We start from the raw sequence: 184,864 nt of genomic DNA on the forward strand, positions 1-184,864 counted from the left end.
GTAAAATGGTCGTGCGCTCGCCGTAACCGAAACTTAAGCTGCAAAAATCATTCTAATGCTTCGCTGGCTAGCAAGCCGCGAGTCAGATATGCAATGCGCGCCGGGTCAATAACGGCCGTCGGCACAACGGAAGGGGCATGATATGGCTAAGCAGTCATCCAAGGCGCCGGCATCCAAGGCACCGGCAAAGAAAGCACCAGCAAAAGCAGCCGCGGCAAAGGCCGCAACTGCTGTGAAGAAAGCGGCACCCGCTGCCAAAGCGAAGGCCGCGCCTAAGGCAAAAGCAGCGCCGGCCAAAAAGCCGGCCGCCAAGGCCGCGGCAAAACCGGCCGTGAAGAAAGCTGCACCTGCCAAGGCAAAGGCAGCACCGGCCAAGGCTGCACCGGCAAAAAAGGCGGCACCGGCCAAGAAGCCGGCTGCAAAGGCCGCGGCGAAGCCAGCTGTGAAGAAGGCAGCACCGGCAAAGGCCGCCGCTGCGAAATCTTCTGCGGCAGTGAAGAAAGCAGCGCCCGCGGCCAAGCCGAAGGCAGCGCCCGCAAAGGCGAAGGCCAAGAAGTAGTCGCCGCCCTGCTACCGTCGGGGACAATACTCAAGACAGTCAGGGCGGGATGCCGGACAGGCGCCTCGCTTCTTGGTTGACGGTCGGGCAGACGAGAAAGAGGCGGGAGGAAGACGTCTTTTCGCAGCTCCCAGGACTTCGCCATGCGGCGAAGTCCGGTGGGATTTTCGTGGCTGCCAAAGGCCAACCTTCGGTGCAAGGCCGAGTTGGTAGCCAATTCGGATTTGGATTGTCCGACGCGCTCGCGTCTGCCGCCGCACTGCGGCTTATAGCATCGCGATTGACGTCGAGACAATGGCTGTACTCTGGCGGCGCGGTTTTCCGCCTCTGGCCGTTGATGAACCCTGCATGATCGGTCAACAGTGCCCACGCACGAGCCCCGTCGGAATCGGTTTTCGGTGAGGGTTATGCGCGAAGTCACAATGCTACGGCGTCCTTTTGCGCGTGCAACGGGGCATATGGAGCTGTAGCCGGCAAACAGGAATCGACAATGCCCAGACTGCTCTACGCGTCTACTTCCCCCTACAGTTCCAAAGTGCGCATGGCAGCACTTTATGCTGGCATCGCGGTCGATCTCGTGCCGATAAAGACCGAGGAAAGGCCGGCCGAACTGATCGGCGCCAATCCGCTCGGCAAGATCCCGGTGCTGGTGCTCGATGACGGCCGCTCGGTCCACGACAGCCGCGCCATCACCCAGCATCTCAACCGGATGTCGAAGAACGCATTGTTTCCGCGCAATCCCGACAAGCGCCTTGAGGCGGAGGTGCTGGAGGCATTGGCCGACGGTATCTGCGACTGCGCGCTGTCGATGGTCTATGAGCGGCGCACGCGGCCGGAAGAGATGGTCTACCAGCCTTGGCTCGAGCGCCAGTGGACGAAGATTTCGGCCGCGCTCGATCTGCTCAACGCCAACCCGCCGAAGCTGCCGAAGAAAATCACCTTAGGCCAAATCGCATTGCGCGCCTGCCTTGGCTATCTCTCGCTGCGCTTCGCCGGAAAATGGGAAAAGGGCCGCGGCCGGCTGACGCGCTGGGCGGCACGCTTCGACGAGAAGTTCCCGGAACTGAAGCCCGCCATCCCGGCTTGAAGGCGGGCGGCCTCAACCGGTGCCACAAAAAAAGCCGGGCGCGAGGCCCGGCTTTTTCGTGTCGTGGCTTGGACGACTTAGAACTTCATACCGACGCCGAAAGTGACGCGATTGTCGGTCGACTTGACTTTGCCGATACCGTCGAAGTCCTTCCTGCCGAAGTCCGTGTAACGATACTCGACACGGCCGAACACATTGTCGGTGATCTTGATGTCGGTACCGACGCCGGCTGTCCAGCCGAACTGCGTGTTGGTGTCGCTTACGCCGGCAGCTTCAATCTTCTGGTTCTTCAGCGCGCCACCGGCGGTGCCGTAGAGCAGGATGTCCGGGCTGACGGCATAGCCGAGGCGGGCACGCAGCGAGCCCTCGAAGCCACCCTTGGCCTCGATGCCGGCATCGTCGCCCTTGACGCCGTTGTAGCCGATATCGGCTTCGGCACCGTAGACGAAGTTCTCCTGCTGCCAATTATAGCCGCCGAAGACGCCGCCGACGAAACCCTTGGTGTCGACGTCGACGCCAATGTCTTTGGCTTTGGCGTGGCCAGCGAAGCCGTAGCCGACGCTCACACCGGCATAGGGACCGGCCCAGGATGCGACCGGAAGTTCTGCAATCGGGGCAGGTGCCGGCGGCTCTTCCTGAACCACGTCCGCGGCATAGGCGGTTCCGCCGAGGGCGAACAGCCCAAACGCCACCGCGAGCGGTCGCGCAAATTTAAGATTGGCTTGCATTGTTCTTTACTCCTTAAGCCACAGGACACAGGCTTGTTGTTTATGAGCGCCCTCAACCCGTCCGGGGGGTGAAACGGATCCGGCGTTCAACGGTTCCAAATGTCGTGTCGAAATGCGGCTGAAGCGAACCTGAACTTGGGTCATTCCCAGGCACGAATGAGGCAGAACCTTGACGTTGCATCTTCGCAACAGCCAATGTCAGCAGGTTCGCCGTGCTGCACTGCACACGGCTTGGTGTAAGGGCTTCAGCGCCCTATATTGCGGGCGGGCTGGTACGAATTCCGGTCGAGCCAGAACGCCCACAAGCCACTTTGCCACAATCCTGCCCCAGGTGGAAATGGGATTTAACGCTCTGGCGGGCCATAATTTGCCGGCACGATCCCGGCAGGTCGGAATCGGCATCGGATTAAGGATTGACAGATGAGCAAGGTCGCCGCGACGGCACTGGTGACGGGCGGGGCGAAGCGGATCGGCAGGGCGATCGTCGAGGACCTTGCCGCGCATGGTTTTGCCGTCGCCATTCACTGCAATCGCTCGCTGGCCGAGGCGGAGGCACTGGCGGCCGAAATCAACAGTGGTCATTTTGGTCGACATGGCCGGGCCGCAGTGATTGCTGCCGACCTGACCGACCTGAACGCGGTCGGCCACCTAGTCGGCCGCGCGGCGGCGGCGCTCGGGCCGGTGTCGCTGCTGGTCAACAACGCCTCGCTGTTCGAGCACGACAGTGTTGAGGATTTCGACTGGCCGGCCTGGGATCGCCATTTCGCCGTGCATGTCAAGGCGCCGGCGCTGTTGGCGCAGACTTTCGCCCGGGCCTTGCCGCAGAACAGTGAGGGGCTGATCGTCAACATGATCGACCAGCGCGTCTGGCGCCCGACGCCGCGTTATTTTTCCTATGCGCTGTCGAAGTCGACATTGTGGGCGTCGACCGAGATGATGGCGCAGGCGCTCGGTCCCCGCATCCGCGTCAACGCTATTGGTCCTGGCCCGACCTTGAAGAACACGCGCCAGCACGACAGCGATTTCGATGCCCAGATTGCCGGGCTGATCCTGAAACGCGGCCCGGAATTGCCGGAATTCGGTGCCACCATCCGTTATCTGTGGGCGGCACGCTCGGTCACCGGCCAGATGATTGCGCTTGACGGCGGCCAGCACCTTGCATGGCAGACGCCCGATGTGACAGGCATGGCGGAATGAGCCCCATGGACCAGAAACAAAAAACGCGCGGTGGCGCCGACGACCTGCCGCCCGAAATCGACCTCGAGGACGAGGCGGCCGAAGAGGTCGTCGAGCCTGCGGCCGGCGGTCCGGACGTCACCTTCACCGCCATCGACTGGACCCCGCATGCCGGCGACGCCGACGGCATGGTCGGCGCCGAGGTGATCCAGACGCTGGTCAAGCGGCTGCCCAATGCGCCCGGCGTCTACCGCATGATGAATGCCAACGGCGACGTGCTCTATGTCGGCAAGGCACGCAGCCTGAAGAAGCGGGTCACCAGCTACGCGCAAGGCCGGTTCCACACCAGCCGCATCGGCCGCATGGTGCGCGAGACGTCGACGATGGAGTTCGTCGTCACCCGCACCGAGATCGAAGCGCTGCTGCTTGAAGCCAACCTCATCAAGCGCTTGCGGCCACGCTTCAACGTGCTGATGCGCGACGACAAGTCGTTCCCCTATATCCTGTTGACCGGCGATCATGTCTCGCCCGGTATCTACAAGCATCGCGGCGCGCGCTCACGCAAGGGAGACTATTTCGGCCCGTTCGCCTCGGCCGGCGCCGTCGGCCGTACCATCAACTCGCTGCAGCGCGCCTTCCTGCTCAGGAGCTGCACCGACTCCTTCTACGAGAACCGCACCCGGCCTTGCCTTTTGTTCCAGATCAAGCGCTGCGCCGGCCCATGCACCGGCGAAATCTCGCATGGCGATTATGCAAGGCTTGTCGCCGAGGCGAAGGATTTCCTTTCCGGCCGCAGCCAGAAGGTGAAGACGGAGATCTCCGCCGCCATGCAGCAGGCTTCGGAGAACCTCGATTTCGAACGCGCCGCCATTTATCGCGACCGGCTGGCGGCGCTGTCGCATGTGCAGAGCCATCAAGGCATCAATCCGCAGACCGTCGACGAGGCCGATGTCTTCGCCATCCATCAGGAGGGCGGCCAGGTCTGCATCCAGGTGTTCTTCTTCCGCACCGGCCAGAACTGGGGCAACCGCGCCTATTTTCCCAAGGCCGATCCGGCGCTCGAAGCCGGCGAGGTGCTGGGATCGTTCCTGGCGCAGTTCTACGACGACAAGCCGACGCCGCGCACCATCCTGTTGTCGCATGGCGTCGAGGACCAGGAATTGCTGGCGGAGGCGCTCTCCACCCGGGCCGGCCGCAAGGTGTCGATCTCGGTGCCGCAGCGCGGCGAGAAAAAGGACCTGACCGACAATGCGCTGCAGAATTCGCGCGAAGCGCTCGGCCGGCGGCTGGCCGAAACCTCAACTCAGGCGCGGCTGCTCACTGGCTTTGCCGAGACCTTCGGCCTGGAAAAGCCGCCGGTGCGCATCGAGGTCTATGACAACTCGCACATCATGGGAACCAACGCCGTCGGCGCCATGGTCGTCGCCGGGCCGGAAGGGTTTGTGAAGAACCAGTATCGAAAGTTCAACATCCGCTCGACCGAGATCACGCCGGGCGACGATTTCGGCATGATGCGCGAGGTGATGCAGCGGCGCTTCTCGCGGCTGTTGAAGGAACATGGCGATGCCCCGCAAACCGAGGGCGCGGGCGAGGCGAGCCCTACCGAACCGGGCGACGATATCGAGGACGCGGGCGGCTTCCCCGCCTGGCCCGACGTCATCCTCATCGACGGCGGCCAGGGCCAGATGACGGCGGTGCGCAAGATCCTCGCCGATCTCGGCATCGAGGATCGCGTTGTCGCCATCGGTATCGCCAAGGGTCAGGACCGCGATGCCGGCCGCGAACGCTTCTTCGTCAAGGGCAGGGCCCCATTCTCGCTGCCCGTTCGCGATCCGGTGCTCTATTTCGTCCAGCGGCTGCGCGACGAGGTCCATCGCTTCGCCATCGGTTCGCACCGCGCCCGCCGCAAGAAGGAGATGGTGAAGAGCCCGCTCGACGAGATCAGCGGCATCGGCCCGGGCCGCAAGCGCGCGCTGCTGATGCATTTCGGTACGGCCAAGGCGGTCAGCCGTGCCGCCGTCGAGGACTTGGTCAAGGTCGACGGCATTTCCGAACAGGTGGCGAAATTGGTCTACAATCATTTTCACGAGAGCTAAGACTTATTGCCGATATTTCGGCTGGCTAATCGATTCTGGCCTGTTGACCCCCCACATTCGCTTCTGATTTGACTAAGCAGGCAGAAAGAGTTCCCAAAACATGTCCCAGCGCGCGTTCAACCTGCCCAACATGCTCACTTACGCCCGCATCCTGGCGGTGCCGCTGGTGGTGCTGTGCTTCTTCCTGGAGGGGCATCTGAAATCGAGCGACTTCGCGCGCTGGTCGGCGCTCATCATTTTCCTGCTCGCCTCGATCACCGATTACTTCGACGGCTATCTGGCGCGCGCCTGGCAGCAGACCTCTAACATCGGCAAGATGCTCGACCCGATCGCCGACAAGCTGCTGGTCGCCACTTGCCTGCTGCTGCTTGCCGCCGACACCGACCGCCATGCCGGCATCGCCGGCTGGTCGCTGTGGGCGGCGATCATCATCCTGTGCCGCGAGATCCTGGTCTCGGGCCTGCGCGAATATCTGGCGGCTTTGAAGGTCTCGGTGCCGGTGACGCAGCTCGCCAAATGGAAGACCACCATCCAGATGATCGCCATCGCCTTCCTGCTTGCGGGCCCGGCCGGCGACAAGCTCTTTCCGCTGACCACCCAGACCGGGCTGGTGCTGCTGTGGATCGCCGCCCTGGTGACGCTCTACACTGGCTACGACTATTTCCGCGCCGGCCTCAAGCACATCATGGACGAGTAGCATGTCGACGAAGCTCATTTATTTCGCCTGGGTGCGCGAGCGGATCGGCAGACCGGAAGAAGACGTCGAGTTGCCGGCCGCCATCGAAACGGTCGCCGACCTGTTGCGCTGGCTGAAATCGCGCGGCGAGGAATACGAGCACGCGCTGCAATATCCTGACGTGATCCGCGTCGCCATCAACCAGGAACATGTCGAGCACCGCGAAAAGATCGCCGGCGCGCGCGAGATCGCGCTGTTCCCGCCGATGACCGGTGGCTGAACCATGTCCGCGGTGGTGCCTGTCGTGCGCATCCAGGCGGAGGATTTCGACGTCGCCGCCGAGATCGCCAGGCTGACCAGGGGTCGCAACGACATCGGCGCTGTGGTGACCTTCTCCGGCCTTTGCCGCGACGAGCAAGGCAGGCTCTCCGCGCTCGAGCTCGAACATTATCCCGGAATGGCCGAAGCCGAGATATCCCGCATCGCCGGCGAGGCAATCGAGCGCTGGCCGCTGCAGGGGCTCACCGTCATCCATCGCCACGGCAAGATCGCGCCGGGCGAAAACATCGTGCTGGTGGTGTCCGCTTCCGCCCACCGGCAGGCGGCGTTCGACGCCGCGAATTTCCTGATGGATTATTTGAAATCACGGGCGCCGTTCTGGAAAAAGGAACACCATAGCGACGGTTCCGAAGGCGGCTGGGTCGACGCCAAGGAGGCCGACGACAAGGCGGCGAGCCGCTGGAAGCGAGACTGACCAGGCTTCCGCGAGCCCTCAACCTTTGTCAGTGCCGATCAGATGATCGAGCGAAATCCGGCCGGGTCCCCAGGCCATGATGCCAAGCGCCATCGCCGCCCAGGTAATGTGCAGCGGCCAGCCGTCCGGCACGGTGAACTCGATGACCAGCGTCATCAGCAGCAACCCGAATGCCGCCAGTCGCGTCGCCAGGCCGATAACAAGGAGAACTGGCAACACGAGCTCCGCTGACCCTGAAGCGAACGCCACCAGCGCAGGTGCCGGAAAATCATAAGGACCGCCCGGCAGATGCAATTTGAGTTCCGAGCTGAAAAGCAGCACTGCGACATCGTTCAACTGTAGAAAACCGTCCCATTTGTTGACGCCGGACCGCCAGAACGGGACAGCGAGGGCGCAGCGCAGGACAAGCTGCGTCAGCGATGGCGTCGCGATCGTGCGCAGGGCGGCATTTAGCCTTTCGACGAGAGCGGCGAACCCTCGCGGTTCGGTGCTCGCGTTCTGCCTATCGCTCATCGTGGTCACCTTTCCTGATGTGCAGTCGTGAAGGCTCCCGCTTCCAGCACGCCGGCAATGTTGGCGGAAAGCTCGAATTCGGCACTCTCCGCAAACGCCGCCGCGGCCGCGGCGCCGAGCGACTCGCCCGCGACCAGATGCGAGATAAATATTGCGCCGCCGGGTGGTAGGTGGCGGACGAAGACCTCTAGGCCGGGCCGCGTGACCAGCGCATCTTCAGCGCCCGTTGCCCGGATCGGCCCAACAGGACCGTCGTTCCGGTTTGCCGCGAAGACTGTGACTGCCGGGAACCGGGAGCGCGCGATCCGCGTCGCCGGATGCGGCCGCAGCACGGTGTCGGCAAGCCTCTCGCGAGGGATCGACGCCAGTGCCTCAGCCGACAGCGCCTTCGCGTCGGCGGCATGATAGGCATCGAGCCAGGCCCGCTCGATGCGCGCCACGTCGGCCAGCCACGGCATCGACTGCGCGTGTTCGTAGCGCTCGATGAAATCGGGAAAGTCGCGGCCATATTCGAATAGAAGCGGCGAGGTGGGTGGCGTTTCGCGGATGTGAAAGCGCGCCATCGCGCGAAAGAAATCCGGGCCGGTGATGCGCAGCGTCGCTGGAAAGCTGGCGGCCAGCGCATCGATCAGGCTGACCGTGACGTTGTTGCGGTAGACGGCATATCGCTTGATCGCAGCCTTCCCGTTCGGCCCCGAAACAGAGTCAGGCGGGGCACGGTCAGGATCGAGCAAACCGGCGGTGAATGCCGCGGCATAGTCAAACCGGCGGCCGAGATCGCCCGACTGGAGCTCATCCTGCGGCATGGGCTTTTCCGAAATAGTCGTCGGCATGACGGTCGAGGATGGCCTGGGCGGCGGCGGCTTCCGCCTTGAGCACCGGCCACTCGGGAATGTCGCTGTCCCATTCGATTAGCGTCGGCAGTGGCCCGCATCGGCCGATGACGATATCGAAGAGCTTCCAGACCGCGTCGGCAACCGGGCCGTCATGGCTGTCGATGAGCAGCAGGTCGCCCTCGTCGTCCTCCTGCCTGGCGTGCCCGGCCAGATGGATTTCGCCGACATGTTCGAGCGGGAAGTCCGCGAGATAAGAACGTGCCGAATAGCCGTGATTGGTGGCCGAAACGAAGACGTTGTTGACATCGAGCAGCAGGCCGCAGCCGCTACGCCGAACCAGCTCGCGGATGAAATCCGTCTCACTCATCGTCGATTCCGGAAAAAGCACATAGGTCGAAGGATTCTCGAGCAGGATCAGGCGGCCGATCGCGCCCTGGAGCTCATCGATGTGATCCGCCACGCGCGAAACCGTTGCCGGCGTGTAGGGCAGGGGAAGCAGGTCGTTATAATAGGTGGTGTCGTGGGTCGACCAGGCGAGATGCTCTGAAACGAGCGCCGGCTCGTAGCGGTCGACCAGCGCCTTGAAACGACCGAGATGCACCTTGTCGAGCGGCTGCGGGCCGCCGATCGACATGCAGACGCCATGCAGCGAGACGGGATAATTGCGGCGGATGCGGGCGAGCGCGTCGTGCGGCGCGCCGCCGGCGCCCATGTAGTTTTCCGCATGAACCTCGAAGAAGCCGCTTACGGGGCCGTCGCCGAGGATTGCGGATAGATGCTCATGCTTGAAACTGGTGCCGGCAAGGCCGGCGACCGGGTGCGCCGGAAAGCGCGAGGTCTTCGACGTGCGGGATGCTGGACGAGTCGGTTCGTTCATCGTCATCGCCGCTTTCCGGCATGGTGCATCGCTTACGACGGGACGTCGCGAGTCAGCTCGGTGGGTGAGCCCTTGCGGCCGCCGGGCAGGTCCATCGTCGTGCAGGTGCCGCCGTCGACGAACTTCCAGGCGTTGCCTTGGTAGTCGACGGTCGAGGTGCCTTGGCAGGTGGTCCCCGGGCCTGCCTTGCAGTCATTCTGTCCCTTCAAGGCGACGCCAAAGCACTTCTCCTTGCCAGCATCCATCGCTGCCTTGACCTGTGCCTCGGTCAGCGGCGCGGCCGTCGCAAAAGAAGCAAGAGCCGTGGCAACGGCGCTGGCCAGTAAGGCCGCGCTCACGGTTGATCTCGTTGACATGATTTCACCTCCGGTTGGGTTTCAGGCGCACTCTCCTCAGTGTGCATTGGTCAGTTCGGTCCGGACGCCCGCCGTGTTACCTCTGTTGGGAACACGAATTCGTGATCGTCTGAGGCTTGGCTGAGCGTGGACTGAACAGAGTTTGCGGAGCGGCCAAGAAGGCCGACGACAAGGCGGCGGGCCGCTGGAAGCGCCCGCCGTCCAAATAAATTCCTGGGACAGCCATGCCCATAGGCCGCCGGCCATTCATTGACCGCAATCCTGCGAAACCCTTGCCGGAAGGGGAGCAGGATCATGCTGGACAGGATCGCCGAGTTCTTCATCTTCGGACTGGTGCCGCTGGCCGTTGGCATACTTGCCGTTCCGGATCGTTCCGTGGCTGCCGAAAAGACCCTCAAGGGCGAGGTGATGTATCGCGAGCGCATCGCGCTGCCGCCCAATGCCGTGCTTTCCGTGCAGCTTGCAGACGTGTCGCTGGCCGACGCGCCGGCAGCAATCATCGGCGAGCGCAAGGTGGTGCCGGCCGGCCAGGTGCCGATCAAGTTCGAGATCAGCTTCGACCCGCGGGTGATCCGGCCTGATATGACCTACGCGCTGCAGGCGCGCATCACTGTCGATGACCGGCTGCTATTCGTCGCCGATACGCGCCATCAGGTCGACCCGCTCAGCGACGCGCCACAGACCATCATGCTGAAAATGGCGGCGCCGGGCGACGAGCCGGCGGCACCTTCCGTGTTCGGCCAAAGCTGGCTGGTCGAATATATCGACGGCATCGGCGTGATTGCCGAGCCGCGGGCGACATTCCGCATCAGCGAAGCCGGCAAGGCCGGCGGCAGCGGCCCTTGCAACGTCTATTTCGCCACCGCCAGGATAAACGGATCGACGATCGCAATCAGCGACATCGGCTCGACCTTTAAGGCCTGCGCGCCTCAGGTCATGGCCGAGGAAAAGGCGCTGTTCGAGGCGCTGGCCAAAGCAGCATCCTACCACGTCGACGCCGGCAAGCTTGTCATCGCCGACAAAGATGGCCGCGACATCCTGCGCTTCAATGCCGCGAGCTAGCGCTTAGTCCGCGCCGATTGGCCCGCGCGGCAGCCGCATGTCGATCACGATGTGTTTCAGCGGGAATAGGCCGGGCAGAGGGCGCGTTAGTTCCACATAAAATGGCGGGTAAGGCAAAAGGGACGTTTGTCCCTTCGTTGAAGCCGCCAGAATGGCTGCGGCTCGTTCTGGCCTTAACTCAAAGGAGTCCAGACATGAAAACGCACACGCTTATCCTTGCCGCCACCGGTGCATCGCTCCTTGCCTTTACCGGCCTTGCCAAGGCGGACGACCATCTTGTCAATGCTCTTGACCACGGTCTCAAAGCGGACAGCCAACCGTTCCAGACCAACAAGGCCGGCCATAGCGGCGATCTCGCACCGGGGCAGGGCAGCCCGTTTTCAGGTGAAGAGACCAAGACCCCGTCCACCGACACGGAGGCGGCGAATGAACATGCGAACGTGAAGGAACGCCAGGCGAAATAGACTGACAGAACCCGCCGCTAGGGGGCGGCGGGCGACATGTATCAGGCGACGATGCCGCATCTCACGCGATATTTCTCAATTCGTCGCGAGTTTGAATACCGCGCCATAGTGATAGGGCGGCACATCAACCAGCTCGGCGAGCTTGAACCCGCTCGCTTCCACCGACGCGGTGGTCTGTTCGGGCGACAGCCTCAGCTCGGTCTTTGGCCCGCGCGGCTCGCCCAGGACCGTGGTTTGCTCGCGCGGATACTGGTGCCAGTTGACGATGGCAAAACGACCGGCAGGGCCAAGCGTCGCGCGCACGGCGCGGGCAAGGCGCGGCCGGTCCGGAACGCCATGGAAAGCGTTGGCCATGAAAACGAAGTCGACGGTCTGAGGCACCAGCCCGGCAAGCTCATAGGCGTCGCCCGCCACAAACTCGCAATTGCCCGCGCCGCCTTTGGCCAACCGCCGCCTTGCGACTTCGAGCAGATCGGCATCGATGTCGATGGCGATTACATGACGGGCGACCCTGGCGATTGGCAGCGTGAACCAGCCGTCGCCGCAGCAGAGATCGACCACGTCCGTGCCGGGCTTCATGCCTACTGCCGCCAGGACGCTGGCGGGCTCGGGCCACAGCGATTCCCACCAGCCGCTGGTTGGCATTTCGGTGCCCTGGAAGAAGCCGGGAATGGCGCTGGTCATGGCCTTGTCGGCTCCCCAAAATCCTCATTGTCGGGACGGCGTTTGATCCGCCCTCCGAGCTTAACGCACCGGTGACCCGTCGAGGAGCCTGAAGCTGAAAATGTCCGCTACTGCATGTCGCGCAGCAGCGTGCAGCGGTTTTGCGATACCGACATGCACCAAAACAAGAACCTGAAGCGCATCGCATGAGACCGGTCGAACGCGACGGGCTTTGGCGAAAAAGGCCGGCGTTGCGCCGGCCTTTTTTGATGGGGTTCGGATGCCGGGCTTAGCCGACGATCTCGGTATCCGAGAACCAGTATTTGATCTCTTGCGCGGCGGTTTCCGGCGCATCGGAACCGTGCACGGAGTTCTCGCCGATCGACAGTGCGTGCAGCTTGCGGATCGTGCCTTCGGCGGCGCTTGCCGGATTGGTGGCGCCCATCACTTCGCGGTTCTTGGCAATGGCGTTCTCGCCTTCCAGTACCTGCACGACTGTCGGGCCCGACGACATGGATTCGACCAGCTCGCCGAAGAACGGACGTTCCTTGTGCACGGCATAGAAACCTTCCGCCTCGCGGCGGCTCATCCACACCCGGCGCGAAGCGACGACGCGCAGGCCGGCATCTTCCAGTATCTTGGTGATAGCGCCGGTGAGATTGCGACGGGTCGCGTCCGGCTTGATCATGGAAAAGGTGCGTTCGAGCGCCATGGGGTCGTCCTTGTGATGGAGAGTGGAATTGAGGGTGGCGGGCTCTATACAAGCCGCCCGCCGCCTTGCCAAGGGGAGGCCGGCGCAGCGCGCATTTCTGCGCTGGGGCGGCGGACTTTCAAGTCGAACCATGCCGCTGCTCATCTTTTTGTTGAGATCGGATTTTCCGACAACCGGTACCCACTTTGGATCCGACCGACTGGCCGCCCTATAGCGCGTCGTCGTCAGCCTGACCCGACGTCGTCATAACTGCATCTCGATCGTCAGGTTGGCCGTGTCGCCAGCCCCGAGGCCTTCGCGGACCCGCACCGCGGTCTTGATCGGCAAGAGCAGGCTGCCGGATTTCTTGTCGGGAAACAGCGATGTCCGCCATCTGGTCTGGCCGATGACGGCCTCCACGCCAAGCGAGCCCCAGGGCCTTGCCATCCCAACCATCGCCGTCTTGATCCGGGCTCCAAGCTCCGGCGGCAGGGTCACGAAATGCCAGCCGCCCTTGCCCGGATAGACCCAGATCTCGGCCTGCATGTCGTAGCGAAACATTCTATGCACTTCCTCAGGTCAAGGCCTTCACGACCGGCTTTGCCATGGTGTCTTGCTGGCATGCTGACGATCGGCGAACCATCCATGATATCCACAGCCCTGCTGGGGAGGAGTCATTCTTCCCCGCAAGGAGGATGGCAGCGCTGCCATTCCACTACCGCCTTGTCACGATAGACGGCCGCCGCGTTTCCCAGCCTTCCCGTTCCAGTTCCGGCACGCTGTGGTTCTCGCTGGGGTAGCCGATGCAGAAGTAACCGATCAGTGTCCACTCCGGCGGCACGTCCAGGATCGTCGCCATCTCGGCCGGGTCGAGGATCGAGACCCAGCCCATGCCTATTCCCTCGGCGCGCGCCGCCAGCCACATCGTGTGGACCGCCATGACAGCGGAATAGTCTATGGTGGCTGGCATGGTCTGGCGGCCAAGCCCATGCCCTTGCTCGGTTGCGCGGTCGGCGAAAACCGCAAGCTGGCAGGGCGCCTCGTTCAGGCCGGCAAGTTTCAGGCGCCCATACAGCGCGGCGCGTTCACCGCAAAAATTTGCGAGTGCCTCCGCGTTGCAGCGCTCGAAGCATGCCCTGACGGCGGCGCGGCATGTTTCGCTCTCGACGATGACGAAGCGCCAAGGTTGGCTCAGCCCGACGGACGGCGCGGCGCTGGCAAGCTCGAGCAGCCGCTCCAGCGCCCCTTCCGGGAGCGGCGTCGGCTTGAACCGCCTGACGTCGCGCCGCCACAGGAAGAGCTTGGCAAGCCCGGCGCGAAAATCGGCCGGGAACTCTGGGTTTGCGGTCATGGCGCGCTGCCTCTGTTGTGGTTGCCCGGTTCGCCGGTTTTTCGTCTTGTTTGCTTCGATCCGGGCAGTGATGCGGCGCCTCAAGCGACACTTCGTCTACCCGCGTTGTCGCATTTCGCCGGGCGGGAATTCTAATGCATGTCGCGCAAAAGTGTGCAGCGGTTTTGCGGCAACGACAAACAAGTGCATGCCGCGCAAAGGTGTGCAGCGGTTTTGCGGTAACGACATGCATCAAAACAAGAACCTAAAGCGCGTCACATGAGGCCGGTCGAACGCGACGCGCTTTAGCCGAGGCCGGGCGACGTTGCCGTCATCTACGCCGTTGAACCTTGATCGGCAAACAAAACCCGCCTCGGCAAGCCGGGCGGGTCGTCGGTACGAATCAGCACCATACCGAAATTAGTAGCATAGCTGCCGGCACAAAGCAAGAACAGAATGTGGCGTTGCCGATGAAGCTGCCGAGCTCAACTTGCGAGCGGGGCGATCGCTGCCGGCGCGACCGTGCGGCCGAGGCCGCCATGCAGATCGAGGCATCGTTCGAACCATTGAGCCACGACATCGCTGTCGTCGAGCAGCCGGTAGGGCGTGGCGATGCGCGCCCATTGCAGCGCGCCGAAAACGATGTAATCGGCAAATAGCGGCGACGGGCCGCCAATGAAGGGCTGATAGCCGAGCATCGAGCGGAGTGGCTCCAGCGAGGCGCGGAAGCCGGCGAGCCCGGCGTCGCGGGTGGCGTAAACCGCCTCCAGGCACCTGCCGAAGCGCTGCTCGCGGTTCTGCCGGAAATAGGCGGCGTTCGCTTCGTCCTGCATGGCATGCAGGTCCAGTAGCGCCGCGGTGGTGACGTAGGGATGGATGGTCAGCTGCGACCAGCGTTCGATGAAGCGCGCCGTCGCCTTACCGCCGTCGCCGGAAAACAATGTCGGCCGCTCGGGATAGGTCTCCTCGAGATAGAGCGCGATGGCGAAGGAATCGGCGACCACCGTCTCGCCGTCGCGGATCACCGGAACGAGCTTCGAGACGCCGCCTTCCACCTTCGGCACTTCGAGGAAACGGGTCGGCACGCTGGCGATGTCGAGTCCCTTGTGGGCCAGCGCCATCGCCGCCTTCCAGCAATGTGGGCTGAATGGGCGAGCGGCGTCGCGTCCAACAAGGTCGTAGAGCAGAATGGTCATTGGCGGCAGCGTCCTTGCAGTCTAACTATGGCCGAAACAGACCCGCGCGAAACAGGGTCCCGCAGGTCGAGAGAAGAATGAAACAGCATTTCAGGATGTTTGCGGCCTACAATCAATGGGCCAACGGCCGCATCTACGATGCCGCCGCCGATCTCGACGAGGAAGAGTTCGACCGCAATGTCGGCGTCTTCTTCGGTTCGATGATGGGAACGCTCAACCATCTCCTGGCAGCCGACCGTATCTGGATGAAACGCTTCACCGGCGAGGGCGACGCGCCGGCAAGGCTCGACACGATCTTGCACCGCGCCGTGCCAGGCTTGCGGCTGGCGCGCGAGGCCGAGGACAAACGGATCATCGACTGGGTCGACGGCCTGAGCGACAAGGCGCTGTCGGGCCGCTTCTCCTACATGACCGTCTCGGATATGCGCACCGTCTCCCAGCGGCTGGCGCCGGCGCTCGACCACTTCTTCAACCACCAGACCCACCACCGCGGCCAGGCACATGCGATCCTGACCATTCTGGGCAAGCCAAGCCTCGGACTGGACCTGACGATGTTCCAGCGCAGCGAGGAGGGCAGGGCTTTCGCCTGAACCTGGGGCGGCTGGTGAAGCGGACGGTGGATAGAGGACGATCCGCCGAGATTGCAAAACGCGCCAAAACATTTTATGGAGCGGACGGTCGTGAGGGCGGCCGCTCCAGCAGCATTCAGCAGCAACAGCGAGAATTGGCACGCATGCCCAATGAACCCTTGCGCCTTGTGGCGTTCTTCGCCGTGGTCTTGGCGCTTCTCAACTCCGGTTATTATTTCCACCAGGGCGACATTGTCGCGACCATCTATTTCATGATCGGCGCCATTCTTGTGACCGCGGTGACGCGGATGAGCATCAGAAGGCAGCTGATTTAGGACCGATCTTCTATCTGGCCGCCATCTCGACGGCTGGTTCGCGACTGCGATCGAATTGAAAGCAAAGTCTTAGGACTTCGTTTGTGCTGTTGCTTCAAGGTAGCCGGCTGAAGCAGGAGCAAAAGCATGCAGATCGATTTGTCCCCGACGAGCTGGGGCAGGGTCGTGGCGGTTACCGTCGCGGGTACGGCGGTCTGCATTGCAGCCGCATTCCTCGTCGATTCCTTCAATTTCCCATATTTGTCGCCGGAAGCGCTGTGGCGGGCGCAGCTGACCGACCTGCTGCTGCCGCTTATCCTGGCCAGCTCGTTCTTCTTTTTCCTGATGTGGAAAATGCGCCAGCTGGCGATCGCGCAGAAGGCACTGGCCGTCGTCGCGGCGACCGACAGCCTGACGGCGGTGTTCAACCGGGGTGCGTTTTCCATGCTCGTCGAGGCCTATCTCGAACAGGCCCGCAGCCATTCTGTCGTTAATGCCGGCGCCTTGCTGATCGTCGATGCCGACCATTTCAAATCCGTCAACGACCGCCTCGGCCACGACTGCGGAGACCAGGCGCTCAAGCTGATCGCCAAGACAATCCAGGGCCAGCTACGCGGCGCCGATATCGTCGGCCGGATCGGCGGCGAGGAATTTGCGGTTTTCCTTCCCGGCGCAGATCCTTCGCAGTCCTGGCTGGTGGCGGAGACAATTCGCCGACGCGTCCGTGAGGCGGAGTTCTCGCCTGGCGGCCGGCCCTGTCCTCTCTCGGTCAGCATCGGCGGCGTCGCCTTCAGCGGGCCGACCACCTACGCCGAGATGTTCGTGGTGGCGGACAAGCACCTTTACAAGGCCAAATCGAACGGCCGCGATCAGGTCAGTTTCGAACCCGCGGCAACGGGCGACCCGCCGGGCGGCGGCCCGATGACGGTCCATTGATGGTCGTTTCGGTCAGGCGGCGTAGCCGCCGAGGCCCCGGGCGACCGGCTTGACCGAGACCGCCGGCTGGGCGGCCGGCCAGAGGATGCCTGCCGTCGCGGCGAAGGTGATCAGGGCGTCGCGTGCCGCTTCGGCCGAGATATCGCCGGCACGTGCCGCCTCGCAGGCCTTTACCGCGGCGCCATAGCTCAGCCGCCGGCGCGAAGGTGGGAACTCGGTCAGGAATTCGTGCATCTCGGAGAACGAAGCGATCGTACGCTTGTAGCCGGCGCCAACGGTTAGGGCAACCGGAGTGGAAAACGTCCTGTCGTGCATTCTGGCCTCTCGAATGGGCGGAGGTCACGGCGGACGCCGTTCTCCGGTCTGGGGGTCGGGCAGAAACGCGGGTCACGGCGCGAGGTTCCATGTTGCCGCGATTGTTTTTTCGCTGGCTCCGGGAGCGGTCGCCGGGAGAGCAGCGCCAGCGGTGAGGCGGATGCCTATTTCCACATGCCACGCATGCGGGCGCCGAGGTCGACGCGCACCTGCGGCTGGCGGCGCGGATCGTCCGGGGCCCGGACGCTGGCCCAAGCCACCTGTTCGAAGGCGCCTAAGATCGAGCGCGGGATGAAGCGCGTGCGCGAGGCATAGACATGGCGGTCGCCGCGCGCCGCCTGGCCGTGGACGAAAAAGCGATGCGGCATGACCAGGTGCAGGCTGTCCTTGGCCCGCGTCATCGCCACGTAGAGCAGCCGCCGCTCCTCGTCGACGTCCTCCTTGCTGCCGACGCCGAGATCGATCGGGATGCAGCCGTCGACGGTGTTGAGCACGAAGACGTTCTTCCACTCCTGGCCCTTGGCCGAATGGATCGTCGACAGGATCAGATAATCCTCGTCGCGGTGCGGCGGGCCAGCCTCGTCGCTGGTCGCGTCAGGCGGATCGAGTGTCAGCTCGGTGAGGAAGCGCTCGCGCGACGCATAGCCGAAAGCGATCTGCTCGAGCTGCAGGAGATCGGCCCGGCGCGTCGTTGCATCCTCGTGGATGCGTTCCAGATGCGGCTCGTACCAGAGCCTGACCTGCTCGAGGTCGGCCGGCCATTTTTGCGCGCCGGCGCGCAGGCCGCAATAGAGCGCGACAAAGCCCGGCCAGTCGTCGGCGGCACGCTGCGGCGGCCGATAGCGGACAAGCCCCATTGTCTCGTCGAGCGACGTCGCCATGGTCTCGACGATCGCATTGGCGGCCGAAGGGCCGATGCCCGGCAGAAGTTGCAGCACGCGAAAGCCGGCGACGCGGTCGCGCGGGTTTTCGGCAAAGCGCAGTACGGCCAGCAAGTCCTTGACGTGAGCTGCATCGAGAAATTTCAGCCCGCCGAACTTGACGAAGGGGATGTTGCGGCGCGTCAGCTCGATCTCCAGCGGGCCGCTATGGTGCGAGGCTCGAAACAGCACCGCCTGGGCTTTGAGAACGGTGCCGGCCTCGCGCTCGGTGAGTATCGCCTGGCAGACATAGCTCGCCTGCTCGGTCTCGTCGCGCACGCTCACCAGCTTCGGCTTTTCCGCCGATTTGCGCTCGGTCCAGAGATTTTTGGTGAAACGTTCCGACGCTTCGCCGATTACCGCATTGGCGGCCGCCAGGATCGTCTCGGTCGAGCGGTAGTTGCGCTCCAGCATGACGACTTCCGCCGGCTGCGCGAACTGATTGGGAAAATCCAGGATATTACGCACTTCCGCGGCGCGGAACGAATAGATCGACTGCGCGTCGTCGCCGACCACCGTCAGCCCCGATCCGTCGGGCTTGAGCGCCGTCAGGATCGATGCCTGCAGTCGGTTGGTGTCCTGGTATTCATCGACCAGCACATGATCGAAACGCGCACCCAGATGCGCGGCGATTTCCGGCTCGCCGGCCATCTGCGCCCAGTAGAGCAGCAGATCGTCGTAATCGAGCACATTCTGCGCCTGCTTGGCCTCGACATATCTGGCGAATAATTGCTTCAGCTGTTCGGCCCAGCCGGCGCACCACGGGAACACCGAACCCAGCACCTCGCCAAGCGGCGCCTGTGCGTTGACGGCGCGCGAATAGATCGCAAGGCAGGTGCCCTTGGTCGGGAAGCGGGCTTCGGTCTTCGAAAAACCCAACTCGTGGCGGGCGAGGTTCATCAGGTCGGCGGAATCCTCGCGGTCGTGGATGGTGAAGGCCGGATCGAGACCGATCTCCAGCGCGTAATCGCGCAGCAGCCTTGCGCCGATGCCGTGGAACGTGCCGGCCCAGCTCAGCGCATCGGTAATCATCGAGGCATCGCGCCCCAGCACCTCGCCGGCGATGCGCTCGACCCGCTTGGCCATTTCGTCTGCGGCACGGCGCGAAAATGTCATCAAAAGGATCCGCCGCGGGTCAGCACCCCTGACGATCAGATGCGCGACCCGGTGCGCCAGCGTGTTGGTCTTGCCGGAGCCGGCGCCGGCAATCACCAGCAACGGCCCGGCGATCTTGCCGTCGCCATGTTCGACGGCAAGCCGCTGCTCGGTATTGAGCTTCGCCAGATAGGCCGGCTGGAAGGACGAATCACGGGCGGCGAGGTTCATCGCCCATCAAGCATCGTTTCTGCTTTGTTCGCAACAGTTTGCGGAGCCGGAACAGGGCTCGTGAACGAAGAAGCCTTTGCGGGCAGGCCTGTCGACTAACGCTCGGGCTCGACGCCCATGCTTGCCGATTGCCGCCGCAGCGCCTCGCGATCGTCCTGTGGCGGCGGCAACAGCAGCGGATCGAAATCGTCGGGCACCTCGTCGATCACTTTCCTGGCGACGCGATAGGCAACATAGACGATTGCCCCGGCGATGAGCAGACGGATCATGCCTTCCTCCATTGATTGTGCAGCAACCGGAGACGCGGCATTTTGTTCCCCGGCTCCTCGGCGAATGCGGGAACGACACCGGCCGCGCAACCAAATCGCCGACGCCTCGTTGTCGGGCGAGAGGAGACTGCGATGAAAAAGCGCTCAATCCTGCTGCTTATGGCAGCTCTGACTGTTGCGGGTTGCGACAACAACACCCAGCCGACCAAGGCCCCTAGCGATACCGTCGAGCAGAACCCGCAGGTCGACAAGAATCCGGTGCCGAAATCGACGACCGGCGGCGATCAGCCCGGCACGCCGCCGAAACAATGACCGCCTCAAATGGAGTCGGAAGGTGGCCGGCGCCGCTTGGGAGGAAGCTGATGGCGCCGGCCAGGCGGAGATCAGGCCCGCCGCACATCCAAGGATAGCTGAGTCTTTCCGCAGCGTCATGGCCGATAGCGTACAGACGGCACGCCCCTGTGGACAAACCTGCCGGCCACAGCAGCGTTTGTTCATCACATAGTTCGTTCTTCCCATGGAACAAAGCGGGCTGCTGCGTGTTTGGGTGTCGATCGGACGCTCCCAAGGCCGCCGTTCACGAAAGGGCCCGCTCTCCTTGTCCCCCCTCAGGATAGCGGGTTCTTTTTTGCGTTTTGCGGGACGTTGCGGCGCGCGGGGTCGACGTCACCTACTTGCCGGTTTTCGCGCCTTATGCGGCGAACCGGGCTCAAGGCCTTGCGAAGCATGGTTGTCCCGTGCAAAAGCCCGGCCATGCTGATCATCAACGACCTTTCGCTCCGCATGGCCGGACGCCTGCTTCTCGACCATGCCTCACTGACCTTGCCGGCCGGCAGCAAGGCTGGCCTTGTCGGCCGCAACGGCACCGGCAAGACGACCCTATTCAAGGCGATCACCGGCGACCTCGCCTCCGAGACCGGCTCGGTCAGCCTGCCCAAAAACACGCGCATCGGCCAGGTCGCGCAGGAAGCGCCGGGCACCGAGGAGCCGCTGATCGAGATCGTGCTCAAGGCCGACCTCGAACGGAGTGCCCTGCTCGAAGAGGAAAAGACGGCGACCGACCCGCACCGCATCGCCGACATCCACATGCGGCTGGCCGATATCGATGCGCACTCCGCCGAGTCACGCGCGGCCACTATTCTCGCCGGCCTCGGCTTCGACGATGCCGCGCAGCGGCGCCCGGCCTCGTCCTTCTCCGGCGGCTGGCGCATGCGCGTAGCGCTGGCCGCGGTGCTGTTTGCCGAGCCCGATTTGCTGCTGCTCGACGAGCCCACCAATTATCTCGACCTCGAAGGCACGCTCTGGCTGGAAAATTACGTGTCGAAATACCCGCATACCGTGCTGCTGATTTCGCACGATCGCGACCTGCTCAACCGCGCCGTCAATTCGATCGTCCATCTCGACCAGAAGAAGCTGACCTTCTGGCGCGGCGGCTACGACCAGTTCGAGCGCCAATACACCGAGCAGCGCGAATTGCAGGAGAAGGGCCGCGTCAAGCAGGAAGCCGCGCGCAAGCACATGGAATCCTTCGTCGAGCGCTTCCGCGCCAAGGCATCGAAGGCGAGGCAGGCGCAGTCGCGCATCAAGGCGCTGGAGAAGATGAAGCCAATCGCCGCGATCGTGAACGACACGGTGCGGCCGTTCTCCTTTCCGGAGCCGGTGAAGACGGTGGCCTCGCCGATCATTGCGCTCAACAACGTCAACGTCGGCTACACCGAGGGCGAGCCGATCCTGAAGAAGATGACGCTGCGTATCGATGCCGACGATCGCATCGCGCTGCTCGGCGCAAACGGCAACGGCAAGTCGACTTTCGCCAAGCTGTTGGCCGGCCGGCTGAAGCCGGAGACCGGCAGCATGACGGTGGCGCCCGGGCTGAAGGTGGCAATCTTCGCCCAGCACCAGCTCGACGACCTCAGGCCCGATGAAAACGCCTATGAGCATGTCCGCCGGCTGATGCCGGATGCGCCGGAATCCAAGGTGCGCGGCCGTGTCGCCCAGTTCGGCCTGACCACCGAAAAGATGAACACCGCCGCCAAGGATCTGTCCGGCGGCGAAAAGGCGCGGCTCCTGATGGGCCTGTCGGCCTTCGAGGGGCCGAACCTTTTCATCCTCGACGAGCCGACCAACCATCTCGACATCGACAGCCGTGAATCGCTGATCCATGCGCTGAACGATTTTCCCGGCGCCGTCATCCTGATCTCGCATGACCGCCATCTGCTCGAAGCGACCGCCGACCGGCTGTGGCTGGTCAAGGACGGCGCGGTCAATCCGTATGACGGCGATCTCGAGGATTACAAGACGCTGGTCACCGGCGTCTCCGGCGACCGCCGCGGCAAGCGCGAGGCGGACAAAGCGTCGAAGGCCGACCGCCGCCGCGATGCAGCCGCGCGCCGCGCCGCCTTCGAGCCGCTCGCCAAGGAAATCCGCGCCACCGAAGCGCTGATGGACCGCCTCCGCAAGCGCATCGACCTGATCGAGGATGAACTCGCCAACCCGGCCGTCTACGAAAAGGACCCCTCGACCGCGACAAGGCTGGCCAAGGAGCGCTCACAACTCGCGCAACAGCTGGCCGGCCACGAGGAAAAATGGCTGTCGATGTCGGCCGAGTACGAGGAAGGCACCGCGGAGTAGCTGAGTGTAGTCTCCCGACTTGGGGACCCTTGGGGGGAGATCGGCTCGTCATCTGGCCCTACACCTAGTAGCCCAAAGCAGCTAGTTTGCGCCCATGAATCAGCACGCCAAGCTCAAAATCGGCCACTCGGCCTGTCCGCATGATTGCCCGTCGACCTGCGCGCTCGAGGTCGAGCTGCTCGACGCCAGGCGCATCGGCCGCGTCCATGGCGCCAAGGCCAACAGCTATACGGCCGGCGTCATCTGCGCCAAGGTCGCCCGTTACGCCGATCGCGTCCATCATCCCGACCGCCTGCTGAAGCCGCTGGTGCGGGCCGGCGCCAAGGGCGACGGCGCCTGGAAGGACGCGAGCTGGGAGGCAGCGCTCGACCTTGTCGCCGAGAAGTTCATTGCCGCCGAGGCGAAGTACGGGTCGGAGACGGTCTGGCCGTACTACTATGCCGGCACGATGGGGCTGGTGCAGCGCGACGGCATCGAACGGCTGCGCCATGCGAAAAAATATTCCGGCTTCATCGGTTCGATCTGCACCAATCTGGCCTGGACCGGCTGGATGATGGGCGCCGGCGCGCTGCGCGGTCCCGACCCGCGCGAGATGGGCAAATCCGACTGCGTGGTGATCTGGGGCACCAACGCCGTGGTCACGCAGGTCAACGTCATGACCCACGCCATCAAGGCGCGCAAGGAACGCGGCGCCAAGATCGTCGTCATCGACGTCTACGAAAATGCAACGATGAAGCAGGCCGATCTCGGCCTGGTGCTGAAGCCCGGCACCGACGGCGCGCTGGCCTGCGCGGTGATGCACGTGCTGTTCCGTGACGGCATGGCCGACCGCGCCTATCTGGAAAAATACACCGACGATCCGCACGGTCTGGAAGCGCATCTTCGGACAAGAACGCCGCAATGGGCCGCTGACATCACCGGGCTTTCCGTCGACGAAATCGAGGCCTTCGCCCGTCTCGTCGGCACGACGAAGAAGACCTATTTCCGCCTCGGCTACGGTTTTTCGCGGCAGCGCAACGGTTCGGTCAACATGCATGCCGCGGCCTCGATCGCGGCGGTCACCGGCTGCTGGCAGTATGAGGGAGGCGGCGCCTTCCATTCCAATTCCGGTATCTTCAAGCTCAACCAGGAGCTGCTGGAAGGCACCAAGATGCGCGATCCCTCGATCCGCCATCTCGACCATTCGCGCATCGGCCCGGTGCTGACCGGCGCCAAGGATGCGCTCTATGGCGGTCCGCCGGTGACGGCGCTGCTGATCCAGAACACCAATCCGGTGAATGTCGCGCCCGAGCAGCGGCTGGTGAAGCAGGGCTTCCTGCGCGACGATCTGTTTTCCTGCGTGCACGAGCAGTTCATGACCGACACGGCAAAGCTCGCCGATGTGGTGCTGCCGGCGACGATGTTTCTCGAGCATGACGACGTCTACAAGGGTGGCGGCAACCAGCACATCACGCTCGGGCCGAAGCTGATCGACCCGCCGGAAGGTCCGCACACCAACCATTTCGTCATCGAGGAGCTCGGCAAAAGGCTCGGTGTCGCCGATCGCCCGGGCTTCGGCATGACCGAGCAGCAGCATATCGATATCATTCTGGGCAAGCGCGGGCTGGGCAGCTTTTCGAGCCTCAAGGACGAAAAATGGATCGACCTGCAGCCGGATTTCGCGGCCGCGCATTTCCTGGACGGCTTCGGCCATGCCGACAAGAAATTCCATTTTCGCGCCGACTGGACGGGGCAGGCGGCGCCCAACCGGCCGCCGAAAAGTATGGGCCTGTTCGGGCCTGTGGAGCAGTTGCCGGAATTTCCCGATCATGTCGACCTGATCGAGGTCGCCGACGAGGCGCATCCGTTCCGGCTGACGACCTCGCCGGCGCGCAATTTCCTCAATTCGACCTTTGCCGAAACGCCGGTGTCGCAGGCAAAAGAGCGCCGGCCGGAGTTGCTCCTGCATCCCGATGATGCGGCGGCACTCGGCCTCGCCGACGGCGGACGTGTCGAAGTCGGCAACCAGCGTGGCGAAGTGGTGCTGCACGCAAAACTGTTCGACGGGATCAAGCGCGGCGTGGTCGTTGCCGAAGGTATCTGGCCGAACAGCGCCCATGAGCGCGGCGAGGGCATCAACGTGCTGACCGGCGCCGATGCGCCGGCGCCCTATGGCGGCGCCGCCTTCCACGACAACAAGGTCTGGCTGCGCCCCGCGGATTGAGCGTCGGAACGATATCTCCATCCGGCCGTTTTCGCGTGGCGGGTGGAGGCATTGTCATGGCAGAAGTGTTGCGGGCGCCGGATCCCATCGGAAGGACATTGTCGTCCGGCGAACTCGTAACCACGATGTCCCACTTTCATCGCGCCGAGATTGCGCGCATGGCTGGGTGGCGCGACCGCCTGGACCGGACGAGCAACTGGGCGATAACCGTTGTCGCGGCGATGCTCTCCGTTTCGCTTTCGACGGCCAGCGCTCACCATGGCGTGCTGCTGTTTGCCATGCTGCTTGTCCTGCTGCTGCTGTGGATAGAGGCCCGCCGATATCGCTTTTTCGACTTCTATCGGGCTCGCGTGCGCCAGTTCGAACGGCACTATTTCGCGCAGATATTCTCGCCGCAGCCGGACTTCGCGTCCGATTGGCTGTTGATCGTCGGCGAGAGCCTGCGCGCGCCGAAATTCCTGATTTCGCAACGCGTGGCTTTGGCGCGCCGCCTGCGTCGCAATTACATCTACATGCTGCTGATTCTGCTGCTGGCCTGGATCCTCAAACTGTCGACCCCCAGTCTTCTGACCGAAGGCGTCCCCATCGGCTTCGTCGGGTCGATGCGTGAGGCCGTCGCCAGTGCTGCGCTGGGTCCAGTTCCTGGTGGCGCCATCGTCGTGCTGGTCGCCGTCCTCTATGCAGGCCTGCTGGTGACAGCCTTTCTGACAGAGAGCGACGACGGCGAACTCTCCTTCGGTGACGTTCACGTCTAGCAACGCAACGCCCTGTCGCGCGTTGTTGGACACGTGCATTTGGGCGATGGGGGTTTCATGGCTTGGCAGGCTCCGACACGTTCCAGCCTGGCGCTGCTGGTTTGCGCTTTCGTCCCCGCAGGCGCGGCCGGGGCAGCGGAGACGCTTGTTGCCGGGACCAAGGCCTCCGGCATGGGTGGCTCGGGCGAAGGCGCTTTCGTCGCCGAGATCGTGCTTCTGCTGCTTGTCGGGCGCGGCCTGGGCGAAGTGTTGCAGCGCTATGGCCAGCCGGCAATCATGGGCCAACTCATCGGCGGCATCCTGCTCGGTCCTTCGCTGTTCGGCTGGCTATGGCCGTCGGCCCAGCACCTGATCTTTCCCACCGATCCCGCGCAAAAGGGCATGATCGACGCCGTCTCGCAGCTCGGCATCCTGATGCTGCTTTTGCTGACCGGCATGGAGACGGACCTGCGGCTGGTACGCCGGGTTGGCGCGGCCTGTTTTTCCATTTCGGCTACCGGCGTCGTGGTGCCCTTCATCTGCGGTTTCGCGCTGGCGCAGTTCCTGCCGGACGCATTGCTGCCCAACCCGACGCAACGCACCGTTGCCGGGCTGTTCCTGGGCACCGCGCTGTCGATCTCGTCAGTCAAGATCGTCGCCATGGTGGTGCGCGAGATGAACTTCATGCGTCGCAACCTCGGACAGGTGATTATTTCCTCGGCAATCATCGAGGACACGATCGGCTGGCTGGTCATCGCGGTTACCTTCGGCATCGCCACCAATGGCAGGCTGCAGCTCGTACCGCTGGTGACCACCATCGCCGCCGTGGCACTGTTCATGGTGTTCTCCTTCACCATTGGCCGCCGTCTTGTCTTCACCTTGATCCGCTGGACCAACGATCAATTCCGCAGCGAGTTTGCGGTGATCACCACGATCCTTATCATCATGGGCGTCATGGCGCTGATCACCAACATGATAGGCGTCCATACGGTGCTGGGGGCGTTCGTCGCCGGCATTCTTGTCGGGGAATCGCCTATCCTCTCCAGCCATATCGAAGGCCAGCTGCGCGGCGTCATCACCGCGCTGTTCATGCCGATCTTCTTCGGCATGGCGGGGCTTTCCGCCGATCTAACAGTGCTCGCCGATCCGACGCTTGCCATGCTGACGGGCGCACTTGTGGTCATCGCCAGCATCGGCAAGTTTGGCGGCGCATTCATCGGCGCCAAGCTCGCCGCCATGTCGTTCAAGGAAGCAATCGCCGTCGGCAGTGCAATGAACGCGCGCGGCTCGACCGAGGTGATCGTCGCCAGCATCGGCCTGTCGATGAACATCCTGTCGCACAACCTCTTCACCATGATCGTCACCATGGCCGTGATCACCACCTTGGCCATGCCGCCGATGCTGCGCTGGGCGCTCGGCCGGCTGCCGGTTGGGCATGACGAGCAGCAGCGTGTCGAGCGCGAGGCGTTGGACGAATACGGCTTCATTTCCAGGCTGGAGCGGCTGCTGGTGTTGGTCGATGACAGCAGGATCGGCAAGTTCACTGCCTATCTCGCCGGACTGGTCGGTGGAGGCAGCGGCATGCCCACCACCTTGCTTCGCCTGCCCACCACCTTGCTTGAGGCGAAAGACGGCCGAGTTGACAGGCCGACCGACAGCAAGGGACAGGAGCGCGCCCTGCAGGAAATCAAGAAGGGTGCAAAAAAAAGCGCTCAGGCGGTGAAACGGATCGAAGACACGCTTGTCGACAAAGTCCATCTGACGGCCCGCACCGAATTGGAGGCCACGGGTGAGACGATCGCCGAAGAGGCCCGCAAGGGATACGGCCTGTTGCTGGTCGGCCTTGACAATGTGCTGACCGCCGATGGCGCCTTCGCGCCGGCCCTCAACGACATTGCCGCAGGATTTGACGGCCCGCTTTGCCTGGTCCTGAACGGCGGCAATGCTGCCGAAAAGATGCCGACGCTGAAGGCCGGAACCAGCATTCTCGTCCCCGTCAACGGTACCCAGGTGGCGCGTCGCGCCGCCGACTTGGCGCTGGCGCTGGCCCGTCCAAACCGGGCACGGATCAAAGTTCTCTACGTTTCGCAAAAGGCAGCCAAGGGCCGCAGGTCGACATCGGTGTCGCATAGCCGCGAAGAGGCCGTGCTGAAAGACATCGCCGATTTGGCGGGCCGCTACGGCCTGCATATCGACACAGCGTTCCATACCCGCGTCACACCCGACAAGGCCATCACCCGGGAGGCGGCCAACGGCGCGGCGATCGTCGTGATGGGCGTCACCCAACGTCCGGGTGGGGACCTGTTCTTCGGCGAAACCGCCGGCGCTGTTTTGGCCGCCTGCAATTGCCCCGTGGTGCTTCTGGCCAGCGCGCGGCCCAAGCATGACGCCGCTGGCGCTGAGCTGGCGGCGTGATTTTCATGGCGCGCACTGACCCGTCGGTAGACATGTCGATTGAGGCTCTGAAGCGCTGATCAGTCAAACGTAAAGAACTCGAACCGAACGGTTCGGTTCTGTTGACGGAGCGTACAGGAAAGGGTGAACGCCAGCTCCCAGAATGTTCGCCAAGAAAATCACCAATGACCGCGTAACCAATTGACAATAAAGAAGAACAGTGTGGCGGAAGGAGCCGCATGTCGAATTTCAAGCGGCCAATTTGGCGCACCCGAACAAAATTTTCGTGATTGGAAACGACAGGCTTGCCGACCCATCTCGGGGTGGTCCGAGCGACGCGAATTCCTCCCAAGGCACGCCACTTGACGGACAGAACAAAGACTACCGGAGTACCCGAAATGACCAAGATCGCTCTTACCGCCGCCGCCATCCTTGTTGCCACCGGCACTGCTTTTGCCGGCAGCGACCACTATGGCTCGGACAACGTCAACCAGCCGGCCGCTCCTGCTGCCAACGTCGACAACACGTTTACCGGCTCGATCCGCAAGCCGGTTACTTCCGAGCATGCTGGTGCCAAGACGACTTCCGAGTCGGTGGCGCCTGAATCCGGCCAAGGCATCTGGGGCCGCTGATTATCACGGCCCCGGAGCACAAAGAGCGGCGGGCTTGGCCCGCCGCTCTTGTTTGGTGCGAAGCGGGTTTGGCCGAAGGTCGGCGATCCCCCGGCCTGCCAGGCAATCCCTAGCGAAGATCCTTCGGCCAGATGCAGTGCGTCAGCCGGGCGCCGCCGAAGGTGAGACCGGCCCAATCGCCATCGACGTCAAACCGAGCCAGGGCCGCGGTCGGGAATTTATCCGCCAGTTTTTTCAGCGCCGCTTCATCCGATCCAGCCCCGGCAAGACCGCGCGCGAACTCCTCCAACCCGGGATTGTGGCCGAGCAGCAGCAGCGTTCCGGTTCCCGCCTTTACTTGCCGCACCTTGGCGAGGATGTCCGCCGCCGCTGCCTCGTAGAGCGCCTGGGCAAATTTGACCTGCACCTTCGCCGGCAATTCCGCCGAGAGCAGCCGCCACGTGTCGCGGGTGCGCAGCGCCGGCGATACCAGCGCCAGCTCCGGCAGCCAGCCGCGCCGGGCCAGTTCGCGTCCGACCAGCGGCGCTGCCTTCAGCCCGCGCGCGGACAGCGGCCGGTCGAAGTCGATGAGGTCGGGATCGTCCCAACTCGACTTGGCGTGACGCAGCAGCAGCAGTTGCTTCATGGATTCAATTCAAGTCCAAGGGATGTCCGGCTGAAAGTCTTTCCCATATCCGCCGCCATGTCTTGCACCCGTGACGGCATCAAAACTCGCCCAAAGCGCACCAAAGATAAACAGGCCTACGCACCGTTCATCTTTATCCCATCTGACCGAAATGTCTGCTTCAGTAATGGCCCAATCGCCCGATCGAACGTGAATTGCACCAACGACAGGACCTACTCGCCCGTCCTCGATCCGACAGAGATAAAAATATGCCGTGGCAGTTTTCGGATGGTCCGCCTCGTCGTACTCGAAGACGCCGGCCAGATCACGCTTTGTCCGGATCGCGCTGTCGAAAACGTCCATTGGTCTATTTCTGCCGACCCGACGATTTATTGGCTTTTTCGACGGACCCTTACGGGGTGATCCGCGCCAGGTGCTCGAGATCGGTCTCTTCGCGCAGCGGGTCGGGCGCGATCACCACCGACGTGGCGTTGTCGGCATCGTCGGCGAAGCGCGAAAACACCGTGCGGCCGCCTTCCATCCGCGCCTTGCCTTCGGCGACCAGCCCCAGCGCCAGCGGATAGAGTTGGTGCTCAGCCTTGAGCACGCGCGCGGCCAGCGTATCCTCATTGTCGCCGACCATCACCGGCACCGCGGCCTGGGCGATGATCGGCCCATCATCCATGTCGAGCGTGACGAAATGCACTGTGCAGCCATGGATGCGCATGCCTGCGCGGAGCGCCCGCGCATGTGTATCCAGCCCCTTGAAGGCAGGCAGCAGGGCAGGGTGGATGTTGACCATGCGGCCCTGCCACTTCTCGACGAAACGCGCGCCGAGAATGCGCATATAGCCGGCCAGCGCGACGATCTCGGCGCCAAAAGAGACAAGGGCCGCGTCGATCGCCCCGTCATGCGCTTCCTTGCTGGCATGGTCAGAGCGCGAAATCACCTTGGTGGCGATGCCGCGCGCCGCGGCGATACCGAGGCCGGCGGCATTGGCGCGATCGGAGATGACGCCGACGATTTCGGCCGGATAGGCCGGGTTGCTTGCCGCCGCGATCAGCGCCGTCATGTTGGAGCCGCGCCCCGAAATAAGCACTACGGTGCGTTTTCTGGTCATAGGCCGATCGAGCCCCGATAGATGACGCCGGCATCGCGGCGCGGCACGATCTGGCCGATCGGCGTCACCGTCTCGCCGGCCTCCTGCAGAACGGCGGCGACCTGCGCCGCCTGGCCCGAGGCGACGACCAGGATCATGCCGATGCCGCAATTGAAGGTGCGCATCATCTCTTCCGGCGCGACGCCACCGGTCTTGGCCAGCCACGAAAACACCGGCGGCACCTCGATGGCGCCGAGATCGAGCTCGGCCGAAAAATCCTTGGGCAGAACGCGCGGGATGTTTTCGGGAAAGCCGCCACCGGTGATATGGGCCAGCGCCTTGATGCCATGCGTGTTGCGGATCGCCTTGAGGATCGACTTGACGTAGATGCGCGTCGGCTCGAGCAGCGCCTCGGCCAGCGTCGCCTCGTCATTGAACGGCGCCGGATCGCCCCAGCCAAGGCCGCTTACGGCGACGATGCGGCGGACCAGCGAAAAGCCGTTCGAATGCAGGCCCGATGAGGCAAGGCCGAGCAGCACGTCGCCCTCGACGATGTCGTCGGTCGGCAGCAACTGGCCGCGTTCGGCGGCACCGACGGCAAAGCCGGCGAGGTCGTAATCCTTGTCGTGATACATGCCGGGCATTTCCGCCGTCTCGCCGCCGATCAGCGCGCAGCCGGCCTGCCGGCAGCCGGCGGCAATGCCGCCGACGATCGAAGCGCCCTGGTCGGGATCGAGCTTGCCGGTGGCAAAATAGTCGAGGAAGAACAGCGGTTCGGCGCCCTGCACGACGATGTCGTTGACGCACATGGCGACGAGGTCGATACCGATCGTGTCATGCTTGCCGGCATCGATGGCAATCTTCAGCTTGGTGCCGACGCCGTCATTGGCGGCGACCAGCACCGGATCGGTAAAGCCGGCTGCCTTGAGATCGAACAGGCCGCCGAAGCCGCCGATCTCGCCATCGGCGCCCGGCCGGCGGGTGGCGCGCACCAGCGGCTTGATCTTCTCGACCATGAGATTGCCGGCGTCGATGTCGACGCCCGCTTCGGCATAGGTGAGCCCGTTCTTGCGCTTGCTCATACTCTTTCCCTGCTTTCTCGGGCTCTTCGCATGAACGGTTTCGGTCCGCAAGGATAACGGCGCTGAAACTGCCGATCTCCCCACTTGAGGGGGAGATGGCCGGCAGGCCAGAGGGGGCGCTGTCCCGCCGACCTGCCGATCGGCACCATTGCGCATCCAGGTCAAACCCCAACCTGGTTCCAGATCAATGAGAAAGCCCTGCTGTCGGCTCAGCTTTATGAGGTAATGCTGGTTGATGGGGCGTTGATCGCAAATTGCGCGGTGAAAGCCCGGATATAAGCCGGCCGTGCTTCCCCGCGCGCTACATAGGCAGCCAAGTTTTGATATTCGTCCAAAATGCCGGACATTCTTAGTCGCAGCAGCACTGACACCATCAATAAATCGCCCGCGCTGAACGTATCATCGAGCCAGTCGGCGACGCCTAAGTGGGCCGAGAGTTTGTCCAGCCGAGCCCGAACACGGTCCTTTACCAACGGCAAGCGCTCCTCGCTCCAAGGCTTGTCACGTTCGAATATTCTTGCCGTCGTTAATTCGAGGATCGGCGGCTCGACGGTGTTAAGTGCGGCAAACATCCACGTGATCGCACGCGCGCGGGCATTGCGATCCTTCGGCAGCAATCCCGTATGCTGCTCAGCAAGGTGAAAGACGATCGAGCCGGTTTCGAACAGCGAGAGAGAACCTTCCTCATAGGTGGGGATCTGGCCGAAGGGATGGATGGCCAGATGGCCAGGCGCCTTCATTTCTGCAAAGGAAACAAGACGAACCTCATACGGCTGCCCCACTTCTTCGAGCGCCCAGCGAACGCGCGTATCGCGCGCCAGTCCCTTGCCGCCATCGGGCGATCGTTCAAAAGCTGTGATAGTGATTGTCATCGCGTCCGTTTTCCTTGCTCGCGGTCCAGGAAGGTCTGGGCGAATTCTTCGGCTTCCCATCGTGAGACGAATGAGCCTCCCCGAAATCGACATCTGTCTTGACCTATTTCATTTGTCTTGACCTATTTCATTGCTGGCGCCCTCGAGGGGTGATTGGCAGCTTCTGTGTCGCTTCTCACTTGCCGTAACCCTCCTTCTCCATCATGTATCGACAAACAAGAGCGACGGGATATGCGTTTGACCATCCCTAACATGATCACGATCATGCGCTTCGTGCTGGTGCCGGCAGTGGTGCTGGCCATGCTGCAGGAACGCTGGGACTGGGCGTTTGCCGGCTTCCTCATTGCCGGCATTTCCGACGGCGTCGACGGCTTCATCGCCCGCCACTTCAATCAGTTTTCCAGGCTCGGCGCCTATCTCGATCCGATGGCGGACAAGCTGCTGCTGGTCTCGGTTTTCGTGGTCCTGGGCTTCAGCGGCGAACTGCCGCTGTGGCTGGTCGTTACCATGGTATCGCGCGACGCACTGATCGTCTGCGCCGTGCTTTTATCCACCGTCATGGCGCATCCGGTTGAGATGAAGCCGCTCCTGGTGTCGAAGGCCAACACCGCGATTCAGATCGTACTGGCGGCAGTGGTGCTGGGCGAACTGGCCTTCGACATCCGTCTCGATCCGCTGAGGCCGGCCCTCATATTGCTGTCCGGGGTCTTGACCGTGGCTTCGGCCGCGGCCTATCTCGTGGCTTGGCTGAGGCATATGAGCGGCTATGGCGAAGGCTCCACACCCGGCACCTGAACATCGGGCACCTGACGAACGGTCCATCGACGCCGAGGCCGAAGCCGCGGCAGCGGAGGCTGCGGCATCGGCGTCGTTTCGCCGGCAGATCCGCTTCTGGCTGGTCAGCGCCATCATCCTCACCGTCTTCCTTTACGTCTTCAGCGGCATCCTTCTGCCCTTCGTTGCCGGCATGGTGCTCGCCTATTTCCTCGACCCTGTCGCCGACCGGCTGGAGCGTCTCGGCCTGTCCAGGCTGATGGCGACGGTGGTCATCCTCGTCGCCTTTATCGTCGTCCTGGTGCTGGCCGTCGTCATCCTGGTTCCGGTGCTCGCCTCGCAGATGGCTGATTTCGCCAGCAAGCTGCCGGACTATCTGACCCGGCTGCAGAGCCTGATCACCAGCTTCGACCCGAAATGGCTGGAAGAGAAGTTCGGCGTCGACGCCAATGGCCTGCGTGAAGGCTTGAACTCGCTGCTGACCTCCGGCTTCGGCCTCCTGACCACCGTCTTCACCTCGATCTGGAGCTCCGGCGTGGCGCTGGTCTCGGTCGTCAGCCTGTTCGTGGTGACGCCGGTCGTCGCCTTCTACATGCTGCTCGACTGGGACCGCATGGTGGCAATCGTCGACAGCTGGGTGCCACGCGACTATGTCAAGACCGTCAGGGCGATCGCCAGGGATATCAACACGGCAACCGCCGGCTTCGTGCGCGGACAGGGCACGCTGTGCCTGGTGCTGGGCGCCATGTATGCCACCGGCCTGACGTTGACGGGCCTGAATTTCGGCATCCTCATCGGCCTGTTTGCCGGGCTGATCTCGTTCATCCCCTATGTCGGCTCGCTGACCGGCCTGGTGCTGGCCGTCGGCGTCGCCTTCGTCCAGTTCTGGCCGGACTGGACCATGATCGCGGCGGTGGCCGGCGTGTTCTTCGTCGGCCAGTTCATCGAGGGCAATATCCTGCAGCCGCGGTTGGTCGGCAAAAGCGTCGGTCTGCATCCGGTGTGGCTGATGTTCGCGCTGTTTGCCTTCGGCGCGCTGTTCGGCTTCGTCGGCCTGCTGATCGCCGTTCCGGCTTCCGCCGCCGTTGCCGTTCTGGTGCGCTTCGCCATCGCGCGCTATCTCGAATCGCCGCTCTACAAGGGCCATGCCGACGAGCCGGTGCCGCCGCTGCAGGTGCGCCGCCGCGGGGGCGCGCGCGGTTGAGCCAGATGCCGGACAAGATCGATCCGCCGCGCCAATTGCCGCTCGATCTAGGCCACGGCACCGGCTATTCGCGCGACGAGCTTGTCGTTTCCAGCACCAACAGCCAGGCGGCGGCGCTTGTCGACCGCTGGCCGGACTGGCCGTCGCCGGTTGTCGTGCTGGCCGGGCCGGCCGGCTCGGGAAAAACCCATCTGGCCTCGATCTGGCGGACCCGCGCCGACGCGGTCAAAGTGGAGGCCGGCCGCATCGGCGACTGCATCGAAAATCTCGGCGCGCATCCGGCCCTGATCGACGATGTCGATGCCGGCCCGGTCGACGAGCACGGTCTGTTCCACCTGATCAATGCGGTGCGCGGCGCCGGCTCGACCTTACTGTTGACGGCGCGCCGGTTTCCCTCCGCCTGGGGCATCGGGCTGCCCGACCTGGTGTCGCGGCTGAAGGCGGCGGCTACCGTCGAGATCCACGAGCCCGACGACCTCTTGCTGGCCGGCGTCATCACAAAGCTGTTCGCCGATCGGCAGGTCGAGGTCGAGCCGCATGTCGTGCAATATCTGGTGCGCCGCATCGAACGCTCGCTGGCCACCGCAATGCGGGTGGTCGAGCGGCTCGACCGCACCGCGCTCGAGCGCAAGACGCCGATCACGCGAGCGCTCGCCGCCGAGACCGTCGGTGCCATGGACGAAGGGCAGGGCGAGTTCGAGATTTAGAGGATTCCAGTTCAGCCGCCGTCCCATTTTGGGAAAAAAGCCTGGCATCTGTCTTGCAAGAGAGAGCTTGCCGGCTAATCCCGGTCCTGATTGCGTATCAAATCAGGTAGTAGGCTCGCCGGGATGGAGTGGTTGGGGTTCTCGCCCGGCGAGCTTGCCGTCAGTTGCATCTGGTAGCGCCATTGCGCGGCGGCCAGGTCTCAACTTTCACCTCCTGCAATCGCGGCTCGTTCCACGCCAAAGCGCCGGCGATAATCGCCGGGCACCAGGCCGGTTATCCTGGCGAATACCTTGCGGAAGGAGCCGGGATCGTCGTAGCCGACCTCCCAGGCGATCTGGTCGATCGATCGCATCGTGGTTTCCAGCATCTCGCGCGCCTTGCCGACCCGCAGGTGCTGACAATATTCGGTCGGCCTGAGGCCAGTGGCGTTGCGGAAGCGTCGCAGAAAGGTCCGCTCCTCCAGCCCCGCATGCTCGGCCATGGCGCCAAGCGTCACGTCGCGCGCGCCGTTCGCCTGCAGCCAATGCTGCACCTTGAGGATCGCTTCGTCGTCATGGGTCAATCGCGGCGCAAACGGGCTGTAAAAACGTTGCTCGCGGCCCGGTGGATCGACCAGCATGAAACGCGCCGTGTCCATCATTACGGGTGACCCGAGCACCCTGTCCACCAGCTTCAGGCCGAGATCGGTCCAGGCCATGTAGCCGCCGGCGGTAATGATATCGCCATCGTCGATGACCAGCCTGTCGGCGTCGAGCAGGATATCAGGAAAGCGTAGCGCCAGCGCGTCGCGATAAGCCCAGTGCGTCGTCGCGGCGCGACCGGACAACAGGCCGGTCTCGGCAAGCACGAAGGCGCCGGCGCAGACCGAACCGAGCGTCGCGCCTGCCGTGTGGCGATCCCTGAGCCAGCCGGCATAGGGCGCGGCTGCTTCCCGAGCGATCGGATCCCCCAACGTCGGCGGGAGGATAACCATGGCTGGTTCATTGTCGGCGCCGGGCTCGCTGTCGAAGCTGCGGACTACGGTGTGGCCCGCGTCCTCCAATTGCCAATGACTGACGCGAAGCCTCGCCGCGTCCGGCGACCGCTCGACAGCCAGCCGGTTTGCCAGCATGAAAAGATCGGTCAGGCCGAGCACGGCTGCTTCCTGCACGCCGGGATACAAGACGAGGCCGATTTCGATCAGATCACGCGCAGCCGTCATTTGTCAGTTTTGCCACGTTGAATGTCCGTTTTGCCAATGCTCACCCTGACCGCACTGTTATAACTTTTCCAGCTGAGGGGGCTAAAAGCTTCCCTGTTACCCCCAACTTTTCCATCAAGGAGTAGGACGATGAGCACATTCACCACCCATGACGGCACCGAGATTTTCTACAAGGATTGGGGCAAGGGCCAGCCGATCGTGTTCCATCACGGCTGGCCGCTGAGCTCAGACGACTGGGACAACCAGATGCTGTTCTTCCTCGAAAAGGGCTACCGCGTCATCGCACATGACCGCCGCGGCCACGGCCGCTCGTCGCAGACCGCGACCGGCAATGAGATGGACACCTACGCCGCCGATGTGGCGGCGCTGGCGGCGCATTTCGATCTCAGGGATGCGATCCACATCGGCCACTCGACCGGTGGCGGCGAGGTGGCGCGTTACGTCGCGCTTTATGGCGGCGGCGGCCGTGTTGCCAAGGCGGTGCTGATCGGCGCCGTGCCGCCGATTATGGTCAAGACCGACAGCAACCCCGGCGGCTTGCCGATCGAAGTCTTCGACGGCTTTCGCGCCGCCCTGGCCGCTAACCGCGCCCAGTTCTACAGGGATGTGCCGGCCGGCCCGTTTTATGGCTTCAACCGCGAGGGCGCCAAGGTCTCGCAAGGCGCCGTCGACAATTGGTGGCGCCAGGGCATGATGGGTGGGGCCAAGGCCCATTACGACTGCATCAAGGCCTTTTCCGAGACCGACTTCACCGACGATCTAAGGAAGCTCGACGTGCCCGTGCTGATTATGCACGGCGACGACGACCAGATCGTGCCGATCGCCGATTCCGCGCTGCTTGCGATCAAGCTGGTGAAGCATGGCACGCTCAAGGTCTACAAGGGCCTGCCGCACGGCATGTGCACCACCCATCCGGAGATCATCAATCCGGATCTGCTGGCCTTCATCCAGGGCTGACGGCTTGGGTATCGGACGGGCAGCGCAGGCTCGTGCTGTCCGTCCGCTCGAGCGTGATCCGCTTGCGCTGCCGATGAGATTCGCTGTGAGGAATGGTCGGAGTGGAGAGATTCGAACTCCCGACCCTCTGGTCCCAAACCAGATGCGCTACCAGGCTGCGCTACACTCCGAACGGTCTGTTGCCTAGTGATTTCAGCCCACCAAAGCAAGCGTAAAAAGCCATCGGCCTTGCTGCCGGCGGCATTGCGCAGTAATGACGGGCTAGTGCATGGCCAGAGAACAGTAATCTGGTGTCGGGGTCGTGCGCTTGCAACCAGCAATGAGGTGGTCATGTCAGCCCGCATTTTCAGCCCAGCCAAAACCGCGATGCAGTCCGGCAAGGCCAAGACCGGCCATTGGGTGCTGGAATTCGATCCGGAGCAGCGCAAGAAGATCGATCCGCTGATGGGCTACACCACGTCCGGCGACATGCGAAGCCAGATCAGGCTGACCTTCGACACAAGAGAAGAGGCGGTCGCCTATGCCGAGAAGGAAGGCCTGGCTTTCCGCGTCGAGGAGCCGAAGGAAATCAAGCGCCGCCAGATTTCCTATGCGGAGAATTTCCGCTATGACCGCAGGACGCCCTGGACGCATTGATCCCATACCGGCCCTGCCGGCACAATCCGCCGGTCATGCGGCCGGCCAGCGGTCCCGTAGCTCAGCTGGATAGAGCACCGGCCTTCTAAGCCGATGGTCACAGGTTCGAATCCTGTCGGGATCGCCAATATTTTAGGGTACGGCCCAGAGCCTTGAACGGGTCTTCATCTATGATTGCTGATCCTTGCAGTCCTTGTTCGGCTGACATGGCCGGAGAGATTACGTCCCCCAAGGAACGACGCTGCAAGCAAGTACCTGGCGTATCTCTCATTGTCTGATCTGTCGCTACGTTAGCACGTTCGAATGGATGGCGGAGCCTGCGCAAGGCTCGCTGGTCCGGGTGAGATCAGTTTGCAATCCAGCGCTCCAGACGCTCTCACATTATTGCAACCGACGCCTACTTCTACGAGGTTGAGCAGCCGAACGAACTATCCGAGACGATCGGAGAAAACCGTTTCAGTGTTTGTCGTATTCGCCATTCATTCGTTGCGGGTAATGCCCTTTTCTCCTTAGCGCTTGTCGTCGAATGACAGGAGCGTGTCATCATAAACCGCAACGAGGTTTGCGGAGCGCTATAGAGTGAGTATCAACAAAAGGATGCTGCTTATGACCCTTCTCCAATTCGCCTACGCAATGCTCGCCGTCTCGTATATTGTCGCCGTGGTGGCGCTAGGGGTGGGGCATTGAATGGATGACAGTCAAAATATCAGAGCTGCGAAGCCTGAAGAGCGCTTCGCCTCAGCGTTTGATAATGCGAAACGTCTGTCCGATTTCATCGGAATGATCGTCCGCATGTCATTCGTTCTGTTTGGCACCCTTTACTTCATCCACAAGGGACAGGAAGTGCCTGCTCCGTTCAATGTGATTTTCTTTTTATGTGCAATTGTTTTCGGACTTTTGGCAGCCAAAATGCTGGTATTTCTCAACCAGATAATGGCCAGATATATCGGTGAAAAGTACCTACTCGCAAATAGCGTGGCCCATATGGTTCTACTGATCATAGTACTTTCGGTCTTGATGGCGGTATTTTCGGTCGGCTTTGGGATGTTCCTTATGGAAAGTGCCCAGGCCCTCCTGAAGAAGTGAAAGAGGCATATGTTCGAACTCCGCTTCGGTAGCCCATCAGAGCCGTCTCCTGCTGTGGAGCCGGGTCATCTGCTCGATTATCTGACGATCGGTGCGAACGTCATCGGCTCGATCGCTTGGCCTGTCGCTATCGTGGTTGTAGTTTTTGTGTTTCGAAAGCCGCTCGTTCGCCTTGTTGGGCGTGTGAGAGCCGTGAGTGGTCCTGGCGGTGTTGGTGCGACCTTTGGCGAGCAATTGGAAGAAGCAAAGGAGATCGCGCAGGATGTCCCGTCTTTCGCGCAGGTTGCCCCGGCGGAAGAAACGAAAAATGATCCCTTCTTGGAACTAGCGCAGAAGTTCCCCGAGGCCGCGATCTTGAACGCATATCAGGAATTGGAAAAGCAATTTGTGGACTCAAAGACTGGAAGGCGATGGCCAATTCCGCCAGTATATATGTTTCGCGGGCTAGAGATCGAGAATGTCAACGGCGAGGACATTGCAGACCTCTTTGTGAAAATTCGAAACACTCGAAATGCAGCCGTTCACTCACGGCGACCAATCACAGTTGGAGAAGCATTGGAGTTTCGGAAGCTGGTACAGACCCTCATTGCCGTGATTACGCCGTTTCTTCCTCAACTCCAAACCTGGCAGCGAGAACGCGATGAATCGAGGCCGAGATCTGTTGACTATCGCATTAGGCCGTACCCGAGTACATCTTAGGTTGGATCACATCGTCGATTGGCATTTATAGCTTTAGCTTTGTATGCATTACGCGGCTGCCCGTGCCTTATCGTGACTACTTCCTGTTGCACAAATTTCAAGCTGCGGAGCAGATAAGGCAATCAAAGAATGGACATTGCCCCCACCTCCCTGCGAGGCCTCATGCTTGATGAGGCCGCGAACGCCGATGCCACCATGCAACGACTTGGGGCGGAGCTGGTTCTGCTTGATCGAATGGACAGGACATTCGCTGATTTTCTTTCACGACGCCCGGACGCTATGGAGGGCGAGGGTAAATATTTTGTCTTGGCTTCGCTTGCTCGCATCCAAATCTTGAAATCCTGCGCGAACTACGTTCGCCTTCATATAGGCGATGCCTACTCGGCAAGCCGGCTGGCTGCAGACGCTGCCTTCTACGCGACGATGATATCCCTCGGGCACATGAGCGAAGAAGAATATCAGCGCGACTTCCGAAAGCGTAATTCTCTAGCCAAATCCATCCGGCGTAAAATTGATAGTGGCGAAGATTTCCCGCCGATCGTCGCCGCACTGTTGTTCGTGACGAAGGAACACAGTGCCCACGCCCACGCAGATCCTATTTCCCTGGCGAATCGCACAAGGTGCGACGAGCAAGGAGTGACGATCAGTTTTTTCCAAGACATCGAGGATGACAAAGACCTCAAGTACCTGTTCATGGGAATGCTGTGGGTGGGCTCGATGTGCCTCAAGGCGTTCGTCGACATTGCGGCTCGCGACTTTGGCGAAGATGTATCAGGATTCCTTGCTCGTTTAGAAGCCTGGAAGGCGGACATTCTTGCTCATCGACGGGCCATCGGCATTTTTCGCGACGTTCCCGACGGTGCTGGGTTCTAAACCCCGTCAACCAAGCGAGGGGCGGCTTGATCTTCCCAAGGAAAACGACGCCACGATCGTCGCGCGGCGGCAAGCCCAAGTCGCGTCGGCAGGCTCGGTCGCTCGGGAGTGTCACCAGAGCGGACTCGTGCATGACTGCGTAAAAGCCGGCGATCGCACCTGAAACATGAGGTGTGGACCCGTTTCTTTTTTCGGCTATCACTGTTCGCCTGGGCGCCTCGACAGACTGGATTCGCCGAGGTCTTGGGCACCTCTTGCTTGCGTTCATTCTAGGTCCGCGGTGAGGAGGAGCGTTGGTGGATGCGCCAATGGCGAGGCAGGGTGGTCTGAACGGGGCTTCCGAAACATGACAGCGATGGGCGCGGCGGCATTGCTGATCCTGGTCCTGACCTATGCCGGCGTCGCCGTCGGCAGGATACCCGGGCTGCGACTCGACCGGGCAGGTATCGCGCTGCTCGGCGGTGCGGCGATGATCGCCATCGGCGCGCTCGACATGGAAGACGCCTACCGCGCCATCAGCTTCGACACCATCACGCTTCTGCTCGGCATGATGATCGTCGTGGCGCATCTGAAAGTGTCCGGCGCCTTTCGCGCGCTCGGGGGGTTCGCCATCGAGCATGCGCATGCACCATTCATGCTGCTGGTGATGGTGACGCTGTTGACCGGCCTCCTGTCGGCATTCCTCGTCAACGACGCTATCTGCCTGGTCATGGCGCCGATCGTCGTCCATGTCACCCGCGTCATCAACCGCAACCCGGTTCCCTATCTGATCGCCACGGCGACCGCATCCAATTGCGGCAGTGTCGCGACCATCACCGGCAATCCGCAGAACATGGTCATCGGCGCCCTGTCGGGGATTTCCTATCCGGCCTTCTCGGCGGCGCTTGCGCCGGTGGCCCTGTTCGGCCTCGTCGCCGTCATCGTCATCATTCGCATCGTTTACCATGCCGAATTTTCGCGCAAGGCCGAGCTCAGCCCCGAAGTCTACCGAGGCCGCATGCTGCCGGGACAGGTGCTGAAGGCGGTGGTCGTCTGTATCGGTTTGGCCATCGCCTTCTTTGCCGGCGTTCCGGTTGCCAAGGCGGCGCTGATCGGCGGCGCGATTCTGTTGCTGACCCGCGCCATCAAACCTGAGCGCATCTATCGCGAGATCGATGGGCCGCTGCTGTTCATGTTCGCCGGGCTGTTCATCGTCGTCGCCGGAGCCGAGAAGACGCTGCTTACGCCCGACATCGTCGCTTCGGCAAAAGACCTTGGGCTGAATGATGTGTGGCGGCTGTCCGGCTTCACCGCGGTGCTGTCCAACATCATGAGCAATGTCCCGGCCGTGCTGGCGCTGAAGCCGTTCGTGCCCGGACTGGAAAACCCCGAGCGGGCCTGGCTGGTCGTCGCCATGAGCTCGACGCTGGCCGGCAATTTCACGTTGCTCGGCTCGGTCGCCAATCTGATCGTTGCCGAGCACGCGCGGGTCTCCGGCAAACCGCTGGGCTTCATCGCCTTCTTCAAGGTCGGCCTGCCGTTGACGCTGGTCACCCTTCTTGCCGGGACGGCATGGCTGGCGGCCTAGAAGCGCGTCGCATTCGACCCACCTCATGCGGCGCGCATTAGGCTCTTTTTCATCATGTCGTTATCGCAAAACCGCTGCACACTTTTGCGCGGCATGCATTAGCCGGTCAGGGCGATGTCACCGTCAGATGGCCTTTCATGTTGGGATGGAAGCGGCAGAAATAATCGACCGATTCCGCCTTCTTCACCGTCAGGCTCGCCGCCTTCTTCGGCGGGATCATCACTTCCCAGGCGCCGTTGACGGTTGCCGTGTGGGCGAACACGTCCTTGTTTACCCACCTGATCGTGTCGCCGACCTTCGCCTCGACCTTCGCCGGCGAAAACACAAGCTTCTCGATCGTCACCTCGATGGTTTCGGCCTTGGCCGGCGCGGCACCCATGGCCAATGCCAGAGCAACCCACAGATGCCGCCTCGACATCATTGGCTCGATCCTCACTTCAGCATGCCGGCGACGTGTTCGGCGTGCTGTTCGTGGCCCTGGAATATTTTCAGGCCGGTTTCCAGCAGGCTCTTCAGTTCGGCATTGCTGGCGGACGGGATCAGCAGAGTTTCGAGCGCGCCATTGACCTGCTTGTGGTAGGCCACCTCGCTGGCGACATAGGCCTTGTCGAACGCCGCGCCCTTGAGCTTGGCAAGCTTGGCACGTTCCTCGGCCGCCGCCTTGGTCAGCGCCTTGCTGGTCGGATTGTCCTCAGGCGTGACCTTGAGCTTCTTGACCAGCTCGAGAGCCTGTTTGTTGACCGCCTCGTGATCTCGCACCATGTCCTTGGCGAAATCCACGACCTCCTTGTTTTTCGATTTCTTCAGCGCCTGCTTGGCCGCCTCGACGTCAAGCACGCCCGCTGTGTAGGCGATATGTGCGATCTGCGGGTCGGTCGGTTTGTCGGCAGCTTGCGACAAGGGCGCCGCGCCAAGCAGGAAAATTGCGGCCAGTGCCGTGGTCGATCGAATAAACATGATGCTCTCCTTCGCCCCGACGCGGAACTGCATCGGGCTTCGTTTTCAGTGATGCTCATTGGATGCAGGTCACGGGAAAACGTTCCCGCGAAAATCGCCGCGGCCTATCCGGAAAGACCAAGCCGCTGCATCACGGCATTGGTCAGCCGTTCGCAGCGCCGGCCCGCGAACGGAAAGGCGTCGAGCAGCACCGGGCCGATCTGGTCGTCCAGCGCCTTGCGCACCAGCGCGCGGGCGCGGTGCAGCCGGGTCTTGATGGTTTCTGGTCGCACGCCAAGCAGTTCGGCGGTTTCCTCGATGCTCAATCCCTCGATGACGCGCGCCACGAACACCATCCGGTAGACATCGGGAAGACTGTCGGTTGCCCGTTCGACAAGCTCAAGGATCTGCCGTTGCGCCATCGTCCGCTCCGGATCGTCGCTCGGGTTGAAGGGAAACCGGATGATTTCGGCTTGCGGGTTTTCTGGCATCGCTACCATTCGCCGCCTTTTGCGCAAGCGGCCGAGGGCTTCGTTGATGACGATACGCGACAGCCATGTGGCGAGCGAGGCATCGCCGCGAAAGGACTCGAGATGGGCAAAGGCGCTGAGATAGGCCTCCTGGACGATGTCCTCGGCCTCGCTGTCGTTCCGCACAACGCCGCGGGCGATGCGGTAGAGCCTTTGGTTGTGCGTCTTGATGATGGTGCGGAATGCATCGCCATCACGTGCCAGCGCGCGGCCGACAAGCTGCATATCGCCGGAAGCGGCGGGCGTTGCCGTCAACGCAGCAGGCATGGCCGATCTCCTGATAGGCTTCTCATCGGATATTGGATGCATCGGCCGACAAAAGGTTCCCGACCGATTCCGCCGGCCAGCCTCGATCCGTTTCAAGCGCCGGCAGAGGCTATTCTACCGCCTTCACCACGCCGCCGCCCCTGTTTTGTAGAGCCCGCCGATCGGACGCCGTGATATCGCTCAGGATCGCAATTTTTCCAGGCTGTTACGCCGATTTTCTGACTCAGTCTGGAAAGGTGCTGGCTCAGGCCTCAGCGGCCGCCGCCAGCCCGCGCGCCAGGTCGGCCTTCAAATCCTCGACATCCTCGAGCCCGATCTGCAGGCGCACCAGCGGCCCGTCATACGGGCCCTTGGCGATTGTGCGGTCGCCAAGGAATACCGGCACGGCAAGGCTCTCATAGCCGCCCCAGGAATAGCCGAGGCCGAAAAACTTCAACGCGTCGAGGAAGGCGTGCTGCTGCTTCTGCCCGCCGCCCGCGAGAACGATCGAGAAGATGCCGCTCGATCCGCAAAAATCGCGCTTCCACATAGCGTGGTCGGGATGACTGGGCAGCCCCGGATGCAGCACCTGCGCTACGCCGGGCTGACCCTCCAACCAGCCGGCGAGGGAAAGCGCGCTCTTTTGATGATGCTCCAGCCGCACGCCCATCGTGCGCAGGCCGCGCAGCACCTGGTAGACGTCGTCCGGTCCGGCGCAGCAGCCCATCGTGTTGAACGTCTCGCAAAGCTGATTCCAGCAAGCTGCATTGGCCGACACCGTGCCGAGCAGCACGTCGGAATGGCCGGCCGGGTATTTCGTCGCCGCGTGGATCGAGATGTCGACGCCGTGGTCGAGCGGGCGGAAGTAGAGCGGCGTCGCCCAGGTGTTGTCCATCATGACGATGGCGCCGGCGGCATGTGCTGCCTTGGCGATGGCCGGTATGTCCTGCACCTCGAAAGTGTTGGAGGCCGGCGATTCGGTGAACACCACCTTGGTGTTGGGCTTGATCAGCGCCGCGATGCCGGCGCCGATGCGCGGTTCGTAATACTCGACCTCGATGCCCAGCCGCTTCAGCATCGTGTCGGCGAAGTTGCGGGTCGGATGATAAACGGAATCGACGATCAGCAGATGATCGCCGGCCGACAGGAAGGCGAGCAGCGGCAGCATCACCGCCGCCAGGCCGGACGGTACCGCGACCGTGCCTGCCGAACCTTCCAGCGCATCGATCGCGCTGTTCAGCGCATCGGTGGTCGGCGTGCCGCGCGTGCCGTAGGTGTATCTCTGGCTGCGTGAAGCCATCGCCGCCGCATTGGGATAGAGCACGGTCGAGGCATGCACCACCGGCGGATTGACGAAGCCGAAATAGTCATGCGGGTTGTTGCCGGAATGGGCGAGCCGCGTGTTGACGCCCATCTCGCTGCCGTCTTTTGCCATTGCTTTTCGTCCCATGGGTTGGTCGTTAGCCATAGTGCGGCGGCATTGGCCGCGCAACCGCACCGCAATCGCCAGGCCAAGGTCTTGAATATGCCAATTCAGCAATGCGCCGTAGATCCTCTGAACGGCTGCCAGGTGCGCTTGGCAAGTCACGGTCGGACTTTGCCGGCTTAATTGGCGCGCTGACCAATTTGCGAGCGCGTTTGTCTGCAATTTCAGGCATTTCAGGCGGTTGGTTTTCAAAGTCTTTCGGATTTGGTCATTTTCCTTGACCTCACAGGAATAATCGCCTTCGATGTTGTTCGTGAATGGGAGGCAGCGCGTCGGTTACGATGCGCGATTCCGGTAATGGGCCGGGATACATAGCTGCGTTCACACGGGAAAAAGTCAGGTTCGCCTGGAAAAAACAGAAAAGGGTCTGTGGGTCATGAAACACATTGCAATCGGCATTTTGGGCGCCGCCGCGTTTGGATTCGCGGCTTCGGCGGCTTCGGCGGCCACGCTCGACGATGTCAAAGCGAAGGGCTTCATCCAATGCGGCGTCTCGACCGGTCTGGCCGGCTTCTCGGCGCCGGACGACAAGGGTGAGTGGCAAGGCATCGACGCGGACTTCTGTCGCGCTGTGGCGGCCGCCGTGTTCGGCGATGGCACCAAGGTGAAGTTTACACCGCTCAGTGCCAAGGAGCGGTTTACCGCTCTGCAGTCGGGCGAGATTGACATCCTGTCGCGCAATACCACCTGGACCATCAATCGCGACACCGCACTCGGCCTGAACTTCATCGGCACGACTTATTATGACGGCCAGGGCTTCATGATCAACGCCAAGAAGCTTCCGGGCGTGAACTCGGCGCTGCAGCTTTCGGGCGCGGCGGTCTGCGTGCAGAGCGGTACCACGACCGAGCTCAACCTTGCCGACTATTTCAAGTCGAACAAGATGGAGTACAATCCTGTCGTCTTCGAAAAGCTGGAAGAGGTTAACGCCGCCTATGACGCCGGCCGCTGCGACGTATACACCACCGACCAGTCGGGCCTCTATGGCATCCGCCTGACGCTCGGTGCGCCGGCCGACCACGTCGTGTTGCCCGAGATCATCTCCAAGGAACCGCTTGGGCCGGCCGTACGCCAGGGCGACGACCAATGGTACCACATCGTCAAGTGGACCTATTTCGCGTTGCTCGACGCCGAGGAACTCGGCATCACCAAGGCCAATGTCGACGAGATGAAGAACTCGGACAGTCCCGAGATCAAGCGCGTGCTCGGCCAGGAAGCCGACACCAAGATCGGCACCGATCTCGGCGTCTCCAACGACTGGGTCGTCAACATCGTCAAGGCCGTCGGCAATTACGGCGAGATGTTCGAGCGCAATGTCGGCTCGGGCAGCCCGCTGAAGATCGCGCGCGGCATCAACGCGCTGTGGACCAAGGGTGGTCTGCAATACGCTCCGCCGATCCGCTGATCGAAAATGGATTCGGAAGGCAGATCGTCTGCCTTCCGGTCTCTCTTTCCAGGGGACTGTCGAATGGCATCGCAGGAAGCTCTTCGCGAGGGGCCAAGCCGCGGTTCCCTCATTAATGATCCTCGTGTCCGCGGTATATTCTTTCAAGCGCTGGTCCTCGTCCTGTTGGTAGCGGGGGTCTGGTGGGTTACCCACAATGTCATCGTCAATTTGACGCGCTTGCACATCGCTTCCGGTTTCGGCTTTCTCAAGGGCCGCGCCGGCTTCGACATCAGCGAAAGCGCCATCGCTTATTCGTCGGATTCGACTTATTTCCGAGCCATCCTGGTCGGCTTCATCAACACCGTGATCGTGGCTGTCGTCGGCATTATTACCGCCAGCATCATCGGTTTCATCGTCGGCATTGGCCGACTGTCGCGCAACTGGCTGATCAGGAAGATCTGCACGGTCTATGTCGAGGTCTTCCGCAACATCCCGCCGCTGCTGGTCATCTTCTTCTGGTATTCCGGCGTGCTCGCCGTGCTGCCGCCGCCGCGCGAGAGCATTAATTTGCCGTTCGGCTCCTTTCTCAACCAGCGCGGCTTCTATTTTCCGCGCGCTGTCTGGGGCGAGGGCTCCTGGCTGATCCTGGTCGCCCTGCTCCTCGGCATTGCCATGGCCTGGTTCGTCGCCCGCAAGGCGCGGCAGCGGCAGATGGCGACGGGTCAGCCATTCCCGGTGCTCTGGACATCGATAGCGTTGATTGTCGGCCTGCCCCTGCTGGCCTACGCGCTGAGCGGCTTTCCTCTGAGCTTCGAATTCCCGAAGCAATCGACTTTCAACCTGGTCGGTGGCTTTCAGGTCAGACCGGAGTTCCTGTCACTCTATCTGGCGTTGTCCTGCTATACGGCCGCCTTCATCGCCGAGATCGTGCGCGCCGGCATCAGGGGCGTCAGCACGGGCCAGACCGAGGCGGCCGCGGCACTTGGGCTGCGCTCGGGATCGATCCTCAGGCTTGTCGTCGTGCCGCAGGCGATGCGCATCGTTATTCCGCCGCTGACCAGCCAGTATCTGAACTTGACCAAAAACTCTTCACTCGCCATCGCCATCGGCTATCCGGACCTGACGGCGACTGCCGGCACTGTCTTGAACCAGACCGGGCAGGCGGTTGAAGGCGTGGTGATCATGATGGCTGTCTATCTCGCGCTAAGCCTGATCACGTCGGCGATCATGAACGTCGTCAATGCCAGGATGGCGCTGGTGGAGAGGTAGGGCCATGCAGGAACACGACATGTCCTGGGTGCGGACGGAGATGGCGCTGGCCCAACCGGCGCCGTCGAGCGAGCGTGGCCTCACCGCCTGGATCCGCAAGAACCTGATTGCCACCACGGGCGACACCATTCTCACCATCGTCGGCATCGCGCTGGTCGCTATAATCCTGCCCCAAATCATCAATTGGGCCTTCATCAACGCCCAGTGGACCGGACCGGACCGCTCGGTCTGCGCCACCGTGGCGCAAGGCGGCATCCAGCCGGATGGCTGGACCGGTGCTTGCTGGGCATTCGTCAACGCCAAGTTCGGCCAGTTCATGTTCGGCACCTATCCTATCGAGGAGCGTTGGCGGCCGATCGTGGTGGCCATCCTGTTCGTGGCGCTGTTGGTGCCGCTGCTCATTCCGCGCGTACCGCGCAAGGGGCTGAATGCCATTCTTCTCTTTCTTGTACTGCCGGTCGTCGCCTTCGTTCTGTTGGTCGGCGGCCTATTCGGCCTGCCGCATGTCGAGACGTCGCGTTGGGGTGGACTGCTGGTGACGCTCAGCCTGTCCTTCGTCGGTATTGCCGTGTCGCTGCCGATCGGCATCGTGCTGGCGCTCGGCCGGCGCTCGAACATGCCGATCGTCAAGCTGCTGTGCGTGATCTTCATCGAGACGGTACGCGGCATCCCGCTGATTACGGTGCTGTTCTTTGCCAGCGTGATGCTGCCGCTGTTCCTGCCGGCCGGCGTCAGCTTCGATAAGTTCCTGCGCGCGCTGATCGGCGTGTCGCTGTTTGCCGCCGCCTACATGGCCGAAGTGGTGCGTGGCGGCCTGCAGGCGATCCCCAAAGGCCAGTATGAGGGCGCCGATTCGCTCGGCCTCAGCTACTGGCAGAAGATGGGCCTGGTCGTCATGCCGCAGGCGCTGAAGCTGGTCATTCCCGGCATCGTCAACACCTTCATCGGCATGTTCAAGGACACCAGCCTGGTCATCGTCATCTCGATGTTCGACCTCCTCGGCATCGTCAAGCAGAACTTCTCCGACGCCAATTGGGCGACGCCGCAGACGGCCAGGTCCGGCCTGGTGTTCGCGGCCTTCATCTTCTGGCTGTTCTGCTTCGGCATGTCGCGCTATTCAATGTACACGGAACGCCGTCTCGACACCGGCCACAAACGCTAAAAAGGGGACCTTGTCATGGCCATAGAAAACGCCGTCAGCGCGGAAGAGATCAAGGTCAATGCCGCCAAGATGCACATTTCCACCACTGATGTCGCCATCGACATCATCGCCATGCACAAATGGTACGGCGAATTCCATGTGCTGAAGGACATCAATCTAAAGGTGATGCGCGGCGAGCGCATCGTCATCTGCGGCCCGTCGGGCTCCGGCAAATCGACGATGATCCGCTGCATCAACCGGCTGGAGGAACACCAGAAGGGCAAGATCATCGTCGACGGCAAGGAACTGACCAACGATCTGAAGAAGATCGACGAGGTGCGCCGCGAGGTCGGCATGGTGTTCCAGCACTTCAACCTGTTCCCGCATCTGACCATTCTGGAGAATTGCACGCTGGCGCCGATCTGGGTGCGCAAGATGCCGCGCAAACAGGCCGAGGAAATCGCCATGCATTTCCTCAAGCGTGTCAAGATCCCGGAACAGGCCAACAAATATCCCGGCCAGCTTTCCGGCGGCCAGCAACAGCGCGTGGCGATCGCCCGCTCGCTGTGCATGAACCCGCGCATCATGCTGTTCGACGAGCCGACCTCGGCTCTCGATCCGGAAATGATCAAGGAAGTGCTGGAGACGATGGTCGGGCTGGCGGAGGAAGGCATGACCATGCTCTGCGTCACTCACGAGATGGGCTTTGCGCGCAAAGTCGCCAACCGGGTGATCTTCATGGACCAAGGCCAGATCGTCGAGCAGAACACGCCGGCCGAGTTCTTCGACCACCCGCGCCATGAGCGCACGAAGCTGTTCCTGTCGCAGATCCTGCACTGATCCTGTACCCCGGTTCGGACAAGAGCGGCGGATCAAGCCTCTCTGTCTTGCTGGCTTCGCGCGCGTATTCGACGAGCGCTGACCGTGCGCTGCGCAAGAAGATAGCAAGCGCGCTTCAGGTCGTTCGAGTGGTCACGTTGCAACCTGGTAACTAAGGCCGGCGCGGATCATAAGCGCGCCGGCTGCGTTCATTGCCATTGGGAGTTGTATAGCGAGCCGCGTGGGCGCGTGCGGCGGCAGGTCACGGGTTCATCCGGATGCTCATCCAACCGATCGATTATTTCCTCGTCGTCTGGTTCGCGCTGGCGCTGGCTTCGACGCTTTATGTCGGCTTCGACCAATATCGCAACAACCCCGAGCCGGTGGTGATGAAATGGGGCTTCATTCTGGTCACCCTCTATATGGGTCCGCTCGGCTTGCTGCTCTACGTGCTCGCCGACAAGGAGCCTCGGCCCGGCGAGCATGAACTCTTCACCCGGCCGCTCTGGAAGCAGGGCGTCGGCTCCACTATCCACTGCGTCGCCGGCGATGCCACCGGCATCATTCTTGCCGCCGCCGTCACGGCGGCGCTCGGCCTGCCGATGTGGATCGACCTGATCGTCGAATATCTGGCCGGCTTTGCCTTCGGCCTGTTCATCTTCCAATCGCTGTTCATGAAATCGATGATGGGCGGCACCTATTGGGAGAACGTGCGCAAGAGCTTCCTGCCCGAGTTCATCTCCATGAACTTCATGATGGCCGGCATGGCGCCGGTCATGAGCTTCCTGATGATGGGCCGCGACATGCGCGCGATGGAACCGACGGAGCTGTTGTTCTGGGGCGTGATGTCGATCGGCGTCATCGCCGGCTTTGCGCTTGCCTACCCGGCCAATGTCTGGCTGGTCGCGCGGGGGCTGAAGCATGGGCTGATGACGCAGCGCGCGCAGGCAGCCGGCATCGATGGTCAGGAGCAGCCTGCGACGAGGCAACATGCGCAGATGCAAATGCAGCAGGCCGACGCCAGCGGCCATCGCGGGCAGCGCCACGATATGGCTTCCCACAAAGGCAAAGGCGGCGGCCATCACATGGAGACAGATGCCACGACGCCGCAGGTCGCTGCCCTAGGTGCCGTCTCCCTGCTGGCGCTCGGCATCGGCATGATCGCGCCGGCGAACTGGCTGAACCTGACGCTGTCGGCACGCGACGTCGGCGGGGTGATCATGCCGCGAGGCATGATCATGGATCGCGACACGCCGGCCGATACGATGCGCGACATGGCCGCCACCGATCCGCGCCTCGTGGCCGCCTCTTATGGTCTGTCGACAAGGGGTGACCAGGACCTGCCGTTTCGAGTTGAGAAAGGCGTCAAGGTATTCGAGCTCAGGCCTTCAGTGGTCCGCTGGCAGATCCTGCCGGACGTTGCGGTCGACGCCTATGCCTATAATGGCCAGATTCCTGGTCCGCGAATTCACATTCGCCAGGGCGATCGGGTCAGGATCAACGTCACCAACGGCCTGCCTGAGGAAACGACCATCCATTGGCACGGGATGATCTTGCCGAACCAGATGGATGGACCGGCCGAGATCACGCAGGCGCCGATCGAGCCCGGGCAATCCTATTCATACGAATTCACCGCAACCCAGCACGGAACCTATTTCTATCACCCACATGCCAAGCCGGACCGAACCCAGGCGCTCGGCCTCTACGGTGCGCTGATCATCGATCCCGCCAATCCCGCCGACGAGGTCGCGGCCGACCATGATTACGTCATCGAGCTTCAGGAATGGCTGGTGCGGGAAGGGCTGACCTACCCGTCGATGCCGATGGACGGCGGCATGCCGAATTTCTTCACCATCAACGGCAAGGCCTATCCCTCGACCGAGACGATCCCGATGAAGGTTGGCGAGACGCTCAAGGTGCGGTTCATCGGCACCAACAACGGCTTCATCCATCCGATGCATATCCATGGCGGACCGTTCGAGGTCGTTGCCCGCGACGGCGAAACGATCGCTGCCTCGGGTCGTTTCCTTGCCGATACGGTCAATGTCGGGCCGGGTCAGCGCTACGACGTGATCTGGAAGGCGCAGCGTCCGGGCAAATGGCTGATCCATTGCCACATCCCGCATCACACCACGAACAACAATGTCGAGGAGAAGGGCGGAGGCGGGCTGATGGTCGTCATCGATGTCACCTGACCGTAGCCGTCTAAAAAGGAGCGTCAGTGCTCGTGGCCGTGGTTTTCGTCATGCACGTCTCGTGAGGGTGCGGATGGTCGTTCTCTCCACGTTCGGTTGAAAACCGCACATTCGCCGTAGCCAAGGCCGGCATATGCTGGGACAGTTCGTCCTTCAGCGCTGCCGCGATGTTGTTCGCTTCCGAGAGCGGCAGGGTTTCGTCTGCGGCAATTGCGATGTCGGCGTGCAATCTATGACCGATCCAGCGCGCCTTGGCATCGACAATGCGTGCGCCCGGAACGTGCTCGGCGGCATGCCGGATTTCATCCATCACACCGGGTTCGATTCCATCCAGCATGCGGGTCAGCACCGAGCGGGCCGATTGCCAGACGATACCGAAGATCGCAATCGTGATCAGCAGGCCGACAATCGGGTCGGCCAAGGAAAAGCCGAGCCAGACGCCGATGGCTCCGATGACCACGGCAAGGCTGGTAAGTCCGTCGGTGCGGGCGTGATAGCCGTCGGCAATCAGTGCCGCGCTGTTGATTTCGCGGCCGACACGGATACGGAACACGGCAACGGCCTCGTTGCCGAGGAAGCCGACAATGCCCGCCGCCGCCAGCCAGCCCAGGTGCGTCACCGCTTGTGGATTGATCAGCCTGTCGATGGCTTGGTAGGCGGCGACTACAGCGCTGAACAGGATGACGAGCACGATGATGATGCCGGCCAGATCCTCGACCCGGCCCAAGCCATAGGTGAAGGTCCGCGACGGCTTGCGCCGCGCCAGCACGAACGCAATCCATAGCGGGATCGCCGTGGTCGCATCGCCGATGTTATGGATCGTATCGGCCAGCAATGCCACGCTCCCCGACAGCACAACCACGACCATCTGCAATGCTGCGGTGATCGCCAGGATCACGAACGACCATTTGATTGCGCAGATGCCCCGATCGGTGGTGGCAATTGTCGCATCGATGACGCCATGGCTGTGGCCGTGCGGACCGTGATCGCCGTGATGATGTGCGGCGTGCGAGCCGAACCCGAGCCATTCCAGAATGCGGGCTACGATGGCATTCATAGATATTTCGCCAGCTGCTTGAGTTCCGCCAGCGAGTTGCCGCCGGTTTCGACGCTGTCCGTCAGGCAATGCTCGATGTGATCGTTGATCAGCTCGCGCTTGGCGCTGCTGATGGCCCGTTCGACGGCATGAAGCTGCTGCGCCAGATCAACGCAAGGGCGATGCGCCTCGATCATCGCCAGCACCGCCGCGAGGTGGCCTTGCGCGCGCTTCAGGCGCTTTATGATGGAAGGATGCGAAGCGTGGAGGTGATCTGACATGCCTCTGCATATCCTCCCCGGGAGGATACGCGTCAAGCTCTAAGTCAGCTGTGCAATTTCCGGAGAGGCTTCACCTTGAACATTGCTTGGCCTATGCCTTCCTCCATGAAGAAGCTTGCTCGTTTTCTCGGCCTGCTGGTCGTTGCAGCAGTCCTTGCGGTGGCGCTGGGCGCGCTGCTGCCGCGCCCGCTCTGGCCGGCGGCCGCTGCCGATCCGATCGGCGCAAGCCACCGCATCCTGGTGCTGAAAAATCCGATCCACACCGACATCGCCATCCCGGTCGACGACGATGTGCGCCGGCGCTTCCACTTCTTGGTCGATGCCGGCATTCCGGCCGACATGGCGGAGGTCCGCTACATCGTCTTCGGCTGGGGCGGCCGCGCCTTCTATCTCGAGACGCCGACCTGGTCGGAACTGAAGGCAGTGCCGGTGATGAAGGCGCTGACCGTCGATGCCTCGGTGATGCATGTCGACATTTCAGGCGAAATCGCCTCGCCGCATCCCGACGTCGCCGGCTTCGACGCAAGTGAGGAACGCTTTGCGGCGCTGCTCGATTTCATTGCAGCGAGTTTTCAGCAGGGACCGAACGGGGCCATGCCGATCGAGGATGCGGCCTACTCCCGTTTCGATCGTTTCTTCGAAGCCAATGGCCATTTCAACGCGCTGGTCGGCTGCAACACCTGGGCGGCGGCGGCACTGCGCACCGCCGGCCTGCGCACCGGCTGGTGGAACCCGCTGCCGGCCTCGCTTAGCCTGTCGATGCGGCTTTACAATTGACAAGGCTCCGATGACTTAGGACCGCCGAGCGTCCGCCCGCCAGCCATAGAGCCAGTCCAGATCAGCGGCGAGTTTTTCGGGTGAGCGCATCGCCAGGAACAGGTTGCGGGCCATCGCCACCGGCCCGGCCGCATGCCAGGCGACGCGGTTGAGGGCGCCGCGGCGGGCGACCTGGGATACGCGCGGCCGCCGCGCCTGTTCCCAGGCGACAAGCGCGCTGCTGAGGTCGGCAGGCGAGGTGGCAACGAAACCGGCAAGGGTTACCGCGTCCTCGATCGCCATCGCCGCTCCCTGTGCGGCAAACGGCGTCATCGCATGCGCCGCATCGCCGATCAGCGCTATGCCCTCCGGCGTCGTCCACCGCCGCTGCTCGACGGTATGGATCGGCCATGCCGTCCATGGCGCGGCCTCGCTCGCCAGACGGACCAGCGCCGGCGCGGTACCGCGCATGGCGCTGGCGAGGATGGCGGGGTCGGCATGCCCCGACCAGCTCTCGGCGATGCGCTCGCCCTTGGTGAAGGCCGCGAGGTTGAAGGCCGCGCCACGGCTGACCGGATAGGCGACCATATGGAAGCCTGGATAGAGGAATGTGGTAACGCAATCGGGCGCACCGATCACCCTGAAGGCTTGTCCGGCGAGGCTGTCCGCGGCCACCGTTGCGCGCCAGGCAAGCTCGCCCGAGAAGCTGCTTCTCCGGAAATCGGCCCCCTCGCGGGCGAGCGTTTCTCGCACCGACGACCAGACGCCATCGGCTCCGACCAGCAACGATGCTTCGGCTTCGATGGTCGTGCCGGCAATCTCGACTGTTGCGGTGATGCCATTCGGTCCGGTTGCGACGCCGCCGACGCGGGCACCGGTGACAAGCTCGACCTCGGACCGCTCTGCTGTCCGCGCCATCAGCGCTGACTGCAGATCGGCGCGGTGGGCGACGAGATAGGGTGCTCCCCAGCGCGTTTCAGCCACCCGGCCAAGCGGTACGCGCGCCAGCTCGCGCAGCGTGACGGCATCCTTGAGCACGACCGCCTCCGGCCGCACCGCCGTCGGCAGCAGCCGATCGAGTACGCCGAATTGTCGAAGGATGCATGTCGCGTTGGGTGAAAGCTGGATACCGGCGCCGGCAGCCTCGAGATGCTGCGCCTGTTCGAACAGTTTTATCCGATAGCCGCGCTCGGCAAAGGCCAGTGCCACGGTCAGCCCGGCGACGCCCGCCCCGGCGATGACCACCTGCCGGGACTGCGTTTCTCGCATCAGGCTTGTCGCGGAAGAATCAGGCGGCCTGGTCGATATAGAGGCAGCCTGGCGGCTGCGTTTCCAATGCCTTCAGCTTGGGCGAATAGCGATAGAGCGTCGAGCAATAGGGGCAGACTTTTTCATTGTCGTCGCCCATATCGAGAAATACATGCGGATGGTCGAAAGGCGGATTGGCGCCGGTGCACATGAATTCCTTGACGCCGATGTCGATTGCCGGATAGCCCGCATCGTTCTGGAAATGGGGAATGGAACCGCCTGCCATCGTCGTCTCCTGATCTTGTCGATTGCATCTGGATCATAACCCATCTCTTTGCAAGATCGATGAAATGAAACTGTCGCAAAAGCCTGTCAGAGGATAAGTTGAGCCGGTTAAGGCTGTGGTCGTCGAACGGTGTGGGAAGAGCGGAAACCATGAACGAACTGAAGCCGGTGCAGAACGAATTCATCACCGTCGAGGCCGCGAGCCGCGAAGGCGGCAATCCCGACCGCTTCGTCAATCGCGAGTTTTCCTGGCTGCAATTCAACCGGCGCGTGCTCGAGGAATCGCTGAACGCAAATCATCCGCTGCTCGAGCGCGTGCGCTTTCTGTCGATATCGGCCGCCAACCTCGACGAGTTCTTCATGGTCCGCGTCGCCGGTCTTGCCGGCCAGGTGCGCGAGGGCATCGTGCTGAAGAGCCCGGATGGGCGCACTCCCGAGCAGCAGCTCGAACAATTGCTGCGCGAGGTCGAGCGCCTGCAGGAGGACCAGCAGAACAGCCTTTCGGCGCTGATGCTGCTGCTCGACAAACAGGGCATCGAAAGCATCACCCGCGATGCGCTGACCAAGGACGAGAAGACCTGGCTCGAGGACCATTTCCAGGAGCAGGTATTTCCGGTCCTGACCCCGCTGTCGATCGACCCGGCGCATCCGTTCCCGTTCATTCCCAACCTCGGTTTCTCGATGGCGCTGCAATTGCGCCACCGCAAGAACGGCGAGGAAATGAGCGCGCTTTTGCGCCTGCCGGTGGCGCTGAGGCGCTTCATCCGCTTGCCGGATCGCAAGCATCATGTCCGCTTCATTCCACTCGAAGAGGCGGTCAGTCTCTATATCGGCAAGCTGTTCCCCGGCTATGAGGTCAAGGGCTCCGGCACGTTCCGCATCATCCGCGACAGCGATATCGAGGTCGAGGAAGAATCAGAGGATCTGGTGCGGCTGTTCGAGACGGCGCTGAAGCGGCGACGCCGCGGCTCGGTCATCCGCATCGAGTTCGACAGGTCGATGCCGGCCGAATTGCGCGATTTCGTCGCCGGCGAGCTCGGCGTCTCGGCCAGCCGGATCAGCGTGCTCACCGGTCCGCTGGCGCTCAGCCAGATCTCGGAGATCGTCGCCGTCGCCCGCGACGATCTGAAGTTCACGCCGTACAATCCGCGCTTTCCCGAGCGCATCCGCGAGCATGGCGGCGACTGTTTTGCCGCGATCCGCGAGAAGGACATCATCGTCCACCACCCTTACGAATCCTTCGACGTGGTGGTGCAGTTTCTGCGCCAGGCAATGGCCGACCCGGAAGTGGTGGCGATCAAGCAGACGCTCTACCGCACCTCCAACGACAGCCCGATCGTACGGGCTTTGGTCGATGCGGCGGAAGCCGGCAAGTCGGTGACGGCGCTGGTCGAGCTCAAGGCGCGCTTCGACGAGGAGGCCAACATCCGCTGGGCGCGCGACCTCGAGCGCGCCGGCGTCCAGGTCGTCTTTGGCTTTCTCGAACTGAAGACCCACGCAAAGATGTCGCTGGTCGTGCGGCGCGAGGACGGCAGGCTGCGCAATTACGTGCATCTCGGCACCGGCAACTACCACCCGGTCACCGCCCGCATCTACACCGACCTGTCCTTCTTCACCACCGACCCGACAATCGCGCGCGATGTCGCCCAGTTGTTCAACTTCATCACCGGCTATGCCGAGCCGGCCGAGCAGATGCGGCTGGCCATCTCGCCGTTCACGCTGCGCGACCGCATCCTCCAGCACATTTCGGATGAGATCAGCCACGCGTTGGAGGGCAGACCGGCCCGCATCTGGATGAAGATGAACGCTTTGGTCGACCCGATCGTCATCGACGCGCTCTACGATGCCAGCCGCGCCGGCGTCGAGATCGATCTCGTCGTGCGCGGCATCTGCTGTCTGAGACCGCAGGTGCCCGGCCTATCGGAGAACATCAGGGTGAAGTCGATCGTCGGCCGCTTCCTCGAGCACAGCCGAATCTATTGCTTCGGCAACGGCCACGGCCTGCCCTCGGACGGGGCGATCGTCTACATCTCCTCGGCCGATCTGATGCCTCGCAATCTCGACCGCCGCGTCGAGACCATGGTGCCGATCACCAATCCAACTGTGCATGAGCAGGTGCTCGGCCAGATCATGCTCGGCAACATCATGGACAACCAGCAAAGTTTCGACGTATTGGCTGATGGAACCTCCCGGCGCGTCGTGCTGGAAGAGGGCGAGGAACCGTTCAACGCGCAGGAATATTTCATGACCAATCCGAGCCTGTCCGGACGGGGCGATGCGTTGAAGTCGCATGCGCCCAAGCGCATCGCGCAGTTCAAACGCCGCAAGAAACAGAACGCAGCGACGGGCTGATGATTTCAGCGTCCCAGGGCCGGCTCCAGGACCGCCGACCGCTGTCCATCATCGATATCGGGTCGAACTCGATCCGTCTTGTGATCTATGAGGGGCTGGCGCGCTCGCCGACCTTGCTGTTCAACGAAAAGATGCTGGCCGGCCTCGGCCGCGGCATCGTTTCGACCGGAAAGCTCGATCCCGAGGCGGTGACGCGTTCGATGGAAGAGTTCCGCCGCTTCCGCGCGCTCTCCGACCAGGCCGGCGCCGAGCGCATGTATGTGCTGGCGACCGCCGCCGCTCGTGAGGCGGTCAACGGCCCCGACTTCATCCATCGCGCCGAGGATGTGCTCAAGACCGAGATCCAGGTGCTGAGCGGCCGCGAGGAAGCTCATTATTCGGCACTCGGCGTCATCTCCGGTTTCCATCCGGCCAACGGCATCGCCGGCGACCTTGGCGGCGGCAGCCTCGAACTGATCGATATCGACGGTGAGACGATCGGTGACGGCATCACGCTGCCGTTGGGCGGCTTGCGCCTGCAGGACATGGCGAAGAACTCGCTGGCCCAGGCGGCAAGGATCACGCGCGAGCAACTGGCGCGGGCGAAATTGCTGAAGGGCGGCCAGGGCAGGGCCTTCTACGCAGTCGGCGGCACCTGGCGAAACCTCGCCCGGCTGCACATGGAAATGACCAACTACCCGCTCGGCGTCATGCACCACTACGAGATCGGCATCGAAAGCGCCGCGAACTTCCTCCGGCAGGTCGCCAAAGCCGAGATCGACAAGATCAAAGGCATCGAGGGCATCTCCAAGAACCGCCGCTCGCTGCTGCCCTATGGCGCCATCGTGCTGCAGGAGATCATGGCGGCGATGCAGCCGTCGAAGATCATCGTGTCGGCGCTGGGCGTGCGCGAGGGCTTTCTCTATTCGCTGCTCGATAAGGCCGAGCAGAAAGCCGATCCGCTGATCTCGGCTGCGGAAGAGCTTGCCCGCCTGCGCTCGCGCTCGGTCGACCACGCGCATGAGCTTGTCGAATGGACCGGCAAGGCGTTCGCCGCCTTCGGCATCGACGAAACCAGGGATGAGGCGCGCTACCGCCACGCCGCCTGCCTGCTCGCCGATATCGGCTGGCGTGCCCATCCCGAATATCGCGGCAAGCAATCGCTCAACATCATCGCTCACGCCTCGTTTATTGGCGTCGACCATCCCGGCCGCGCCTTCCTGGCGCTTGTCAGCCTGTTTCGCCACGAGGGCGTGTTCAATGAAGCCGCTCCGGAAATCCGCGGGCTGGCGACACCGCGCTATCTCGAGCGCGCCCGCGTGCTGGCCGCGCTGCTGCGCGTCGTCTATTTGCTGAGCGCGGCAATGCCCGGCGTCATGCCGCGACTGAAATGGGAAAACCGCGGCAATGGCGTGCTGGCGCTGGTGCTGCCGGCAGCGCTGGCCGATCTTTACGGCGAGCGGCCGGCCGGCCGGCTGGCACAGCTGGCAAGGGTCACCAACCGCCGGCTGGTGCTGGCGGTCGAGGGCGGGCCTAGCATGTCTGTCAAATAGACGCCCGCGCTGTCGCGTCGCGACCGTTGAGGAAAGAAGGGAAACGCGGTGAAATCCAGGCAGGTTCTTCAGCTGTTGGTTGCCGGGATCTTCGTCCTCTTCGCGGGCCCGTCAATGTGAGCCGTCTCGCAAAGTTCGTTTTTCTGGACACCGAATAAACCGGGCGGCAGCTTAGGCGCTCGCTGCAACCAGCCGCCCGTCGGCCGACCAGGCGCCTGCGCCAGCCATTGCCAGCGCCAGGAAACCGCCTGCTATGGCGATGTCCTTCATCAGCATCTGTGAATGCATGAAGGTCAGCGCCGAATCGCCGCCGCCCTGGCCATAATGACCGAGGAAGCCCGCCGCGATGCAGAACGCAGCGAGCAGCAGCGCCACGACCGGCGTCTTGAAGCCGGCGAGGATGAGCAGCCCGGCGATCAGCTCGAACAGGCCTGTCGCCCAAGCCACCAGCGTCGGCAGCGGCAGGCCGAGGCCGGCGAAATAGCCTGATGTGCCGGCGATGTCGGCAAGCGCATGGAAGCCGGACGGCACGAACAGCGCGGCGAGCAGCAGCCGGGAAAGCAAGAGCAGCCCATTGCGAGGCATGGTGTCCTCCGATATCGGCGACCGATCCTAGCAGAGTTCCAGCCAGCGGATATAACCGACAACGAAACAGGGGCGCGGAAAATTCCGCGCCCCTTTGTTCAGGAAATGCTGGACTGCTTCAGCCACGCTTGGCGTCGATCGAATACCCGCCTGGGCCCGAGGACGCGAGCACGAGGAAGCCGCCGGCAATGCCGAGGTTCTTCATGAAATTGATCATCTGCATCTGATCGGCCCAGCCGGTGTGGGCGACCAGCGCGGTGGCGACGGTGAAGATCGCCATTACCCAGCCGACGATCCTGGTCTGGAAGCCGACGAGGATGGCCAGGCCGCCAAGCAGTTCGATAAGGCCGACGACAATGGCGGTCACCATCGGCAGCGGCAGGCCAAGGCTGCCGAAATAGCCGGCGGTGCCGGCAATCGCCGTCAGCTTGCCGAAACCGGAAAGCAGGAAGATGACAGAAAGCAGGATGCGGCCGAGCAGGATCGTGCCCGACGCGCCGGCGGCGGTGCCGGAACCGGCAAACGAAGTGTTGGTGGATGTGTTGGTGGACATGCGTAACTCTCCAGAAGGGTTTGGCCAAACGGCTTGGGATACCCGCCTAGTTAGCGCAGGCCGACTGTTCACCAAAGACGCCAGATTGGTTACGGATTGTTCACCCAGGTAACGTTTTCGCGATGAACATGGGTGTTGTGATCCAGGCATATCAACACCCTAGCCCGGATGCGTCATGTCCTCCGGCCGCACCAGCCGCTCATAGTCGGCTTCGCTGACCAGCCCGGTGGCCAGCGCTTCCTGGCGCAGCGTGGTGCCGTTCTTATGCGCCGCTTTGGCGATCTTGGCGGCGTTGTCGTAGCCGATCGTCGGCGCAAGCGCCGTCACCAGCATCAGCGAACGGTCGAGCGCCGCCTTGATGTTGTCTTCGCGGGCCTCGATGCCGACGACGCAATTGTCGGTGAAGGACACCGAAGCGTCGGCCAGCAGTTGTACCGATTGCAGGAAACAATAGGCCATCAGCGGATTGTAGACGTTGAGCTCGAAATGGCCCTGACTGCCGGCGAAGCTGATCGCCGCATTGTTGCCGAACACCTGCACGCAAACCTGTGTCATCGCCTCGCATTGGGTCGGATTGACCTTGCCAGGCATGATCGACGAGCCCGGTTCGTTTTCCGGCAGCGACAATTCGCCGAGGCCCGAACGCGGGCCGGAGCCGAGCAGGCGGATGTCGTTGGCGATCTTGAACAGCGCCGCCGCGCAGGCATTGATGGCGCCGTGCGAGAACACCATGGAATCATGTGCGGCCAGCGCCTCGAACTTGTTCGGCGCAGTGACGAAATCGATGCCGGTGATCGCGGCGATGCGCGCCGCCACCTTTTCGGCAAAACCGACCGGAGCGTTGAGACCGGTGCCGACCGCGGTGCCGCCTTGCGCCAATTCCTGCAGGCCGGGCAGGGTCATTTCGATGCGCTTGATCGATGAGGCGACCTGCGCCGCATAGCCGGAGAACTCCTGGCCGAGCGTCAGCGGCGTCGCGTCCTGCGTGTGGGTGCGGCCGATCTTGACGATGTGGGCGAAAGCCCTGGTCTTGGCGTCGAGTGCCGCGTGCAAATGTCTCAGCGCCGGCAGCAGGTCGTGAATGATGCGCTCGGCGCAGGCGATGTGCATGGCCGTCGGATAGGTGTCGTTCGACGACTGGCTCATGTTGACGTGGTCATTGGGATGCACAGGCTTCTTCGACCCCATGACGCCGCCCAAAAGCTCGATCGCGCGGTTGGAAATCACCTCATTGGCGTTCATGTTGGACTGCGTGCCTGAGCCGGTTTGCCAGACGACCAGCGGGAAATGGTCGTTCAGCTTGCCGTCGATGACCTCCTGGGAGGCCTCGATAATGGCCTTGCCGATCGCCGGATCGAGTCGCTTCAGCTTCATGTTGGCTTCGGCGGCCGCCCGCTTGACGATGCCCAGCGCCCGCACGATCGAGGCCGGCTGTTTCTCCCAGCCGATCTTGAAATTGGCCAGCGAACGCTGCGCCTGCGCGCCCCAATAGCGGTCCGCGGCGACCTCGATGGGACCGAACGTGTCGGTTTCGGTTCTGGTCTCTGGCGCGCTCACGAAGTCTCTCCGGTTTGCAATTTGCAAACGACGTATCGCGTTGCACAAACGCCTTCAAGCGGAGATTGCGGGCGATGGAGATGCAAATCGGTTGAAGCCGCGCCTTTTCCTTCTCCCCTGCGGGAGAAGGAAGAGCGCGCTCATCACCCGGCCGTATACCCGCCGTCGATCGCAAAGATACCGCCGCTGGTCCATGCCGCCTCGTCGCTGGCGAGATAGACCGCGATGCCGGCAAGGTCGCTGGTCCGGCCGATGCGGCCGAGCGGATAGCTGCGCTCGACATAGGCCTTGAGCTCGGCTTGCGCGGCTTCCGGCAGGTTTTCGATCGACCTGCGCCGCATCGCTGTGTCGACCGTGCCGGGCGCGATGGCGTTGACCCTTATGCCGCGCGGCCCGAGCTCGAAGGCGAGCGATTTGGTCAGCGAATTGAGCGCGCCCTTCGACAGCGAATAGAGGCTGGACGGCCGCTTCGGGATCATCTTGTGCGCAAAATAGGACGAGATGTTGATCACGGAAGCCGCGCCCGGCGCGAGATGCGGCAACAGCCGTTGCGTGAGGAAGAATACCGCCGTGACGTTGAGCGCGAACGATTGCTGGAACTGGTCCTCGCTGACGGTCTCGAACGGTACCAGGAATGCCACGCCGGCGTTGTTGACGAGGATATCGAGAGGTGGGCCGCGCCTGGCATGCTCGACCACGGCGTCGATGCCGGCGCTGGCCGACAGGTCGGCCGACAGCGTTTCGACATTATTCCCGAGCTGCTCGCGGGCGGCGTCGAGTTTTTTGCCGTTGCGGCCGACGATCAGCACGTCCGCGCCTTCGCGCGAGAAAGCCTCGGCGATTGCCAGCCCGATCCCCTCCGAACCGCCGGTGACCAGTGCCCGTTTGCCGCCTAGTCTCATCCAACACGCCCGCGCATTGCCGTCTTGTCTGGTAAGGAGAGCAGCGCCGTTGCCGATTGTGGTCAAGCCTCCGGCTTATCCTACGATATGAACTTTCGGCTGATGCGCCTGGCTATTCGGCAGCGGCTGCACCGCGCCGAACAGCCAGCCGGGTAGCGACAAAATCCTTGACCTGATGAATGGCCTGTTCACGCGTAACGCTGCCGGGCTGCAGGCCAAGCCGCAACCACAGCCCGTCGATCAGGGCGGTGACGCCGAACGCGATCTCGTCAGCATCGCGCGCCGGCGCCAGAACGCGCAGGCCGGACAGCAGATTGGAGCGCATGCGCGCATGGATCACCTTCTGGATGCGGGCAAGCTTTTCGTCGCGCGGCACCTCCGCGCAAAGTGAAAGCCAGGCGTGGCAGAGGGACGGCTGGAAGAGATGCGGCTCGAAATTGCCTTCGATGATGGCATCTATCCGTTGCATTGGCGTACGCGCCTGCCTCAACCGCTCCACCACCGCATGACGCAGCACCAGGTTCGATTCGCGCATGGCATGCTCGAAAAGCTCCCGCTTGCTGTTGAAATAGTGCAGCACGATGCCCTTCGACGCGCCGGCCTGTGCCGCCACTTTCTCTATGGTGGCGCCAGCTATGCCTTCGCGCTGAAGCACGGCAAACGCGGCTTGCCGCAGCTCCTTGCGGCGTATGTCGCTGAGACGCTTGAGTTTCACGGGCCGGGATCCATGCATCGAAAACCGACGTTGACATTTTTGTCCGCCGAGATCAATGATTGACCGTTGGGACAATTTAAAAACCGAATGGTCAACATCGTTGGTGAAATGAGGAGAACCGAAATGCTTCGTTGCCTTGGAATAGGCGCCTCGCTCTGCGTCCTGCTGGCGATCCAGCCGGCCTTTGCGGCTGAACCCGAGCAGTGCAAGGTCGTGCGCATGGCCGAGCCTGGATGGAACGACCTTGCCTTCACCACCGGCGTCACCAGCGTCTTGCTCGATGCGCTCGGCTACAAGCCGGCAAGTTCGCTTCTGGGCATCAACGTCATCTATGAATCCTTGAAGAACAATGATTTAGACGTGTTCCTTGGCTATTGGGATCCGGCGATGATCACCTACTACGAGCCCTATAAGAAGGACGGCTCGGTGGACGATGTGCGCGTCAATCTCGTCGGCGCCAAATACACCTTTGCCGTGCCGACTTACGTCTGGGAGGCCGGCGTCAAGGATTTTGCCGACCTGCAAAAGTTCGCCGACAAGTTCGGCAGGAAGATGTACGGCATCGAGCCGGGCTCGAACCAGCTGATGATGGACGCCATCGCTGATAAGTCGCTCGGCCTCGATGGCTGGCAGGTCGTCGAATCGAGTGAAGCCGGCATGCTTTCCGAGGTCGGCTACGAGATCAAGGAAAAGCGCTTCATCGTCTTCCAGGGTTGGGCGCCGCATCCAATGAACACGATGTACGACTTCAAATATCTGAGCGGCGGCGACAAGTTCTACGGCCCGAACTTCGGCGCCGCGACGGTGACGACGCAGGTGCGCAAGGGCTATCTGCAGCAATGCCCGAATGTCGGGCAGTTGCTGAAGAATCTCGCCTTCGACATTGATTTCGAAAATCTCGGCATGAGCTATCTCATCAATGACGGCATGAAGCCGGAGGAAGCCGGCCTGAAGGCGGTCAAGGAGAATCCGGATAGGCTCGGCGCCTGGCTTGCCGGTGTCACCACATTCGATGGCAAGCCCGCGCTCGACGCAGTCAAGCAGCAGCTCGGCCTGTGATATCGGCCGATCAGGCGGGCTGGAACGGCCGCAAGCGCAAGGTCGGTATCGGCAGCACTGAAGCGGCCTGCGTCGAAATCGCCGGGCAGGAGCCCGCGCTGGTGCTGGTGCACGGCTTCTCCGACACGAGCCGCAGCTTCTCGCTGCTGGCGCCGCATCTCGCCGGGCGCCGGCTTGTCATTCCAGACCTGCGCGGGCATGGCGCCTCGCCGGCCGGGACACGCGGCTTCGCCCCGGCGGATTTCGCGGAAGATGTGGCAGGTTTGATCGAGCGATTGCGGCTCGAGCGGCCGGTTCTGGTCGGGCATTCCCTGGGCAGCATGGTGGCGATCGAGGCAGCCGCGCGCTACCCCGAGATGATCGGTGGCCTGGTGCTGATGGCCGGAACGCTGCGGCCGCAGATCGGTGAGGATCACCCGATGACCATTGGTGTTCGGGCACTTCGAGACCCGATATCGCCGGCCGATCCGTTCTATGAATATTGGCATGCCTGCGAGGCCGAGGTTCCAGCGGACTTCCTGACCATGGCTGCAAAGGAGGCGTCAGCCTTGCCGGCGGCACTTTGGTGCGCAATCCTTGAGCAGGTTCGGCGCGTCGATCTGACCGACAAGGCGCGCACGCTGCACCTGCCGGCACTTGTCATTGCGGGCGGGCGCGACCTGCTCTTCGACGAAACGCACCAACGGCGGCTCCTCGAAGAAATCCCCGCCGCCGCGTTTGTAAGCGCGGTGCGATGCGGACACAACCCGCACTGGGAGGATCCGGCATTGGTTGCGGCAGCCATCGCCCGGTATTTCAAGGTCTGGAATGAAGCCGACCTCGAAGCGACCGGCAATCTGGGCTGAGAGCAGTCATGAACCTTTCCGAATACGTGGCGTTGGATGCCGTCGCCCTGGCCGGGCATGTTCGCTCGGGTGAACTGTCGGCTGTCGAGGTCGTTGAGGCGGCTATCGAAGCGATCGAAAGCATCAATCCCGCCATCAATGCCGTGACACTGATCGATGCGGACCGGGCGCTTTCCGCGGCGGCAAGCTGCAACCGGCAGGCCGCACTCGCCGGCATTCCCTTCTTGGTCAAGGACACCGGCGTCAATGTACGGGAGTGGCCGACGACGCACTCGTCGCTCTACTTCAAGGATGCCGCGCCGAAGCCCGACAGCGAGATCGTCCGGCGCTGGCGGGCCGCCGGTCTGATCTTGCTGGGAAAGACAAACACGCCTGAATTTGCCAACGACTTCGTCACCGAACCCAGCTTTCGCGGCCCCACCTTGAACCCCTGGGATCCTTCGCTGACGGCGGGCGGCTCAAGCGGCGGAGCTGCCGCCGCGGTGGCAAGCGGCATGGTGCCGGCCGCCCACGGTTCCGACATCGGCGGCTCGATCCGGGTGCCGGCTGCCTGTTGCGGCGTGTTCGGCATGAAGCCGTCGCGCGGGCTCACGCCTGTCGGCCCCTATCGAGGTCAGGTCGGCGCCGGGCTCTACGCCGACAGTGTCCTATCCCGCACCGTTCGGGACAGCGCCGCCATGCTGGACATGACTGCCGGTCCAGAACAAGGAGCGCCTTACTCCGTGCCGAAATCGGTGCCATCCTACCTGGACTCGCTGTTTTCGCCCGGCGAGCGTCTGCGCGTCGCGTGCCTGATGCGCCGGCCGGATGGCACGCCCGTCGCGTCCGAGATCGGGGAAAAATTCCAGGAAGCCATGAGCCTCCTCGAGGACATGGGGCACGAGGTCACAGAGGCGCGTTTCCCGCGGGAAGCCGGCGCCGAAGCGGACTGGAGCATCTTCTGGATGTCGGAGGTCGCGCGGCTGGTTGACGAGCGCGCCGACGAGATCGGGCGGATGCCGGGGGCCGGCGAAATCGAAAGCCTGACTCGTCACGCGCTCGACAGTTTTCGGCGATCCTCGGCCGCCGATTATCTCAGGGCGCAGGACCATGTGCACAGCGCTTCGCTGGCGATGGCGATGGCGTTCGATGCGTTCGACCTGATCATGACGCCGACGACGGCCGAGCTTACGCCCCGGCTTGGCGCCATCCATGGCGATGGTGCTCTCTTCGATTACGAGGCTTGGGCGAGCCGGGCCTACGGCTTTGCGCCCTTCACCGAAATCTTCAATGTCACCGGGCAACCGGCCGCCAGCCTGCCGCTTTTTCAGTCGAAGGGCGGCCTGCCGATTGGCATCCAGCTTATTGGCCGCAAGAACGAGGACCACCGGCTGCTTCGCGTTTCCCTTGACCTGGAGCAGGCAACCGCATGGACGGCGCGCTACCAGGCGATCCATGCCAGACACTTTCAGGCATGAACCAGGAGGCTCCGGCGACGTAGGGGGCGTCGACGATGTTGGTTCATACCGAAATTGGGTGCTGCCCGAGCAGCGATCGCGCCGTCGGTAACAGACGCAAAACCTCCGCGGGCCTGGCGAATTCCCCTTGTACGGTCTGCTGAAGCGCCTGCCACTCCGGGGAGGCAGCCAAGGCCGCCTCGTGCCGGGCATACGCTTCGGCGCTGGCGAAACCCGTGACGCTGATGAAGACGTTTTCGCTGGCCCGCACCGGCAGCCGCGGAAAGCTGTTTTCGGCATGTTCGGTGACGAAGGCGGCCAGCGGCTGTGCGCCAAATGCGGCAAGCACCGGAAAAGCCGCGATCTGGAAGTCTCTGGCGAAGCCGGCTTCCAGGCCCGGTCGCAGATGATGAATCGTGATGACAACAATTGTCTGCAAAGCACTGCTTGTGCTTGGTTCTTCGAGATTCGTCTGGATTGCTCGTTGCGATCCCGAGAGATCGAAGCCGGCGCCCGGCCAGGCCGGCCTCAGCAGCAACACGTCGTCGGAATCGATCATCGTGGCGTTGGCGGCGTCGCGCCAGGCAGCCCAGACCGGCCCGTCATAGAAGGCGGTCAGAGCGTTTTTCCGCGCTTCCATGCCGTCGAAGCCGCGCAGCCAGACGAACATGTCCGGCCGGTCGAGATCGCGGAACTGGCCGATGATGGTCATTCCCGCGGTTTCCTGCCCCTCGACCAGGTGATTGTCGAAGATGCCGATCAGCGTCTCGCGCCGGCCGGGTTTCAGAGTGTATTGCCTGAGTTCGACGACGGGCGAGGCGAGCAGATCGGGATTAGGTATGGCGTTCAAAGGCAGGTTCATCGTGCGAGCTCCAAAACAGGACAGTCATCCTGTTTTGCAAAACAGACCGGTTGTCCTGTTTTGTCAATCTGCTATCGTGTGAAGATGTCAGCAGAGATATCCGCTCGCCCAAGGTCGCGGGCTCAAAAACGCACCAACGACCCCGAAGGCATGCGCAAGAAAGTGCTCGACGTCGCCGAGGAGGCGTTTCAGGCACGCGGCTATCATGCGTCCAGCATGGGCGACCTGATGGCGACGGCGGGCGTCACCGGTGGTGCGCTGCACCACCATTTCGCGACCAAGAAGGCGCTGGCGCTTGCAGTGATCGAGGAGCGGGTCGCCGCCGCGGTCGAAGAGACATGGATCGCACCGGTGCGGATGGCTCCCTCAGCGCGCGAGGGCGTGCGCTCCGTGTTCGCGGCCGTCGCGGCGGAGCTGGAGCGGCAAGGTTTCGTGCGCGGCTGCCCGCTCAACAACCTGGCGCATGAACTGTCGCTTGCCGATCCGGATTTCCGCATTGCCCTTGCCGGCATTTTTTCGGCCTGGCGCCAGGCGATCGCCGACAAGGTCAGCGCCGATCGGCAGGCGGGACGGGAGCTGGGCACCGATCCGCAGCGCTTCGCAGCGCTCGCCGTCGCCAGCTATTCGGGCGCCATGTCGATGGCCAAGACCGCACAGGACGCAAGCGTGCTGCGCGACTGCCTGATGGCGTTGGAGCAGGGAGTTATGTCGTCCAAAACGGGAACGAGGCGACGTAGCAGGATACTGCACAGAGCCCTTTGACGCCGGCAGGACAGTCGCTCACTATGACCGAGGCGGGGAGGCCGAGCTCTTAATTCGGCAGCGGCTTGATCAGCTCGTAGCCGACCACGCTTTCGGCACTGGTGCCCTCGTCATAGCGCCTGGCCACAACTGCCTGCAGATCGGGTGCGTAAAGCGCGGTGAACTCGTCCCGCGTCTCGCCGGCCTCGCTCCTGATCGTCTGCTTGACCGCAAGCACGGCGTATTTGCAATCACCCAGGCTGAACGTCTCCTTGCCCTTGACGTTGATCTCCAGCGTCTCGGTGCCCTTCGGCGGCTTGTTCGGTGCAAGACGGGCAAACACGATCTTGCTCTTGGCCCCCGCCTTCAGTGGGAACACCTTCCTGAGATCGGAAAACGGGATCATCGCCATCTGCCCTGTGCTGCTGTCGCGAAACACTTCGATCAGCCCGCCGAACAGGTACTGCGACTGCGGCGATTGCGACTGGTATTTGTTGGCAACCGCCACCATTCCGCCCGCCGCCGGACGAAATTCGCTGTGGATGCCAGGCCTTTCGAGAACGAAGCCGGCCTTGGCCGATTTGGCGTCGATGCACGCGGAGGCGTGCGCTGCGCTCGTCATCGCCAGAATCGCCATTGTCATGCCGATGGATGCAGTTTTCATGGCGTCCTCCTCTGCCCGCGCAAGTTGAATGTCGAAAGCAATGCCAGACCTGGGAGAACGTGTCGACACACTTTGCGAGCAACTGGACTGCCGGTTCGCGTCGTGCTGAATTTTAGCGCATGATGCATCGTATTTCCGCCCGACCGGTCTCCCGGCGCAGTTTCCTGATGAAGGCAGCGGCCGTTGCCGCGGCCGGCGCCGTTTCGCGCCCGGCCTTCGGCCAGACCGGGCAGCGCATTCCGCCGATCGACGCCACCTTCCTGTTTATCGCTGATGTCCATGCCTGCCGCATGGCGAACGGATTGAGCCCGCACTGCGAGCAGGAGGGCAAGACCGACGCCGCCCTGCTGCGCAATGTCGCCGCGCTCAACGGCGTCGGTGACAGGCAATGGCCAGCTGAAATCAACGGCGTCGCCACCGGTCTGCATTCGACGGGCAATATCGGCACGCCGCTCGGCCTCGTCGTTGGCGGCGACATCACCGATGATGGTGGCGGCCAGATCACCCAGCCCAGCGAAGGCACGCAGCTGCTCCAGTTCAGCCAGCGCTACCAGCAGGGCGTTGGCCCCGACCGCGTGCACATGCCGGTCTATGTCGGCCTCGGCAATCACGACCTCGACCAGAACGGCCCGCGCTCGCATGTCGACTGGTACCGCCGCGAAATGCGCGACTACGTCGAGGTCAATCACCGCCCCGGCGTTTTCTTCAAGCCGCCCGCGCCGGCGACCAACTACGATCTCGAGACCGATTGCTATTCATGGGATTGGGGCGGTCTACATCTTGTCCAGACGCACCGTTTTGCGGGCGATACCGGCCATGGCGCAGTCAGCAGCCTGCCATGGCTGAAGCAGGACCTGGCGACCTATGCCGGCGACGGCCGCCCGGTCATCCTGTTCCAGCATTATGGCTGGGATACTTTTTCGATCGAAAGATGGGACGCCGCCGAGAAAACCTTCGACGACAACGGCAAGGGTCCGCCGCATTGGTGGAGCGAAGCCGACAGGCAGGCGCTGCTGGCCGTGCTGAAGGGCTACAACGTCGTCGGCATCTTCCATGGCCACCAGCACGCGACGCCGATGATCTATCACCGTGACGGGCTCGATTTGTTCAAGCCGAAGGCTGCCTTCATGGGCGGCTTTGCGTTGGCGCGGGTGACCGGCAGCAGCATGGATGTGGTTCTGGGCGAAGCCGCCGGAGATCATGGCGAGGTCGCCTTCACCAATGCGTACAGCAAAAGTCTGACTTTCTGACGGGCAGGAGAGGCCCAAAAAAGGCGGCCGAGCCGCCTTTTTCTGGTTTGCGAAGCGTCGGCGTCAAAGCGCCTTCTTCACCTTGTGCTTCACGTCGCCGTAAGCCTTCTGCATCTTGCCGGTCGCCTTGTCGACGTCGCCTTCGGCCTCGGTGCGCCTGTTGCCGGTGGCCTTGCCGGCGGTCTGCTTGACCGAGCCCTTGGCTTGCTTGGCAACGCCGGCAACCTGATCCTTGTTCACCATCTCGCATCTCCTGATCCGTTCGCCTGGAGAAACGGTCCCGGATCGCTTAGGTTCCGGGTTCTGCCCGTCGATTGGCATAGCTTCCGGTCGCGAAGCCGACAGGATAGGGTGCACCAGGACGCCGAACAGACAGGGGCCGGAGGGACAATGGCTGAATTCACGCTCTTCATCGGCAACAAGTGTTTTTCGTCGTGGTCACTGAGGCCGTGGCTGGCGATGAAGCATCTGGAGATCCCGTTCGAGGAAGGTCTTGTGCGCCTGCGCACGCCCGAGACCGCGGCCAATCTGGCCAGGATATCGCCGACCGGCCAGGTGCCGGTGCTGAACCATCGGCTGCCGAATGGCGAGGTCCGGATCGTCTGGGAAACCCTTGCCATCCTTGAATACCTCGCCGAGTTGTTTCCCGGGAAAAAGCTCTGGCCGGCCGACATCGGCGCCCGCGCGCTGGCCCGCTCGGCGGCGACAGAGATGCATTCCGGCTTTCGCGAGGTCCGCTATGGCTGGCCGATGAATTTGCGCCGGCCAAAAGGCCACAAGCCGCTCGACGCCGAAGGTGAGGCACAAGGGGCGCGCATCGAGGAGCTATGGCGCGAATGCCGCGAAAAATACGGCAAAGGCGGCCCGTTCCTGTTTGGCCATTTCACCGCGGCCGACGCCATGTACGCGCCGGTCGTCACCCGGTTCGACACCTATGGCGGCACGCTGGCAACCGATACCCGCGCCTATGTCGACGCCGTGCTTTCGATGCCGGCGATGCGCCAGTGGTATGCCGAGGCGGCGAAAGAGCCTTGGCCGGAGCCCGGCCCAGACGAATAGAGCCGAGCAACCCGCAAGCTGGTCTTCCACTTCGCCGCCCGCGGCCTATCTGAAGATCCGGCTGGGGCCTCGGAGACTTCACAATGATATCTGTTCCTTCCGCATTGGCCGGCAAGCTCGCGCTCGTTACCGGCGCATCGTCGGGCATTGGCGAGGCGACGGCTGCGGCTTTGGCCGCCGCCGGGGCCAAGGTGGCGATTGCCGCACGCCGCGCCGATCGCCTCGAAGCGCTGGCCGCGCGTATCGAAATGGCCGGCGGCGCGGCGCTCCGCATCGAGGCCGACGTCACCAGCAACGATGATGTCACCGACATGGTCGACAAGGTTGTCGCCGAATGGGGCCGCCTCGACATCCTCGTCAACAATGCCGGGGTGATGCTTCTGTCGCCCGCCGCCGAAGCGGTGCTCGACGACTGGCGCCGCATGGTCGAGCTCAACCTGCTGGCGCTGATGGGGGTCACCAAGGCGGCGCTGCCGCATCTCAGGGCCGCCAAGGGTCACATCGTCAACGTCTCGTCGGTCGCGGGCCGTGTCGCGAATCCGGGGGCCAGCGGCTATGCAGCAACCAAGTTCGGTGTCGTCGGCTTTTCCGAATCGCTGCGTCGCGAAGTCTACGCCGACAAGGTTCGCGTCACCGTCATCGAGCCCGGCCTGGTGCGCACCGAGCTCGGCGACCACATCACCAATCCGGCGTTCAAGGCTGATCTGGACAAGCGGCTTGCCGCAATGGAGGCGCTGACCGCCGAGGACATTGCCGCGGCCATTCTCTACGCCGTGAGCCAGCCGCCACACGTCAACGTCAACGAGATCGTCATCCGCCCGACCGACCAGGAACGATGAACGGCGTCGGATCTTTTCGCTACGCCTCAAATCCCGCCCGCAGGAAATCGCCACATTCCTCGACCAGCCGCGACGGGTCCCTCGCGAGGTAGACGCCGAAATCCGCCGTCGGCGCCGGCGGCAGGTTGAAGCGTCCGTTGAGGCTTTGGCAATCGGGCGGCAGCCCCTCCTGCAGCAGAAGCCCGATGCCAAGCCCGGCCCTTAGCGCCGAGATCAGCGTCGCAAAGGTCGACACGCGGCAGCCGATCTTCCAGCCGATCCCGGCCGCGGCGAGCGAAGCCAGCATCCTGTCCTGCCAGGAGCAGGCGCCTTCGAAGATGATCAGCGGCAGCTCGACCTCGTCGTCGATCTCGATCATGCGGCTTGCCGCCCAGACCAGCTGTCGCGACAGATGGCCTCGCGGCGCCATTGTGAAGCGCGCCGGATCGGCCATGACGATGTCGCATTTTCCTTCGCCCAGCGACTTGCTGAGATCGCTGCTGCTGGCCGATGTCAGTTCGATCTCCACGGAAGGATGCCGGCGCCGGAAGTCGGCGATGATCAACGGCAGCCGCGTTACCGCCAAATCCTCGACGATGCCCAGCCGGACACGGCCGACCAGCCTGCGGCCTTCTATCTCACGCCTGGCATCGTCGCCGATCGCGATGGCCTTGCGGGCGAAGGCGAGCAGGATCTCGCCGGCCTCGGTCAGCGTCACGCCGCGCGGCGAGCGGTGCAGCAGCTCCGCGCCGACTTCGCCTTCGAGGCGCTGAAGCTGCATGCTCACCGCCGCCTGGGTGCGGGCAAGCCGATCGGCTGCCCGGCTCACCGTCCCGGTATCGGCCACGGTGACGAAGGCGCGCAGCAGTTTGACGTCGATATCTCCGGTCATAAGAATTCCTGATAGCTGTGTCAGAACTATCAGGCTACCCGAAAGCCCGATCTGAATTCAAGGTCTGCTCGCACGAACGAAAACAGGAGCAGCCACCTTGTCCTACAGAAGAAGATTTGAGGAGTTCGGTGTCGCCTGGCCGTCGCTCGACCGGCCCGCTTTGCCGTTCTCGCCGACGGTTCGCGTTGCCGACATCGTCTATGTCTCCGGTCAGATCCCCGAAATCGGGCAGGAAATCGCCGCGATCGGCCAGGTTGGCGCAGAGATCGATCTGGCTGCTGCGCAGAACGCCGCCCGGCTTTGCGCGGCCAACGTCGTCTATTGGCTGGACAAGGAACTGGACGGCAATCTCGACCGCGTCGTGAAATTCGCCAAGCTGACCGTCTATGTGAATGCGGCGGCCGGCTTTTCGGCCTATTCGGAGGTCGGCAACGGAGCATCCGAATTTCTGCTCCATGTTTTCGGCGGACGTGGCGAGCACGCCCGCTGCTCGCTCGGCATGGCCGGCTTGCCGGCCAATGTTCCGGTCGAAGCCGACGCTATCGTGCATGTCCGCTGATGCACCCCCAAAGCATGCCCTCGGGCCTGACCCGAGGCTGCGCAGTGAAACAAAAACCAGGAGGAGACTTGGCTTGATTAGCGCAAATCTTGAGGGGCGGAAGGCGCTTGTCCTCGGCGGAGGCAAGGGCCTCGGTTTCGGCGTTGCCGAAGCGCTCGCGGCGAAAGGTGCCGAGATCATCCTGGTCGGACGAGGGGAGGCGACCCTGGATGCGGCACGGCGCGCGATCGACGCCGCCGGCCACATCTGCTCGACCTTCAGCGCCGACCTCTCGGACAACGACAGCGTCTCCCGACTGATCCGTGCCGTCGAGGACGAGCAGCAGCGGATCGACATCGTCCTGCTCAATGGCGGCGGCCCGCCGCCCTTCGCGGCCAGCGTCTTCGATGCGAGCGTCTGGGAGAAGCAGTTCACCAGCATGGTGCTGAGCCAGATGCGCATCGCCATTTCTTTCCTGCCAGGCATGCGGGCGCGGCGCTGGGGGCGCATTATCGCCGTTTCCTCTACATCCGTCCGCGAGCCGATCCCCGGCCTCACCGCTTCGAATGCGCTGCGTGCGTCGCTCGCCGGCTGGGCCAAGACGCTGGCCGGCGAAGTGGCGGCGGACGGCGTCACCGTCAACCTGTTGCTGCCGGGCCGTTTTGCGACGGATCGGACGAAAGAGTTCGACGCCATGGACGCAGCCGACAGGGGTGTCGACGCCGCCGTGATCGCCGCCGAGAGTCAGGCCGAGATCCCGGCAAAGCGCTACGGCACCCCCGCCGAATTCGGCGCTGTTGCCGCGTTCCTGGCCAGCGACGCCGCCGCCTATGTCACCGGCGTGGCATTGCCGGTGGATGGTGGGCTCAGCCGCGGCATGCTGTGAGGAGCAGGAGCAGCGGCGGGATGGTCACATCACACAGGAACGCCCCTCGTGCCTTTTATCTGCGCGGGGGCGTCCTGTTTGTCGTCCGCCTTTCTCAAGATCGCTCTTTCGAGAACGGCTTTCGACATCGAAAAAATGCCCTGGCGCCGAAATGGTTCCCGGCTGGAGCAATTCCCGGAAAAGTGTGAACGATTTTCCGTCCGGAATTGCGCGAAAACAAAGAGCTCCAAGTGGTTTTTTGGCAGGCAATAGCCCGGCTTTTGCTGTCGGATTTGCCGGCGCGCCGGTCGCTGACGCGCGTCTCCGCGAGTGTCGCAAATCAAAAAATTGACACGGCGCGCAAAGAAGTCTATAAGAACTTTGTCGATGTTTGTTTGACCGACTTTTGTTATCCGCGTGCCAAGGCGCGCCTTTGACGAACTTCCCCATCAATATCGAGACAAACGTTGTTGTGCATCCGCATGACGACGAACGAATATTTGCCATGGAAAGGGTTCGTTATGAGCACAGGCACAGTTAAATGGTTCAACGCCACCAAGGGTTTTGGTTTTATTCAGCCTGACGACGGTTCTGCCGACGTTTTCGTCCACATCTCAGCCGTCGAGCGCGCCGGAATGCGCGACATCGTCGAGGGCCAGAAGCTTGGCTACGAGATGGTCCGCGACAACAAGTCGGGCAAGATGTCCGCCGACCAGTTGAAGGCGGCGTAAAACGGAATTCAGCCTCACCGGTGACCACGGATGTACTGGCACCGGTGAGGCTAATTCCAGCGCATGATCGCGGGAGGCTAAGTCCCCAGTTCATGCGCATGAGAAGAGCGTCTCTTTGCGCGTCTCTCGGGATGCGCAGGCGCTCTCATGGAAGGTCAGGCGGTGCCTGGCCTTTTTCATTTTTGCGCTTCGACCGCCGAAAGAGCGCTGCTCGACGGCCCGGACGTGCTAAGAGGCTGTTTCGAAATTCGCTCTGGCGAGTCATATGGTGGTGGTTTCGAGAACCGGAGCGCAGCGGACATTTGGGCCCGTGAGCACCGGAAGCGCGGAAAGCGCCATCAGATGGCCGTCAGAGTAGAATTCCCAGCAATTTGAAACCGGCTGCCGTATTGCTTTGTGCGGGATCCTGGCCGAAAGACCAGTCTCGTCACCTTTTGGGCGGCGCGCTCCGAACCGGGAGAAAGACCTTGACCGAAACTTCAAAAAAAACCCGCGACCAGGCTGAATCCATCTTCAGCAAGACGCGGACCCAGTCGATGTCGCTCGACCGCATCAATTCCGAACGGGATGCCGTCAGCCAGGCCCGCGAAGCCAAGACCGCGCGGCTGCGCGAACTGCGGCTGGAAAAGGAAGCCGATGACATCGCGGCAACGGCTGCGCTCGCGGCCTCGCCAAAACGCGCAGGCAAACGCTGATGGCCACCAAACGTGTGCCTCAAAAGGCGATCGCCGCCGATTCGACCATTGCCGATGTCGTAGGCGAACTCGACAAGCCGGTCGAATATGTCCGGCGCGTGCTCGAAAAGCTCGAGCGCTGCCGGCGTGTCCACGGCGATGCCCAGGTGCGGCTCGGCGTGCGCGGCCGCGCCGAATGCCCCAATTATCTGATCGAATACGTCCGGGAAAACGCCAAGACGCACGAGCGCGTGACCTTTCAGGACGCCGCCTACAGCGGCAGCACGCATCGCGAGCTGGCCCCCCGGCACATCGAGGAGGCCAGGAACTGGTCGCCCGAAGAAATGAACATCACGGCCGTTTCGGCGCTCATCGGCCGCCTTCGCAATCCGAACGCGCCATCATCGCGTTTCTCTGACGAGGATTGATATGGCAATCAAGTTTTCCGCCAAGGGGCAACCGGCAGCACCTGCTGCCGCCGTGAAGCCGGCCAAGTCGGCCGCCGCGCCAAAAACCGGCGAAGCCGCCGAAGCGGGCACCGATCTGTTCAGGTCGCCGGCCGAAGCGCCGCCGCGCAAGCCGAAGAAGAAATAGCGCCCTTGCAGCAAGATGCCGGCCGGAAATCGGCGCCAAGGCTGCTTGCCTTGGCGGTCGCAGAGGATTCTTCGTCGCCACAAGAGGGCGCCGACCCGGTTGCCTTCGATTGCCAGACTTGTGGCGCCTGCTGCGCCTACTCATCAAGATGGCCGCGCTTTTCAACCGAGGACGACGCTCAGCTCGACCTTATCCCGCAAAAATACGTGGCTGCCGACGAAGCCGGCATGCGCTGCGACGGCGCGCGCTGTTCGGCACTGTGCGGCGAAGTCGGCAAGTCGACCGCCTGCGGAATCTACGAGATCCGTCCCGACGTCTGCCGCGCGTGCATGCCGGGCGATGACGACTGCCTGATGGCGCGCCGGGCTCACGGACTGCCGACGCTGTAATGACAGCACACGGGCTGGCGTCCCCAGTTTAAATTTCCTCAGTCGGATGATCGAAAGTCGCTGCGGTAGAGGCCGGGCGATCGTCCGGTCAATCGTTTGAATGCCTGCGAGAACGACGGCACCGATTCATATCCGACGGCGCGCCCGATCTCGCCAATATTCTGGTTCGTTTCCCGCAGAGCCTTGGCGGCAAGATTCATCCGCCATCGAGTCACATAGGACAGCGGCGGCTGTCCCACCAGTTGAGCGAAGCGACGCGCGAAGGTGGCTCGGGACTGTGCCGCGCCGCTGGCAAGGGAAGCGATGGTCCAGGGATTGCCCGGCCGCTCGTGGATCAGGCGCAAGGCCTGCGCAATGCCTTTGTCGCGCAGGGCGCCAAACCATCCCCCTGTTCCGAGTGGCTGATGTTCGATCCAGGCACGCAACAAGAAGATCAACGTGCTGTCGAGAAGGCGTGGGGCGACAATGTCGTGGCCGCCGAGATTGCCTTTCGCTTCGACCTGCAGAAGTTCCAGGGCAAGCCGCAGCGGCTCGCTGGTGTCGATCTGATACCGGGTCAAATGAATCAGCGGAGGAAACAGCGAAACCATCGGATATGGCCCGACGCCGTCGAGTGAATATCTCGCACAAAGAAGAGTTGTCGCGCCGCTTTCGCTTTTCGGTTCCGGTCCGCTCCGATTTGCGGAAAGGACGGCGGATATCGATGCCGTCGGTGCATCCGCCGGATTGCAAAGGGCATGCCCGATACCGCTCGCGACAAGGATGACGTCTCCCTCGCCTAAGCGGATCGGCTCTTTTTCACCGGCTAGGCGCAACCAGCATTCGCCGTTCTGTATGACGTGGATGGCGGCATTCCTTGTCGGATCGACTGAAATACCCCATGGCCGATGCAGGGTCGCGCTGCCGATCATGACGCTGCCAAATCGCAGCGAAGCAAGAACTTCGGACAAGGCGTCCATGAGAACCATCCTCCGACGATGAACCAGATGACGATATTAGACGATTGGATAAGAATCCAGGCGAATAGCGTATCGACCATCTCACAAGCGTGGCTGATCATGTTGGCAATATCGGCCTGCGGACTCCTGTCCATGCCAGGCAAAAGCAGGCACCCCACGGAGCAAAAACATGCGTGACGAACCATCAAATCCAGTTCCAGCCAAGAGCTTTAATTCGCTCGAGACCAACAAGACGATCGTCCTGGACTTCATCGACAAAGCAGTAAACCAGGGCAACATCGAAGCAGCTTCGATGCATTTTGGCGAACGCTACATCCAGCACAATCCGAACATTGCGGATGGTGCGGACGGCTTCAAAACCTATCTTCAACAGCTCAAACAGTCATTTCCCCTCGTGAGGGGAGAGGTGAAGCGGATTTTTGCCGAAGGGGATTTCGTCATCGTGCACATGCACGCAAAACGTGAACCCGAAGAGGAGGGCTTGGCCATTGTCGACATTTTCAGGCTGAAGGACAGCAAGCTCGTCGAACACTGGGAAGTTCGGCAGCCCATCGCCGATAGCAAGCTGCACGCCAACAGCATGATCTGAATGCGCATAGGCTCTGAGGCTGGCTTGTGCCCGCACGTTTCGCTGATTACGCTGCCGGCGGCAGGGCCAACGCCGGGAGACCATCCGTGAGCATCGAATTCCTGTTGACGTCGCTGATTGTCGTGGCTTCGCCCGGCACCGGCGTTCTCTATACGCTGAGCGCCGGGCTTTCGCGTGGTGCGCGCGCCAGCATCATTGCCGCTTTCGGCTGCACGCTCGGCATTATTCCGCACATGGCGGCCGCCATCACCGGCCTCGCGGCACTGCTGCACACCAGCGCCGTCGCCTTCGAAACGCTGAAATATCTTGGCGTCGCCTATCTTCTCTACATGGCCTGGAACACGCTGAAGGAGAAGGGCGGCCTGAGCGTCGACGAAGATGTCGCGCCGCGATCCGCCGGCAAAGTGATCGCCTCCGGCATTCTGATGAACATCCTCAATCCGAAGCTGTCGATCTTCTTCTTTGCCTTCCTCCCGCAATTCGTCAGCACCACCGAACCGCATGCGCTGTCGAAGATGCTGGAACTCAGCAGCGTCTTCATGCTGCTCACCTTCGCGGTCTTTGTCGGCTACGGCGTTTTCGCGGCGTCAATCCGCAGCCATGTCGTGTCGCGGCCAAAGGTGCTGACCTGGATGCGCCGCACCTTCGCCGGAGCCTTTGTCATGCTCGGCGCCAAACTGGCGCTAGCGGACCGGTAGCTCTCGCTCTTTTGACGCAATTCCGGACGGGAAACCGTTTTCACACCTTTCCTGGAATTGCTTACCGCTGCGGATCGGCCGGCCCGCCTGCGGTTTCGGAAGCCTCGCCGCCTCCGAAACCGGGAGCAGCGCGAACACCCAGCCGCCAGGCCGATGGCGGGACGCCGATCATCTTCTTGAACGCACGGCTGAACGCCGCCTCGGACTCGTAGCCGATTTCCGCCGCTATGTTTGCGACGTTGCTGTTGCCGGTGCTGAGCAGTTCCGAGGCAATCTGCATCCGCCATTTGGCGAGATAGTGCACCGGCGGCATCCCGACGAGCCTGGTGAAGCGCTCGGCCAGCACGGTGCGCGACAGCGCGGCCTCCTTCGCCAGCGCCTCCACCGTCCAATTGTGCGCCGGCCGGTCGTGGATCAGCGCCAGCGCCTTACTCAGATGCGGATCGCGCAGGCCCGCCAGCCAGCCGGTTTGTTGTGGCGGCAGCGACTCCACATAACGGCGCAGCACGTCGACGAACATCAATTCGCTGAGCTTGGTGAGCACCGTCTCGCTGCCCGCACGCTTTTCCGCGACCTCCGACACCGCCAGCTTGATGAACTGGCCGAGCCAGCCGCCGTCGCCTTTCACGTCTCCGGCCTTGATGACCGGCGGCAGCGCTTCGAGCAGCGGATTGAAGGGCAGTGCATCGCAAGCGAGATAGCCGCATACCAGCCGGGCCGACAGCGATCCGTCGTTGACGTAGTTGATGGGAAACGGCGTCTGGCTGGCGGCGGCGATCTCCAGCACATCCGCGGTCGGCGGATCCGCGCGCAGGGCCGGATTGCTCGACATGATATGCGGATCGCTCCTGGTGAAGACCACGACTTCGCCGGCCTCCACGGGTATCGCCTCCTTGCCGATGATGCGGGCGAAGCAGCGGCCGGCCGTGAGCACGTGGTAGGAAATCAGGTGATCCGCGCCCGGCAGTATCCTCGGCAGTATCGAGGCGGGGGAGGGCGAGCAGACCGCCCAGGGGTCCTGGGCCGCGATGTCGAAAAATGTCGCGCCGGTTAGACGCACCTTTTTCAAGAGGTCAGACAGAGGGTCCCCGGCCATTCCATCCATGTCCCGTAAGTTGCGCGGCAACCCGGCGCGACATCCCTTTCGAGTTCCGGACGCGCTGTCAAGTGAGGCGGACGCCCCGTCATTCCGTTCATTGCCGGAAGCTTTAAACCCGTCGGCGCTGAGCTCTGTCTCAAATCAGCTGCTGAGCGCAGTCGAACTCAAGAAAAATGAGGATCTAAGTCATGACGATACATAAGGGCGGGTGTTTTTGCGGCGCCGTGGAAATCGAAGTGCACGGAGCGGCCGAGGCAATGGGCTACTGCCATTGCAGTTCCTGTCGTTCGTGGTCGGCGTCTCCCGTGAACGCGTTCACGCTGTGGAAGCCGGAAAACGTCAAGGTCACCAAGGGCGAGGAGTTCCTGTCCGGCTTCGAGAAGTCAAACATGAGCGACCGTCAGTTCTGCACGAAGTGCGGCGGCCATCTGATGACCGATCATCCGCCGCTCGGACTGGTCGACGTCTATGCGGCCACGATACCGACGGTGAAGTTCACGCCGGGGGTTCACGTCAACTACGCCGAGACGGTCCTGCCGATGAAGGACGGATTGCCGAAGCTGAAAGACTTCCCCGCCGAACTCGGGGGCTCGGGCGTGAGCGTGCCGGAGTAACCCGGCAATGACACACGATTTCCAACAGCCACATCTCACGACAGGAGAATACGCATGGACATCACGACATTTCGCGCCACGCAGGAGCCGATCAAGGATCTTTATCGCAAGGATGCGCGCGCGGCACTTCTTACGCTGAAGGCCAAGGGCAGTGCCGACGACTCCAAGGTCACTTGCAAGGTCGAGACAGGACGTGGGCTCGCGCTGGCGGGCATCCATCCGAAGGCCGGGGGCAGCGGACAGGAGCTTTGTTCCGGCGACATGCTGCTGGAAGCCCTTGTCGCATGCGCCGGCGTCTCGATGAGGGCCGCGGCCGCCGTTCTCGAAATACCGATCAAGTCGGCCGAAATCTCCGCCGAGGGCGACGTCGATCTTCGCGGCACGCTCGGCGTCACCGAAGGTGTGCCGGTCGGCTTCAAGGAGATCCGCCTGCGGTTCGACATCGAGACCGACGTTGCGCAAGACCGGCTGACTGACCTGCTCGAGCTCACCGATCGCTACTGCGTGATCTTCCAGACGATCCAGCGCAGTCCCAAGACCTTCGTGAAGCTTCACAAAGTCGTGCGGTAACCGCGCCCTGCCCGGAATCCTAAACTTTGTGGATTCCTGGCTGGGCCTGAGCGCGGCCTCACTGAATGCAGCTTGGCTGAATGCAGCTGGTCGCGCCAAGCGTTATCCCTTCACGTAGCCCATGGCCTCGACGATCTGCCCGTCCACCACGCGCATCAGGTTGACGCCGCGCAGCGAATTGCCGTCGGCCATCCAGTAGCGCCAGCGGATCGTCGCCCGGTCTCCGGCGACGAAGGTTTCTTCGATGTCGAAGCGCGTGCCGGGTCCGGTCGCGATCGCCGACCACAGTTCGACGCAGGCGCCCTTGCCGATGCGGCGGGCGCCGTCCGGGGCCGGCGTGGTGTTCTCGATCACGCAGTCTTCCGCCACCAGATCGTCGAGCGCCGATGGGTCGTGGCGCTGGAAGACGTCGTTGTAGCGTCGCATGATCGCGGCCGTTTCGGCGGAGCGTTTGGCCGCGGCGATGTCGATGATGAGTTCCTGTGTCATTGGATATTCCTTTCCCTTCAGTGATCAGTAGCGGTTTCGATGAGGCGGGCCTTGAGCGTGATCACGGCGACGCCGGCCAGCGCCCGCGATACGAGGCAGGTCTCCTTGGCCGTCTGTGCCAGCCGCTCGAAATCCCCCTCCGCCAGCCCGGCGACGCTTGCCTCGGTCTCCAGCTCGATACGGGTCAGCGTCGGCCCGGCCGCGGTGGCGCCGAGATGAGCTTTCGCGATCGTGTGGATGCGCGCGGCAGTGTAGCCTTCGCGGCCGAGAATGGCGCTTAGCGCCATCGAGAAGCAGCCGGCATGCGCCGCCGCAATCAATTCCTCCGGGTTGGTGCCGGGACCGTTCTCGAAACGCGACGGGAAGGAGTAGGCGCCTTCGAAGACGCCGCTACCTAGCCTCAGCCGGCCCGAACCTTCTTTCAACGATCCCTGCCATTGAGCTTCTGCTTCACGAATGGTCATTGTGTCTCTCCTTTTAGTTTGAGCGGCTCGATCGGATTTGGGGGGGGTGAACCAGTCAGGCGCCGTCGACGACCACTTTCCCGAAGACGTCGCCTTGCTGGAAATAGCGGTAGGCGTCTTGGGCCTCGTCGAAGGCGAACACCTTGTCGATGACAGGCTTAAGCCGATGCACGGAGATGGCGCGCAGCATGGCTTCGAGGTTGGTGCGATTGCCGACGAACAGCCGGCTGATGGTGGCGAGGCTGCGCTGGTAGACCGGGCCGGGGATCTGGCACCGTCCCGCCTTTCGCATCCTGTATGGTGAGAAGCACGATGCGCCCGTAAAGCGCGCAGGCGATCATCGATTGCGCGAAGGTCGGCGGGCCGCCGGTCTCGACGACGAGGTCGACGCCGCCGGTCTGCTCACGCACAGCAGCACCCCATTCCGGCATGCCGGCTGTCGAGACGACGAGGTCGGCGCCCAGCGCCCGCAGCCGGTCCAGCTTCTCGCTGCGCGAACTGACGGCCACGACCCGGCAGCCGAGCAGCTTGGCGAATTGCAGCGCAAACAGCGCGACGCCACCTGAACCGATGACAAGGACCCATTGGCCGGGCTTCGGCATCTCGGCCGCCGTCACCGCATTCCAGGCGGTCAGGCCGGCGCAGGTCAGCGTCGCCGCTTGATGCCAGTCGAGATGATCGGGAAGCCGCACCGCCCATTGCTCATCGAGCACCGCGTATTCGGTCAGCATCCCGTCCAGCGTGCAACCGAGCTGGTCGATCAGCCCGGCATTGATGCGGCCGTCGATCCAGCGCGCAAAATAGCTGCCGGTGATGCGGTCGCCGACGGCGAAGCGGGTGACGGAATCGCCGACGGCAACGACTTCGCCGGCACCGTCGCTCAGCGGGATAACGCCCTGGCGTGGCGCCAGTGGATAGTTGCCGTTGAGGGTCATCGTGTCGCGGCGGTTGAGCGAAGCGGCGCGCACACGCACGGCGATCTCGTGTTGCTTCGGCGCCGGCTGCGCCTCGTCGCGCCTCACCAGGCGTTCGATTCCGCCGGTTCCTTCAAGGCGATAACTATGCATATCGGCTCTCTCTTCCGAATATGTAGACTGATCTACATATTATGTAGACCGATTGCTATATTGGACGCAAGGCCTATAGTGTTCACTCCTGACAGAGGTTGACATGGCGAACGACACCCGCACCCGCATGATCGAGACGACGGCGCGGCTGCTGAGGCAGCGCGGCTACCACGGCACGTCGCTCAACGACATCTTGAGCGCCTCAGGCGCACCGAGAGGCTCGCTCTACTTTCACTTTCCGGGCGGCAAGGACCAATTGGTCATCGAGGTGACGCGCGACAGCGTCGCCGATGTCACGCAGAGGCTGGACGCCGCGCTCGCCGCCGAAAAGGACCCGGCGGTGGCTGTCCACCACATCTACCAGTCGGTCGCGCGCATGCTGGAAGACAACCAGTTCACGCTCGGTTGCCCGATCGCGCCCGTGGTGCTGGACTCGCCGGCAGACGTGCCGGAACTGGCCGAATTGTGCCGCTCGGCTTTCGAGCAGTGGATAGGCTTGCTCAGGGCCGCCTTCGTCAGGGCAGGGGTGCCCGAGCGCCGCGCGCACGCGCTCGCATTGTTGGTCGAATCATCGCTGGAAGGGCTGATGGTGATCGCACGCGCCACCCACGACCGTGCCCCTGTGCTGGCAGTAGCCGATGAAGTCGCGGCGCTGATTGAGGGTGCATTGCCTGCCAAAATCTCACCCTCGCGGCGGATTGACGCCGCCGTCTGAGCGGGCAACCCGCTAAGCAAAGCAAACAAAAAGGGCGACCTCTCGGCCGCCCTTTCTGTATCTGAAGGAGGTTGGATTAGAAGTCCATGCCGCCACTCAAGCCCGCTTGCGGGCTTGAGCAACGTGAGTTCATGGGCGTGCTTTATAGACTTCTTAGAAGTCCATGCCGCCCATGCCGCCCATGCCGCCGCCGCCCATGCCGCCAGGCATGCCGCCGCCAGCCGACTCCTTCTTCGGAGCCTCCGCGATCATGGCTTCGGTGGTGACCAGGAGGCCGGCGACCGAGGCCGCGTCCTGCAGAGCCGTGCGCACAACCTTGACCGGATCGACGATACCCATGGCGATCATGTCGCCATATTCGCCGGTCTGGGCGTTGTAGCCGAAGGTCGCGCCCTTGTTCTCGAGGATCTTGCCGGCAACGATCGATGCTTCCGCACCGGCGTTGGACGCGATCTGGCGGGCCGGAGCCTGCAGCGCGCGACGCACGATGGCGATGCCCGCGGTCTGGTCGGAGTTGGCACCGGTTGCCTTGATGGTCAGCGAGGCACGCAGCAGTGCGACGCCGCCGCCGGGAACGATGCCTTCTTCGACGGCCGCGCGGGTCGCGTTGAGGGCGTCATCGACGCGGTCCTTCTTTTCCTTGACTTCCACTTCGGTCGCACCGCCGACGCGGATCACGGCAACGCCGCCCGCCAGCTTGGCGAGACGTTCCTGCAGCTTCTCCTTGTCGTAGTCCGAGGTGGTCTCCTCGATCTGCTGCTTGATCTGGGCGACGCGGCCCTGGATCTCGGCCTTCTTGCCGGCGCCGTCGACGATGGTGGTGTTCTCCTTGGAGATCGACACCTTCTTGGCGCGGCCGAGCATGTTGAGGCCGACATTCTCGAGCTTGATGCCGAGGTCTTCGGAGATGACCTGGCCACCGGTGAGAATGGCGATGTCTTCCAGCATGGCCTTACGGCGATCACCGAAGCCCGGCGCCTTGACGGCAGCGATCTTCAGGCCGCCACGCAGCTTGTTGACGACCAGCGTGGCCAGGGCCTCACCTTCGACGTCTTCGGAGATGATGACCAGCGGCTTCGAGGTCTGCACGACAGCCTCGAGGATCGGCAGCATGGCCTGCAGGTTGGAGAGCTTCTTCTCGTGGAGGAGGATGTAGGCGTCTTCCAGATCCGCAACCATCTTTTCGGCGTTGGTGACGAAGTAGGGCGAGAGATAGCCGCGGTCGAACTGCATGCCTTCGACGACTTCGAGCTCGGTCTCGGCGGTCTTGGCTTCCTCGACGGTGATGACGCCCTCATTGCCGACCTTCTGCATCGCTTCAGCGATCATCGAGCCGACCGAAGCATCGCCATTGCCGGCGATGGTGCCGACCTGGGCAACCTCTTCCGAGGTCTTGATCTTCTTGGCGTTCTTGATCAGCGTCGCGACGACGTCGGCGACGGCGAGGTCGATGCCGCGCTTGAGGTCCATCGGGTTCATGCCGGCGGCAACCGCCTTGTGGCCTTCCTGGACGATCGACTGCGCCAGAACGGTCGCGGTCGTGGTGCCGTCGCCGGCGATGTCGTTGGTCTTCGAAGCAACTTCGCGGACCATCTGCGCGCCCATGTTCTCGAACTTGTCTTCAAGCTCGATTTCCTTGGCGACGGTGACGCCGTCCTTGGTGATGCGCGGTGCGCCGAACGACTTGTCGATGACGACGTTGCGGCCCTTGGGGCCGAGCGTGACCTTCACCGCGTCGGCGAGGATGTTGACGCCGCGCAGCATGCGCTCACGAGCGTCGCGGGAGAATTTTACGTCTTTGGCAGCCATTTTCAGCTCCTGGCAGGGGCTTGGATTAAGCCCGAAGATTTAAATGAGGGTGAGGCCGATATTCAGCCGATGATGCCCATAATGTCGGATTCCTTCATGATCAGAAGGTCTTCGCCATTGAGCTTGACTTCGGTGCCCGACCACTTGCCGAACAGGATGCGGTCGCCGGCCTTGACGTCCAGCGGGACGAGCTTGCCGGCTTCGTCGCGGGCGCCGGAACCGACGGCGATGATCTCGCCTTCCTGCGGCTTTTCCTTAGCCGTATCGGGGATGATGATCCCGCCCGCGGTCTTGGATTCGGATTCGACCCGACGAACGACCACGCGGTCATGAAGCGGGCGGAACTTCGACTTTGCCATTTTTTATTCCTCGATGAGAATGGTGAGAACAGTTCCTCCGTCCGGCGGCGCCGGACATGTGGTTAGCACTCATCTTGGGGGAGTGCTAACGTGGCGCTGAAATAGGCTGGCAGCTCGCGCGAGTCAAGACGCCCGGTGAGCATCCTCAGGACAATTGCTTCAAACGGATACTTGACTAAGTCAACTAAATGGCTGATCTTGCCGGGCAGGAGGATGCCATGACCATTCATCATCACCCAGGCAAGGAGCGGATCGACGCGGTGCGGGCCTTCAACCGCTTCTACACCCGCCAGATCGGGTTGCTCGAGGAAGGCTTGCTGAAAAGCGACTTTTCGCTGACCGAAGCCCGGGTGCTCTATGAGCTGGCGCATCGCGACGGGCTGACCGCCACCGAGCTTGCGCGCGATCTCGGCCTCGATGCCGGTTATCTCAGCCGGCTGCTGAAGAAGTTCGAGGAGCGTGATCTGGTCGAGCGTGCCACGATCGAGGCGGATGCGCGGCGCTCGTCGATCGCGCTGACGAAGGCCGGGCGGCAGGCCTTCGCGCCGCTGAACCAGGGTTCGCACGAACAGGTCGCGGCTTTGCTCGAACGGCTTTCGGCTGCCGAACAGGACAGGCTGGTCAGGGCCATGCAGACGGTGCAGCGTCTGCTGGGCGGAAGTGCCGAGCCCAAAGTTCCCTATATGCTGCGGTCTCTGCAAGTCGGCGACATCGGCTGGATCATCCATCGCCAGGGCCTGCTCTACGCGCAGGAATATGGCTGGGACGAAACCTATGAAGCGCTGGTCGCCGAAATCCTTGGTGCCTTCGTCAAATCCTTCGATCCGAAATGGGAACGCAGCTGGATCGCCGAGCGGGAAGGGGAGGTCGTCGGCTCGGTCTTCGTCGTGCGCCAGTCGGACGCGGTGGCGAAGTTGCGCCTGCTCTATGTCGAGCCTTCGGCGCGCGGTCTCGGCATCGGCAGGCGGCTGGTCGAGGAATGCATCGGCTTTGCTCGAACCAAGGGTTACAGGACACTGACGCTGTGGACCAACGACGTCCTCACCTCGGCGCGCCGCATCTACGAGGCGGCCGGGTTCAAGCTGACCGACGAGGAGCGCCACCATTCCTTCGGCAAGGACCTGGTCGGCCAGAACTGGAATTTGGAGTTATAGCAGCGCCGCAGAATTTCGAGCATCGGCCTGCGGTCGCTCAGGTCGCAGGCTTAATGTTTTGGTTCAAGCGAAAGAGATTGGTGGGGTCATACTTGTTTTTTAGCGCGGCCAGCCTCGGATAATTCTCGCGGTAAGCCGCCAGAACCCGATCAATGCCCTCTTCGCCGAGATTGTTGGCGTAGACGCCGCCGGTCGAGAACGGTCTCATTGCATCCCACAGGTCACGCGCCCATCGGATGTGCGTTTCGTCGTCAGACGGATTGTCCCAAATCGATATCGGGAAACAATCGTAAAGAGCATCTCGGTTGGCATAGGGCGTTTCATCCATCGGTACTCGCGAGATGGCGCCGCCAACCTGCTGCAGGACCAGAAGCGACTCGCGGGGTGCGGTCATGTAAGCCGCAAGCATGGCATCGATCGCCTGATCTGCGATTTCGCGCATGAACTGCGCCTTCCAGTAGTAGCGCCGCCCGCGCGGAAAGAGGCTATCCCCGGCCGATTGGATTTGAACATAGGGGACAGGAGCAATCTGGCACTCAACCGGCGTGCCATATTCTCTCAGAGGTTGAATGATTTGCTGGCCCTCGTCGAGTGGGCCGATGTAGCACGCCGATATGCTGAAGAAGCGTTCGCCCGAGGGCGCCGTCACAAGTGCTGCATCCAGGCTCAGCTCATCCGGGGCGCCGCTCGAGAATGCATGATAGAACCGCATCGCATCGCGTGCCTCTTCGTAGCGGTATAGCATCGATCCCGCGATGAGGAGCGGACCCACGGGATGGAGCTTGTATTCGAAGGTCGTGACTATTCCGAAATTGCCACCGCCGCCCCGGATGCCCCAGAACAAATCTGCATATTCGGCCGCGTTTGCCGTGAGCAACCGGCCGTCCGCCGTCACGATTTCGACAGCGACAAGGTTGTCGCAGCTCAGTCCATGTTTGCGGCCAAGCTTGCCGAACCCCCCGCCGAGTGTCAGTCCGGCTATGCCGGTATCCGCGTTGACACCCATGGTCGTCGCAAGACCATGGACCTGAGTGGCTGCGTCGAACTCGCCCAGGTTCAAGCCGGCTTCTGCGCGCGCAACACGGCGGATCGGGTCGACTTCGATCCGCTTCATGCGGGACACATCGATCACCACGCCGCCGTCGCATACCGAACTGCCGGCGACGTTATGGCCACCGGCGCGGACGGCGACGAGGAAGCCTTGCGATCGGGCGAAGTTGACCGCCGTGACGACATCGCTGGATTCGGCGCAATAGAACACAGCCGCCGGCCTCTTATCGACCATGCCATTCCAAACTCTGCGCGCCTGGTCATAGCCAGGGTCGTCCCGAAGGATCAGATCGCCGCGAATCGCCTGCCTGAGCCGAGCGATGTCCGGCGCCTGCAACGTCGGCTCGGAACCGTCCAAAAGCTTGAACATGCTCATCGACCCTTCGTGATCCGGCACGGTTGGACAGGCCGCTTTCGTTCACCGACATGCGCCGGACCACAATGATCTCATGCGGCGCCATTCGCTGCAAAATCGAATATCTCAGTCGCTGGATGAGCTAAATTCATCTAAACTGCGTGGATGAGAAAACTTCCGCCGCTCGGATCGCTTCGCGCCTTCGAAGCCGCTGCCAGGCTGATGAGCTTCAGGAAGGCCGCGACGGAACTCGGAGTGACGCCGACGGCCATCAGCCACCAGATTCGATTGCTGGAGGAGGTCTGTGGGCAACTGCTGTTCCGGCGGCGCCCACGACCGCTCGTGCTCACAGGCGTGGGCGAACGGCTATTCCCGGTAATTTGCAGCGGCTTCGACGCTTTCGCTGCGGCAATCGCATCAGCCTCGGCCGGTGTTGGCCAACGCCCGTTGCGCGTGACGAGCCCAAATGCATTTGCCAGCCGATGGCTTGTTCCGCGCCTGTCGAAGTGGCGCGAACAGCATCCGAACATTCCCTTGGAGATCATCGGGACAGACGCCGTTCTGGACCTGCAAGCCGGTGACGCCGACGTTGCGATCCGCTATGCGCGCAGGATGCCGCGGGACGTTCCCGCCCAGGAAATTTTTCGGGACGCATTCTTTCCGGTATGCAGCCCGGATCTGTTCGCAGGAGGCGACCTACAGATCGAGCGCGCCGCCGATCTGCTGCAATACCCGCTCATCCATTTCAATTGGACGAACCGCGACCCGGAAGCGCCGACTTGGCAGCGATGGCTGGCAATCGCACGCTCGATCGATCCCAGCATCCCGAATGCCAACCGGGCATGGGACTTGAGTTTCCGCGAAGAGCTGCACGCGATTGACGCGGTAGCGGCAGGCCAAGGCATCGCTATCTGCAGCGATGTGGTCGTCAGTGGCGAACTCGAGGCTGGCAGGCTGGTCAAGGCACATGATCTCTCTCTGCCAGGCTATGGCTTTTACCTTGCTGGCGTAGCCAATCACCCCCGACAAGCGCATATCGAAGCCTTTTCCGCCTGGGTGAGATCGATAGTCTGAGCATCTGAACGCCGATCTTCCGCATGCTCGTCACAAGCGCCCGGCGTAATAAATTGCTAACCACGATCGCCCTGCACCGATTGCCATGCACACTTACCGGCTTCTGGCACAATCGGGCTCCTTGAATTATGAGCACGCTTATTATATATGTCGCTCATGGTTTCCGACGGCATCGACAGATTGGGCTTTCTGATCCACGACGTGCAGCGCCTGATGCGCAAGCGCTTCGAGGCGCGCGCCAGTGGTTTCGGCCTTTCTTCGGCGCAATGGCGGCTTCTGGTACGTGTCGCCAAGGAGGCGGGGGTCGCGCAGGCGCGGCTTGCCGAGCTTCTCGAAATCGAGCCGATCAGCGTCTCGCGTCTTGTCGATCGAATGGAGGAGGGCGGCTGGATCGAGCGCCGTCCCGACGCAACCGACAGGCGAGTGCGCATGATTTTCCCGACCGCCAAGGCGAACGCGGCCTACGCCCACGTCAAGAGCCTTGCCGGCGAGGTCTATGAGGAATCGCTCGTCGGCGTTTCGCCGGAAGATCGCCGCGTCCTGGTCAAGGCGCTGGAAACAATGGTGCAGAATCTTGCAGATGGTGAGACGCCGCCCTCGGAAAAAACGAAGAATACGGAAGGCGCAGCAGCATGAACGCGGTAGCCAAACTAGATGAGAATGCGGCCAAGCTGGAGATGGAAGCTCCCGCGAAGCCGGCGGCAGCTCCGGTAACGGTCGCTCCGCAGGTAGCTCCGGCGCCGGTGGTGCCGAAGAAGAAGCGCCGTGCCGGCCGCTTCCTTTTGATGTTTGTGCTGCCCGCTGCGTTGATCGCCGGCGGCAGCTATGTCTGGGTGACCGGCGGCCGCTATCAGGAGACCGAGAACGCCAATCTGCAGCAGGCCAAGGTGTCGATAGCCGCCGATACGGCGGGCCGCATCGTTCAGGTCGACATTTTCGACAACCAGTCTGTCAAGCAGGGCGACGTGTTGTTCGCCATCGATCCCGAGCCCTATCGGATCGCGTTGGCCCAGGCCGACGCGGCGGTGGCCGGCGCGCGGCTCAATGTCGAGCAACTGCGTGCGGCCTACAGCCAGGCGCTGGCGCAGGAGAAGTCCGACGAAAGCCAGGTCCAGTACGCGCAGTCGCAATATGACCGCGCCGCCGACCTTGCCCAGAAGGGCATCAACGCCAAGTCGTCGCTGGACGAAGCCAAGAACGACCTCGACAAGGCCAAGCAGCAGCTGGCCGTAGCCCAGCAGGGGATCGTCAGCGCCAAGGCGGCACTTGGCGGCAATCCCGATATCGAAACCGACAAGCATCCGACGGTAATGGCGGCGCTCGCCGCACGCGACAAGGCGGCTTACGATCTGGTCCAGACCAAGGTCAAGGCGCCTGCCGACGGCATCATCAGCCAGGCCGCTTCGTTCAAGGTCGGCCAGTATGTCGGTTCGGGCACGCCGCTGTTTTCGCTGGTCGAGACCGGCGACACCTGGGTCGACGCCAATTTCAAGGAAACCCAGCTCACCGACATGAAGCCAGGCCAGAAGGCCGAAATCGTGGTCGATGCCTATCCAGGCAAGACCTTCGAAGCCGCCGTCAAGGCGATCGGCGCCGGCACCGGGGCCGAGTTCTCGCTGCTGCCTGCGCAGAACGCCACCGGCAACTGGGTCAAGGTCACACAGCGCATTCCGGTCCGCCTGGAATTGGCCGATGCCGACGCCAAGGCGGCGCTGCGCACCGGCATGAGCGCGACGGTCACGGTGGACACCGGCGTTTCCCGCGGGCTGCCGAGCATTTTCCGCGGCGCCACGGCAGGCGAGGCCAAGTAAGGAGGCCGAACAGCGGCCGCATAGCAAACAGTGAGATGGATGCAGGATTGATCCGAAGAAGGCGCAGGAAAAGTTGAATGCGTAAACGGGCTGCGCTGTAGCCTGCCTGAGCAGACAACTCGGCGCAGGATCTTCGGTCCTCAGGTTTCCGGGCGGCGGGCGTCCGCTTGTCGAGACGCTCAGTTGATGTAACCCCCACATCGATGCTCGCGTCCCACCGCGATGAGGGTCTCTCTACGGCGAGGGCCTCGCCGTCCGGAAACCTAATGTACACGTTTTTGTTACCTGCTGGAAGTTTTACGTCATGAGCAGCCCAGAACCCTTTCGCGAAGTACCGCACCGCGGCCTGATCACAGTCGCGCTCATGCTTGCGACGATCATGCAGGCGCTCGACACGACGATCGCCAACGTTGCGCTGCCGACCATGACCGGCGATCTCGGCGCCTCCCCCGACAACATCAACTGGGTGCTGACCTCCTACATCGTTGCCGCCGCGATCATGACGCCGGTGACCGGCTGGCTTGCCGACCGCTTCGGTCGCAAGGAGTTGTTCCTGACGGCCGTGGTCGGCTTCACCGTCTTCTCCATGCTGTGCGGCATCGCCTGGAGCCTGGAGACCATCGTTTTGTTCCGGCTCATGCAAGGCGTGTTCGGCGCCGCCATCGTGCCGCTGTCGCAGACCTTCCTGCTCGACATCAACCCTAGGGAACGCCACGGCCAAGCCATGGCCATCTGGGGCGCCGGCATCATGCTGGGACCGATCCTTGGCCCGACGCTGGGTGGCTGGCTGACCGAGAACTTCAACTGGCGCTGGGTGTTCTTCATCAACCTGCCGGTCGGCATCATCGCCTTCCTCGGCATGGCGGCGTATCTTCCCAGCGTTGCCCGGCGGGTGCGCAGCTTCGATTTCTTCGGCTTCACCATGCTCTCGCTCGGTGTCGGCGCGCTGCAGCTGATGCTCGATCGCGGCGGCGAGGTCGACTGGTTTTCCTCGATCGAGATATGGATCGAGCTCGGTCTTTCCATCACCGGCTTCTGGGTGTTCACCATCCACACATTGACGGCGGAGCACCCCTTTATCGACCCGAAGATCTTCCTCGATCGCAATTTCGTCACCGGGCTGGCGTTCATCTTTGTCATGGGCGTGCTCATCTTGGCGAGCATGTCGCTGCTGCCGCCAATGCTGTCGACCATCTTCGGCTATCCGACCCTCACCATCGGCATTGTCCTGGGACCGCGCGGTGTCGGCACGATGATCGCGATGCTGTTCGTCGGGCGGATCATGCACAGGATCGACGCCAGGATCCTCGTCGTCATCGGCTTTCTGCTGACCGCGCAGTCGCTCTACACGATGTCCAGCTTCTCGCCGCAGATGGACGACTGGCTAATCCTCAGTTCCGGCGTCATCCAGGGCCTGGGAATGGGCATGGTGTTCGTGCCGCTGTCGACCGTAGCCTTCGCCACGCTTGACGCACGCTTCCGTACCGATGCCACGGCGTTGTTCAGCCTGGTGCGCAATCTTGGCTCGTCGATCGGCGTGTCGGTGGTGACGGTTCTGCTGGTACGCAACACGCAGATCAACCATGCCGAGCTTTCGGCCTACATCAATCCGTTCAATCCCAACCTCTGGGCGGCATCGCCGGCAGCGGCGGGCGGCGATCCGACGGCGCTGTCACTGATGGATCGCATGGTCAATGTCCAGGCGATGATGATCTCCTACGTCAATGACTTCAAGCTGCTGATGATGATGACGCTGCTTGCCATTCCGTTTGTTTTCCTGCTGCGCAAGCCAAAGGCGCCCGCCGGTGGGGCGCCTGCCGCGCATATGGACTAAGCCTCAGGGCTTACGGCAACCACGACCGGCACGAGGCTTCCGTTGGCTGTCCCGGTCGCGTGGCGTTAAGCCAGGTTCACCTGCCATTAGTATATCCGGACCAGTATGCACTCGCTTTTGAGTTGAAGGCGAGCCTCCATTGCTTGCCTCAAGCATCAGCGGGAGGAATTGTGTTTGGCCACGAAATCATCCAGGCAAACCGCCGCAGCGCCCGAGTCCGCCGATCTGACGACGCTGGCAAAACTGGCGACTACCTCGTACGAAGTCCTCGAGCGCGAACTTCGTGCCACGATTGCAGCACTTCAGGACCAGGCATTGCGGTTCCAGACCGCGATAGAGAACATCTCGCAAGGCATCTGTTTCTTTGACGCCGATGAACGGCTGATCCTGTGCAACCGACGCTACGCGGAAATCTATCGCCTTGCACCGGAGCAATTGCAGCCGGGTGTGGCGCTGCGCGAAATCGTCGAGCGGCGCGTCGCTGTCGGGACCTCGGCAATGAATGCGGACGCCTATCTGGGGTTGGCCCGGGCAGTCAATTCGGGCACGGCTTCGGGGAACTGGACAGCCGAGCTCGCCGATGGCCGGACAATTCAGGTCTGCCATCAACCGATGCCTGACGGCGGCTGGGTGGCCACGCACGAGGACATCAGCGAGCTCAGCGCCAATCGCTTGGTCGTTGACGAGCGTATCTCGTTGCAGACGCTGATAGACCTGGTGCCTGACTACATGTGGGTGAAGGACACCGAAAGCCGCTTCGTCGTCGCGAACCGAGCCATTGCGTCCGATAGCGGTCGGGACAGTACGAGCGACATGATCGGTCTGAGCGACTTCGACCTTCATGCGCCGGAACTTGCGCAGAAGTTTCGCCATATCGAGCAGCAACTGATGCGCGACGGACGGCCGATGATCGACGAGGAGGAGTTCGTCGTCGATGCGTCAGGCACCGGCAAATGGTTCCTGTCGACGAAACTGCCATTGCACAACGTTCAAAACAACATTTTCGGCCTCGTCGGCATTGCCCGCGACATCACTGCGCGCAAGCAGGCCGAAATCCTGCGCGACGGGCAGGCGCATATCCTCGAGATGATCGCAAAGAGCGCTCCCCTCGAAGATGTGCTCGAGCGGCTCATGCGTCTGGTCGAATCCCAACTGGCGGGGATATTCGGTTCGGTCTTGCTGCTCGACAAGGATGGCAGCCACTTGCGTCACGCCGCCGCGCCCAGCCTGGCGAGAGACTACACCGACGCCGTCGACGGCGCCGCGGTCGGCCCCAGAGCAGGGTCTTGCGGAACCGCAGTCTATCGGCGCGAGCCGGTGATCGTCGCTGACATCATGCACGATCCGCTTTGGGAGGATTATCGCGAACTCGCGCGGCCGCACGGTTTGCGTTCATGCTGGTCGACCCCGATCCTGTCGCATCAGGGCGCCGTGCTTGGAGTCTTTGCGATGTATTCGATGACGGTGCGCGAACCGACAGAGGCCGAGACTCGCCTCATCGATTTCACCACGCGCATCGCCGGGATCGCCATCGAACGCAAACAGGCCGAAGACCGGATCCACTTCATGGCCAACCATGACGTGCTGACCGGGCTTCCCAATCGCGCCTTGTTGGAGGATCGGCTTTCACAGGCGGTCTTGTACGCCCAGCGATACGATCGCTGGGTGACGGTGGTGTTCATCGATCTGGACAATTTCAAATTCGTTAACGACACGCTCGGCCACAATGCCGGCGACGAGCTTCTGAAGACCGTCGCTAGTCGCATGGTCGACTGCGTAAGGGCGACCGATACCGTCGTGCGGCTTGGCGGTGACGAATTCGTCATCGTGCTGTTCGACCAGCCGGCGAACGTTGATCTCGTTTCCGAGACGTTGCAAAAGCTCAGGGCTGCACTCGCCGAGCCGGTTCGGCTCGGAGCACATCTGGTGCGGGCGACGGCCAGCATCGGCATTGCCAACTATCCCAAGGATGGAACGGATCCCGATACGCTGCTGGCAAATGCCGATGCGGCCATGTATCGCGCCAAGGAGTTCGGCCGCGACAATTTCCAGTTTTACGCTCCGGAGTTCAACACCAGGGCGCATGAAAAATTCGTGCTTCAGGAAGAGTTGCGAAACGCCTTGGCCCGTTCGGAATTCACGCTGCTCTACCAGCCGCAAGTGGACCTTCGGTCAGGTCGGGTTTTTGCGGTCGAGGCGCTGATACGCTGGAACCATCCAACGCTTGGCACGGTAATGCCGACGATGTTCATACCGACCGCCGAGGAGACAGGTCTGATCGTACCGATCGGCGACTGGGTTCTGCGTGAGGCGTGCCGGCAGAACAAAGCCTGGCAAGACGCGGGACTGCCGCCCTTGACCGTTTGCGTGAATGTGTCGGCGCGGCAATTCAGGGAGCGCAACCTGATCGATCGCATCGTCAGCGCGCTGAAGGACAGCGGCCTGGAGGCCAGGTATCTCGAGCTGGAGGTGACCGAGAGCCTGATCATGCAGGATATCGAGCTGGCGGTCGCCACCATGAACGCCCTGCAAGGCCTGGGTGTCCAGATCTCGATCGATGATTTCGGCACCGGCTATTCCAGCCTCAGCGCACTCAAGACCTTTCCCGTGGCGCGGCTGAAGATCGACAAGTCCTTCATCAAGGATCTCGCCGCCGATGAGAACGATCAGGCTGTGGCCAGCGCGGTGATTTCATTGGGGCAAAATCTCAACCTGAGGGTCATCGCCGAGGGCGTTGAGACAGATGATCAGGTTGCTTTCCTGCGCAGGAACAATTGCGACGAAATGCAGGGCTATCATTTCAGCAGGCCGGTTTGCGCGCAGGACATCGAGGAATTGCTCGGCGGCGGCCGCAAAGACTGACGGATCGGTCGCCAGCAGGCTTCCGCCGACCAAATGGCGGAAGTTATCTGCCGAGCACAAGGCACCAGTAGCGAAGCGTGCTGTCGCGGCCGTCGCGCACATAGGCGAGACCGAAGCGGGTGAAGCGCGGGTCGAGCATGTTGCGGCGGTGGCCTGGCGAATGCACCCAGATATCGAACAGCTTCTGCTGGTCGAAGCGGCCTTCGGCGATGTTTTCGGCGGCAGCGCCGGCAATGCCATTGTCTTTGACGCGCGAGGCAAAGTCCTTGCCCCAGCCGGTGGTGTGGTTCATTCGGCGGCCGCGCGCCATATAGCCGGCCTGCTGCAGTGCCGCCTGCTCGAGCCGGGCATCGGGGACAAGCGGCCCGAGACCCGCCGAAGCGCGGATGCCGGCCAGCGTGCCAGCGGCGGAGGCAGAGACACCGGCGCCTTCGCCGGTGGGCAGCACGGTGGCGCAGGCGACGAGCCCGGCAAGGGCGCCAAGGCCGGCAGCTCTGAGCAGCACGCGCCTACTTAGGCTTGGTTGGGCCCCATAATTTTCGATTTTCGTAACGGTCATGCCCGCCTGACATAAGCGCGATCATGGCTTTTGCCGGGCAGGGCGGTGAAAATGCGTGATGATGGTTTCCGGCTCGACACCAGTCAGGCATTCACGGACAGACAGCTTCTTTTGCCCCATCTTTGCGGCTTCACGAGCGCTGGCGAGGTATCCTCGGTTGCAAATTTTCTCTGGGGGATATCGCTTGCAGTGACGACCGGAGCGATTCGTACGCCTGAGCACCAAGCAGCCTCCGGTATTGGTCTTCGAGACGCTGATTGAAATCGTGGACGGTCCGGATCACCGCAAGCGCCGCGTCGGTTGCAACGATTAATTTGGCCCGTCGGTCGTTCGGATCACGCGAGCGCCGAACATAACCGAGGCGCTCCAGTTCATCGATCAACTCACCCATCGATGCTTTGCCAATGCCCGCTCGCTCTGCGAGGACGCTGGGTCGGGTTCCTTCCGCGTCGATGTTGGCGAATACAGCGCCGTGTTTGGGCTTGATTGCCGAATGGCCGCTCTCCCGGAGAACCTGGACCAAAGCGCTCGCCGACGATTGATAAGCATAGAGAAGCAGAGACTGCGTGTATGGCTGATTATCCATCTTTCCAAACTTATATGGTGCCCATATAGTATGGCAACCGAACTATATGGCAAGAGGTCAGCATGGCTACTGGCAACGTCCGAACCGAAGGGGTGGAAAGTGTCGCGTACAGGCTGATCGACGCTTGGAATCGTCACGATGCTCGCGCCTTTGCCGCCGTATTCGCGGCAGATGCCGAATTTACGAACGTCTTCGGTATGCAGGCGACTGGACGTGACAGGATCGAGCAGTTCCATGCCCCAATTTTTGAGAAGATGTTCAAGCACAGCCACCTATCCGCGGAAAGCGTGCGGAACAGGCTTGTTCGCCCGGATGTTGCCACGCTCGACCTGCGGTGGTCCATGACTGGCGCACTCGATCCGATGGGAAACGAATGGCCGCGTCGGCGCGGATTAATCAGCGTAGTGGCGACGCGGGATCACGATGGATGGTTGATTGCAACGATGCACAATATGGAACTTGGAGACGATCAAACGGTAAAGTCTCAGGAGAAACTTCAAGAGCATAAGTAGGCTCTTCATCCACGTCTAAATCGAAAGCAACAGCCATCCAGCATGGTCAGCCGATCTGATCGGGCAATGAGATCGAACGGCGGGTCAGTGACCGGGATTGGCGAGCCATGCTACAGGAGTTGGTGCTGGATGGCCCGCGCCTTGCCCGGTTTGGTCGGCCACAATGGCGCGCCCCATAAGCCGGTCGCTTGGTCTTGCGGGATCTAATGTATGAACGGCTTGGCGCGCGCTGGGCTCTCGCCGGCAGTCTTTGCGATGCGGTGATCGCCGGTCGGCTATTCCGCCGCCACGAGTTTGGTTTCCGGCGTCGATGAAACCCGGCCGTCCCGATCGTCTTCGGTATGTTCCCACCAGTCGCCCAGGGCGTCGATAAGCGGCACAAGCTTGAGGCCGGGCTCCGTGAGGTCGTAATCCACACGTAGTGGATAGCCGGCATGCGCCGTTCGCCGCACGATCCCGGCTTCCTCCAGCTTGCGCAGTTCCAGCGCCAGGATGCGGTGCGACACTGCCGGGTTGTCACGCCTCAAATCGCTGAAGCGCTTGGTACCATCCTTGAGATAATAGAGCAGCAAGGTGGGCCAACGACCGCTGAGCACACGCATGGTCTCCTCGATCGGGCAGCGTGAGACGACATCTTTCATGGCGGGGACCTGGTTACAGAATAGTGCCTAATTTACATGGGGCGACCAGCGTTTAGGGTCAAGTTTCGCTGCGCAGCGTGACCCCTAACATGGAAGAGACAAAGAAATGGAACCTATTCTCCTTTACGGCTTCCCGCTGGGAAGTTCGATGGGGCTTGTCGCTGCTTTTGAACGCCTCGGACAACCCTATCGCCTGTGTCGTGTCGACATGCTCACTGAGATGAAGAACGACGCCTATGCCAGCATCAACGGCCGTCAGGAAACGCCGGTGTTGATCACGCACGAGGGCAGGGTGCTCACCGAGACTATGGCGATTGCCGCCTGGCTCGAAGCCCGCGATACGCAACGCCGTATCAGCTTCGATCCTCGCTCGCCGGAGGGCCGACCGGATGCACCAGCTGGTCGCCTTCATAAACACCGGCTTCACCGCCGCCTTCACCCCGCTCTGGGCGGCATATGAAATGGAGTCGGCCGAACCGGTGCTGCTGGCGACTTTACATGATTTCGGCCGCAAGGTCGTTACCAACCGCCATAACCAGCTTGAGGCGATGATCCTCGACACGGATTTCCTGATCGGCGAGCGGCTGACGCTTGCCGACACCACGTTGATCGGCGTGGCGCGCTGGGCGGAGTTCCACCAGGCGGTCGACGGCGCCGCTTACCCAAAGCTGGCGGCGCTACGCCGCCGCATCGAAGCCGATCCGGCCGTGCAATACGCGCTCGCTGTCGAGGCTGGCGAAAAGCCCGCCGGGTCAGGCGCTTGCTTCGGTCACTTGCCGCTGGCCGAGGTGATCGATCGCTTCGCGGCGTAACTGTTCGCTCAGCGCCCGGCGCCCCGGCGCCGGGCGCTGGCGACAAGCACGCCCAGATCGGCTATCATGTCGACGTTCTTGAAGTGGCAGCTGCGGGCGGCCATCCTGGCGGTGACCGCCCCGACACACGGGAGAAAGGTTATGGCCGGCTTTCATGTCATGGCTGATGCACGTGGAATGCATGTACAGCCCACGGTGCGCCGCATCAGCACCGAGGATCTGATTGATGCGCTCCGTCTCGGCGTCGAGGATTTCTGGGCCAAGCCGTCGCATTATGTGTTCCTGTGCCTGATCTATCCGGTGGTCGGCCTGATCCTGACGCAGTGGACCTCGGGCTCGAACGCCATCCAGCTGATCTATCCGCTGATGTCCGGCTTCGCTTTGGTCGGTCCGTTCGCGGCTATCGGCCTTTACGAAATCAGCCGCCGGCGCGAGTTCGGCATGGATACATCCTGGTGGCATGCGCTCGACGTGCGCCACTCGCCGGCGCTCCCCGCGATTGCGGTCATCGGCATCATGCTGCTGGTACTGTTCCTGCTCTGGCTGTTCACCGCGCAGTCGATCTACACCAGCCTGTACGGCAATCAGCCTCCGGCCTCTATTGCCGGCTTTATTCGCGAGGTGCTGACGACCAGCAAGGGCTGGACGCTGATCCTGCTCGGCAACCTGGCCGGGTTCGTCTTCGCCGCGATCGTGCTGGCGACGACCGTCGTCGCCTTTCCGCTGCTGCTCGACCGCGATGTCGGCGCGGTCTCGGCAGTCGAGACGTCGGCGCGCGCCGTCCTGACAAACCCGCTACAGATGGCGCTGTGGGGCCTGATGGTCGCCGTGCTCCTGGTCATCGGCTCGATCCCGCTATTTGCCGGGCTTGCCGTCGTCATGCCCATCCTTGGCCACGCGACCTGGCATCTTTATCGCAGGGTGGTCGAACCGGAGCGGGCGGAGCAGGTCAGGCGGCCAATGTAGGACCGATCAGCGTTGCGCGTCGGTTGCCATCTTGACGGCCAGCGCGGTCAGCACCGTACCCATCATCCAGCGCTGGATCACCATCCATAAGGGCCGCCCGGCGAGGAAAACCGCGATCGAGCCGGCCGTCACCGCGATGATGGCATTGACGGTCAGGCTGATCGCGACCTGCGTGGCACCGAGCACTAGAAGCTGCGACAGCACGTGGCCCTTGCCGGGGCTGATGAATTGCGGCAGCAGCGACAGATAGAGCACTGCCACCTTCGGGTTGAGCAGGTTGGTCATCAGGCCCATCGCGAACAGCTTGCGCGGCCTGTCTTTCGGCAGTTCGCGGATATGGAAGGGCGAGCGCCCGCCGGGCTTCACCGCTTGCCAGGCGAGCCACAGCAAATAGAGCGCGCCGGCAAGGCGCAGCACATCATAGGCAAAGGGTACGGCGAGCAGCAGCGCGGTGATGCCGAACGCCGCCGACAGCACATAGAACAAGAAACCGAGCGCCACGCCGCCCAGCGAGATCAGCCCGGCCTTCGGCCCCTGCGACAGCGAGCGCGAGATCAGATAGATCATGTTCGGGCCGGGCGTCAGCACCATGCCGAGGCAGACCAGCGCGAAGGCAAGGTGGTTGGCGGGTTCAGGCAAGAGCGCATCTCCGGATGGGAACACTCACCACATGCTTCCATCATCCGCAAGGGCATGAGGGCAGGAGCCTTTGCGCCAGTGCGCCGGGCCTCCTGCCTTAGTTCCCGGACGACAATCTTGCGGACACAATGAAAGCTGGTGACAGGGCGAAGCGCTTCGGTTAATCCGGGCCGGCCGCTACGGACCGTCGGTCGCGGCGCTTGCAAGCATCATGGTACAGGGACAACGGCATGGCGGATTCGCCCGACATCATCGGTTCGCTCGCAGACTTGTCGGGAGCCTATTCAGCCATACTGTGCGACGTCTGGGGCGTGGTGCACAATGGCGAATGGCATTTCCCGGCGGCGGCTGCCGCGCTGATCGCTGCTCGCGCGGCGAGAATACCTGTCGTGCTGATCACCAATTCGCCGCGCCGCAGCGCCGACGTGGTGGCGCAGATGAACGCCATCGGCGTTCCTCCCGCTGCCTATGACCGTGTCGTAACGTCCGGCGACGTTACCCGCGATCTGATCGCCGAAGGGCCGCGAAAGATCTTCCATATAGGCGCCGATCGGGATTTCACGCTCTATGAGGGCCTCGACGTCGAGCTCGTCGAGGAGTTCGAAGCATCCGGCGTGGTCTGCACCGGCCTGTTCGACGACGAGGTGGAGAAGCCGGAAGATTATGCCGATCTTCTGCGGCGGCTGCGTGCCAGGAACCTGCCCTTCATCTGCGCCAATCCCGACATCGTCGTCGAGCGCGGCGAACGCATGATCTGGTGCGCAGGCGCTTTGGCCCGCGAATACGCACAGCTTGGCGGACGCACGCTGATCGCCGGCAAGCCGTACGCGCCGGTCTATGACGTCGCCATGAAGGAGGTCGCCGTCATTCTCGGCCGCCCGGTCGAGCGTTCGCAAGTTCTGGCCATCGGCGACGGCATGATGACCGACATCAAGGGCGCGGCCGACAATGGCTTCGACGTGCTCTACGTATCGGGCGGCATCCATGCCCGCGATTACGGTGAGACGCTGCAGCCGGATCCGGCCAGGCTCGCGGCCTTTCTGGAAAAATACGGCTACAGGCCGGTCGCGGTGATTCCCAGACTGCAATAGGTTCAAGCCATGACGGCAATGTTCGAACGCATTTCCGCAACCGCACCGCTGCCGGCCCATCTGCGCGGCGGCGTGGTGGCTATCGGCAATTTCGACGGTGTCCACCGCGGCCACCAGGCGGTGCTCGAACGCGCGCGCGCCGAAGCGGAGCGTCGCGGCGTACCCGCCCTGGTGCTGACCTTCGTACCGCATCCGCGAAAGGTTTTCAGGCCGGACATGCCGCTGTTCGTGCTGACGCCGCCGCCGATGAAGGCGCGGCTGTTGTCGCATCTGGGCTTTTCGGCGCTGGTCGAGCAGCCGTTCACACGCGAGTTCGCCTCCTTGTCGGCGGAGGCTTTCGTCACCGGCGTGCTCGAGCGCAACCTCGGCATAAGCCACGCCGTCACCGGCTTCGATTTCCATTTCGGCAAGGACCGCCAGGGCGGTCCGGCCTATCTGATGGCTGCCGGCGAGCGCCATGGCTTCGGCGTCACGCTGGTCGATGCGTTTCGCGACGAAAGCGCCGAGGTGGTGTCGTCGAGCCGCATACGCACGCTGCTGTGCGAGGGCAATGTGGCCGAGGCCGCCGGCTTGCTCGGCTACCGTTTCACCGTCGAGGCGGAGGTGATCGGCGGCCAGCAGCTCGGCCGGACACTCGGCTTTCCGACCGCAAACATGAGGCTTTCGCCGGAAGCCACCCTCAAGGAAGGGATTTATGCCGTCCGCTTCCGCCGCGCCGACGGTTCCCTTCATGATGGCGTCGCCAGCTTCGGCCGCCGGCCGACGGTCGACGACAATGGCGCGCCATTGCTGGAGACCTTCGTCTTCGACTTTTCCGGCGACCTCTATGGCGAGATTTGTGCCGTGTCCTTCTTCGGCTACCTGCGCTCGGAGGTGAAGTTCGACGGGCTTGACGCGCTGGTCGCCCAGATGAAGCGTGACGAGGCCGAGGCGAAGGCACTGCTCGCCGGCGTCAGGCCGCTTTCCGGGCTGGACGCGGCCATTGCTTTTTAGAGCATGGTCCCGACCCGAAGGTCAGCGAAGACAAAAAGGGGGAACCGGTTTTCCGACTAAGATCATGCTCAACCAGAATTTATCTCTTCAGCGCCAGGCCGACGGCAATGAAGGTCCAGCCTTGGAAAATCAGGTCGACGGCCAGGAACAGGCCGAGCACCCACACGCTGTTGACCGGCCAGCCCATGGCGATGACCAGTCCCGCCAGCGCGCTGATGACGCCGGCCGTGACCACCCAGCCCCAGCCCGGCTGCGGCCGGTGGCTGTAGCCGACCCAGGCCCTGAGCACGCCTGAGGCAAGCAGCGCGACCGCCAGGAGGAATGTCAGCACCGCCGAGGCCAGCAGTGGATTGTAGAAGGCGAAGAACCCGGCGACGGCGTAGAGAAGGCCGCTGAGCAGCCAATAGAAGAAGCGGCCCCATGTCTTCACGCCGAACGCATGAATGATCTCGATGACGCCGGCCATCAGCATCAGCCAGCCGACGACATAAACCGAGGCGACGGTTGCGATGAACAGATTGCCGAAAGCAATGCCGCCGAAGATGAGCAGCAGCACCCCGAGCGCGACGAACCATCCCCACTTCGCCCGCGTCTGGCCAATGGCGTCTTTCATGGCATCGCTGTGCACGGTCATTGCCCTTCTCCGTCAAGGTTGCCTAGCTTCTTTGTTCCGAAAGGTAGCGCCGATCGCCTTGCCCGTCCAGCGAGCAGGCTGTGAGCGCCACACTCCCGAGCGATCCGCTTGCCAGACCTTCGCTTTTTATCCGAGGCGGCCAAATACCAGATGGAATATTCGATCGTGTGCAGGGGTGGGCCAGCGCTAAAAGATGACAAGCGGGTTTACGGGCGACCCGTCGTCCCGTGTATTCGCCATGGCGCAAGTGTAACGAAAAATTCCCAGCGCTGGCGTTGGCCCTTTATCGATGACGTGCGGCTGCTGCTGTATACCGTGTTCTACGCTTGATGAGGCTGGGGAAGCAAAATGAGCGATATGGACGAACACCGCGATCTGCTGGAGATCAATGCCATCCGTAGGCTGTTGACGTCAAAACCACGAACGGTCCGCTGGGACGAACGCCGGGCACGGCTCGACGAAGTCGGTTCGGTCTGGCCGGTCGCGGAGGACATCCGATGCGAGCATGTGGTTTTCGATGGCCTCGAGGGAGAGTGGTCCCTGGCGCCTGGCAGTAACAGGGATAAGATTCTGCTCTTTTTCCACGGTGGCGGCTACTGCTCCGGCTCTCTTAAAAGTCATCGTCGAATGGTGACCGAGGCAGGTCGGGCAATGGGAATGCGCACCCTCGCGATCGCCTATCGACGCGCGCCGGAACATCCTTTCCCTGCGCAACATGAAGACGCACTCACCGCATGGCGCTTTCTGAGGCGGCAAGGCATTGCGCCGGATCGCACCGTGGTTGGGGGAGACAGTGCGGGCGGCAACCTCACCCTGTGCCTGGTCAGTATATTGCGCACGGCAGGCGAGCGGTTGCCGCGATGTCTTTGGCTGTGTTCGCCCTGGACGGACCTTTCGATGTCCGGCGCGACACTATCAACCAAGGACGCAATCGACCCTATCATCCACCGGGCGTATTTGGGGGAACTGGCAACCGCCTATGTTCCCAATGGCGTTGGTCGGCGCGATCCGCTGATCTCGCCTTTGTTCGCCGATCTGAGCGGATTTCCCCCAATGCTTATACAAGTCGGTTCGGCCGAGACGCTGTTGTCGGACGCAACTCGGCTCGCGGAAGCCGCTGGCGCGGCTGACGTCAAAGTACGTCTCGAAATTTGGCCGCATATGATTCACGCTTGGCCGGTTTGGAATGCGGGGCTGGGTGCCGGTCGGCGCGCTCTTCACAGCGCGGGGATGTTTGCCCGCGAATATTTATAACCCCTGCCGAAGCAGCTGCTGGCGCATTCCAAACATCTTGATCTGGAATCTTGGTGCGCCAGTACAATTCGCTGCAATGCGGAAAACAGCCCGGCCAACGCTGCCAAGGTTACGGACATTAAGTCAAATTTTACCGAACTGGCGCCATGGCTTGGATCAAGGCTGATAGTGTTCGTCAACGCGTTCGACGTATGGAGTAATGATGCGGTCTGTCCCGACGGTCTTGGCCGCATTCATGCTCGGCACCTGCGGCGTTGCCAAGGCAGGCGAGGGCACCTTCGGCTGGATGTCCGGAGACTGGTACCTGACGGTCGGCGCCACCGGCATGGTTGCCCCGAATTTCGAAGGCGGCAAAAAGTACCTGCTCAGCGCCTCGCCAATCATCTCGCTCGGCAAGGCTGGTCCCGCGGCGCGCTTCACCTCGCGCAACGACAATATCTCGTTGGCATTGATCGACGATGGCGGCGTCCGCGCCGGCCTGACAGGCAAGTTCCTGTTTTCCCGCGACGGTGGTGATGCCGACGAGTTGAAGGGTCTCGACCCGGTGCGCTGGGGCGGCGAGGCCGGCGGCTTCTTCGAATTCTATCCTTTGGATTGGCTGCGTGCCCGCGCCGAATTGCGGCATGGCATTCGCGCCCATAACGGCTTTGTCGCCGACATCGCCGCCGACGCCTTTTACGATGTGACGCCCGATGTCAGGATTTCGGGCGGGCCGCGCGTTTCATTCGCCTCATCGGACTATTTCGACGCCTATTACGGCGTTGATGCCGAGGAGTCCCTGGCCTCGGGGCTCAGCGAATATCATCCCGGTGGCGGGGTGAAGTCGGCGGGCCTGGGCGGCGCGGTGACCTGGAAGGTGACCGAGCCGATGACGGCCAGTCTGTTCGGCGAATATTCCCGCCTGATGGGCCCGGCCGGCGATTCCAGCCTGGTCAAGGAGCGCGGCGATCGCAACCAGTTCACGATCGGCGTGTCGACGACCTACCGCTTCGATTTCTCGATGTGAGCGGGCGGGCGTCGGCTCATTTGATCAAACGGCTGTCGAACGGATAATGGTATAGGCCCGCAATCGTAATGCGTGACGCATCGTCATGGGTCGGGTTGAGCAGATAGTTGTTTGCCTTGCGCATTATGATCGAAGGAATTTTCATGAGCGCGTAACGATTGGCCGAGAGAAAGTCCGTGCCCTGTCGCCGTGTCGATTCCATGTCCTTGTCCCAGCCGTCCTGGATAACCGGTTCGGTCATTTCTATTCCGTCCGGAACGTCGATTTCGATAAGCTGGTAGGTTTCCGGAACGGTTTCGCGCGTCGCATGCACCAGTATCTCCAGCAGTGCCGTCGAAGGGTGGTCGGTGCAATAGACGATGGGCATTCCGCGCCTGTTCCATCTTCCATCAACGAGCGTTCCGCCACGACCCGAGAGATCCGCGAAACTGGAGATGCGCCAGATGCGCATCGTCAGGCAAGCATGCCAAAGTCGATACGGATAAGCTCTTCGGAAACGACGTGGGCGCCGGTCTCTGTCTCAAGGAGATCGATCGGCCTTGCACCATCCAATGCTATGATCTCGCTTCTCAGCCAACGCTGGGCTTTCTCATGGCTACCGAATACCCGATCCGCCTGCTCGGCGATGCGTTCAAGGCGCAGGGCGCGGTCGGATTCAGCTGGCGAAAGCGGCTCGGCATGTTCCTTGCGACGCGCCAGCGTGCGGCGGGGGGCAACGATACGATAGAGTTCTTCGCTACTGAAACCCAGACTGCGCAGATGATCGATCTTGTCCGTAGGGACGGAAAAGTCGCGTGTTGCGCGAATTGCCCTTGCTGCGACCGACATGAATTGTTTCCTTGGCACTGCAGGCCATTTGCCTACAAATGTATGCGCAATTGGCACCTAACGCAAGGAAGCATCAGAGTTCGGGCTTTTCAATATCGCCTGTCTCGGCTAAAAGCCCAGCCATGACGAGCTTTTCGCGCCTTCTCGCGACTGCGATACGAATTACAGGCCCGGTGTTCCGGGCGGCTTGACCGCCGCCGGGGCCGCCGGGAATCTTGCGCGCGGCCTCTCGCGCTTTTTCCAGATCATCAACGCATATCGCCCAAAAGTGGGTCCGGTTTTGGGAAGACGATATGCGTCAAAGCGAAGAACTTCAACGCCCGGGCTCTTTTGCCGCCGGCAACGCATATGGCAGACGAATGACTGATACCGAGACCGCCGAGACGATCGACTATTCCAAAACGCTCTACCTGCCGCAGACGGATTTCCCGATGCGCGCCGGTTTGCCGGAAAAGGAACCGCTGCTGGTCAAGCGCTGGCAGGACATGGACCTTTACCGCAAGTTGCGCGAAGACGCAGCCGGCCGCGAAAAATACGTGCTGCACGACGGCCCGCCTTACGCCAATGGCAACATCCATATCGGCCACGCGCTGAACAAGATCCTCAAGGACGTCATCACCCGCTCGTTTCAGATGCGCGGCTATGACTCGAACTATGTACCCGGTTGGGATTGCCACGGCCTGCCGATTGAATGGAAGATCGAGGAGCAGTACCGCGCCAAGGGCAAGAACAAGGACGAGGTGCCGGTTAACGAGTTCCGGCAGGAATGCCGTGAGTTTGCGGCGCACTGGATCAAGGTGCAGGGTTCCGAGTTCCAGCGCCTCGGCGTCGTCGGCGACTTCGACAATCCCTATACGACGATGGCTTTCCACGCCGAGGCGCGCATCGCCGGCGAGCTGCTGAAATTCGCCATGTCCGGCCAGCTCTATCGCGGCTCCAAGCCGGTGATGTGGAGCGTCGTCGAACGCACCGCGCTGGCCGAGGCGGAGGTCGAATACCAGGACTACGAGTCGGACACGATCTGGGCGAAGTTTCCGGTCGTCAGCCTCGCTCGCCAGGTCATCAACATCGAGGATGGACAGCCAGCCCTGGATCCCAAGCTGACGCAGACGTCGCTCGATCTGCTTGATGCCAGCGTCGTCATCTGGACGACGACGCCGTGGACAATCCCCGGCAACCGCGCCGTCAATTACTCGCCGCGCATCAACTATGGTCTCTATGAGGTTACAGCGGCCGAGAACGCCTTTGGTCCCCAGCCCGGCGAAAAGCTGATCTTTGCCGAGAAACTTGCAGACGACGCTGCCGCGAAGGCCAAGGTCACCCTGAATCGGCTTCGCAACGTTGGCGCCGAAGAGCTTGAAAATCTTACGCTTTCGCATCCCCTCAAAAGTCTGGGTGGCGGCTACGATTTTCCCGTGCCCATGCTCGCCGGCGATCATGTCACCGACGATGCCGGCACCGGATTCGTCCACACCGCGCCGGGACACGGCCGCGAAGACTTTGACGCCTGGATGGATGCCGCCTCTGACCTTCGCCAGCGCGGCATCGACACTGCGATCCCCTTCACCGTTGACGATGCCGGCTTCTTCACCAAGGACGCGCCGGGCTTCGGCCCGCACCGCGAGGGTGGAGCGGCGCGCGTCATCGACGACAATGGCAAGAAGGGCAACGCCAACCAGGCTGTCATCGACGAGCTGATCAAGCGCAACGCGCTGTTCGCGCGCGGCCGCCTGAAGCACTCCTATCCGCATTCCTGGCGCTCGAAGAAGCCGATCATCTTCCGCAACACGCCCCAATGGTTCGTCTATATGGACCAGGAGCTTGGCGACGGCACGACGCTGCGCGGCCGCGCGCTGAAAGCCATCGACGATACCCGCTTCGTGCCCGCCGCCGGCCAGAACCGCATCCGCGCCATGATCGAGGAGCGCCCCGACTGGGTGCTGTCGCGCCAGCGCGCCTGGGGCGTGCCGATCGCCGTCTTTGCCGATGCCGACGGCAACGTGCTGCGCGACGAGGCAGTCAACCAGCGCATCATGGACGCCTTCGAGAAAGAAGGCGCCGACGCCTGGTTCGCCGCCGGCGCCAAGGAGCGGTTCCTCGGCAATCACGATGCCTCGAGATGGCAGCAGGTCATGGACATCCTCGATGTCTGGTTCGATTCAGGCTCGACGCATGCCTTCACGCTTGAGGACCGGCCCGACCTGAAATGGCCGGCCGACCTCTATCTCGAAGGCTCCGATCAGCATCGCGGCTGGTTCCACTCGTCGCTGCTCGAAAGCTGCGGCACCAGGGGCAGGGCGCCCTATGACACCGTCGTCACCCATGGCTTCACCATGGATGAGGAGGGGCGGAAAATGTCGAAGTCGCTCGGCAACACGGTCGTGCCGCAGGACGTCATCAAGCAGTCCGGCGCCGACATCTTGCGGCTGTGGGTGGTGACGACCGATTATTGGGAAGACCAACGGCTCGGCAAGAACGTGCTGCAGACCAATATCGACGCCTACCGCAAGCTGCGCAACACCATCCGCTGGATGCTGGGCACACTCGCCCATGACGACGGCGAGGAGGTGCCGCTGGACAAGATGCCGGAGCTGGAGCGGCTGATGCTGCACCGGCTCGCCGAACTCGATGAAGTCGTACGCTCGGGCTACGACGCGTTCGAATTCAAGCGCATCACCCGCGCGCTGCTCGACTTCATGGTGGTCGAGCTATCGGCCTTCTATTTCGACGTCCGCAAGGACGCGCTTTACTGCGAAGCGCCTTCCAGCGTGAAGCGCAAGGCTTCCGTGCAGGTGGTGCGCCATCTCTTCGACTGCCTGGTGAAATGGCTGGCGCCGATGCTGCCCTTCACTATGGAAGAGGCTTGGCTCGACCGTCATCCGGATGCGGTCTCGGTGCATCTCGACCAGTTCCCGAAAATCCCGGCGGACTGGAAGGACGAGGCGCTGGCGGAGAAGTGGCGCAAGGTGCGGCAGGTCCGCCGTGTCGTCACCGGCGCGCTGGAAATCGCCCGCGCGCAGAAGGTCATCGGCTCTTCGCTGGAAGCGGTGCCGGTCGTCACCCTCGACGATGCCGCGCTCGAAGCGGCGATCGCCGATGTCGATATGGCCGAGATGGCGATCACCAGCGATCTGGTAATCGTGCACGGCAAGGCGCCGGCGGGCAGCTTTACCCTCGACGACGTTAAAGGCGTCGCCGTGGTCGTCGAGAAGGCGGAGAACCGCGGCCTGGTGAAGTGCGCGCGCTCTTGGCGCTACACCGCCGATGTCGGCTCAGATCCGGAATTCCCGGATGTTTCGGCCCGTGACGCCGCTGTCCTGCATGAACTCAAGGCTTTGAGCCGCCTCTAAGGCGGTGCACAAATGCCACGGCGGGCAGCCGATCGGCCCCGGCGCGTTGCCCTTAACGAGTGGTTGAGGTAAACACGCGAAACTCCGGACGACAAATTGTCGCCGGAATTCCGTCGGAAGAGCATAGGCGACCGGGACCGGACCTTTCTTTGGCCGGCGGCAATCGAGAGGCTGTCTACAGTGGGACTTTTTGGCATGACCGAGAGAACTTACGCGCGCGTTGCGCTGCTGGCGCCGCTTGTCGTATCGGGCCTCGCCTTGTCCGGCTGCATGGGCTCGCCCACTTACGGGACCGACAAGCCTGCTGCCTCGCAGCTTGCCGACGACCTCACGGGGGCTTTTTCCTTCGCACCCAAGCGCAAGGAGAGTATCGACTACAAGCCGCGCCCCACGCTGGTGAAGCCGGGGCCAGGGCAGAAGGAAGTGTTGCCGCCGCCCCAGGAAAGCATCGAGACGGCAAGTGCCGAATGGCCCGAATCGCCGGAGCAGCGCCGTGCCCGCCTGCGCGCCGATGCCACCCTGCATCAGGACGACCCGGCCTACCAGGCGCAGATTGTCGATGACGTGCAGACCGACCCGGTGGCCGTCAAGGCCGCGATGGCGCAGTCGGCTTCGAGCCATCCGCCGGCATGGACTCCAGCGGATTCGGACAAGGGCCGCGCCGCGGAAGTCAAGCGCCGTCTGGCTGAAGGCAAACAGGGCGACCCGACCACCCGCAGATATCTGAGCGAGCCGCCGGTGCAATACCGCGCCGCCGCCCCCACCGCGCCGGTGGATGACCTCGGCGAGGATGAGTACAAGAAGGAACGCCGCCTCAAGAAGGAGGCGGCCGCCAAGAGCAAGAGCGGCGGCATGTTCGACTGGCTGCCCTGGTAGCCTGACGGCGCCAGAGACGTTCTTGCCTGGGTTGGCTGGCTGGACTGGCTGACTTGGATTTGGACCGTCTGCCGGACCGGAAAATCAGGGTCCGCGTCGCTCGCGAAAAAAGTCTTTCAGCAGCGCTGCCGCAGCGTTCTCGGCCATGCCCGGATAGATATCGGGCACATGGTGGCAGGTTGGTGACGTGAAGAAGCGAACGCCGTTGACCACTGCGCCGCCCTTCTCGTCGGCAGCGCCGAAATAGAGCCGGCGCAGCCTGGCGAAGGAGATGGCGCCGGCGCACATGGCGCACGGCTCCAGCGTCACGTAGAGATCGTGGCCGCTGAGCCGCTCACTGGAAAGCTTGCGGCAGGCCTCGCGGATCGCCAGCATCTCGGCATGGGCAGTGGGATCGGCGAACTCGCGGGTGCGGTTGCCGGCACTTGCAACGACCGTATCGCCGCCGACGACGACCGCGCCAACCGGCACCTCGCCACGCTGGGCGGCGGCTTCGGCCTCTTTCAGCGCCAGCGCCATGAAATCCTGCCGCTTCACGCGGTTTCCATTCCGATTATCTCCTCGCCACTAGAGCGCGATCCTGTTACTACCCGCGCAAACGAGCAAAGGCCACATGGACGACAAAAACAAGAAATTCCCGCGCAAGGCCGGGCCGAAGCCGGCAGGGCCGCGCGGTCGCGACAGCGCTCCCGGCAAGGGCGGCAAGCCGTCCTTCGGCGCCAAAAAACCCTACACTCCGCGCGGCGACCGGCCGGCGGCGGCCGAAGGCGAACGGCCGAAGCGCGACTTCAAAGGCGACCGGCCATTCAGCAAAGGGCCGCGTCCGGAAGGCAAGCCTTATGAACAGCGCGAGGGTTCACGCAAGCCGTACGCACCGCGCGGCGACCGGCCAGCGGCGGCCGAAGGCGAACCGCCGAAGCGCGACTTCAAGGGCGGCGACCGGCCGTTCAGCAAAGGGCCGCGTCCGGAGGGCAAGCCTTATGAGAAGCGCGAAGGTCCGCGCAAGCCCTACGCGCCGCGCGGCGACCGGCCGGCCGCTGCCGAAGGCGAGCACGGTGAAAGGCGCTTCGACCGTCCCAAGCGTGACTTCGGCGATCGTCCCAAGCGTGATTTTGGCGGCGATCGGCCGCAAGGTGCACAAACGGCACGGGCGGCGTCGGACGGCGGCTTCAAGCCGCGCCCGCGTCGCGTCGAGGTAACGGAAGAAGCCGGCGAACGCATTGCCAAGCGGCTGGCGCGTGCCGGCCTGGCCTCGCGCCGCGATGCCGAGGAACTGATTGCGGCCGGTCGCGTCAAGGTCAATGGCAAGGTGTTGTCCTCGCCGGCCTTCAACGTGATGCCCGGCGACATCATCCATCTCGACGGCATGGAGATCCCTCCGATCGAGCGCACCAGGCTGTTCCTGTTCCACAAACCGGCCGGCGTGGTCACCACCAATCGCGATCCCGAAGGCCGCAAGACCGTCTTCGATGTGCTGCCCCCCGGGCTGCCGCGGCTGATGACCATCGGCCGGCTCGACATCAACACCGAAGGCCTCCTGCTGCTTACCAATGATGGCGGCCTGTCGCGCGTCCTCGAACTGCCGGCCACCGGCTGGCTCAGGCGCTACCGCGTGCGCGTCCACGGCAAGGTCGAGGAAAGCGCGCTTGCCGGCCTGCGCGAAGGGCTTGCCGTCGACGGCGTCTTTTATGGCGCCATCGAAGCGACGCTCGACCGCGAGCAGGGCTCGAACGCCTGGCTGACACTCGGCCTGCGCGAAGGCAAGAACCGCGAGGTCAGGAACATCCTGGGCTCGCTCGGTCTCGACGTGACGCGGCTGATCCGCATTTCCTACGGGCCGTTCCAGCTCGATGATTTGCCGGAAGGCCATGTGCTGGAGATCAAGGGCCGCGTGCTGCGCGACCAACTCGGCGAGCGTCTGGTCGAAGAGTCCGGCGCCAATTTCGACGCCGATATCGCCAAGCCATTTTCCAACAAGCCGGTCAGGCGTGAGCGGGAGGAGGAGCCCGAGCGGCCGAAATTCACCCGCGACGGCGAACGCCGGCCGATCGGCGAGGGCGGCCTGATCAAGAACCGCAAGCGTCGCGAAGGCAGCCGCGACGAAGCGCTCGGCAAGCTGTCGACAAGCCCCGACAGGAGCTTTGGGCCGAAAAAGAGCTTTGGCGAGCGTGGCCCCAGACCTGAACGCAGCGACTTCGGGGACAAACCCCGTGGCGACAAGCCGCGTGGCGGCTTCGGTGGGAAGAAGTCCGAACGCGAGCAGCGGCCGATCGAGCCGCCGGGCCAGCGCAAGGCCAATGTCTGGATGGCGCCGGGCGCACGGCCGATCGGCAAGGGCAGGGCGGAGGCAGACGCCGCCAAGGCGGCAGAAAACAAGGCGCGCAAGGCCTCGTTCAAGCCGTCTTACGGCAAGCCCGGCGGCAAGCCGCAAGGCGGCGGTGCAAAGCCGTTCGGCAAGCCACGCGGCGAGCGTCAGGATGGCGGTGGCGACCGGCCGCGCGGCGGCCCGAAGGGAAGCAATGCGGATCGTCGGCGGTGAGTTTCGCGGGCGTCCGCTGGCGACGCCCCGCACCTTTGCCATCCGCCCGACGACCGACCGCACGCGTGAGGCGGTCTTCAACGTGCTGGCGCATCGCTTTCCGGAAAGACTGGACGGCGCGCGCGTCCTCGACCTGTTCGCCGGCACCGGTGCCCTCGGCCTCGAAGCGCTGTCGCGCGGCGCCTCCTACGCTGTCTTCATCGAGGAATCCGCCGAAGGGCGCGGCCTGATCCGCACCAATGTCGAGGCCTTCGGCCTCACCGGCCGCACCAAGATATTCCGCCGCGACGCGACGGCCCTGGGCGAGGCGGGCACCATCGCCGCATTCGGCCTGGTCTTTGCCGATCCGCCCTATGGCAAAGGGCTTGGCGAACGCGCCTTGCGCTCGGCCAAGGCCGGCGGCTGGCTCGCCCCCGGCGCGCTCTGCGTCGTCGAGGAAGCGACGGCGGCGCCGTTCGAGGCAGGGCCGGGCTTCTCGGTTGTCGACGAGCGCAACTATGGCGAGACGGTCATCCGGTTTATCGAGGCCGCCTGAGTTCGGTGTCCCGCGATGACGCCTTCAAAATGACGCACAATTCGCTTTGCCTCGACCAGCAACCCCGCCTATCGTCCGACCACCAAACCGGAGCCATCTATGACATTTCAGGCTGAATGGCTGCGCGGAACGCTCTTGGGGCTGGCTCTGGTGATGGCCGCGCCGGCTCTGGCGGGCAACAATCCCGACGACGGCGTCGTGACCGATTTCCTGCTCGACAACGGCATGGAGGTCGTCGTCATCCCCGATCACCGCGCCCCGATCGTCACCCATATGGTCTGGTACAAGATCGGCAGCGCCGACGAGCCGCCGGGCAAGTCCGGCATCGCCCATTTCTTCGAGCATCTGATGTTCAAGGCGACCAGCAACCATGCGGCCGGCGAGCTCGACCGCGCCGTCGCTGCCATCGGCGGCTCGGACAACGCCTTCACCTCCTACGACTACACCGCCTTTCACGAGACGGTGGTGCCGCAGGCGCTCGGTGAGATGATGGGCTTCGAGGCTGACCGCATGCGCAACCTCATCCTCAACGACGATGTCATCAAGACGGAGCGCGACGTCATCCTCGAGGAGCGCCGCTCGCGCATCGATAGCAATCCGCAGGCGGTGCTCGACGAGGAAGTCGACGCCACGCTGTGGCAGAACCAGCCCTACCGCATTCCGGTTATCGGCTGGATGCAGGAGATGGAGAAGCTGAACCGCACCGACGCGATGGCCTTCTACAACAAGTACTATACACCCAATAACGCCGTGCTGGTGGTGGCCGGCGATGTCGAGCCGGAAACGGTCAAGGCGCTGGCCGAAAAGACCTATGGCAAAATCGCGCGCGGCCCGGATCTGCCGCCGCGCATCCGCCCGGTCGAGCCGGAACAGAACACCAGGCGTACGGTGACGCTGACCGACGGGCGCGTCAGCGTGCCGAGCTTTACCACGCAATGGGTGGTCCCGTCCTATCACACGGCAAAGCCCGGCGAAGCCGAAGCGCTCGACGTGCTGTCCGAAATCCTCGGCGGCGGCAACCGCAGCCGGCTCTACCAGGAGCTTGTCGTCAGGCAAGGCATCGCCGCGGCGGCCGGCGCCTTCTTCCAGGGCACCATGCTCGACGACACCAATTTCACCGTCTACGGCGCGCCGCGCGGCGATGCCAAGCTTGCCGACATCGAGGCCGCGGTCGACGCCGAGATCGCCCGCATCGCCAAAGACGGCGTCACCAGCGACGAGCTGGAAAAATCCAAGGACCGCTTCGTCCGCTCGATGATCTTCGCCCGCGACAAGCAGGAGGACATGGCCAACATCTATGGCTCGACGCTCGCCACCGGCGGCAACGTCCAGGACGTTCAGCAATGGCCGGACCGCATCCGCAAGGTCACCGCCGACCAGGTCAAGGCGGTCGCTGCCCGCTATCTCAATCTCGACCACGCAACGACCGGCTATCTTCTGCCGCAAACCCAAGCTGGGAATTGATGTGATGATGAGCCAGCATGGTCCCGCTCTGCCTTCTCCCCTCGTGGGCTCCTTCCCTTCTCCCACAAGGGGAGAAGGGAAGCGCCAGCACGCCGGCCCGCTTCTAGCGACCCTGTTCCTCTCCCTCGTCTTCCTCGTCCTGCCCGCGCTTTCCGCTCGCGCCGCCATGAACATCCAGGAGGTGACCTCGTCGAAGGGCATTACCGCCTGGCTGGTGGAGGATTATTCGGTGCCGATCGTCGCCATCCGCTTCGTTTTCGATGGCGGCGCGACGCAGGATCCGCCCGGCAAGGAAGGGCTTGCCAATCTGATGAGCGGCCTGTTCGACGAAGGTGCCGGCAACCTCGACAGCGAGGCCTTCCAGATCAAGCTCGACGACGTCGGCGCCGAGATGAGCTTCGACGCGCAGCGCGACGGCATTTACGGTTCGATGCGCATGCTGGCCGACCAGCGCGACGGCGCCTTCGACCTGCTGCGCGTGGCGGTCAACCAGCCGCGCTTCGACCAGGTGCCGATCGACCGCATCCGCGCGCAAATCCTGTCCGGCATCATCGCCAGCGAGCGCGATCCCGATACGCTCGCCCAACGTAAATGGCTGGACGCGATCTACGGCAGGCATCCCTATGCGCGGCCCGACCAGGGCACCAGGCAGAGCATCGCGACGATCACGCCGGCCGATCTCAGCGCCTTCCACAAGGCAAATTTCGCCCGCGACGGCCTGCATGTCGCGGTGGTCGGCGCCATCGATGCCGAGACGCTGAAGCAGAAGCTCGACCTGGTGTTCGGCAGCCTGCCGGAAAAGCAGGCGCTGACGCCCGTTCCCGACATCGACCTGAAGCTCGGCCAGCGGCTCGAGGTCGTCTACGACCAGCCGCAGGCCTCGCTGCAACTCGCCTATCCCGGCGTGAAGCGGAATGCGCCGGACTTCTTCGCCGCGGTGCTGATGAACGAGATTCTCGGCGGCGGCACCTTCACCTCGCGGCTGTTCGACGAGGTGCGCGAGAAGCGCGGCCTGGCCTACAGCGTCAGCTCCGACCTCGTCGACCACCAGCATTCCGAGGCGCTGTCCATCACCACCTCGACCCGCGCCGACAGGGCGGCCGAGACGCTGGCCGTGGTGCGCGACGTGGTCAAGCGTATGGCCGACGAGGGGCCGACCGAAGCCGAGCTGGCAGCGACCAAGAAATACATGATCGGCGCCTATGCCATCAACAATCTGAATTCCTCGGGCGCGATCGCCTCAACGCTGGTCGAGATCCAACTCGGCAAGCTCGGCATCGACTACATGCAGCGCCGCGCCGCCCTGATCAACGCGGTGACGCAGGACCAGGTGAAAGCGGTGGCGAAAAAGCTGCTCTCCGCCGAGCCGGCCGTCATGGTGGTCGGGCCGAAGCTGGGCGCGGCCAACAAGGGATGAGCCCTAGCTTCGGCATCGCCTTTGGCGGCGGCGGCGCGCGCGGGCTGGCGCATATCCATGTTATCGAGGCGCTGGACGAGCTGGGCATCAGGCCGGCGGCAATCGCCGGCTCGTCGATCGGCGCCATCATGGGCGCCGGCATGGCCTCTGGTATGACCGGCAAGGACATCCACGACTATGCGCGCTCGATCCTCGGCCGGCGCGCCGAGGTGGCGACGCGCATGTGGCGGGCGCGGCCCGGCACTTTTGCCGAAGCAATGCAGGGCGGCCTGCGGGTCAGCCAGTTCAATGTCGAGCGCATCCTCAAGGCGTTCCTGCCCGATGCCATTCCCGAGACCTTCGCCGAACTCAAAATTCCGCTGAAGGTGACGGCAACGGATTTTTATGGCCACAAGCTCGCGGTGTTGGCCGAAGGCGAACTGCCTTCGGCGCTGGCCGCCTCGGCGGCGATTCCGGCGGTGTTCCGCCCGGTGATGCGCGACGGCAGGATGCTGATCGACGGCGGCATCTACAATCCCGTGCCATTCGACCTGATCGAGCTCGACGCCGACATCATCATTGCCGTCGACGTGGTCGGCGCGCCGACCGAGGCCGGCCGCAAATTCCCGACCTCCGTCGACCTGATGTTCGGCGCCACGCAGCTGATGATGCAGTCCATCATCGCCAGCAAGCTGAACCAGAGCCGGCCCGACATATTGGTCCGGCCGGCGGTGTCGAAATACCGGGTGCTCGACTTCATGAAGGTCGAGGCGCTGATGGCCGAGACGGTTGCGATCAAGGACGAGCTGAAGCGCGAGGTGGAGCAGGCGCTGAAGGCGAGGGAAGACGCTGCGGTCGAGGGCAGGCAGCGGACGGTGTAGGGAAGCTGCCAATCTTCCCCTTGAGGGAGATGTCGCCGAAGGCGACAGAGGGGGTCGTCTCGCGCAATGCGCCAACCCCTGCTGTCGAAAGAGAGGAACCGCGCCCGGTCGAACCGACCCCCTCTGCCCTGCCGGGCATCTCCCCCTCGAGGGGGGAGATTGGCTGATCACGCCATCCCGGCCGCATACTCCAGCGCCACCACGCCGTTGCTGAATTGCGTGGCCGAGATCAGCTCGAGCGGCAATTGCGCGCCGGGCGGGAACAGCAGCTTGCCCTGGCCGACGGCACCGGGGTAGCTGAGCAGCCTGATGCGGTCGACCAGGCCGTTGCGCAGCAATTCCTGCGCGACGCTGAGGCTGCCATGCACATAGATGTTGCCGCCGCTGCCTTGCTTCAGCCCTCTGACCGCGTCCGGCAACGCGCCAGTCAGCAGCTCGGCCGGCTGCCAGTCGAGCGCCCGCAAGCTGGTCGAGGCGATATATTTCGGCAGCGCGTTGAACCGGTCGGCGAAGTCTCCCGTCTCCTTGGGCCACGAGCCGGCAAATATCTGATAGGTCGTGCGTCCCAAAAGCATGGCGCCGCTGTCGGCAAGCTCGTCCTCCTTGAATTTCTGCATCTCATCGTTCCAGGCGACGCTCGGCAGCTTCTCGACCTCGGCGATGCCGTCGACGCTGATGAATTCCGTGACGATGAGTTTTCGCATGGCGGGTTCCTTTCTGCCGAGCGCGGGTCTTGTGCGAACTGCACCGTCAACTAGCGCGGCGTTTTTTCAGGGGGAGGGCTTTCCCTGTTCAGATTCGATCTGCAATGACCGTCCCGCTGAGCAATACCATGAGCCAGCAAGGTAGAAGAGAGCCGAGCTATTTCGTCGTGGCTAAGGTCCAGCTTATCGCCGATCGTGCGCGTTACGGGCTGCCTACAGGTTGGCAATACCGGCTTTCAGCAGTCCTTCGCGGATGTGCTGCACATCGGACTCCTGGGCATAGTGCAGGGTGGCGATGAATGAATCGAGGTCGAATTGGGGATCGAGCGTTCTGATCTTGCCCAGATGCGCCGCGGCCGCGATTTCGTCGCCGAGCCAGCCGTAGCAGGCAGCGGCGAAAGCGTGCTGAGCCGCGTCCATGGTCGACAGGTGCATGAAAGCTTCGATCGCCTCGCCATACTGGCGCGCGGCGAAATGCGCCTTTCCCAGATGGCTCCAGAACCTCTCCGGGTGGTGCGGGTTCAACTGCATGGCCTTGCGGATCCATTCAATTCCCTCTTCCGGTCTCCCCAGCCACGTCAATAACTCGCCTTGCTGCACCACCACGAGGTCGTAATTGGGATTGAGGGCCAGCGCCCGTTCCTGATGGTAGCGCGCTGTGGTCAGCTCATTGTTGTTCACGTTCACTGCCGCGAGAATGCGGTGGACATCGGCATCGTTGTTGTCTAGCGCCAGCGCCCTGTCGAGCGCTGCCATAATGTTGTTCCAGACGGCATCCCTGTCTTCGCACCAGTTATGGACCCAGGCCTGGCCAAGAATGCAGGCCCGCCAGGCATGGGCATGGGCATAATCGGGGTCGAGCGCGACGGCCCTCTCTATCAAGGTTCGCGCGCGTTCATTATCCGCAATCGTGCTTCGGTGATGCAGCACCTTGGCAGCGAGCACACATTCATACGCGGCCATGTTTGCAGGTTTCGCCCGCGCGAGCTGGTCCCGCTGAGCCGCCTCGACACGACCGGGCAGCGTGGCTGCGATCGCCGCCGTCACCTCATCCTGAATCGCGAATATGTCGACCAGCTTCCGGTCATACTTGTCTGCCCAGATATGAGCGTCATTCGCCGTGTCGATGAGCTGAACCGTCACGCGCACCCTCTCGCCGATCTTGCGGACGCTTCCCTCCACCAGGTATTGGACGTCGAGTTTCTCGGCCACCTCGCGCACATTCACGGCGCGGTTCTTGTAGACGAAGCTGGAATTGCGCGAGATGACGAACAACTCATGGTGGCGGGACAGTTCGGTGATGATGTCCTCGGTCAGTCCGTCCGCGAAAAATTCCTGCTCGGGGTCGCCGCTCATGTTGGTGAATGGCAGCACCACTATCGAAGGTTTCGAGATGGATCGCTTTGCCTCGATCTCCGGCAGGACAGGACTGTCAAGCCCGATGCGATAGAGGCGAACCGGGCGGCTGATGTTCTTCAACGTCTTCTCGCCCAGGTCCTCCATCGCAATTTCGAGACGGTCGGCAATTTGCGTCGCCACCGCTGCGGTCACGCAGATGCCGCCGACGTCGGCGAGTTGCTCGATGCGCGAGGCAATATTGACGCCGTCGCCGAAAATATCCTCATCGTCGAAAATGATGTCGCCGAGATTTATGCCGATCCTGAATTCGATACGCCGTTCTTGCGGCACATCCGAATTGCGCCGTTTCATGCGCTGTTGGATTTCCACGGCGCATTTCACGGCATCGGTCACGCTCTGGAACTCAACGAGCATGCCGTCTCCGGTGGTCTTGATGATCCGGCCCTTGTTCTTGGCGATGGCGGGATCGACCAGTTCTATGCGATGGGTCCGAAGGCGTGCGAGCGTGCCGGATTCGTCGGCCTCCATTAGCCGGCTGTAGCCCGCCATATCGGCAGCCAGAATTGCGGCTAGTCTCTGTTCCATCGCTGAACCAAAAACCAAGCCTACGCTTCCTGGGCCGCCAAATCCAGCAATTTGGGCTTGTGGTTGGATCAAGACGTCATCCTGCCGCGCCAGCAAGAAAGGGCGGATCAGAACCTTCCGCCTGGTGGCTGCCGATCGCATCAACGGCGGGAGGCGCGGCGCCGAGCTCGTCGAGGCGATATATTTCGGCAGCGCATTGAACCGGTCGGCGAAGTCTCCGGTCTCCTTGCGCCACGAGCCGGCAAAGATCTCATAGCGCCCCAAAGCATGGCGCCGCTGTCGGCAAGCTCGTCTTCCTTGAACCTTTGCATCTCATCGTTCCAGGTCACGCTGGGCAGCTTCTCGACCTCGGCGATGCCATCGACGCTGATGAACTCGTCGCGTGCTCGGTTTCATAAAACTTGACATTCTGATCAGCAAGACGCTGCTATCAAGGACGAGCTGTAACACGGGAGGGGGGGAAGGTGGTGAAGGGGTGGAACAAGGACGGGACGCGGTCGCTCCCTGACGCTTGTTTTCTAACACTGCAATTAATTTACACGCACCGCCAGCGCTGCATCAGCGGCGATACTGGGCTACGCTAGCGAATAAAATGGGTGATTCGCGCGGGCTGATATGAGTCAGGAACAAATAGAGCACGATTTGTTTCTAGCTGCATTCAACCAGAATGCGGAGCATTTTCGTTCATTGAATACTTTGATGTGGCAAGTGCCACTCATTGCGATGACGCTTACAGGCGGCCTTTGGTACGGCGTTTCGACTTCTCCGTCATCTAAAGTTATTCAGATTTGCCTACTTGGATTGGCTATCATCGGAAATTTTGGGCTGTTTGTTGCGTTAAGTCGAATTAGGTTCATCATGGGGTGCTACCTTGAATGGTTCGAGAAAAGCTACCCAAGAGGCTACATCAAAGCCGAGGGTAACGGAAAAATTCGGGGTGATGGACTCTTTTCGGGCCGCAAAATTGTTCAGCGTGTGTTCCAATGCGTGCTCGGCGCGGCAGCAGCGTTAAGTCTAGTGCTGCTGGTCATGACAGGGTTTGAGATGTACTCTACGAAGTCGCGTTCGATCAACTACTACGACAAACGCGCGGAGGATTTAGCTGACGCTTATGAGGCTATTTCCTTCCAACAAGCTCATCCTGAACTCTATCGAGGGCTTGTGAACTTGGCGCCTATCGACGTATTAGATATTGGCGCAGGCACCGGCCGTGATGCGGCCTGGATGGACCAGCAGGGACACAAGGTGGTCGCTGTCGAACCTTCAGGGAGCATGCTGCAACTCGCCAGGACCCTTCATCCTTCGGCATCCATCGCTTGGTTTCAGGATAAGCTTCCGAAACGTGCTGACGTGGCGGATCGGAAGTTTGATCTGATCATATTGAGTGCGGTGTGGATGCATCTCCCAACTGCCGAACGCGGCGATGCGATCCGACGGCTGTCCCAATTGCTAAAAGACGACGGCCTCCTATACCTGACATTGCGTCTCGGACCATCAGATGACGAGCGAGGCCTTTACGCTGTATCCTTCGACGAACTTCAGCAAGCAGCAGGAAAGGAGGGACTAGCCGTTTCAGCCATCAGCGAGGCGCCAGATCTGCTCTCCAGATCTGGCATTCGGTGGCAGCGGGTCGCAGTTGTAAGAATTGGTCAGCAATCAAAGCTGGTCGAACCTAAACAATAGACTTAGGTTGGAGTAGCATAACGTCCACTTGTGATAGTTCCTGACCATATACGGGCGGCTTAAATATGCATTTTTTTGTCAGAATTGAGCGTTTAGAACCATGAGCGTGGCATTACTTGAACACAATCCGGCAGCCTCTATAGAGGAGATCTGGCGCAATACGTTGGAGCACATCAAAGAGGAGTATCTGACGCAGAATCAAAACTTTCCTTGGATAGTCGGCTTTTCCGGCGGCAAAGACAGTACGCTGGTAACTCACGCCATCTTTGAGATGCTGCTGGAAATTGCGCCTTCTCAACGGACCCGGCCCATTCACATCGTGTCCAATGACACGCTTGTCGAATCGCCTCTGGTCATGTCGCATCTGAACACCGTAACGCGGCAGATTGAGGATGCGGCAGTCGCGCTCGGCTTGCCGATCACGGTTGCGCGCACCCACCCCGACCCCGACAAGACTTTCTGGGTTCTTTTGATCGGCAAAGGCTACCCCAGCCCGAACATGACTATGCGATGGTGCACCGACCGACTCAAGATTCAGCCCACCAGCGGCTACATTAAGCGCCAGGTTTCAGCCTCTGGTGCAGCGATCGTTGTGCTGGGCGTGCGCCGCGATGAAAGCCAGAGCCGCCAGCGCTCGATTGATCGCCGCCGCAATGTCCGAGGCGAACACCTGTCCGAACATGATCGCCTGCCGGGTGCTTTCATCTTCCGTCCGATCATCGACCTCAGCATCGATGATGTGTGGGAAATTCTCGGCACGAACTTCGCACCTTGGGGTGGCGATCATGTACCCCTAATTCAGCTTTACCGAGACTCTGAGGGTGGAGAATGCCCGGTTGTTCTCTCGGCCGACGAAGCACCCGGATGCGGCACATCCAATAGCCGCTTCGGTTGCTGGACCTGTACAGTTGTCGAAAAGGACAAGAGCCTTCAGGGGTTCGTTGATTCGGGAATGCTGCATTATCAGCCACTCATAGAATTTCGTGACTGGCTAAAATCGGTCCGCAACCGTGCGGACATGCGTCAGGCCTTCCGGCGTAACGGCCGCTTGACGTTCGATACTAATGGCAAACATATTCCGGGGCCTTTCACCATTCAGGCTAGGAAAGAAATATTTGACCGTCTGCTAGCTGTACAGCAGAAGTTTGAAGGCGTGCTAATCTCTGATGTGGAGATTCGGCAAATCCGCCAGATTTGGGCGGACGAATTGCAAGCAATCGGGAGTCTCGCAAATGTCTGACACAACTGCTGCCGCCGAACTCGCGCTTAGCGATCTGCCCTTGTGGGCGGATGAGGATGCGCGTGAGGTGCTGGATCGCATCTGTGAGCAGCACGACGTGCCGGTTGACGTGCTGACGGAACTGGTCAGTCTACAACGTGAGCGCCAGCACCAAGAGCGGGCCTCGGGAATATATCCCCGCATCGAAGAAATCTTGGGACGTATGGACTGACTGGCAGGAGAGAGGGGGGGGCATGTGGGTATCAAAAATCGAACTGGTCTGCTTTAAGTCGTATCAACATCAGGAGTTCACTTTTCCCGAGCCAAGTAATGGCAAAAATGTCGTCCTGATCGGCGGCCTCAATGGTTATGGGAAAACGTCGATTCTGGAGGCGCTGTATCTTTGTCTTTACGGCAAGGATGCCCTAGCCCACCTCGCGCGCGCCGGCCTGAAGACCGACGACGTGCGGGGTTATCCTACTTTTCTCGAAAAGGCCTTCAATGGCGAGGCGCTGCGGGATGGCCGCGACACCATGCTGGTGCGCGTAACAGTACATCGTAGCAAGCTTAAAGCTATTGAGATCACGCGCAAATGGTATTTCCGAAGCAACGGCAGTTGGACTGACGAGGAAACCACTGTGCGAGCGATTACCCGGAATGTGCCCGAGATGCCGCGCTCGGATGGTAAGAACGGCTTTAATCTGGCCGACATGCTGGACGATTTTTTCGTCCCTGCGCATATCGCGCCGTTTTTCTTTTTCGACGGTGAGGAAGTGAAGAAGCTCGCCGATCAAAGCCGAATCGAGCAGGTCAAGCAGGGACTCGAAGGCCTGCTTGGCGTGGTGCTGCTGCGATCGTTATCGGATCGGCTGCGGCAATTCGAGCAGTCACGGCGGCAAGGCGTGGTTACCGTTGACGAAGAGCGGCTTGCGGTTTTAGAGCGCAGTCTGCGCGAGAATGAAAGGCTGGAACGGGAAGTCGTTCAGCAGATCGAAACCGCCAAGGAGCAGAAACGGCTTCTCACGGCCGAGTTCCAGTCAATTTTGGAGCGCGTGACGTCCGCCGGCGGCGGCGGAGGGGACACCGCGACTTATAAAGAATTGGTCGAGGAGCGTGAACAGTTCCGGAATGCCCAGCGCGAGAATTTACGTGCGCAAGAAGAGATCCTTTCCGGTCGTCTGCCGTTTCATCTGGCCTCAAAGTCCATATTGGAGACGATGCGCCACCAACTCGAAGCTGAGGTGCGTTACTTCAAGTGGGAAGGTGAGAAGCAGGCACTTGAACCACGGAAAAACGAATTCCGTACAGCACTCGACCGACAGGTGCTCCCTTCGATCGATCCCCCGTTGTCCGACAGCCAGGGGGCCGCGCTCAATGCGCGCATCGACGCTGCGTGGGGCGCGCTGTTCTACCCCCCACCCGATGATTGCGCAGACAGAATCGTTCATTCGTATTTATCTCCCACCGACCGGACTAAGACGCTTGAATTTCTTGATTCGATCGCGGTCAGCCACCGCGAGGTGCAGGACCTGTTGTCCGAGCACGGACATCTCACCCAGCGTATCGATGACCTCGGCCGTAAGATCTCGAAGTTGGAAGGCATTGACCGCGACGGAACGCTTGCGGCTCTGACCCAGGAGTTAAAGGCTGTTCAGCAGAGGATTGAAAAATGCGACGAGGACATTCGTACTGAGGAGCGCCGGAAGACGGCGCTCGAGACGGATATCGTCCGGCAGCGCGCGGATTTTGAAAGAGAGAAGAAGAAGCTCGATGAGTCCTCACCGCTCAGATCGATCATCACAAAGTCGGAACGCATCCGAGCTGTGATCGAGGACCTGGTCCCGGCTCTTTTCCCCCTAAAGGTTAAGGAACTCGGCAGTTCCATGACCCAGGTCTACCGGCAGCTTGCGCACAAGGATCAAGTCTCGCGCATTGTCATCGCCAACGATGGCACGTCCAAGATATTGGGAAAGTCCGGCAAGGCCATAACTTTCGACCGGTCTGCTGGAGAGAACCAGATATTTGCGACGGCTCTGATCGCGGGCCTCGCTAAAGTGTCTGGCATCAATGCGCCGCTTGTGGTGGATACCCCATTGGGCAGGCTCGACAGCCGCCACCGCCACAACATTCTGCAATTTTGGACGAATGATGCAACCCGCCAGGTAATTCTTTTGAGCCAGGACAAAGAAATTGACCCTGAGTTTCATCGCCGGATCGCCAGACACGTTTCGAAGACATACCTTCTGGAGCACATGGATGTAGGTGACGGCGTAGGGCGCACTAGCGCCCGCGAGGATCGCTATTTTGTGGAAGCGGCCGAATGACAACGCTCACGGTCCAGCAAATTATGTCATCGCGTTTCCGGACTAGTGCCGAGGCCGATGCAAAAACAAAGGCGCTGATGGAAGGACTTGCCCTTTCTACCAAGGCCAATGTCGCCCGGCTGGCCATTGGGCGGTCGCTGGCTGCAGGAGCGCTACCAGATGACACTGTTGACGCAAAGGGGCTTGAAATCCCAGCCACCTCGCTCTTTACCCAGGTCGACGTGACGACGTGGGTCGGTCTCCTAGCCACACATGCATCGATTCATGGCGGTGGGTCTTTCGACAGCATGGATAGTTTTAGAACTGCTGTTCGGCGGCATTGGCATCGCGGCGCCAGCCTTCTGATGAATGACTGGAAAGACGTGAATGAGGATTATGATGCCTTCATCGGGATCTTACTGAAACGACGTTCCGATCTGCCCGATACGCGCGCTGACAATGGCGTACGCGCACTCGGAGATATGGTTCCGGCCGCCGCAACGGAGGATATTTCCAAGCTACTGATAAAGGCTCTCTCCGATATTGGCGTGAGCGCTGACGTCAAAGGCGTCGTGCATGGGCCGCGCGTGTCGCGCTACAAAGTGCTGTTGCGGGACGTCAATCAGCTTGACAAGCTTCGAAAAGGGCTAGAGCGGCTGGCTCTCGCCCTGAATCTACAAAACATGATGCCCACGCTTGGCACTTCCGATGAGGCCAACACGCTTGCTCTTGACATTCCGCGCCCAAGAACGACGTGGATCAATGCCGGGCGCAAGGATCTCGAAGCGGCGCTCGATTCAATACCGCGCAAAGACAGCACGCTGGAAGTATTCCCCGGCCAGGGCGTTACGGGTCAGAACGTCCACTTTGATCTCGCCACCGCACCGCATCTGCTTGTTGGTGGAGCGACCGGACAGGGTAAAAGTGTATGCATGCATGTCCTAATAGTTTCGCTGATCACGCGCCACACGCCGGACACACTGAAACTTTGTCTTATAGATCCCAAGCAGGTAGAGTTTGCGGTTTATGAAGGCAGCAAATACCTCTGGAACAACGAAGTCGCGTCCGGCGTAAACCAAGCCCGTAATGCGATTGATGCCTTAGTCATCGAGATGGACAGCGCTACGTCCAGCTCAAAGCTCTGGGCGTGAATAATGTGTTAGATGCACGCCGGAAAGCAGGCGGATTTCCGTTTATTGTGGCGTTCATCGATGAACTAGCCGATCTTATCATTCAGGATCGGACCGTTGAGTCGAAGATCGTACGGCTCGCTCAAGCCGCCCGGGCGGCAGGTATTCATCTAGTGCTGGCAACTCAAAGACCTGACGCCAAGACGTTCAGCGGCCTCATTCGCAGCAACATTCCGTCCCGCATCGCGCTTACGGTCCAGAAGAGTACAGAATCGCAGATCATTCTTGACGAAACTGGGGCCGAAGATCTTCTCGGCAAGGGCGACATGCTTATAAAGCGTCCCGGCGAAGAGCTGGAACGAGCGCATGGGTTCTTTCTTAGTTTAACGGATGTGGAGGCGATGATATGAACTGTTCCACTACAGTTTCGCCGCTGTCCACCACCACCGAAGTAGATACGCGCGGCTTAAATTGTCCTATCCCTGTGCTGAAGGCTAGGCGAGCGGCGAAGACATTGATGCGGGGGTGCACCATGCTGGTCAGATGCACGGACCCCATGGCCAAAATCGACATCCCGCATTTCGCCAGAACCGATCATCATGGGCTGATCTCGTCTGGTGAGGAGAATGGCGAACTCTGGTTTCTTCTCCGGATTGGTGGCGCGTGAAAGCGTCGTTCGTTCAATAGACGCATATTCCGCCCCAGACGGGTCGCGCAACCTGCCCCCTTGCCATCCGCCATCATTCCCCTTTCCCCCTGAGAAAACCTTTTCCCAACTCTGCGGCATCCGCTGACTTCACCATTCAGCGCATCGCAGGCCGGTAAGAGAAAAGCTTTTCCCACTTGGGAGGATCGATATCCAAATCATGGGTCCGACGCGCCAGCCAACGCCCGTCTCCGCCAGGCCTCCCGTCACCCTCCGTGAGGTGGCGGCCATCGCCGGCGTGAGCGCTGCCACCGCCTCAAAAGCGCTGAACGGGCAGGGCCGGATGACGGCCGCGCCGCGGAGTTGGATTCGCGAGACGGCGCAGCGGCTTGGCTTTCGCCCGAACGGCCTGGCGCAGAGCCTGCTCAGGCGGCTCCCTTTCCGTCGGGCCCGCTGACCAACGACCTATCGCAGCGCCTTCGGCGCGCATTTGTGACGGTCACCGCCTTCATGAAGCAACTCTGATCCCAAATGTCATGGTGCGATGCCAAGCCGCTGCGGGAGCGGACGCGGGTAACATCGGCAAAATGGAACAATCAGGCAGCCGGCGGGTTTGTACGATGAAGGGCGATCTGTTTCGGAGGAAGATTACGATGAAACGCGTCCTTGCCCAACGTGCGGTGCGACTGATGCTCGGCGCCGCCTGCCTGCTCACGGTTGTCGAGATTCCCAACCCAATTGCGCCATTGTCGCTTGTGTCAGAGGCAAGGGCTGCCACCACCGTTTCGATCAGCACATTCTACGAAGACCTGTCTTCCTATGGCGATTGGGTCTCGTATCACGGAGCGACCGTTTTCGTGCCGGTTGATGTGCCTGACGATTGGCGTCCGTATACGCTTGGACATTGGGTCTACACCGAGCAGTATGGCTGGCTCTGGGTATCCGACGAGCCATTCGGCTGGGCGACGTACCATTACGGCCGGTGGGGCTATGCCGACGATATCGGCTGGTATTGGGTTCCGGGCACTCGCTGGGCGCCAGCATGGGTGAGTTGGCGTCGTGACAGGGAGCACATGATTTGGGCTCCGCTGCCGCCGCGCCGTGATCCGGATCTGATTTCAATCGAGGTGACCTTCGACACGACGCCGGATTATTACTGGGTTGTGGTTCCCACCCGCGAATTCCTTGCCGCGGACGTTTCTACCGTCGTCATCCGTGATGAGCCGGAGTTTGTGCGCATCGTCGAGGCGGCCGAGCCGGCTGGCGACGTGACGATCCAGAACAACGTCGTGATCAACAAAGTCATTGATGTCGATGTGATCGAAAAGGAGACGAACCAGAAGGTGACTGCCGTCAAGGTCAGCAAGACCGACGCGCCCGAGCAGTCCGGCAAACTGGAAAACGATACGGTCGCTGTCTTTGAGGGCGAGGTGAAAGCCGACCCTAAGGCCAAACCAGCCAAGCTCAAAGACATCGAGGAGGTGAAGCAGGTTCAGGCTGGCCGCAAATCGAAGCCGACCGAAGGCGCTGCAACGACCGAGCAGGCCAAGCCCGAAGAAACCGCCAAGCCTGAGAAGCCGAAGGCCGGCGAGCAGCCCGCCGCCGAGCAGCAGCAGGGCGAGCCGGAACAGGCGGCCAAGCCTGAGAAGCAGAAGACCAAGAAGCAGCCCGCCGCCGAGCAGCAACAGGCCGAGCCGGAACAGACGGCCAAGCCTGAGAAGCCGAAGACCAAGAAGCAGCCCGCCGCCGAGCAGCAACAGACCGAGCCGGAGCAGGCGGCCAAGCCTGAGAAGCAGAAGACCAGGAAGCAGCCCGCCGCTGAGCAGCAGGCTGAGCCTGAGCAGGCGGCCAAGCCTGAGAAGCCGAAGACCAGGAAGCAGCCCGCCGCCGAGCAGCAGCAGGTCGAGCCGGAACAGGCGGCCAAGCCTGAAAAGCAGAAAGCCAAGGAGCAGCCCGCCGAGCAGCAGCAAGCCGAGCCCGAGCAGGCGGCCAAGCCCAAGCCGCAGAAAAAGGAAAACAAGGCGTGCGATCCGCAGACTGACAGTTGCTAGCCTTGCGCGTAGACTACGGCACCGCGATCATTCCATCGCGGTGCCGCTGAGCGGCCATTCCCCCCCCTTGCCATCCCACATCCTTCGTCCTAATCTCTCCCTTGAGAAAACCTTTTCCCAACTCGCCTCGCATCCGCTGACCTCACCATTCAGCACTCCGCCGGACGATAAGAGAAAAGCTTTTCCCACCTGGGAGGATCATATCCAAATCATGGCGTCCGACGTCCAGCCAACGCCCGCCAAGCAGCCCGTCACCTTGCGTGAGGTGGCGGCAATTGCCGGCGTCAGCGTTGCCACGGCGTCCAAGGCGCTGAACGGGCAGGGACGGATGACGGCCGAGACGCGGACCCGGATTCGTGAGACGGCGCAGCGGCTTGGCTTTCGCCCGAACAGCCTGGCGCAGAGCCTGCTCAGGCGGCGCTCCTTTACCGTCGGGCTGTTGACCAACGACACCTATGGCCGCTTTTCGCTGCCGCTGATGGCCGGCGTTTCCGATGCGCTGGTCGATGCCGGCGTCTCGGTGTTTTTGTGCAATGTCGAGGACGACCCGCGCCTTGCCCAGCTGCATGTCGATGCCATGCTCGACAAGCGCGTCGACGGCATCATCGCCACCGGCAAGCGCATCGACCGCCACCTGCCGGTCGATCTCGCCAATCTCGGCATTCCGGCGATCTATGCCTTTACCGAGCCCGATCCAAACGCCATCGCTTTCGTGTCCGACGATGCCGGCGGGGCGCGGCTGGCGGTCGAGCACTTTTGTCGGCTCGGGCGGCGGCGCATCGCCCATGTCAGTGGTCCGGCGAGTTTTGCCGTGGTGCATGCCCGCGCCGAGGCCTATCGCGCGGTGCTGGCCGAGAACGGCTTGCCGGTCATGGAGCCGCTGCTTGGCCACTGGTCGGAGGCCTGGGGGCATGAGGCGGTCAAGACGCTGTTCGACCGCGAGGGGTTTGACGGCACGCGCGAAAAACCGGATGCGGTGTTTTGCGGCAACGACCAGATCGCGCGCGGCGTCATCGACGCCTTGCGCGAGCGCGGTATCGGCGTGCCTGACGAAGTCGGCGTCATCGGCTTCGACAATTGGCAGATCGTCGCCGAGGCGACCCGCCCGCCGCTGACCTCGGTCGACATGAATCTCGCAGCACTTGGCCGCGAGGCCGGCCTTGCCCTGCTGTCGCTCGTCGGCGGCGAACCCGCTGTGCCGGGCATCAGAAAACTGCCGTGCCGGCTGGTGGTGCGTCAGTCATGCGGCCGTCCGCCGGACGGCTGAAACGAAACGGGCCGTGTCGATTGCAAAGCGCTGGGGCGCGGCCGAGTTAAAACCATGTGGAGGAGAAGCATGAGAACCACCATTACCGGGCTCGCCATCGCCGCGAGCATTTTCGGCACGCTGGCAACAGTCGGTCCGGCCGCCGCCGACACCGCCAACATCTGGGTTCGCGCCGACGGCTCGAACTTCATGCCGCGCATCGTCGATGCCTTCAACAAGGGGCATCAGAACCAGATCAAGCTGGACATCATCCCCAATGCCGAAATCATCCCGAAATACGGCGCTGCGGCTGCTGGCGGCACCGCACCCGACGCGCTGTCGCTCGACCTGATCTACACGCCGTCCTTCGCCGCCGCCGGCCAGCTGGAGGACATCACCGACTGGGCGAAATCGCTGCCCTATTTCGCCAGCCTGTCGCCGGCGCATGTCAAGACCGGGACCTATAAGGGCCGCATCTACGGGCTGCCGTTCTCGGCCGATTCCTCGGTGCTGATCTGGAACAAGAAGCTGTTCAAGCAGGCCGGCCTCGACCCGGAAAAGGGCCCGACCAACTGGGCCGAGATCGAAGCTGACGCCGAAAAGGTCAACGCGCTCGGCGGCGACATCAAGGGCTTCTATTTCTCCGGCAATTGCGGTGGCTGCAACATCTTCACCTTCACGCCGCTGATCTGGGCCTCGGGCGGCGACATCCTGACGGAGGACGGCTCCAAGGCGACGCTGGACACGCCGCAGATGCGCGGCGCCATCGACCTCTACCGTTCGATGGTCAAGAAGGACCTGGTGCCTTCAGGCGCGCAGACCGACACCGGCTCCAACTTCTTTGCCGCCTTCGCCACCGGCAATATCGGCATCTCGCCGTCCGGCGCCTTCGCCATCGGCGCGCTGAACACGCAATATCCCGACATCGACTACGGCATCACCTTCCTGCCCGGCAAGGACGGCGGCTGGTCGTCGTTTGCCGGCGGCGACAATTTCGTCGTCACCAAGGGCACCACCAAGGTCGCGGTGGTGAAGGAGTTCCTCGATTTCGCCTATTCGCTCGAGGGCCAGACCATCCTGGCGAAATACGGCAGCCTGCCGGTGCGCGGCGACATCGCCAATGAGGCGCTGAAAGACCTCGACCCGCGCTACAAGGTTGCCGCCGAAGCGATGGCCAAGGGCCGCACGCCCTATTCGGTGGTGTTCAACGACCTGATCAACTCGGCCAACGGTCCGTGGAACCAGATGATGAACGAGGTCTTCTTCGGCGAAGACGTCGACGGCGCCATCGCCAATGCGCAGGAGACCATGCAGTCGATCATCGATTCGGCGCCGCAGAAGTAAAGCGCCGGCGCCCACCTCCCCCTCGAGGGGAGGTCGGACCGCAGGTCCGGGTGGGGTCATCGCGGCAGTGCTCGACGCTCTTTTGATGTCGGCGCGCTTCGCGGAGGACCCCACCCCCGGCCTTCGGCCGGACCCTCCCCTCGAGGGGGAGGGGGACGTCCCGCCAATGGAACAACAGGCATGAGCACCATCACAGTACGCCGTTGCAATGCTGGCTCCCCCTTCTCCCCTTATGAGAGAAGGTGTCGCCGAAGGCGACGGATGGGGGGTGCTCCAGCTTGGCACCCACGGCGATCCTTCCAACACCCCTCATCGGTCTCGGCGCTGCGCGCCGATCCACCTTCTCCCACAAGGGGAGAAGGGAAGGCGAGCGGCCAGCCATGACCACCATCACAGCAATCTCCGCCTCGACGCGCCCCCGCAAACTCGTTGGCGCCGGCCGCCGGCAGTGGATCGGCCTGCTCTATGTCGCGCCGGCCGTTGCCCTTGTCGTCGTCTTCTTCATCGTCCCGCTTTGCATGACGGCCTGGATGTCGCTGCACAACTGGCCGCTGATGGGCGCGCACAGCTTTATCGGCCTCGACAATTACTGGGCGATCCTGCGCGACACCCGCTTCTGGACCGCGCTGAAGTTCACCGGCTACTACACGGTGGTGGTGACGATCGCGATCTTCGCCGTCGCCTTTCCGCTGGCGCTGTTCATCGAAAAGCCGCGGCAGCTGACGGGCTTCTACCGCACGTCATTCTTCATGCCGGCGGTCATCGGCTTCGCCTCGGCCAGCCTTTTGTGGTCCTGGCTGCTCAATGTCGATTCCGGCCTGTTCAGCCCGGCCGCCTTCGAGCTTGGCCTGACCGAGAAGAAATTCAACCTTTTGGCGACCTTCCAGCCGGCCTTCTGGTCGATCATCGCCATGGTGGTGTGGAAGGTGGCGGGCTTTACCATGATCATCCTGATGACCGGCCTGCAATCGATCCCGCCGGATCTGCAGGAAGCGGCGATGATCGACGGGGCAGGGCCATTCGCGCGGTTCCGGGCGATTACCTTGCCCTTGATGCGCCGCACGCTGGCGCTGGCGCTGATCCTATCGGTGGCCGGCTCGATCCTCGCCTTCGACCAGTTCTACATCATCCTGCGCGGCGGCCCGCGCAACCAGACGCTGACCGCCGTCTACTGGATCTTCAACCAGTCCTTCGTGTCGTTCAAGCTCGGCTATGGCGCGGCACTTTCGATGGTCCTGCTGGTCATCCTGGTGGCGCTCAGCCTCATCCAGCTGCGGCTGCTGCGCCAGCCCGAGGGGGTCGACTGATGGCGCAGGCAAGGAGCCGCAAACGCCGCATCGGCATGCAGATTGCCGAGCACTCGACCGGCATTCTCGCGTCCATTCTGTTCCTGGCGCCGATCGCCTGGACGGTGCTTTCGGCCTTCAAGCCGGCACAGGAAGCGCGCCAGCCGCCGGTGCCGCCCTGGCCGACCAGCGGCATCTCGCTCGAGAACTACGCCACGCTCAACACCTTCGGCGATGGCCTCTGGCTGCCGGCGCAAAACAGCATCTACGTCTCGGTCATGACCGTGGTGCTGTCGGTGATCGTCAGCGTGCTCGCCGGCTACGGTTTCTCGCGCTTCCGTTTTCCGCTGAAGAACCTGCTCTTCGTCGTCATCCTGTCGACGATCATGATCCCGTTCCAGTCGATCCTGACGCCGATCTTCCTGGTGCTGACAAAAATCGGCCTGCACAACACGCTGACCGGGCTGGTCTGCGTCTATGTCACGCTGCAGCTGCCGTTCTCGATCTTCATGATGCGCAACGCCTTCGACGCGGTGCCGCGCCAGATCGAGGAGGCCGCGCGCATGGGCGGCGCCAACAATGTCACCATGCTCTTGAGGGTGATGCTGCCGCTGGTCTGGCCGGGCATCGTGACCATCGCGCTGTTCGCCTTCCTCGGCGCCTGGAACGAGTTTCTGGCGGCCCTCGTGCTGATGACAGACCAGTCCAAATTCACGCTGCCGATCATGATGACCGCACTCCAGTCCGGCCGCTTCGGCGCCATCGACTGGGGTGCCGTGCAGGCCGGCGTCACCGTGATGATGGTGCCGTGCCTCGTGCTCTTCCTGCTGCTGCAGCGCTTCTACATCCGCGGCCTGATGGCAGGGGCCGTGAAGTGACCAATCGAACCGAACCGGAGTGAATTGATGACCGCATCGCAATCCGCCAGTCAGGGCGCCAAGCCGAAACTCGCCTTCCGCCCGCTGCCGGTGCCGCAGGTCGACGTGCGCGGCTTCTGGGGCGACCGCGTCGATGCCGTCGCCTCGAAGACCGCCGGCATCCTTTACGACCGCTGCGTCGAGGCGCGCATGCTCGAGCAGATCGATCCGGACCGGCCATCGCCGGGCGTCGTCATCCCGTTCCACTCACCCTCGCCGGACGAGGCCGCCACCGCCGGCAACGAGTTCACCGGCTCGACGGTGACGACGCAGATGTTCTGGGATTCGGATTGGGGCAAGACCATCGAGACCGCCGCCTATTCGCTCTACCGCCGCCGCAACGAAGAGCTGGAGAAGAAGATCGACGCCGTCATCGATATGTACGGCAAGCTGCAGCAGCCCGACGGCTATCTGTCGAGCTGGTACCAGCGCATCCAGCCCGGCCTGCGCTGGACCAATCTGCGCGACTGCCACGAGCTCTATTGCGCCGGCCACCTGATCGAAGGCGCGGTCGCCTATTACCAGGCCACCGGCAAACGCAAGCTGCTCGACATCATGTGCCGCTACGTTGACCACATCGCCGAGACGTTCGGTCCCGAGCCCGGCAAGAAGAAGGGCTATTGCGGCCATGAGGAGATCGAGCTGGCGCTGGTCAAGCTGGCGCGGGTGACCGGCGAGCGCAAATATATGGAGCTTGCCAGATACTTCATCGACCAGCGCGGCCAGCAGCCGCATTATTTCGACGAGGAGGCGCGGGCCCGCGGCGCCGACCCGAAGGCGTATCATTTCAAGACCTACGAATACAACCAGTCGCATAAACCGGTACGCGAGCAGGACAAGGTCGTCGGCCATGCGGTGCGGGCGATGTATCTCTATTCGGGGATGGCCGACATCGCCACCGAATATGGCGACGACACGCTGCGGGTGGCGCTCGACCGGCTGTGGGACGATCTCATGACCAAGAACCTCTACGTCACCGGCGGCCTCGGGCCGTCCTCGCACAATGAGGGTTTCACCGCCGACTACGACCTACCCAACGACACCGCCTATGCCGAGACCTGTGCTTCGGTCGGCCTGGTGTTCTGGGCGAGCCGCATGCTCGGCATGGGTCCCAATGCGCGCTACGCCGACATCATGGAGCGGGCGCTCTACAACGGCTCGATCTCGGGCCTGTCGCTCGACGGCTCGCTGTTCTTCTACGAAAATCCGCTGGAGAGCCGCGGCGCCCACCACCGCTGGAAATGGCACCGCTGCCCGTGCTGCCCGCCCAATGTCGGGCGCATGGTCGCCTCGATCGGCAGCTATTTCTATGGCCTGTCGGACGACGCACTCGCCGTCCATCTCTATGGAAACGGCACGGCTCGTTTCGATATCGCCGGCCGGCAAATAGAGCTGACCCAGACCAGCAACTATCCCTGGGACGGTGCGGTCTCGATCTCCGTCGAACCGGAAGCGCCGACCGCGTTCACCTTGCATCTGCGCCTGCCGGGCTGGTGCCGCAAGGCAACGCTCAAGGTGAACGACGCCGATGTCGATCTGGCTACTGTCACCAGCGACGGTTATGCCGCGGTCCGCCGCGAATGGCGCAAAGGCGACCGCGTCGAGCTCGATCTCGAGATGGCGGTCGACCGTCTATACGCCAACCCGCAGGTGCGGCAGGATATCGGCCGTGTCGCACTGGCGCGCGGCCCGCTGATCTATTGCGTCGAGGAGACCGACAATTCCAGCCAGCTGCACCGCATCGCCCTGCCGCGCACGGCCGACATCGAGGCGCATCAGCAGCCGAACCTTCTGGGCGGCGTCGTGACACTTTCGGCGATCGCCAAAAAGGAGGCTTTCGAAAACTGGGAAGAGGGGCTCTACCGCACCGAACCGCCGGCGGTGGAGGACGCGAAGCTCACCGCCGTGCCGTATTTCGCCTGGGACAACCGCGACCCCGGCGAGATGCTGGTCTGGCTCAGGGACGAATGAAGCCCGGCGGCAGCGCCCGACCGATCTCCTCGGCCACAAGTTCCTGCAGCTGCCAGAGATTGCGGTCGCGGATGCCACAGGCGTCGAGATGGCGAATGGTCTCGAACAGATATTCGGCGCCCGAACCCCAATGGCCGACGGCGTTGGCCAGGGTCGCCGCTATCGCTCGCTTGTCGAGTTTGCCGGCATAGCGCGGATTGGCGCGATCGACAACGAAACCAAGCGCTTGGCCCATGCCGTCGGCTGTCCTGACCTGCAGCCAGCGCGGCAGGTTGACGGAGGGCAGGATGGTCATCTCGCGGCGCAGCAGCGCTTCGAGATTGGCCGCCACGGGCTCGGCGATCTCGAACACCATGCCCTGGCATTGGCCGCCGCGGTCGAGCGCCATCATCAGGCCGGGCTGCTCGACGGTGCCCCTGAAGCGCTGCACCGTAAAACAGAACGAACGGTGCCAGCCCGTCGCCACGGCCCGTTCGCCACCCCTGACCTCGCCGGCCGGCTTCCACAGCAGCGAGCCATAGGCGAACAGCTTCAACGGCCCGGCCGGCGCGCCGGCCAACACCTCGTCGCGAATGCGCGCGTAATCGGCATCGGTCATGTAGACCATGCCCGGTGTCGGCCCGGCATCCTCGACCGCACGCAAGGTGCGGGCGACCAGCGCCTCGGTCAGCGCCATCGGTGTCTTGCGTGGCGAACGCCGTGATGCGGCGGAAATGACCTTGCTCATCCTCATGCTCTCAGCCTTGCCGCCATGTTGCCGAAGGCTGAAGGATTCTCAAGGGCCCAGTACACCGGCGCGGTATCGGGATTCGAACTATCGTGTCGAACAGCTTGACTGGATTCGACGAAATACCCAGCGGGCTTAAGCGCGTCGACTGAACCCGTTTCAGCGCGACGCGCTTCAGTGCGGAGGCTGATCTGGCCGGCCGCCGCCGCCGTCAAGCAGCCGGCCGGATGTTTTGGTTCACCCGGAAGAGGTTGTTTGGGTCGTATTTCTTCTTCAGCGTAGCCAGGCGCTCATAATTGTCGCCATAAGCCGCCTTGAGCCTTCCTTCGCCCTCGTCATCCATCATGAAGTTCAGGTAGGCGCCACCCAGATCGAACGGATGCACGGCCTCCCAGTAGGCCTTGGTCCAGCGGGTCACCGGCCCGGCTTTCTGTGGGTCCGGATCGATCCCGGCGATGACCATCGACCAGGTCGCATTCCGGCAATTCCAGGGTGTCTCGTCTTTGCCGACGCGATGGACCGCGCCATCGATAGGGTAGAGGTGCATGAGCGATAGCTCGCTCGGCGTCTTCGCCGCCTGCTCGAGATGGGCCTCGATCGCCTCGTCGGACAGCGTCTTGACGAAATCGCCCCGCCAGTACCACTGCATCCCCTTCGGGTAGAGCCCATCGAACATGCTCTGCACCGCGGGATAGGGCATCGTTCCCATCCAGTTGAACCAGGGCGCGGGCAGCGCATCGAGCAGCGGGGCCAGCGCCTCTCTGCCTTTTTCCTCCGGGCCGTTGTAGCAGCACATCAGCAGACACATCCGCTTTCCCCAAAACTCTTCCGGGAAGGGTGCGCTCGAGAGGACGGTCTTGAGCCCAAGAAAGATCCCAAGTTCTTCGGGCGCATTCGGCAGGAACTCGCGATAATGCTGCATGATGGTGCGGGCGTGGCGCTGATCCCATGCGATCGGCCCCGCAAAGACCATGCTGACCTGGTGGAGCTTGAACACAAAGCTGGTGACGATGCCAAAATTGCCGCCGCCGCCGCGAAGCGCCCAGAACAGGTTGGGGTTCCGCTCCTTGCTTGCGGTGACGAAGCTTCCATCGGCAAGCACGACATCGGCTTCGACCAGATTGTCGATGGTCAGGCCATATTTGCGCGTCAGATAGCCGTGGCCGCCGCTCAGCGTCAGTCCGGCGACCCCGGTGGTCGAGATGATGCCCGCCGGTACGGCTAGGCCAAAGGCATGGGTGGCATGGTCGACGTCGCCCTGAGTGCAGCCCGGGCCTACCCGCGCCGTACGGGCATCCGGATCGACGCGCACACCGTTCATCGCCGACAGGTCGATCACCAGACCGTCGTCGCAACTCCCCAATCCTGGTCCGTTATGGCCGCCGCCACGTACCGCAACCAGCAAATTGTTGTCGCGGCCGAAATTCACCGCTGTGATCACGTCGGCGACGTCGACACAGCGGGCGATGATCAGCGGCCGCTTGTCGATCATGCCGTTGTAGAGCTTGCGGGCCTCATCATAGCCGGCGTCGCCGGCGCGGATGACTTCGCCCCGCAGGCTTGCTGCGAATTTGGTGATGTCTTCATCGTTCATGACATTCCTCCCTGTTATTGGACCTGTCGGCCGGCCGATGAAACGCTAATCCCGTCCGCTGTTCCCGCAAATGTCACATCGTCCATTTCCGTTGCCCGATCGTTCAGAGTAGGATTAGACCGGATGGATGGTTGCTCGGGCGGCCATATTGCCGGATAGTTCGAGATGCCTGGCGGAAAAACTCGTTGTCAAAGGGGGTAGCCGATCGTTTCCGGAGGTGTAGTGCATGGATGTCCTTTCCGATGTGCTCCGGGCTGTTCGCCTCACCGGTGCGATCTATTTCGACGTCGACGCCAGTTCTCCCTGGGTTGGCGAGTCGCCGGGCACTGCCGACATTGCCGCCGCTGTCATGCCGGAGGCAGAGCACATCATCTCTTTTCATGCCGTGATGTCGGGGTCGTGCTGGGCCGCGCTGGCAGACGATTCGGTGCCCCCGGTGCTGGTGAACGCCGGTGATGTCGTTGTCTTCCCCGGTGGTGTTCCGAACGTCTTGAGCTCCTCACCCGGGGCGCGGGGCGAACCCAATATGGCGATGTATTATCGGCCGATAGACGAGAGCCTGCCGTTCGCGGTCATCCATGGGGGCGGGGGAGACGAGCGGACCCGGTTCATTTGCGGGTATCTTGGGTGCGATGCGCGTCCCTTCAATCCTCTCCTCGCCGCATTGCCGGCCATCCTGTGTGCCCGCAAGCCCGCCGATGGAAGCAGCTGGGTTATCGACCTTTTTCGGCTGGCGCTGGCAGAAGGTGGCAGTGGGCGGGCGGGCTGTGAAACGATCCTTGCCAAGCTGAGCGAGCTGATGTTTGTCGAGATCATCCGCCGCCATCTCGAGACCCTCCCCGACGATTCGCGCGGCTGGCTGTCAGGCCTACGGGATCCACATGTCGGCGAGGCGCTCCGGCTTATTCACGCTCGCCCCAGGGAGGAATGGACATTGGACCGGCTCGCCCGCGAAGTGGGGCTCTCACGCACGGCGTTTGCGAGCCGCTTTACCCACTATGTCGGGGTTTCGCCGATGCACTATCTTGCTCGCTGGCGTCTGCAACTGGCGGGACGTCTGCTCGAACGGCCCGGAATGAGCATCGCGCAGGCGGGTGCCGAGGTCGGCTACGAGTCGGAAGCCGCCTTCAATCGCGCCTTCAAAAAGTTCGTCGGCATTCCACCTGGCACCTGGCGAAAGGGACGGTCGGCATTGCTCGAGGCTCACAGATTGCCCGCTGGCGTCGTGCAATAGGAAAGAACTGGCTGGGGCGTTGACGCTTCGGTCTGCGTGCAGCGTCCCAATACTCGAAAGCCCCTGGCACAAAGCGGTAGACGATGACCGGCCGCCGCGACGCTTTCGGCGAGCTTCACGCCTCAATCCTTCGCGCGCTCGACATAGGCGCCATCGGCCGTCATCACCACCACGCGGGTGCCGGCGCTGATGTGTGGTGGCACCAGGGTGCGCACGCCGTTGGACAGCGTTGCCGGCTTGTAGGATGAGGATGCCGTTTGGCCCTTGGTCACCGGCTCGGTCTCGACCACCTCGAAAGTGGCGCGCTGCGGCAGCACCAGCGAGATGGCGATGTTGTTGTATTGCGAGATCTGTACCGGCATCCCTTCCACCAGATAAGGCGCCATGTCGCCGACCACGCTTTCCGGCACCGCGACCTGATCATAGGTCTCCGGGTTCATGAAGTGAAAGCCTTCGCCGTCGCGATAGAGGAACGTGTGCTCGCGCTCCTCGACATAGGCGCGCTCGACCTGCTCTGTGGTGCGATAACGCTCGGAAACCTTTACCCCGTCGGAGATGCGCCGCATGTCGAGCTGGGTGACCGGCGTACCCTTGCCAGGATGAATGTTTTCGGCAAAGAGGATCACATAAAGCTTGCCGTCCTTTTCGACGACGTTGCCTTTACGCAAGGAGCTGGCGATGACCTTCACGGGTTTCCATCCTGATAAAATTTGTTGGCGCAAATCGGCTGGAGAGGCCGTTGCGTGCGGCCTAGCGCATCTTGGCCGCAATCGCCAGCCCTCTGTGCAATTCCCCTGAAGCCGATGACCGCCGCTTCGCCGTGGTGGACGCCGCATGTCCACGCCGACCGCCGGCCGCGGCTGATTCTGCGCAACGCCATTGCCGCCGGCATGCGCGACTGGTTCGCCCGCCGCGACTTCGTCGAGGTGGAGACATCGGCCCTGCAGGTCTCGCCCGGCAATGAAGCGCACCTGTCGGCCTTTGCCACCGAGGCGATCGGGCCGGACGGGCAGCGCCAGCCGCTCTATCTCCATACTTCGCCAGAATTCGCCTGCAAGAAGCTGCTTGCTGCCGGCGAAGAGCGCATCTTCAGCTTCGGGGCTGTGTGGCGCAACCGCGAGCGCGGCCCCTTGCACCATCCTGAGTTCACCATGCTCGAATGGTACCGCGTCGGCGAGACCTATGAGAGCCTGATGCGCGATTGCGCCGAGCTCGTCGCGCTGGCGGCCGAACGGGCGGGCGCAAAGCGTCTTAGCTTCCGCGGCCGCGAGGCCGACCCGTTTGCCGAGCCGGAACGGTTGAGCGTCGCCGAGGCCTTCATGCGCCATGCCGGCATCGATCTGCTGGCGACGGTAGCAGCCGACGGCAGCACCGACCGCGAGGGTTTGCATGCCGCCCTGGTCCAGGCCGAATTGCGGACCGCGCCCGACGACAATTGGGCCGACCTGTTCAGCCGGGTGATGGTCGAAAAAATCGAACCGGCGCTGGGGCAGGGGTGTGCCACAATCCTCTACGGCTACCCGATCTCGGAGGCGGCATTGGCCCGGCCGAGCGCCGACGATCCACGCACCGCCGAGCGCTTCGAGCTCTATTGCTGCGGCGTCGAGCTCGCCAACGCCTTTGGCGAATTGACCGATCCGGCCGAGCAGCGCCGGCGCTTTGCCGCCGAGATGGACGAGAAGCAGCGCGTCTATGGCGAACGCTACCCGATCGACGAGGATTTCCTCGCCGCGCTCGCCATCATGCCGCAGGCGAGCGGCGCGGCGCTCGGCTTCGACCGGCTGGTAATGCTCGCCACCGGCGCGCTCAGGGTCGACGACGTGATCTGGACGCCGGTGGCTGGTCCCTGACGAGAGGTTGGGCTGACCGAGGCGTCAGATTTGGACCAATTACATGTCAGGCCAGGCCGCCGCTGGCTCCGTCGGCCAGAAGATTAGCGACGACGAACATCGACAGACCCATCACCAGCGTGCCGGCGGCGGTGATTGCCGGGAGAGCTTTTCGCGCGGCCGTTGGCACTGGCCAGGAACTGCACCAGGACGACTGGTCATGGGCGAAGCGCTGCAACCGTTCCGTGTGTTGCCGCGATCATGGTGGGCCGGCATAGTGCTGGCGGAGTTCGCGGCGCAGCGGAGCTAGCGGCCAGCGTACTTAGAATGGGCCTGGGCACAATGCCAGACAAGAACGCGCTGGACGCAAAGCATGGCGGCGAATGGACAATGTCCTGGCGCTTGGTCATACTTGCGGCCGCAGCGATTAACGTTGTGATGCTCTTGGCCGCGCTGTTCGTCGCGCAAATTCTAGGTCTGGACGCTACGATCTTCTATCGAGATCCATCTGCAGCCGCCGACGTCGGCTTCTACACGGGGTGGATTTCGTCTTTAGGTGCCTCACTATGGATCGGCACCGGCGCTGCGACCCTGTTTGCTGGTCGGCTCACGCGCCGATGGGATTGCACGTTTCTCGGCGGCCTTACCCTGGTCTTGGGCCTCGATGACCTGTTGTTGATCCATGAGGACGTGCTGCCCGTTGTTGCGATACCAGAGATTGTTCCCATGATTGCCTATGCCGTCGCCGGGTTGTTCTGGTTCTTTCGGCTGCGACGGAAGACATTCGAGGGCACGATCGTATTTGTGGCCGCAGGCTTCCTACTCGCGATGTCAGCAGCCATCGACCAGCTGGGAGAGCTGTTTCCAACCCCGGATTCGGCGGTCGACATCGCCGAAGACGCCGTCAAAGAGCTTGGCATCTTTCTTTGGGCGGCAGGTGCTGTCGGGTACGCGGCGATGGTGACACGATTGGGCCGCCCGTGGGTGGATCCAGCCGATCCCAACTCTACAGGCTGACTGCCGCACACGCTATGAGCCAACGGCGGTGATCACCACCGGCACGATCAGCGGCGACAGCAGCAGCGGCATGACGATGCGGCGGCCGGGAAACTTTTCGTCGGAAAGCGCAATCGCTGCAAACGTGCCGAGTGTCGTCGCGATCAGCGTCGTCCCGAACGCAACGATCAGGCTGTTCCCGATCGCTGATTGCCAGCGTTGGGTGCCGAGCACGACCGCGTACCAGCGCGTCGAAATCCCCTCCAGCGGAAAGATGAAGAAGGCGCCGCTGTTGAACGACAAGGGAACCGGAACGAGGATCAGGAGGAGAAACAGGATCACCATGCGAGGCCCTTGGGCACGGAGGCGATGAGGCAGGCGAGGGGGAAGCCCAGTATCAGCGTGGCCAGCGTCTCCGCCGCGGCGACGAAGAATGTGGGCATGAACACCTGCAGGAAGATCGCCTGCTCCGGCGGCACTCTTTCAATGCCTCCAATTCGTGCGCCAATCGCTTCCGGCGGCCACCCGCGCCAATGCGCTGGCGCTCGCCGGTCTGCTGGCCGAGGCCCTGACGGCCTGGGAGGAGGTGGTGGCGGACGCTGACCTGGCAGACTTGCCGCGCTCCAACGGCTGTCTCTACTTGTATCGTCGCGAGAGCGATTTCGCCAAGGCCGCTGGGGGCAGGGCGCTGCGCGCCGGGTTTGGCGTCCATCAAGAGGTTCTGATGCCGGAAGCGGTGGCGCGCTGGAGCCCGGCCTGCCCGCGACCGGGGCCAGCGGTCTGTACTTCCCGGACTCGATGAATGTCACCGATTCCCGGCCCGTCATCGGTCCGTCGCGCGGCAGCTCCAGAGTGATCCATGCCTTCGGTCATGGTCATCTCGGCCTGACACTCGCGCCGATCACCGCGCGCCTGGTCGCCGAGCTGATCATTGGTCCCGGCGATCCAGCGCGTCTCGCGGCGTTTTCGGCTGATCGCTTCCGCGCCTGATCGATCGAACATTTCGCCGTCGGGTTGCGATCAGGAGTCGCGCCGACCTGGGCTGGATGCCCCCTGATTGTCCGCTTCTCCCATTGCAGAAGCCGCGCCGGGACAATAGATGGTGCATCGACGGCTGCCCTTCAGCCGGCCGGAAATAACAGGATCATGCGCATGACCGATACGCTCGACGCAGCGAAACTGACCGATCGCGTCGCAGCCCTGGTCGAGGCTGCCAAACGGGCCGGCGCCGATGCCGCCGATGCGGTTGCGGTGCGCGGCCGTTCGACCGGCGTGTCGGTGCGGCTCGGCAAGGTCGAAGGCACAGAGGCGTCCGAGAGCGAAGACGTCTCGCTGCGTGTCTTCGTCGGCAAGCGGGTAGCGAGCGTTTCGGCAACGGCGGCATCCGACCCCAATATGCTGGCCGAGCGTGCCGTCGCCATGGCCAAAGTGTCGCCCGAAGATCCCTATCAGGGTCTCGCCGATCCGGCCTTGCTGGTCAAGACGCCGCGCGACCTCGATCTCTTCGACGCCACTCAGGTATCGGCGGACCAGTTGAAGGAAGCAGCCCTTGCCGCCGAGGCGGCGGCGCTTGCCGTCAAGGGCGTCACCAATTCGGCCGGCAGTAGCGCCAGTGCCGGGCTGGGCGGCCTCGTGCTCGCCACTTCGCATGGGTTTGTCGGCCATTATGTCGCGTCGCGCTTTTCGCGCTCGACCAGCGTGATCGCCGGCGAGGGCACCGGCATGGAGCGCGATTACGAATTCTCCTCGCGCCAGCATTTTTCCGATCTCGACGCGCCGGAAGACATCGGCCGCAAGGCCGGCGAGCGCGCCGTACGCCGTATTGGCGCGCGCAAGGCTGCGACCGGGCCGGTCGACGTGGTGTTCGATCCGCGCGTGGCGCGCGGCATTGCCGGCCATCTCGCTGGTGCCATCAATGGCGCCGCGGTGGCACGCAAGACCAGCTTTCTGCGCGACATGATGGGCAAGAAGGTGGCTTCGGCCGCAATTACCGTCACCGACGAGCCGCTCCGGCGCCGCGGCCAGGCCTCGCGCCCGTTCGACGGCGAAGGCGTCGAGGGCGAAAAACTGTTCATGGTCGACAAGGGCGTGCTCAACCACTGGTTCCTGTCGACTTCCGCAGCGCGGGAACTCGGCCTCGTCACCAATGGGCGCGGCTCGCGCAACGGCTCGTCGGTCTCCCCGTCATCGACCAATCTTGCAATCGAGCCTGGCGAACGGACGCCGGAAGAGCTGATCAAGTCGCTCAAGACCGGCTTCTACGTCACCGAAGTGTTCGGCCAGGGCGTCGACATGGTGACGGGCGAATATAGCCGCGGCGCTTCCGGCTTCTGGATCGATAACGGCGAGCTGGCCTATCCCGTCGCCGAGGTGACCATCGCCTCCAATTTGAAAACCATGTTCCTCAACATGGTTCCGGCGAGCGATCTCGACCGCAATTTCGGCACTGCCGCGCCCACGCTTTTGATCGAAGGAATGACCCTTGCCGGAGCTTGATCCGGCCGTCTCGGCCGGCGCTACTGAAGACCTGCAGCTGCTGCTCGACGCTGCCCGCGAGGCAGGGCTCATCGCCATGCAGTACTTCAACAACAATCCGCAGGTGTGGATGAAGGGCGGCACCTCGCCGGTCAGCGAAGCCGATCACGCCGCCGACAAATATCTGCGCGAAACCTTGCTGGCGGCCCGGCCGGACTATGGCTGGCTGTCCGAGGAAACCGTCGACGACCCGGTAAGGCTTATCGCGCGCCGCACCTTCGTCGTCGATCCGATCGACGGCACGCGCGGCTTCCTCGAGGGCTTGCCCACATGGTGCGTCAGCGTCGCGGTGGTCGAGAACGGCCGCACGCTTGCCGGCGTGCTCGACTGCCCGGCGAAGGGCGAGATCTATTGGGCGCTGCCCGGCGAGGGCGCGTTCCTGAATGGCAAGCGCATCAGCGTGCGTCCGCCGGCGGAAACGGCCGAAATCGCCGGACCGAAGCCGATGATCGACCTGCTGCCGGCGAAATGGCACAAACGGCTGAAGCGGGTGCCCTATATTCCGTCGCTCGCCTACCGGCTGGCCATGATCGCCGGCGGCCAGCTCGATGCCACCTTCGTCAAGGCCAACGCGCATGACTGGGACATCGCCGCGGCCGATCTCATCCTGCGCGAGGCAGGCGGCGCCGTGCTCGATCGGCACGGCCGCGCGCCGCTCTATGCCGGCGAAGTGATCCGTCACGGACCGCTCGCCGCCGGCAGCGGCGAACTCCTCGCCGTGCTCGCCGGCGTCATCGCCGGGCTGGACAATTGAACATTATCAATAGTTCCAAAGTCGGCGGCTTTGGTCTAGACCTGTCCCAAACTCACGATATGTGAAGGATCGACATGGCCGCTGAAGACGGAAAGAAACAGCTTTTGCACCTGGTGTTCGGCGGCGAACTCAAGAAGCTGGGCGGCACCGAATTCCGCGATCTCGACGCGCTCGACATCGTCGGCATTTATCCGGACTATCAATCGGCGCACGCCGTCTGGAAGGCCAAGGCGCAAGCTAGTGTCGACAATGCCCATATGCGCTATTTCGTCGTTCACCTGCACCGCCTGCTCGACCCCGAAAACAAGGCTGTCGGTTGACATCGATGAACCATGAAGCGGTCAAGCGTTCAGCCCCGCGGTCGGCGGTCAGACGTCGCAAGCCGAAGACGTTCTGGCGCAAGATCCGCGAACCGCTGGCGCAGTCGCGATTCGTCAAGAATGCGCTTGCCGCGCTGTTTGCGTATTTCGTCCGCCTTGTCCGCTTGACCAACCGCATGGTCGACGGATCGGCCAAGTTTTCCGGCGGCGCCTATGCGCAGCTCGAGCCTGGCATCATCGCGCTTTGGCACGGCCAGCATTTGCTGACCCCGGCCTATTATCCCAAGGGACGGCCGCTGGTTGCCATGGTGTCGCGCAGCGCCGATGCCGAGCTCAACGCGCTGATGGTCGAGAAATTCGGCATCGAGGCGGTGCGCGGCTCTGGCGGGCGTGAAAGCGCAAGGCATCTCGACAAGGGCGGGGCCAAGGCGCTCATCGCCCTCAAAAAGTCGCTCGCCACCGGTAAGAATGTCGCCATGATTGCTGATATTCCCCACGGCACGCCGCGCGATGCGGGGCTCGGTGTCGTCCTCCTGGCGCGGCTGTCCGGCCGGCCGATCCTGCCTGCCGCGATAGCCACCAGCCGCCGCAAGGTGATCGAGGGCAGCTGGGACAAGACGACGATCAACTTGCCCTTCGGCCGCTCCTCGATCGTCGTCGGCACGCCTGTCTTCGTGCCGGCCAACGCCGACGCCGCGGAAATGGAACGCAAGCGCCAGGAGGTCACGGCCTCGCTCAATGCCGCGACTGCCGAGGCCTATCGCCTTGTGGACGGTTCGAAATGAGTATGCGCTGGGCGCGCGCCTTCCTGACGGCATACCGTTTCGCCGGCGCCGCCGCTTACCCGCTGGTCGGACCTTACGTCGCCTGGCGCACATCCAGAGGCAAGGAGGACCGCATTCGCCGGCGTGAACGCTACGGCGTCGCCGGACGCGAGCGCCCCGAAGGCCCGGTGATCTGGATCCATGCAGCCAGCGTCGGCGAGACCATCGCCGTCGTGCCGCTGGTCGAGAGCATTCTCGATTACGGCGTCAACATCGTGCTGACCACAGGCACCGTCACCTCGGCGCAGGTCGCCGAAGAACGGCTGGGCGACCGCATCATCCACCAATATGTGCCGCTCGACCTCAAGCCGGCGGTCAGCCGCTTCCTCGACCATTGGCAGCCGGACCTGGCGATCATCGCCGAATCGGAGATCTGGCCGATGACCATCCTGGAACTCGGCGCCCGCCGCGTGCCGCAGGTTCTGGTCAACGGCAGGCTGTCCGACCGCTCTTTCAAATCCTGGAAGAAGCGCGCCAACATTGCCGAAGCATTGTTCGAAAATCTCGCCCATGTCGTTGCCCAATCGGATCTCGATGGCGAGCGCTTCCTTTCGCTCGGCGCCCGGCCGGTCACCGTGTCCGGCAATCTCAAGGTCGACACCGCGCCGCCGCCGGCCGACGAGCGAGCACTGGCGGCGCTGAAACGCCAGATCGGCGGTCGCCCGACCTGGGCGGCGATCTCGACCCATGATGGCGAAGAGGCGGTCGCCGCCGAAGTTCATGCGATGCTGCACAAGCGCCACCACGGGCTTTTGACGATCATCGTGCCGCGCCATCCCGATCGCGCCGGGCAGCTGGCCGCCCAGATTTCCGGCATGGGCCTGAAGCTGGCGCAGCGCAGCAAGGGCGACAGGATCACTGCCGACACCGATATACTGCTCGGCGACACGATCGGCGAAATGGGGCTTTATCTGAGACTGACGGAAATCGCCTTTGTCGGCCGTTCGCTGACTTCCGAGGGCGGTCAGAACCCGCTGGAACCGGCCATGCTGGAGACGGCGGTGCTTGCCGGCCGCAATGTCCAGAATTTTCGCGAGGCCTATCAGCGCCTGCTCGATAGCGGCGGCGCTAAGCTGGTGCGCGACCGCGATATGCTGGCCGGCGCCGTCAATTTCCTTTTGACCAACGAGGCGGCCCGCCATGAGATGATGGCGGCGGGCGCGGCGACCGTCGACGAGATGCGCGGTGCGCTGGCACATACGCTCAGGTCGCTCGAGCCCTATATCCAGCCGCTGGTCGTCAAGTCGCGCCTGAAGGGCGCGAACGGGCGCTGACGTGACCTCGGAAGCGCCGCCCTTCTGGTGGGAAGAGCCCGACTGGCGGGTCACGGCGCTGTCGCCGCTCTCCGCCATCTATGCGCTTGTCGCCGGTCGCCGCATGCGGCATGCACCGCGCGAAAAGGTCGAGGCGCCGGTGCTCTGCGTCGGCAACTTCACCGTCGGCGGCACCGGCAAGACGCCGGTGGCCATCGCATTGGCCGAGCAGGCCCGGCGCATGCAGCTCAATCCGGGTTTCCTGTCACGCGGCCATGGCGGCTCCTTCGCGCAGCCGCATATCGTCGATCCGCACCACGACGCCGCCAAGCATGTCGGCGACGAGCCGCTGCTTCTGGCCGAACACGCGCCGGTCGCGGTGACGCCGAATCGGGCCGCCGGCGCCAGGCTTCTGCTGGAGAAGCTCGGCTGCGATTTCCTGATCATGGATGACGGTTTTCAGAGCGCGCGCATCCACATCGACTATGCGCTCGTCGTCGTCGACGCGCGCCATGGCATCGGCAATGGCCGCGTCATCCCCGGTGGGCCGCTGCGGGCAAACATCGTCGACCAATTGGTCTTCACCAGCGCCTTGCTGAAAATGGGCGAGGGCACAGCGGCCGATACGGTTGTGCGCCAGGCAGCGCGCGCCGGCCGGCCGATCTTCGAGGCGCATACCGTGCCGAGCAGCAAGGTGACGCTGGCCGGCAGGCGGTTCCTGGCGTTCGCCGGCATCGGTCATCCCGACAGGTTTTTCGACACCGTAAGCGAGGCCGGGGGCGAGCTTGCGCTGACCCGACCATTTCCAGACCATCATTTCTACAGTGCGGACGAGCTTGCCGAATTGGCGGCGACAGCACGTAAAGCCGGGCTTGGCCTCATTACCACCGCCAAGGACGCTGCCCGCCTGCGTCACGGCGCAGCACCGCCAGAATTCCTCGACGGGCTCGATGTGCTGAAGATCGACACTGTGTTCGAGCTTGACCACGTGCCGCAGCGCATTATCGACGAGACGCTGGATGCCTGGCGGCAGCGCAGGCTGAGGGGTCGATCAGCAGCTTGAGCACCGAGGCGGTGTAGGACTGGAATTTGCAGCTTTCCGCCGGTCGAGCGTATTTTGTTCTTGCTTTGTGCCGGCAGCTATGCTACTGATTTCGGTATGGTGATGATTCGCCGGTGACCCGCCTTCGAGCCTGAGGCGGGTTTTTTATTTCAAGATAGGCTCTAAAGTTTCGGTGTTGCCGGCCTGACCCGGGGGGCAGAGGGCGCAGGATCGCAACGGGGCGACTCCCCATCTGCGCTAGACTAGCGTCGGCGGCGCAGTTCCGGATGCGCTTCGATCTCGCGGCGCAGCGAGGCGGCGGCATTCACATAGGGTTCCTGCCTGGCGACACTCCAGTATTTGAGCTCGTCGAGCGGGATGCTCTCGCCGGTCACCGCGCAGCGCACGAAGGCGCCGGGGCTGGTCACCTGGAAGTCGCCATCGAGATAGCGGATGCGGGCTTCCTTGCCGCCGGGACCTTCGAAACGGTTCATCATGGGGTGGTGCCGAAATTCATGACGATGTCATCGCCACAAATTGCGGCGAGGTCAAGCTTGGTTGGCCTTGCCTGGTTCTGTTTCTGGTGACACTTGCTCAAACAAGCCGGCAAAGCGAATGCCAATGCATGTCGCGCAAAGTGTGCGGCGGTTTTGCGCGACATGCATAAACACAAGAACCTGAAGCACGTCGCATGATGCCGGTCGAACGCGACGCGTCTTAGGCATCTCCTTCCTCGGCCGTGATAAACTGCTCGATCTTCTCCGCTGGCAGCCCTGCCTGGACGGCGATGCGCCGGGCGAGCTCGGCGGCGGCTGCGCGCGGCCGCCCCAGCGGCCGGTCGAGCCAGTAGGATATCGGGCTGAGAACGCTGCGTTCGTCGACGGCGACGATGCGGCCCGACTTCAATTGGTCCACCGTCAACGGCGGACGTGCCAGCGCAATGCCGAGCCCGTGCGCGGCGGCGTCGAGCACGAGGTTGTAGTCCTCGAAACGGCGGTCGTGCGGCCGCGGCCGATAGTCCATCTCCTGCGCCGCAAACCAGGCGCGCCAGGCCGAAGCGTCGGAATCGTTGATCACCGGAAATTCGAGCAGCCGGGCAGGATCTCCGCGGCCGATCTCCCTGGCCAATTCCGGCGAGGCGACCGGGAACACATATTCTTCGAAAAGCTGCACCGAGATCCGGCCCGGAATGCGGCCGCGCCCGCAGCGGATCGACAGGTCGATGCCTTCGTCGGCAAGATCGCCCTGGCGGATGTCGACGTCGAGCATGATCCGCAGCTTGGACGGGTGATTCTCCAGCGCCGCCATGCGCGGCATCAGCCACAGCCCGCTGACCGAGGGGATCGAGGTCAGCCGCACCACCGCCGTGCCGCGCGGCTCAACCCAGCGATCCGAATTGCTGGCGATCAGGGCGAAGGCTTCGGTGGTGCGCAGATGCAGGCGGTTGCCTTCGACGGTCAGCGAGACGCCGCGCGCGCCGCGGTCGAAGACTTTCAGCCCGAGCCAACCCTCGAGCTTGGCGATCTGCCGGCTGACGGCGCCATGGGTGATATTGAGCTTCTCGGCCGCAGCCGAAAAGCTGCCGGTCCGAGCCGCGGCGTCGAAGGCGCGCAGCGTTTCGAGCGGCAGCATCGGGTCTAAGCTGTGATCCATAGTCACAGGTGATCCTCGATTTGTTCGTTTGTCAACCGACCCGCAATAGCGTTTCTCTACTTCATGGCATTGGATCGCGAGGACACCCAGATGAGCGCTTACACCGGCACGTTGAATACGACACAGCGCATGGATGCCGCGGCTGCCATCGCGGTGGCGCTGACGGTGGTCGGCTGGGCCTCGGCCTTTCCGGCGATCCGCGCCGGCCTTGCCGCTTTCGGGCCGCTGGAACTTGGCGCGCTGCGCTTTGCCATCGCCGCGGTTCCGGCGGCGATCTTTCTCGCTGTCAAGCGGCCGGCACTGCCCAGGCTCGATGAACTCTGGCGCTTTGTCTTCGGTGGCGCCGTCTTCGTCGCGCTGTACACGGTGATGCTCAATTTCGGTGAACTGACCGTTTCGGCCGGTGCCGCCGGCTTCATCATCAATGTCAGTCCGATCTTCACCGCCATCATGGCCATGGCGCTGCTCGGCGAACGCTTCTCGGGCCTGGCCTGGGCCGGCACATTCCTGTCCTTCGCCGGTATCGGCATCATCGCCATGGGCGAGGGGCAAGGGCTCCATTTCAACAGTGGTGCGCTGCTTGTCCTCGGCTCGGCATTGTGCTCGGCCGTCAACACCATCGTCCAGAAGCCGCTGTTTGGCCGCCACCACCCGCTGACGATCTCTGCCTCGAACATGGCGCTTGGCGCGCTCTGCCTGTCGCCCTTCCTGCCGAGCGGTCTGGCGCAGGCGGCGGTCGCCGACACCGCCGGGCTCGGCGCGGTCATCTTTCTTGGCATCGTGCCCAGCCTCATCGCCTATGCCGCGTGGGCAACAGCACTTTCCCGGCTGCCCGCCGCGCGCGCTTCCAATTTCCTCTACCTGGTCTCGCCGGTCGCGACGCTGATCGGCTTCTTCTGGCTGGGCGAAGTGCCGACAGTGCTCGGCATCATCGGCGGCGCGCTGGCGCTTGGTGGCGTCATCGTGGTGAATTTGAAGAGATGAATCAGATGGTTGAGGCCTTTTGCCGACTCAAACCGGCTACTGACGGCCATTGCGATGCAGACACGAGCCAGGCGGGTGTCTATGTTGATCGCGTTGGCGAAGCGCAGTAAGGGTCGACATGGGAATGCAGTTTATCTCCGCAGTGTTTTTCTTGCTGCTGCTCAGCCAAAAAGCCGCCGCGGGTTGGTATCAGGTCGAAAATTACGAAGGTTTCATTGGGCCTAACCCAGTCCATCTGTCGCTGCAGAGGAATGACAGTTTCGGCAGCGGGATTACGGTCGAGGGGAGCTATTTCTACGACGCGAAGCAAAGCCCGATAGCCGTGTACGGCAAGATCAACGGCACCAGCGTGTCCCTTTGCGAGGTTGCGGACGACAAGGAATTCGACCGGGTCCTGGTCATGGGATCGAAAACGCCCGTCGACACTACTGGATGCCCATTTTCTCTGGACATTGGTGAAAGCGGTGCAACGGGGGCATGGAGCAAGGGTGCGGACAAACATCCCGTTACGCTCAAGAAAGTTGCGAGCCTGGACGATACCGGCGACGGGAAGATTGATGGAACCGTTGAGATCCCGTTCTGGGCGCAGACCGCCACCGATAGATTTGCGGGAATCTACGCGAAAACCGACGCCGGCATTTGCATGGAAAAGTTGCTAGTCATCAGCAAGCGCAGCAAGAAAGTCGTTCAAGAGATCGTTTTCGATGACGAAGATTGCGACGCGGGTATGCTGATGACACCAATCTATATGAACGTTCAAAAACACACGGAAAAAACCGTCGAGATTATTTCTGTAAGCTTTCGCGGCGGCGGCGCCGGCTATAGCATGGACTATGCTTTCTCTCCTAAAACCAAAAAGTATCATAAATTGGTGAACTGAGCGGGTGCCCGCTTGGCATTGCGCAGGGTAAGGCTTACCGCCTGCCGAACAGCCTCTCGATATCCGACAGCTTGAGCTCGATGTAGGTGGGGCGGCCGTGGTTGCAGGTGCCGGAGCCGGGCGTCGCCTCCATCTGGCGCAGCAGCGCGTTCATCTCTTCGGGCTTGAGCAGACGGCCGGAACGCACCGAGCCGTGGCAGGCCATGGTCGCGGCTATTTTGTCCAGCCGCTCCTTCAGCGTGTCGACCGTATCGTTGTCGGCGATCTCGTCGGCGAGGTCGCGCACCAGCTGCTGGACGTTGGTCTCACCAAGCATCGACGGCGTCTCGCGCACCGCGACGGCACCGGGGCCGAAGCGCTCGATGCCGAGGCCGAAGCGGGCCAGCGTCTCGGAGTGCATGGCGAGCCGCTCGGCATCTTCCTCCGACAGATCGACGATTTCGGGCAGCAGCAACATCTGTGACGGCACCGCGCGTGAGTGCAGCGCATTTTTCAAGGCCTCATAGACCAGCCGCTCATGCGCCGCATGCTGGTCGACGATGACGAGCGAATCCCTAGTCTGGGCGACGATGTAGTTCTCATGCACTTGTGCGCGCGCCGCGCCCAATGCCGTGCCGAGCAGCGTCTCTGCCGCCTGGTCCTGTCCGGCGCGCGCGTCGGCACTGTGCAGCGGCCCGGCATCGAACGCCGCCTGCTCGTCCTCGCCCAAGCCGCCGCCCATAGCGAGCGGCCGCTGCGGCGAACGGGCCGGATCGAACCCGGCAAAGCCTGAGGCCCGATAGGCGGCCTCGTAACTGCGGTGACCGTTGGCCGGCCCGCCATGCGCATAGGATGCCGCGCCTGGCCGGAACGCCGCCATCATGCCGGCGGCCCCCGTGGTGGCGGCGCGGATGCCGGCATGGGCCAGTGCTTCACGGATGGCGCCGACGATCAGCCCGCGCACCAGCCCCGGGTCGCGGAAGCGCACGTCTGCCTTGGCCGGGTGGACGTTGACGTCGACGATCGCCGGATCGAGCGTCAGGAATAGCACGGTGACGGCATGGCGGTCGCGCGGCAGCACGTCGGCGAAGGCGCCGCGAATGGCGCCGGCGATCAATTTGTCACGCACCGGGCGGCCGTTGACATAGGCGTATTGCTGTAGCGCGTTGGCGCGGGTGAAGGAGGGGACCGAGACATGGCCGGCGAGGTGCACGCCGTCCCGCATCGCGTCGATGGCGATCGCATTGTCCGGAAAGTCGGCGCCCATCACCTGTGCCACCCGGCGCAGCCGGCCTTCCGGGCTGTCGTCGGTCGCCGGCAGTTCCAGCGTCGAGCGGTCCGGGCCGGCCAGAGTGAAGCGCACGGCGGGGAAGGCGATGGCGATGCGCTTGACCACGTCGCCGATGGCCGAGCTTTCGGCGCGCTCGCCCTTCATGAATTTGAGCCGCGCCGGCGTGGCGAAGAACAGGTCGCGCACCTCGACCGTGGTGCCGCGATTGGCGGCGGCCGGCCTGACGGCGGAGACGCGACCGCCGTCGATGCCGATCTCGGCGGCGTTGTCACTGGACACGGTGCGCGAGCGGATCGACAGCCGCGCCACCGAGCCGATCGAAGGCAAGGCCTCGCCGCGAAAGCCGAGCGAGCGGATGTCGTGAATGTCGTCGGCGAGCTTGGAGGTGCAATGGCGCGCGATCGCCAGCGCCAGTTCCTTTTCCGGAATGCCCGAGCCGTCATCGCTGACGCGGATCAGGTTCAGCCCGCCGCCGGCGGTGACGATCTCGACTCTGGTAGCGCCGGCATCGAGCGCGTTCTCGACCAGTTCCTTGACCACGCTTGCCGGACGCTCGATGACTTCGCCGGCGGCGATCTGGTTGATCATCGTTTCGGAAAGCTGGCGGATGGGCATGGCAGCACTATAGGCGGATTCGTGGCCGATGCGGGAGGGGGAGAATAGCGTTGATTGTTGCAAGGCAGGGAGACTGCTCCGTTGCGCTCCGTCCCACCCCCCTCTGGCCTGCCGGCCATCTCCCCCGCAAGGGGGGAGATCGGATGTCGCCTCGGCCTCCGCCAGTCTCCAATGTCTCAAAGGTTGGCGGGACGCATGAACCGCCAATCTCCCCCCTTGCGGGGGAGATGGCCGGCAGGCCAGAGGGGGGTGCTGTCCCGCCACGATGTAGAGATAGGAAAATTGTTGAAGTGAATGGGCTTGGCCCCCAATTGACTTAGTGGATTTAGTCGGGCGAAGGCCAAAATCTGAAGCGAATGGCCGTTGGAGGCGACATTTGGACGTCATCCTAGATTACTTAATGGTAAAGTTCGCTCGATGGATACAGCGTCGAAAGAGTCGTATTGCAAGAGTAATTTTGTTCACTATTTGGACGATTATTTCAATATCGCTAACAGTTGTTCTGGTTTACCTCCTGTATATTCGAAATCTTACCATATAGATTATTGTTCAATCGTCGGGTCGTTCTCGAGGAAATCCGCGCAGCTGACCGCGAGCGTGCCTTCAACTCAGGAGCTTGGGCAGCGCTGCCGCCAGTGCATCGACGGCAAGGCGGACTTTCATCGGCAGATGAGGCGTCTGCAACCAAAGGGCATGAACGTCGTAGAGAAACCGGGATTGTTCCGGCAATAGCAGGACAAGCGCGCCTGCCTGGATGCGCCGGCGAACCAGCCAGTACGGCAGCCAGGCGAGCCCCATGCCAGCGGCCGCGGCATCGGCAATGGCATCGAGATCGTCGAGCCGCAATCTGCTGACGGGCCGGATCTCCATCGCGGGCTGGCCGTTGCGCGGAAACAGCCACGGCTGAACGGCGCGCCCGGAACGGCGGTAGATGATCGCGTGATGGCGGCCCAGGTCATCTATTTCCTGCGGCTGGCCGTGCCGGTCGAGATAGGACGGCGACGCGCAGACGACCATGTGCTGGCGCGCGATGCGACGCGCCATTGCCTCGGCCTGGTCCTCCAGGTCGCCCGTTCTAATGGCAAGATCGCAGCCGTCCTCGGCGAGGTCGGCGAGGGTGTCGCTGAACGACAGATCAAGTTCCAGCGCCGGATATTGCTGCGCAAGCCCGAACAGGATCGGGGCAACGCAGCGCCGGCCGAAATGCACCGGCATGAGCACGCGCAGCTTTCCGCGCGGTTCGGCAAGCTGGTCGGCGGCGAGTGCATCCGCGGCCTCCGCTTCGGCAAGCACCAGCCGGCAGCGTTCGTAATAGGCGCGCCCGAAATCCGTCAGGCTTTGGCGGCGTGTGGTCCGGTTGATGAGGCGCACGCTCAGGCGCTCCTCGAGAAACCGGACATGTTTGCCGACCATCGGCCCGGACAGATCGAGAGCGGCCGCCGCGGCCGCGAACGAGCCAAGGTCGACGGCTTTGACGAACACGGCCATGCTCGTAAGGCGATCCATATTCAAAACCTACAGTTTCTGCTGATCTACTCAAGCGGCTATTTATCCGCCTGATCGCCACTGGCATAGCTGATTCAGTTCAAATATTTTGGAGTTGTGACCGATGGCGCGTGTCGTTCGTTTTCATGAGCTTGGTGGTCCCGAGGTTCTGCGCATCGAGAATGTCGACATGCCTGCGCCCGGGCGAGGCGAGGTCCAGATCCGTGTCAAGGCGTTGGGTCTCAACCGGGCCGAGGCGCTGCTCCGTTCAGGCAGATACATCCAGACCGCGCCCTTACCTTCGGGTCTTGGGCTTGAGGCGGCGGGGATCGTCGAGGTGGTCGGCCAAGGCGTGAGCGGTTTTGCGCCGGGCGATGCCGTCAGCATCGTGCCGCCATTGTCGATGGTCCGCTGGCCTGCCTATGGTGAGATTGCCACATACCCCGCCGAGCTCGTCGTCAAGCACCCGCCGGCGCTGAGCTGGGAAGAGGCCGCCGCCGCGTGGATGCAATATCTCACGGCCTATGGTGCGCTGATCGACATTGCCCAACTTGGCCGGGACGACTTTGTTGTTATCACTGCGGCCTCGAGCAGTGTCGGACTTGCGGCGATCCAGATCGCCAACCTGGTTGGCGCGACCCCGATCGCGGTCACACGGACGTCTGCCAAGAAGCGGGCTTTGGTTGCATTCGGCGCGGCCCACGTCATCGCTTCGGCGGAAGAAGATCTGGAGGCCAGGCTGAAGCAAATCGCCGGCCCGGACGGCGTGCGCGTGGTGTTCGACGCCGTCGGCGGTCCGATTTTCGAGCCTCTGACGGCAGTGATGGCAGCGGGTGGCATTCTCATCGAATATGGCGGCTTGAGCCTCGACCCGACACCCTTTCCGCTACCTGCAGTGCTGGCGAAGACACTGACGCTGCGCGGTTATCTCATGCATGAGATCGTGCGCGATCCGGTCCGGCTGCAGGCCGCCAAGGCGTTCATCCTTGACGGACTAAGCTCGGGTTCGCTGAAGCCGGCAATCGCCAGAACCTTTCCGTTCGACCAGATCGTCGAGGCGCATCGTTATCTCGAAGCGAACGAACAATTCGGCAAGATTGTCGTGACGGTTTGACCGGGGCATTGATGGGATAGCCTCATGCTTGCGCCGCCAGCCAGTCCCGTACCTTGCGGGCGTTGTCGCTGAGCTCGCGGTTCCTCGACCAGATGACATGAAAGCCCTTGCCGGTCGTCATCGTGTGGCCGGTGACGCGCACCAGCAGCCCTGATGCCAGCAGCCGCTCGGCGAGGTGACCCCAGCCGAGCGCGATGCCTTGCCCTTCCATGACTGCCTGGATCACCAGCGCATAGTCGTTGATGCGCAAGCCACGTCCGGCATCGGCGATGTCGACACCGGCCGAGGCGAACCACTCGTCCCAGCTCGCGGCCTCGCGAAACGGCTCTTCGAGATGGATGAGGCGGTGCGATTGAAGGTCCGCGACACGCTCCGGCAGCCCGAACCGGGCCACATAACTCGCGCCGGCGACGGGGAATATCACTTCATCGGCCAGCGGCAGGGAATGATAATCCGGCCATTCCCTGGGCTCGCCGCCGCGGACGCCGAGCGGGATGTCCTCGGCGATGATGTCGAGATCGCGGTCGGCGGTCTGGATGCGCAGGTCGATGCCCGGCAATTCGTCGCGAAACTGCTGCAGGCGCGGCATCATCCAGAATGAGGCGAAGGCGGTCGAGGCGGCGAGCGTCACATGCGCGCCGACGGCGATCTGGCGCAGATCCTCCGCCGACTTGCGAATGTGCGACAGGCCGAGCGAGACGTCGGCATGGAAGCGGTCGCCGGCCTCGGTAAGGCTGACTTGCCGGTGGCGGCGCTGGAAGAGTTTGGCGCCGAGCTGTTCTTCGAGCCCGCGGATCGCATAGGACACGGCAGCCTGCGTCATGCCGAGCTCCCGTCCGGCGGCGGTAAAGCTCGACAGCCGCCCGGCGGCCTCGAAAACGATCAGGCTGCCCGCCGACGGCAGCAGGTGGCGCAAGCTTCGCATAAGCTGACCTTATACAAGAGATCAGGATTTTCCAGCGTCACAGCTGCATTTTGTCTGGCTAGATTGGTCGAGACAGGAAGATGGAGCCTCCATGAACGCACCGGCCGTTGAAGTGAGCGAACATACCAATCGTCGCGCGGGTGGCCGCCTGGGGCGCAAGGCGCTGCGAGGCGCACCCGTTGCGTCATTTCCGACCCTGGTCCGCAAGATTCCGGTGTATCAGATGGTTCCGGACGAGGCGGTGGAACTGATCCACCAGGAATCGCTCTCGATCCTCGAAGAGGTGGGATGCGAGTTCCGCGACGACGAGGCGATCGCAATGTGGAAGGCGGCGGGCGCCGATGTCTCGGAGACAAGGGTCCGCATCGACCGCGCCCTGCTCATGGAGCTCATCTCGAAGGTCCCGTCGGAATTTACGCTCAATGCGAGGAATCCCCAGCGTTCGGTACGTGTGGGCGGCAACAACTCCATCTTCGTGCCGATGTATGGCGCGCCATACGTGCGCGACCTCGACAACAACAGGCGCTACGGCACACTCGCCGACCTCCACAATTTCCACAAGCTCGCCTACATGGCGCCGGCGCTGCACTCGTCGAGCTCGATCATCTGCGAGCCGATGGAAATTCCAGTGCCGAAGCGTCACCTCCACATCATCCATTCGGCGCTGAAGCACTCCGACAAGCCGTTCATGGGCATCGTGACGTCCAGGGATCGGGCCGAAGACACGATGGCGATGGCGGGCATCGTGTTCGGCGAGGACTATGTCCGCGACAACCCGGTCCTGGTGGCGATCACCAACTGCAATTCGCCGCTGGTCTGGGATGCCACCATGCTGGACGCGATGAAAGTCTATGCGCGCCACAACCAGCCGCTGATCCTCGCGCCCTTCGCTCTTTGCGGCGCCTCGACTTCGGCCTCTGCCGTCGGTGCGGTCGCGCAGGTCAATGCCGAAGCGCTGGCGGGTGTCGCGTTCACACAGCTGTTGCGTCCGGGTTCGCCGCAGATCTACGGACAGTTCATGGTGACGGTCGACATGAAGACCGGCGCTCCCATGGGCGGCACGCCGGAGGCGGCCCAGATGATGTATCTCATGGGCGCGCTGGCGCGGAAGTATCGGCTGCCGTGGCGCACGTCCGGTTTCCATGTCGGCTCGAAGCTGAACGACGCCCAGGCGGGCTACGAGGCGAACATGCTGATGCATGCCGCCATCCTTGCCGGCGCCAACTACATCTGGCACTCCGCCGGTTGGCTCGAGGCCGGCCTGACCTGCGGCTATTCGAAATTTGCCACCGACTGCGAGCAGCTTGTCGGCTGGTACAAATATGCCGGCGGGCTGCCATTCGACGATTTCAAGGAGGCTATGGCGGCTATCCGCGAGGTCGGACCGCAGGGCCATTTCCTCGGCACCCAGCACACGCTCGAACATTTCGAGTCCGCCTTCTTCATACCGAGCATCATGGACTTCAATTCGTTCGAACAGTGGAAGGCGGAAGGAGCAAAGGACCACGACACCCGCGGCCGCGAGAAAGCGCGCAACATGCTCGCCGATTACGAGGAGCCGAAGCTCGATGAGGGCATCGCCGATGGTCTCAAAGATTTGATTGCGCGGCGCGAGGAGAAACTGCCGGACAGCGTTAGTTGATAACGGGCGAAGACCCGATGGGAACCATAACGGAGGAAAAAATGACACTCTTCAGAAGCAACGGTGATCGGGTGCCGAGCGCCATCGAAGCGATGGCCAGCGAGGCGCGTGCAGGTCGTGTGGATCGGCGCGAGTTTCTGGCTCTGGCAAGCGCCTTCGGCGCATCGACGGCCTTTGCCTACGGCATGATCGGCCTTGCCATGCCGCAGCGGGCTTTGGCTGAAGAGCCGAAGAAAGGCGGCACGCTCCACGTTTCGATGTCGGTGAAGGCACAAAAGGATCCGCGCACCTACGACTGGGTGGAACTCGCGAACATTTCACGCTGCTGGCTGGAGCCGCTTGTCCGCTACACGCGCCAGTTCACTTTCGAGCCGGTTCTGCTCGAAAGCTGGGAGGTCAACGACGACGCCACCGAATATGTGCTGCATGTTCGCAAGGGCATCGCCTGGAACAACGGCGATGCTTTTAGCGCCGATGACGTGGTCTACAATCTGACGCGCTGGTGCGAGAAGGCTGCCGCCGGCAATTCTATGGCCGCGCGCGTCGGTGCGCTGATCGATGCAAAGACCGGCAAGGCCAGGGAAGGGGCGATCACCAAGGTCGACGACAACACGGTGAAGCTGAAGCTGAACGAACCGGACATCTCGCTGATCCCGAACTTCACCGACTATCCGGCGCTGGTGGTCCATCGCAACTTCGACGCCGACGGCGCCAATCCGATCGAGAAGCCGGTTGGCACCGGGCCGTTCGAGCTGGTGTCTTATGCGGTCGGCCAGAAAGCGGTCGTCAAACGTCGCGAAAATGGCAAATGGTGGGGCGGTGAAGCGCTTCTCGACGGCGTCGAATTCATCGACTACGGAACCGATTTCAATGCGTCCGTAAACGCATTCGACTCCGGCGAAATCGATCTCAACTTCGAGACGCCTGCCGACTTCATAGACATCCTCGACAAGATGGGGCTGGTGAAATCGGAGGTCGCGACAGCGACCACGCTCGTTGCCCGCACCAACATCACGCACAAACCCTACGATGACAAGCGGGTCCGCAACGCCCTCCAGATGGCCGTCGACAACAATGCGGTGCTCGAACTTGGCTATGCCGGGCGAGGCACCGTCGGTGAAAACCACCACGTCAGCCCGATTCATCCGGAATACTACGCGCTGCCCAAGAAGACACGCGACGCAGCGGGCGCCAAGAAGCTGATGGCGGAGGCCGGGCAGGCCGACTTCGAGCATGAACTGATCACCGTCGAGGACGATTGGCAAAAGAACACCGGCGACGCGATTGCCGGCCAGTTGCGCGATGCCGGGATCAAAGTGAAGCGCACGGTGCTGCCGGGTTCGACCTTCTGGAACGACTGGACGAAATATCCTTATTCCATGACCATCTGGTACATGCGCCCGCTTGGCGTCCAGGTGTTGGCGCTCGGCTATCGCACCGGCGAGGCCTGGAACGAAACCGGCTACTCGAACCCTGATTTTGACGCCAAGCTCAAGCAGGCTCTCTCGCTCATCGACGTCGAGAAACGCCGCGAGGTCATGAAGGACATCGAGCAGATCCTGCAGGATTCGGGCGTCATCATTCAGCCGTTCTGGCAGAAGCTGTTCAGCCACATGAACGAGAAGGTGAAGAACTACGGTGTGCACCAAACCTTCGAAATGGATCTCCAGAACGTCTGGCTGAACGCCTGAGTTGCCAGCAGAGGACGCGTTGCAGGATTTCATGGACCGCAAGAAAGCTGACGGGCAAGATGCGTGGTACTGATAGCTTCCGTCAGTGAACAATCGGGGACACGCATGAAACTGCCACTTTTTGTTGCCGCGCTTTCGATGGCCTTGCCGGCGGCCGCGTTTGCCGGCCCTGCTGCCAATGCCGTGAAGTTCTTTTATGTCCCGTCGGTCAAATTCGAGGCCGATGCGCAATATCGCGACCGCTTCACCGCACCGGTGACGAAACTGTTCGAACTGAACGACAATGCGGCAAAGAACCATCCGGATGAAGTTCCCTGCATCGACTTCGCCCCTGGTCTCGATGCGCAGGACTATGACGAGAAGACCGTGGCCAAGACGCTGACGCTGGCCGAAACGCTGGATGGCGACAGCGCCGAGGTGACGGCGACCTTCAACCTTTTTCCGGAAGGGGATGATTCCAAACGCGAAATGGTCTGGTCGTTGAAGAAGATCGACGGCCAGTGGAAGGTCGCCGACATCACCTCGAAGACCAGCGGGTGGACGCTGAGTGCGCTCGAATGCCTGGCCGGGCAGTCGCCGGAGTGATGCCGTGCTCCGCTGTCATCCCTGGCTTTTGGCGACTGCGTGCCTGCTGGCCGGATTGAGCAGCGCCGCCGCTCAGGGCCTGTTCGGCGCGCCGCCCGCAAACGCGCCGGCCGACAGTGCGGCACCGCCGAAGGCAGTTTTGCCGCCGGCAGAAAACGCGCCGGCCGCACCCGTGCAGCCGGGCTCGCCGACCGCGGTGGTGAAGCCGTTCTACGAGCATGCCGGGCTCGAGGTCGATCCGGCTCAGCGGGGCCATTTCACCGACCCGGCAAAGTCGGTGCTCGACAAGAGCGACGCGCTGCGGAAGTCGGGGCAGGGCGAATGCCTCGATCCCAACATGGCGCTCGACAATTCCGAATACGACAAGGCGGAGATCGACAAAAGCCTGAAGACCATCGAAGCGATCAAGGGCGACGAGGCCAAGGTCGTCGTCGCCTTCGTCGTCGCCGGCAACCCGCACCGGCTGGAGTGGAAATTCAGGAAAGTCGACGGCGACTGGAAGATATCGGACCTTCTCTCGGTGACCGGCGAATGGGCGCTAAGCCAATACCAGTGTGAGTGAGAACGGAACCGATGAAGATCACCAACATCCGCGTCACCCACGTCAACGTCCCGCTCGATGCTCCGTTCTGGTGGACGGCTGGTCTCTACGGCGGCGCCTCGAAATCGATCATCGAGGTCGAGACGGACGAAGGCGTGGTCGGACTGGGCGAGGCGCCATGGTGGCATTTCGGCGAGGTGATCAAGGCCGAGATCGCGCCGGCGCTGATTGGCGCCGATCCGCTCGACATCGCCGACTGCGAGGCGCGCTGTGTGCCGCCCTGGCAGATCACCGCCAACACCGGCGAGAACGCAGCCACGGTGGCGTTCGGCGCCGTCGACCTGGCGCTGTGGGATATAAGAGGCAAGGTCTTCGGTATGCCGCTCTATAAGCTGCTCGGCGGCGCGGTGCGCAAGGACATTCCGTTTTCGGAATATTTCGCCTTTCGCCCCGCTCAAGGCGGAGCCGGCGGCGAGATGACCGCCGAAGCGATCGTCGACTACTGTCTCGGCATGCGAGAACAGCACGGCTCGACGATCTTCGAGGGCAAGCTGATCATGGGCGATCCCGAGCTCGAGATCAGGACAGTGCGCATGCTGCGCGAGGCGCTTGGCGACAAGGCGCAGATCAAACTCGATTCCAACATGCAGTGGTCGCTAACCACAGCGCGCTGGGTGCTGCGCGAGATCGAGCCGTTCAACATCCGCAATTACGAGGATCCGGTCGCGACCTTCGAGGAGATGGCGGCGCTGCGCCAGCATTCGCGCATTCCGTTCTCCACGCACATCCCGGATCTCAGGCGGGCAGTCGCGCTCGGTGCGCCGGATTACTTCGTCTGCAATTTCGCAGCACTCGGCGGATTGTCGAAAACTCTGAAATTCATCGCCGCCTGTGAGGCGATGGGCAAGGGGTTCTGGTGCTATTCGAACGATCTCGGCATCATGACATCGGCTTATTTGCACGTCGTGGCGGCGACACCGTGGATCACCGAAGCATCGCAGTCGCTGTTTCGCTGGCAGATCGGCGATGTCATCAAGGACGGCCCATTCCGGCAGACCGGCAATACGGTGCGCGTGCCGGAGGGGCATGGCCTGGGCGTCGAACTCGATCCGGCTTCGATGAAGCGCTGGGCGGGCCACTTCGCCGAACACGGGCCGATGGGCCATTTCAGCGACCCGAACAATCCCAGCCGCTACCGGCGGCTGCCGCTCAACTGATGCGAAGTGCACGTGACCGATCGATGAGAAGAGGTCCTGTCGTGGTTGCTTTATTCGCGGCGGTTTGCGTCCTGGCCTGCGCTGTCAGCTGGGAGGCAGGAAGCCGCGCGGTGGCCCGCGTGCCTCGGCAAAGCTTCACGCTGCCTGTGGGGTTACCGGTGGAGCGCAGCGTTCTGAAGCAGGAGGGCGCGCCCGACCTTGCCGGTTGGGTGGCGGATCGGCAGGACAGTTGCGGAACAATCGTGCTGTTACACGGACGCGGTTCAAACAAGCTGGCCATGGTTCCAAGAGCGAAGCTGCTTTTCGAAAGCGGCTACTCGATCGTGCTGTTCGATCTGTCGGGACATGGCGAAAGCGGCGGCGATATCAGAGGCTTTGGTTACATCGAACGGCAGGACGCCAGTCGCATCCTCGCCTTTGCGCGGCAACGCTTCGCTGGTCGCAAGGTGGCGGCCATCGGTTCGTCGCTCGGTGCGGCTGCTTTTGTGTTTGGCGCTCAGCAGGAGCATGCCGATGCCTATGTCCTGGAGCAGCTCTACGCGACTTTGCTGGAAACCACGGCGTTGCGAGCGCCCTTGCCTATGTTACGCGACGTACAGGCGACCGTCCTCTTGGCGCAGATGCAGCTCCGCCTTGGCTTCGGGGTAGAGGATGTCAGGCCGGTCGATCGCATCGGCACGATTGATCGGCCGATCTTGCTGCTAGCAGGCAATTCGGATCCGTTTGTCGCTCGCAGCCAGACACTGGCGTTGAAAGATGCGGCGGGCGCTCACGCAAAGCTGGTGTGGTTCGACGGCGCGCGGCATGTCGATCTCTATCGCTATGACCAACAGCGGTACCGCGACGCGGTGATGCCTTTCCTGGAGACCAACCTGTGCCGGACCGGGATCAGATGAGCCGCTCCGTCCGATTAGCCGCGTCCACGATAGGGGGCGACGCCGGTGTCGGGCAGCCACACACCTTCCGGCGGCGCGCCGGTTTGCCAGAACACGTCGATCGGAATGCCGCCGCGCGGATACCAGTAGCCGCCGACGCGCAACCACAATGGCTTGGTCGTGGCGATGATGCGGCGGCCGATCATGACGGTGCATTCTTCGTGGAAGGCGCCATGGTTGCGAAACGAGGTCATGAACAGCTTGAGCGACTTCGATTCCACCAGCAGCGCATCGGGTGCGTAGTCGATGACGATATGGGCGAAGTCCGGCTGGCCGGTGACCGGGCAGAGCGACGTGAATTCCGGGCAGGTGAAGCGAACGATGGCCGGCGGGCCGTCGCCGCGCGAAAACGGCACGGTTTCCAGGACTGCCGCTTCAGGGCTCTGTGGCGCCTCGACGTTGGTGCCGAGCTGGGTGAGGTTTTTCGTATCGGTCATGAGCAGGTTCCTTGCTGCATGTCGCCCAAAACTGCGCAGCGATTTTGGGACAGCGACATGCGTAAAAACAAAAATTTGCCGCTCATTAGCACAATTTGAAACAGCAGGAAGACGATGACTAGCAACGACCCGCTCCTCCAGCCCTATCAGCTCAAGCATCTGACGCTGAAGAACCGGGTGATGTCGACCAGCCATGAGCCGGCCTATTCAGAGGACGGCATGCCGAAAGAGCGGTACCGGCTCTACCATGCCGAAAAGGCCAAGGGCGGCATGGCGCTGACCATGACCGCCGGTTCGGCGATCGTCTCGCGCGACAGCCCGGCCGCTTTTGGCAATCTGCATGTCTATGACGACCGCATCGTGCCGTGGCTCGCCGAGCTGACCGACGCCTGCCACGAGCACGATTGCAAGGTGATGATACAGATCACCCATCTCGGCCGCCGCACCGGTTGGAACAAGGCCGACTGGCTGCCGGTCCTGTCGGCTTCGCCGGTTCGCGAACCGGCCCATCGCGCCTTTCCCAAGACTATCGAGGACTGGGACATCGAGCGCATCGTCGCCGACTATGCCGCTGCCGCCCAGCGCTGCCAGGCTGCCGGCCTCGATGGCATCGAATTCGAGGCCTACGGCCACCTGATGGACGGCTTCTGGTCGCCGGCCACCAACCAGCGCGACGATGATTTCGGCGGCTCGCTTGACAACCGGCTGCGCTTCACCGGCATGGTGCTCGACGCGGTGCGGGCGGCGGTCGGCCAAAAATTCGTCGTCGGCATCCGCATGGTCGCCGACGAGGATTTCGAGAAAGGCCTGTCGAAACAGGAGGGCGTCGAAATCGCCAGGCGGCTGGCCGGATCCGGCAAGGTCGATTTCCTCAACATCATCCGTGGTTCGATCGAGACCGATGCCGCGCTGACCAAGGTCATCCCGGTGACCGGCATGCGCTCGTCACCACACCTCGACTTCGCAGGGGAGGTGAGAGCGGCGACGAAATTCCCGACCTTCCATGCGGCGCGGATTTCCGACGTCGCCACCGCGCGCCACGCCATCGCCACTGGCAAGCTCGACATGGTCGGCATGACGCGTGCCCACATTGCCGACCCGCATATCGTCAAAAAAGTGATGGAGGGCCGCGAGCACGAGATCCGCCCTTGCGTCGGCGCCACCTATTGCCTCGACCGCATCTATGAGGGCGGTGAGGCACTGTGCATCCACAATGCGGCGACGGGCCGCGAGGCGTCGATACCGCATACTATTCCGAAAACCGAGGGACCGAAGCGGAAGGTGGTCGTCGTCGGCGCCGGCGCCGGCGGACTGGAGGCGGCGCGCGTCGCCGCCGAACGTGGGCACCAGGTGACGGTGCTGGAAGCATCGAGCCAGGCCGGCGGCCAGGTGCGGCTGGCAACGCAAAACCCGCGCCGCAAGGAATTGATCGGCATCATCGACTGGCGTCTGGCCGAACTCGACCGGCTCGGTGTCGAGATCCGCTACGATACCTGGGCGGAGAAGGACGACGTGCTGGCGCTGTCGCCCGACGTGGTGGTGATCGCCACCGGCGGGCTGCCGCAGAACCCGCCTCTGACGGCGGGCGACGATCTCGTCACTTCGAGCTGGGACATCATGGCCGGCAGCGTCAAGCCGGCCGAGAACGTGCTGCTCTATGACGACAATGGCGGCCATCAGGGCATGGGTGCTGCCGAACTGATCGCCAATAGCGGCGCCAGGCTGGAGCTGGTCTCACCGGAGCGCTTCTTCGCCCCGGAAATGGGCGGGATGAACCATGTGCCCTACATGCGCGCCTTTCAGGAAAAGGGTGTCACGGTGACCATCAACACACGGCTGCGTTCTGTGCGGCGCGAGGGCAACCAGCTGATCGCCGAGCTCGCCTCCGACTTCGCCGATGGCTGGCGCGGCGAGCGGCGGGTCGACCAGGTGGTGGTCGAGCATGGCACGCTGCCGCTCGACGATCTCTATCTGGCGCTGAAGCCGCTGTCGAAGAACGCCGGCGCGATCGATTACGAAAAACTGGTCAATGGCGGCGACATCTTCGCCGTGCGCAATCCGCAAAGTGGCTTCGTGCTCTTCCGCATCGGCGACGCAGTTGCCTCGCGTAACATCCATGCCGCAATCTATGACGGCATCAGGTTCGGCTTGCGGATCTGAGGAATATTTTGGATTGATTGGTGGCGCGCAGCCGAACCTCCGTACGGAGAGCCACCACGGTACTTTGGTCCGGGCTGCGCGCCGCGCACGCCGCCGGCCATCGCCGTGCACCGTACGATCTTGCGATTGCGGCAGGACGTTCAAAACATCCTGGCGGTGGCCATGCAGAACACGGTGATGACCAGCAGGCCGCCGGCGATGCGTTCGCCTTTTGTCATCTTGGCGCGCAACTGGGTTTGCTTCGCCGCATCAGCGCCGGCCAACTGCCTGCTGGCGGAACCCACCAGTGCGCCCTGAACCCCGGCGGCAATCAAGGCAGTCAAGATGCCGAGCGCCAGGACTTTTTCCATCGAGCCGAAAGAGCCGTTGTGGAAGAAATACCACAGCAGCAAACCCGTGACGAAAACCACGCCGGCCGCGCCCATTTGCGGCCGGAAGAAACGTTCCGCCCTGATCTCCGGTTCGCGGGCAACCGCGATGGTGGTGCCGGCCCAGAACACACCCGCCATGACGTGAAGGCCGAGGACGATGATGTAGACATATTGCATGACCGCATTTCCTCTCTTGCCCACCGCTAGGCATATTGATAGATATCAAATGATTAGATGTCAACGCATAAGCTCGAGCCGGTTCCATCGGCTTTGCCCTTGTTCTAGTGTCGGATCATGACGCCCTTTGACCGCCCGCCGATCGGGATGAATCTCGCCCGCACCGCCAAGCTGGTCGCGCAGGCTTTCGACGCTGCCTTGGTCGAAGCCGGCGGCACGCTGCCGGTCTGGGTCACTTTGCTGTCGGTCAAGTCGCGGGAGCTGGCCAACCAACGCGAGCTCGCCGGCATGATCGGCATTCGGGGCGCAACGCTGACCCACCATCTCAACGCCATGGAGACGCAAGGCCTGCTGATGCGCCGCCGCGATCCCGAGAACCGCCGGGTTCACCAGGTGGAGCTGACCCAGGCCGGAGAGGCGTTGTTCCTGAAATTGCGCACGGCCGCGTTAGCCTTCGACAAACGGCTGCGGAAAGGGCTGTCCGACGACAGGCTGGCGGAGTTTGCACAGGTGCTGGCTGCGCTGCGGGCCAATGTCGAGAGCTAGAAATTAGGCTAGGAAGACGCCATGCGCGAAATTTCGCTGAAGGATGCCAGGGCTAAACTCTCGGCGGTGCTCGATCAGGTCATCGCGGGAGAACCGGCCGTCATCACCCGGCGTGGCCGCAAGCAGGCGGCCATTCTGTCGTTCCAGACTATGAAAAACTGGCGCGTGTGCCCAGCTTTGGACAATTGCTGGCAGCATTTCCCGGTGATGAGGATGACCTTCCGCCTCGGCCCATCAGGTCGGTTCGCAAGGCCGAACCATGACGGATCTACGCCCGGCTGCCCTGCAGCACTGTCAGCCTGGCCTTTTTCGGCGTCCGTGCCACCAGCCATTCACGCACCCTTTCCGGCGGCATCGGGAAAGCGATGGAATATCCTTGCACCTGGTCGCAGCCGATCGCCATCAGCGAGTCGAGCTCGGCTTCGGTTTCGGCGCCCTCGGCAACGATCGAGATGCCGAGACCGCGGGCGAGCTCGGTGAGGGCACGCACGATCTTTGTGTTGCCGCTGTTCTCGTTGATGTTCTGGACGAAGCGGCGGTCGATCTTCAGCCGGTCGATCTCGTTTGGATTGACATGGCTGAGCGATGCGTAGCCGGTGCCGAAATCATCGAGCTCAAGATGGATGCCGGCGGCGCGGATGTGCCGCAGCTTTGCCGCGATACCGGTCTTCTCGTCGTCGAGAATGACCGATTCGACGATCTCCAGCGATAGTTTGTGCGTGGGCAGGCCGGTCCTTTCCAGCGTCCCGAACAGGAAGAGTTCGAAATCTGTCTCGCGCAGCTCCGAACCGGACACGTTGACGGCGATCCGGCCGAAGCCGATGCCTGCGCGGTTCCATTCGGCTGCTTCGTTGATCGCCTTGGCAATGACGATGCGGCCGATCTCGGGCATCAGGCCACATTTTTCCGCGACCGGAATGAACTCGCCCGGCGCGATCATGCCGCGCTCGGCATGTCTCCAGCGAACCAGAGCCTCGATGCCACTGATGGCGCCGTCCGACAGCGACACCTGCGGCTGGAAATAGACCTCGAACGCCTTCTCCGAGATGGCGGTCCTGATATCCAGCTCGAGCTGCTTGCGATAATCGAGTTCGCGCCTCAGCTCATCGGAGAAGAACGACAAACTGCCGCCGCCCTGCTTCTTGGCTGAATACAGCGCCAGATCGGCATGGACGAGCAGATCCTGCGCATTGTCGGCGTCGACAGGATAGACCGCAATCCCCGCACTTACGCCCGGATGGATCGTCGTGCCTCGAAAGACGATCGGCTTGTTGAGCTTGGTCAGGATGCGCCTGGCGACGGTATCGATGTCCTCGGTGCTGCCGGCGCCGTTGAGAATCATGACGAATTCATCGCCGCCGAGACGCACGTTGAGATCCGACGTACGGCACGAATCACGCATGCGTTGCGCAGCCGCCACCAGCACATAATCGCCGGCGGCGTGGCCGAACGTGTCGTTGATCTGCTTGAACCGGTCGAGATCGAACTGCACCACGGCAACTCGTTCACGCCGTCGCTGCGCGGCATTGATCAACGTATCGAAATGCTCGGTCAGGAAGGTGCGGTTGTGCAGGCCGGTCAGCCCGTCATGCACGGCAATAAAGGCCATGGAATTGCGCGCATCGACCAGCTCACGCGTCCTGCGCAGGATGGCGTTCGACATCGGCCTGAAAATGAAAAGCGCCACCAGCACGATGACGCCGATGGTCGAGTAGAACAATGTGCGGTTAAGCTCGAGAAGTGTTTCGGATCGCTGGTCTGCAAAGGCGCTGATGCGCTGGCCAAGTGCTGCATAGCCCGACAATGTTGCGTTGGCAACGGAAGCGTTCAGGTTGACGCGCTCCTCTCCACCTTTGTAGCCACCATTGCCGGCCATGTTGAGCCGCGATTCGAATGACGAAATCAGGCGTTCGCCGTTGGCGATAAGCCCGACCGAGAAATAGTCGAGATGGAACGGCTTGGCGAAAAGCACGCTCTCGATCGATTTGGGATCGAACCTTGCCGGCGACGCCGGATCGGCGGCGGTCCGCTCGAGCAACAGATCGTAATTCTTCTCGAACTCCACCGTCGCTTGCTTAAGCGCGGTAACCAGGGCGCGCTGTTGATCGCGCTGCGCGCTGCCTGTCGCGCCGGCAAGGAAGACGATGCGCTGCGACAGGGCTTTTTGTGTGCTGACGATATCGAGCAGCGCCTGATTGTGCCGTTGGGTCGCCATCACCTGTTGCAGCAGGATGAAGGAGGCCACGACCATGGCGGCGATGATCAGCAGAGCCAGCCAGTAGCCGGACTTGATCAGGAGTATGAGCCTGCCTGAAACGGCGTGCGCCGGCTGCTGCGACATTTTCTGATGCGGCCCTCTCGCCAACGAATTCTTGTGCGACAACCTTTGGCTTCAAAGTGTTAAAGGTTTGGGACGGCAACAGGCCGACAGCGGCGACCGTGGCGGGAAACCCGCAAAGTGGTTATTGCAATCTTTCGCAGCACCTCCGCATTTGAACATCGTGGCCTCTGCCGTGCCATTGCCGCCACCGAAGCGGTCGCTTTTACGATGGATTTTTCGTCCGCGCGGCGCGACAGTCCTCATCGATCTCAACAGGGCCTGATCATGACCGCAGCATTCCTCTCCCACATCGAAAGCGAGCTTGAAGGGCTGAAATCGGCAGGCCTCTATAAATCCGAGCGGGTGATAACCTCGACCCAATCGGCCGAGATCGAGGTGGGCGGCGAGAAGGTGCTGAATTTCTGCGCCAATAATTATCTCGGCCTCGCCGACAGCGCCGAACTGCGCGAGGCGGCCAAGCAGGCGCTCGACCGCTACGGCTACGGTATGGCGTCGGTGCGCTTCATCTGCGGCACGCAGGAAGAACACAAGCAGCTCGAGGCGACCATTTCTGACTTCCTCGGCATGGAGGACACCATCCTCTACGGCTCCTGCTTCGACGCCAATGGCGGCCTGTTTGAGACGCTGCTCGCCGAGGAGGATGCGGTCATCTCCGATGCGCTGAACCACGCCTCGATCATCGACGGGGTACGGCTGTCGAAGGCAAAGCGCTTCCGCTACGCCAACAACGACATGGCCGATCTCGAAGCGCGGTTGAAAGAGGCGCGCGACTGTCGGTTCCGGCTGATCGCCACCGACGGCGTGTTCTCTATGGATGGCATCATCGCCAATCTGAAGGGCGTCTGCGACCTCGCCGACAAATATGACGCAATGGTCATGGTCGACGACAGCCATGCAGTTGGTTTCGTCGGCAGGAATGGCCGTGGCTCGGCCGAACATTGTGGCGTCGAGGGCAGGGTGGACATCATCACCGGCACGCTCGGCAAGGCGTTGGGCGGCGCGTCGGGCGGCTACACGTCGGGCAAGAAGCAGGTGGTCGACTGGCTGCGCCAGCGCTCGCGCCCCTATCTGTTTTCCAACACGCTGATGCCGGCGATCGCCGGCGCTTCGATCCGGGTGTTCGAGATGATCCGCAATGGCGATGCGTTGCGTCAGCACCTATATGCCAACGCAGCGCGGTTTCGCTCCGAGATGGGCAGGCTCGGCTTTACACTGGCCGGCGCCGACCATCCGATCATCCCGGTGATGCTGGGCGACGCGACGCTGGCGCAGGAGATGGCGGCGCGCATGCTGAAGCGCGGCATCTATGTCATCGGCTTCTCCTTCCCGGTGGTGCCGAAAGGCCAGGCGCGCATCCGCACGCAGATGTCGGCCGCCCATTCCAGCGCCGACATTGACCGTGCGATTGAGGCGTTCGCCGCAGTCGGTCGCGAGCTCGGCGTGATTTCCTGAATGACCGGCAGTCGAAAAGCGATTCCGGATCAAGACCTTCAAGGGACTGCAGAATGTCGAACATGATGAAGGCCCTCGTCAAAGCCAAGGCCGAGCCGGGCATCTGGATGGAAGAGGTGCCGGTGCCGGAGATCGGCCCCAACGACGTGCTGATCAAGGTCCGGAAGACGGCGATCTGCGGCACCGACGTCCACATCTACAATTGGGACCAGTGGGCGCAAAAGACCGTGCCGGTGCCGATGGTGACCGGGCATGAATTCGTTGGTACGGTCGCCGATTTCGGCGCGGCGGTGACCGAATACAAAGTCGGCCAGCGCGTTTCGGGCGAGGGTCACATCGTCTGCGGCCATTGCCGCAACTGCCGGGCGGGCAGGGGGCATCTTTGCCGCAACACGCTCGGCGTCGGCGTCAATCGCCCCGGCGCCTTCGGCGAATATCTGGCTATCCCGCAGCATAATGTCGTGCCGATCCCCGACGACGTGCCGGACGAGATCGCCGCGATCTTCGATCCCCTGGGCAATGCGGTTCACACCGCACTATCTTTCGACCTCGTCGGCGAGGACGTGCTGGTCACCGGCGCCGGGCCGATCGGCATCATGGGCGCATTGGTGGCGCAATGCGTCGGCGCGCGAAAAGTGGTCATCACCGACATCAACCCGGTGCGCCTGGCACTGGCAAAAAAGCTCGGCGTCCAGCATGTCGTTGACGCCTCGAAAGAAAAGCTGCGCGATATCATGCCGGCGCTCGGCATGACCGAGGGTTTTGACGTCGGTCTTGAAATGTCCGGTGCCGCACCGGCATTCCGCGACATGATCGATACCATGAACAATGGCGGCAAGATCGCCATTCTCGGCATCGCGCCGACCGGCTTCGAGATCGACTGGAACAAGGTCATCTTCAAGATGCTGCATCTGAAGGGCATCTACGGCCGCGAGATGTTCGAGACCTGGTACAAGATGATTGCGCTGGTGCAGGGTCCTCTCAATGTCAGCGGCCTGATCACCCACCGCATCGGCATCGACGACTATATTTTCGGCTTCGAAGCGATGAAGAGTGGCAATTCCGGCAAGGTGGTCATGGACTGGTGAAGGCCCGAAGGAACACGGTGCGAACTGAAAGCTGTTCCGCCAAGGTGCCTGTAATTCTGGCAGGAACCTAGCTTTTCCCCAATGCCGCCTCCAGTGCTGCCACTCCGCCGACAATGGCCACACGCTCGGCGGGGCTCAATCTTGCCAGCAATTCCCGTTCGAACTCCTTCGCCAGCGGCACCATCTCGCGATAGGCGGCAACGCCAGCCTTGGTCAGCGCCAGATGCTCGACACGGCGGTCTTTTTCGTCAGGCGTCCGGCTGAGCCAGCGGCGCCGTTCGAGCTCGGCGACCGCGCGCGAAACCTTGGTCTTGTGCATGGCCGATTGCTCGCCGAGCGCCGTCGCCGTCATCGTGCCGTGCTGTCCAAGCCCGGCCAGCGTGCGCCATTCGGGCCGGGTCAGTCCGTGACGGTCCTTGTATATCCTTGAGAATTCGCGGCTGACGGCATCGGCAAGCCGATAGAGCCGGTAAGGCAGGAAGGATTCCAGCTCAAGGATTTCCATGGTTGGCCCTGACTGGGGATGCTGGCGGCTCATGGCGAAATCACCGTTGATGGTTACATTTTCAATGGTTACAAATGAAACCGGTATGGTCAACCCGGAGCATCTTTGCGGATGCGCAAACGATGCTCCGAGACCATGAATTCGGGAGGGTTCCATGGCCTACTCCTACATGCCGGGTTTCGGCAATGACTTCGAAACCGAGACTTTGCCGGGCTCGCTGCCGCAAGGGCGAAACTCGCCGCAGCGGCCGGCCTACGGCCTCTATGCCGAGCAGCTTTCGGGCTCTCCTTTCACCGCGCCGCGCGGCACCAATGAGCGCTCCTGGCTTTATCGGATAAGGCCGAGCGTGAGGCACACCGGTCGCTTCAAAGCGGCGAATTATCCGCTTTGGAAAAGCGCGCCGAACGTCGGCGACCACCAGCTCGCACTCGGCCAGTATCGCTGGAGCCCGGTGCCGATGCCCAAGGAGCCGACCGATTTCATTGCCGGCATGCGCTCGATCACCACCGCCGGCGACGTGCTCGGCCAGACCGGCATGGCGGCACACGTCTACGTCGCCAACCGCTCGATGGTCGACGATCATTTCTTCAACGCCGACGGCGAGTTGCTGGTCGTGCCGCAGGTTGGAGCCTTGCGCTTCGTCACCGAGATGGGGGTCATCGAACTCAGGCCGGGCGAGATCGCCGTGCTGCCGCGTGGTCTGGTGTTCAAGGTCGAACTGGTGGATGCCGAAGTGCGCGGCTATGTCTGCGAGAATTACGGCGCCAAGCTGACGCTGCCGGATCGTGGCCCCATCGGCGCCAATTGCCTGGCCAATCCGCGCGATTTCAAGACGCCCTGTGCTTGGTTCGAGGACAAGGAGACACCGTGCCGGCTGATCGCGAAATGGTGTGGCCAGTTCCATGTCACCGAGATCGACCATTCGCCGCTGGATGTCGTGGCGTGGCACGGCAATTATTCGCCCTACAAATATGATCTTGCGACCTTCTCGCCGGTCGGCGCAATCCTGTTCGACCACCCCGATCCGTCGATCTTCACCGTGCTGACCGCGCCGAGCGGCGAGGAAGGCACCGCCAATATCGATTTCGTCATCTTCCCGCCGCGCTGGCTTGTGGCGGAAAACACTTTCCGGCCGCCCTGGTATCACCGCAACATCATGAGCGAGTTCATGGGCCTCATACATGGTCAGTACGATGCCAAGGAAGAGGGCTTCGTGCCCGGCGGCATCAGTCTGCACAACATGATGCTGGCTCACGGACCCGATGCATCTGGCTTCGAAAAAGCCTCGCGCGCGGAGCTGAAACCGGTCAAGCTCGACAACACCATGGCCTTCATGTTCGAGACACGCTTTCCGCAGATGGTGACCCGCTATGGCGCCGAGCTCGAAACCCGGCAGGACAATTACATCGACTGCTGGGCCGGCCTGAAGAAGCGCTTCAACGGCACGCCCGAGGGCGACTGGTCTTGAGCGCCGTCGCGTGACGGATCGTCTGGTGCTTCTTGGCTCGAAGGGTGGTCCCGCGCTGCGGCCGGGCGGGCCGTGGCCGAGTTCGTCACTGCTGGAGATTGGCGGCCGCACCATCGTCGTCGATTGCGGGCTGGGCGTAACGCGCGGGCTGACCGGTGCCGGCATCAGCCTTCAGGCGCTCGAACTGATCTTCATCACGCATTTGCATTCCGACCATGTGCTGGAACTCGGACCGTTGATCCACACTGCATGGACGGCCGGCCTGGCAACAAAGGTCACCGTATTCGGCCCGCCCGGCACCGGCTACTATTGGCAGCGCTTTTGCCAGGCGATGGAGTTCGACATCGAGATCCGCATCGCCGATGAAGGCAGGCCGGATCTCCGCGACCTGGTCTCGATCGTCGAGTTTGGTGAAGGCCAGGTGGCGGAAGAGCGCGGTCTCAAAATATCGGCGCTGCGCGTCGACCACCCGCCGGTGACGGACTGCTTTGCGCTGCGCTTCGACCATGCGGGGCAAAGCATCGTCTTCTCGTCGGATACGGCGTTCTTTCCGCCATTGGCGGATTTCGCCCAAGGCGCCGACGTGCTGGTCCACGAGGCCATGCTGGAAGAGGGTATCGAGCGGCTGGTCGCGAAGACCGGCAACGGCGCAAGGCTGAGGGAACACCTGCTTGCCAGCCACAGCTTTGCCGAGGAAGCGGGCCGCATCGCCAGTGATGCAGGCGTCAAAAGACTGGTCCTCAACCATCTCATTCCCGCCGACGATCTCGAGATCGACGAGGCCGACTGGATTGCCGCCGTCAGGAAAACATGGGCCGGCGACTTGACGATCGCACGCGACGGCCTTGTTGTGGGGCTGGAGCATGATCCCGAAAAGTGGAAACCGGTTTTCGGAAGAGATCATGCGTAGAACAAAAAATCAAAGCAGCACCAAAGCTGCGCCAGGAGAGGAAACCGCATGAAGCTTGCCACCTTGAAGGATGGGACGCGCGACGGAAGGCTTGTCGTCGTCTCGCGCGACTTGACGCGGTTCACCGATGCTTCGTTTCTGGTGCGGACGCTGCAGGCCGCGCTTGACGACTGGCTTCGGATCGCGCCGCATCTCGCTGCCATGGCCGAATCGCTGGAGAATAATGCGGTGCCGTCTGCCCGCTTTCACGAGCATGACGCCCATTCGCCGCTGCCGCGCGCCTACCAATGGGCCGATGGTTCGGCCTATGTGAACCATGTCGAGCTGGTGCGGAAGGCGCGCGGCGCCGAGATGCCGGCAAGCTTCTGGACCGATCCGCTGATCTACCAGGGCGGCTCGGACGCTTTCCTCGCACCGCGGGACCCAATCCGCATGACCGACGAGACCCTTGGCATCGACATGGAAGGAGAGGTCGCGGTCATAGTTGACGATGTGCCGGTGGGCGCAAGCCTCGAAGAGGCGCGGGCAGCGATCCGCCTGGTCATGCTGCTCAACGATGTGACGCTGCGCGGCCTGACCGGACCCGAGCTCGCCAAGGGGTTCGGCTTCTATCAGTCGAAGCCGTCATCGGCCTTTTCGCCGGTTGCGGTGACGCCGGAGGAACTGGGCGATGCCTGGGACGGCGGCAAGGTCAGCCTGCCGCTGCTGGTCGATCTCAACGGCAAACCGTTCGGCCGGGCGAACGCCGGCATCGACATGACCTTCGACTTTCCGGCGCTGATTGTTCACGCCGCAAAAACGCGGCCGCTGGCCGCCGGCACCATCGTCGGTTCGGGCACCGTCTCCAACAAGCTCGACGGCGGGCCGGGCAAGCCTGTCTCGGCAGGCGGCGCCGGCTATTCCTGTATCGCCGAGTTGCGGATGATCGAGACTATTGAGACTGGCGAACCGAAAACGCCCTTCCTGCGCTTTGGCGATACCGTGCGCATCGAGATGAAGGACAGGGGCGGGCATTCGATCTTCGGTGCCATCGAGCAGAAGGTCGAGAAATACGAGGGGGCAAGAGAATGACGGGCGAGACATTCTACCTGCTGTGCGGTGTCTGGGCCCTTGTCATGCTGGCGATCTTCATCCAGGCAATCAGACTGAGCTACCGCATCGAGGCTCGCTCGCCCTACCTGACCAACCGCAGCGGCTTTCCGCGCAAGGCGATGATGTTTCACACCGTCACCAACACGAATGTCGCGCTGGACCAGGAAACGCAAGCCATGCGGCGGCACATGATCCGGCTTCTGCTGATCGTCATCGCCGGATTCGCGCCCATGTGGGCGGGCTTGTATTTGGTCCGGTCAGCGGCGTGAAGTCATGGACCTGCTGAACCATTTCCGCCGCATGGCAGCTAACAATCTGTGGTCCAACGACCGGCTCTATCGTGCCGTGCTGCAGCTTGAGCCCGGCGAATTCGAAGCTGAAAGGATAAGCTTCTTCCCATCGATCAAGGCAACGCTGAACCACATTCTGGCGGTCGATCACCTCTATCTCGATTTTCTCGAAGAGAGCGGCGTCGGCGCCGCCGCCCATGACGATTTTGTGCCGTTCAATGATGCCAAGGCGCTTTTTGTTGCACAGGCGGAGGCCGACCGGCGGCTGATCGCCTTTTGCGACCGCCTGTCGGCGGACGATCTCGAGCGCCGCGTTCTCACCGACCGGCGCGAGGACGGCATGATACCGGAGCGGATCGGCGATTTGCTCGCCCATCTCTTCATCCACGACATCCATCATCGCGGCCAGGTGCACGCGATGCTGTCCGGCACCTCGGTGAAACCGCCGCAACTCGACGAGTTCTTCCTCGATTATGATCTGAAACTCAGGAAAGCGGAGGTTGAGCGGCTGGGCTTGCGAGACCAACTGCTTGGATAATCATGCCAAAGCCACATCGTAACGGGCGAAATACGGGTTGGATGTCAGGATGGTGAGGTTCTCCACTTGCGCCTGCGCAATCAGAAGCCTGTCGAACGGATCACCATGGTGGTGGGGTAGGCCGCCGACGGCGTTCGCGTGCTGGAAGGTTACGGCGAGCGGCTGAAATTGCATCCTTGGAAGCAGCGTTGGCAGATCGTCCGGCGCATTAAGTTTTCTGATCGAACGTTTGATGGCAATTTCCCAGACGCTTGCCGCGCTCGCGAACACCACCGCTTCCGAAGCCAGAATAACGCGGTGGTGCTCGCTGAGACGGCGATCGTCCGAAATCGACCAGAGGATGATGTGTGTGTCGGCGAGAAACGGGCCGACCGTCATTTCACGTACTCATCCCACTCGGGACCGAGTTCATCAAAATCGTCCGCAATCCAGATCTTGCCCTTCAACGCGCCTATCCGCGGCAGGGGTTCGGCCACTGCCGGAGCTACGATACGCGCCGCCACCTTGCCGTGGCGTGTGAGCACGATCTCCTCGCCGGCTTCCGCGCGGCTGACGAGTTCCGACAATTTGGCCTTGGCTTCGGCAATAGAAACATTCATGACTCGATCCTTTATGACCATAATTTAGGTCATAATTGATCAAATCACAAGGCGCCTCGGCCGAACTGGCTACGCTGCCTTGCCGTCCACCTTCAGCACGCCGCGCTTGATCTGGTCCTGCTCGATCGACTCGAATAAAGCGCGGAAATTGCCCTCGCCAAAACCTTCGTCGCCCTTCCTCTGGATGAACTCGAAGAAGATCGGGCCGATCACTGTCTTGGAAAAAATCTGCAGCAGGATCTTGGTCGTGCCGCCGTCGACCACGCCTTCGCCGTCGATCAGGATGCCGTGCCTCTTCATCCGCTCGATAGGCTCTTCGTGGCCGTTTACGCGGGCAAAGGACATATCGTAATAGGTCTCCGGCGGGCCTGGCATGAACTTCAGGCCGTTTTCGGCCAGCCTGTCGGTGGCGTCGTAAATGTTATCGGTACCGACGGCGATGTGCTGGATCCCTTCGCCATTGTACTTCTTCAGATATTCGGCGATCTGGCTTGTCTCGTCCTTGGACTCGTTGAGCGGGATGCGGATCTTGCCGCAGGGCGAGGTGATGGCGCGGCTGACCAGGCCGGTGATCTTGCCGTCGATGTCGAAGAAATGGATCTGCTTGAAACCGAACAGGTCGCGGTAGAAATCCCACCATTTGTCCATGTTGCCGCGATAGACATTGTGGGTCAGGTGGTCGAGATAGTAGAAGCCGACGCCTTCCGGCCTAGGGTCGCGCTCGCCCAGCCAGTCGAACTCGGCGTCATAGGCCGAGCCCTTCTCGCCGTAGGCTTCGATGAAATAGAGCAGCGATCCGCCGATACCGACGATCGCCGGCACATCGAGCGTCTTGTCGTTGCCTCCATAGGGCGTCGCGCCCTTGGCTACCGCATGGTCGAAGGCATGCCTGGCATCGACCACCCGCCACGCCATCGAGGCGGCGCAAGGGCCGTGCTTGTCGACGAATTTCATGGCATGCGAGCCGGGCTCGGCATTGACGACATAATTGATGTCGCCCTGCCGCCAGACGGTGATGTTCTTGCTGCGATGCTTGGCCACCGGCACATAGCCCATACGGGTGAACAGTTCGGCGAGCTTTTCTGGCTCGGCATGCGCGAATTCGACGAATTCGAAGCCGTCGGTGCCGGCGGGATTGGTCTTGCTGATCTTGGCGGGCGGTGCGTCGTGCGGGAAGGGACCCATGGCATTGCTCCGAAATCTGGCCTGAAATCTGGCATTGGCCGCGTCGGCCATATCTGAGCGCAATCATAGCGCGGAGCGAGCGCAAATTGCTTGCATTCACACGCTTAAAATGGTCTGATTATGCGCGAGTTGTGCACTGCGGAGCCGAAATTCATGGATGAGGCGCGCATCGACCAGTTTGACCGCAAGATAATGGCTCTGCTGCAGGGCGATGCACGGCTGACCAACAACGATCTGTCGGAACGGGTGAACCTGTCGGCGTCGCAATGCTCGCGGCGTCGCCAGCGGCTGGAGGAGGACGGCTACATCAAGGGCTACCGGGCGGTGCTCGACCGCGACAAGCTCGGTTTTTCCCTTGTGAACGTCATCTCGGTGACGCTCGCCACCCATAACCGGGACAATGCGCGGCGTTTCGGCGAATTGGTGGCGCGACTGCCGCAAGTGCAGGAAGCGCACGCGCTGACGGGCGAGATGGACTATATATTGAAAGTGGTGACGCCCGACCTGAAGTCGCTGTCGGAATTCGTCAACAGCGTGCTGCTGCCGCACGAATCCGTGCAGCACGTGAAGACGGCGATCGTGCTGGAGACACTAAAGGAAACCGGCGCGCTACCGATCTGAGGGGCGCGAACGTTCACCCCTTCGACTGCTGGATCAGCCCATAAAGATTGGTGCAGCGGGCGCCGGAACGGCAGTAGGCGAAGACCGGGCCTTCGAGTTCCTCCAGCGCCTCAGCCTGGTCCTCGACATTCTCGGCCGTGATCTGGCCGCTGATGACAGGGATGTAGCGGAAGGCGAGCCCGGCGCCCTCGACCGCCGCCTTGACGGTGTCGGCCGATGGCTGGCCGGGCTGCTCATCGTCCGGCCGGTTGCAGATCACGCTCTTGAAGCCGGCGGCCTTGATGGACGCGACGTCCTCGGGCTGGATCTGGCCCGAGACCGAATAGTCCTCGCTGATCTGTCGGTATTCCATGGCGGTGTCCTCGCAATCTGGTTAGCGGCAGTCTTGCCACTCCCTGACCCGGTCGGCAATCCGCGCGAAAAGAAATCCATCCGCGCAGATAGAGATTTCGATGCCGGAAATCCAGCCGGACAGCGCCGCGTGTGCTTGGATGCGCCATACGCCAGCCGGCTGGATGAACGAGGTCGATCGCTTAGCTGCCGAGGATCGCGCCTTTGATCTGGGCGATGTTGTTGTGCATCAGGTCGATATAGGTCGCGGCCGGGCCATCGGGCTGCGACAGCGCATCGGAATAGAGCGTGCCGCCCACCTTGATGCCGGTCTCGCTGGCGATCTGCTCGATCAGCCGCGGGTTGGTGATGTTCTCGACGAAGATCGCCGCCGCCTTGTCCTGCTTCACCTGGCTGACCAGCTTGGCGACGTCAGCAGCGGAAGGCTCCGACTCGGTCGACACGCCTTCCGGGGCCAGGAAGGTCAAGCCGTAGGCCTTCTCGAAATAGCCGAAGGCGTCATGCGAGGTGATGACGACGCGCTTCTCTTGCGGGATCGACTGGATCGCCGCCTGCACTTCGCCCTCGAGCGTATCGAGCTTTTGCGTATAGGCGGCTGCATTGGCCTTGTAGCTGTCGCAACCCGCAGCGTCGGCCGTGCAAAAGGCGTCGGCGATGTTCTTCACATAGATCTTGGCGTTGGCGATCGACTGGAAGGCGTGCGGATCGGTGACCGTCTTGCCGCCATCGGTTTCCGCGCCTTCGGCGGCGTCGGCCTCGGCGAATTCGGGTTTGAAATTGATCGGCGTGACCCCCTTGGTCAGCACGGCAATCGAAGCTTTGGTGGCGCTGGCGTCGACCAGGCGCTGCAGAAAACCTTCGAAATGCAGGCCGTTGACCAGCACGATGTCGGCCTTGGCCATGGCCACCGCATCGGCGGGGCTCGGCTCGTAGACGTGGGCGTCGCCGTCCGGCCCGACGATGGTGGTCAGATCGATGCGGTCGCCGCCGACATTCTTGGCGAAATCGGCGATGATCGTGAAGCTGGCGACCACTTTCAACGGCTCAGCAAAGGCCGACGAAGCGCCAAGGGCGGTTAATGTTATAACGCTCACACCCAACGCGGTGCGGATCGATTTCAGCATGGACACTTTCTCCTTGTTGGGATCAGGCAGTTCTGTGGCGGTGATGGACGATGCGGGCGCGCAGTATGCCGCGCGTGCCGAACAGGATCGAGGCGAAATAGACGACGCCGGCGGACAGGATGATGGCCGGGCCGGAGGGCAGTGACGCATGGTAGGACAACAGCAGCCCGGCAATGCAGGAGGCAAAGCCGATCACTGTGGCCAACACGCACATCGGCTCGACGCGCGACGTCCAAAAGCGGGCCGCCGCCGCCGGCAGCATCATCAGCCCGACCGACAGCAAGGTGCCGAGCGCCTGGAAACCACCCACGAGATTGAGCACGACGAGGCCGAGAAAGATGAAATGCACCGGGCTGCCCATCCGGCTGACCGAGCGCAGGAACAAAGGGTCGAGGCATTCCGCGACCAGCGCCCGCCAGAAGATGGCGAGGCTGGCCAGCGTCACCACGACGATGCCGCCGATCAGCGTCAGCGCCTCGTTGTTGAGCGCCAATACGGTGCCGAACAGCACATGCATGAGATCGACGCTGGAACCGCGGATCGACACCATAAGCACGCCGATGGCCAGTGAAATCAGATAGAAGGCCGCCATCGAGGCATCCTCGCGCTGGATGGTGAAGCGCGAGACGGCGCCGGCGCCGAGCGCCACGATGATGCCGGCGATCAGTCCGCCGATAGTCATCGGCAGGATTTCCAGGCCATAGAACAGGAAGCCGGCGGCAGCACCCGGCAGGATGGCATGCGCCATGGCGTCGCCGGACAGGCTCATGCGCCGCAGCATCAGGAACACGCCGACTGGGCAGGCGCCGAGCGACAGCATCATCGAACCGGCGAGCGCCCGCTGCATGAAGGCGTAGTCGGCGAACGGAGCGACGAACAGACCGTAGAGCACGTCCATCACGCCGCCCTCGGCCCGGGGCCGTGATGATGGTCATGGTCATGGCCGTGTTCGTGGCCACTGTGCTGGTGATCATGCTCGCCGGGCTCACACCATGGCGCGTTGTCCTCCCAGGCCTCGTGGAAGCGGCGCGCGCGCAACAAATTCTCCGGCCGCAGCGTCTCCCTGGTCTCTCCCCAGGCGATCGGCTGGCGCGCCAGCAGCAGTGTTTCGGGGAAATTCTGCCGCACCAGATCGAGATCGTGGACCACAACCATGATCGTGCGTTCCTCGCCGTGCCAGCGCTTGATCAGCGCGATCAGGTCACCGACCGTCTTGGCATCGACGGCGTTGAACGGCTCGTCGAGCAGGATGAGCTCGGCATCCTGCAACAGCACGCGGGCAAACAGCGTGCGCTGCAGCTGGCCGCCCGACAACGTGTCGATCGGGCGCTTCTCGAAGCCGCCGAGGCCGACGGCCATCAGCGCCTCGCTGACCGAGTCGCGATCTTCCCTTGTATAACGGCCGAGCATGCCGCGTCGCGGCCACAGGCCAAGTGAAACCAGGTCGACGACACGGGCCGGAAAGGAGCGGTCGAGCTCCGATTGCTGCGGAAGGTAGGCGGCGCGCACGCCGGGCGCCCGGATCACCGCGCCCGCCATCGGCTTCAGAACGCCGACGATGCCCTTCATCAGCGTCGACTTGCCGGAGCCGTTGGCGCCGACGACCGCCGTCAGCGATCCCTTGCGGATCGTACCATTGAGGTGGTGGACCGCAGGGTGGCTGTTGTAGCCCAGCGTCAGGTCGCGGAAGGTCAGGCAGGTTTGGCTCATGTGACGATCCATGGGGCGACGATCGGTGCTGCAGGGGCGGATTCGATATGTGATGTTATTACATTAGTCAACAAGCCAATCGGGCGGAATTGCGGCCGGGCCGTCATGTTGTGTGCTTTGGCTTGGCTCAAGAAGTTCCGCTCGAGCGGCCTTGCTCCCGGCGAACTCGGCCCCTAAACAGGCGCAGCTGACAAGAGGAGAAGGAATATCCAATGAGCATTCGTCGCATCGATGTAGGCCCACGCATGAGCCAGATCGTCATCCACGGCAACACCGTCTATCTGGCCGGTCAGGTCGGCAAGCCGGGCGGAAACGTCGGTGCCCAGACCAGGGACATTCTGGCGGCGATCGACGAATTGCTGGCCAAGGCCGGCACCGACAAAACCAAGATCCTGCAGGCGATCATCTGGCTGGCCGACATGAGCACCTTTGCCGAGATGAACGCGGAATGGGACAAATGGGTGCCGCAGGGCAACACGCCGGCCCGCGCCACGGGCGAAGCGAAACTTGCCGGACCGGAATATCTGGTCGAGATCATTGTTACCGCGGCGATTTGAGAATGCGGCTCTAACCCTCCCCCTCGAGGGGAGGGTCGGCGAGTAGTCGAAGCGAAGCGGAGACTGCGAGACGGGGTGGGGTCGGCGAGGTTGCTCCGACCCCCCCCCCCCACACCAAAAAACCCCCCCCCGCAAATTTAAACCCCACCCACCCCACAAACGGGGGGGGTAGGAGATAACCCCACCCACACCCGGAAACCCCCCCCCCCCACACACGAAAAA

At 62.6% G+C, this 184,864-nt stretch carries 194 protein-coding genes, 2 tRNA genes and 4 pseudogenes; 122 read left to right on the top strand and 78 right to left on the bottom strand.

Annotated features, from left to right (window positions below; genetic code table 11):
* Positions 1–142 precede the first annotated feature (142 nt).
* A complete protein-coding gene (locus NKH83_RS05690) occupies positions 143–559 on the top strand; it encodes a hypothetical protein (protein ID WP_352802482.1) in 417 nt (138 codons plus the stop codon).
* Positions 560–1,049: 490 nt separating this feature from the next.
* Entirely contained in the window at positions 1,050–1,646 is a 597-nt protein-coding gene (locus NKH83_RS05695; RefSeq protein WP_352567498.1) for a glutathione S-transferase family protein, read from the top strand.
* A gap of 77 nt (positions 1,647–1,723) precedes the next feature.
* On the opposite strand, the gene NKH83_RS05700 is transcribed toward NKH83_RS05695, so the two are convergent.
* Entirely contained in the window at positions 1,724–2,374 is a 651-nt protein-coding gene (locus NKH83_RS05700) for an outer membrane protein (RefSeq protein ID WP_254820293.1), read from the bottom strand.
* Between the two features lie 420 nt (positions 2,375–2,794).
* On the opposite strand from NKH83_RS05700, the gene NKH83_RS05705 reads away from it, so the two are divergent.
* The 5 genes from NKH83_RS05705 (at position 2,795) to NKH83_RS05725 (ending at position 7,076) form a co-directional block, all read left to right on the top strand.
* Positions 2,795–3,571: an SDR family oxidoreductase gene (locus NKH83_RS05705; protein WP_352802484.1), complete on the top strand. Its 777-nt coding sequence runs from the start codon at positions 2,795–2,797 to the stop codon at positions 3,569–3,571.
* Positions 3,568–5,646 (top strand): excinuclease ABC subunit UvrC, encoded by a 2,079-nt coding sequence (uvrC, locus tag NKH83_RS05710; protein WP_352802487.1) that lies wholly within the window; start codon positions 3,568–3,570, stop codon positions 5,644–5,646. Before NKH83_RS05705 ends, uvrC begins: the two co-directional genes overlap by 4 nt.
* 100 nt (positions 5,647–5,746) lie before the next feature.
* Positions 5,747–6,343 (top strand): CDP-diacylglycerol--glycerol-3-phosphate 3-phosphatidyltransferase, encoded by a 597-nt coding sequence (gene pgsA, locus NKH83_RS05715; protein ID WP_254820290.1) that lies wholly within the window; start codon positions 5,747–5,749, stop codon positions 6,341–6,343.
* Between the two features lies 1 nt (position 6,344).
* On the top strand, positions 6,345–6,602 hold the full coding sequence (gene moaD / locus NKH83_RS05720; protein ID WP_254820289.1) for a molybdopterin converting factor subunit 1: 258 nt from the start codon (positions 6,345–6,347) through the stop codon (positions 6,600–6,602).
* Positions 6,603–6,605: 3 nt separating this feature from the next.
* A complete protein-coding gene (locus NKH83_RS05725; RefSeq protein ID WP_254820288.1) occupies positions 6,606–7,076 on the top strand; it encodes a molybdenum cofactor biosynthesis protein MoaE in 471 nt (156 codons plus the stop codon).
* A gap of 18 nt (positions 7,077–7,094) precedes the next feature.
* Here the strand turns inward: NKH83_RS05725 and NKH83_RS05730 are convergent, their stop codons facing one another.
* From NKH83_RS05730 to NKH83_RS05745, 4 genes are read right to left on the bottom strand one after another with little or no spacing between them, the layout of a single operon-like run.
* On the bottom strand, positions 7,095–7,589 hold the full coding sequence (locus NKH83_RS05730) for a DoxX family protein (protein WP_352479255.1): 495 nt from the start codon (positions 7,587–7,589) through the stop codon (positions 7,095–7,097).
* Between the two features lie 5 nt (positions 7,590–7,594).
* Positions 7,595–8,395 carry an HvfC/BufC family peptide modification chaperone gene (locus tag NKH83_RS05735; RefSeq protein ID WP_352479256.1) on the bottom strand — a complete coding sequence of 267 codons (801 nt, stop codon included), beginning with the start codon at positions 8,393–8,395 and terminating at the stop codon, positions 7,595–7,597.
* Complete coding sequence (gene bufB / locus NKH83_RS05740; protein ID WP_352479257.1) at positions 8,382–9,308, bottom strand: MNIO family bufferin maturase; 927 nt, start codon at positions 9,306–9,308, stop codon at positions 8,382–8,384. The genes NKH83_RS05735 and bufB overlap by 14 nt, the downstream gene beginning before the upstream one ends.
* A gap of 26 nt (positions 9,309–9,334) precedes the next feature.
* A complete protein-coding gene (locus NKH83_RS05745) occupies positions 9,335–9,658 on the bottom strand; it encodes a BufA1 family periplasmic bufferin-type metallophore (RefSeq protein ID WP_352479258.1) in 324 nt (107 codons plus the stop codon).
* A gap of 294 nt (positions 9,659–9,952) precedes the next feature.
* Between NKH83_RS05745 and NKH83_RS05750 the strand changes: the two genes are divergently transcribed.
* The gene (locus tag NKH83_RS05750; protein ID WP_352479259.1) at positions 9,953–10,720 is read left to right on the top strand and encodes a YbaY family lipoprotein; all 768 of its coding nucleotides are present in this window, start codon (positions 9,953–9,955) and stop codon (positions 10,718–10,720) included.
* 194 nt (positions 10,721–10,914) lie between these two features.
* Positions 10,915–11,184 (top strand): hypothetical protein, encoded by a 270-nt coding sequence (locus tag NKH83_RS05755; protein ID WP_254820285.1) that lies wholly within the window; start codon positions 10,915–10,917, stop codon positions 11,182–11,184.
* A gap of 75 nt (positions 11,185–11,259) precedes the next feature.
* Here NKH83_RS05755 and NKH83_RS05760 read toward each other — a convergent pair whose 3' ends face one another.
* The 5 genes from NKH83_RS05760 to NKH83_RS05780 all read right to left on the bottom strand — a co-directional run bounded on the left by NKH83_RS05760 (position 11,260) and on the right by NKH83_RS05780 (position 15,064).
* On the bottom strand, positions 11,260–11,868 hold the full coding sequence (locus tag NKH83_RS05760) for a class I SAM-dependent methyltransferase (RefSeq protein ID WP_352479260.1): 609 nt from the start codon (positions 11,866–11,868) through the stop codon (positions 11,260–11,262).
* Between the two features lie 268 nt (positions 11,869–12,136).
* Positions 12,137–12,559 (bottom strand): nucleoside-diphosphate kinase, encoded by a 423-nt coding sequence (gene ndk, locus NKH83_RS05765; RefSeq protein ID WP_023677669.1) that lies wholly within the window; start codon positions 12,557–12,559, stop codon positions 12,137–12,139.
* A 243-nt stretch (positions 12,560–12,802) separates the two neighbouring features.
* The gene (locus NKH83_RS05770; RefSeq protein ID WP_352479261.1) at positions 12,803–13,099 is read right to left on the bottom strand and encodes a DUF1905 domain-containing protein; all 297 of its coding nucleotides are present in this window, start codon (positions 13,097–13,099) and stop codon (positions 12,803–12,805) included.
* Positions 13,100–13,253: 154 nt separating this feature from the next.
* A complete protein-coding gene (gene bluB, locus NKH83_RS05775) occupies positions 13,254–13,889 on the bottom strand; it encodes a 5,6-dimethylbenzimidazole synthase (protein ID WP_352507903.1) in 636 nt (211 codons plus the stop codon).
* Positions 13,890–14,353: 464 nt separating this feature from the next.
* Positions 14,354–15,064 carry a glutathione S-transferase family protein gene (locus NKH83_RS05780; RefSeq protein ID WP_352802495.1) on the bottom strand — a complete coding sequence of 237 codons (711 nt, stop codon included), beginning with the start codon at positions 15,062–15,064 and terminating at the stop codon, positions 14,354–14,356.
* A 77-nt stretch (positions 15,065–15,141) separates the two neighbouring features.
* Between NKH83_RS05780 and NKH83_RS05785 the strand changes: the two genes are divergently transcribed.
* The 3 genes from NKH83_RS05785 to NKH83_RS05795 all read left to right on the top strand — a co-directional run bounded on the left by NKH83_RS05785 (position 15,142) and on the right by NKH83_RS05795 (position 16,883).
* Positions 15,142–15,654, top strand: coding sequence for a DinB family protein (locus NKH83_RS05785; protein WP_352479264.1), 513 nt, complete (start codon positions 15,142–15,144; stop codon positions 15,652–15,654).
* 14 nt (positions 15,655–15,668) lie between these two features.
* On the top strand, positions 15,669–15,968 hold the full coding sequence (locus tag NKH83_RS05790) for a hypothetical protein (protein WP_352479265.1): 300 nt from the start codon (positions 15,669–15,671) through the stop codon (positions 15,966–15,968).
* A gap of 126 nt (positions 15,969–16,094) precedes the next feature.
* Complete coding sequence (locus NKH83_RS05795) at positions 16,095–16,883, top strand: GGDEF domain-containing protein (RefSeq protein WP_352802499.1); 789 nt, start codon at positions 16,095–16,097, stop codon at positions 16,881–16,883.
* A gap of 12 nt (positions 16,884–16,895) precedes the next feature.
* Here NKH83_RS05795 and NKH83_RS05800 read toward each other — a convergent pair whose 3' ends face one another.
* The 3 genes from NKH83_RS05800 to NKH83_RS05810 all read right to left on the bottom strand — a co-directional run bounded on the left by NKH83_RS05800 (position 16,896) and on the right by NKH83_RS05810 (position 19,713).
* Positions 16,896–17,198: a DUF982 domain-containing protein gene (locus NKH83_RS05800; RefSeq protein WP_352802502.1), complete on the bottom strand. Its 303-nt coding sequence runs from the start codon at positions 17,196–17,198 to the stop codon at positions 16,896–16,898.
* Positions 17,199–17,362: 164 nt separating this feature from the next.
* The gene (locus tag NKH83_RS05805; RefSeq protein WP_352802505.1) at positions 17,363–19,444 is read right to left on the bottom strand and encodes an ATP-dependent helicase; all 2,082 of its coding nucleotides are present in this window, start codon (positions 19,442–19,444) and stop codon (positions 17,363–17,365) included.
* A 95-nt stretch (positions 19,445–19,539) separates the two neighbouring features.
* Positions 19,540–19,713, bottom strand: coding sequence for a hypothetical protein (locus tag NKH83_RS05810; RefSeq protein ID WP_254820276.1), 174 nt, complete (start codon positions 19,711–19,713; stop codon positions 19,540–19,542).
* A gap of 132 nt (positions 19,714–19,845) precedes the next feature.
* On the opposite strand from NKH83_RS05810, the gene NKH83_RS05815 reads away from it, so the two are divergent.
* The 6 genes from NKH83_RS05815 (at position 19,846) to NKH83_RS05840 (ending at position 28,307) form a co-directional block, all read left to right on the top strand.
* Entirely contained in the window at positions 19,846–20,025 is a 180-nt protein-coding gene (locus NKH83_RS05815) for a hypothetical protein (protein ID WP_352802509.1), read from the top strand.
* 441 nt (positions 20,026–20,466) lie between these two features.
* Positions 20,467–22,344, top strand: coding sequence for an ABC-F family ATP-binding cassette domain-containing protein (locus NKH83_RS05820; RefSeq protein WP_352802512.1), 1,878 nt, complete (start codon positions 20,467–20,469; stop codon positions 22,342–22,344).
* Between the two features lie 94 nt (positions 22,345–22,438).
* Positions 22,439–24,547, top strand: coding sequence for a molybdopterin-containing oxidoreductase family protein (locus NKH83_RS05825; RefSeq protein WP_352802515.1), 2,109 nt, complete (start codon positions 22,439–22,441; stop codon positions 24,545–24,547).
* A gap of 56 nt (positions 24,548–24,603) precedes the next feature.
* A complete protein-coding gene (locus NKH83_RS05830) occupies positions 24,604–25,302 on the top strand; it encodes a DUF2270 domain-containing protein (RefSeq protein ID WP_352479270.1) in 699 nt (232 codons plus the stop codon).
* A gap of 171 nt (positions 25,303–25,473) precedes the next feature.
* Positions 25,474–27,696 carry a cation:proton antiporter domain-containing protein gene (locus NKH83_RS05835; protein ID WP_502895549.1) on the top strand — a complete coding sequence of 741 codons (2,223 nt, stop codon included), beginning with the start codon at positions 25,474–25,476 and terminating at the stop codon, positions 27,694–27,696.
* 377 nt (positions 27,697–28,073) lie between these two features.
* Positions 28,074–28,307 carry a DUF680 domain-containing protein gene (locus NKH83_RS05840; protein ID WP_352507893.1) on the top strand — a complete coding sequence of 78 codons (234 nt, stop codon included), beginning with the start codon at positions 28,074–28,076 and terminating at the stop codon, positions 28,305–28,307.
* Positions 28,308–28,416: 109 nt separating this feature from the next.
* Here the strand turns inward: NKH83_RS05840 and NKH83_RS05845 are convergent, their stop codons facing one another.
* The 5 genes from NKH83_RS05845 to NKH83_RS05865 form a co-directional block, all read right to left on the bottom strand.
* Entirely contained in the window at positions 28,417–28,932 is a 516-nt protein-coding gene (locus NKH83_RS05845; protein ID WP_352802522.1) for a SixA phosphatase family protein, read from the bottom strand.
* Between the two features lie 9 nt (positions 28,933–28,941).
* Positions 28,942–29,274, bottom strand: coding sequence for a hypothetical protein (locus NKH83_RS05850; RefSeq protein WP_352802525.1), 333 nt, complete (start codon positions 29,272–29,274; stop codon positions 28,942–28,944).
* Positions 29,275–29,323: 49 nt separating this feature from the next.
* Positions 29,324–30,031 (bottom strand): phosphoribosylglycinamide formyltransferase, encoded by a 708-nt coding sequence (gene purN, locus NKH83_RS05855; RefSeq protein ID WP_352802528.1) that lies wholly within the window; start codon positions 30,029–30,031, stop codon positions 29,324–29,326.
* Positions 30,028–31,092 carry a phosphoribosylformylglycinamidine cyclo-ligase gene (purM, locus tag NKH83_RS05860; RefSeq protein ID WP_352472623.1) on the bottom strand — a complete coding sequence of 355 codons (1,065 nt, stop codon included), beginning with the start codon at positions 31,090–31,092 and terminating at the stop codon, positions 30,028–30,030. The genes purN and purM overlap by 4 nt, the downstream gene beginning before the upstream one ends.
* A gap of 215 nt (positions 31,093–31,307) precedes the next feature.
* Positions 31,308–31,964 (bottom strand): glutathione S-transferase family protein, encoded by a 657-nt coding sequence (locus NKH83_RS05865; RefSeq protein WP_254820264.1) that lies wholly within the window; start codon positions 31,962–31,964, stop codon positions 31,308–31,310.
* A 237-nt stretch (positions 31,965–32,201) separates the two neighbouring features.
* On the opposite strand from NKH83_RS05865, the gene NKH83_RS05870 reads away from it, so the two are divergent.
* Genes NKH83_RS05870 through hdaA form a run of 3 tightly spaced genes read left to right on the top strand, consistent with a single transcriptional unit; the run spans position 32,202 to position 34,649 of the window.
* Positions 32,202–32,759, top strand: coding sequence for a CDP-alcohol phosphatidyltransferase family protein (locus NKH83_RS05870; RefSeq protein WP_023677645.1), 558 nt, complete (start codon positions 32,202–32,204; stop codon positions 32,757–32,759).
* Positions 32,731–33,942: an AI-2E family transporter gene (locus NKH83_RS05875; protein WP_352479276.1), complete on the top strand. Its 1,212-nt coding sequence runs from the start codon at positions 32,731–32,733 to the stop codon at positions 33,940–33,942. The genes NKH83_RS05870 and NKH83_RS05875 overlap by 29 nt, the downstream gene beginning before the upstream one ends.
* Before the next feature lie 5 nt (positions 33,943–33,947).
* Positions 33,948–34,649 carry a DnaA regulatory inactivator HdaA gene (gene hdaA / locus NKH83_RS05880; RefSeq protein WP_352479327.1) on the top strand — a complete coding sequence of 234 codons (702 nt, stop codon included), beginning with the start codon at positions 33,948–33,950 and terminating at the stop codon, positions 34,647–34,649.
* 200 nt (positions 34,650–34,849) lie between these two features.
* Here hdaA and NKH83_RS05885 read toward each other — a convergent pair whose 3' ends face one another.
* Positions 34,850–35,851 (bottom strand): GlxA family transcriptional regulator, encoded by a 1,002-nt coding sequence (locus tag NKH83_RS05885; protein ID WP_352479277.1) that lies wholly within the window; start codon positions 35,849–35,851, stop codon positions 34,850–34,852.
* A 129-nt stretch (positions 35,852–35,980) separates the two neighbouring features.
* Here NKH83_RS05885 and NKH83_RS05890 point away from each other — a divergent pair, with 129 nt between their 5' ends.
* Positions 35,981–36,808 carry an alpha/beta fold hydrolase gene (locus tag NKH83_RS05890; RefSeq protein ID WP_352802533.1) on the top strand — a complete coding sequence of 276 codons (828 nt, stop codon included), beginning with the start codon at positions 35,981–35,983 and terminating at the stop codon, positions 36,806–36,808.
* Between the two features lie 93 nt (positions 36,809–36,901).
* Here the strand turns inward: NKH83_RS05890 and NKH83_RS05895 are convergent.
* Positions 36,902–36,978 (bottom strand) — tRNA-Pro (locus NKH83_RS05895).
* A 160-nt stretch (positions 36,979–37,138) separates the two neighbouring features.
* Here NKH83_RS05895 and NKH83_RS05900 point away from each other — a divergent pair.
* The 6 genes from NKH83_RS05900 (at position 37,139) to NKH83_RS05925 (ending at position 41,669) form a co-directional block, all read left to right on the top strand.
* A complete protein-coding gene (locus NKH83_RS05900) occupies positions 37,139–37,444 on the top strand; it encodes an ETC complex I subunit (RefSeq protein ID WP_352479279.1) in 306 nt (101 codons plus the stop codon).
* 50 nt (positions 37,445–37,494) lie between these two features.
* Positions 37,495–37,571: transfer RNA gene (locus tag NKH83_RS05905), tRNA-Arg, on the top strand.
* 560 nt (positions 37,572–38,131) lie between these two features.
* A complete protein-coding gene (locus NKH83_RS05910; RefSeq protein WP_352802536.1) occupies positions 38,132–38,530 on the top strand; it encodes a hypothetical protein in 399 nt (132 codons plus the stop codon).
* A 9-nt stretch (positions 38,531–38,539) separates the two neighbouring features.
* On the top strand, positions 38,540–39,229 hold the full coding sequence (locus tag NKH83_RS05915) for a DUF4145 domain-containing protein (RefSeq protein ID WP_352802538.1): 690 nt from the start codon (positions 38,540–38,542) through the stop codon (positions 39,227–39,229).
* Positions 39,230–39,358: 129 nt separating this feature from the next.
* Positions 39,359–40,102 (top strand): hypothetical protein, encoded by a 744-nt coding sequence (locus tag NKH83_RS05920; RefSeq protein WP_352479282.1) that lies wholly within the window; start codon positions 39,359–39,361, stop codon positions 40,100–40,102.
* A gap of 346 nt (positions 40,103–40,448) precedes the next feature.
* Positions 40,449–41,669, top strand: a complete 1,221-nt coding sequence (locus NKH83_RS05925; protein ID WP_352479283.1) for an anion transporter — start codon at positions 40,449–40,451, stop codon at positions 41,667–41,669.
* A 106-nt stretch (positions 41,670–41,775) separates the two neighbouring features.
* Here the strand turns inward: NKH83_RS05925 and NKH83_RS05930 are convergent, their stop codons facing one another.
* The 4 genes from NKH83_RS05930 to NKH83_RS05945 form a co-directional block, all read right to left on the bottom strand.
* A complete protein-coding gene (locus NKH83_RS05930) occupies positions 41,776–42,087 on the bottom strand; it encodes a cupredoxin domain-containing protein (protein WP_352479328.1) in 312 nt (103 codons plus the stop codon).
* 14 nt (positions 42,088–42,101) lie between these two features.
* Entirely contained in the window at positions 42,102–42,626 is a 525-nt protein-coding gene (locus NKH83_RS05935) for a DUF4142 domain-containing protein (RefSeq protein WP_352479284.1), read from the bottom strand.
* 104 nt (positions 42,627–42,730) lie between these two features.
* On the bottom strand, positions 42,731–43,402 hold the full coding sequence (locus tag NKH83_RS05940) for an RNA polymerase sigma factor (protein WP_352479285.1): 672 nt from the start codon (positions 43,400–43,402) through the stop codon (positions 42,731–42,733).
* Between the two features lie 244 nt (positions 43,403–43,646).
* Entirely contained in the window at positions 43,647–44,816 is a 1,170-nt protein-coding gene (locus NKH83_RS05945; protein WP_352802541.1) for a cystathionine beta-lyase, read from the bottom strand.
* A gap of 427 nt (positions 44,817–45,243) precedes the next feature.
* On the opposite strand from NKH83_RS05945, the gene NKH83_RS05950 reads away from it, so the two are divergent.
* The 5 genes from NKH83_RS05950 to NKH83_RS05970 all read left to right on the top strand — a co-directional run bounded on the left by NKH83_RS05950 (position 45,244) and on the right by NKH83_RS05970 (position 51,678).
* Entirely contained in the window at positions 45,244–46,272 is a 1,029-nt protein-coding gene (locus NKH83_RS05950; RefSeq protein WP_352479287.1) for an amino acid ABC transporter substrate-binding protein, read from the top strand.
* Between the two features lie 63 nt (positions 46,273–46,335).
* Positions 46,336–47,523: an amino acid ABC transporter permease gene (locus tag NKH83_RS05955; RefSeq protein WP_352802543.1), complete on the top strand. Its 1,188-nt coding sequence runs from the start codon at positions 46,336–46,338 to the stop codon at positions 47,521–47,523.
* Between the two features lie 4 nt (positions 47,524–47,527).
* Positions 47,528–48,685, top strand: a complete 1,158-nt coding sequence (locus NKH83_RS05960) for an amino acid ABC transporter permease (protein ID WP_352802545.1) — start codon at positions 47,528–47,530, stop codon at positions 48,683–48,685.
* Between the two features lie 69 nt (positions 48,686–48,754).
* Positions 48,755–49,504 carry an amino acid ABC transporter ATP-binding protein gene (locus NKH83_RS05965; protein WP_031212005.1) on the top strand — a complete coding sequence of 250 codons (750 nt, stop codon included), beginning with the start codon at positions 48,755–48,757 and terminating at the stop codon, positions 49,502–49,504.
* Between the two features lie 257 nt (positions 49,505–49,761).
* Positions 49,762–51,678 carry a multicopper oxidase domain-containing protein gene (locus tag NKH83_RS05970; protein WP_352802548.1) on the top strand — a complete coding sequence of 639 codons (1,917 nt, stop codon included), beginning with the start codon at positions 49,762–49,764 and terminating at the stop codon, positions 51,676–51,678.
* A 94-nt stretch (positions 51,679–51,772) separates the two neighbouring features.
* On the opposite strand, the pseudogene NKH83_RS05975 reads toward NKH83_RS05970, so the two are convergent.
* Positions 51,773–52,726 (bottom strand): annotated as a pseudogene (locus NKH83_RS05975) (cation diffusion facilitator family transporter); the annotation flags it as partial.
* 5 nt (positions 52,727–52,731) lie between these two features.
* Complete coding sequence (locus tag NKH83_RS05980; protein ID WP_023719742.1) at positions 52,732–52,995, bottom strand: metal-sensing transcriptional repressor; 264 nt, start codon at positions 52,993–52,995, stop codon at positions 52,732–52,734.
* A 105-nt stretch (positions 52,996–53,100) separates the two neighbouring features.
* Between NKH83_RS05980 and NKH83_RS05985 the strand changes: the two genes are divergently transcribed.
* Positions 53,101–53,772: a TIGR02117 family protein gene (locus NKH83_RS05985; protein WP_352802551.1), complete on the top strand. Its 672-nt coding sequence runs from the start codon at positions 53,101–53,103 to the stop codon at positions 53,770–53,772.
* Between the two features lie 15 nt (positions 53,773–53,787).
* Here the strand turns inward: NKH83_RS05985 and NKH83_RS05990 are convergent, their stop codons facing one another.
* Positions 53,788–55,020, bottom strand: coding sequence for an FAD-dependent monooxygenase (locus NKH83_RS05990; RefSeq protein WP_352802553.1), 1,233 nt, complete (start codon positions 55,018–55,020; stop codon positions 53,788–53,790).
* Positions 55,021–55,039: 19 nt separating this feature from the next.
* The gene (locus NKH83_RS05995) at positions 55,040–55,285 is read right to left on the bottom strand and encodes a zinc-finger domain-containing protein (RefSeq protein WP_254820632.1); all 246 of its coding nucleotides are present in this window, start codon (positions 55,283–55,285) and stop codon (positions 55,040–55,042) included.
* 149 nt (positions 55,286–55,434) lie between these two features.
* On the opposite strand from NKH83_RS05995, the gene NKH83_RS06000 reads away from it, so the two are divergent.
* Complete coding sequence (locus NKH83_RS06000; RefSeq protein ID WP_352479292.1) at positions 55,435–57,636, top strand: RNA degradosome polyphosphate kinase; 2,202 nt, start codon at positions 55,435–55,437, stop codon at positions 57,634–57,636.
* Entirely contained in the window at positions 57,636–59,168 is a 1,533-nt protein-coding gene (gene ppx, locus NKH83_RS06005) for an exopolyphosphatase (RefSeq protein ID WP_352802555.1), read from the top strand. The genes NKH83_RS06000 and ppx overlap by 1 nt, the downstream gene beginning before the upstream one ends.
* A gap of 171 nt (positions 59,169–59,339) precedes the next feature.
* Here the strand turns inward: ppx and NKH83_RS06010 are convergent, their stop codons facing one another.
* From NKH83_RS06010 to betI, 5 genes are all read right to left on the bottom strand, one after another.
* Positions 59,340–59,753 (bottom strand): DoxX family protein, encoded by a 414-nt coding sequence (locus tag NKH83_RS06010; protein WP_352802557.1) that lies wholly within the window; start codon positions 59,751–59,753, stop codon positions 59,340–59,342.
* 118 nt (positions 59,754–59,871) lie between these two features.
* Complete coding sequence (locus tag NKH83_RS06015; protein WP_352802560.1) at positions 59,872–60,306, bottom strand: DoxX family protein; 435 nt, start codon at positions 60,304–60,306, stop codon at positions 59,872–59,874.
* Positions 60,307–60,465: 159 nt separating this feature from the next.
* Positions 60,466–61,863: a class II fumarate hydratase gene (gene fumC, locus NKH83_RS06020; protein ID WP_352802563.1), complete on the bottom strand. Its 1,398-nt coding sequence runs from the start codon at positions 61,861–61,863 to the stop codon at positions 60,466–60,468.
* A gap of 143 nt (positions 61,864–62,006) precedes the next feature.
* Entirely contained in the window at positions 62,007–62,765 is a 759-nt protein-coding gene (locus NKH83_RS06025) for an SDR family NAD(P)-dependent oxidoreductase (RefSeq protein WP_352802566.1), read from the bottom strand.
* 112 nt (positions 62,766–62,877) lie between these two features.
* Positions 62,878–63,480, bottom strand: a complete 603-nt coding sequence (gene betI, locus NKH83_RS06030) for a choline-binding transcriptional repressor BetI (RefSeq protein ID WP_254820639.1) — start codon at positions 63,478–63,480, stop codon at positions 62,878–62,880.
* A gap of 123 nt (positions 63,481–63,603) precedes the next feature.
* On the opposite strand from betI, the gene choX reads away from it, so the two are divergent.
* Genes choX through NKH83_RS06045 form a run of 3 tightly spaced genes read left to right on the top strand, consistent with a single transcriptional unit; the run spans position 63,604 to position 66,841 of the window.
* The gene (choX, locus tag NKH83_RS06035; RefSeq protein WP_352508868.1) at positions 63,604–64,539 is read left to right on the top strand and encodes a choline ABC transporter substrate-binding protein; all 936 of its coding nucleotides are present in this window, start codon (positions 63,604–63,606) and stop codon (positions 64,537–64,539) included.
* A complete protein-coding gene (locus NKH83_RS06040; RefSeq protein ID WP_352802569.1) occupies positions 64,536–65,384 on the top strand; it encodes an alpha/beta fold hydrolase in 849 nt (282 codons plus the stop codon). Before choX ends, NKH83_RS06040 begins: the two co-directional genes overlap by 4 nt.
* Positions 65,385–65,392: 8 nt before the next feature.
* Positions 65,393–66,841, top strand: a complete 1,449-nt coding sequence (locus NKH83_RS06045) for an amidase (RefSeq protein WP_352802572.1) — start codon at positions 65,393–65,395, stop codon at positions 66,839–66,841.
* 43 nt (positions 66,842–66,884) lie between these two features.
* Here NKH83_RS06045 and NKH83_RS06050 read toward each other — a convergent pair whose 3' ends face one another.
* Entirely contained in the window at positions 66,885–67,682 is a 798-nt protein-coding gene (locus NKH83_RS06050; RefSeq protein ID WP_352802574.1) for an NIPSNAP family protein, read from the bottom strand.
* 150 nt (positions 67,683–67,832) lie between these two features.
* On the opposite strand from NKH83_RS06050, the gene NKH83_RS06055 reads away from it, so the two are divergent.
* Complete coding sequence (locus NKH83_RS06055; RefSeq protein ID WP_352479304.1) at positions 67,833–68,444, top strand: LmrA/YxaF family transcription factor; 612 nt, start codon at positions 67,833–67,835, stop codon at positions 68,442–68,444.
* Between the two features lie 49 nt (positions 68,445–68,493).
* Here NKH83_RS06055 and NKH83_RS06060 read toward each other — a convergent pair whose 3' ends face one another.
* Positions 68,494–69,087 (bottom strand): hypothetical protein, encoded by a 594-nt coding sequence (locus NKH83_RS06060; RefSeq protein WP_352479305.1) that lies wholly within the window; start codon positions 69,085–69,087, stop codon positions 68,494–68,496.
* Positions 69,088–69,206: 119 nt separating this feature from the next.
* Here NKH83_RS06060 and NKH83_RS06065 point away from each other — a divergent pair, with 119 nt between their 5' ends.
* On the top strand, positions 69,207–70,337 hold the full coding sequence (locus NKH83_RS06065; RefSeq protein WP_352479306.1) for a metallophosphoesterase: 1,131 nt from the start codon (positions 69,207–69,209) through the stop codon (positions 70,335–70,337).
* A gap of 63 nt (positions 70,338–70,400) precedes the next feature.
* Here the strand turns inward: NKH83_RS06065 and NKH83_RS06070 are convergent, their stop codons facing one another.
* Positions 70,401–70,580 (bottom strand): CsbD family protein, encoded by a 180-nt coding sequence (locus NKH83_RS06070; RefSeq protein WP_352479307.1) that lies wholly within the window; start codon positions 70,578–70,580, stop codon positions 70,401–70,403.
* A 147-nt stretch (positions 70,581–70,727) separates the two neighbouring features.
* Here NKH83_RS06070 and NKH83_RS06075 point away from each other — a divergent pair, with 147 nt between their 5' ends.
* Positions 70,728–71,396, top strand: a complete 669-nt coding sequence (locus NKH83_RS06075) for a glutathione S-transferase family protein (protein ID WP_352479308.1) — start codon at positions 70,728–70,730, stop codon at positions 71,394–71,396.
* Positions 71,397–71,479: 83 nt separating this feature from the next.
* A complete protein-coding gene (locus tag NKH83_RS06080) occupies positions 71,480–72,235 on the top strand; it encodes an SDR family NAD(P)-dependent oxidoreductase (RefSeq protein WP_352802578.1) in 756 nt (251 codons plus the stop codon).
* 19 nt (positions 72,236–72,254) lie between these two features.
* Here the strand turns inward: NKH83_RS06080 and NKH83_RS06085 are convergent, their stop codons facing one another.
* Entirely contained in the window at positions 72,255–73,106 is an 852-nt protein-coding gene (locus NKH83_RS06085) for a LysR family transcriptional regulator (protein ID WP_352802580.1), read from the bottom strand.
* Between the two features lie 97 nt (positions 73,107–73,203).
* Here NKH83_RS06085 and NKH83_RS06090 point away from each other — a divergent pair, with 97 nt between their 5' ends.
* From NKH83_RS06090 to NKH83_RS06125, 8 genes are all read left to right on the top strand, one after another.
* A complete protein-coding gene (locus NKH83_RS06090) occupies positions 73,204–73,665 on the top strand; it encodes a RidA family protein (RefSeq protein WP_352802582.1) in 462 nt (153 codons plus the stop codon).
* Positions 73,666–73,738: 73 nt separating this feature from the next.
* Positions 73,739–74,530: an SDR family oxidoreductase gene (locus NKH83_RS06095; RefSeq protein ID WP_352479312.1), complete on the top strand. Its 792-nt coding sequence runs from the start codon at positions 73,739–73,741 to the stop codon at positions 74,528–74,530.
* A 206-nt stretch (positions 74,531–74,736) separates the two neighbouring features.
* A complete protein-coding gene (locus NKH83_RS06100) occupies positions 74,737–74,946 on the top strand; it encodes a hypothetical protein (RefSeq protein WP_352802581.1) in 210 nt (69 codons plus the stop codon).
* Positions 74,947–75,030: 84 nt separating this feature from the next.
* A complete protein-coding gene (locus NKH83_RS06105) occupies positions 75,031–75,240 on the top strand; it encodes a cold-shock protein (protein ID WP_010915421.1) in 210 nt (69 codons plus the stop codon).
* A 467-nt stretch (positions 75,241–75,707) separates the two neighbouring features.
* A complete protein-coding gene (locus NKH83_RS06110) occupies positions 75,708–75,935 on the top strand; it encodes a hypothetical protein (protein ID WP_352479329.1) in 228 nt (75 codons plus the stop codon).
* The gene (locus NKH83_RS06115; protein ID WP_254820653.1) at positions 75,935–76,342 is read left to right on the top strand and encodes a hypothetical protein; all 408 of its coding nucleotides are present in this window, start codon (positions 75,935–75,937) and stop codon (positions 76,340–76,342) included. The genes NKH83_RS06110 and NKH83_RS06115 overlap by 1 nt, the downstream gene beginning before the upstream one ends.
* Position 76,343: 1 nt before the next feature.
* On the top strand, positions 76,344–76,508 hold the full coding sequence (locus NKH83_RS06120; RefSeq protein ID WP_352802583.1) for a hypothetical protein: 165 nt from the start codon (positions 76,344–76,346) through the stop codon (positions 76,506–76,508).
* A 50-nt stretch (positions 76,509–76,558) separates the two neighbouring features.
* Complete coding sequence (locus tag NKH83_RS06125; RefSeq protein WP_352479330.1) at positions 76,559–76,897, top strand: YkgJ family cysteine cluster protein; 339 nt, start codon at positions 76,559–76,561, stop codon at positions 76,895–76,897.
* A 38-nt stretch (positions 76,898–76,935) separates the two neighbouring features.
* Here NKH83_RS06125 and NKH83_RS06130 read toward each other — a convergent pair whose 3' ends face one another.
* Positions 76,936–77,865 carry an AraC family transcriptional regulator gene (locus NKH83_RS06130; RefSeq protein WP_352479314.1) on the bottom strand — a complete coding sequence of 310 codons (930 nt, stop codon included), beginning with the start codon at positions 77,863–77,865 and terminating at the stop codon, positions 76,936–76,938.
* Between the two features lie 160 nt (positions 77,866–78,025).
* Between NKH83_RS06130 and NKH83_RS06135 the strand changes: the two genes are divergently transcribed.
* Both NKH83_RS06135 and NKH83_RS06140 read left to right on the top strand, forming a co-directional pair.
* A complete protein-coding gene (locus tag NKH83_RS06135) occupies positions 78,026–78,445 on the top strand; it encodes a nuclear transport factor 2 family protein (RefSeq protein ID WP_352479315.1) in 420 nt (139 codons plus the stop codon).
* Positions 78,446–78,531: 86 nt separating this feature from the next.
* A complete protein-coding gene (locus NKH83_RS06140) occupies positions 78,532–79,143 on the top strand; it encodes a LysE family translocator (protein ID WP_352479316.1) in 612 nt (203 codons plus the stop codon).
* A 61-nt stretch (positions 79,144–79,204) separates the two neighbouring features.
* Here the strand turns inward: NKH83_RS06140 and NKH83_RS06145 are convergent, their stop codons facing one another.
* Positions 79,205–80,239 carry an AraC family transcriptional regulator gene (locus tag NKH83_RS06145; protein ID WP_352802585.1) on the bottom strand — a complete coding sequence of 345 codons (1,035 nt, stop codon included), beginning with the start codon at positions 80,237–80,239 and terminating at the stop codon, positions 79,205–79,207.
* A 191-nt stretch (positions 80,240–80,430) separates the two neighbouring features.
* Between NKH83_RS06145 and NKH83_RS06150 the strand changes: the two genes are divergently transcribed.
* Together NKH83_RS06150 and NKH83_RS06155 are read left to right on the top strand one after the other, a co-directional pair.
* Positions 80,431–80,856 carry a GFA family protein gene (locus NKH83_RS06150; RefSeq protein ID WP_352649703.1) on the top strand — a complete coding sequence of 142 codons (426 nt, stop codon included), beginning with the start codon at positions 80,431–80,433 and terminating at the stop codon, positions 80,854–80,856.
* Positions 80,857–80,910: 54 nt separating this feature from the next.
* Positions 80,911–81,426: an OsmC family protein gene (locus NKH83_RS06155; RefSeq protein WP_254820658.1), complete on the top strand. Its 516-nt coding sequence runs from the start codon at positions 80,911–80,913 to the stop codon at positions 81,424–81,426.
* A gap of 102 nt (positions 81,427–81,528) precedes the next feature.
* Here the strand turns inward: NKH83_RS06155 and NKH83_RS06160 are convergent, their stop codons facing one another.
* From NKH83_RS06160 to NKH83_RS06175, 4 genes are read right to left on the bottom strand one after another with little or no spacing between them, the layout of a single operon-like run.
* Positions 81,529–81,915, bottom strand: a complete 387-nt coding sequence (locus NKH83_RS06160; protein WP_352802588.1) for a nuclear transport factor 2 family protein — start codon at positions 81,913–81,915, stop codon at positions 81,529–81,531.
* Positions 81,916–81,932: 17 nt separating this feature from the next.
* A complete protein-coding gene (locus NKH83_RS06165; protein ID WP_352802591.1) occupies positions 81,933–82,379 on the bottom strand; it encodes an OsmC family protein in 447 nt (148 codons plus the stop codon).
* A gap of 55 nt (positions 82,380–82,434) precedes the next feature.
* Positions 82,435–82,551 carry a zinc-binding dehydrogenase gene (locus tag NKH83_RS06170; RefSeq protein ID WP_352802594.1) on the bottom strand — a complete coding sequence of 39 codons (117 nt, stop codon included), beginning with the start codon at positions 82,549–82,551 and terminating at the stop codon, positions 82,435–82,437.
* Complete coding sequence (locus NKH83_RS06175) at positions 82,538–83,446, bottom strand: zinc-dependent alcohol dehydrogenase family protein (protein WP_352802597.1); 909 nt, start codon at positions 83,444–83,446, stop codon at positions 82,538–82,540. The genes NKH83_RS06170 and NKH83_RS06175 overlap by 14 nt, the downstream gene beginning before the upstream one ends.
* 103 nt (positions 83,447–83,549) lie before the next feature.
* Here NKH83_RS06175 and NKH83_RS06180 point away from each other — a divergent pair, with 103 nt between their 5' ends.
* Entirely contained in the window at positions 83,550–84,161 is a 612-nt protein-coding gene (locus NKH83_RS06180) for a TetR/AcrR family transcriptional regulator (protein WP_352649699.1), read from the top strand.
* Positions 84,162–84,314: 153 nt separating this feature from the next.
* Here NKH83_RS06180 and groL read toward each other — a convergent pair whose 3' ends face one another.
* On the bottom strand, positions 84,315–85,970 hold the full coding sequence (groL, locus tag NKH83_RS06185) for a chaperonin GroEL (RefSeq protein WP_352649698.1): 1,656 nt from the start codon (positions 85,968–85,970) through the stop codon (positions 84,315–84,317).
* Between the two features lie 62 nt (positions 85,971–86,032).
* Positions 86,033–86,329 carry a co-chaperone GroES gene (gene groES / locus NKH83_RS06190; protein ID WP_006203049.1) on the bottom strand — a complete coding sequence of 99 codons (297 nt, stop codon included), beginning with the start codon at positions 86,327–86,329 and terminating at the stop codon, positions 86,033–86,035.
* Between the two features lie 218 nt (positions 86,330–86,547).
* Between groES and NKH83_RS06195 the strand changes: the two genes are divergently transcribed.
* A complete protein-coding gene (locus tag NKH83_RS06195; RefSeq protein WP_352508884.1) occupies positions 86,548–87,483 on the top strand; it encodes a bifunctional helix-turn-helix transcriptional regulator/GNAT family N-acetyltransferase in 936 nt (311 codons plus the stop codon).
* 37 nt (positions 87,484–87,520) lie between these two features.
* Here NKH83_RS06195 and NKH83_RS06200 read toward each other — a convergent pair whose 3' ends face one another.
* Entirely contained in the window at positions 87,521–88,909 is a 1,389-nt protein-coding gene (locus tag NKH83_RS06200; RefSeq protein WP_352802599.1) for an FAD-binding oxidoreductase, read from the bottom strand.
* Between the two features lie 144 nt (positions 88,910–89,053).
* Here NKH83_RS06200 and NKH83_RS06205 point away from each other — a divergent pair, with 144 nt between their 5' ends.
* The 5 genes from NKH83_RS06205 (at position 89,054) to NKH83_RS06225 (ending at position 96,469) form a co-directional block, all read left to right on the top strand.
* Positions 89,054–89,962: a LysR substrate-binding domain-containing protein gene (locus tag NKH83_RS06205; protein ID WP_352802601.1), complete on the top strand. Its 909-nt coding sequence runs from the start codon at positions 89,054–89,056 to the stop codon at positions 89,960–89,962.
* A gap of 156 nt (positions 89,963–90,118) precedes the next feature.
* Entirely contained in the window at positions 90,119–90,598 is a 480-nt protein-coding gene (locus NKH83_RS06210) for a MarR family winged helix-turn-helix transcriptional regulator (RefSeq protein ID WP_352479968.1), read from the top strand.
* Positions 90,595–91,773, top strand: a complete 1,179-nt coding sequence (locus tag NKH83_RS06215; RefSeq protein WP_352802604.1) for an HlyD family secretion protein — start codon at positions 90,595–90,597, stop codon at positions 91,771–91,773. Before NKH83_RS06210 ends, NKH83_RS06215 begins: the two co-directional genes overlap by 4 nt.
* Before the next feature lie 304 nt (positions 91,774–92,077).
* Positions 92,078–93,607, top strand: coding sequence for a DHA2 family efflux MFS transporter permease subunit (locus NKH83_RS06220; protein ID WP_352802606.1), 1,530 nt, complete (start codon positions 92,078–92,080; stop codon positions 93,605–93,607).
* 174 nt (positions 93,608–93,781) lie between these two features.
* On the top strand, positions 93,782–96,469 hold the full coding sequence (locus NKH83_RS06225; RefSeq protein ID WP_352802609.1) for an EAL domain-containing protein: 2,688 nt from the start codon (positions 93,782–93,784) through the stop codon (positions 96,467–96,469).
* A gap of 43 nt (positions 96,470–96,512) precedes the next feature.
* On the opposite strand, the gene NKH83_RS06230 is transcribed toward NKH83_RS06225, so the two are convergent.
* A complete protein-coding gene (locus NKH83_RS06230; protein ID WP_352479895.1) occupies positions 96,513–97,028 on the bottom strand; it encodes a CAP domain-containing protein in 516 nt (171 codons plus the stop codon).
* A gap of 130 nt (positions 97,029–97,158) precedes the next feature.
* Positions 97,159–97,614, bottom strand: coding sequence for a MarR family winged helix-turn-helix transcriptional regulator (locus NKH83_RS06235; RefSeq protein WP_352479896.1), 456 nt, complete (start codon positions 97,612–97,614; stop codon positions 97,159–97,161).
* A gap of 62 nt (positions 97,615–97,676) precedes the next feature.
* Between NKH83_RS06235 and NKH83_RS06240 the strand changes: the two genes are divergently transcribed.
* The gene (locus NKH83_RS06240) at positions 97,677–98,126 is read left to right on the top strand and encodes an SgcJ/EcaC family oxidoreductase (protein WP_352479897.1); all 450 of its coding nucleotides are present in this window, start codon (positions 97,677–97,679) and stop codon (positions 98,124–98,126) included.
* A 275-nt stretch (positions 98,127–98,401) separates the two neighbouring features.
* Here the strand turns inward: NKH83_RS06240 and NKH83_RS06245 are convergent, their stop codons facing one another.
* Positions 98,402–98,767, bottom strand: a complete 366-nt coding sequence (locus NKH83_RS06245) for a winged helix-turn-helix transcriptional regulator (RefSeq protein ID WP_352479898.1) — start codon at positions 98,765–98,767, stop codon at positions 98,402–98,404.
* A gap of 106 nt (positions 98,768–98,873) precedes the next feature.
* Here NKH83_RS06245 and NKH83_RS06250 point away from each other — a divergent pair, with 106 nt between their 5' ends.
* The 3 genes from NKH83_RS06250 (at position 98,874) to NKH83_RS06260 (ending at position 100,545) form a co-directional block, all read left to right on the top strand.
* Positions 98,874–99,227, top strand: coding sequence for a glutathione S-transferase N-terminal domain-containing protein (locus NKH83_RS06250; RefSeq protein WP_352802612.1), 354 nt, complete (start codon positions 98,874–98,876; stop codon positions 99,225–99,227).
* Entirely contained in the window at positions 99,157–99,579 is a 423-nt protein-coding gene (locus NKH83_RS06255; protein ID WP_352802614.1) for a glutathione binding-like protein, read from the top strand. The genes NKH83_RS06250 and NKH83_RS06255 overlap by 71 nt, the downstream gene beginning before the upstream one ends.
* 141 nt (positions 99,580–99,720) lie before the next feature.
* Positions 99,721–100,545, top strand: a complete 825-nt coding sequence (locus NKH83_RS06260) for a DUF2189 domain-containing protein (RefSeq protein WP_352479900.1) — start codon at positions 99,721–99,723, stop codon at positions 100,543–100,545.
* Between the two features lie 6 nt (positions 100,546–100,551).
* Here the strand turns inward: NKH83_RS06260 and NKH83_RS06265 are convergent, their stop codons facing one another.
* Positions 100,552–101,184: a LysE family translocator gene (locus NKH83_RS06265; protein WP_352479901.1), complete on the bottom strand. Its 633-nt coding sequence runs from the start codon at positions 101,182–101,184 to the stop codon at positions 100,552–100,554.
* A 230-nt stretch (positions 101,185–101,414) separates the two neighbouring features.
* Here NKH83_RS06265 and NKH83_RS06270 point away from each other — a divergent pair, with 230 nt between their 5' ends.
* Positions 101,415–102,275, top strand: coding sequence for a TIGR01459 family HAD-type hydrolase (locus NKH83_RS06270; protein WP_254817424.1), 861 nt, complete (start codon positions 101,415–101,417; stop codon positions 102,273–102,275).
* Between the two features lie 9 nt (positions 102,276–102,284).
* The gene (locus NKH83_RS06275; RefSeq protein ID WP_352479902.1) at positions 102,285–103,268 is read left to right on the top strand and encodes a bifunctional riboflavin kinase/FAD synthetase; all 984 of its coding nucleotides are present in this window, start codon (positions 102,285–102,287) and stop codon (positions 103,266–103,268) included.
* A gap of 79 nt (positions 103,269–103,347) precedes the next feature.
* Here NKH83_RS06275 and NKH83_RS06280 read toward each other — a convergent pair whose 3' ends face one another.
* Entirely contained in the window at positions 103,348–103,902 is a 555-nt protein-coding gene (locus NKH83_RS06280) for an HdeD family acid-resistance protein (RefSeq protein ID WP_352479903.1), read from the bottom strand.
* Positions 103,903–104,250: 348 nt separating this feature from the next.
* Here NKH83_RS06280 and NKH83_RS06285 point away from each other — a divergent pair, with 348 nt between their 5' ends.
* Positions 104,251–105,156, top strand: a complete 906-nt coding sequence (locus tag NKH83_RS06285) for an alpha/beta hydrolase (RefSeq protein WP_254817427.1) — start codon at positions 104,251–104,253, stop codon at positions 105,154–105,156.
* 199 nt (positions 105,157–105,355) lie between these two features.
* Positions 105,356–106,162, top strand: coding sequence for a MipA/OmpV family protein (locus tag NKH83_RS06290; RefSeq protein WP_502894288.1), 807 nt, complete (start codon positions 105,356–105,358; stop codon positions 106,160–106,162).
* A gap of 16 nt (positions 106,163–106,178) precedes the next feature.
* Here the strand turns inward: NKH83_RS06290 and NKH83_RS06295 are convergent, their stop codons facing one another.
* Both NKH83_RS06295 and NKH83_RS06300 read right to left on the bottom strand, forming a co-directional pair.
* Positions 106,179–106,613: an RES family NAD+ phosphorylase gene (locus NKH83_RS06295; protein ID WP_352479905.1), complete on the bottom strand. Its 435-nt coding sequence runs from the start codon at positions 106,611–106,613 to the stop codon at positions 106,179–106,181.
* A 2-nt stretch (positions 106,614–106,615) separates the two neighbouring features.
* Positions 106,616–106,990: an Xre family toxin-antitoxin system antitoxin gene (locus tag NKH83_RS06300; RefSeq protein ID WP_352479906.1), complete on the bottom strand. Its 375-nt coding sequence runs from the start codon at positions 106,988–106,990 to the stop codon at positions 106,616–106,618.
* Between the two features lie 359 nt (positions 106,991–107,349).
* Between NKH83_RS06300 and ileS the strand changes: the two genes are divergently transcribed.
* Both ileS and NKH83_RS06310 read left to right on the top strand, forming a co-directional pair.
* Positions 107,350–110,340 carry an isoleucine--tRNA ligase gene (ileS, locus tag NKH83_RS06305; RefSeq protein WP_352479907.1) on the top strand — a complete coding sequence of 997 codons (2,991 nt, stop codon included), beginning with the start codon at positions 107,350–107,352 and terminating at the stop codon, positions 110,338–110,340.
* 195 nt (positions 110,341–110,535) lie between these two features.
* Positions 110,536–111,216 carry a hypothetical protein gene (locus tag NKH83_RS06310; protein ID WP_352802620.1) on the top strand — a complete coding sequence of 227 codons (681 nt, stop codon included), beginning with the start codon at positions 110,536–110,538 and terminating at the stop codon, positions 111,214–111,216.
* 84 nt (positions 111,217–111,300) lie between these two features.
* Here the strand turns inward: NKH83_RS06310 and NKH83_RS06315 are convergent, their stop codons facing one another.
* Positions 111,301–111,753, bottom strand: a complete 453-nt coding sequence (locus NKH83_RS06315; RefSeq protein ID WP_352479909.1) for a nucleoside deaminase — start codon at positions 111,751–111,753, stop codon at positions 111,301–111,303.
* A 76-nt stretch (positions 111,754–111,829) separates the two neighbouring features.
* Here NKH83_RS06315 and NKH83_RS06320 point away from each other — a divergent pair, with 76 nt between their 5' ends.
* The 5 genes from NKH83_RS06320 to NKH83_RS06340 all read left to right on the top strand — a co-directional run bounded on the left by NKH83_RS06320 (position 111,830) and on the right by NKH83_RS06340 (position 118,031).
* Entirely contained in the window at positions 111,830–113,755 is a 1,926-nt protein-coding gene (locus tag NKH83_RS06320) for a pseudouridine synthase (protein ID WP_352802623.1), read from the top strand.
* On the top strand, positions 113,736–114,290 hold the full coding sequence (gene rsmD / locus NKH83_RS06325) for a 16S rRNA (guanine(966)-N(2))-methyltransferase RsmD (protein ID WP_352802625.1): 555 nt from the start codon (positions 113,736–113,738) through the stop codon (positions 114,288–114,290). Before NKH83_RS06320 ends, rsmD begins: the two co-directional genes overlap by 20 nt.
* A gap of 99 nt (positions 114,291–114,389) precedes the next feature.
* Positions 114,390–115,754: a M16 family metallopeptidase gene (locus NKH83_RS06330; protein ID WP_352802628.1), complete on the top strand. Its 1,365-nt coding sequence runs from the start codon at positions 114,390–114,392 to the stop codon at positions 115,752–115,754.
* Between the two features lie 166 nt (positions 115,755–115,920).
* Positions 115,921–117,171, top strand: coding sequence for a M16 family metallopeptidase (locus NKH83_RS06335; RefSeq protein ID WP_502895548.1), 1,251 nt, complete (start codon positions 115,921–115,923; stop codon positions 117,169–117,171).
* Complete coding sequence (locus NKH83_RS06340) at positions 117,168–118,031, top strand: patatin-like phospholipase family protein (protein WP_352802634.1); 864 nt, start codon at positions 117,168–117,170, stop codon at positions 118,029–118,031. The genes NKH83_RS06335 and NKH83_RS06340 overlap by 4 nt, the downstream gene beginning before the upstream one ends.
* 167 nt (positions 118,032–118,198) lie before the next feature.
* Here NKH83_RS06340 and NKH83_RS06345 read toward each other — a convergent pair whose 3' ends face one another.
* The gene (locus NKH83_RS06345; RefSeq protein ID WP_352802637.1) at positions 118,199–118,735 is read right to left on the bottom strand and encodes a dihydrofolate reductase family protein; all 537 of its coding nucleotides are present in this window, start codon (positions 118,733–118,735) and stop codon (positions 118,199–118,201) included.
* Between the two features lie 213 nt (positions 118,736–118,948).
* Positions 118,949–120,679, bottom strand: coding sequence for an adenylate/guanylate cyclase domain-containing protein (locus NKH83_RS06350; RefSeq protein ID WP_352802753.1), 1,731 nt, complete (start codon positions 120,677–120,679; stop codon positions 118,949–118,951).
* A 615-nt stretch (positions 120,680–121,294) separates the two neighbouring features.
* Between NKH83_RS06350 and NKH83_RS06355 the strand changes: the two genes are divergently transcribed.
* The 13 genes and pseudogenes from NKH83_RS06355 (at position 121,295) to NKH83_RS06415 (ending at position 136,475) form a co-directional block, all read left to right on the top strand.
* Positions 121,295–122,362: a class I SAM-dependent methyltransferase gene (locus NKH83_RS06355; protein WP_352802640.1), complete on the top strand. Its 1,068-nt coding sequence runs from the start codon at positions 121,295–121,297 to the stop codon at positions 122,360–122,362.
* Positions 122,363–122,462: 100 nt separating this feature from the next.
* On the top strand, positions 122,463–123,602 hold the full coding sequence (gene dndC / locus NKH83_RS06360) for a DNA phosphorothioation system sulfurtransferase DndC (RefSeq protein WP_352802643.1): 1,140 nt from the start codon (positions 122,463–122,465) through the stop codon (positions 123,600–123,602).
* The gene (locus NKH83_RS06365) at positions 123,595–123,813 is read left to right on the top strand and encodes a DNA modification system-associated small protein (protein WP_352703328.1); all 219 of its coding nucleotides are present in this window, start codon (positions 123,595–123,597) and stop codon (positions 123,811–123,813) included. Before dndC ends, NKH83_RS06365 begins: the two co-directional genes overlap by 8 nt.
* A 22-nt stretch (positions 123,814–123,835) precedes the next feature.
* Entirely contained in the window at positions 123,836–125,905 is a 2,070-nt protein-coding gene (gene dndD / locus NKH83_RS06370) for a DNA sulfur modification protein DndD (RefSeq protein ID WP_352802647.1), read from the top strand.
* Between the two features lie 665 nt (positions 125,906–126,570).
* Positions 126,571–127,424 (top strand): annotated as a pseudogene (locus NKH83_RS06375) (FtsK/SpoIIIE domain-containing protein).
* Positions 127,421–127,681 carry a sulfurtransferase TusA family protein gene (locus NKH83_RS06380; RefSeq protein ID WP_352802648.1) on the top strand — a complete coding sequence of 87 codons (261 nt, stop codon included), beginning with the start codon at positions 127,421–127,423 and terminating at the stop codon, positions 127,679–127,681. Before NKH83_RS06375 ends, NKH83_RS06380 begins: the two are co-directional and overlap by 4 nt.
* Before the next feature lie 199 nt (positions 127,682–127,880).
* Positions 127,881–128,102: pseudogene (locus NKH83_RS06385) on the top strand (LacI family DNA-binding transcriptional regulator); the annotation flags it as partial.
* A gap of 211 nt (positions 128,103–128,313) precedes the next feature.
* Positions 128,314–129,711 (top strand): DUF6600 domain-containing protein, encoded by a 1,398-nt coding sequence (locus tag NKH83_RS06390; RefSeq protein WP_352802651.1) that lies wholly within the window; start codon positions 128,314–128,316, stop codon positions 129,709–129,711.
* A gap of 211 nt (positions 129,712–129,922) precedes the next feature.
* Positions 129,923–130,978 (top strand): LacI family DNA-binding transcriptional regulator, encoded by a 1,056-nt coding sequence (locus tag NKH83_RS06395; protein WP_352703319.1) that lies wholly within the window; start codon positions 129,923–129,925, stop codon positions 130,976–130,978.
* A 69-nt stretch (positions 130,979–131,047) separates the two neighbouring features.
* Positions 131,048–132,301 (top strand): ABC transporter substrate-binding protein, encoded by a 1,254-nt coding sequence (locus NKH83_RS06400; RefSeq protein WP_352802655.1) that lies wholly within the window; start codon positions 131,048–131,050, stop codon positions 132,299–132,301.
* A gap of 380 nt (positions 132,302–132,681) precedes the next feature.
* Complete coding sequence (locus NKH83_RS06405; RefSeq protein ID WP_352802658.1) at positions 132,682–133,608, top strand: carbohydrate ABC transporter permease; 927 nt, start codon at positions 132,682–132,684, stop codon at positions 133,606–133,608.
* The gene (locus NKH83_RS06410; RefSeq protein ID WP_352802661.1) at positions 133,608–134,465 is read left to right on the top strand and encodes a carbohydrate ABC transporter permease; all 858 of its coding nucleotides are present in this window, start codon (positions 133,608–133,610) and stop codon (positions 134,463–134,465) included. The genes NKH83_RS06405 and NKH83_RS06410 overlap by 1 nt, the downstream gene beginning before the upstream one ends.
* A 27-nt stretch (positions 134,466–134,492) precedes the next feature.
* Complete coding sequence (locus NKH83_RS06415; protein WP_352479925.1) at positions 134,493–136,475, top strand: glycoside hydrolase family 127 protein; 1,983 nt, start codon at positions 134,493–134,495, stop codon at positions 136,473–136,475.
* On the opposite strand, the gene NKH83_RS06420 is transcribed toward NKH83_RS06415, so the two are convergent.
* Positions 136,462–137,202 carry a gamma-glutamylcyclotransferase gene (locus NKH83_RS06420; protein WP_352479926.1) on the bottom strand — a complete coding sequence of 247 codons (741 nt, stop codon included), beginning with the start codon at positions 137,200–137,202 and terminating at the stop codon, positions 136,462–136,464. The genes NKH83_RS06415 and NKH83_RS06420 overlap by 14 nt on opposite strands.
* A 211-nt stretch (positions 137,203–137,413) precedes the next feature.
* Entirely contained in the window at positions 137,414–138,796 is a 1,383-nt protein-coding gene (locus tag NKH83_RS06425) for an FAD-binding oxidoreductase (RefSeq protein ID WP_352479927.1), read from the bottom strand.
* Positions 138,797–139,022: 226 nt separating this feature from the next.
* Here NKH83_RS06425 and NKH83_RS06430 point away from each other — a divergent pair, with 226 nt between their 5' ends.
* Positions 139,023–140,030 carry an AraC family transcriptional regulator gene (locus tag NKH83_RS06430; protein ID WP_352479928.1) on the top strand — a complete coding sequence of 336 codons (1,008 nt, stop codon included), beginning with the start codon at positions 139,023–139,025 and terminating at the stop codon, positions 140,028–140,030.
* 122 nt (positions 140,031–140,152) lie between these two features.
* On the opposite strand, the gene efp is transcribed toward NKH83_RS06430, so the two are convergent.
* A complete protein-coding gene (efp, locus tag NKH83_RS06435; RefSeq protein WP_023674374.1) occupies positions 140,153–140,719 on the bottom strand; it encodes an elongation factor P in 567 nt (188 codons plus the stop codon).
* A 114-nt stretch (positions 140,720–140,833) separates the two neighbouring features.
* Between efp and epmA the strand changes: the two genes are divergently transcribed.
* On the top strand, positions 140,834–141,880 hold the full coding sequence (epmA, locus tag NKH83_RS06440) for an EF-P lysine aminoacylase EpmA (protein WP_352479929.1): 1,047 nt from the start codon (positions 140,834–140,836) through the stop codon (positions 141,878–141,880).
* A gap of 46 nt (positions 141,881–141,926) precedes the next feature.
* On the opposite strand, the gene NKH83_RS06445 is transcribed toward epmA, so the two are convergent.
* Entirely contained in the window at positions 141,927–142,097 is a 171-nt protein-coding gene (locus NKH83_RS06445; RefSeq protein WP_352479930.1) for a hypothetical protein, read from the bottom strand.
* A gap of 104 nt (positions 142,098–142,201) precedes the next feature.
* On the opposite strand from NKH83_RS06445, the gene NKH83_RS06450 reads away from it, so the two are divergent.
* Positions 142,202–142,876: a DUF8692 domain-containing protein gene (locus tag NKH83_RS06450; RefSeq protein WP_352479931.1), complete on the top strand. Its 675-nt coding sequence runs from the start codon at positions 142,202–142,204 to the stop codon at positions 142,874–142,876.
* Positions 142,877–142,888: 12 nt separating this feature from the next.
* On the opposite strand, the gene NKH83_RS06455 is transcribed toward NKH83_RS06450, so the two are convergent.
* Entirely contained in the window at positions 142,889–143,200 is a 312-nt protein-coding gene (locus NKH83_RS06455) for an ABC transporter permease (protein ID WP_352479932.1), read from the bottom strand.
* Positions 143,194–143,334, bottom strand: coding sequence for a hypothetical protein (locus NKH83_RS06460; RefSeq protein WP_352479933.1), 141 nt, complete (start codon positions 143,332–143,334; stop codon positions 143,194–143,196). The genes NKH83_RS06455 and NKH83_RS06460 overlap by 7 nt, the downstream gene beginning before the upstream one ends.
* A gap of 20 nt (positions 143,335–143,354) precedes the next feature.
* On the opposite strand from NKH83_RS06460, the gene NKH83_RS06465 reads away from it, so the two are divergent.
* The 8 genes from NKH83_RS06465 to lpxK all read left to right on the top strand — a co-directional run bounded on the left by NKH83_RS06465 (position 143,355) and on the right by lpxK (position 149,604).
* A complete protein-coding gene (locus tag NKH83_RS06465) occupies positions 143,355–143,657 on the top strand; it encodes a hypothetical protein (RefSeq protein WP_352479934.1) in 303 nt (100 codons plus the stop codon).
* Positions 143,654–143,845 carry an FAD-dependent oxidoreductase gene (locus NKH83_RS06470; protein ID WP_352479935.1) on the top strand — a complete coding sequence of 64 codons (192 nt, stop codon included), beginning with the start codon at positions 143,654–143,656 and terminating at the stop codon, positions 143,843–143,845. The genes NKH83_RS06465 and NKH83_RS06470 overlap by 4 nt, the downstream gene beginning before the upstream one ends.
* Positions 143,846–144,007: 162 nt before the next feature.
* Positions 144,008–145,351 (top strand): TldD/PmbA family protein, encoded by a 1,344-nt coding sequence (locus tag NKH83_RS06475; protein ID WP_352479936.1) that lies wholly within the window; start codon positions 144,008–144,010, stop codon positions 145,349–145,351.
* On the top strand, positions 145,338–146,144 hold the full coding sequence (locus NKH83_RS06480) for a 3'(2'),5'-bisphosphate nucleotidase CysQ (RefSeq protein WP_352802486.1): 807 nt from the start codon (positions 145,338–145,340) through the stop codon (positions 146,142–146,144). Before NKH83_RS06475 ends, NKH83_RS06480 begins: the two co-directional genes overlap by 14 nt.
* Before the next feature lie 74 nt (positions 146,145–146,218).
* Positions 146,219–146,464, top strand: a complete 246-nt coding sequence (locus NKH83_RS06485) for a DUF4170 domain-containing protein (protein WP_023674378.1) — start codon at positions 146,219–146,221, stop codon at positions 146,462–146,464.
* Positions 146,465–146,469: 5 nt separating this feature from the next.
* Complete coding sequence (locus NKH83_RS06490; protein WP_023717166.1) at positions 146,470–147,249, top strand: lysophospholipid acyltransferase family protein; 780 nt, start codon at positions 146,470–146,472, stop codon at positions 147,247–147,249.
* Positions 147,246–148,562 (top strand): lipid IV(A) 3-deoxy-D-manno-octulosonic acid transferase, encoded by a 1,317-nt coding sequence (gene waaA / locus NKH83_RS06495; protein ID WP_254817457.1) that lies wholly within the window; start codon positions 147,246–147,248, stop codon positions 148,560–148,562. Before NKH83_RS06490 ends, waaA begins: the two co-directional genes overlap by 4 nt.
* 1 nt (position 148,563) lies before the next feature.
* Complete coding sequence (lpxK, locus tag NKH83_RS06500; RefSeq protein WP_352479938.1) at positions 148,564–149,604, top strand: tetraacyldisaccharide 4'-kinase; 1,041 nt, start codon at positions 148,564–148,566, stop codon at positions 149,602–149,604.
* Positions 149,605–149,846: 242 nt separating this feature from the next.
* Here lpxK and NKH83_RS06505 read toward each other — a convergent pair whose 3' ends face one another.
* The gene (locus NKH83_RS06505) at positions 149,847–150,080 is read right to left on the bottom strand and encodes a DUF2093 domain-containing protein (protein ID WP_031211156.1); all 234 of its coding nucleotides are present in this window, start codon (positions 150,078–150,080) and stop codon (positions 149,847–149,849) included.
* A gap of 220 nt (positions 150,081–150,300) precedes the next feature.
* Complete coding sequence (locus NKH83_RS06510) at positions 150,301–151,236, bottom strand: LysR family transcriptional regulator (RefSeq protein WP_352479939.1); 936 nt, start codon at positions 151,234–151,236, stop codon at positions 150,301–150,303.
* 90 nt (positions 151,237–151,326) lie between these two features.
* Here NKH83_RS06510 and NKH83_RS06515 point away from each other — a divergent pair, with 90 nt between their 5' ends.
* Positions 151,327–152,220, top strand: coding sequence for a DMT family transporter (locus tag NKH83_RS06515; RefSeq protein ID WP_352802671.1), 894 nt, complete (start codon positions 151,327–151,329; stop codon positions 152,218–152,220).
* Between the two features lie 124 nt (positions 152,221–152,344).
* A complete protein-coding gene (locus tag NKH83_RS06520) occupies positions 152,345–153,100 on the top strand; it encodes a hypothetical protein (RefSeq protein ID WP_352479941.1) in 756 nt (251 codons plus the stop codon).
* A 34-nt stretch (positions 153,101–153,134) separates the two neighbouring features.
* Here the strand turns inward: NKH83_RS06520 and mutL are convergent, their stop codons facing one another.
* Together mutL and NKH83_RS06530 are read right to left on the bottom strand one after the other, a co-directional pair.
* Positions 153,135–154,985, bottom strand: coding sequence for a DNA mismatch repair endonuclease MutL (gene mutL, locus NKH83_RS06525; RefSeq protein WP_352479969.1), 1,851 nt, complete (start codon positions 154,983–154,985; stop codon positions 153,135–153,137).
* A gap of 603 nt (positions 154,986–155,588) precedes the next feature.
* Entirely contained in the window at positions 155,589–156,491 is a 903-nt protein-coding gene (locus tag NKH83_RS06530; RefSeq protein WP_352479942.1) for a LysR family transcriptional regulator, read from the bottom strand.
* A 103-nt stretch (positions 156,492–156,594) separates the two neighbouring features.
* Between NKH83_RS06530 and NKH83_RS06535 the strand changes: the two genes are divergently transcribed.
* Positions 156,595–157,584, top strand: coding sequence for a zinc-dependent alcohol dehydrogenase family protein (locus tag NKH83_RS06535; RefSeq protein ID WP_352479943.1), 990 nt, complete (start codon positions 156,595–156,597; stop codon positions 157,582–157,584).
* Between the two features lie 22 nt (positions 157,585–157,606).
* Here the strand turns inward: NKH83_RS06535 and NKH83_RS06540 are convergent, their stop codons facing one another.
* Positions 157,607–158,509 (bottom strand): LysR substrate-binding domain-containing protein, encoded by a 903-nt coding sequence (locus NKH83_RS06540; RefSeq protein ID WP_254817464.1) that lies wholly within the window; start codon positions 158,507–158,509, stop codon positions 157,607–157,609.
* A 91-nt stretch (positions 158,510–158,600) separates the two neighbouring features.
* On the opposite strand from NKH83_RS06540, the gene NKH83_RS06545 reads away from it, so the two are divergent.
* The 6 genes from NKH83_RS06545 (at position 158,601) to NKH83_RS06570 (ending at position 165,081) form a co-directional block, all read left to right on the top strand.
* Positions 158,601–160,151, top strand: coding sequence for a trimethylamine methyltransferase family protein (locus NKH83_RS06545; RefSeq protein ID WP_352479944.1), 1,551 nt, complete (start codon positions 158,601–158,603; stop codon positions 160,149–160,151).
* Positions 160,152–160,192: 41 nt separating this feature from the next.
* Positions 160,193–161,842, top strand: a complete 1,650-nt coding sequence (locus NKH83_RS06550) for an ABC transporter substrate-binding protein (RefSeq protein WP_352802677.1) — start codon at positions 160,193–160,195, stop codon at positions 161,840–161,842.
* A 105-nt stretch (positions 161,843–161,947) separates the two neighbouring features.
* Entirely contained in the window at positions 161,948–162,427 is a 480-nt protein-coding gene (locus tag NKH83_RS06555) for a DUF3828 domain-containing protein (RefSeq protein ID WP_352509574.1), read from the top strand.
* Between the two features lie 4 nt (positions 162,428–162,431).
* Entirely contained in the window at positions 162,432–162,989 is a 558-nt protein-coding gene (locus NKH83_RS06560; RefSeq protein ID WP_352479947.1) for a hypothetical protein, read from the top strand.
* An 11-nt stretch (positions 162,990–163,000) separates the two neighbouring features.
* Positions 163,001–164,185: a mandelate racemase/muconate lactonizing enzyme family protein gene (locus tag NKH83_RS06565; protein ID WP_352690799.1), complete on the top strand. Its 1,185-nt coding sequence runs from the start codon at positions 163,001–163,003 to the stop codon at positions 164,183–164,185.
* Positions 164,186–164,394: 209 nt separating this feature from the next.
* Positions 164,395–165,081 (top strand): alpha/beta hydrolase, encoded by a 687-nt coding sequence (locus NKH83_RS06570; RefSeq protein ID WP_352802681.1) that lies wholly within the window; start codon positions 164,395–164,397, stop codon positions 165,079–165,081.
* Between the two features lie 14 nt (positions 165,082–165,095).
* Here the strand turns inward: NKH83_RS06570 and queF are convergent, their stop codons facing one another.
* Complete coding sequence (gene queF / locus NKH83_RS06575; RefSeq protein ID WP_352802684.1) at positions 165,096–165,557, bottom strand: preQ(1) synthase; 462 nt, start codon at positions 165,555–165,557, stop codon at positions 165,096–165,098.
* Positions 165,558–165,671: 114 nt separating this feature from the next.
* On the opposite strand from queF, the gene NKH83_RS06580 reads away from it, so the two are divergent.
* Complete coding sequence (locus NKH83_RS06580; RefSeq protein ID WP_352802687.1) at positions 165,672–167,717, top strand: oxidoreductase; 2,046 nt, start codon at positions 165,672–165,674, stop codon at positions 167,715–167,717.
* A gap of 140 nt (positions 167,718–167,857) precedes the next feature.
* On the opposite strand, the gene NKH83_RS06585 is transcribed toward NKH83_RS06580, so the two are convergent.
* Entirely contained in the window at positions 167,858–168,265 is a 408-nt protein-coding gene (locus tag NKH83_RS06585; RefSeq protein ID WP_352802690.1) for a hypothetical protein, read from the bottom strand.
* 117 nt (positions 168,266–168,382) lie between these two features.
* Between NKH83_RS06585 and NKH83_RS06590 the strand changes: the two genes are divergently transcribed.
* Both NKH83_RS06590 and NKH83_RS06595 read left to right on the top strand, forming a co-directional pair.
* Positions 168,383–168,811, top strand: coding sequence for a MarR family winged helix-turn-helix transcriptional regulator (locus NKH83_RS06590; RefSeq protein WP_352650328.1), 429 nt, complete (start codon positions 168,383–168,385; stop codon positions 168,809–168,811).
* A gap of 21 nt (positions 168,812–168,832) precedes the next feature.
* A pseudogene (locus NKH83_RS06595) lies at positions 168,833–169,074 on the top strand (type II toxin-antitoxin system Phd/YefM family antitoxin).
* Between the two features lie 5 nt (positions 169,075–169,079).
* On the opposite strand, the gene NKH83_RS06600 reads toward NKH83_RS06595, so the two are convergent.
* Positions 169,080–171,152, bottom strand: a complete 2,073-nt coding sequence (locus NKH83_RS06600; protein ID WP_352802694.1) for a putative bifunctional diguanylate cyclase/phosphodiesterase — start codon at positions 171,150–171,152, stop codon at positions 169,080–169,082.
* 264 nt (positions 171,153–171,416) lie between these two features.
* On the opposite strand from NKH83_RS06600, the gene NKH83_RS06605 reads away from it, so the two are divergent.
* Both NKH83_RS06605 and tdh read left to right on the top strand, forming a co-directional pair.
* A complete protein-coding gene (locus NKH83_RS06605) occupies positions 171,417–172,604 on the top strand; it encodes a glycine C-acetyltransferase (RefSeq protein ID WP_352802696.1) in 1,188 nt (395 codons plus the stop codon).
* A gap of 53 nt (positions 172,605–172,657) precedes the next feature.
* Positions 172,658–173,692, top strand: a complete 1,035-nt coding sequence (gene tdh, locus NKH83_RS06610; RefSeq protein WP_352802699.1) for an L-threonine 3-dehydrogenase — start codon at positions 172,658–172,660, stop codon at positions 173,690–173,692.
* A gap of 67 nt (positions 173,693–173,759) precedes the next feature.
* Here the strand turns inward: tdh and NKH83_RS06615 are convergent, their stop codons facing one another.
* On the bottom strand, positions 173,760–174,197 hold the full coding sequence (locus tag NKH83_RS06615; protein ID WP_352802663.1) for a MarR family winged helix-turn-helix transcriptional regulator: 438 nt from the start codon (positions 174,195–174,197) through the stop codon (positions 173,760–173,762).
* 154 nt (positions 174,198–174,351) lie between these two features.
* Between NKH83_RS06615 and hmgA the strand changes: the two genes are divergently transcribed.
* From hmgA to NKH83_RS06640, 5 genes are read left to right on the top strand one after another with little or no spacing between them, the layout of a single operon-like run.
* Entirely contained in the window at positions 174,352–175,665 is a 1,314-nt protein-coding gene (hmgA, locus tag NKH83_RS06620) for a homogentisate 1,2-dioxygenase (RefSeq protein ID WP_352509591.1), read from the top strand.
* Between the two features lie 10 nt (positions 175,666–175,675).
* A complete protein-coding gene (locus NKH83_RS06625) occupies positions 175,676–176,575 on the top strand; it encodes an MBL fold metallo-hydrolase (protein ID WP_352802703.1) in 900 nt (299 codons plus the stop codon).
* Positions 176,576–176,623: 48 nt separating this feature from the next.
* Positions 176,624–177,646 (top strand): fumarylacetoacetate hydrolase family protein, encoded by a 1,023-nt coding sequence (locus NKH83_RS06630; protein ID WP_352802706.1) that lies wholly within the window; start codon positions 176,624–176,626, stop codon positions 177,644–177,646.
* Positions 177,643–177,936: a hypothetical protein gene (locus NKH83_RS06635; protein WP_352802709.1), complete on the top strand. Its 294-nt coding sequence runs from the start codon at positions 177,643–177,645 to the stop codon at positions 177,934–177,936. Before NKH83_RS06630 ends, NKH83_RS06635 begins: the two co-directional genes overlap by 4 nt.
* 4 nt (positions 177,937–177,940) lie before the next feature.
* Positions 177,941–178,495, top strand: coding sequence for a DinB family protein (locus tag NKH83_RS06640; RefSeq protein WP_352802712.1), 555 nt, complete (start codon positions 177,941–177,943; stop codon positions 178,493–178,495).
* On the opposite strand, the gene NKH83_RS06645 is transcribed toward NKH83_RS06640, so the two are convergent.
* The 3 genes from NKH83_RS06645 to hppD form a co-directional block, all read right to left on the bottom strand.
* Entirely contained in the window at positions 178,496–178,873 is a 378-nt protein-coding gene (locus NKH83_RS06645) for a type II toxin-antitoxin system VapC family toxin (protein WP_352802715.1), read from the bottom strand.
* Complete coding sequence (locus NKH83_RS06650) at positions 178,870–179,094, bottom strand: type II toxin-antitoxin system Phd/YefM family antitoxin (protein WP_254817725.1); 225 nt, start codon at positions 179,092–179,094, stop codon at positions 178,870–178,872. Before NKH83_RS06650 ends, NKH83_RS06645 begins: the two co-directional genes overlap by 4 nt.
* A 69-nt stretch (positions 179,095–179,163) precedes the next feature.
* A complete protein-coding gene (gene hppD, locus NKH83_RS06655; RefSeq protein ID WP_352802718.1) occupies positions 179,164–180,279 on the bottom strand; it encodes a 4-hydroxyphenylpyruvate dioxygenase in 1,116 nt (371 codons plus the stop codon).
* Between the two features lie 153 nt (positions 180,280–180,432).
* On the opposite strand from hppD, the gene NKH83_RS06660 reads away from it, so the two are divergent.
* Positions 180,433–180,900: an Lrp/AsnC family transcriptional regulator gene (locus tag NKH83_RS06660; protein ID WP_254817488.1), complete on the top strand. Its 468-nt coding sequence runs from the start codon at positions 180,433–180,435 to the stop codon at positions 180,898–180,900.
* Between the two features lie 13 nt (positions 180,901–180,913).
* Here the strand turns inward: NKH83_RS06660 and NKH83_RS06665 are convergent, their stop codons facing one another.
* From NKH83_RS06665 to aztA, 4 genes are all read right to left on the bottom strand, one after another.
* Positions 180,914–181,252 (bottom strand): protein tyrosine phosphatase family protein, encoded by a 339-nt coding sequence (locus NKH83_RS06665; RefSeq protein ID WP_352802720.1) that lies wholly within the window; start codon positions 181,250–181,252, stop codon positions 180,914–180,916.
* A gap of 181 nt (positions 181,253–181,433) precedes the next feature.
* Positions 181,434–182,375 (bottom strand): zinc ABC transporter substrate-binding protein AztC, encoded by a 942-nt coding sequence (gene aztC, locus NKH83_RS06670; protein WP_352802722.1) that lies wholly within the window; start codon positions 182,373–182,375, stop codon positions 181,434–181,436.
* 22 nt (positions 182,376–182,397) lie between these two features.
* A complete protein-coding gene (aztB, locus tag NKH83_RS06675; RefSeq protein WP_254817491.1) occupies positions 182,398–183,273 on the bottom strand; it encodes a zinc ABC transporter permease AztB in 876 nt (291 codons plus the stop codon).
* On the bottom strand, positions 183,273–184,085 hold the full coding sequence (aztA, locus tag NKH83_RS06680) for a zinc ABC transporter ATP-binding protein AztA (RefSeq protein ID WP_352802726.1): 813 nt from the start codon (positions 184,083–184,085) through the stop codon (positions 183,273–183,275). The genes aztB and aztA overlap by 1 nt, the downstream gene beginning before the upstream one ends.
* 212 nt (positions 184,086–184,297) lie before the next feature.
* On the opposite strand from aztA, the gene NKH83_RS06685 reads away from it, so the two are divergent.
* Positions 184,298–184,642 (top strand): RidA family protein, encoded by a 345-nt coding sequence (locus NKH83_RS06685; protein ID WP_023674415.1) that lies wholly within the window; start codon positions 184,298–184,300, stop codon positions 184,640–184,642.
* Positions 184,643–184,864: the final 222 nt, after the last annotated feature.

The organism is Mesorhizobium sp. M0909 (assembly GCF_040319515.1).
Classification (GTDB): domain Bacteria; phylum Pseudomonadota; class Alphaproteobacteria; order Rhizobiales; family Rhizobiaceae; genus Mesorhizobium.

Coding starts and splice junctions, on each gene's coding strand:
- NKH83_RS06635 (WP_352802709.1), top strand. CDS start 177,643: ATGACGGGCGAGACATTCTACCTGCTGTGCGGTGTCTGGGCCCTTGTC.
- NKH83_RS05770 (WP_352479261.1), bottom strand. CDS start 13,099: ATGTTTCGCTACGACATGCAGGCCGAGATCTGGGTCTATCCGGGCAAG.
- NKH83_RS05890 (WP_352802533.1), top strand. CDS start 35,981: ATGAGCACATTCACCACCCATGACGGCACCGAGATTTTCTACAAGGAT.
- ndk (WP_023677669.1), bottom strand. CDS start 12,559: ATGGCGCTCGAACGCACCTTTTCCATGATCAAGCCGGACGCGACCCGT.
- NKH83_RS06335 (WP_502895548.1), top strand. CDS start 115,921: ATGAACATCCAGGAGGTGACCTCGTCGAAGGGCATTACCGCCTGGCTG.
- NKH83_RS06505 (WP_031211156.1), bottom strand. CDS start 150,080: ATGATGAACCGTTTCGAAGGTCCCGGCGGCAAGGAAGCCCGCATCCGC.
- aztA (WP_352802726.1), bottom strand. CDS start 184,085: ATGAGCCAAACCTGCCTGACCTTCCGCGACCTGACGCTGGGCTACAAC.
- rsmD (WP_352802625.1), top strand. CDS start 113,736: ATGCGGATCGTCGGCGGTGAGTTTCGCGGGCGTCCGCTGGCGACGCCC.
- NKH83_RS05885 (WP_352479277.1), bottom strand. CDS start 35,851: ATGACGGCTGCGCGTGATCTGATCGAAATCGGCCTCGTCTTGTATCCC.
- NKH83_RS05965 (WP_031212005.1), top strand. CDS start 48,755: ATGCACATTTCCACCACTGATGTCGCCATCGACATCATCGCCATGCAC.
- NKH83_RS05820 (WP_352802512.1), top strand. CDS start 20,467: ATGCTGATCATCAACGACCTTTCGCTCCGCATGGCCGGACGCCTGCTT.
- NKH83_RS05950 (WP_352479287.1), top strand. CDS start 45,244: ATGAAACACATTGCAATCGGCATTTTGGGCGCCGCCGCGTTTGGATTC.
- NKH83_RS06235 (WP_352479896.1), bottom strand. CDS start 97,614: ATGGATAATCAGCCATACACGCAGTCTCTGCTTCTCTATGCTTATCAA.
- NKH83_RS06455 (WP_352479932.1), bottom strand. CDS start 143,200: ATGGTGATCCTGTTTCTCCTCCTGATCCTCGTTCCGGTTCCCTTGTCG.
- ppx (WP_352802555.1), top strand. CDS start 57,636: ATGATTTCAGCGTCCCAGGGCCGGCTCCAGGACCGCCGACCGCTGTCC.
- NKH83_RS06390 (WP_352802651.1), top strand. CDS start 128,314: ATGAAACGCGTCCTTGCCCAACGTGCGGTGCGACTGATGCTCGGCGCC.
- NKH83_RS06470 (WP_352479935.1), top strand. CDS start 143,654: ATGAATGTCACCGATTCCCGGCCCGTCATCGGTCCGTCGCGCGGCAGC.
- NKH83_RS06340 (WP_352802634.1), top strand. CDS start 117,168: ATGAGCCCTAGCTTCGGCATCGCCTTTGGCGGCGGCGGCGCGCGCGGG.
- NKH83_RS05805 (WP_352802505.1), bottom strand. CDS start 19,444: ATGAACCTCGCCGCCCGTGATTCGTCCTTCCAGCCGGCCTATCTGGCG.
- NKH83_RS06180 (WP_352649699.1), top strand. CDS start 83,550: ATGGCGAACGACACCCGCACCCGCATGATCGAGACGACGGCGCGGCTG.
- NKH83_RS05985 (WP_352802551.1), top strand. CDS start 53,101: ATGAAGAAGCTTGCTCGTTTTCTCGGCCTGCTGGTCGTTGCAGCAGTC.
- bluB (WP_352507903.1), bottom strand. CDS start 13,889: ATGACCGCAAACCCAGAGTTCCCGGCCGATTTTCGCGCCGGGCTTGCC.
- NKH83_RS06685 (WP_023674415.1), top strand. CDS start 184,298: ATGAGCATTCGTCGCATCGATGTAGGCCCACGCATGAGCCAGATCGTC.
- NKH83_RS06010 (WP_352802557.1), bottom strand. CDS start 59,753: ATGCCTCGCAATGGGCTGCTCTTGCTTTCCCGGCTGCTGCTCGCCGCG.
- NKH83_RS06175 (WP_352802597.1), bottom strand. CDS start 83,446: ATGCATAGTTATCGCCTTGAAGGAACCGGCGGAATCGAACGCCTGGTG.
- NKH83_RS06300 (WP_352479906.1), bottom strand. CDS start 106,990: ATGTCGGTCGCAGCAAGGGCAATTCGCGCAACACGCGACTTTTCCGTC.
- NKH83_RS06150 (WP_352649703.1), top strand. CDS start 80,431: ATGACGATACATAAGGGCGGGTGTTTTTGCGGCGCCGTGGAAATCGAA.
- NKH83_RS06050 (WP_352802574.1), bottom strand. CDS start 67,682: ATGAACCTGCCTTTGAACGCCATACCTAATCCCGATCTGCTCGCCTCG.
- NKH83_RS06630 (WP_352802706.1), top strand. CDS start 176,624: ATGAAGCTTGCCACCTTGAAGGATGGGACGCGCGACGGAAGGCTTGTC.
- NKH83_RS06660 (WP_254817488.1), top strand. CDS start 180,433: ATGGATGAGGCGCGCATCGACCAGTTTGACCGCAAGATAATGGCTCTG.
- NKH83_RS06345 (WP_352802637.1), bottom strand. CDS start 118,735: ATGCGAAAACTCATCGTCACGGAATTCATCAGCGTCGACGGCATCGCC.
- NKH83_RS05830 (WP_352479270.1), top strand. CDS start 24,604: ATGGCAGAAGTGTTGCGGGCGCCGGATCCCATCGGAAGGACATTGTCG.
- NKH83_RS06215 (WP_352802604.1), top strand. CDS start 90,595: ATGAACGCGGTAGCCAAACTAGATGAGAATGCGGCCAAGCTGGAGATG.
- NKH83_RS06195 (WP_352508884.1), top strand. CDS start 86,548: ATGACCATTCATCATCACCCAGGCAAGGAGCGGATCGACGCGGTGCGG.
- purM (WP_352472623.1), bottom strand. CDS start 31,092: ATGAGCAAGCGCAAGAACGGGCTCACCTATGCCGAAGCGGGCGTCGAC.
- NKH83_RS05945 (WP_352802541.1), bottom strand. CDS start 44,816: ATGGCAAAAGACGGCAGCGAGATGGGCGTCAACACGCGGCTCGCCCAT.
- NKH83_RS06220 (WP_352802606.1), top strand. CDS start 92,078: ATGAGCAGCCCAGAACCCTTTCGCGAAGTACCGCACCGCGGCCTGATC.
- aztB (WP_254817491.1), bottom strand. CDS start 183,273: ATGGACGTGCTCTACGGTCTGTTCGTCGCTCCGTTCGCCGACTACGCC.
- NKH83_RS05995 (WP_254820632.1), bottom strand. CDS start 55,285: ATGGCAGGCGGTTCCATTCCCCATTTCCAGAACGATGCGGGCTATCCG.
- NKH83_RS06350 (WP_352802753.1), bottom strand. CDS start 120,679: ATGGAACAGAGACTAGCCGCAATTCTGGCTGCCGATATGGCGGGCTAC.
- NKH83_RS06580 (WP_352802687.1), top strand. CDS start 165,672: ATGACTAGCAACGACCCGCTCCTCCAGCCCTATCAGCTCAAGCATCTG.
- NKH83_RS05925 (WP_352479283.1), top strand. CDS start 40,449: ATGACAGCGATGGGCGCGGCGGCATTGCTGATCCTGGTCCTGACCTAT.
- NKH83_RS06585 (WP_352802690.1), bottom strand. CDS start 168,265: ATGCAATATGTCTACATCATCGTCCTCGGCCTTCACGTCATGGCGGGT.
- NKH83_RS06605 (WP_352802696.1), top strand. CDS start 171,417: ATGACCGCAGCATTCCTCTCCCACATCGAAAGCGAGCTTGAAGGGCTG.
- NKH83_RS06510 (WP_352479939.1), bottom strand. CDS start 151,236: ATGGATCACAGCTTAGACCCGATGCTGCCGCTCGAAACGCTGCGCGCC.
- NKH83_RS06310 (WP_352802620.1), top strand. CDS start 110,536: ATGACCGAGAGAACTTACGCGCGCGTTGCGCTGCTGGCGCCGCTTGTC.
- NKH83_RS05800 (WP_352802502.1), bottom strand. CDS start 17,198: ATGCACGACAGGACGTTTTCCACTCCGGTTGCCCTAACCGTTGGCGCC.
- NKH83_RS05810 (WP_254820276.1), bottom strand. CDS start 19,713: ATGATCCGTCTGCTCATCGCCGGGGCAATCGTCTATGTTGCCTATCGC.
- NKH83_RS06145 (WP_352802585.1), bottom strand. CDS start 80,239: ATGGCCGGGGACCCTCTGTCTGACCTCTTGAAAAAGGTGCGTCTAACC.
- NKH83_RS06275 (WP_352479902.1), top strand. CDS start 102,285: ATGACGGCAATGTTCGAACGCATTTCCGCAACCGCACCGCTGCCGGCC.
- NKH83_RS05915 (WP_352802538.1), top strand. CDS start 38,540: ATGTTCGAACTCCGCTTCGGTAGCCCATCAGAGCCGTCTCCTGCTGTG.
- NKH83_RS06475 (WP_352479936.1), top strand. CDS start 144,008: ATGACCGATACGCTCGACGCAGCGAAACTGACCGATCGCGTCGCAGCC.
- NKH83_RS06065 (WP_352479306.1), top strand. CDS start 69,207: ATGATGCATCGTATTTCCGCCCGACCGGTCTCCCGGCGCAGTTTCCTG.
- NKH83_RS05900 (WP_352479279.1), top strand. CDS start 37,139: ATGTCAGCCCGCATTTTCAGCCCAGCCAAAACCGCGATGCAGTCCGGC.
- purN (WP_352802528.1), bottom strand. CDS start 30,031: ATGACCAGAAAACGCACCGTAGTGCTTATTTCGGGGCGCGGCTCCAAC.
- NKH83_RS06070 (WP_352479307.1), bottom strand. CDS start 70,580: ATGGTGAACAAGGATCAGGTTGCCGGCGTTGCCAAGCAAGCCAAGGGC.
- NKH83_RS06640 (WP_352802712.1), top strand. CDS start 177,941: ATGGACCTGCTGAACCATTTCCGCCGCATGGCAGCTAACAATCTGTGG.
- NKH83_RS05960 (WP_352802545.1), top strand. CDS start 47,528: ATGCAGGAACACGACATGTCCTGGGTGCGGACGGAGATGGCGCTGGCC.
- NKH83_RS05910 (WP_352802536.1), top strand. CDS start 38,132: ATGGATGACAGTCAAAATATCAGAGCTGCGAAGCCTGAAGAGCGCTTC.
- NKH83_RS05825 (WP_352802515.1), top strand. CDS start 22,439: ATGAATCAGCACGCCAAGCTCAAAATCGGCCACTCGGCCTGTCCGCAT.
- NKH83_RS05835 (WP_502895549.1), top strand. CDS start 25,474: ATGGGTGGCTCGGGCGAAGGCGCTTTCGTCGCCGAGATCGTGCTTCTG.
- NKH83_RS06080 (WP_352802578.1), top strand. CDS start 71,480: ATGATATCTGTTCCTTCCGCATTGGCCGGCAAGCTCGCGCTCGTTACC.
- NKH83_RS06490 (WP_023717166.1), top strand. CDS start 146,470: ATGAACCATGAAGCGGTCAAGCGTTCAGCCCCGCGGTCGGCGGTCAGA.
- NKH83_RS06650 (WP_254817725.1), bottom strand. CDS start 179,094: ATGAATGTTTCTATTGCCGAAGCCAAGGCCAAATTGTCGGAACTCGTC.
- NKH83_RS05875 (WP_352479276.1), top strand. CDS start 32,731: ATGGCGAAGGCTCCACACCCGGCACCTGAACATCGGGCACCTGACGAA.
- NKH83_RS06600 (WP_352802694.1), bottom strand. CDS start 171,152: ATGTCGCAGCAGCCGGCGCACGCCGTTTCAGGCAGGCTCATACTCCTG.
- NKH83_RS06430 (WP_352479928.1), top strand. CDS start 139,023: ATGGATGTCCTTTCCGATGTGCTCCGGGCTGTTCGCCTCACCGGTGCG.
- NKH83_RS05940 (WP_352479285.1), bottom strand. CDS start 43,402: ATGCCTGCTGCGTTGACGGCAACGCCCGCCGCTTCCGGCGATATGCAG.
- NKH83_RS05755 (WP_254820285.1), top strand. CDS start 10,915: ATGAAAACGCACACGCTTATCCTTGCCGCCACCGGTGCATCGCTCCTT.
- NKH83_RS06665 (WP_352802720.1), bottom strand. CDS start 181,252: ATGGAATACCGACAGATCAGCGAGGACTATTCGGTCTCGGGCCAGATC.
- NKH83_RS05705 (WP_352802484.1), top strand. CDS start 2,795: ATGAGCAAGGTCGCCGCGACGGCACTGGTGACGGGCGGGGCGAAGCGG.
- NKH83_RS06515 (WP_352802671.1), top strand. CDS start 151,327: ATGAGCGCTTACACCGGCACGTTGAATACGACACAGCGCATGGATGCC.
- NKH83_RS05700 (WP_254820293.1), bottom strand. CDS start 2,374: ATGCAAGCCAATCTTAAATTTGCGCGACCGCTCGCGGTGGCGTTTGGG.
- NKH83_RS06615 (WP_352802663.1), bottom strand. CDS start 174,197: ATGGAAATCCTTGAGCTGGAATCCTTCCTGCCTTACCGGCTCTATCGG.
- NKH83_RS06550 (WP_352802677.1), top strand. CDS start 160,193: ATGACACTCTTCAGAAGCAACGGTGATCGGGTGCCGAGCGCCATCGAA.
- NKH83_RS05815 (WP_352802509.1), top strand. CDS start 19,846: ATGAAAAAGCGCTCAATCCTGCTGCTTATGGCAGCTCTGACTGTTGCG.
- NKH83_RS05795 (WP_352802499.1), top strand. CDS start 16,095: ATGCAGATCGATTTGTCCCCGACGAGCTGGGGCAGGGTCGTGGCGGTT.
- NKH83_RS06295 (WP_352479905.1), bottom strand. CDS start 106,613: ATGCGCATCTGGCGCATCTCCAGTTTCGCGGATCTCTCGGGTCGTGGC.
- NKH83_RS05745 (WP_352479258.1), bottom strand. CDS start 9,658: ATGTCAACGAGATCAACCGTGAGCGCGGCCTTACTGGCCAGCGCCGTT.
- NKH83_RS06135 (WP_352479315.1), top strand. CDS start 78,026: ATGCGTGACGAACCATCAAATCCAGTTCCAGCCAAGAGCTTTAATTCG.
- NKH83_RS06055 (WP_352479304.1), top strand. CDS start 67,833: ATGCGCAAGAAAGTGCTCGACGTCGCCGAGGAGGCGTTTCAGGCACGC.
- NKH83_RS05735 (WP_352479256.1), bottom strand. CDS start 8,395: ATGCCGCAGGATGAGCTCCAGTCGGGCGATCTCGGCCGCCGGTTTGAC.
- NKH83_RS05695 (WP_352567498.1), top strand. CDS start 1,050: ATGCCCAGACTGCTCTACGCGTCTACTTCCCCCTACAGTTCCAAAGTG.
- groL (WP_352649698.1), bottom strand. CDS start 85,970: ATGGCTGCCAAAGACGTAAAATTCTCCCGCGACGCTCGTGAGCGCATG.
- NKH83_RS06045 (WP_352802572.1), top strand. CDS start 65,393: ATGAACCTTTCCGAATACGTGGCGTTGGATGCCGTCGCCCTGGCCGGG.
- NKH83_RS06415 (WP_352479925.1), top strand. CDS start 134,493: ATGACCGCATCGCAATCCGCCAGTCAGGGCGCCAAGCCGAAACTCGCC.
- NKH83_RS05865 (WP_254820264.1), bottom strand. CDS start 31,964: ATGACAATCACTATCACAGCTTTTGAACGATCGCCCGATGGCGGCAAG.
- NKH83_RS06075 (WP_352479308.1), top strand. CDS start 70,728: ATGGCTGAATTCACGCTCTTCATCGGCAACAAGTGTTTTTCGTCGTGG.
- NKH83_RS06330 (WP_352802628.1), top strand. CDS start 114,390: ATGACATTTCAGGCTGAATGGCTGCGCGGAACGCTCTTGGGGCTGGCT.
- tdh (WP_352802699.1), top strand. CDS start 172,658: ATGTCGAACATGATGAAGGCCCTCGTCAAAGCCAAGGCCGAGCCGGGC.
- NKH83_RS06165 (WP_352802591.1), bottom strand. CDS start 82,379: ATGACCATTCGTGAAGCAGAAGCTCAATGGCAGGGATCGTTGAAAGAA.
- NKH83_RS06260 (WP_352479900.1), top strand. CDS start 99,721: ATGGCCGGCTTTCATGTCATGGCTGATGCACGTGGAATGCATGTACAG.
- NKH83_RS06545 (WP_352479944.1), top strand. CDS start 158,601: ATGAACGCACCGGCCGTTGAAGTGAGCGAACATACCAATCGTCGCGCG.
- NKH83_RS05920 (WP_352479282.1), top strand. CDS start 39,359: ATGGACATTGCCCCCACCTCCCTGCGAGGCCTCATGCTTGATGAGGCC.
- NKH83_RS05930 (WP_352479328.1), bottom strand. CDS start 42,087: ATGTCGAGGCGGCATCTGTGGGTTGCTCTGGCATTGGCCATGGGTGCC.
- NKH83_RS06105 (WP_010915421.1), top strand. CDS start 75,031: ATGAGCACAGGCACAGTTAAATGGTTCAACGCCACCAAGGGTTTTGGT.
- uvrC (WP_352802487.1), top strand. CDS start 3,568: ATGAGCCCCATGGACCAGAAACAAAAAACGCGCGGTGGCGCCGACGAC.
- ileS (WP_352479907.1), top strand. CDS start 107,350: ATGACTGATACCGAGACCGCCGAGACGATCGACTATTCCAAAACGCTC.
- NKH83_RS06205 (WP_352802601.1), top strand. CDS start 89,054: ATGAGAAAACTTCCGCCGCTCGGATCGCTTCGCGCCTTCGAAGCCGCT.
- NKH83_RS06355 (WP_352802640.1), top strand. CDS start 121,295: ATGAGTCAGGAACAAATAGAGCACGATTTGTTTCTAGCTGCATTCAAC.
- epmA (WP_352479929.1), top strand. CDS start 140,834: ATGACCGCCGCTTCGCCGTGGTGGACGCCGCATGTCCACGCCGACCGC.
- dndC (WP_352802643.1), top strand. CDS start 122,463: ATGAGCGTGGCATTACTTGAACACAATCCGGCAGCCTCTATAGAGGAG.
- NKH83_RS06255 (WP_352802614.1), top strand. CDS start 99,157: ATGCACCAGCTGGTCGCCTTCATAAACACCGGCTTCACCGCCGCCTTC.
- NKH83_RS05690 (WP_352802482.1), top strand. CDS start 143: ATGGCTAAGCAGTCATCCAAGGCGCCGGCATCCAAGGCACCGGCAAAG.
- dndD (WP_352802647.1), top strand. CDS start 123,836: ATGTGGGTATCAAAAATCGAACTGGTCTGCTTTAAGTCGTATCAACAT.
- NKH83_RS06450 (WP_352479931.1), top strand. CDS start 142,202: ATGCCAGACAAGAACGCGCTGGACGCAAAGCATGGCGGCGAATGGACA.
- NKH83_RS06285 (WP_254817427.1), top strand. CDS start 104,251: ATGAGCGATATGGACGAACACCGCGATCTGCTGGAGATCAATGCCATC.
- NKH83_RS06365 (WP_352703328.1), top strand. CDS start 123,595: ATGTCTGACACAACTGCTGCCGCCGAACTCGCGCTTAGCGATCTGCCC.
- queF (WP_352802684.1), bottom strand. CDS start 165,557: ATGACCGATACGAAAAACCTCACCCAGCTCGGCACCAACGTCGAGGCG.
- NKH83_RS06485 (WP_023674378.1), top strand. CDS start 146,219: ATGGCCGCTGAAGACGGAAAGAAACAGCTTTTGCACCTGGTGTTCGGC.
- NKH83_RS05850 (WP_352802525.1), bottom strand. CDS start 29,274: ATGGACGTTTTCGACAGCGCGATCCGGACAAAGCGTGATCTGGCCGGC.
- NKH83_RS06120 (WP_352802583.1), top strand. CDS start 76,344: ATGGCAATCAAGTTTTCCGCCAAGGGGCAACCGGCAGCACCTGCTGCC.
- moaD (WP_254820289.1), top strand. CDS start 6,345: ATGTCGACGAAGCTCATTTATTTCGCCTGGGTGCGCGAGCGGATCGGC.
- NKH83_RS06320 (WP_352802623.1), top strand. CDS start 111,830: ATGGACGACAAAAACAAGAAATTCCCGCGCAAGGCCGGGCCGAAGCCG.
- NKH83_RS06085 (WP_352802580.1), bottom strand. CDS start 73,106: ATGACCGGAGATATCGACGTCAAACTGCTGCGCGCCTTCGTCACCGTG.
- NKH83_RS05935 (WP_352479284.1), bottom strand. CDS start 42,626: ATGTTTATTCGATCGACCACGGCACTGGCCGCAATTTTCCTGCTTGGC.
- NKH83_RS06590 (WP_352650328.1), top strand. CDS start 168,383: ATGACGCCCTTTGACCGCCCGCCGATCGGGATGAATCTCGCCCGCACC.
- NKH83_RS06230 (WP_352479895.1), bottom strand. CDS start 97,028: ATGACCGTTACGAAAATCGAAAATTATGGGGCCCAACCAAGCCTAAGT.
- NKH83_RS06555 (WP_352509574.1), top strand. CDS start 161,948: ATGAAACTGCCACTTTTTGTTGCCGCGCTTTCGATGGCCTTGCCGGCG.
- bufB (WP_352479257.1), bottom strand. CDS start 9,308: ATGACGATGAACGAACCGACTCGTCCAGCATCCCGCACGTCGAAGACC.
- NKH83_RS06240 (WP_352479897.1), top strand. CDS start 97,677: ATGGCTACTGGCAACGTCCGAACCGAAGGGGTGGAAAGTGTCGCGTAC.
- hppD (WP_352802718.1), bottom strand. CDS start 180,279: ATGGGTCCCTTCCCGCACGACGCACCGCCCGCCAAGATCAGCAAGACC.
- NKH83_RS06425 (WP_352479927.1), bottom strand. CDS start 138,796: ATGAACGATGAAGACATCACCAAATTCGCAGCAAGCCTGCGGGGCGAA.
- NKH83_RS06395 (WP_352703319.1), top strand. CDS start 129,923: ATGGCGTCCGACGTCCAGCCAACGCCCGCCAAGCAGCCCGTCACCTTG.
- NKH83_RS06565 (WP_352690799.1), top strand. CDS start 163,001: ATGAAGATCACCAACATCCGCGTCACCCACGTCAACGTCCCGCTCGAT.
- NKH83_RS06290 (WP_502894288.1), top strand. CDS start 105,356: ATGATGCGGTCTGTCCCGACGGTCTTGGCCGCATTCATGCTCGGCACC.
- NKH83_RS06535 (WP_352479943.1), top strand. CDS start 156,595: ATGGCGCGTGTCGTTCGTTTTCATGAGCTTGGTGGTCCCGAGGTTCTG.
- NKH83_RS06420 (WP_352479926.1), bottom strand. CDS start 137,202: ATGAGCAAGGTCATTTCCGCCGCATCACGGCGTTCGCCACGCAAGACA.
- NKH83_RS06280 (WP_352479903.1), bottom strand. CDS start 103,902: ATGACCGTGCACAGCGATGCCATGAAAGACGCCATTGGCCAGACGCGG.
- NKH83_RS06400 (WP_352802655.1), top strand. CDS start 131,048: ATGAGAACCACCATTACCGGGCTCGCCATCGCCGCGAGCATTTTCGGC.
- NKH83_RS06645 (WP_352802715.1), bottom strand. CDS start 178,873: ATGACGGTCGGCCCGTTTCTCGCCGACACACACATCATCCTCTGGTCG.
- NKH83_RS06025 (WP_352802566.1), bottom strand. CDS start 62,765: ATGAGACTAGGCGGCAAACGGGCACTGGTCACCGGCGGTTCGGAGGGG.
- NKH83_RS06245 (WP_352479898.1), bottom strand. CDS start 98,767: ATGAAAGATGTCGTCTCACGCTGCCCGATCGAGGAGACCATGCGTGTG.
- NKH83_RS06410 (WP_352802661.1), top strand. CDS start 133,608: ATGGCGCAGGCAAGGAGCCGCAAACGCCGCATCGGCATGCAGATTGCC.
- NKH83_RS06250 (WP_352802612.1), top strand. CDS start 98,874: ATGGAACCTATTCTCCTTTACGGCTTCCCGCTGGGAAGTTCGATGGGG.
- NKH83_RS06015 (WP_352802560.1), bottom strand. CDS start 60,306: ATGTCCACCAACACATCCACCAACACTTCGTTTGCCGGTTCCGGCACC.
- hdaA (WP_352479327.1), top strand. CDS start 33,948: ATGCCGGACAAGATCGATCCGCCGCGCCAATTGCCGCTCGATCTAGGC.
- NKH83_RS05780 (WP_352802495.1), bottom strand. CDS start 15,064: ATGACCATTCTGCTCTACGACCTTGTTGGACGCGACGCCGCTCGCCCA.
- NKH83_RS06405 (WP_352802658.1), top strand. CDS start 132,682: ATGACCACCATCACAGCAATCTCCGCCTCGACGCGCCCCCGCAAACTC.
- NKH83_RS06130 (WP_352479314.1), bottom strand. CDS start 77,865: ATGGTTCTCATGGACGCCTTGTCCGAAGTTCTTGCTTCGCTGCGATTT.
- NKH83_RS06210 (WP_352479968.1), top strand. CDS start 90,119: ATGGTTTCCGACGGCATCGACAGATTGGGCTTTCTGATCCACGACGTG.
- pgsA (WP_254820290.1), top strand. CDS start 5,747: ATGTCCCAGCGCGCGTTCAACCTGCCCAACATGCTCACTTACGCCCGC.
- NKH83_RS06000 (WP_352479292.1), top strand. CDS start 55,435: ATGAACGAACTGAAGCCGGTGCAGAACGAATTCATCACCGTCGAGGCC.
- NKH83_RS06540 (WP_254817464.1), bottom strand. CDS start 158,509: ATGCGAAGCTTGCGCCACCTGCTGCCGTCGGCGGGCAGCCTGATCGTT.
- aztC (WP_352802722.1), bottom strand. CDS start 182,375: ATGCTGAAATCGATCCGCACCGCGTTGGGTGTGAGCGTTATAACATTA.
- NKH83_RS06060 (WP_352479305.1), bottom strand. CDS start 69,087: ATGAAAACTGCATCCATCGGCATGACAATGGCGATTCTGGCGATGACG.
- NKH83_RS05970 (WP_352802548.1), top strand. CDS start 49,762: ATGCTCATCCAACCGATCGATTATTTCCTCGTCGTCTGGTTCGCGCTG.
- waaA (WP_254817457.1), top strand. CDS start 147,246: ATGAGTATGCGCTGGGCGCGCGCCTTCCTGACGGCATACCGTTTCGCC.
- NKH83_RS05845 (WP_352802522.1), bottom strand. CDS start 28,932: ATGAAGCAACTGCTGCTGCTGCGTCACGCCAAGTCGAGTTGGGACGAT.
- hmgA (WP_352509591.1), top strand. CDS start 174,352: ATGGCCTACTCCTACATGCCGGGTTTCGGCAATGACTTCGAAACCGAG.
- NKH83_RS05725 (WP_254820288.1), top strand. CDS start 6,606: ATGTCCGCGGTGGTGCCTGTCGTGCGCATCCAGGCGGAGGATTTCGAC.
- NKH83_RS05750 (WP_352479259.1), top strand. CDS start 9,953: ATGCTGGACAGGATCGCCGAGTTCTTCATCTTCGGACTGGTGCCGCTG.
- NKH83_RS06155 (WP_254820658.1), top strand. CDS start 80,911: ATGGACATCACGACATTTCGCGCCACGCAGGAGCCGATCAAGGATCTT.
- NKH83_RS06160 (WP_352802588.1), bottom strand. CDS start 81,915: ATGACACAGGAACTCATCATCGACATCGCCGCGGCCAAACGCTCCGCC.
- NKH83_RS05955 (WP_352802543.1), top strand. CDS start 46,336: ATGGCATCGCAGGAAGCTCTTCGCGAGGGGCCAAGCCGCGGTTCCCTC.
- NKH83_RS05840 (WP_352507893.1), top strand. CDS start 28,074: ATGACCAAGATCGCTCTTACCGCCGCCGCCATCCTTGTTGCCACCGGC.
- NKH83_RS05730 (WP_352479255.1), bottom strand. CDS start 7,589: ATGAGCGATAGGCAGAACGCGAGCACCGAACCGCGAGGGTTCGCCGCT.
- NKH83_RS06380 (WP_352802648.1), top strand. CDS start 127,421: ATGAACTGTTCCACTACAGTTTCGCCGCTGTCCACCACCACCGAAGTA.
- mutL (WP_352479969.1), bottom strand. CDS start 154,985: ATGCCCATCCGCCAGCTTTCCGAAACGATGATCAACCAGATCGCCGCC.
- NKH83_RS06115 (WP_254820653.1), top strand. CDS start 75,935: ATGGCCACCAAACGTGTGCCTCAAAAGGCGATCGCCGCCGATTCGACC.
- NKH83_RS05760 (WP_352479260.1), bottom strand. CDS start 11,868: ATGACCAGCGCCATTCCCGGCTTCTTCCAGGGCACCGAAATGCCAACC.
- NKH83_RS05980 (WP_023719742.1), bottom strand. CDS start 52,995: ATGTCAGATCACCTCCACGCTTCGCATCCTTCCATCATAAAGCGCCTG.
- NKH83_RS06530 (WP_352479942.1), bottom strand. CDS start 156,491: ATGGATCGCCTTACGAGCATGGCCGTGTTCGTCAAAGCCGTCGACCTT.
- choX (WP_352508868.1), top strand. CDS start 63,604: ATGCTTCGTTGCCTTGGAATAGGCGCCTCGCTCTGCGTCCTGCTGGCG.
- NKH83_RS06270 (WP_254817424.1), top strand. CDS start 101,415: ATGGCGGATTCGCCCGACATCATCGGTTCGCTCGCAGACTTGTCGGGA.
- groES (WP_006203049.1), bottom strand. CDS start 86,329: ATGGCAAAGTCGAAGTTCCGCCCGCTTCATGACCGCGTGGTCGTTCGT.
- NKH83_RS05785 (WP_352479264.1), top strand. CDS start 15,142: ATGAAACAGCATTTCAGGATGTTTGCGGCCTACAATCAATGGGCCAAC.
- NKH83_RS06520 (WP_352479941.1), top strand. CDS start 152,345: ATGCAGTTTATCTCCGCAGTGTTTTTCTTGCTGCTGCTCAGCCAAAAA.
- NKH83_RS05990 (WP_352802553.1), bottom strand. CDS start 55,020: ATGCGAGAAACGCAGTCCCGGCAGGTGGTCATCGCCGGGGCGGGCGTC.
- NKH83_RS06200 (WP_352802599.1), bottom strand. CDS start 88,909: ATGAGCATGTTCAAGCTTTTGGACGGTTCCGAGCCGACGTTGCAGGCG.